The organism is Anaerolineales bacterium, from assembly GCA_030583885.1.
Classification (GTDB): domain Bacteria; phylum Chloroflexota; class Anaerolineae; order Anaerolineales; family Villigracilaceae; genus Villigracilis.
This window is the reverse complement of the sequence record CP129480.1, coordinates 2,643,408-2,874,093: the sequence shown is the minus strand read 5'-3', so window position 1 is coordinate 2,874,093 and position 230,686 is coordinate 2,643,408. Positions and strand designations below refer to the sequence as shown.

Below are 230,686 nucleotides of genomic sequence, written 5' to 3'. Positions count from 1 at the left end.
TGGGGGAGACCACGTCATGTTCGGCAAACAGGATGATCACATTTTCAAATTGCAGTTGGCGACCCGTCAGGCGGTCCACCTCAGGGACCACGAATCCTGCGGTATTGGGGTCGGCAGTATCCACATAGCGCCAGTAGCTTTCGGATGCTGCGTCAAACACCCATGCCGATTGATTAAGATACGCAATATACACCTGCAGGCGCGCGGCGGTTGCCCCGCCTGCAGGCGGCACGTCCTTGAAGATGTTGCTGGAGTAATTGATCTCACCATCCCTGCTTTTCTGTGCGAGCCGCTTTAACTCGTTTGTCTCCAGCATGTATCCGCCGCCGTCAATGTCGTGTGTCACAAAAAAACATTGCGGTATTTTGTCCAGCACTTCGGGCGACGCGAAGGCATAGATCAAGCACGAGTCGGGGAAAAAGGCGGCGATATCGGCGTAGATCAACCGCCCTGAACGGATCGGTCCCACTTTGGCGGGCGGAAGTTCGGAGAGAGGAAAAGGATCGGATGACAGGACCAGGCCTGCGTCCACGTGAAGAAGCGTGGACTTTACCTCAACCGCCACGGTCCGGCCTGTGGCTGGATCGGCGTCGCTATCCTGATTGTTATCCCCGATATTTTTTTGCGTGAACTCCATCCTTGCAGGCTTTTGAAAAACGAGAATATATCCGCCCGCTTCGACGTTGAAGCCGTAATAGCCGTTGCTGTCCGTGGAAGTTTGGGCCAGTGGCGTGCCGCCTTCGTCATACAGTGTGACGCAAATCCCGCCCACTCCGCGCTCCCAATCATCCTGCATGTGATCCCCGTTCGAATCCAGCCAGACGCGGTTCCCAAGCAGACTGGATGTTTGGCGGATGGGCTCGCGGCGAACGGGACAATCTCCATGGACGGCATTTTCAGGTTCTGGGAAACTGCCATAAAAGGTGGTTAAAAAACGCGTCGCGCCTTCGGTGATGTAGATTTCAAAGACCCAGGGCGCAAAGGACAACCCCGCCTGCGGACGTGCCGTGACGGGAAAGTGTGAGATTGAAACAAGCAGGGCGGGCAGATCCAGCAAGGTTGGATCCTCCACATACAACCCTGTCAGCGGATTGACGTTCGGCGGAACCAGCGGAGCAGGCGTGAGTGTCGGCTCGGCAATGGGTGTTTGCGCCGCGGGGGTTTCGGTGGGTTCCGCAACATCGTCGCTTGCAGCGCAGGAGGAAAGGACGGATAAGCTCAAGATGATGAAAAATAGGAATGTTAATTTTGCGCCTGGTTGCATGGAATCTCCATTTCAAGGTATTCCCCCAAACTGCTATTTGCTGAAAGCCATGAGCTACCCGCCAAATGCCGCCCTCACCCGCCTATAGGTATCATCCAATGACTCCGGCAATACGCGCGTCTCGGCCACTGCGGACATAAAATTCGTATCTCCCGCCCAGCGCGGAACGATATGAATATGGACGTGTCCCAATACGCCCGCGCCCGCCGCTTCACCGATGTTCGCACCCATGTTGAATCCGTGCGGTTTGTAGATCCCGCGCAGAACCGACATGCTGCGTGAAGTCAGTTCCATCATATCCGCGCGGGTCTCCGTGTCCAGTTCTTCGAGATTCGGCACATGCGCGAAGGGAATGACCATCAAATGCCCGCTCGTATAGGGGAAGCGGTTGAGGATCACATAAGCGAGTTTTCCGCGAAACGCGATCAGATTCTCAATGCCGTCCGCTTTGGCTTGTGCATTGCAAAACACACAGCCATTTTCCTTTTCGTGGTTTTCGATGTATGTCATGCGCCAGGGTGACCAGAGATGTTTCATGGTTTTGGATTGGAAGGTTTGCTTTTGTGCAATTATAGGCGAAAAACCGTGTTCTTGAATTTCTAAAACCAGATTATTAACCTTCAGGCGTTCCAGCCATCACCCGTTCAAACCTTTAAACCGATTCCCCATTCCCCATTCCTTATTTTTCGATTATCCTACCCCTGATGCAACCCAGCCTTTTCGCCGAAACCCTGACCGTCTCCCAACTCACCTTCCGCATCCGCAAACTGTTGGAGGATAACCCCGAATTGCAGGATGTGTGGGTGACGGGTGAAATCTCCAATCTCTCGCGCCCCGTGTCGGGCCACATCTACTTTACCCTCAAAGATAAGAACGCTGCGTTGAAATGTGTGATGTGGAAAACGGATGCCGCACGTACAAGACCCGTTCTTCAGGAAGGTGCGGCGGTGGAAGCACATGGACGCATCGCCGTGTACGAACCGCAGGGGCAATACCAACTTGTCGCAAATCTCATCCAGGCAAAGGGCGAAGGCGCGCTCTTTCAGGAATTTCTGCGGCTCAAGTCCATGTTGGAAGCCGAAGGTCTGTTTGACCCCGAACACAAGCGCGACATTCCAGTCCTTCCACAAACCATCGGTATTGTCACATCCGCCACGGGTGCGGCTTTGCGTGACATGCTCAACACCATTCGCCGCCGCCAGCCGCTTGCACGCATCATCCTGGCCCCGTCCCCTGTGCAGGGCGTGGATGCGCCGCCCGCTCTCGTCGCTGCACTGCAATCACTCAACAGACAGAATCCGGATGTGATCCTCGTCGCACGCGGTGGAGGTTCCATCGAAGACCTGTGGGCGTTCAACGATGAGCGCGTTGTCCGCGCGCTTGCCGCATCGCAGGCTCCCGTTATTTCGGGGGTGGGTCACGAAACGGATTTCACCCTGTGCGATTTCGCCGCCGACCTGCGCGCCCCGACGCCCACTGCCGCCGCGGAGCTCGCCACTCAGATCACATTGGATGACCTCCGCTTTCAACTTTCCACTTTCCAATCCCGCCTCGCGGACTTAACCTCCAGTCTGCTCGCTGACCGCCGGGTTTTGACCTCCTCCCTGGCCTCCCGCCTGCGTTACGCATCACCGCAACGGCGCATTCAATCTGCATCCCAGCATCTTGACGAACTCTCCCGCCGCTCCTTTTCTACACTCGTTCATCGCATCCAGTTGCAATCCGCCTGCGTGGATGGAATGTCCAAGCGGCTGGGATCGCTGAATCCCGAAGGCATCCTTTCGCGGGGATATGCTATCATCACGCGGAAAAGTGACGGCAAAGTCGTCAGCCTGGTCTCGCAAGCGCAAGGCGACATGAGTGTCCGTGTGAGTGATGGAGAGTTTGAAGTAAATCGAAAAATGTAGTTCGATATTGGTCTCGTACATATCGGACATTGGAGCTGTTATGCCAAAATCACCCGCCAAAAAATCGGAAAAACCCGCTGAAGAATTGACCTATGAAGAGGCGCTCACTGAACTGGAGCAGATCGTCGAGACGCTCGAAAGTGAACAGAATCCGCTCGAAGAGGCGATGCATCTTTTCGAGCGGGGACAGGCTTTAGTCGCGCGCTGCGGCGCGTTGCTTGATTCCGCCCAGTTCAAGGTGCAGGAACTTGTTGGGGAGTCACTCGTTCCCTTCGAGGAAGAATCCGATGATTGAAGAACTGCTGCAAAATAAAGTTTTGATCGCTGTTCTGTCAGCCTGGCTTCTCGCCCAGGTCTTGAAGGTTCCCACGGAATACCTGCGTTCGCGACGCTGGCTCTGGGCAATGTTTTTTGCCGCCGGTGGAATGCCCTCCTCGCACACCGCGCTCATGGTGGCAGGGACACTGGCCGTCGGTTTGTATCACGGTTTTGATAATCCCTTGTTTGGCATTGCGGTTGCCGCGACCATGATCATCGCGCACGATGCGGCGGGTGTGCGCCGGCAGGCAGGCAAGCACGCGGAACGGATCAATTTATTGTTCGATGAACTGCTTCACGGCCATATGTGGGATGAAGATGAATTGAAGGAAGTCATCGGGCATACCCCGCTGGAGGTGATCGGCGGCATTATTCTCGGTTTGCTGGCTGCCATTGTACAATGGATGGTCTGGCAGTAAAAGACGGGCGGAAATCCTTATCTCTTGAGCCTCCGCATCACCCCGTTCACAATTGTGCCCAATTCAGGCACGCGCAAAATAAACAGGATCCCAAAATATACCAACCCGCCGAGAATCACCCCGGCAGGGACAAGCGCCCAGGCGCTGAGGGATTTTCCATAGGTCAACACGCCGAATAAGGTCAGTGACATCCCTGTTGCGGCAACCAGGGATGGGACGATGCCGCGCAGAATGTGACTGCCCCCAATTCCGTTCAAGCGTCTTCGCATCATAATGAAGAGAACAACTGCCTCCAGCGCTGTGGCAAGCGAGTTCGCCAGCGCAAGACCGCCGTGCGGCATCCAGCCGATGGATGCGAACATTCTGGAGAGGGCAATGCTGAAAACAACATTCAACAGCATGGCAACCGTACCAATGATGACGGGGGTCTTCGTATCGTGTTGGGCGTAGAAAGCGCGGGTTAGGATCTCCATGACCGCATGTCCCAACAGGCCTGTCGCATACCAGAGCAAAGCCCAGGCAACCAGCTGCACGGAGCGTTCGTCGAATTCCCCGCGTTGATACAACAACGAAACCAGCGGCTCGCGTAAAAGGATCAATCCCACGCTGGCTGGCAGTGCGAGCAAAATCACTCCCCGAAGCGAAGACGCAAGCGACGAGCGCATCTCGTCCGTTTGACCGAGCGCATGCTGGGCGGAAAAGGTCGGCATTGCCGCAATCGCCACCGACTGCGCAATCGCAGCCTGCGCCATGAGCATGAGTGAGAATCCATAGTACAAGCCGCTCACGCTCCCGGGCATCATTTGCGATGCCAGCCATGTGTTGACCCAGAAATTTAATTGCACAACCGCCACACCGAGCAGGCGCGGACCCATCAGCAGGAATACCCGGCGGACGGTGGGGTTGCCAAGTCCGAGCGAGAAAGAATAAGTTGCCGGTGACAAGTTGTCAGTCACCAGTTTTAACAGGGATGGAAGTTGTACAAAGAGATAGAACACCGCGCCGATCACCACGCCCCATGCGAGACCATAAATCCCCAGCGTAGGGGAGAGGAAGACTGCGCCGAAAATAATTCCAAGTTGATACAGCGCGGGCGTCAGCGCGGGAACCAAAAAGAATTGATGCGCATTCAGGATGCCCACGATCAAGCCGCCCAGGCCGAACAGCACTGCAGAGATCAACTGGATGCGGAGCAGTGAAACGGTTAGCGAAAACAGTTCGGGGTCGGCGGCGAGCCCGGGCGCGAGGGCGTAGCGTACCACCTGCGGGGCGAAAAATGCCAATAGTGCGGCGAGCAGGCTGAGGGTGAGCGTGACCGCGTTCGCAATCGAAGAAGCGAGTTTCCACGCCGTGTGCTTTTTGTCTTTGGCGAGCAACCCAGTGAAAGTTGGGATGAACGCCGAGCCGAGTGCGCCGCCCGCAACCAGCAAGAATAATGTTTCCGAAACGCGGTTTGCGGCGAAGAAGGCATCCAGTTCGGGAGATGCGCCGAAAACCTGCGCCACCAAAATACCGCGCACCAGTCCGGCGATCTGTCCCAGCACGATGGCGAACATCACCGTCCCTGCGGCGCGCGCGATCCGTTTGTTTGCTGTGGATTGTGTCATGGGTGGCGCGATTATAATCCCATTGGGAGAACCCCATGAAAAAGTTATTGATCCTATTGCTCGCGAGCCTGACCTTGTTAGCAGCGTGTGACATTCCGACGACCGCGCCTCCGACTCCACCCAACCCTGATTCTGTGACCGGGACAGTTGCCCCGACCCTCGAAGTGATTCCGCTTCCCGTAGGCGTCGGTTCGAGCGGCGGCTGGTATGCGTTGTATTTCACCGACCCGCTCGACCCTTTATCTGCCCAACGCACAGGCGGCATCGACGGACCACTGGTTGCCGCCATCGACTCCGCCCGCCTGACGCTCGATGTGGCGATTTACAGCATCGGCTTGCGCAGTATCCGCGATGCGATCATCCGCGCGCACAAACGCGGCGTGCAGGTGCGCATGGTCTTGGAGAGCGATCACCTGGAGCGTTCCGCCCCTCAGCGCTTCAAGGAGGAGGGCATTCCCATTTTGGGTGACCGCCGCGAGGGATTGATGCACAACAAGTTTGTCATCATCGACGGGTATGAAGTGTGGACAGGCTCGGCGAATTTCACGGAGACCGGGCTGTATGCCGACAACAACTTCCTGTTGCGAATCCGTTCGATGGAACTGGCGGAAAATTTTACAAAAGAATTCGATGAGATGTTCGTGGACGATAAATTCGGCGACAATATCGTTCCTGAAACGCCGCATCCGCTCCTGACGTTGGAAGGGACAGAGGTCGAAACCTGGTTCTCGCCCGATGACGGCGTGCAGGCGAGGATCGTGGAGATTATCTACTCCGCCCAGGAAAGCCTTTATTTCATGGCGTTTTCATTTACATCAGATCCCATCGGCGAGGCGGTGCGCGAACGTGCGCGCGATGGAGTCACTGTGGCGGGCGTGATGGACGACGAACAGGTCAACTCAAACATCGGTACGGAGTTCGACCCGTTCCGCCAGGCAGGGCTGGATGTGTACCGCGACGGGAATGAAGGTCAGATGCATCACAAGGTCATCATCATCGACGAGCGCATCGTCATTCTCGGTTCGTACAATTTTTCCAACGCCGCTGAGACCAGGAATGACGAGACCGTATTGATCATCCATAATCCGCAGTTCGCCAGTCAATTCATCGAAGAGTTCAAACGTGTGTATGCGCAGGCGCAGTAAACCCAATTATTAATTTGCCTTTTGCAAAAAAATCGGGTACATTTGCCCCAGCACGCGCGTTCTAACTCAATAAAAGACCCTACAGGTCTGTCAGACCTGTAGGGTCTTAACGGAGAACTTTCATGGCTCAAGAAAAATTCTATCTCGGACGCATATTTAATGAAAAGACCACCAAGGTCATCGACAAGGCGCTGGAATACGACTCTGCCGATCTCACCACCCACGCCGTTGTCACAGGCATGACAGGTTCCGGCAAGACGGGTTTATGTATTGCCCTGCTTGAAGAAGCCGCATTGCACGGCATTCCCGCCATCATCATCGACCCCAAAGGCGATCTGACCAACCTGCTCCTGCACTTCCCCGACCTTGCCCCGCAGGATTTTCAGCCATGGATCGACCCCGAGGTCGTCCGCCGCGCAAATAAGACCATGGAACAAGCCGCGCAGGAGGCCTCGCTCGCCTGGCGTACCGGCATTACGGAATGGGGTATGGACCAGGCTCGTATCCTCGACCTCAAGAACGCTGTGCAGTTCTCCATTTTCACACCCGGCTCCGATGCGGGCATTCCCGTCAGCGTGTTATCCTCGCTCGACGCACCAGGCTTGGACTGGTCGAGCAACCGCGAAGTCCTGCGTGAGCGCATTTCCAGCACCGTCACTGCACTGCTCGGTCTGGTCGGCATGAACAATATCGACCCGATCTCCTCACGCGAACACATCCTGCTCTCCAATATCTTTGAAAATCATTGGAGTCAGGGGCGCGGAATCGAACTGACCGAACTCATCCTTGAAACCCAAAGCCCGCCCTTCCCCAAACTCGGCGCATTCGATGTGGACACCTTCTTCCCGCCCAAAGACCGCATGTCGCTGGCGATGTCGCTCAACAACATACTCGCCGCGCCCGCGTTCCAATCGTGGCGCGAGGGGCAGGCGCTCGACATTCAATCTCTGCTTTACACCAAAGACGGCAGACCGCGCCACAGTGTTTTCTATCTTGCGCATCTCTCCGACAGTGAGCGCATGTTCTTCGTTACCCTGCTCCTCTCCGCAGTCGAAACATGGATGCGCACCCAAAAAGGCACCACGACACTGCGCGCCCTGCTCTACATGGACGAGATCTTTGGCTATCTCCCGCCCACTGCCAATCCGCCCTCCAAACAGCCGTTATTGCGAATGCTGAAGCAAGCCCGCGCCTTTGGCCTTGGCATTTTGCTCGCCACCCAAAACCCCGTGGACCTGGATTACAAAGCCCTCTCCAACACCGGCACATGGTTCATCGGCAAACTGCAAACCGAACGCGACAAGGACCGTCTGCTCGACGGTCTCGAAAGCCTCGCTGGCGGCTTCTCCCGTGCCGAAATGGACAAACTCATCTCGTCCATCGGCAAACGCGTCTTTGTCATGAACAATGTCCACGAAAAAACGCCGATCCTCTTTCAGACCCGCTGGGTGATGAACTTCCTCGCCGGACCGATCACCCGTGAACAGATTCCCAATCTCAATCAACTTGCTGGTGTGACGACAGCGCCGCCTCCATCCGCGCCCAAGCCAGTTTCGGCTCCGAGGAACGAATCCACGCCCCAGCCTGCCGTTGAAAAACTGCAAGCCGTTCCCGTTCCAGCGGTGGAACCTGCCGCTTCAACCAATCGTCAATCACAAACCGTAAATCTACGATCGGACGGCAGCCGCACAAAACCGCCCGTCCCCACTGGTGTACGTGAATATTTTCTCCCGCAAAATTACAGCCTATCCGAGGCATTTCAGTTTTCTGGGCGTGCCATGCCGTTTGGGGCTGCCATTCAGGGTGTGATCTATCGTCCTGCCTTGCTTGCCTCTGCCCAGATTCGCATCCTTGACCGTAAACATGGCGTGGATGCAGAGATCACCCGCTCTGCGCTTGTGGAGTTATTGGACCGCCGCGGCATTGTCCGCTGGGAGGATTTTTCGTATGCCGGTCCTCCGCTGGATCGCATCGAGACCATGCCCGACGCCTCCGCGCGTTTTGATTCCATCGATTCGCCTTTGAACGACTCCAAGTTAATGACCGCCCTGCAAAAGGACTTTACGGACTGGATCTTTCGCAATTCATCCGTAGCTGCCCGCGCCAATAAAGCACTCAAGGTCTTTGCCGGACCCGATGTCAGCCAGGCAGATTTCATGAAGGCCTGTGCCGACGCCGCCCGCGATGCGCGTGATGCGGAAATGTCCAAGAAGACCTCTGCCATCGATCGGAAACTTAAAACGCTGGAGGATAAACTCGTCCGCGAAGAGCGCGAACTGCGCGAGGATGAAGCCAAACTACAAGCCCGCAAATTAGAGGCAGGGGCAAACCTGTTGGAATTGGGGGCGGGGCTGGCCGGCTTTGGGCGCAAGAAAAGCGTTTCGACCCAGTTTACGAAACAACGCATGAAGGACCAGGCAAAACAGGATGTGCAGGAATCCATCGAGTCCATTGCTCAGTATAAGAAGGAGATCGCCCTGCTCCAGCGCGAACGCAAAGAAGTGGTAACGGAGGTCAGCGATCGCTGGGGGCACGTGGTCAATGATATTGACGAGGTGTCCATCAGCCCCAAGAAGACTGATGTTTATGTCAACCTGTTCGGCGTGGCGTGGAGGCCGTTCTACGTCGTCGAAGCGGCGGGCGAGTCGTTTGAGCTGCCCGCGTTTGGGGCGGAGTAGAAGGTCATTGCGGGGAACGAAGTGACGAAGCAATCTCAAGTTGAAGATTGCCTCGGGCGGAAATGAACGCCCTCGCAATGACAAATCGCATGTAAGGCAGTGACGGCCCCGTGTCGTCACTATGTTTTAAAGGACATCCTCATGAATATCTTTATTCTTCTGCTTGCCCTGGCCATCTGGGGGATTGTGCATTCCTTTCTCGCCTCCCATCTGGCAAAGGACTTGTTCCGCCTGACCCTCGGAACCATGGATTTTTACCGCCTGGCCTATAACGCCTTTTCGGTGATCAGCTTTCTCCCCATCCTGTATTTGATGGTAAGCCTGCCAAACCAGCCTGTTTATCAAGTCTCCGCGCCGTGGAGCTATTTCATGCTGGGCGGACAGGTTCTTTCCGCGCTGCTGTTGTTCGTTGCATTCCTGCAGACCGATGCGCTGTCTTTTGTGGGTTTGCGTCAACTGTTCGAAAAAGAGGAGAGGGGCGTGCTTGTCATGCGCGGGCTGTACAGCGTGGTGCGGCATCCCCTGTATACGTTTGGTCTGCTCTTTATCTGGTTGACTCCCGCGGCGACGCAGAATTCCCTCACGCTGTATATCGGCGCAACGATTTATACGCTGTTGGGTGCCTACTTCGAAGAGCGCAAACTCCTGCGTGATTTTGGCAGGGCCTATGCAGAATACAAACGCAGGACGCCGATGTTGATTCCGGGATTGATATTTGGAAGTGACAGTTCGGATGGTGGGAATGTGAATTAAGCGGAAACAGGTTGTTCGTCCGGAACGAAGCGTTCCTGATTCCCAAGCTTGAGATGAAGTCCATAGAACCCCGTCGCGGCAACGGCACATAGAACCCCGCCGATGTACCAAAGCAGGTTGGGGTTGAAGTTGTCGAGGATGAAGCCTGCCAGCATGGGCGCGAACGTGGAAGGGAGCAGCCAGGTCAGGCCGAAGATCGCCATGTAGCGTCCGCGCATCTCTTCGGGGGCGAAGTTGGCGGCGAGGGTCTGGCTGGTGGGCATGATGAGCATTTCGCCGATGGTGATGACCACGATGGCGGACATGAACAGCCAGTAGGCGGCGATAAATCCAAACATACTGAAACCAAGCATGTAAAAAAGTGTGCCAAGCGCCATGATGGCAAAGGGCGGACGATATTTAATTTTGCGCGAAACCCGGAATTGAAAGAGGATGACCGTGATGGCGCTGGTGGTCATCAGGAAGCCGTAGCCCTGCGGGTTGATGCTGTGATTATCGCGCAGGAAGACCGAGAGTGAGTTGTACATCTGCTGGTAGACTGCGCCCATCAGGATGGCGGCAATGATAAACGCCATGAAGGCAAAGTCTTTAATAACGATGCCATAGCCCGCAATCGTCTTCCAGATGGATTCGTGCGGTTTCTTTCCCTTCTCATCATGATGTTCGGGCTTGGTTTCAGGCATGAATTTGTAAAAGATAACCGCCACAATGCAGCTGACGATGGCGTCGATGACGAATAACAATGTGAATGAGTAACTGGCGACGAAGCCGCCGACGCTGGGTCCGATAATCCAGGCTAAATTACGGACGACGCGCATCAACCCGAATCCCTCCTGCCGTTGTTTCTCGGTCAGGATGTCTGCCATCATGGCCTGGTGCGCGGGACCGGACACATCCGAGAGCAAGCCGATGAAGGCGGCCAGCGGGAACAACACTGCCATCGAATTGGCGAATCCCAATGTCAGTGTGCTGAGCGCGCTGAACACCAGCCCAAACAGGATCAGTTTGCGGCGGCCGAAGCGGTCGGTGAGCGCTCCGCCGATCATGCTTCCTGCGATGCCGAAGATGGAGAAAGTCGCAAGCACCATCCCCGCCTGCGTCATCCCGACGTTAAATCTGCCTGTGATGTAGAGCGAGAAGAAGGGGAAAAGAAGCGTCCCACCGACGCTGTCAATGAAGAAGGTCAGGACAATGATCCAGAACTTGGGTGGGAAGCTGTGGTAGATGTTCTTCAGGCGCATGAACATGATTGCCTGATTATAGAACGTATGTTTTATTTGTCAAGAACGAAAAGATGGGGGCTGGCCTTCTATGAGGCTGTCTCCATCCCCAGGATGGAAGCAAGGCCCTGGATGAATATACTGCTTCCAAACAGCAGGACGGTGTTCTTTACATCCCCGCTGACAATCGACCAATGAATTCCAAATGCGAAGGCAGACACGCCGAAGATGACAAGCACCAGCCCGCTTAATAACAGGTGGTTATGGTTGATGGGCTGGATGCTGTCCTTTAAGGTCAAGATGCCAAAATAGAGAGCCAGCATCCCTGCGCCTGTCTTGAAGGCGATCCATCCCAATGTTTCGCCGGCAGATATGCAGGACAGGATCAGCAGTGTGCCATGGATCGAATTGAGAAACGCCATCAGAATGGAAATGACCTGCATGCCTGCACCTCCTTATCCTCGATCCAAGGATACAGGAGAGATGCTGGCAAATTCTATTGAGAGTCTGTCAAATCCCAGTAAAAACCCGCATGCCAAGGGAATGCGGGTTTTTGTGGTGCGCTACTTCTGTGTACTATGCGTGTTCGACGCGGGGTTTTGCGATGTTGACTTTGAGCTCGTTGCCGCCCAGGGAATAGGCGTTGAACATGCTGATCGCCTTGTCTGCCTCGGCTTGATCGGGCATGGCAACAAATGCAAAGCCCTTCGAGAGGCCGGAGCCCTTGTCCATGACGAGTTCCACCGAAGAGACGGTTCCGGCGGTTGCGAAGAGGGTCTTGATCTCCTCCTCCGTGGTGGACTTGTTCAGGTTGCCTACGTAAATTCGAATATCCATTTTATGACTTCCTTCTCCAGCTCGGCTGGAACAAAATGACCGTCGTCCCTACAAAAAGGGTCGGCGGTCAAGGTACGACTGATAGATCCAATTTATTGCGCTTTCAGTGTAACACATATTCCGCCGGCAGGCGGATGAGTATTTTGCAGGCAGGGTCGAGGTCGAAATTCCAGCCACTCAAAATTCCGACCCAGTCACCAGGACATTAATACTGGAACATGAAAGAGAGCCTTGATGACATTTGGCACATGACTCCGGCAGATATTCTTGCTACTATTTTATGGATTGCCACACTTCATTGGAGGAATCATGAATGCCAATACCTTTGACTGGAAAAAACCATCTCAATTGTCCGTGATTCAATTACTGTTTGCAGTCTTTCTGCCAAGCGGTTTCGCGTATGTTGGATTTCACGTCGCCCTGCCTGCACTGGTGGCTGGGGGATTGCCGGTCATGATCGCCTGGCCTTCTGTTGCCAGTGTGATGCTCCTGATCTTTGTGATCCTTGCCGTCTTTTTGTTAAACAAAGAGGCGCAAAGTCTGGGCATATCACTCTGGACACGCATGTGTATGAAGAGACTTTCCGGCAGGGAATGGGGAGTATATATATTGATTGCGGTTGTCGGTCTGTTCGCTTCCATCACGGTCCAGAGCCTGGTCCATCCCTTCATGGATGTATTTGGCCTGGGCATTCCAGCCTACATGCCCTTTTTCCTGAACCCAGCCATTGACCCGATGACTGCGGATATGTCCATCGTGTCTCCCGGATTGCCCTTGGGAGGAAATTATGGCATCTTGATCCTAATGGGAATTACGCTATTGCTGAACATCCTTACCGAAGAACTGTATTTCCGGGCCTGGATGCTTCCCAAACTCTCACGGTATGGAGCCTGGAGTTGGGTGATGAATGGCACCCTTTTTGCCTTGTATCACACCTTCCAATTTTGGTTGTTTCCGACCTTGCTGGTTGCGAGTTTGTTTTTTGCATTCATCTTCTATAAGAGTAAAAGCATCTGGCCATCCTTTGCAGCACATCTGATCGCAAATTTCCTGCTTTCAATACTTGGAATCATGATGTTGATCATCGGATAGAGGGCTGCATTTTACAACCATGCCGCCCGCAAAATGGTGAAAAGTTTGCGGGCCGCCAGCGCAGCGAATGCCTGTCCTATTGATAAATTGCATTCGTCTATTTGGATCATCGCCTTTTGACCTGGCAGAATACGACAGCAGGACCAAATGGACCTTATGAAACCCGAGCAGGGTGGGGGGTGCGTGTGCAAAGGCTGTCCACAGGTACAACTCGGGCCGCCGACTTCATTTTGGAAGGAACGTTCCGCTTGTGATTATTTTCCCCAGTTCTTCCGGAAACAAAATGGCCGCTGCCTTACAAACAGATTCGGCGATTAAAGTGCGACTGATAAATCCACATTGTTGTGCCCTCAGTTTAATGCACATTCCTCCCGCAGTCCGGGATGTTGTGAGGTTGGGCGTATTTACACTTTCAGAGTACTTTTTATTGCAGCTATTACCAGCGATGCTCCAATGTCCTCTGCGATGTTAAGCACCCAAGTTCCAATGTGTTGAAGTGTTTGAAGCGCCTTGGATTTGTCACCATCGTTTGCTGCATTTTCCGCAGCTTTTATTTTTTCAATTTCTTCAACATGCTCTGAATGATTGGAGAGTAGCTCCATTTGCTCGCGAAGTTTTTTTAATTCCTCCGCCAGCTTTGCCATTTCAATGATCGATTCATTTGTATCCGAGGAATTTTGGAAAGTAATATTATTTGCCTGTGCGCCTGGTCCGACTGCACCGGCTTGGCCAACTTTATAGACGTCTCTCATATAGTTCTCCGTTATGAATATCTGGGTGATATAGTCGCGGACTTTTTTTGCCACCTGTGGCCTGATCTCAAGCAGTTTTATTTTTTGCTGCAAGGCGTCATGGCGTCCTGGATTTATATCCTCCAGCGAATCCCGTATGAGGGAACCAATTTCATTTGGTTCAAAGTATTTGTCGGAGGATTTTTGAAGCTTGAAGATTCGTCGAGTAGCTTCGTTGAAATAGTATTGGAGATAACTCAAAGCCTGTGTGTTCTCCTCTCCATTATTTCGACCTATGCTTCCCGTTTCGATTAATTTCAGTACGGTCCAAAGCGTTTCCTGCTCGGCATTTAATCTTGTTAATATGATTCTGGCAGTACGGCTTGTTTGTTTGCTGGCCGGGAGGGTTGTAAGGCATTTGGCCATCCATACATTTTTTACTAGATTTTTTTGTGGTGATACGTCCCAATGATAAAGGGTGATTTCGTCTTCCATTGGCGAATTGATCAGGCGCGAATTTAAAGGGGTTGGTAATTTTTCTCCTGCATTGAATTCGACCCAGAATATGGGTTCGCCTGCCATCGCCCAATAATTATCCATGTCCTTCAAGCAGGATTTTTTTGTGGTCGATGAAAGGTAAAGTGTGGCGAGATGTCTTCCAAGATTTTCGAGTGGGACGATTTTGCTTGGCAATCGTTTTGTTTTTGATTGTGGGTTCGAACCAATTGATGGAAGGATGCGCGGGTCCGGAGGAGTGGCAATCTCAATTGGCGTTTTGAAGAATTCCATCATCAAGGTCTGAAATGCCTTTGGTGAAAGGCTGATATTTGTTGGCTTAGTTACAAATATCAGCTCAAATTTTGCAACCGCCATGCCATCAAAGTAAAAATGCCGAGATTTACACCTCAGGCTGATTTTGGGATTGTTCTCTGTCACTCCATTCGAGGGGCTGTATGGTATTGGTTTTTCGATTTTTATGGCGTGCTTTGCATCGCAAATTTCATTTTCCCCGATCCAGCCTTGAATGCCACCTTTCCCTCTTTTTCTGACCATTCCGAAAGACCTAATGAATTCCTGATATGGTTTTGGAGACGGCCAAAGAGGTGAGGGCAATTGTCCTGTTTTCGTTTTCACAAATCGCCGTATATCCGCAATTGGAAACTGGACGAAAATTAGCATGCCGTCTCGCTTTCAAAAACACCTTGCCCGCCGAACGGGCAAGGTGTGAAGTGGATGGGACTCGAACCCATAACCTTTACCTCGTGAGGTAACGCCTTCCCATTTAGGCTACCACATGCTCTGTCGATAGCAGTCCTTTGCTGTTTTCGACTTCTACCAGCACAGATGCACATTGCTGCATATCTGTGAAAATAGCTCCTGCTTTCACTATACATCAAAATAACCCGAAATTCAATACATGAACGGGTTGAGTTCATCAAAGTTACACTTGCCGTCGAGATATATTACATTTGTCTATTTGACATCCTTCCCCTTTTTTGCTAAACTATAAGTTGTCAGACAAATTTGACTGTGCTCCACAGGTCGCTTATTAACTGCTAATCGACACTTCTAATAGTTAATTCGCTGAAAGCCAATTGCAAATGCCCACCCTCCTCATCAAAAATGCCCATATCGTCACCATGGACGACCATCAGCGGGAGATTCCCGAGGGTGGTCTTTTTGTTCGGGATGGCTTTATCGAGCAGGTGGATGAGACAACCAAACTTCCCCCCACTGCCGATGAAGTCCTCGACCTGAAAGGTCATGTCCTCCTACCGGGGTTGGTCAACACGCACCATCACTTCTATCAGACCCTCACGCGCGCCGTCCCTGCCGCACAGGACGCCAACCTTTTCAACTGGCTCAAAACGCTCTATCCCATCTGGGCGAAAATCCAGCCCGAAGATATTTTCATCTCGACCCAGACCGCGCTGGCGGAACTTGCCCTTTCGGGATGCACCACCGCATCGGATCATCTCTACCTCTATCCCAACGCCTCGAAACTGGACGATGAAATTGCTGCCGCTCTTGAAGTGGGGGTGAGGCTGCATGCTTCCCGTGGTTCGATGAGCCTCGGTGAATCCAAAGGCGGACTCCCGCCCGACAGCGTGGTGGATACCGAAGAGAACATCCTAAAAGACTCACAGCGGCTCATCGAGAAATTTCACGACCCCAAGCCCGGCGCGATGACGCAAATTGTCCTCGCGCCATGTTCGCCGTTCAGCGTCACATCAGATTTGATGAAGCAGTCTGCGAAACTGGCGCGGGAATACGGCGTGCACCTCCATACGCATCTTGCTGAAACTGAAGATGAAGAACAATTCTGTATGCAGATGTTCGGTCGTCGCCCCGTCGGCTACATGCAGGAAGTGGACTGGGTCGGCGAGGATGTGTGGTTTGCCCATGCGATTTGGGTCAACGATGAGGAAATTCAGGTCTTTGCAAAACACAATTGCGGCGTGGCGCATTGTCCGGCGTCGAACATGCGGCTGGCGTCGGGGATTGCCCCGGTGAAGGAATACCGAAAAGCAGGTGTGAATGTGGGTCTGGGCGTGGATGGCTCTGCTTCCAACGATGGCTCGCACCTGCTGGCGGAAGTCCGCAACGCGATGCTGCTCTCCCGTGTCAATGATGGATTAACGGGCTATTCCCTTTCGAACGATCCAGATAGAAAATTGATGACTGCCCGCGAAGCCCTGCATCTTGGCACGCGCGGCGGCGCGGCGGTTCTTGGACGAACCGATATCGGCAGTCTGGAACCCGGAAAGTGCGCCGACTTTTTTGCGGTCAACTTGAATAGGCTTGGCTATGCCGGCATGCACGACCCGGTCTCTGCGACCGTGTTCGGCCAGTCCATGAACGTGGATTACACGGTTGTGAATGGAAAGTTCGTCGTCAAGGAAGGCCGGCTGATGACGGTTGATCAAGGAAAGTTGATCGAGAAGCATAATAGACGCGCCAAAGCCTTATTGTCTCTGGTAAGTTAATTTTGGTTCTTTTGTGAAGGAAGGAGAAGAAGTGTCCCGTAAAAACAAAGTTACTTTGTACGGACTCAAGAAAGGCGTGCAATACCTTGGGATCGTGTCAATTGATATTGCCAAACATTCTAGAATTAAAGATAACGACCAAGATGTTAGTCTTACGAGATCGGCTTTCCTTTCAATGGCAGAGGCTCAATTGCCAGCTAGGGGCAGCTGGAAGATGACGCGTCAGGGAGATGGGGAAGGTTTTTTGTTTGATATTAGTAAGGGTTCTGATGAAATGATTTTATTTGCGGATCGTATTCTTCAGTTGGTCCATTACTTCAATCGTGCGAAAGGTAAATTGAATAAATTGCCAAATGATACGGATATATTCGTCAGAATAGTCTGCCATGCGGGCAATATAGTGAATAATGAGAGGACATCTGGAGATTTGGGAGGTGATGCTTTAAACGAATTATTTAAACACGAAAAAATAATTGGAAAAGCAGGAAAAATTGTTCTAACAAATGAAGTTTTTCGGTGGCTTTCAAAAGAATTAAAATTGAGGTGTACCGCAAATAACTCGGATATTCCTTTTGGGCAATGTTACGTGCTTGATCATGGAACATCATCCTGCCAAATCCAGATGAATGACCTTGATTCAAAGCAGCTTCGAGATTGGATAGTGAAGATGCTCGCCCAAAGAAAATTTAATAAATTACTATATTTTGGATATACAAATGAACGATTACATGATTTTCTGGGTTTTAAACTCTCGGGTATTGAAGTAAAGATTTTGGTTCGAAACTGGTTGACCGAAAAAACAGATGAACAACAGTACAATCGAAATAAGTTTATAGAAAAACAAAAGCAAGATCATTCTTCTAGCCCTTGGTTGAAATCTGAAAAAATCAAAGCAACCGTAAAGGAAATAATGGAAAGTGATAAATGGAGAGACTCTAAGAAATCCATTGACGTTCGATTTTACGCTGAACCACCTATTTTCAATGGGGTAATCCTGTTAAATGAGGAGATGACTGATTCGGTTGCACATATTGGTATCATAAAGTGGGATACCAATACTATTGATGGGGGATCTCCTTATAAATTAGAGGAATGGGCGGCGTTATTACTTGACGGTAACACTATTGAGCATCAAACTCTTTTGGATTATTTGGCAAGTCGATTTTGGAAAAGCTGGGAATTGTCCCAATCCTATACTGATGTGTGTAAACAACAGGAGATTGATGAGGCAAACAGCCCGAGCCTAATAGAGCAAATTTGGTGCTTGGACAGTAAACCGTATAAAATCATTTATCCATTACGAAGCGGACCAAATCCAAATTTCCCTCTAGTGTATCATGAAGATGTAAAGGCATTTCGTGCCGTAGAGGCTTTTTTGAAGGAATACGGGGTGGATTCTGAGTTGCATAATTTCCAGCTGGGTGATGTATCTTTACACGACTGGTTCCCAAGTGGCGAGGAGGAGAAAATCGAAGAATGGCATGGCCATATTGTTTATATTTGTGCACGATCCATTTCTCCAAATCTCAAGGAGTATTTGCGCGGCATTCGGTTTCCTGTTGAATTTTCATATCAAGATAGAATAAGCCCGCATTTACTTTATTTGCCCACCGGAGAACAGATTCATTCGCCGATGGATTTGCAATCACCGTCACCGTCTGACTATTCGCTTATTGGAAGATTTAGGCGCAAGAATCAAAGAGGTTTTGGTTATATCTTGGCAGGAATACATAGTATTGGAACTTGGGGCGCAGCTAGTTATTTAACCAATCCGTTAAATCTCCGCACATTGACACAAATAGCAAATGGAAGAGACTTTGCGGCAGTGCTGTCTACCGAATTTAATATCAAAACAAGAGAAAATGAGCCTACCAATCTGTTAATAGCACCTCAAATATTCTAGTTGATGTACTATCCGCACTGACTGTGAAACGGAGATTTTATGACATCATCCACAAAATTGACTGCCGCTCTCGTTGACGTTGCAATGGGGCGCGCACACGCCGATCTTGTCCTGCGGGGCGGGAAATGGGTATGCGTACAGTCTGGCGAGATCATTCCAAATATCGATGTCGCCATTGTGCAGGGCCGCATCGCGTTTGTCGGGCGGGATGCGGGGCATGCCATTGGCAAAAAGACGAAGGTGATCGAAGCCGCGGGGCGTTACCTTGTGCCCGGTTTGCTGGATGGTCATATGCATGTTGAATCAGGCATGGTCACGGTAACAGAATTTGTCCGTGCGGTGGCGGTGCGCGGTACGACAGGCATGTTCATCGACCCGCATGAGATCGCCAATATCTTCGGTCTTGAAGGCGTGAAGTTGATGGTGGACGAGGCCCAGAAACAGCCGATCCATGTCTGGGTGCAGATGCCGTCGTGTGTACCGTCTGCGCCGGGGCTGGAGACGCCAGGTTCCTCGATAGGCCCAAAAGAAGTGACCGAGGCCATGAAATGGAAAGGCATCATCGGCCTGGGCGAGATGATGAATTTTCCCGGCGTGTTCATGAGCGACAAGAAAATGCTGGATGAAATGTCCGCGACCCATGCGGCGGGCAAGGTCATTGGCGGGCATTACGCCTCGCCTGACCTTGGACTGCCGTTCCACGGCTATGTGGCCGGCGGCGCGGAGGATGACCACGAAGGTACACGCATGGATGATGCGATTGCGCGCGTGCGGCAGGGCATGAAGGCCATGCTGAGGTACGGCTCGGCGTGGTTCGATGTTGCCGCGCAGGTCAAAGCCATTACCGAAAAGAAAATGGATTCGCGCCGCTTCATTTTGTGTACGGATGATTCCCATGCCGAGACATTGACTCAGGAAGGGCACATGGACCGTGTCCTGCGCCATGCGATTGGCGAGGGCTTGAACCCGATGACGGCGATTCAGATGATGACCATCAACACGGCGGAGCATTTCGGTCTCACCAGGGAAATGGGCATGATCGCGCCCGGCCGCTGGGCGGATGTGCTGCTGGTGGAAGACCTGATGAATTTCAAGGCGGATTTGGTCATTGCCAAGGGACAGGTCATTGCCGAGAAAGGTGAGCTATTGGTCAAACTGCCTGTGGTGAAATATCCCTCGTGGGTGACCAAATCTGTGAAGATGAAGCGAAAACTCACAGCGCAGGATTTTGCTCTTCGGACAAGAGCAGCTGCCGGCGCGGAGGTCGAGGCGCATGTCATTGGCGTGATCGAGAATCAGGCGCCGACCCGCCATCTCAGGTTGAAGGTCAAGGCTGAGCATGGCGAAGTCAAGGCAGATATCAAGCGTGACCTGGCAAAGATCGCGTTGGTGGAACGTCACCGCGCGACCGGCAAGGTTACCGTTGGATTGGTGAGCGGTTTTGGTTTTACGCGCAAATGCGCGCTCGGCTCGACTGTGGCACATGACAGCCATCACATGATCGTGGTTGGCACGGACGATGAAAGCATGGCGATTGCCGCAAATGAACTGGCAAAGTGCGGCGGCGGTCAGATCGTGGTGCTGGACGGCAGGGTGATCGGACTGGTGGAACTGCAGATCGCGGGCTTGATGTCCAGTGAGCGCGCGGATATTGTGGCAAAGAAAGCCGCCACTGTGCTGGACGGGTTCAAGATGTGCGGCAGTGAATTGAACAACCCGAACATGCAATTGAGTTTGATGGCGTTGGTGGTCATCCCCGAATTAAGAATTTCGGATAAGGGCCTTGTGGATGTCACCCAGTTTGATTTTGTCCCGGTCCTGGAAGATTGAGGAAGCATGGCTAATTTTCCTTTTCAACGTCTGCAAACGGATCTGGCGGCGTTGATTGCGCGGTCACCCGCGGGTCAGCGTCTGCCCTCCGAGCCTGACCTTGCAAAACAACTCGGCGTTTCACGTGCCACGCTGCGCGAGGCCATGCGTTCGTTTGAAACCCAGGGGTTGATCCGCCGCAGGCAGGGGTCGGGGACGTTTGTCGTCGGCAGGATGCAAACGATCGACAGCGGCCTTGAAGTGCTCGAAAGCCTTGAAACGGTTGCCGGACGGCTGGGTCTCGAAGTTTCGGTGAGTAATTTGAGCATTGAAAGCATTACTGCCGATGAAGATCTTGCGCCTGAACTGAAAGTCGCGGTGGATACGAAACTGACCCGCGTGCGGCGTGTTATCCGCGCGGAAAACCGACCTGTGGCGTATCTTGTGGATATTCTTCCCGAGGACGTTATGGACGCGAAGAGCCTGCCGTCCGATTTTAATGGCTCTGTTCTGGATTTCTTACTGGGCCGCGGTGATGCGTTGACTTCCTCCCGTGCGAACGTTAGTGCGCTCGGCGCGACTGCGGAGGTGGCCAAGCCGCTCGAGATCCAGCGCGGTGATGTGTTGTTGCATTTCCGTTCGCATTTATTCGACGGGAACGCGCAGATCGTCGATTATTCGTTGAGTTATTTTATCCCCGGTTATTTTCACTTCCACGTTGTGCGGCGTGTCGGTCTGAATTAAAACCGCAGGGCGTTGAGTTTTTTGCAGCTCAGGCTTTATCTAATTTTTTATGAAGAGGTACATGTGAAAACGCAGGAACTAAAAAAGAAGGTGGAACAGAACCGTGAAATCATCATTCAGTTTATGCGCGAGATTGTTGCCATCCCCAGCATGGACGGGCAGTTGAAGGATGTCGGCGAGCGGATCCAGTCCGAAATGCGGACGCTCGGTTTTGACGAGGCGCGCTTCGATAAGATGGGCAACACCATCGGCCGCATCGGCAACGGACCCAAGGTGATCGTCTTCGACTCACATATTGACACCGTCGGTGTGGGCGACCCCGGCGAATGGGAATGGGACCCATTCGTGGGCAAGGTGGAGGACGGCAGGCTGTATGCGCGCGGTGCGTGCGATGAAAAAGGCAGCACGCCCGGCATGATCTATGGCATGGCAATCGCCCGCGATCTGGGCCTGCTCGACGGCTATACCGCCTACTACTTCGGCAACATGGAGGAGGAATGTGACGGCATTGCCCCCAATACCTTTGTGGAGATTGACCCGAAGGTCAAGCCTGATTTTGTTGTGATCGGTGAGCCGACCAGAATGCAGGTCTATCGCGGACATAAGGGTCGCATCGAATTGAAGATCACCGCCTCCGGCCGCTCGGCACACGCGGCCTCGCACTATCTGGGCGACAACGCCGTGTACAAGATGATGGCAGTCATCACTCAGGTCCGCGAGTTGGATCGCCGCTTCCGCCTGGGCATGGGATCTCATCCGGTGCAGGGCTTTCCCTCCATCGCAGTGACCGATGTGATGGCACGCACGGCTTCTCTCAACGCTGTACCGGATCAGTTCACGATCTATCTCGACCGCCGCATCACATCGAACGAACCGCGCGACGAGGTGATCGCGCAGATCAAAGGTTTGATCCCAGACTATTTACAGGAAGAAATCCAGGTTGAAGAACTGTTCTACGATAAGCCGTCCTACACGGGCTTTGTGTTTCCGGTATCAAAGTTCTATCCCCCTTTTTTACTGGACGATGCACATCCATTGACCCGGGCCGGACAGGGCACCATCGAGGCGTTGTGGGGTGAAAAGCGCAAACTTGGAACGTGGGACTTCTCGACAAACGGCACGTATTGGGCCGGCAAGGCTGGCATCCCCTCCATCGGTTTTGGTCCTGGCAACGAGAAGACCGCGCATATGCGCGACGAAAACGTGCCGCTCGATGAAGTGGTGGCCGCCACGGAGTTCTATGCACTCCTGCCGAAGGTGCTGAGCCAGGAAGTGAAGTAATAATCCTTCACATCCAGATCCCTTTCCTTGCGAAGAATCCCGGGTTGGGAAAGGGCAGGGGTGAGGGTGAACCGCCAAAGAAGGAAACAGTAGAACCAAGGAGATCTTGTAACCGTCAAATTCATTCCACAATTGAATAAGGAGGTTCGTATGCGTAGTTTTGCTGGTCGTGATATTCTTTCCCTCAAGGAATTCGAGCGGAACGAATTCTTCCACGTGTTTGATGTGGCTCAAAAAATGGAACCCATTGCACGCGCCAGGAAGAACGTGGACATGCTCAAGGAGAAGACCCTGGTAACGGCTTTCTATCAGCCGTCGACGCGCACGCGTCTGGCTCATGAATCTGCCATGCACCGCCTCGGCGGCCATGTCACCGGTTTCTCCGATGCAAAGATGACCCGTGCCGGGGATTTCTATCAGGAATCCATCAAGGATACGGTCAAGATGCTGGAATACTATGGCGATGTGATCGTGATGCGCCATTTCCAGCAGGGCGCCCCGCATGAAGCCGCGAAATGGGCGAGTATCCCCATTATCAACGGCGGCGACGGTTGGGGCGAGCACCCGACGCAAATCCTTACCGATCTGTACACCGTGTTGCGTGAGAAAGGCCGCATCGATGGATTGAAGTGGCTGGCTGTCGGCGATATGCGCATGCGGACAATGCACTCCCTCGGTTATGCTCTTAGTCAGTTCGACTGTCCGATTACCTTTGTCTCCCCTCCTGAAATGGGATTGACCGACGACTTTAAGAAGGAACTCAAGCAATACAGTGTGAACTTCAAGGAGGTGGATCACGTTGAGAAGGCGATTGCCGACGCCGATGTAATTCTGGTCGAACCGGTTGTTCAGCCCGATTACACAAAATCCCGTGATGAGCGTACCGGCGAACTGGACCTCACGCCTGCCAATTACAAGATCACACGTGCCTTGCTGGAGAAGAAGGCCAAATCGGACGCGATCCTGCTCCATTCCCTGCCCCGCATGGATGAGATCCCCACCGATGTGGATATCACACGCTGGTCGCGTTACTGGCAGGAAGCCTTCAATGGTGTCGTCATGCGAATGACGCTTCTGGCTTTGGTGCTGGGTGCGACGGAATAGATGGTTTTACAGTAACGCAGTTTGATGATTGGGCGGTTTGTTGCAACGAACATGCCGCCCAACTACGGTGCGTATCGATTTGTCTTGAACGTCCCCGTTGTTTTAGAAATATCGACCATGAAAACTCTTGAAATTAGAAGGCATTCCATCCGCTCCCAGCCCGGCGACCACTTGAATCAATCAGGCGTGGTCCTTGCGCGGTTGGTGGGACAGAATATCGGTCCATTTGACCATGTCGTCACGTCCACTCTTCCCCGCGCGTTTGAAACCGCCATCGCAATGGGTTTTGCCGTGGATGAGCAGGTCGATCTGCTGAATACCTACGGGCATGCTGTGGAAAAAGAAGCGCCCTGGCCGCTTTCCTTCGCGGACTATGCAGGCATTATTCAACTCGGCGGCGCAGCGGCGAAATATTCCCGTAGATTAAAAAAATTCTATGGGGGCATTATGGAGCAGATCGAAGATGGACGATCCGTATTGGTCGTAAATCACGGCGGCGTTGTGGAATTGGGCGTGGTCGGGTGTCTGCCCGGGGTTGATTTCTCTACCTGGGGTGGTTCTGTGGAATATTGCGAGGGCGCAAGATTGTATTGGGATGACGGTACATTTGTAATAGGAGAAGTCCTTCGGATTTCAACGTAAAATTAACCAGCTTGATTTTGAAAATTAAACCATAGGAGAAAAAAATGCAAACAAATTTTCGCGGCCGTGATTTTATCGGCGACCTTGACTTCACTAAAGAGGAAGTTGAGACGGTTTTGGATGTGGCCTGGGACCTGAAACGCAAGCGGGCACTCGGCGAACCGCATCCATATTTGCGCGACAAGGTTCTGGCGATGCTGTTCTTCTTCTCGTCCACCCGCACACGCGGTTCGTTCGAGGCGGGCATAGCGCAATTGGGGGGACATGGCGCTTTCATTGACAGCAACACCACGCAAATTTCACACGGTGATACACCCGTCGAGATCGGCGAGATCTTTGGTCGCTATTTCGACGGGATCGCCATTCGTCATTGTGACTTTGGCGACGGCAATACATATTTGAACGATGTTGCCAAATCCAGCCGCGCACCGGTGTTGAACATGCAGTGCGACATATACCATCCCTTTCAATGCCTTGCGGACCTGATGACCATCATGGAAAAGAAGGGCAGGGACCTGCGTAAAAAGAAGATCGTCGTTTCGTGGGCCTATGCCGCTTCCTATCTCAAGCCGGTCTCAGTTCCGCAATCCCTGATCCTGCAAATGCCGCGCTTCGGCATGGATGTGACGCTTGCCTATCCGCCCGAATTCAAACTCATGCCTGAAATCGTCGAGCAGGCGAAGGAGCAGGCCAGGATCGCAGGCGCTAATTTCGAGATCATCGATAGCAAGGATGGCATGACCGAAGCTTGCAGGAATGCGGATGTCATCTATGCCAAGTCATGGGGTCCTTTGTTGACCACCAACGACAAGGTGGAGGGCAAGAAGATCCAGGATTCATATAAAAACTGGATCATGGACGATGCCAAACTTAACGTTGCAAAGAAAGATTGCATCTACATGCACCCGCTTCCCGCAGACCGCGATGTCGAAGTGACCAGCGCCGTGTTGGATGGTCCGAACTCGGTCGTGTTTGATGAAGCTGAGAACCGCCTGCACGCGCAGAAGGCCGTGATGGCGTTGACAATGTCGTAGGCATGCCTTTGCGAACGGAGCGAGGATATCTCCCGCTACACGAGGGATTGCCTCGTCGTTACGCTCCCCGCAAGGACATTTGAAATTAGGAGATTAGTACATGGCAAAGAAACTGGCAGTCATCGCAATTGGCGGCAACTCGCTGATCAAGGATGAAAAACGAAAGTCGGTCGAAGATCAGTATCTAGCCGCCAAGGAAACTACCTTCCACATAGCAGATATGATCGAGGCAGGCTGGGATGTGGCAATCGGTCATGGGAACGGACCGCAGGTTGGCTTCATATTGAGGCGGTCTGAAATCGCAGCCAAGGTGGAGGGTATGCACGAAGTCCCGCTGGATGTCTGCGGCGCGGACTCGCAGGGCGCCATTGGGTATTCCCTGCAGCAGACCCTGCAGAACGAACTCTATCGCCGCGGCATCAAGAAATCTGTCGCGACGGTCGTCACGCAGGTGTTGGTGGATAAGAACGACGAGGCCTTCAAGAAACCGTCCAAGCCGATCGGCTCATTCATGGATGAGGCGGAGGCAAGGCGTCGTGAAAAGGACATGGGCTGGAGCGTGGTCGAGGATGCGGGTCGCGGCTGGCGGCGCGTGGTGGCTTCGCCTCTTCCAAAAGAAGTTGTGGAACTCGAGGCCGTGGAAGCTCTCATTAAAGCCGGCACAATTGTCATCACGGTGGGTGGCGGTGGCATTCCGGTCATTGATGTTGGCAACCATGAATACCAGGGTGTGGCGGCTGTGATTGATAAGGACTTTGCCTCCAGTCTGCTGGCAGGTCTGATCAAGGCAGACTTGTTCCTGATCTCAACGGCTGTTGAGAAAGTCGCCATTCACTTTGGCAAGCCTGAACAGAAATGGCTCGACAAGATGACGGTTGCCGAGGCCAAAGCCTATCTTGAAGAGGGCATCCATTTTGCCAAAGGCTCAATGGCTCCGAAGATCCAGGCCGCGATCTGGTATTTGGAAAACAGCGGCAAGGAAGCGCTGATCACCGACCCGGAAAATATTGGGCGTGCGCTCAAAGGTGAAACGGGTACGCGGATCGTTCCATAAGATCTATGAAAAAATGGTTGGAACGTCTGGATGCAATAAAATTCCCGCCTCGCAGTGCGGTGTGGTTCCTGCTGGTAATTGCCGTGCTTACCTATGGCCTGTTCTTCTGGCAGCGCGGCTTTTACTGGGATGAGTTCCCCTGGGCGTGGATTTACTTCCGCCTCGGTCCAGACGTTCTGACCAAAACCTTTTCTACCAGCCGGCCTTTCTGGGGGATGATCTATCAGCTGACACTGCCGATCCTGGGTCCCAATCCCTGGGCCTGGCAGTTGCTGGCGATTATTCTGCGCTGGCTCGCAGCGGTCTTGTTGTGGAAAATTCTGCGCACCCTTTACCCATCCCACCCGAAACCCGCCTTGTGGGCAAGCCTGTTCCTTCTGGTGTACCCCGCCATGGGACAGCAATCCATCGCGCTGATGTACAGTCACTTTTATATTGTGTTGTCGGCGTTTTTGCTCTCGCTGCATCTTTCCCTGCTTGCACTGAAATCGGAAAAACATCGCGCCCTATTATTTTTCGCGTCGTATCTGCTTGCCATCGTCAACCTGTTGACGATGGAATATTTTTATTTCCTTGAATTTGCGCGGATCTTTCTGTTCTGGCAGATGCTGGAAGGAACGAATAAAATCCGCCTCCGGAAATCCAGCTCCTATTTTTTGCCCTATTTTTTGATTTTTATCAGCGTGACGATTTGGCGCGCCTTTTTCTTCACCTACCAAAACGCCAGCTATCAATACGTCCTGCTGGATGCCATGCGCGAAAATTTTCTTGGCGGGTTGTGGTTGCTCGTAACCAATATCCTGCTGACTTTTTGGCGGACTGTATTTGAAGCCTGGCTGTATCCCATCCTGTCCATCGGGTCAACGGGATTGGGCCCGCTCACACTTACCTTGTTGCTGGTTCTGTTCTTCTCAGTCATTTTCGCAATAGGAATATTTCTCTTCAAGTTCGGGTCGGATGATTCTGATGACCATGATTTTGCAAAACGGGCCGGTTTTATCGGGCTGGTTTTCTGGGGATTGGCAGGTGGTTCGGTGTGGGTGATCGGCGTTGTGCCGCAATTGAATTTCTCCATGGACCGTTTCATGCTCCCCTTTATGCTGGGAGCGAGTCTGATGCTGGCGGGCTTGATCGCTTTTATTAAAAATCGGCGCACACAGATGATCCTGGTCGCCTTGCTGGTCGGCTTTGCCGCAGGCAGGCATTTCAGGCTTGACGATGCCTTCCGCCGTGATTGGGTCACGCAGCAGAATTTCTTCCACCAAATGTCATGGCGCATCCCTGCGCTGGAAAAAGGGACGATCCTGCTTGCCAATGACCTGCCGGTTACCTATTATTCTGACAATTCATTGACGGGACCCTTGAATTGGGTGTACAGCCCACCGGGCGAAATGAACCTGATTCTGTATTTTGCCTCAATTCGGGTAGGCAAAACCCTGCCCGGCGTGGAACCTGGTCAGCCGCACCAGTTGTATTACATCGGGCCGACTTTTTATGGGAATACATCGAACATTCTTGTGGTCCATTATCAGCCGCCCGGTTGTTTCCGCGTAGTTGACTCTGAGGTGGAGGGGAATAATCGCATGTTGCCTCCTGCGGTGCGGGATGTGGCGCGGTACTCCAATCAGGACGTGATTCTGCCCGATGGACAGCACCAGCTTCCAGGTCGGATTTTTGGAGGCGAGCCGCCGCATGAGTGGTGTTATTATTTCGAGAAGGCGGATCTTGCACGTCAAAAGGGGGATTGGGGGCAGGTAATCGAATTGAGTGAAACCGCCTTTGTCTTGGATGACCATCCCAACGATCCTGTTGAACGTTTTGTTTTTATTGAAGGCTATGCCCATGCTGGGGATTGGAAAAAGGCGGTAGAATTGTCAAGAACCTCCTATAAAATATCAAAGAGCTTTGTAGGACCGCTTCTCTGCAAATTATGGGACCGTATTGAACGTGAGACACTACGTACCCCGGAGCAGATCACCGCTTTGGATAAAGTACGAAGCGAATTTGAGTGTTTGCCTTAGAAATTAATAATGTAACTTTCTTCACAAAAACGATTGTTTTAGTTACAATTGTTTAGACAATATGAAAGGAGGCCGAAAGAGAAAATTTGAACCCGCAAGTTTCGTCAGTTAACCTAGTTTTCAAAAGGAGAAGAAGTATGCATAAGAATTTTGCACGCCTCGCAATGCTTGCGATGGCACTCATGCTCGTCCTGTCCGCCTGTGGTGGTCAGACTGTCGCCACTGAAGAAGCTCCCGCTCCTGAAGCCCCTGCTGCTACAGAAGCCCCCGTATCCCCTGTTGTCGAGCCGTTCGTTTTCGGCATGCTGCTCGTTGGCCCATACAATGACAATGGCTGGAGCCAGGCACACTACGAAGCCGGTTTGTATGTTGAAGAGAAACTCGGTGCGGAGATGATCTATCTCGACAAGGTTAATCCCGCCGACCGCCCCGGCACCACCCCTGATCAGCTTGCTGAGGAGCTGGTTGCGCAGGGTGCAAAGCTGGTCATCTTTAACTCGGACGATATGAAGGACGCCTCCACGACCTTTGCCAAAGCCAATCCTGATGTGTTCGTCATCATGGCTTCCGGCGATCAGGTGTGGGAGGATGGAAAAGCCTATGAACCAATTGCGAACCTGACCAACATCATGGGACGCATGGAATTAGGCAAGATGATCGGCGGCTGCGCGGCTGCCCTTTCCTCCAGCACCGGCAAGATCGGTTACCTTGGACCATTGATCAACGATGAAACCCGCCGCCTCGCCGCCTCTGCATATCTCGGCGCGCAGCACTGCTGGGAGCAGGCTGGCAACGACCCCGCAGCCCTCGAATTCAAAGTGACCTGGATCGGCTTCTGGTTCCATATCCCTGGTTTCACCACCGACCCCGTTGACGTCTCCAAGGATTTCTATTCCACCGGGTTCGATGTCGTTATCTCCGGTATTGACAACCCCGTCAACCTCGCCGAAGCCCAGAAATTCACCACGGAAGGCACAGCCTCCCTTGGCGTTGCCTATGACTATGTTGCGGCGTGCAGCGCCGCACCCGATGTTTGTCTCGGTGTGCCGTATTTCAACTGGGGTCCTGACTATCTCACCGTCATCAAGTCTGCGCAGGACGGTACCTGGCAGTCCCAGTTCATTTTCTCCGGACCTGACTGGGCTGATATCAACAACCACGACACATCCGCCATCGGGTTTGTGAATGGCAATGCGTTGAGCGCAGACAATGCTATAGCATTGGATGCCTTCATTGCCGAACTCGCGGGCGGCTTGGACCTGTGGACCGGCCCCATCAACCTGCAGGATGGGACACCTTATCTTGCGGATGGTGAAGTCGCCACAGATCAGCAGGTCTGGTACCTGCCGCAATTGCTTGAAGGCATGCAGGGTTTGAGCGCCTCCGAGTAAACGCTTTTATGTAGTATGTTCCGAAAGGGGCGCAGAGAGATCTGTGCCCCTTTCCCTAAATTGCCCGCCTCATGGAGGAAAACACCGACCATGAACGTTGAATTGAAGAATGTCCACAAACACTTTGGCAGTGTGCATGCCAATAAAGGTATCAACCTGACCATCCCTTCGGGCACCATCCAGGGGATTTTGGGGGAGAACGGGGCCGGTAAGAGCACCCTGATGAAGATTCTTTCAGGGTTCATTCAAGCCGATCCCGGCAGTGAGATTATTTTGGACGGCAAACCCGTTGTCATTCATTCACCCGCTGATGCGATCAAGTTTGGTGTCGGGATGCTGCATCAGGACCCGTTGGATTTCCCCCCGATGCGCCTGCTTGACAACTTTTTACTGGGTCTGCCGGGCGGACTTTTCCCCAACCGAAAGCAGGCCGCACAGGACTTCAGCCTGCTTGCAAAGGAATTCGATTTTTCTTTTGACCCGGATAGTTATGTGGACTCGGTCACAGTGGGGGAGCGCCAACAGTTGGAGATTATGCGTCTTTTATTCCTCGGCGCGCGCGTCTTTATTCTCGACGAACCGACGACCGGCATCAGCACCTCTCAAAAGGAAAAACTGTTCGCCACCCTCAAAAAACTTCCCGAACAGGCAATGACGATCATCTTTGTCTCACACAAACTGGAGGATGTGGAAAGCCTGTGCGACCAGGTGACGGTATTGCGCGCGGGGGAAATGGTGGGGGAGACCAAGGCTCCCTATGTGACCTCCAACCTGGTGGAAATGATGTTCGGCAAGGAAATCACGCTTGGCGCAAGACAGCCAGCCGGGACCGGCGATGTTGTCCTTTCGCTTGAGGATGTCTCGCTTGAAGATGCGCGCATGAAGATTCGGAATGTGGATCTGGATGTCCGCGCCGGCGAGGTGATCGGCCTTGCAGGCATGGAAGGCTCCGGGCAAGGCATGTTCATACGCGCCTGTGCGGGGTTGATCAGGCCCGTTGGCGGCAAGGTCCATCTCAAAGGTCAGGATCTGACCGGGAAGTCCTATCACACCTTCAAACGCAGCGGCGTAAATTTTCTCCCCGCCGCGCGGCTTGAAGAAGGCCTGGTGCCCGGTTTGAGCCTGACCGACCATTTTATTCTGGCGGAGGAGCCGAAAGGCCTGTTCATTGATCATGCTGCAGGACAAAGGCTTGCGGAGCAACGAATCAAATCCTTCAACATCCGCGGCGCCCCGCTCACCCCGGTCGAGTCGCTTTCGGGCGGTAATCAACAGCGCGCGGAACTGGCGCTCTTGCAAGACCCGCTTTCGCTGGTTCTGTTGGAACATCCCACACGCGGACTTGACATTGAATCTGTGATCTATATTTGGGACAAGCTAAAGGAACGATGCAAACAGGGTGCTTCGATCATCTTTATCTCATCCGACTTGGAGGAGATATTGCAGTATAGCGACCGCCTGTTGGTGTTCTTCAGCGGCAGGGTCTCGCATCCGATCGATGCGCAGAGTACCAGCGTGGAGCAGCTTGGTCAATTGATCGGCGGCAAGGGCTGGGCCGCGATAGGAGATGAAGATGCTTAAATCCCGTTTTGGAGGCGTGATCTTTCAATTGATTGCGCTTGTGCTTGCGTTCGGGTTCGTTTCATTGATCCTGATCTCTGTGGACGCCTCTCCCACGCAGGCATTCAAAAATATGTTCACGGGCTCGTTTGGCTCGATGCGTAAATTTGCGGAAGTACTCGTGGCTTTTGTGCCACTTCTGCTGGTGACCGCCGGCCTGCTGGTCACGTTTTCCTCCGGCTTGTGGAACATCGGCGTGGAGGGCCAGGTCGTCCTCGGCGCAATTGGCACGACCTGGGTATTCCGCTATTTTCTGGACAGCGACCTGCCTCCCGCGTTGATCATCACGCTTGCGATCCTCGGTGGAATGTTGATGGGTGCGCTCTGGGCGGCGATCGCCGGTCTCTTGAAGGTCTTCGGCGGCGTGAACGAGATCTTCGGCGGATTGGGGCTGAACTTCGTCGCCACTGCGCTGACCATTTATCTGATCTTCGGACCGTGGAAGCGCCCCGGCGTTGCATCCATGAGCGGGACGGTCCCATTCCCCGCTGAATTTTCCCTGCCTTTAGTGGAGAATTTACGCATTAGTCCCTGGGCCCTGGGAATTGCACTGATTGGCATCATCATCATATATTTTCTTTTGCAAGGAACATATTTTGGACTCCGTCTCAAGGCGGTCGGTAAGAACTTCCGCGCGGCATATTTGCTGGGCATCCCCACATGGCAATATTCCATGTACGCCTTTCTTATTTGCGGCGCGCTGGCGGGGGCGGCAGGCGCGATGCAGGTGGCGGCCGTATATAACCGTCTCATCCCCGCCATATCGAGCGGATATGGGTATCTTGGTTTGATGGTTGCCATGCTGATCAATTACAGGGCGATCTGGGCGGTGCCGGTGGCATTGTTCTTCGCGGCATTGAACATTGGGAGCATCCAATTGCCGATCCTAATGAAGCTTGATTCTTCATTATCCGGCATTTTGCAGGGTGCGCTAGTGCTGTTCGTATTGCTGGCGGAAGGTATGCGCCAGAAACTTGCAAGGAGGGTGTAGCCATGTCTCAGGAAATGATAATCATCGGTTTGGCTGGCATATTCGCTTCGGCGGCCCCCCTGATCTTTGCAGTCGTGGGAGAGACGATCTCGGAGCGCGCGGGCGTGATCAACCTCTCCATAAATGGCACGATTCTGCTCTCGGCAATGGGCGGCTTCGCGGTTGCGTATACCACGAACAATATCGTGCTCGGTTTCCTGGCGGGGATGTTGATCGGTGCGCTCGTTTCGTTGATCGTCGCCTTTTCCAGCATTACCCTGCATCAATCCCAGGTGGCGGTTGGGTTCGTCCTTGCGCTCACCTGCCGCGACCTCTCGTATTTTCTCGGCAACCCATACATGGGTGTTCCCGGTCCGCGTTTGCAGGCGGTACCAATCCCCTACCTGAGCGAGCTGCCGATACTCGGTCAGTTGTTCTTCCGACATGACGTGATCACGTATCTTAGTTTTGTTACCATCATCTTCGCATGGATATGGATCTTCCGCACCCGCGCCGGGTTGATGTTGCAGGGCATTGGTGAGAAACCGGCCGCGGCGTACATCCGAGGCGCGAACGTCAACCTGATGCGTTATGTCTATACCATTATTGGCGGCGCATTGATTGGCCTGGCAGGCCCCGCCTTTTCTTTGGCAATCCGTGCGGGCTGGATGGGAACCATCTCGGGCCTGGATGGATTCGGCTGGATCGCGCTGGCAATCACCATCTTTGGCGGATGGAATCCGCTGCGCGGCGCGTTCGGCGCGTATCTCTTTGCGTTCCTGCAATGGCTTGGTTTGGTGCTCCAGCCTGTGTTGACGCAGGTTCCTTCGCAGGTGTTGCAGGTCGCGCCGTTCCCGCTGATGATCCTTACGCTCCTGCTTGTCAATATCGGCAATGCCGAATGGGTGGAGCGTACGCTTGCAGCCATGCCTGAATCCGTACGCAAGGTGCTTGCGAAGCTGCTGCGCGCCATGCGTACCAATCCGCCGGCCGCGCTTGGTGTGCCATTTGAAAGGGATTAAGTTGGCGTTTTACTCGTGGGACAACACTGGTTTGTCCCACGAGTTTTTTTATTGGCAGGAAAGGTTATGAATGTCACTTTTGTGTGGATAAACGATACTGGAATTTTGGTGGATAGTATGCTACAAACAAAAAGACGTCAGACGACTATCATCTGAAAGAAAACTGGTCCATGCGTATAGTCCAATCGAAGTCGATCGTTGATCAGATAGAGGAAATTCTTCGCAACCGAATCCGGGATGCTACCTATGTATCCGGCGGCCGAATTCCATCTGAAAGCGAATTGTCTGAAGAGTTCGGCGTCAGCCGTGCTACGGTACGGACTGTCCTTGCCAAACTGGCCGTGAGTGGACTGATCCTTCGGAAACATGGAGATGGCACGTACGTCAACCCCAGGATCCGTGGGGCAGGCGCAAACGTTGGAAACCTTTGGGATTTTGCGACCCTGATCGAGAGCAACGGGTACACACCCTTGATTGAGGCGCTTTCCATTGAATTAAGAGCCGCCACGGAAAAAGAGTCGGCCGCACTGGCACTTGAACCACAGGAAAAATTGCTGTCAATGACAAGATTATTTCATGCCGATGACCAGCCTGTGATTTTGGCGAATAATGTGATTCCCGCATCCTTTCTACACACGCCAATTGAACAAATAGACGGGCATGTGCCCATCCGGGAAATATTGCGGAAATACTGCAGCCAGGAGATAGCGTTTGCAATCACGGATATCCGCTCCGTCCTGGTAGAGGATGAAGTGAAGGTTGTGATGGGGGATGAGTTAAACAAGACCATGTTGGAATTACAGTTGGCGTTTTACAGCAGGGACAATTTACCGTTGGCACTCGGCGTTAATTATTTTAACGACTCCATTTTACGATTAAGCCTGGTGCAGGCATGGAACTGAACGGACGATGCCTGGCACTGCACCTGCAGGGTTGCGAATGGACGCAACCGTGATGAGATGATCCTTGCAAGACCATACTCGAAGCGAATGGTGACTGACCGATGAAAAAAATATTTCAAAGCGAATGGATCTCCCGCTCGGTGGATGCGCTCCTGCCTGTCTTTGCGACGCTGGCGGCACTTCTTGTTGGCGCGATCATGTTACTGCTGTTGAAGGTGAACCCGATCGAGGCATATGCAGCTCTCTGGGATGGCGCTTTTGGCAGTTCCAATGCCGTTGCAGAAACGCTGGTAAAGGCTACGCCCCTGCTTCTGGTTGCACTGGGGATCTGTATTGCCTTTCGCGGGAATGTGATCAACATCGGCGGCGAAGGTCAAATGGTGGTTGGTGCCTTGTTGGCAACCTGGATCGGACTAACCTTCACAAACTCTCCCGGCTGGTTGATCATCGTCTTGGCGTTGTTTGCCGGCTTTTTGGGCGGTGCGGTTTGGGGCGGAATCCCCGGCGTGCTGAAAGCCTATTTCAATGTCAACGAAATCCTCAGCACGGTGATGATGAATGCCATTGCCATTCAGTTGATGAACTTTCTGCTGCGCGGACCGATGATCGACCCCGCGCAGGCGGACCTGGCTTCCAAAATCCCGCAAACCGCGCGTTTGCTGGATATTTTCCAACTGCCGCGTTTGGCGCCGACCCGATTGCATCTCGGTGCGTTGGTCGCAGTGGTGCTGGCAGTGCTTGTGTATATTTTGCTCTGGCGCACCACACTGGGGTATCGCATCCGCGCGGTGGGGCAGAACCCGCATGCCTCCCGATATGCCGGGATTAATGTGCCGCGCCACATGGTTATGGCACTTCTGTTCGCCGGTGCATTTGCCGGGCTGGCTGGGGCGGTGCAAGTCTATGGCGTTAACTATCGTATGATCACGGATGGGTCGGCATCGGGTTTCACGGGCTCGGCAGGTTTTAATGGGATTGTGGCGGCGTTATTTGGACAATTACATCCCATCTGGTCCATTCCCGCCTCCATTTTGTTTGGCGCATTGCTCGTGGGTGCGAACAAGATGCAGAGGGTGGTGCAGGTTCCTTCCGCATTGGTGATTGCGTTGAACGGACTTGTGGTTGTTTTTGTGGTCAGCAGTGAGATTTGGAGACGCTACCGTCAGCGCCGCAGGCAGGTCACTGTGCGGGACGAGGAATCTCCACCGGGTGCAGACCAGCCTGAAGTCCAGAAAGTGGAGGCGCGGCAATGATTTCCGATCTCTTTTCCACCACCGTCCTGATCGGTATTTTGGCATCAGGCATCCGCCTCGCGACCCCCTATCTATATGCCGCCATCGGTGAGACATTCAGCCAGAGAAGCGGTGTGTTGAACCTGGGAGTGGAAGGCCAGATGCTTTTGGGTAGTTTCGCCGCTTTCTACGTGACGTTTGTCACCGGGAGTTTGTCGCTGGGCCTGCTTGCGGCGATATTGACCGGTGCGCTGATGGGACTGGCAATGGCATTTGTGACGGTCAACTTGCATGCCAAGCAGGGCATCAGCGGGATTGGTTTTTATCTTTTCGGCTTGGGCATGAGCGACCTGCTCTTTCAAAAGCTGATGGGCACCGTGGAAACCGTGCGCGGCTTCCCGCGGGTGAGCATCCCTGTGGTGAGCGGCATTCCAGGCGTTGGCGACATTTTCTTTAACCAAAACATCCTCGTCTATGGCGCATATTTGCTTGTGCCCGTCGCATGGTTCGTTTTGAATAAGACCACGCTTGGTTTGAAGATCCGCTCGGTCGGTGAAAACCCGGATGCGGCGGATTCGCTTGGTGTGAGTGTGGTGCGCATCCGTTACTTTACGATCATTTTGGGCGGTATTCTATCCGGCATCGCAGGCGCGTCGCTTTCCATCGCCCTGTTGAATGTCTTTCAGCAAAATATGACCAGCGGCCTTGGATTCATTGCCGTTGCGCTGGTGTATTTTGGCGCATGGCGTCCGTGGGGGGTGCTGGGCGGCGCGCTGCTGTTCAGCATGGTAAATTCCCTGCAGTTATGGATCCAGGTTTTGGGCGTTCCGCTTCCCTCCGAAATTGCGGTAATGATGCCCTACATTCTGACAATCGTTGTTCTGGTTGCAACCGCCTCCAAGATCCGTGCGCCATCTGCCTTGACAAAGCCGTTCGAGCGGGAGGGTTGATCCCGGAAAGGAGATATACAAATAAAGTATTGCCTGTCTTCCTGTTCAGTTTGTCCATTCGTAATTTCAAAAGGAGAAAGAAGATGAATAAAAGCAAGTTATTGACCGTTTTGTTGGCTTTCGCGCTTGTGTTGAGTGCCTGTGGTGGCGGCAGTCCTGCCACGGAAGCCCCTGCGGCGGAACCCGCCGCAACAGATGCTCCCGCTCCCGCGGTTGAGCCCGCCGTCCCGGCGGAACCGTTCCGCGTGGCTGTGGTGATGCCGAGCGCCATCAATGACTTGGCCTTCAGCCAGAGCATGTACGATGCGCTTGTCATGATCCAGCAGGAAATGGGCGGGAGCGAATATTTCGATTTCGTCTTTTCCGACGGCATGTTCGTGGTTGACGATGCCGCCGCCGCGATCCGTGATTACGCCTCGCAGGGCTTCGACCTGGTGATCGCACACGGCTCGCAATACGGCTCCTCCCTGCAGGAGATCGCCCCTGACTTTCCCGAAACGGCTTTTGCCTGGGGTACCACCCTGGAAACATTTGGTCAGCCGAACATCTTCGCATATGAAGCCGCCTCTCATGAGGGTGGTTATGTCAACGGTGTGTTGGCGGCCAGCCTTACCCAGAGCAAAGTGGTTGGAGTTGTCGGCCCGATTGAAACCGGCGATGCCAAGCTTTATGTGGACGGCTTTGTTGCCGGCGTAAAAGCGACCGATCCAACCATTACCGTAAATGTCAATTACATCGGTTCCTTCTCGGATGTGGCGTTGGCTGCGGAAGCCGCCAATACCCATATTGCCGCTGGCGCGGATGTGATGGCAGGGACCGCCCAGATGGTGGTGGGAGCCATCGGTGTTGCCAAGGAGAACGGGGTGCTTTGGGTTGGAACTCAAGCCAACCAGACATCCCTTGCTCCCGAGATCGTGGTTGCCAACCAGGTCTATCGCTGGGATGTGGTGGTCCGGGAGATTATGGACCTCATCGCTCAAGGCACACTGGGCGGCACGTCCTTCGTCATTTCGCTTGAAAATGGCGGCGAAGTGATGGAATACAACCCCGGCTTCGACCTTCCTGCGGATGTCAAAGCGCTGGCGGATCAGACCGTCCAGGGCATCATTGACGGAAGCATTACGATCACCCTTCCGTAATCGCTGAATAAAAGGACTTCGGAAGCGCTATGGACTTCCGAAGTCCTTTCCTGAATTATCCAGGATGGCTCCATGACTGAATCGAACCTACTTCCTTCCGGGCGCGAACGCATCGAAAAACTTGAGATGCGCGGCATTACCAAGCGGTTCCCCGGTGTGCTTGCCAGTGACAAGGTGGATTTCGACATGCATACCGGCGAGGTCCATGCCTTGTTGGGGGAGAACGGTGCCGGCAAAAGCACGCTGATGAAGATTCTATACGGGCTGTATCATCCGGATGAGGGCGAAATCCTTCTGAACGGGAAACCCGTCCGCATTTCTTCGCCCACCGATTCGATCAACCTCGGTATCGGCATGATCCACCAGCATTTCATGCTGGTTCCAACCCTGACAGTTGCCGAGAATGTTGCGCTTGGATTGTCATCCTCGCGCGGTCCATTGACCGACCTTGACCGCGTCTCCGGGCGCATTGTGGAACTTGCCTCCATTTATGGTTTGAAAATTGACCCGTCTGCGTACGTCTGGCAGTTATCTGTTGGTCAGCAGCAGCGCGTCGAAATTATCAAATCCCTTTATCGCGGAGCGGCCCTCCTTATTTTGGACGAGCCGACCGCCGTCCTCACTCCCCAGGAAGTGGATGAACTGTTCGTCATTATGAGGCAGATGGTCAAAGACGGACATGCGCTCATATTTATCTCCCATAAATTGCATGAAGTTGTGGAGATCAGCGACCGTGTCAGCGTCCTGCGTGACGGGCGTAAGATGGGCACACGTCCCACCTCCGAGACCACAAAACAGGACCTCGCCAACTGGATGGTTGGCCGCGAGGTTGGTTTTTCCCCCAACCGCGGCAAATCGGACCTTGGGGAGGTGCGTCTGCGGCTCGACCAGCTTGCCTGCGGCAGCGACCGTGGTACGCCGGGTTTGCGTGGTGTAAATCTTGAAGTTCGTTCGAGCGAAATTCTGGGTATTGCAGGTGTCTCCGGCAATGGTCAGCGGGAACTGGCGGAAAGCATCACCGGGCTGCGCAAAGTGACCGGTGGAAAGATTTTCCTCGAAGGCGAAGATATTACCGGGTATGCCCCTGCCCAGATCACAGACAGAATGCTTTCCTACATCCCCGAGGAACGGATGCGTGACGGCATGATCGGTGAGTTTTCCGTTGCGGAAAATATGATCCTGCGCGAACATCACAAAATGCCATATTCGCAGTACGGTTTCCTGCGCCTGCGCGACATCTCCAAACATGCCGGTGAGATGATCAAGAAGTACCAGGTCAAGACCCCTTCGCAGGACACGGAAGCCAAGAATCTCTCCGGTGGAAATATTCAAAAGGTTGTCCTGGCGCGTGAGATTTCCCGCACCCCGCGTGTCATCCTCGCCGCCCAACCCACCCGCGGACTCGACATCGGCGCCACCGAATACGTCCGCGAACAATTGCTCGAACAACGTCGTAAAGGCGTTGCCATCCTGCTCATCTCGGAAGACCTTGATGAGATCCTTTCCCTCTCCGACCGCATTGCCGTCCTGTACGAAGGTCAGGTCATGGACATCGTCCCGCGTGAAGAAGCCAGGCCCGAAAAACTCGGTTTGCTCATGGCGGGCGTGCATCCCGAAGAGAGTCCCGTGCAACCTTCGTAAATCCACGAGGTTGCGCAAAGTAGTAAAATCGAAGTATCCATCGGTTCGGTGGTCGTGGCGTGTGGTTTCGATACGGGCGGAAAACGCCGCTCTACTCAACCACCTGCTCCACGGCGTTGGGCAAGCTCATCGAAAAGTGCCGCCGTCTTTAGAAAGAGGTAACCACTATGAACCTGTGGCAGGAATACAAACGGCCAGTCTCCGTCGTGGAGGCAGTTCAAGCCCTTGCGTCGGCATTGGGTCCTGCGTTGCCCGTTGCAGGCGGAACGGATCTGTTGCTGGACCTGAAGCAGGGCAACCATCCCCCCGTACATACTTTAATTGATTTGACCTTTATCCCGGAGATGGGCGCCCTCGAATTAAGAGGGGATGAACTCTTCATCGGTGCAGCCGTCCCGGTCAACCGCGTCGCACTGGACCCTCTGACTGGTGCACATGCCCGGGCATTGGTCGAAGCCTGTAACCTGATCGCCGGACCGCAAGTCCGCAACACCGCCACGCTCGGAGGAAACGTCGCGCACGCCCTTCCTGCCGCAGACGGGACCATCACCCTGACAGCGCTCGAGGCCCAAGCCGAAGTGGCTGGTGTTTCAGGGAGACGCCGCATGCTTTTCGCCTCGCTCTTCCTTGGACCTGGTAAATCTGTAATTGACAAAAGCAAAGAGATCATCGTCGGCTTTTACATCCCCCAATCCAAAAAGGGACAGGCATCCTGCTTCAAGCGCATCATGCGTCCGCAGGGAGTTGCGCTTCCCATTTTGAATTGTGCTGTCTGGCTCGAGCGTGAAGGGGATACTGTGAAGGATATTCACATTGCCGTCGGCCCCGGCGGGGCCACGCCCTTCCGCGCCACCGAAGCCGAATCCACTTTGCGCGATCATCCTTTGAACGTAATGACCTTTGACAGCACGTTGGATGCCCTGCTCGGACAGGCAAAGTTCCGTACCAGTGCCCGCCGTGCCAGTGCGGACTATCGCAGGCACATCATCGGCGGATTGTTTAGAGATACGCTCGAAACCGCGTGGAAACGCGCAGAATAGGATTATGGGTATGTCAAACATAAATTTTTCCGTCAATGGCAGGCAATATTCGCTTGAACCCATCGCGGGTGAGACATTATCCACCCTGTTGCGCGAGAGACTTTGCCTGACGGGCACGAAGATCGGATGTGAAGAAGCGGAGTGCGGCGCATGCACCGTGCTCGTGGATGGCGAACCGATTATGTCCTGCGTCTATCCCGCCGAGCGCGCGGACGGCAAGGCGATTGTCACCATTGAAGGGCTGGCACAGCGCGTCCATGAAGAAATGCAACTGCATCCGTTGCAGGAGGCGTTCGTGGAGCACGGCGCAGTGCAATGTGGATTCTGTATCCCCGGGCAGATCATGACGGCATATGCCCTGCTCAAGCGCAACCTGAATCCAAGCAAAGATGATATTCGTTTTGCATTGAAGGATACACTCTGCCGCTGTGCGGGATACCCCTCCATTGAAAACGCGATCCTTGCCGCGGCGGAATCCCTGCGAACGGGTGAACCCATTAAGAAACCTCATGTTCCCGATTCGATCCACTCGCATGCAGCCGTCGGGCATTCTCATTTGCGTCCTGATGCGATTGAAAAGGTCAATGGTGCTGCCATCTTTACCGATGATTTGAAATTCGACGGCATGTTGTATGCCAAGGCCAGACGCGCCATGATCCCGCATGGTTTTTTGAAGAAAATTGACATTTCCAGGGCAAGGTCTTTGCCCGGCGTGGTTGCGGTTCTCACTGCGGAAGACATCCCCGGGGAAAAAACACATGGGCTGGTTATTTACGACTGGCCCGTACTGGTCGGTGTGGGGGAACGCATCCGCTACGTGGGGGATGCAATCGCGATCATAGCGGCGGAAACGCAGCAGATCGCCGAGCAGGCGTCGGCGTTGATCGAGGCGGAGTTTGACCTGCAGCCTGTCATCACGAATCCCGTGCAGGCGCGTCAGGAAGGTGTCCCGCGACTCCATGAAAACGGAAATTTGCTCAAGCACATAAAAGTCCGCAAGGGTGATATGGAGCAGGGCTTTGCCGAATCGGATGTCATTTTGGAGCATACCTTCCACACGCAAATCACCGACCATGCCTTCATCGAACCTGAATGCAGCATTGGCGTGCCGCTGCCGGATGGCCGCATGGAAATCTATGTCGGTTCGCAAATTCCGTATCAGGATCGAACGCAGGTGGCGCGTGCGATGGGTTGGGAGGAGGAACGTGTGCGCATCGTGGGGCAGTTGATGGGCGGCGGCTTTGGCGGCAAGGAGGATGTGATGGGACAGATCCATGTCGCCATGCTTGCAAATGTTACACAGCGACCTGTGAAACTGTTGTTCGACCGTCATGAAAGTCTGCTGGTGCATCCCAAACGCCACGCCACGCAGATCCGAGTGAAGATCGGCGCGAAGAAAGACGGCCGTCTTGTTGCGGCTGAGACCGAACTCTACGGTGATACGGGCGCGTATGCATCGCTCGGCGAAAAAGTGATGACCCGCGCCACCACTCATTCGGCGGGCCCCTATGATATTCCGCATGTGCGTGCCGACTGCTATGCCATGTATACCAACAATCCACCCGCAGGCGCGTTCCGAGGTTTTGGCGTCACGCAATCGGCCTTTGCGGTCGAGTCGATGATGGACATGCTCGCTGAAAAGTTGAAGATTGAACCCGTTGAATTGCGCCGCATGAATTCACTGCATGTGGGCAGCTTCACCAATACGGGACAGGAACTGCGCGAGTCGGTCGGCCTGATGGAATGTATTGACCGTGTGGAAGCGGAAATGCGAAAGCAAACACCGCTTCCCTTTGCCCCGAGGGTTGATCCAAACAACCCGAACCTGATGCGCGCCTGGGGCTTTGCCGCTGCATATAAGAACACGGGACTCGGCGGCGGCGCACCGGATAAATCCGGTGCGGATGTGGAACTTTATGAAGACGGCACCTTCCAGGTGCGCAGTTCCGCTGCCGAACTCGGGCAGGGATTGGTCACCGTCATGCGTTTGATCGTCGCTGAAGAAATGTCCGTCCCCCCGGAACAGGTGCGCGTCCTTGTGATGGATACGGATCTGTCCCCCAATGGCGGTCCCACCACCGCCTCGCGTCAGACGTTTGTGACAGGCAATGCTTCCCGCTATGCCGCCAAAACCCTGCGCGATCAGATCAGCGCTTCGCTGGCGGAGAAATTTGACGTGCGCCCTGACCAGATTCGCTTTGAGCGCGGCCTGGTGCATGTCAACGGGCACTCGCTGTCCTACGCGGAAATCTATAAGGAAATGACTGGCATGGGTCAGCAGCCGCGTGTCCGTTATGAGTATGAGGCCCCGAAGACTCAGCCTTTGGGAACGGGCGGCGACATGCATTTCGCCTTCTCATTCGGCGTGCAGGCCGCCGAAGTGGAGGTCAACAAACTGACGGGTGAAGTCTGCGTGCTGAAGGTTATCTCTGCCAATGATGTGGGCATGGCGGTTAACCCGCTTGGCTTGCAGGGACAGGTGGAGGGCGGCGTGATGATGGGCCTCGGTAACTGCCTCACCGAGGAGTTCATCATGGATAACGGCAACGTGGTCACAGGTCATCTTGCACGCTACCGCGTCCCCGGTATTATGCTTACGCCTGAGATCACATCCATTATTGTGGAACATCCCATCGCCGCAGGCCCGTATGGCGCAAAAGGTGTGGGCGAGATCTGCAGCATTCCTACCACGCCTGCCATCACGAACGCGATTTATAACGCGGTCGGCGTGCGGTTTGATAAGCTGCCTGTTGATCAGGAGTTGATTGCAAGGGAGTTGTTGGAGAGGGGAAAGTAGGAAAACGAAAAAAGGACTCCCGGGCCTTTAAGGCCCGGGAGTCCTTTTTTTAAACATCAAGTCTGCTTATATATGGAGTAAAATAATAGGGCTATGAAAAATTTCACCGGCTATAAATGCTCTCTGTGCGGAACCGAGTACCTGCAGGGCCAGGTCACATACACCTGCCCCAGGGACGGCGGTAACCTGGATGTGGTCCTTGATTACGATTCCATCCGAAAGAAATTCCAGCCCGAGGATATTACCTCACGGACGGAATCCTCGCTTTGGCGATATCTGCCGCTTTTACCTGTCGCTGAACCGGGCGGAGACTCAACCCCCCTGCACGCCGCGGGCTGGACGCCGGTATTTGCCCTGCCGCGCCTGGCTGAAAAACTACACCTCAAACATCTCTGGCTAAAGGACGAGTCGCGCAACCCCACGGCATCCTTTAAGGATCGGGCCAGCGCAGTGGTGGTGGCCCGCGCCCAGGAATTGAAATCCGAAGTTGTTGTGACTGCTTCCACAGGAAATGCGGGCGCAGCACTGGCGGGTATGGCCGCCGCAGTGGGCCAAAAAGCCATTATCTTCGCGCCCAAGTCCGCGCCGCAGGCAAAGGTGGCGCAGCTGCTGGTTTTTGGCGCGAAGGTCATCCTTGTGGATGGCACGTATGACGATGCCTTTGACCTGACGGTCAAAGCCGCGGACGAGTTCGGCTGGTATTGCCGCAACACCGGCTACAATCCATTTACTTTGGAAGGCAAGAAGACCGCCGCTTTTGAAATTTGGGAATGGTGGATCGAGGCACATCGTGCCTGGCATAAAAAAGACAGCGCCCTGGGTGACCATGCGCCGCTGGCAATTTTTGTTTCCGTGGGTGACGGTAATATCATCTCCGGCATCCACAAGGGATTTAAAGACCTGATGGCGCTGGGATGGATTCCGAACATGCCGCGTATCATTGGCGTACAGGCCGAAGGTTCCGCCGCGATTGCAAACGCCTTCCATGCAAATACAGAAACCATCACGCCCGTCTCTGCAATGACGATCGCAGACAGTATCTCGGTGGATCTGCCGCGGGACGGCGTCCGTGCCGTGCGGGCGGCGGTGCAGACCGAAGGCACGTACGTCACCGTGACTGATGCTGCGATCATCCAGTCCATTGCGGAGCTGGGGAAGATGGGGGTCTTTGCCGAACCAGCCGGGGCGACGGCGTATGCCGGTTTGGTCAAGGCGGCAGGCTCGGGACTGGTCGGAAGCGACGATCCGATCCTGTTGATGAATACCGGCAGCGGCCTCAAGGACGTCCGTGCTGCGATGCAGGCTGTCCAGCCTGCGCCGATCATCGAACCCACGCTGGCTGCGGTCAAAAAAATATTATGAGTACCGATTGTCCATGAAAATTACATACTCGATCATCGCCCCCATCTATAACGAAATTGAAAACCTTCCGGAGTTGTACCGCCGCATAACGGATGTCATGGAATCATCAGGCGAACCCTGGGAGCTCATTCTTGTTGATGACGGCTCCACGGACGGTTCGACGGAAAAGATCCGGGAACTTGCGCGGGCAAACAAGCATGTGCGCCCCGTCATCTTTGCGCGGAATTTCGGGCATCAGGTTGCCATCACCGCCGGCTGGGATTATGCGCGCGGCGATGCGGTGATTATCATTGATGCAGACCTGCAGGATCCGCCGGAAACCATTCTTGACCTTGCAGCGAAGTGGAAGGAAGGCTACGAGGTTGTGTACGCCGTGCGCGGCGAGCGTGAGGGTGAATCGTGGTTCAAGTTGTGGACGGCGTCCCTGTTCTACCGCCTCATCTATCGCATTACGGATGTGAAAATCCCGGTGGATACCGGTGACTTCCGTCTGATGGATCGCAAGGTAGTGGATGTCCTCAAGCAGATGAAGGAACGGCACCGCTTTCCACGAGGTATGTCCGCCTGGGTTGGGTTCAGGCAGATCGGCGTCACCTATAAGCGCGCTGCACGTTATGCGGGTGTGACCAAATATCCGTTCAGGAAGATGTTCAGGCTTGCGCTGAACGCCATCACAAGTTTTTCCTATTTTCCCCTGCAGGTTGCAACTTTCTTTGGCTTTGTCTCGGCGGGGATCGCCATCCTTGCCATCCCCGTTGTAATTTATATGCGCATCACGGGATCGGGGGCATTCTTTGGCCAGGCGACCACCTTGATCGCGGTCCTGTTCCTTGGCGGGGTGCAGTTGATTTCGCTTGGGGTTCTTGGCGAATATATCGGCCGCCTCTATGACGAAGCAAAAGGCAGACCGTTATACATTGTCAGCGACGCGCCTGAAGGCGACTGATTGGAAAGCGGCGATCCATTTTGGGCGTGGTTCCCATTTCAATTCAACCAGCACAAACCATAGCGGAGTTTTGACACCCTGCCCATTTTTGCGGAAGGTTTCGATGTTCAAATAGTGCCGCCTTTCAAATGGATCGGGCATTATGGGAGCCCCTTGTAGTTATTATCCTTCCACGTCCTGAATCTTTGCTGGCCAATGTTGGACAGAAGAAGTGTCATCCCGAAAATGATGAGGATGTTGGTGATGAAAAAGAAGACCACTTCTTCGAGAGGCAGAATACCAAAGAAAAGGATGCCCGTGGTCTGGTCCTTTGCGATGGACCAGGTTGAATCGGTAAGTGCCACGATGTCCGTCAACGAGAGATATGCGCCGGGGACGAGGAAGCCGGGAAAAACAAGCCTGCGGTAATGCCAGAGAATATCTGCGCCATAAAGCAGCTGTGGGAAGATGGCCGGCAACGCCCAGAAAAGAGTGATCGACAGGTAGGTGATGGATTTATTGTCGCTGAAGAATAACACCGTGAAAATAATCCAGGCAAGGAACAAAATGCCGGCTGCGATCATCCGGCCAGACTTTGAAGGCTGAAAAGGGCCCCCGGGTTCGGCAATTCTTCTTGCCAGGAACCACCACCATAGACCTGAGAGCAGCGTTTCCAAAACAAAGAACGTATACTCTTCGATAGGGACGTAGCCAAAGACTATGCCTGTGACGAGGTGCGGGTTGTAGTACCACACGCCTGTTGCAACGAGATAATTATCCCAGGGGGTGGTGTAAACCACTGCGATGATGACATGGACAAGTATCGCGATCCAGACGGCCCGGCCGTTTTGAAAGCCAGGTGCGGGTTTGTTGTTTTTATTGTCCCGCCAGGTGATAACGAGAAGGATCACGATGGGGATGACGAGAAAGCGCAGGAGAAATCCGAAGTAGGTCATTTGTGATTCCAAACGGGTGGTTTATTTATTTCGTTTTACAACCCTCATCATCACGCCGGGGCGCGGTTCAAGCGTTGCGCCCATGTGCGGATGAATTGGATGATCGGTGAATTCGAATGTGTGAGTTTTCAGAAGGCGCGAGATGACAATCCGCGCCTCCGCCTGACCAAATGCCGCGCCGATGCACGCACGTGGTCCGCCGCCAAATGGAATGTAGCTCATGGGCGGTGTCTTGCGTCCGAGAGAGAATCGTTCGGGGCAAAAAGCATCCGCGTTTTCCCAGATTTCGGGATCGCGATGGGTGAGGTAGATGGAATAAAAAAGCCGCTCATGCCTTGGGATTTTATTGCCATCGAAGTCCATTTCTTCCGCAATGCGGCGGTTGCCTATGTGGATGGGTGGATAAAGCCGCAGACTCTCCTTGATGACATGGTCGAGCAGCGGGGATTTTTCCATGGAATCCACTTCAAAGGTGACATGTGCATGAGTATCGGGATGCTGCCCCAATAGTGCAAAGACCCATGCCAGCAGGGCGGTGGAGGTGTCATGTCCCGCGATCATCATGGTCAGCATTTGATCGCAGATGACCTTGTCGGTCAGGCCTGCATCCATGAGGTGCTGGAGTACATCGTTGTTTTTTCCTTCTTCCTTTCTTCTGTCCGCAATGATTCCGAACAAATAATCATCCAGTACTTTCAACGGCTTGCGAAAGCCGAAACGGGGGATCTTGCGCCAGATGATCCAGGCGCCGGGGGAGATGTATTCGATGGCTTTGACGATCGGGCTCCAGAGACGCGGGAGGTCATCCCAAATATCCCTGCTGAACAGGGTTTGCATGATGATCAGCAGGGCGATCTTGCGGCTTTCGACCAGCATGTCCACCGTCTCACCATGCTGCCATTGGGAGGTGACCCTGTCCGTTTGGGCGATCATCATTTGGGTGTACCCAGCCAGGCGCGCAGGCTGAAGCGGCGGTTCCATCAGGGCGCGATATTTATCGTGCTCTTCACCGTCCACGACCAGCACGCCGCGGTCCAGCAAATCTGTAACAGGGTCTGTGTTGCGCCATAAGACCTTGTCCCGCTCGGTGACGAGAACTTTACGGACGGCTTCGGGACCGAAGACAACATACGGGCGAAAGCCGGGGATGGGGATCTGAAAGAAACGCCCGACATGTTTTGCCATTACCTTCAATGGACCCAGCGGTGATTTTTCTTTTAGCAAGGCGCGCAATGCGGCGCGCCCGGTTTCAGGGGTAAGCGGTTTTGTCATTGCAGTGTGGAAAGAAACCCGGCCACGGTCCGCATGAATTCCAGGGGGTTTTCCTCATGCGGGAGATGTCCGCTTTGCGGGATGACGCCCAGCGTGGCGTTGGGCAATTCACCTGCGAGCCGCAGCGATTGTTCGGTCGGGACGATGCGGTCATCGTCGCCAGTGATGACCAGTACGGGCAGGGTGATCTCGTTTAACCTATCGGCCAGGCCGCTTTCCTGACTGGCGAGGGTGAGCTCCCAAAGCGCCCGGTCCCAGTTTTCAGCCTGCAGCGGTTTTTGATAGCCTTCAAAAACATCGGGCGTGATCCTCGATGGATCGTGCCAGGCGGTTCTGATGAACTCGGTTCCCTGCGCCTGAAGTTGACGGGAAACAAGCGGACCCAGGTGATCGAATTGCGGCGCGCCCAAAAGGGGGCGGATCCATGACGGCGCGCCCCCGCCCGCATAGACGGCCGCATCGACAAGAATTAACGCCGACACTCTTTGCGGATATTGCAAGGCGACCTGCATGGAAACTGTTCCGCCCGCAGAGTTGCCGACCAGGATGGCTTTTTCGATATTGAATTTATCCATCAGCCCAATGACAAGGTTAACCTGAGCCTGCGGGCCGTAGGGACTTTCCCCTTCCCACTCCAGCGGACGTTCGGTCAGGCCGAATGCGGGGCGGTCATAGGCGATGACGGTGCCAATTTCAGCGAGAGGTTCAGTCACTTCGCGCCACGAGAACAGGCTTGCGCCGAACCCATGCAGGAGAATAAACGCCGGTTCGCCTTTGCCCCATGTCTTGTAATGCACGTTAACACCGTTGATCTCAACGAACCTGCTGTCGGCGTCTGTGAGGTCTTCCATTGGAAGGGTGTTTTCCAATGGCGGCACAGGGACGAGGAACGGACCAATCAAAACCAGCGCGAGGATGACCGCCAATGCGATTCCCATCGCGCGCAATACCTTCCTTATCATCTTGCTTGTTCCTTTGAAAGGCGATACGCCATCAATGTTCTTTCCTTGACAACTTCACGGTCTATGATCGGTTTTTCAGGATATCCCGCGGCTTTGATTTCATATTCCCAGGGCGCGTGAATTTCATCCATGCCCAACCCGCCTAATTCAGGAACCCACTTGCGGATGTACTCCCCGTGCGGGTCAAACTTTGCGCTTTGCAGCACAGGATTGAAGATCCTGAAATACGGCGCGGCATCGGTGCCGGTGCCGGCCGTCCATTGCCAGCCGCCGTTGTTCGCGGCGAGGTCGCCGTCGAGCAGATTTACCATGAACCATGCCTCGCCCCAGCGCCAGTCGATCAGCAGATCCTTGACCAGAAACGATGCAACGACCATGCGTGCGCGGTTGTGCATCCAACCCGTTTCCTTTAGTTGACGCATGGCGGCATCCACAATGGGCATACCCGTGAGACCATTTTTCCATGCGGCGAATTCGGATTCATTGTTTCGCCAGGGGATATTCGCCAGGGATGGATTGAACGCGCCGCTGCTCACGTGCGGGAAGTGAAACAGGATTTGGATGTAGAACTCACGCCAGATCAGTTCATTGAGCCAGATTTCCGCGCCTTTTGGGTTGGCAGGTTGGAAGGGTTGAAGGTTGGAAAGTTTTACCGCGTGGACGGCTTGGCGCAAGCCGATCATGCCGAAACGAAGATAGGGCGAGAGCGCGGACGTGCCGTCCAGGTCCATGCGGTTGCGATTGTCGGCGTACTCATGGATTCGTTTGTGCAGAAATTCTTCGAGTCTGGTCAATGCTTCTTCTTCGCCAGCAGGGAAGAGTTTATTGCTTTCAAATTTTGGCAATGACTCGGATGGGAATCCCTGCGGGGTGTTTATCTTCACCGGCGTGGGGATCAATTCGATTCCGCCGAGCGCCGCCTTCCATGCCTTGGAATAAGGCGTATAGACCGTGTACGGCCTGCCATCCTTTTTCAGGATGGATTTGGGATGATGCACCGTCTGTCCGCCGACGAGTTGGAGGGGCAGGAGTTTTGCAATGAGCGCATCCCGCCTGCGGGCGTAGGGCGTGAAGTCCTCTTCGGCGTGGACGGCATTTGCTTTGACTTCGTCGAACAACCGCCGCAGCACATCCACGGGTTTGCCTGTGCGGATGACGAGATGGGAACCGCGTTTCCGCAGTTCGTGATCGAGTGCGTGAAGCCCCGCGTACAGGAAGTCCCTGCGGCGGGGGGATTGGGTGGAAAATGCCGGGTCGAGGATGAAGACCGGGATAACCGAACCATGGGTCAGCGCGGAATGAAGCGCGAGGTTGTCCGTCAGTCTTAAGTCGCGGCGAATCCACCAGATGGAGGTCATTTAAAACCCGCGCCTCTGACTTTGCCATGGGGCTGGCCGGTTTTCCCGAAACTCGTCCACGCTGGGACCGCCCAAGCGGGCAAGACGCCAGGTTCCATACAAATAACTGAAGATGAGCAGAAGCACGATGGCAGGCCAGCCCATGAGCGCATTGACGAGCGCAAGCTGGCTGATGTCGTTGCCCTGAAAGAGCGTCACCTGCCAGAACAGGCGCAGGGCGAAGAAGAGCACCCAGACCACGGTGACTTCGGTGTAGGCGGGGCGCACCCTTGAATGCCAGTACCAGTCGAGGGGCCAGCGGCGGGCGAGATAACTCGTCCATGCCACCATCGGCTTGCGGATGATGATGCTGACCAGCGCCAGCGCAACGGTCAAACCGCCGTTGACGATGGCGGGCAGGAAGTAGCCTTCGGAACGCCCGAGCAGGTACGCCAGCGCAATTGCCAACCCGACACTGCCCATGCCAGCCAGCGCATACGCCAGGGATTGCCTGCGTCTCAAACGCACGATGGCAATCACGAATGCCAGCCCGAGCGAGCCGGCCATCGCAGTTTCGAAGCCCGCCAGTCCGTTCAACAGCAGGAACAGGACGGGCGGAATGATGGTATCCAGCAAGCCGACCTTGCCGGTCACACTGTGGAATTCCTCCAGCAGTTCGCGGGCTTTCTCAGGCATGTTTCCCCAGCCAGAACGTACGCCAGTCGCCGTTGCTTGACCTCAGTGCAAGGAAGGCATACAGCGCGCCGGTGAAGAATCCCAAGACCATCATCGCAATCGTCCACGCGATGGCTGCGGGCAGGGACTTTTCGCGGTAGAAGATCCAGCACGAGAACAGGATGAAGCCGGTGTACAGGTCCACGAGCGAGACAATGCCCCACGGCATGGACGCCAGCTGGCTGCCTTCGCCGGCGAAATCGCCGACGATGAACCCATAGAGGATGGCGGCGGTCATGGCCAGCACGCCCAGCAGGGAAATGGTCTTTGCAAGTTTCATCTCAGCGCCTCACCACAATCGGGGAATTAATACGGGCGTCCGTTTTTTGTACGCTTCGTACTCTTCCAGCCCGCCCCATTTCTGGTCCGCTTTTTTCGCAAGCAGGGGAATACCGCTGACGCGGGTAAGCAGCAGGGTGACAAAGACAGGGGAGATCAGGGCAACCCACTGCCAGCCCTGCAAAACGGGCAGGGCGATGATGGCAACGCCGATCCACAGGACGATCTCGCCGAAATAGTTGGGGTGGCGGGAGCGGGACCATAACCCCGTTTGAATGAACCTGCCTTTGTTGGCAGGGTTGGCGCTGAAGCGGCTTTTTTGTGCATCGGCGATGACTTCGATGGCAAAGCCGAACGCCCACACGAGAAAACCGAAGAGGGCGAACAAATCCAACTCTTTTCGGTAGGTTGTGGTGATGGCGACCAGCGCGGCGGCGGCTGTGAAGGTCACCCACAATCCCTGGACCGTCCAGACGTTCAGGAAGCGGATGAAGGACGGTTTGAGTTCGTCGAAGCGATCATCCTTGCCGGCTTTTTGAATGCGGCTGAAGAGGAACGTCCCGAGGCGGATCGCCCAGATGATCACCAGGGCCGCGAGCAGAATTGACCTTGCATCGAGATCGGTGCCGTACCTGCTGTAACAGACCGCGACACCGATAACGGAAATGTAGGTGATGCCTCCGGTCAGGTCGAAGAATTTTTCGGTCTGAAACAAATAGGACGGGATGAAGACCAGCCACTGGATTACAAAAGCCAGCCCGACCGCGAGAGCAAATACAGGAACGCCGCCGAGCGTGGCGCCACCCTGACTCCCCGCCAGCGCGACCAGATAGCCGATCAGGATCAAAATTGGAAATATGACGAGCGAAGTGAGGTCTGTTTTTTTCATGGTTTATTTTCCTTTGTGATGCAGGCAAATCCCAATGCACCGATGCCGAGATGGGCACCCAGTACGGGAGTGATTTGCACAATAAGAATTTCCCCCTGCGGGAGGAAGGAGCGGACCTGTTCGAATAACGCCTGGGCTTCCTCCTGAACCCCGGCATGCAGGATGGCCAGTTTTTCGTAGGGGGCATATTCGCCCAGCCATTCCATCAGGCGTGCCGCGGCGCGTTTTTGCGTGCGCGTGCGGTGCGCGGTGGCCCTGCCCATGTTCATGTGCAGCAGGGGTTTGATCTGAAGCAGCTCGCCGAACCTGGCGATGGCAAAATTCATCCGCCCGCTGCGGCGCAGGTATTCCAGGGTCTTGAGCGATGCGAACACGTAGGTGCGCTTCATGACTTCCTGCAAGCCGGCCATGATCTCCTCGACCTTTTTGCCAAGCTGTGCGAGTTGGGCGGCTTTTTCGACGATGAACCCCGTGCCGAGGCTGAGCTGACTCGAATCCAGCACCGTGACGGGGATGCGGGTGAATTGTTCCGCAGCGATGCGCGCCGAATTGATCGTGGCGCTCAATGTCTCTGAGATGTGAATGGAAATGATTTGCAGGGCGCCTTCATTTGCCAGCCTTTCATATACCTGCGTAAATACATCCGGTCCCGGCGCGGCGGTTGCCGGCGGGGGATTGTAGGCTGGCAATTGCGAATAAAACTCCTCACGCGAGAGGTCGACGCCGTCCAGCCAGGTTTTCCCACCCTGGTTGATGTGCAGGGGGATGACCGTGATCGCAAGCTGGTGTACGGTCTCTTGCGGCAGGTCACAGGTGCTGTCGGTGACAATTCGAATCATGTTTTCCTTCCTTATCTATTTGCCTGTGAATCCAGCCAGGTTTTGATCGGGTCGCCCTGGCCGTTGATGTGCAGGTCCACTGCGCGGGAGTAGTTCTGCATGAAGTCGTTCAATTCCTGCGGGGGCCTTTCGTGAAATTGCATCAGGACCTTCAACCATTCCACCTCGCCGGTGACATGTTCCATGTCGCCGAGCTGCAGGGCGGCGGCGATATTGTTACCGAGGAAGTGAATGCCCGTATTCAACCCGTCGGGACTGATGGAAAGCGGCTGGACAAGTTCCTTGATCGTGTTTTCGATGGAGGTGCGCCGCGACGTGAAAGCCTGCAATGCGGCCAGGCAGGATTGTGAGGCGGGCTTGAGTTGTTTTTCCTTCAACCTGCCTTTCAGCATTTTCTCCACTTCGTCAATGGATGAATCCACGCTATCGCCGAGGTAATGGCCGGGAATGTGATCCGCCAGGCTCTTCCGCAGGAAGAAGATGCGCCCGCCAAAGGCGACGGGGACTCGCAAGCCTGAAAGCGAGAGGGCGGTCAGCTGCAGGCTGGCGGCGCTGGTGAGCGTCTGGGCGGCGAGGATGACGAGGTTTGCTTTTACCTTCGAAACAGTCTCCTCAAAGCGCTCCACAGGCACATTCGCGCCGAGATAGATGACGTTCATCCCGCGGCGGCGCAGGAAGAGCGAAAGCAGCAGGGGTGTGAAGGTATGCCATTCATCCGGCGGACAGCCCACCAGCACCGTCTGCGGGCGGGATGGGGCGGGGGACGCGCTGAGCAGGGCGTCGAGGCGGCGCATGGCCAGACTTGACGCAAAGTGCTCCTGCTGTACGGAGGCCCGGTTTTCGTACCAAAGATCGCCGATCTCGGCCATGCCTTTTTGCAGCACCTCGGTGCAGACAGCCTCGACCGGGAACATGGAAAATGCCTTGTTCAAGGCCTGTTCGGCGTTCGATTCGTTGAAGTTTATGCAGGCGGCGATCCATTGCCTGCGAATGACATCCAGATTTGTGTCCGGCGGGAGGCTGGCGAGTGTCGCCTGGGCGGCGGTCAATGTGGAAGTTGCATACCCGCCCAGCAGCGGGTCCGTGCCGGAAGCGGTCTGTTCATTCCACAGGTCCACCGCGCGTGAGATCGAGAGTCCCTCCGCCTGACGCGCGATCAGCCATTTGATCATTTCGATGTCGTGCTGCGAATACAGCCGGTGGCCGCCCGAGGTGCGCTGCGGCGCGGGAAGTCCATAGCGGCGTTCCCAGGCGCGTAACGTGTCGGCGGCGAGTCCGGTTTCAAGCAGGACCGCTTTTAAGTTGAAGGCAGGGGTTTTGCTGTACATTATTTTTTCCTTAAGCGGGATGTAGGGTAGGTTTGACTACCTTTTGCACAGCAATTGTACCTGCTTCCTTCAATATTCGCCCGGTTGTGAGCCGCGCGGAAAGCAGGACGATGGGCAGGCCTGTGCCGGGATGTGTGGATGCGCCTGCGAAATAGAGGTTCTTGTACTTCCTGTGACGGTTGTGCGGCCGCAGATAGCCGACCTGCCAGAAGTTATGGCTCAGACCGAAGGCCGCGCCTTTTTCGAGGTTGAAACGCTCCTTCCATACCTTCGGCTGGTAGACGATCTCGAACTTTATATGTTCTTTGAGGTCGGTACTGTTCATTTCCCTGGCGAGGCGGTCGAAGACGGTTTCACGGGCGCGGTCGACGAGCGCGTCCCAATCCTGTTCGCTGCGCGCGTCGAGGTGACCGACCGGGACGAGGACATACAGCGTGTCCTGCCCCTGCGGGCCGGCGGCGGGGTCTGTGCGCTTGGGCGCATGGACGTAGAACGAAGGCTGCTCGGGCAGGGTGTGCTCGTTGAAGATCTGGTCGAAGGAGGCTTTATAGTCGCCGCCGAGGAAGACGTTGTGATGCGCGATCTGCGGATACTCGCGGTCCACGCCCCAATAGAACATGATGGTGGAGCAGGTGTAGAGCTTTTCATCGAGGCTCTTCGCCTCGCTTGCATCCGGCAAAAGTTCCTTGTAGATATAGGGCAGGTCGGCATTGCCGACGAAGATATCGGATGAAAAGGCGCGGCCGTCCTCGAGAATGACGCCGAGCACCTTGTTCCCGTCCGTTTCGATGCGTTTGACAGGCGCGTTGTAGATGAACTTGACGCCCAGTTTTTCAGCGACCTTGACCAGCGCCTGAATGCCGGCGTACATCCCGCCCATGGGATACCACACGCCTTCGGCAAGTTCCGTGTATTGGAGCAGGGAGTAGGTGGCCGGCGCATCGTAGGGACTCAATCCCAAATACATGTTCTGGAAGGTGAAGGCGGCTTTGAGTCTTTCGTCCTTGAAGAAGCGCCCTGTGTTGCGGTAGTGCTTGTCCAGCGCCTTGAGCTGGAAGATGAGGGGCAGGTTCTTCAAGCTGAAGTACTCGAAGATGTTGTAGAAGTTCCTGCCCACGAATTTCTCGAGCGACATTTTGTAATGTTTGCCACCCTCGGCGATGTAATCGAGAAAGCCTGTGAAGGCGGTCTTTTCCACCGCCTCCAGCTGGGTTTGCATCCTGCCGATGTCGGAGGTCAGTTCCAATTGCAGGCCGTCGTCGAAGTGCACCTTGTAGGTCGGGTCGATGCGGCGCAGGTCGAGATGGTCGCTCATTTTTTCGCCGAGCGCGGCGAAGGTTTCCTCCCAGACCTCGGGCATGAGGAACAGGGTCGGACCAATGTCGAAGCGGTGCCCGTCGCGAATGATCTGGCTGGCGCGTCCGCCGGGGGCGGCTTCCTTTTCCAGCACGGTTACGTCATATCCATTCCTTGCGAGGCGGGCGGCTGTGGCAATCCCGCCGATCCCCGCGCCAATGACAAGAGCAGTTTGTTTCATGTTTCTCCTTGATGTCGAGTCGGCCGGTTTGCCGGACGGGAGCATGTCCCTGCGGGCAGGCAGTTCCCTGACTCAAATGATGAATAACCCAATTGTACGCAATGTCGATAATTTGTCAAGGTTTATACCTAATCCATCTTTGCAAAACCTTGACAAATAAGATAATTCCTGTAAAATTTCCACAGTCGAAAGCAGGGATTGCATATCCCCTTTGGCGAGACCACATGCAGGAGAAGATACCATGCAGGCACATGCGAACTGGGAAAACCAATTAATTGCCCTGGCCGGGCACATTCCCCATCCGTCCCCGCGGCCTTTTTTCTCGTATTGGGCGGGCGATGCCGCCCTGCACAGGGCGTATAAACAGGCCGAGATCATCACCGCCCGCCACAGCAAGTCGTTTTTCGCCGCCTCCGGGCTGCTGCCGGAGGAAAAGCGTTCGGCCGTGCGCGCGCTGTACGCCTTTTGCCGCACGGTGGACGATATTGTGGATGAGGTGGAACTGAAGAAGGACCGCGACTTCGAGCTGGACTACTGGCGGAATATCGTGCAGACCGCCTCCGCCTCCACCGATGACCCGGTTTCCGCCGCATGGGCAGACACCCTGGCCCGCTATCATATCCCGCGCCACTATGCCCTGCAGCTGATCGACGGCGTGGCGCGCGATCTCTGCCAATCCCGCTACCAGACCTTCGAGGACCTGGCCACCTATTGTTACGGCGTGGCTTCCACGGTCGGCTTGATGAGCATGTACATCGTCGGCTTCAAGAGTCAGGAGGCTGTGCCGTACGCGATCAAGCTCGGCGTTGCGCTGCAAATGACCAACATCCTGCGCGATGTGGGCGAGGACTACCGCAACGGACGCCTGTACCTGCCGCGCGAGGAACTGCTGGCCCACGGCATCCGCGAGGAGGACATCGCTGCCGGCCGCATCACGGACAACTGGCGGCAGTTCATGAAGTTCCAGATCGGGCGCACGCGCCGGTTATATGAGGAGTCGTGGGCGGGGGTAAAGATGCTCGAGCGCGAGGGGCAGCTGGCCATCGGCGCGGCCTCGGTGTTCTATCAGGGGATCGTGGACGATATCGAAAAGCACGATTACAACGTCTTCACCCGCCGCGCCGGGCTTTCGGCATGGGGCAAGCTGAGCCGCATCCCGCGTTTGTGGCTGAGAATCCGTTCGTTATAGGGGAAGCGCCTGCCGCGCGGGGGGGCAGGCAGGCGCGCGCCATTGCGGATAGTCATAGGGATTGAGCCGCTTAATTCCGGCGGGCGCGTTTTGCAGGGGGCAGCCCCGGCGGGGATGTTTCTTGAGGATTATGCGGCTCGGTTGTGAAAGCGGTTTTTTCAGCCGCTTTTTGGGCGGGGGGAGATGCCGGCCTGTGGTTTTTGGGGAATTTCCCAGTGCAAAAGTTAATTGGTTTAATTCGGAAGTTAATCGGTTTAAAACCAAAGTTTATTGGTTTAATATCAAAGTTTGTTGGCTTAAAACCAAAGTTTGTTGGCTTAAAACCAAAGTTTGTTGGCTTAAAATCAAAGTTTGTTGGCTTAATTTCGAGATTAAGCCAACAAACTCGGCCGGGCACGTTTTGCAGGGGGATGTTTCGCGATATTCGGCGCGGACGGCGCGGCGCAGTTGTAAAAGGGGGCTTTTCAATTGCGATTTATCCGTTGGGTGTGTTAAAATTGGGTGGGTATTTATACTATTTTAACCCATCACTGTCTAAAGTCCCAAATTAAGATAGGCATTAGAATGAGACACGTACAAAAGTATTTAGACGGTGAAACGACGTCCCATACAGTAGTTGAACTAAGCGCTTCGCGCAGATTCCCCTAGATCATCAATCTGGATAGCAAAATACAATCAGGCTATATTTCTTTTTTGAAATCAAATTCAAAAAGGAGATATAGCGATGAGTGCGTTAAGACAAAAGATGATCGAAGATATGCAATTGAAGGGGTTGGCTGTTCGGACACAGGAGGCATATGTAAACGCAGTGCTCCAACTGAGCAGACATTTCAAAAAGTCACCCGACAGCATGGCCGAGGAGGAACTTCGAGAATACTTCCTGTACTTGAAGAATGAGAAACAGGTGGCAGACAGCACTTTCTCCATTGCATTATGCGGGATCAAGTTTTTCTATGAACACACGCTGGGAAAAGAATGGCATACCCTGCAACTCGTCCGCCCGGACAGAAAAAAGAAGCTCCCAGTTGTTTTTAGTGCTGAGGAGGTGAAGCGGGTATTAGATTGCGTGCATCGCTTTCAGTATCGAGTTTGCCTGCATACCATTTATGCCTGCGGACTGCGCTTGCTGGAAGGGACCCGCTTGCGCGTGAAAGATATCGACAGCGACCGCAAGATGATCCATGTGGTTCAGGGAAAAGGTGGAAAAGACCGCTATGTACCCCTGCCTGACCATACCTTGATGCTGTTACGTCATCATTGGCTCTCACATCGCCATCCCGCCTGGGTGTTTCCTTCTCGAAATGGACTGGAGGCTATTAATGAAAGCGCAGTCCAGAAAGCGTTTCGAGTAGCGCTTCGTGAGAGCGGCGTACACAAAGCTGCCTCTGTCCATACCTTGCGCCATTCGTATGCCACGCATCTGTTGGAAGCTGGCGTCGATCTGCGGATCATCCAGACCTATCTCGGTCACGCATCTCCGGCAACAACCGCCATTTACACCCATCTCACGTCTGTGACCGAAACCCAGATCAACCAGCGCATCAATCAGATCCATGCAGATCTATGGGGCTAGAACTGGCTGACCTCTTTCGAGAGTACGGCGCGGACTACCGAAAAAAATATGCTGACAAACTCCTCCCCTCTCATCGTCAGGCCATGAGGGCGATCGAGCATTGTCGCACCGAGCGCCTGGGCGGACAGGTGTATGGCTGTCCCACCTGTCAGGAGTTTCAATACAGTTATCATTCCTGCCGCAACCGACATTGTCCCAAATGTCAGCATGAGCAAACTCAGAATTGGCTGCGGGTGCAACAGGGTTTGCTCCTGAATGCACCATATTTCTTCCTGACTTTCACCCTGCCTGCTGAGTTACGCTCCCTAGTGCGGGCTCACCAGAAAGCACTTTACTCCCTGCTCTTTCAGTCCTCGGCTGAAGTAACACAGAAACTTGCTCGTGACCCGCGTTATATCGGCGGTCAAATCGGTTTGGTGGGCGTCTTGCACACCTGGACCCGCAATTTGATCTTTCATCCACATGTGCACTATCTCGCTCCCGCGGGTGGCTTACATGCGGATGGGAAGACCTGGCTGCCTGCACGCCAACGCTTCTTCCTGCCTGTGCGGGCTCTCTCCAAATTGTTTCGGGCTGCCTTCAAACGGGGCCTGCAGAAATTGAAACTCTTTGACAATGTCCCTTCCAATGTCTGGACGCAGGATTGGGTCGTGCATTGCAAACCGGTTGGCGATGGCCAAGCCGCTCTCAAGTATCTGGCTCCCTATATCCATCGGGTTGCCATCAGCAATCGCCGTTTGCTGGCTTTTAACAACGGCGGCTCCATGGAAAGTTCTCAGGTCACCTTTCAATATCGTGCTTCCGATACCGGTCAACTCAAAAGGTGTACGCTTTCGGTTGAGCAGTTCTTCCAGCGTTTCCTTCAGCATGTTCTCCCGCATGCCTTTGTCAAGGTGCGCTATTTCGGTTTCTTTGGCGCTTCGGTCCGTCGCAAGTTGGCCGCCTTACAGATCCGCCTCGGCAGTCAGGTGCATGACTCAGCCGAACACCAGGCTGTCTCTTCTCCATCCGCTCCGGAAACCCCTTCCAAGATTCTTTGTCCAACTTGTGGGCAGGCGATGACCTTCCAGAGAAATCTATCTCCCCTACAGTGCCGCTCTCCCTAGAATCCCCGGGTCGCTTCCCGCTCTTCATCTCAGACAGTTGTGGCTTATCCAACTGTCCGTTTGACGTTTCCTTGGGAAACATTTCGTCTGCTTTCCCATTCCGGGTTTGTTGCACAAGGCTTTGATTTTCATGTAAAATACTCTGCAGATCGTTCCTTGATGGGTGAGCGTTGGGTTTCCAAGATTTTTTGCCAGATCTTTCTGGCTTCTTTTTCCAAATACGGCTTAGTCCAACTCGGACAGATGCGGCGGTGATTTGTCCCTTTCCTCCAGCCTTCCTGACTCCCGCCGCATCAATCCTTAATTCGTTCGGCGGCTAACGAAGGCACATAGGAAATATTGAAATGATTTCACATCTTGTCCGAATGGCTGGAATTACAATAGACCTCTTGCATAAGTGTGCCATAATAGGCACATGAACTATAAGACAATCGCACATCTCAAAGGTAGTGACTTCAAACGGCTAACTGGCGTCCAGCGCGAAACCTTCGAGCAGATGCTCACAGTCATTGAGAAAGGGCTGCGAGACTTCGGGAGACCGCCAAAACTGAGCCGAGCCGATCAGTTGTTGATGACCTTGATGTACTGGCGAGAATATCGCACAGAATTTCATATTGCGCAATCCTATGGTGTCAGTGAAGCAACCGTTTGCCGCACCATTCGCAAGGTAGAGGAGGCCTTAGTCCGTTCAAAAAAGTTTCGTTTGCCTGGCAAAAAGGCACTCCAAGCCAGTGACACGGTGTTCGAGGTAGTGCTGGTTGATGTCAGCGAACAGCCAGTGGAACGTCCAAAAAAAGCCAAAAACGGCATTACAGTGGCAAAAAGAAGCGTCACACCCAAAAAGCGCAGGTGATGGCTGATCGAAAAAGTACCCAAATCATAACCACCGCCTTTAGTCATGGAAGCAAACACGACTTCCAACTGTTCAAAGACGATGCCTGTGAGTTCTCTGAACATCTGCGTATTCTGGCAGATGCGGGCTATCAAGGATTGATGGAGTTTCATCAGAACAGTCAAACACCCTTCAAGAAATCCAAATACCATGCTCTGACGAAACGAGAGAAACAGAGCAATCGAAGCTTGGCACGGAAACGGATTGTGATTGAGCATATATTCCGTAAGTTGAAAGTGTTTCGCATTTTGAGCGAGAGGTATCGCAATCGTAGAAAGAGATTTGCTTTGCGCTTCAACCTGATTGCTGCTATTTACAACCTTGAACTCAACTCAATTTGACTTTTGCAAGAGGTCTAATATTTATTTTGCTCTGTGTCTTCTATCCATTCTTTCCTGGACAATATGATAGCTTAGCCATGCCTCTTTCAATTACGGCGCAAGTTGGCGTTGCAATCGGATTATTATTACTTGTTCCAATTGGTATTTTGTGGCTAATTTATGAGTTGCGAAAACAAGCCCAAAGAAAGCAAAATCTTGCAGTAAATCCAAAAAGATACTACTTCGCCTATGTTTCCACCATTTTATTTTCAATAATTGCAATTGCAGTTTCTCTTGTGGCATTTGCAACAGTTGGTTTCTCGTTAGCAATCATTTCTGTTATCGTTTGGGTATTTATTTTTTCAAGGCTTCTACCCAACCTAAAATCTATAAAAGATGTTGAGTACGACAACTTTTGTCTTGCACCAATCTATTTTGTGTTCGTGCCCATCGCGGCAGTCTTATTCCAACTTTTTTTCGGCACTTCGATAACCAATCACAGCAGAGATTATGCGATAGCAAATAGTGGAGAATACATCAGAGACATTGAAGATTACCATGCTCAATACGGGAATTATCCATCTTCTCTTCTTGCTATGTGGAAAGATTACTACCCCAATGTAGTAGGTGTTGAAAAATTCCATTACACCCCAAGTGACAACGCCTATAATCTTTTTTTTGAACAGCCAAGATTGTTCTTTGACAACATCGGCACACGGGAATGGGTTGTGTATAATCCACTCGATGAACATCAAATGTTCAGTCATACTTCTTGGTTTCTTTTACTTGCACCAAATGAGTTAAAAAGAAGTCAAGGTTGGTATGCAGTTCATGACACAATACATCCGCATTGGAAATACTTCTGGTTTGATTAATACGAAACATGGAGAAGAACGCCGCCGAACAAAGCGTGCAGCAACTGTCTTGATTGTCAAGAGCAAAAACCACTTTAAAGGGAAAAACCAGTCCGTCTCAGGCTGTCACCGTCTGCCTGAATGGGACGCGATCTCGCATCATCGCGTTCAGGATGGTTAAGAACTTTCGCATACAGGCTGTCAGCGCTACCTTCTTGACCTTGCCCCGTCTCAATAATTCCTGATACTGTGCTTTGACCATCGGGTTGTACCTCGTCGCCACCAAGGTCGACATGTACAACACACTGCGCACTTCGATCCTGCCTCCCTTCGTCTTCCGATAGCCGCGTTTCTTCCCGCTATCCGAGTTCATCGGTGCCAAGCCCACTAAAGCCGCGATCTTCTTGCGGTCCAGTTTTCCCAACTCAGGCAGTTCCGCCAGCAGGGTGGCCGCGGTTACCCGTCCCACACCCTTGGCACTGCACAGGATCTGCTCCTGTTGTTGCCAGTCTTCATGTTCTTTCATGAACCTGTCCAACTCCCCTTCCAAGCGCTTGATCTCTTCCTTCAAGACCTTGATCATCCGCTCCAACGAGCCGCGCATATCCGCATGCACCGTCCGTACACGGCTTTTTTCCGCCTTCAGCATCTCTTCCACCTGTCTGCGCCTCACCAAAAGGGCGGATACATAGCGTCCTGCCTCACTTTTGGCCTCAAACCACCTCGGTCTCACCTGTTTCCCGAACTCTGCCAGGTTGAAGGCGTCCAATTTGTCGGTCTTGGCAAGCAGCCCGCAGGCTCGCGCGTATTGTCTCACCCGCGATGGGTTGACCACTGCCACGGGCAATCCTGCCTCATACAATCCCAAGACCACGGCTCGTTGGTAGCCGCCCGTCGCTTCCACCACGATCAGTTCTGGTCCTAGCGTTTGCATTTTCTTGATCAGGCTGGCGATCCCTTTTTCATCGTTTGTGACCTGGCTTGCTTTCGTTTCCCCCAACACGGCAATGTCTAACTTCTCTTTGGCAACGGCGATCCCTACGAACTTTCCGCTACTAGTTGTCATTCCTGCCTCCGTTTTGTATAATGGAGTTGAGCCCACGCTAGTATTCGGTCTTTATGACCTTGCAACTGTTCGGGCTCTACTGGCGAAACGGACATGGCGATCCTGCTGCACGACGGTCTGCTACGACCTACCCGACATCGATCTGCCATGTCCGCTTTTCATGATACTACCCGACGTGTGGGAGTCTGCGCGATTTATGAGCATTTTTCTGGCTTCGGGCTTTTTTTACATCTCAAAGCGAATCCACGCCCGCCCACACGCGGGTAACGCAAACCGTTAGCCCGCTTCGCGTGAAAGATAGTCAAAAGAAAAAATGAAAGACAAAGTTTCCCGCCGTGATTTTCTCAAAATAACTTTGCTTGGAATTGGAGCAGGTTTTCTTACAGCGTGCAAACGAGTTTTCAAGCCTGCAATAAATACAATTGCAACTCTCACGGCAACGCCTTCTAAAACAAATACGCCTTTACCCTCAGAAACAAAGACCCCGACATCTACTCCAACCCAAACGCCTACGCCATCAGAAGTTCCCTGTTTCCGTTTGTTATCCCCTGAAAACGGCGCGAAACTGCTCAATGTTGGCAAAACAACTTTCTCATGGGAAGCCATGCAAGGTGCAATCACTTACAAATTGGAGATTATCTTGCCGTCGAGTCAATCAGTATTTTTTGAGACAAATAATACAAGCAGAGACCAGTATATCGAAGCCTTTAGCATGGGCGGCGCATATCAGTGGAAAGTTACTGCTTTCAACGCCAACGGTAAAATTATTTGTTCTACTGAACCATTTACATTTGAAAAACCCGAATACAATCCGCCTTCACAAAATCATAACAACGGCGGACAAGATGATGGTGGCGATGATGACGGCGGAAACACGGTTGGAGGTCCAGTCGTCGGACAGGTTGTTGGCAACTAGAAGTTCATGATGGAAAAAGTTAAAATCTCTCGGCGTGATTTTCTAAAGTTAGCACTTACAAGCATTGGCGCGTTTCTTGCGTCTTGTATGCCCCGTGTTACACAAACAGTAGTACCAACCCTTACCCCAACTTCCACAAATACAAATACACCTGAACCACCTCCTACTAATACTCCGACATCCACTCCAACCCAAACGCCTACACCAACAGAAGTTCCTTGTTTTCGTTTATTGTCCCCTGAAAACGGCGCAAAACTGCCTACCGTAGGCAGAGTCACATTTTCTTGGGAAGCCATGCAAGGAGCAACAAGTTACAAGTTAGAAATCATTTTCCCGTCAATGCAATCAGTTTTTTTTGAGACAAATGACAGGAACAGAGACCAATATATTGAAGCCTTTAGCATGGGCGGCACATATCAATGGCGCGTTATCGCTTTTGATGCCAATGGTGAAGTTATTTGTTCCGCCGAATCGTTTACATTTGAAAAACCTGAGTACAATCCGCCTTCACAAAATCAAAACAACGGCGACGGTGATGATGGTGGTGGTAATGGTGACGATGGCGGAAACACGGTTGGTGGTCCAATCGTTGGACAAACAATTGGCTCAGGATGAAAAATATTCATTGCAAAAAGCGCAGGTATCAAATCTTTTGCCCATTGCGCCAGATGAAATTTGCTTAACCCGTTTACTTTGCATGGCGGCAGATTTTTCAAGCCAAGTTTGAATCAGTTCAGATAATGAATTCTCGTACAATGACCCAATCGCTCCCTTTGGCTGATGGACGTCGCAACAAAAATCCACATTTCCGCGCGGGCTGATGGTCAGGTCACTCAAATTCAAGACTGGACAAAAATTCACCCCGCCCCGTGTATGAAGTGCGCTGGAAGTTTTGAGTTTAACAGGCGCTTTTGACCTTATTGAGTTTATTTTTTGATAAAGCTCGAGAGCTTCTTCGTCACTTAATAACAGGTGTTGATTCCACGCAAAGGGTATTGTGCCCGCAAAATTAATTCCTTTTGCGCCTAAATTCGCTGCCAGTTCAATTAGTGACTCTAACTGCATTTTGTTTTTCTGGTTAAGACTGGTCTTTATCCAAACTTCAAAACCGTTTTCAATATATGTCTTTGCAGACGTTGTCACTTTTTCAAATGCGTCCTTCCGCCCTCGTAGTTCATCATGTATTTCGGGAGTTGCTCCGTCAATGCTCAATCCAACTGTTTTGAATTTTTTTCTATGCTTTTTCATCAAAGGCAAGTATGGTTCTGCTCGTTGCCCGTGACTGATTAGACCCCATGAGTAGCCATAATCCATAATGGTTTCAACGATATGTTCAAATTGTGGGTGTAAATGGGCTTCTCCGCCTGTCAGGTTTACATGCCGCGCACCGAAAGACATTGCTTCTGTAAGCAGTTTATTCAGCAATCCGATAGGGAAATCCGAATGCTCTCTGGGAAATCCCTGTAAGCAGTGCTGGCAATGCAAGTCACAGCGATAAGTAGTAATAAGGATAAGTTTAGTGAGCATAGGTCATACCTTTATGGTAAAGTATAGCAAAATCGGAAAGGTTCTGAAAGGCAAAACGCGGCTAACAAAGCGTGCAGCAACTGTCTTGATTGTCAAGAGCAAAAACCACTTTAAAGGGAAAAACCAGTCCGTCTCAGGCTGTCACCGTCTGCCTGAATGGGACGCGATCTCGCATCATCGCGTTCAGGATGGTTAAGAACTTTCGCATACAGGCTGTCAGCGCTACCTTCTTGACCTTGCCCCGTCTCAATAATTCCTGATACTGTGCTTTGACCATCGGGTTGTACCTCGTCGCCACCAAGGTCGACATGTACAACACACTGCGCACTTCGATCCTGCCTCCCTTCGTCTTCCGATAGCCGCGTTTCTTCCCGCTATCCGAGTTCATCGGTGCCAAGCCCACTAAAGCCGCGATCTTCTTGCGGTCCAGTTTTCCCAACTCAGGCAGTTCCGCCAGCAGGGTGGCCGCGGTTACCCGTCCCACACCCTTGGCACTGCACAGGATCTGCTCCTGTTGTTGCCAGTCTTCATGTTCTTTCATGAACCTGTCCAACTCCCCTTCCAAGCGCTTGATCTCTTCCTTCAAGACCTTGATCATCCGCTCCAACGAGCCGCGCATATCCGCATGCACCGTCCGTACACGGCTTTTTTCCGCCTTCAGCATCTCTTCCACCTGTCTGCGCCTCACCAAAAGGGCGGATACATAGCGTCCTGCCTCACTTTTGGCCTCAAACCACCTCGGTCTCACCTGTTTCCCGAACTCTGCCAGGTTGAAGGCGTCCAATTTGTCGGTCTTGGCAAGCAGCCCGCAGGCTCGCGCGTATTGTCTCACCCGCGATGGGTTGACCACTGCCACGGGCAATCCTGCCTCATACAATCCCAAGACCACGGCTCGTTGGTAGCCGCCCGTCGCTTCCACCACGATCAGTTCTGGTCCTAGCGTTTGCATTTTCTTGATCAGGCTGGCGATCCCTTTTTCATCGTTTGTGACCTGGCTTGCTTTCGTTTCCCCCAACACGGCAATGTCTAACTTCTCTTTGGCAACGGCGATCCCTACGAACTTTCCGCTACTAGTTGTCATTCCTGCCTCCGTTTTGTATAATGGAGTTGAGCCCACGCTAGTATTCGGTCTTTATGACCTTGCAACTGTTCGGGCTCTACTGGCGAAACGGACATGGCGATCCTGCTGCACGACGGTCTGCTACGACCTACCCGACATCGATCTGCCATGTCCGCTTTTCATGATACTACCCGACGTGTGGGAGTCTGCGCGATTTATGAGCATTTTTCTGGCTTCGGGCTTTTTTTACATCTCAAAGCGAATCCACGCCCGCCCACACGCGGGTAACGCAAACCGTTAGCCCGCTTCGCGTGAAAGATAGTCAAAAGAAAAAATGAAAGACAAAGTTTCCCGCCGTGATTTTCTCAAAATAACTTTGCTTGGAATTGGAGCAGGTTTTCTTACAGCGTGCAAACGAGTTTTCAAGCCTGCAATAAATACAATTGCAACTCTCACGGCAACGCCTTCTAAAACAAATACGCCTTTACCCTCAGAAACAAAGACCCCGACATCTACTCCAACCCAAACGCCTACGCCATCAGAAGTTCCCTGTTTCCGTTTGTTATCCCCTGAAAACGGGGCAAAACTTCCCGCCGTTGGAAAAATCACCTATTCATGGGAAGCCATGCCAGGAGCAACACGTTATCAAATCCAATTTACTTTCCCCAGCGGGCAGGTTGTATCGTTTGATACCGAAAACACAAACAACACTCGCTACATCGAATCATTTATTACGGGTGGAATTTATAGTTGGAAAGTCATTGCTTCCGATTCGCAAAATAATGTGATTTGCACTGTCGAGCCATTTACCTTTGAGAAACCTGCTTATGCGCCACCTCAAAATAACAATGGCGGGGATGGCGGTGGAGATACAACAGGCGGTGGGGATGCAACAGGTGGTAGCACTACTAGCGGAGGTCCAAGTCCTGGTGGCGGACCAGGTCAAAGCTAATTTTGTGTTTTTCCAAAACCAATTGAATTGCAGAAAGCGCAGGTATCAAATTTCTCTCCCATATCCCCCCCCTGCAATCTGTTCGGCACGAATACCTTGAATCTGATTTGATCGGCTCAACCATAGTTTCACAAGTTCGACCAGTGTGTAATCACACAAAGAGCCTATTCCTGAACCAAGTTCAGGTGTGTCGCAACAAAATATCATTTCGCCGAGCGGGTTGAACATCAAATCACGTAGTTGCAGTTGGTTACAAAAAGCCACCCCGCCGCGCGTATAAAGGGAACTAAGTATACGAATATGAAGGTCTGAATCTTTACTTATTCAGGTTTACTTAGATTGATTTACAATAGTCGGTATGACATGGAAACCATCATACCTAACCCGAGAACAAATGGAAGAAAGACGGCTTGAAGGTGGACGGCTGTTGAAAGCTGGAAAAATGTCAAAAGCCGAAATCTCAAGACACCTCGGAGTAAGCCGGGCCACGGTCGGCCAATGGGCCAGAATCATAGAAACAAAAGGTATGCGCGGACTCCAAAAAAGAAAAGCGGCTGGTAGCGAGCCGAAGTTGAGTAATCCACAAAAGCAAAGCTTAAAGAGGAAGCTGGAACGAGGGGCTTTGGCGAATGGATATCCAACTGATCGCTGGACATTGGACCGTGTCCAAAAATTGATCAAAAGAGAATTTGATGTCACTTATCATCCGAATTACCTCAATCGATTGTTGCGCAAACTAGGTTTCAGTCCACAAAAGCCAATGCCACAGGCTATTGAACAGGAAAAAGAGTTAGTGGAAGCTTGGTTGCTAGGAGATTGGCCAAGGATAAAAAAAGTCACATCGTCTCAAAGCAAAAATCGTATTTTGGGATGAATTTGGGTTCTCCTTTCAAGAAATATTGGCTACGACGTGGGCTCGGACTGGCAAGAGACCCGTTTTTCGACGGGTAACCAAAGATCGTCGAGCGCTATCGACAGCCGTAGCGCTGACACTTACAGGCAAGATCTACAAGAAATGTTTTGAAGGTTCGATAAAAAGCGATAACTTGATTGAGGCACTTGAACACCTCCGTAGGCAGGTACCTGGAAAAATCATCTTGATCTGGGATCGAGCCCGTATTCATCTTAGCAAGCTCACCAAAGCTTATCTCTGCCAGCATCCTGAGATCATGATTGAAGAGTTACCTGCTTACGCTCCACAGCTCAATCCGGAAGAGTATTGTCACGGAAATGTTAAACAACATCTCAGAAATGCTCGTCCAACTTCTAAAGAGGAGATTCGCTCAATGCTTGATCGTGGTTTTGCTCGCTTGCGTCGTCGACCAGACTTACTTCTTGGCTTCTTTCATGCCGCCGGTCTTTCTGTTAGGCAACTTCAGTTAACCTGAATAGCTGTGAGATATGCTGATATAGATCAAGAGATTCTTGATCACTCAAAACCAAATGAGCGTTCCACGATGTGGGTGTCGTCCCAGCAAAGTTAATTCCATGCGCGCCAATCTTATGAGCCAATTCCAGCAACGCCTCCACTTCTCCCTTATTCTTATTATTGAGACTTGTGCTAATCCTTACTTTACAGCCCAATCTCACATATTCTTTTACAGAATGGACAACTTTATCAAATGTTCCTCTACGTTGGCGGATGTTATCATGAGTTTCGGGTGTTGCGCCGTCAATACTCAAAGTAATATGTGATAACTTTTCTTTATGTTTTTCGACAACAGGTAAATATGGTTCCATTCTTTGTCCATGACTGACAAAATGCCATGTGTAGCCATAATTTACAATCTTTTCAACCATTTCTTTAAAATACGGGTGTAAATGCGGCTCCCCCCCTGTCAAGGCAACGTGCTTTGCACCAAATGGTAAGGCTTCAATGAGCAGTTTATCCAACATGTCCATAGGAAAATCGGGACGCTCTCTTGGAAAGCCACGTATGCAGTGTTCGCATTTCAAATCACAACGCAGTGTGTTGATGATGGTAAGTTGGTCTAACATAAGGTATGCCTTTATGGTAGAGTATAGCAAATGTAATTAGGTTTTGAAAGGCAAAATGCGCCTAACAAAGCGTGCAGCAACTGTCTTGATTGTCAAGAGCAAAAACCACTTTAAAGGGAAAAACCAGTCCGTCTCAGGCTGTCACCGTCTGCCTGAATGGGACGCGATCTCGCATCATCGCGTTCAGGATGGTTAAGAACTTTCGCATACAGGCTGTCAGCGCTACCTTCTTGACCTTGCCCCGTCTCAATAATTCCTGATACTGTGCTTTGACCATCGGGTTGTACCTCGTCGCCACCAAGGTCGACATGTACAACACACTGCGCACTTCGATCCTGCCTCCCTTCGTCTTCCGATAGCCGCGTTTCTTCCCGCTATCCGAGTTCATCGGTGCCAAGCCCACTAAAGCCGCGATCTTCTTGCGGTCCAGTTTTCCCAACTCAGGCAGTTCCGCCAGCAGGGTGGCCGCGGTTACCCGTCCCACACCCTTGGCACTGCACAGGATCTGCTCCTGTTGTTGCCAGTCTTCATGTTCTTTCATGAACCTGTCCAACTCCCCTTCCAAGCGCTTGATCTCTTCCTTCAAGACCTTGATCATCCGCTCCAACGAGCCGCGCATATCCGCATGCACCGTCCGTACACGGCTTTTTTCCGCCTTCAGCATCTCTTCCACCTGTCTGCGCCTCACCAAAAGGGCGGATACATAGCGTCCTGCCTCACTTTTGGCCTCAAACCACCTCGGTCTCACCTGTTTCCCGAACTCTGCCAGGTTGAAGGCGTCCAATTTGTCGGTCTTGGCAAGCAGCCCGCAGGCTCGCGCGTATTGTCTCACCCGCGATGGGTTGACCACTGCCACGGGCAATCCTGCCTCATACAATCCCAAGACCACGGCTCGTTGGTAGCCGCCCGTCGCTTCCACCACGATCAGTTCTGGTCCTAGCGTTTGCATTTTCTTGATCAGGCTGGCGATCCCTTTTTCATCGTTTGTGACCTGGCTTGCTTTCGTTTCCCCCAACACGGCAATGTCTAACTTCTCTTTGGCAACGGCGATCCCTACGAACTTTCCGCTACTAGTTGTCATTCCTGCCTCCGTTTTGTATAATGGAGTTGAGCCCACGCTAGTATTCGGTCTTTATGACCTTGCAACTGTTCGGGCTCTACTGGCGAAACGGACATGGCGATCCTGCTGCACGACGGTCTGCTACGACCTACCCGACATCGATCTGCCATGTCCGCTTTTCATGATACTAGCCGACAAGTGGGATTCTGCGGCTTTTTCGAGCATTTTTCTGGCTTCGGGTTTATTTTGCTCTCAAGCAGAATCTCAGCCCGCCCTTTAGTAAAGAAAAGGAGCAAGCATGATGAATACAAAATCGTCAAATTGGATAACGCGCTATCAAATCTTGCTGTTCTTTCTGCTAACTTTGGCAATATCTTGGACAATTTGGATTCCCGCTACAATCGCCAAATTACATGGGGAAACCACTGTATTGGCTCCTGAAGGGCTTGTTGGCGGAATAGGACGTTGGACGCCAGGATTAGTCGCAATACTATTATCCTTTCTGGTCTTAGGGAAAATTGGCATCGGCAAGTTGTTTCAAGCGATAAAAATCTGGCGAGTGGGATTATTTTGGTATATCTTCGCACTATTCTTCCAAATGGTCATTTTCTATTTGGGAAAGGCTCTTGACATACTGCTTGGCAGTTCCTATGAAGTAATATCTCCTCTAAATTCTGTATATGGCTCTCAAGCAGCCTTCATGGCTCCCATCGTAATTTTATTCGCATTTCCAGGCGCATTTGCCGAAGAACTAGGGTGGCGCGGTTACGTGCTGCCAAGATTGCAGAATAATCTGAATGCCTTGCTGAGTAGTATTGTCGTTGGTATTTTCTGGGGCGCTTGGCATATCCCCCTGCTGATCTATTTTGGCGATTTAGGAGCAAACGATTTTGCTGGATATTTGTTGGCAGTGGTGAATTTTATTCCAGTTGCAATCCTCTACACATGGATCTACAACAATACAAAAGGAAGTTTATTGCTTGTAACACTTTTTCATATTGGACAACAATTATCTAACAACCTGCTTGGTACATTGCCAACCTATTCAGATGATATTTTGATGTGGATTGTCGCTTTAGTCATTATTGGTATTGAAGGCATAGGGAGTCTTTCTCGCCGATTGCCGAAACAACAAGAAGCGGGCTAACAAAGCGTGCACCTGACGCTGGGGGATGGCAAGCGCCAATGCGCTTGCTCTGGGCGACGCTCGCTGGAGGCTCGCTCGCCCGATCTGCGCGATTTACAGGCATTTTTCTGTCTTCGAGTTTTTCCTGCTCCCAATCCTTGTCCACGCCCGCCCAGCGCCATCGTCCCCATTGGGGGAGGTTGTGCGATCCCGATGGCCTGATGTTTGAGATCATCCAGCGCTGGTTTTCAAATTTATCCTGGTGGAATTTGGCAGGCAATCCACCCAATTGTTGAAATGGAGCAAGGCATGTCCTCCCATCAGGTATCCAATTCACTGAAACGGTGGTTCGTGGTTCATTTCGTTGCCGATATCGCCTTTGCGATCCCGCTCTTTCTTTTCCCGCAGGCCTTCCTTGAACTTTTGGATTGGCGGTCGATAGACCCGTTTGCGTCAAGGCTGGTGGCAGCAGCGCTCTTCGGCATCGGCATAGAGTCCCTTTTGGGCAGGAACGCCGGCGTGGCGACTTATCGAAATATGCTCGACCTGAAGATCATCTGGTCCGCTGCTGCGACGATCGGCATCCTGCTTTCGATCATCCAGAGTGGCGCTCCCATTCTTGCCGTGGAGTGGCTGCTCCTGTTTACCTTTCTCTCTTTTCACACGGTCTGGGTTTATTACCGGGTTGTGGTTGGCAGGCTATTGTTTCGATAGCATAACGAGCATCCCTGTGTGGTTTAATTGGGGGATGTGGAGATCGATCTTTCGCCCCGTTTCCGTCATTCTCCTTCTTGTTTCCTGCGGAGGTCCTGTGAACACACCTGTTCCATCAAAGCAACCCATCCGTTATCTTGCCCTCGGCGATTCCTACACCATCGGCGAAAGCGTCCCTGAAAACGAGCGCTGGCCCAATCAATTGGCCGAGTTGTTGCAATCTTCCCCCCGCCCCGGGGAAATTGAGGGGGGTATTCAAGTGACCATCATCGCACGCACCGGCTGGACCACCGCCGAGCTCTGGCAGGGTATACAGGCGCAGGAGATCAGCCCGCCTTATGATATGGTTTCGTTGTTGATCGGCGTCAATAACCAGTATCGCGGAAATGACATTGATGAGTACCGCGGGCAATTCCGCTTTTTGCTCGAAAAAGCCATCGAATACGCGGGCGAGGATGCCGGGCGTGTCTTTGTCCTGTCCATTCCCGATTGGGGCGTCACGCCATTCGCAGACGGCCGGGATCGTGAAAAGGTCGCAGAGGAGATCGATGCGTTCAATGCCGTTAATCTTGAAGAATCCCTAAAAGCCGGCGTTTCCTATGCGGACGTCACTCCCGTTTCGCGCGAGGCCGTCCATGATCCCTCGCTGATCGCGGGCGATGGCCTGCATCCCTCCGGGAAGATGTACGCCGAGTGGGCAAAACTGGCGCTGCCGGTTGCGTTGAAGATACTGGAGTAAAATCAAAGAAAAACAAGACCCTAAGGTTTACAAAACCTTTAGGGTCTGCTCTGGAGAAGCCATGCCCAAGATCACAGCCATCAATCATGTTGCCGTCGTCGTGGACGATATGGAAAAATCCCTTGCCTTCTGGCGCGATGCCATGGGAATTGAACTCCACGAGCTGCGCGATGTCCCCGCTGAAAAATCGCAGGTGGCTTTTTTGCCCCTCGCCGGCACAGAGGTGGAACTGGTCATGCCGACCGCCGACGATTCTGGCATTGCCAAATACCTTGCCAAACGCGGACCCGGCATGCATCACATCTGCCTCGAAGTGGACGATATTGAGGGAATGATGTCCCAATTGAAGACGAAAAGCATCAGGCTCATCAATGAAGAGGCGCGCACTGCGGCGGATGGAAAAAAATATGCCTTCATCCATCCTGAATCCACGGGCGGGGTGCTGGTCGAGCTATATCAAATTTCCTGAAGTAAATAATGGAAACGCCAGAGCGCATTGAAGAGATCCTGAGAAACGAATGCGGCCTTGTCAAGGATCGCCCGGTCGTTGCCGGGGTTTCCGGGGGGAGCGATAGTCTTTGCCTGATGGAAACCCTGCGTCAGGCGGGGTTTCCCGTTATTGTTGCGTATTTCGACCACCAACTGCGCCCCGAATCAAGCCTGGATGGGCACATGGTGGAGAAGACCGCCGCGCGGCTGCTGCTGCCCTTCATCGGTGACGGTGCGGATGTGAGCGGCTATGCGGACGAGAAAAAAATGTCCATCGAAGAGGCCGCGCGCAGCCTGCGTTATCGTTTTCTGTTCGACCTTGCCCGCCGGCATACTGCCCAGGCTGTGGCGGTCGGTCACACGGCCGACGATCAGGTCGAGACCGTGCTGATGCACTTCCTGCGCGGAAGCGGCATGGCCGGGTTAAAAGGCATGTCCCATCGCTCGATCATCAAAACATTCGATCCTGAAATCCCGCTTGTGCGTCCGTTACTGGATCTTTGGCGTGAGGAAACCGCTGCGTATTGTGCGCTCAAAGGCTTGCACCCGCATCATGATTCCAGTAACGACTCGCTCGATTTTCGGCGCAACCGCATTCGCCATCTCCTGATCCCCGATCTTGAAAGGTATAACCCGCAATTCCGCGAGGCGGTTTTACGCATGTCCCATTCGCTGAAAGGCGATTACACCTTCATGATGGAGATAGTGGGGAACGCCTGGGAGAGGCTGGTGGTCACCTTGGATGAAAAAACCGTAACTTTTAACTCCGACCTGCTCTCCAAAAGCCCGCTCGGACTCCAGCGCAACCTGGTCAGACAAGCCATGCAGCTGCTTCGCCCCGGCGTGGACATCAGCTTTGCCGTCCTTGAGCGTGCCACACGTGTGATCAATTCAAGCGTCCCTTCCGCGCGCACGGATCTAAAGGAGGGCTTGCAGATGTTTCGCGAGTCCAGCCTTGTGTACATTTGCACGCTGGATGCGGAGTTCCCGTTTGACCTTTGGCCCCAAATGCCGCAGGGTAAACACCTTGTCCTCTCACTGCCGGGCGAGGTCTGCCTGGCTGGCGGGTGGAAGTTTACCTGCGAACGCTGGCCTCTGCCTGCCCTGGCGTGGGAGCAGGCGAAACGGAATGATGACCCATTCCAGGTCTGGCTGGATGCGGAAGGTCTGCCCGAGTCATTCGAACTGCGCACACGCCGTCCGGGCGATCTGTTTGCGCCGCTGGGGATGGACGGGCATTTTCAAAAAATTTCAGATTTCTTTATTAATGAGAAGCTGCCCCAACGGGCGCGCGAACGCTGGCCTCTCGTATGCGCCGGGGAGCAGACTGTCTGGGTGCCTGGCCATCGTCCCGCGCATCCCCATCGCTTGACTGAATCAACACGGAGCGTCATCCATTTTTCAGTGACACGTCCGCCGTAGAAAGCGTCATCAGATGAAAATCCCCGCCAATTATTGGCGGGGATTTTTTATTTTATTTCACCGTTCAACTGCCGTAATTTAATGAACAGTTCGCGCCATTGGATTTTTGATACGCCGAGCTTCTGGCGGATCTTATCCGCTTCGACCCCTGATTGATAATCGCGCAGGGCGCATGTCCAGCGGCACATGTCGAAGGACAGGTGTTTGGCCAGGCCGGCCTCCTCGGCAATATCCTCGAGCAGGTATTCGAGCCTGCGCGGAGACCACGGGAAGAGCTGGTCCACAGGCTGGTATTGGGCGAGATATTCCTTGTAGGCCGTGATCCAGTCTTCATTCAGTTCTATTTTGCGTTCCTTGTAACGGTTGGCGGGACTTGGATAACGAATGAAAAGGTACGGACCATTCCTTGCGTCAAGGTCAATATGGTTGATGTGAATGCCGAGGCACTCGCTTTTTTTGATGGCGGTGGTAAGCAGAAGGTATACGAGTGTGTAGGGGCGTGCATCCGCTTTCTTTTCGCGGCGGTGCCGGTCTGCGGCGAGCAGGACAGCTTCGAATTCATTATCCTTAAGCACCTGGGGAAGCGGACTGACCGCGGATCGTTGCAGGACTTTTTCGGCAGGGTTTATCGTCAACGTGCCATGCTGGTGCAGCCAGCGGAAAAATGACTTTACAGAGGTGATACGTCGCGCCAGAGTTTTGGAGCTGCACGGGATGTCGCGTTCCTTTTCCATCCAGGTGAAGAAGCGGTTGAGGTCCTCCGTGGTGAGCGTGCCGATGGTCTGGTCCGGGGGGACGAATTGATTGAGAAGGTTGACGTCAGAGAGGAAGGCTTTAACCGTGTTTGGGGAACGTCCCTGATCGCGAAGGAACATTTCCCAGCCGTTTATGGCAGCAGGGAGCATTGCCTTCGCGGTGATATGAGCAGAATCAGATGTTTTTGCCATCAGTTTGTCCTCGCCGAATAGCGCATAGTCCTTTCGTATAGTTTAACGAAACTCAGGGGTGTTGTCAACCGGGAATTGGAAGTTAATGAGAGAGGTCCTGCGGTTGGAAGCAGGGTTCATAATCCGCGCCAAGGATGACACGGTATTGCACCGGGCTGTTTGCGTCGGGGAGGGAAAGCACGTTTGCCGAATACAAGCCCAGGGTTGCGATGAGCGTTTGCCGTTGGGTAGAGTCCTGCCCTGGGGTCAAATCCACGATGATGGAGTTTACATAGTCACGGCGGTCGGCCGCTGCGGTTGTCGTTTGATAGCCGGCGTAATTTAAGCGTGAGGCGGCCAGCGCCTCGAGGGTGTCGAACCTCGCGCCGTTTTGCACTTCGACCGTGATGGTTTGGCGGACAACCGCATACGACGAAAGTGTGGTTGCCTCCATGAGCATTTGATTGAGTTCCGCTTCACTGGGTAACAACACGGCCGCGCCGCCGGGCGTGGTCCACGAGCTGACATAGGGCGGGCGGATGTAGTAGCCGCGAATGTTTGCGTTGCTGAAATTAAGCGCATATGGTGCCATGCGCAGCATGTCCGCGAGGCCGAGGTCGGTGATGACGGTACTGGCAAAGTCGTTGTAAAGCTGTGGGATTTTGGTAAAGGTCCCGGTTTGCAGGGCTTTTTGGAAGATCGTCCGCAGTACTTCCTGTTGGCGGCGCCCACGGTCGAAGTCGCTGGACCTTAAGCGGGAGCGGGCGTACCATAATGCAAGGTCGCCGTCCATATACACCTGACCGGGTCCGACAGTGTAAAGCCACCAGTTATTTTCGTTGGTAGGGTCAAGGGACGGGTCTTTCAAGCGCCAGTCTGTGAAGGCGCAGGAGACGGGAAGGTCCACGCCGCCGAGGGTGTCCACAATGCGGCGGAAGCCGTCGAATTCAAGCATGGCAACATGGTCAATACGGATGCCAAGATTGTGCAGGATCGTATCTTTTAATAAGCCTGATCCGCCGCCGGGATAGCGGCCCGACTCGCCACTTTGATAGGCGGTATTGATGCGCTGCATGCCCACGCTGGGGATGTAGATCCAAAGATCGCGCGGGATCGAAATGAGCGAGACCTGTCCCTGCTTGTGCCAGACGATCGCGATGACAAGAGTGTCGGTGCGATGGGACGTCCCCGTTGGGCGCCTGTCTGAACCGATAAGCAGAAAGTTGATGGTCTCGTTGTCTGTAAGTGGCGGCAGGGAGGTGGGGTTGACCCCGAACGATTCTGCAGGTGGCGCAGCCAGGGTGGGAAAGAGTTGATCGAAACTGATGGTGGCTGTCGGCTCGACGGGCGGCGGGGATGTGGGTGACGGCGTTTCGGTCGGGTACACCAGCAGCGGTCCGGGCTGCATGTCAAAGGAATAGAGAGGTGGCAGCGTCGGCGTGAAGAGGGATGGTTGGAACGGCGTGGCCGTGGCGGTTGCATTCGGCGCGGAGGTGATCAGGATAAAAGGCAAAGGTGCCTGTTCGGCTGCCGGAGAGGCGGCCCCGCATGCGGACAGAAGAAAGGCAAGGACCAAGATAAGCGAATAACGGGAAGGGGATGTCATCGATTTTGGTTATGGAAGTTCGGGATGTATACGCGCTTAAGGAATGGCGGTGGGGCTTGCCGTTGTAGTTGGGATCGGCGTGGCGGTTGGAGCTGTTGTTGGCGTGGACGGAACGGTTGTGCTGCTTGGCAGTACCGTGGCGGTAAATGGCAATGCTGTTTCCGTTAATGGGTCGGTGGGGTGGGGTGTGACAGTTGTGCCGGGCAGAGGTGTCGGAGCAGGGGTGCGCGTAGCCACGTTTGGCACCCAGAGAACTTCGCCGGAATAAATAATATCGCTTGTCCGGCAGTTGACGCTTTTTATCTGGTTTGCAGTGGTGTAATGGTTTGTGGCGATGGAATAGAATGTGTCACCGGATTTAACGACATAGGCTTTCACCCATCCAGGCGCGCCCTGGTTGCAGCCTGAGGACGTGCTGGTGGGGGTGGGCGGTACATATAAAACCGTGCCGGCTACAAGGCTGTCGCTTAACAGGCAATTCGCAGCCCTCAACAGTTCCCTGCTGGTGCGATACCTCGCGGCAATAATGTCCAGGGTGTCACTGCCCTGGATCACGATCTGTCCCCAGCCCGAGGGGGGCTGGCACGAACTGCTGATACCGGTAGATGTCACCCCGGCGGGAAACGTTGAGATCCCCGGCTCCGGCATATCGGTGGCGGTCACAATTGCAGGGGTTGGAAAGAGGGAATCGGTCATGGCGGTCGGCGCGGTTGGCACAAACTCCACCAGTGAAATGGATAATGCTCCCAGGATCAGCCCGATGGAAACCAGGGCCACAATGGCCGCGTTTCCCAAATCACGCAGTCCCTTTGTCATTTCCTTCCTTTAAGATTAAGATCAGCCTTTTTCTCAGAAACCATCTCCCCCGCAATCGGTAATAATACGCTGAACGTGGAGCCGACACCCGGCTCGCTCTCCACCCAAATTCGTCCGTGTTGCGCCTCGGTCAGGGTCTTGGCAATGGACAAGCCAACGCCAGTATCACCGACTCCCTGGATCAGGACATTGTCCGCGCGGTACAGGCGGGTGAAGACGCGCGGCAGGTCTTCGCCCGCGATGCCGCCGCCACTGTCCGCCACCTGGATCAAAATATAATCGAGGCTGTTTTCGTTTCGCGTCTGGACCTTGAGCTTGATCGAACCTTCAAACGGAGTCGCCGCCCCGGCATTTTGCAGCAAATGGATCAGGATCTGTTGAAGCGCTTCACGGTCTGCGTGGATGGGTGCAAGCGTTTTTGGCAGTTCAAGATGTATCGAAATATTCTTTTCGCGCACCTGGGTACTGGTGTAGGACATGGCATTGTCAATGATCGAGTTTAAATCCACGGCTTCCGGTCTGAGGTCCATCAACTCGGTCTCCAGTGTGGTGATCTGGATCATGTCATCCGTTAAATTATGGAGGCGTTCTGTGGACGCCTTGATGCGCTCCACGAATTTCCGCTGGAGTGCGCCGAGGATGCCCACCGATTCGCCGAGAAGCAGGTCTGTGTATCCGACAATGGATGAGAGCGGCTGGCGTAATTCCTGCGATATCGATGCAACCACCTCTGCCTGTTCCGTGTTCTTTGGGGAAACATGTCCCTTTTCCAATTCCTGCACTTTCATATTGGCTTCTGCGACTTGGTCTCTTAAACGCGCCATTTCCTGCAAGGTCTCGTTTAGTTCCTTTTCGGCATTTGAGGAGGATGGCTGGATGTTTTTTTCGGAGCGCAGTTCCGCGTTCTCAATTTGCAGTTGTTCGATGATCCGTTGTGTTTCTTCATGGGCCGCAAGCAGGGCTGGTGCTGCCTCCGCCGCGCCGTTCTTTTGCATTTCTGCGCGCGCATCATCCAGTTGTTGGGTAAGTTCCTGTACATGGCGTTCCAATATGCCTATTTGGGCGCGTGACTGTTCGTTCTGGGTCTCCAGTTTGTTCACTTTTTGACTGCGCTTGATGATCGGCACCAGCGAGGTGGCTATGTTTGAAAGGAAAGCCTGGTCTTCCGCGGTCCACGTGCGGTCGGAATAGGGGGACAGGAGAAGGATGCCTCCCAGGGTCTCTCTCTCCGGCGTCAGGATGGGTACGCTCAATAAGTGTCCGGGATTATTCAACCCGAGAATATCCCCCAGCCCCTTAATGTCAGCGGATGTACTGCTGGCCGGCATTCGCAAGGGACGTCCGCGCTGGAGCGCATTTGCAAGCATGGGGATCGAACCCTTGTTTAGTGCACCGCCCTCCAGGTTATCTTCACGGATCAGATCATACCCTCCTGCGATGACCATTTGATTATTGTTGTCCGTTAAATAGATCATGAAGCACAGATCGGAGAGCATGGTTTGTGAAATCGCACGCGTAATGGCCTGACTCACCTTGGTGGGGTTTGACTCCGCCGCGAGTGCAAGCATGGCATGAAACGTCTTTGGGTCGGTGCTGTAACGTCTGCGTTCCGGATACGCCGAGGATTGCTTTAGTGTCGTCGGTTTCGAAGAGGTAGCGGGCATGGAGGGAAGGGCAAAGCGCTGGGGTAACGTCAGCAATATTGGGTAGGCTGCCATGTAGGCGAGGCGCGTAATGCCGGAGTAATTTCCGTCTGTTTGAAGGAGCAGATGACCCGCATGTCCAAGGAAACCGAGAAAGAGCAAGGTAATTCCATACCACATCCCATCCGGCCTGCGGATGAACAGGATGCTGATTCCAACGAGTGTCAGGAACAAGGACCCGATCTGCCAGAACCAATCATCAAGAGTCTGGTTGTAACTGAGAAATGCAATTTGCGGTTGCCAGGTCAGCAGGCTTAACCCCAATGCCGTCACAATGAATATGCTTAATAACGTTGCCATCGCATCCGCAGCGCGGTTTGGTTCCGGAAAGGCGTACAGCCATGTGATCCAGATAATGCCGAACATAATGAAGGCGCGGTCCATCGGAGGCAGGATCGTTTTCGGGTCAATGATTTGCTGCCAGCCAAGTCCGCTGAACAGGAACATGACGATTTGTGCAACAAGCAAAATGCCAAGTCCCCAAAAAGCGCGCCGTGCCTGGGGGAACTCGGTCATCCGCCAGTGATTAAATGCGGATTGAAGCGCGCTGGCGACAGCGAATACCAGCACAATGTAATAAATCAGGTCCCCGGGCGGGACGGTTAGTTGTGTCAGGATTAAACCGACAAATGCGCTCATGCCACCATGATTATACTGCCAGTTCAAAAAAAATTGGTGCATCCAACGTATAATTATCATTACGATGTCCAGAAAAATAATGCTCCATCCTCTGCTGGCAGCCATTTTACTTGCCGCGATATATTTGCCGGTTGTTCTCACAGGTTATTCGGCGGCCAGGCGCGGCGAAGCGGATCATGCTGCAAAGAATTATGCAGGTGCAGCCGGGCATTTTCAACAGGCCGCCCGCCTTATGCCCTGGCGTAATGACCTTTGGGAGAAGGCGGGGATTGCCGCCTTTGCGAGTGGAAACTTTTCTGATGCCATTATCTTTCTGAGCCATCCCCCCGGGCTTTCCGAGCAGGGCTGGGCTGCATTGGGGCATTCCTATCTCAACTCTGGCGATCTTGCATCTGCACTCCGCACCTACCAGCAGGGCTTGCAGTTCCATGATTCACGGGCTTTATATGCAGGGCTTGCCTATATTTACCGCGAACAAGGGGATTGGGCATCCGAGGTTGGTGCACTGAAGAATCAGATTCGATTGGATATCAGCGACGCCTATCCCCATTATCGGCTCGGACTTTTGCTGGCGGTCCTCGAGCCGCAGCAGGCGCTTTTTGAATTAATGACCGCCTCCTCTCTGGACCCTGAAACTGATTCCGCAGTGCAAACATTGCGTGCCGCCTTGAATTTATCCAGCGTCCAACCTGACGCCTCGCAAAACATGGTGGCGATTGGGCGCGCGCTCGGTCTTGTGCATGAATGGGATCTGTCCATTGCGGCGTTTGAGAAAGCCATTACGCTTGACCCTGAAAATGCCGAGGCATGGGCCTGGCTGGGAGAGGCGAAACAACAGATGGGTCGGGATGGAAGCGCGGAACTCGATCACGCACTGTCCCTGGGGCGGGAATCCGTTGTTGTCCGTGCGTTGCGCGGCTTGTATTGGAATCGGCAGGAAAAATATTCGCAGATGCTCGCGGAATATTTGCTGGCTGCACGATATGAGCCGGCAAACCCTGCGTGGCAGGCGGCCAGCGGTGATGCTTATTTCCAGATCGGCGATCTTGCAGCGGCATTGGCGGCGTATCAGCGCGCCGCAGACCTGGCGCCGAATGAAGCGACCTACTGGCGTTTGCTTGCGGTTTTTTGTGCGGAGAATGGGATCCGGGTTGAGGATGTTGGTTTGCCCGCCGCGCAGCAGGCAGTTCGGCTTGCTCCCGATGATCCGTTTGTGTTGGATGCGTTAGGCTGGTCTTATCTGTCTTCCGGCAGGTATGCAAATGCCGAACAGGTTTTGGCTGATGTGATCACACGTTTCCCCGGTCATTTCCCCGCCTATATCCACCTTGCGATGACACATCTTGCGCAGGGAAGCCGCGCTGCTGCGTTCAACCAGTTGACCTATGTCCGTGATGCGGATGCGGGTGGTGAGCATGGCGGGACGGCGAATCGGTTGCTGAACCAGTACTTTCCGTAGGGCCTCATGATAAAATCATGTCCATGAATCGCATACTGTTTTTTCTGCTCGTGTTGATTGCGCTTTCGCTCGCATGTGCGTATTCCCCCGCGACCCCTGCAATGCCCGCGCCTTCCGTATCCTCCGGCACCGTGCTGTTTCAGGATGATTTCTCGCGCTCCTCCTCAGGGTGGACTCGCATGCTGAATGCCGAAGGCGTTATGGACTACGATGGGGGTGGATACCGCATCCTCGTTAATTCACAACAAATGAATTTTTGGTCCACACCCCAAAAGGATTTTACAGATGTTCGCCTCGAAGTGGATACGGGGAAGCTTGCAGGTCCTGATGAAAACCGCATTGGGCTGATCTGCCGCTTCAATGGCAGTGATTACTATTTCTTCATCATCTCCAGCGATGGATTTTATGGAGCGGGCATATTTTTCAGCGGACAGGCTCTTTTACTGGGACAGAGTGAAATGCAATCTTCGGAAAGCATTCATAAAGGACTTGCGGTTAACCATCTGCGTGCTGATTGCATCGGAAACACACTTACCTTCTATGTGAACGGTTTTCAAGTCGCCCAGTTCCGGAATGATGTCCTGGCTTCCGGCGATGTCGGCATGCTGGCGGGCACGTTCGACACGCCTGGTGTGGACATTATTTTTGATAATTTTGTGGTGCTTCAACCTTAGTTGACCGTGGCTGCGCGCGCCAGACCACGGTCTGCCGTCCTTCGTCCAATCCATGAAAATCTTTCTTGACACCATCGGCTGCCGCCTTAACCAGGCGGAAATTGAACACATGGCGCGCCAGTTCCGCGCCGCAGGACATGAGATCGTCGCCTCCGCCGGCCACGCCGAAATGGCGGTGGTCAACACCTGCGCAGTCACCACGCAGGCGGCATCCGATTCGCGTGGAAGAATCCGCGCCATTGCCCGCGCGGGTGTGGACGAGATCGTCGCCACAGGCTGTTGGACGAGCCTGCTGCCCAAGGAAGCCGGCGCGCTTCCCAATGTCAGGCACGTTGTTGCCAATGATAAAAAAGGCTTTCTCGTTCCCGATGTTCTACATCTTCCAAGGGAGGAATTCAACCGCGAACCCATTGAGCGAACGCCCATTCCCGGTCTGCATCGCCGCACACGCGCCTTCATCAAAGTTCAGGACGGCTGTGACAATACATGCACTTTCTGCGTTACTACCATCGCGCGTGGCGAAGGGCGCAGTCGCCCGCTTGCAGATGTCATCGCGGATATCAACGCCGCGCTCGGAGGCGATTCCAAAGAGATCGTGCTTACGGGTGTGCATCTCGGTTCGTGGGGGCAGGACATTTCGACTTCGCTCAATGCACCGCTTCACCTCCGCGATCTGGTCCAAGCCATTTTGCGTGAAACGGATGTGCAACGCCTGAGATTATCCTCCCTCGAACCATGGGATTTGGATGCGGCCTTCTTCTCGCTGTGGGAAGACAACCGTCTCATGCCTCACTTACACCTGCCTCTGCAATCGGGCAGTGACTCCACTCTCAGGCGGATGGCGCGCAAGACCACGCCCGAGTCTTTCCGGGAGTTGGTGAATGCCGCCCGCGCCGTCATCCCCGATGTTGCCATCACGACGGACATCATCGCTGGCTTTCCCGGCGAAACGGAGGAGGAATTCGCAGAGACACTTGACTTCGTCAAAGCGACGGGCTTCACGGGCGGACATGTCTTTTCGTATTCGTCACGTCCCGGCACGGGGGCGGCAAGGATGAAGGGGCAGGTCAAGCCAGAGATAAGAAAGAAGCGCAATCGCATCCTGCAGGAAGTGATCGAAGATTCGGGAAAATCCTACCGTGAGAGGTTTATCGGTCAGACGATGTCTGTGCTGTGGGAATCCACAACGGAATACGGCCAATCCGGCTGGCGCATGGAAGGCTGGTCGGGGAATTATCTGCGGGTGAGTGCCAGCGCCCCATCTCCGCGCTGGAACGAGTTGGATATGGTGGAGTTGCTGGAAATGGCGGGGGAGAAGGTAAAGGGTGTGATTCGTAGTGCGTACGTTACGAATGTCACTACTTGAAACAGGGGAGAGATTGTATAATTTTTGTGCGAAAATTAACATAAAAAGGAGCAAAACATGACGGCTCAATTGATCGATGGAACTGCCATTGCGCAAAAAGTGCGTGATGGAGTGAAGGAAAAAGTTGCCAAGAGAATCGCGGAGGGCAAGTCCCAGCCGGGCTTGGCGACTGTTCTGGTGGGTGAGCGGATCGACTCTGCGACCTACGTTAGCATGAAACAAAAGGCTTGCGCTGAACTGGGGATGACGTCTTTTCATCACCCTGTCGCAGCCGATATCACACAGGCTGACTTGGAAAAACTCATCAAGCAGTTGAATGCAGATCCGAAAGTGCACGGCATTCTGGTGCAATTGCCCCTGCCTGATCACCTGGATGAGGAGCGCGTGTTGCAGCTCATCAGCATCGAAAAGGATGTGGATGGGTTCTCGCCGATCAACCTCGGTCGTTTGGCGCAAAAGGGACGCGAGCCGTTATTCGTACCCTGCACGCCTTACGGATGTATCTACCTGCTCAAGGAAGCCGGCGTGAAGATTGCGGGCGCGAATGCGGTGGTGTTGGGACGCTCGAATATTGTTGGAATGCCGGCCGCTTTGCTGCTCATCAAGGAAAACGCCACGGTGACGGTCGTCCACTCGAAGACAAAAGACATTCCGGCGGTCATGCGTGATGCGGATATCATCATCGCCGCAATTGGGCGCGCTGAAATGGTGCGCGGCGCGTGGATCAAACCCGGCGCAGCGGTCATCGACGTGGGCATCAACGGCATCCCGATGTTGAACGAAGACGGCAGCCCGGTCATCAGCCAGAAGACGGGCAAACCGCGCCAGAAACTGGTCGGCGACGTCAACTTTGCGGAAGCCAGGGAGGTGGCTGGTTTCATTACCCCCGTGCCCGGCGGTGTAGGCCCCATGACGATTGCAATGTTGATGGCGAATACGCTGCGGGCAGCGGAAATCCAGGAGCCGGAGGGGATGTGATCGGTGTTCGGTAATCAGTGATAGGTGATCGGTAGTCAGTCCCGTCGAGAGGCGGGGCTGTTTTTTGCGGGGGGAGCAGGGTTTAAGTACCTTGACATATTATCAATTCGGTAGTAATAATTACTTATTAGTAGTATGAAGTAGATACTATTTGAGAAAGGAGATAGAATGGACGAACCTGCCGCACAAACAAAGAAATTCCAAAAAGAATTGAACGCGGGGACGTCGTCGCTGGTGTTGTTGAACGTGCTGAGCCGTAGTGATGAGCCTTTGTACGGCTACCAGATCGCCAAGATGCTGGAGGAGAGCGGACCCGGCGTCCCGATGATGAAGCAGGGGACTTTATACCCCGTGCTGCGATCGCTGGAAGACAACGGCTTGCTGGAGAGCACGGTGGAGCCTTCGGTTTCCGGTCCGCCGCGGCGCTATTACAAGATCACAGAAGAGGGGCGCACGACGCTCATCGAGTGGGTCGAATTGTGGAAGCAGACGAAGAGATTCGTCGATGCTATTTTGAAAGGATGACATCATGTTCAATACGGTCGAAGAATACCTGGATGCCTTGAAAACCGAAATGAAAGACGCCGACCCCGCGTTATTGCAGGATGTGCTATCCGATGCGCACGAGCATTTGACCACAGCCCTGGAAGCGGCTCGTGAGGAGAATCCAGCCGTGGGGGCGGAGGAGGCGTTGAAGTCCATCATGGAGGAGTACGGTTCTCCTGAAGAGACTGCGTCCGCGTATAAAGAGATCGAGCGGCGCATGTCCCCTGTGTTGAAACAGGCCGCGAAGCCGCGTTCGGTACTGGGGCGATTCTTCGGTGTGTACGCGGATCCGCACGCATGGGGCGGGCTGCTCTATATGCTCATCGCGTTTATCACGGGTATTTTCTATTTCACCTGGGCGGTGACGGGAATTTCGGTTTCCCTGTTGATCTTTATCTTCGGTTTCCCGCTGGCGCTTTTGTTCCTGCTCTCCGTGCGCGGATTGGCATTGCTGGAAGGACGCCTCGTGGAGGCATTGCTCGGCGTGCGGATGCCGCGCCGCCCGTTGTTCTCGCGTCAAGGGATGAAGTGGCTCGACAGGCTGAAGGCGCTGATGAGTGACAGAGCCACGTGGCTGAAGCTGGTTTATATGCTGGTGCAATTCGTTTTGGGAATCGCGTATTTCGTCTCGATTGTCACCGTGCTGAGTTTCTCACTGGCATTCATTGCCATCCCGTTCATCCAGATAGCCTTCCCTGACACGGCAATCTTGTACTACAACGGGACCTCTCACTACTTCCCCAGCTGGTCTTATCCTTTGTGCGTTTTGGGCGGCATTTTACTGTGGACAATCTTCATGCACATCGCGCGCGGAGTTTCCCAGTTGCATGGCAGGCTGGCAAAGTGGATGCTGGTTTCTGAATAAATATTTTCCAAGAATCAAAAAGCAGTCCAGTATTTGCTGGACTGCTTTTTGAATCAGTTAATTTACTACGTGCGGATGAATAACCCAAGGTGATTGGCTACGGCACGTTCCTTGCCGGGTCTGCCCATGTCAATCGGGGAGTTCAGGACGCGGGCACTGCCATCCAACCCCTTGATGGCCATGGCGGATGATCCGCCGCCGTCCATGTTCGCGCCGGTAGTCACCCCATAGGAAAGAAGCAGTTCCGCAAGTTCGGGGAATGTCACGCCTTCGCTGTAGCCGGGCTGGCGTCCGTCAACGACCATTAAGGTGAGCCAGCGGGCATTCTTGTTCAAACCAACGGCGGTACGCGGGCTGGGGGTGGATGCCGCCAGGTTTTTCACAACTTTTCCATCAACCACAACCATGCGGTCTCCGGAAACTGCGTTAAAGACCTTGCCCTCCACTGTATTGAAGGAAACTTGATTTTTTTGCCCGATGTACATTGTGGGCTGAAAGGTGTTTTTCGGCGAATAGATGGTTCCGCGGGATGCTGCGTAATCGCTCACGCGGACCGGGTCGCCGCTTTGGCATCTTGATGCAAAGGAGACATCAAGATAACTGTAATATCCGCCGTTAATGGCGACATGCAGTTTGAATTCATGCAGGTATTTCGACGTGGTGCGGGTGCATAAAACATCCTTCCCGTCCGGGGAGGGGGTCACGAGAAATTCCAGTTTGGCAGTTTGCAGGTTAATCGCCATGACGTGTACCACAATCTGGCGCGGGGCGGTCAGGTCTTTTCTCAAATAGGTGATTCCAGGAAATAAATTCTGGGCTATCGACGCAGGACGTCCTTTTCCCAGCGAAACCATGTAGCTCTTGGTGCACCAGCCCGTTAATCCATCGAGCCGCTGGATCTGAACCCAGTTTGGATTGCTTGCATCGTCCAGCGCAGGGACCGTATCATTTTTTACCAGTGTTCCCAGTATCTTGCTGGTGGCGGTTGGCAGCTCGCGAACATTAAGGGCGGTGGTGTTGACGCGGTACCAGTTTTTATCCTTGTGTTCGGATACAGGCGGCGCAGGAGGTTCAACCGGGCCGGGCGAGTTGATACTTTGCAAGTACATGCTGGAACTCCAGCCGCTCAGGTTCGCGCCCTGGTTGCGTATTTTCAACCAGGAACCGTCGGTTGTAGCGTCAATCTTTTCAACGAGTTCTCCGAAGAAAACAAGGCCAATCGCCTCGTAATCCAGACCTGCCCCCTCGCGCACCTTTAGGGAAGAAGCGGTGACTCGATACCAGTTTTTGTCCTCTTCCTCCGGGGGAGGCTCCGGTGTGGGCGCGTCCGTCTTCTGCAGGAATTCGCTGGAACACCAGCCTGTCAGGCTTCCATCCGCATTACGGATGTTAAGCCATGTGCGGTCTGCGTTTGCGCCGATCTCCTCCACGATTTCGTTAATGGCGAGGCTGCTGATCTGGTTGTAATTCACGCCTGGTCCTTCACGCACTCGCAGGGAGGCAGTATTGACACGATACCAGCTTGGTTGCGGGGTTGGATCAGGTGTCGGACCAGGCGTGGGGGCGGCTGTCTTTTGCAGGAATTCGCTGGAACACCAGCCTGTCAGGCTTCCATCCGCATTACGGATGTTAAGCCATGTGCGGTCTGCATTGGCGCCAATCTCTTCCACAACCTGATTAATGGCCAGACTGCCAACCTGATTGTAGGCCACACCCGGTCCTTCGCGCACCCGCAGGGAGGCGGTGGTGACTCGATACCAACTGGGTCCTGGATCAGGCTCGGGTGCGGGATCTGGCACGGGGGCGACTGTCCTTTGCAGGTACGCGCTGAAACTCCAGCCCGTCAGACTTCCATCCAATTTGCGGATGTTCAGCCATGTGCGGTCTGTATTCGCGCCGATTTCCTCGACGACCTCATTGAGGAAAATGCTTCCAATCTGGGTAAAGGTCAGCCCCGCCCCTTCACGTACTTTGAGGGATGGTGCAGTTACGCGGAAAAATTTGCTGAGGGGTTCGGGATCAGGAATAGGGGCATCGCTGAGCTTGAAGCGGGTACGAAAGGCGGTGAGGTCGCCGTTGAAATGGTTGAGGTCAATATTCAGGCTTTCCACGCCATAAATTCTGCCATCCCCCTTGTCTGTGAACTGCCAAAATGTCCAATTTGTCCAGGGTTTTGGGACAAGCGGCTTGCTGACGCCATAATTTGCGATCCACAATGGATATTGTTTAAAATATTCCAGCGACGCGTTGGGAATACCGGCGGATGTTGTGTTTTCAATCCAGTAATAATAGGCGGTATAAATGCCGATTTCCCTGCCGGGTGCGAGTTCTTTAATACGTTCGAGGAAGGTGTACCAGTGTCTCCATCCTTTGAATGCGCCGCCATAATTATCTTCAAAGTCTGCAAAGAGGGGCAGTTCGCCGAAATCCCCTGCAAATAGGGAGGCCCATAATTCGGCTTGTTTCCTTGGGTCTACGCGGCTGTCGTAGAACCAGTAGGAACCGCGTGGCAGGCCTGCGCGTTTCGCCTCCCGCCAATTCACTTTAAAATCCCGGTCCGCCCATAGGTTTTGACCCGCGCGGATAATGACATAGCCCGCGGCGCTGCGCATTTTTATAAAGTCTATCCCTTCGGGAGTTTGAGGGTCGTCCTGATAAAAACTAACATCGGTGCCGATGACGTTTGTCATACTAATCTCCTTGTTGCTGGCTGCATTTAAAAATTATACCAATTATATAGCGTTCTCAAAGTGCGTGATGATTGGATTTTTACCGGGTCTGCCTTCGATCGCAATGACATCGATCTGCCAGTGATCGATCTCATGTTCCGCGGTGTAATGATGAGCGGCATTGAGCATGTGTTCACGCTTGCGTGTAGTGACCTGATGCTCCGGTTGGAAATTTTTACTGGCTGTCAGCGCTTTGACCTCGATAAAAATGGTGATATCGCCTTGTCGGGCGATGATGTCAATCTCGCCGTAGGGTGTGCGCACATTGCGGGCGATAATCTGGTATCCGCGTTCCGCAAACCATTCCGCGGCAATGGTCTCGCCCCATGTGCCCACCTTTTGGTTATGTTTTGTCATGCGTTGAATTGTTCCATGAACCCGCGCAAGCGGGTTCGCCAATTGCTCTTGTGGGGTCTTGATTCGTGAGCCAGTTTTTCATAGTGCTTGAGCATGATGGCTGTGGTATGTTCGATGGCGAAGGCGGAGGATGCCTTTCGCGCCGAGTCGCTCATTTGGGCACGCAGGTTCGGGTCAAGACAGAGGCGGGTGAGTTTGGCTGTGAAGGCAGGCAGGTCGTGAGTCGAAAGAAACCCTGCAACACCCTCCTGTACCGTGTCTCCCACGCCGACCGAGCGGACGCCCATAACGGGAAGTCCCGCCCCCATGGCTTCAATGACAGACAGCGGATGAACTTCGGTGACGGAGGCTGTGACGAAGACGTTGCACATGGCGAGATGAGATGGAAGTTTATCGTATGAGATCCTGCCTGTAAAGCGGACCCTGTTCGATAGATCCAATTCGCTGACAAGAACGCGGATCTCCTCATCAAACTGCGGATTGCCGCTGCCAATCAGCAGGAGATATGCGTTTGGGATCGCCTGCGCAACACCTGCAAAGGATTTCAATAGGAAGGGCAGGTTTTTTTCAGGCGCAAGGCGTCCGGCGTACACAAGCAGGATATCATCTTCCTGAAATCCAAACTCGGTGCGCGGTAATGGGGCAGCTTCATGGAAGCGTTTCAATTCCACGCCGTTTGGAACAACCTCCACCCTGCTTTCCACGTTGAGCTGGCGCAGGACCTTTTCCATGCCGGCCGAAGGTGAAATGACAAGGTTCACTGCATCACAAAAGGAGGGCATGTACGCCTGTAAAAGCCCATGGCTTATTTCTTCGGGCATCAAAGGCAGGTAGGCTTGTGCGTATAGATCGTAGCGGGTGTGGTTGGTGAAGATGATGGGGATTTGCACAGGTCGGCAGTAGCGCAGTGCGAGACGCCCGCTCAGGAAGGGATGATGGACATGGACAACATCCATGGATTGCAGGAGTTTTTTTGCGGCGCGCGAGTAGCGCATGGACAGAAAAAAACCAGTATCGGCCAGCGGCAGGCCGGGACTGCGTATAATGTTCGGCTCATCGTCCTTATATTCAAGTTCACCAAAGGTAAAGACGAAGACATCGTGCCCGGCCAGTTCGAGGTAGCGTTTGTTGATCTCTATATAGTTGGTGATGCCGCTTATATACGGCTTATAGACGTCCGCCATCATTCCGATTCGCATGGTTCCATGCTAAGACATGCGAGGACGAATGTCAAGTGGGGGATTGGGCGTGGTAGAATGACGCCTCAAGGAGTGCGATGATCGCGAAGTTGGTTTTACGGGACAAGGAATACGAAGCGAAGGCAGGCATGACCCTGCTGGATGCGTTGAAAAAGAGCAATATTGTGCCCGAATCCGTGATCGCGACACGGGACGGCGAAATGATCACGGAGGATGAAATCCTGCGGAACGGGGATGTTATTAGATTGATCGCAGTGATCTCCGGCGGTTGAGATGAAGTGCAAGAAATGCGGAAGCAAGGCATCGGTCAACATGCGCCAGCACAAACTGGCTTTGTGCAAGGAGCATTATCTTGCATGGGTCCCCGAACAGACCGAACGCTTCATAAAAAAATACCAAATGTTCACGCGCGAAGAGAAGATTCTCGTTGCGGTTTCGGGCGGCAAGGATTCGCTTTCCTTGTGGGATATTCTCGTGCAACTCGGCTATCAGGCGGATGGCCTGTATCTGGGGCTTGGCATTGACACTTCGACGTTGCCCAGTGCAGGCTCGGGCATCGCTTATTCCCGTGAGTCGCAGCGTCTCAGTGAAGAGTTCGCTGCCGAAAATAATCTCAAACTTCATGTGGTGGATATTGAGAAGGAATACGGACATTCGATCCCTGTGCTGTCGGAGATCAGCTATCGTGGGCACGGCAAGCCGTGTGCTGTGTGCGGGCTTGCAAAACGGCATGAAATGAACCGTATCGCCAGGGACCTTGGATATGATGTCCTCGCCACCGGGCATAATCTTGACGATGAAGCAGCGGTACTTTTTGGTAACACCTTGAATTGGTCCAGTGAATACCTTCTGCGGCAGGGACCTGTGTTGCCCGAAGCCGATGGGCTGGCACGCAAGGTCAAGCCGTTGTGCCGTTTCTACGAACGCGAGATGACCGCCTTTGCTTTGGCGCGGGGGATCGAATATATGTACGATGAGTGTCCATTTGCGGAAGGTTCACAGCAAATATTCTATAAAGAGACGCTCAATCAACTGGAGACAGCCAGACCCGGCGCAAAACTTACCTTTTATTTGCGTTTTTTGGAGGCCAGGCGGAGCGGGGAATTATTTGTCGACGGGAACACCAAGCGGGATGCGCTGCACGCCTGTACGAAATGCGGGCAGGCCACATCCGCACCCGGGCTTTGTTCGTTTTGCAGGATGATCGAAAAGGCGAATACCACGACAGAATAGATTGCGAATCCAAAACCCTGTTTTCTATCTCAAGAGTGTGGAAACAAAGCCTAGTATGAACAGCCCGATCGCGGTGTAGCCTGCGATCTGCTCTGATGAGAAGATGGAAAAATGCGGCGCCTCGAAACTTGAGCGATCCAGGGCGGGTTTTGAGGGCGCCTCCACTTTGCCCAACAGGGCGTCACGGAATGTGGCGACATTGATGGGGCGATTGTCCGGGTGCAGGGACATTGCCCACAGGACGGCTTTCTCCACGTGGCTGCTGAGGCGGGGATTGATCTCTCGAGGCGGGACCAGGCTGCGGGTATCCAGGAAGCGCCTGCGAACTTCCGTGGGAGGCTGGTTGGTCAGCAGGTGATAGAGAGTAGCGCCGAACGAAAAAATGTCGGCACGTGGATCAGTATGTGTGTCGTCCCCGCCATACTGTTCCAGGGGTGTGTAAAGCGCAGTCCCCTGCCCCTGGATGACTGTAATGGTGACCTCATCCGGCGCCATGATCTTGACAAGTCCAAAATCAACCAGCTTTATCATTCCGCCCGGCGTGATCTTGAGGTTGCTTGGTTTGAGATCGCGATGGATGATGGGCGGAGTTTGGTGATGAAGAAAATCCAGCGCATCGGCAATTTGTACAGCCCAGCGCAGGACCTCCTTTTCCGAGAGAAAGGTCTTATTGCGGCGCGCTTCCTGCATCCGTTCACGCAGGTCCTTGCCCGGTACATAATCCATTACAAGGTAGTCAAGCGGACCTTCGGAAAAGTAGTCCGAAACCTTTGGCAGGTTGGGGTGGTCGAGGCGTGCAAGCACGGAAGCTTCACGAAAGAATTGCTCGCGCGCCTGTTTTAGAACCTCGGGTGGGAGAGCCTGGTTGTGCTCAACTTCCTTGAGCGCACAGAGACGGCCTTGCAAACGCAGGTCTTCTGCAAGGTAAATACTGCCTGTACCGCCCTGCCCGATCTGCTCGCGGATCTTGTAGCGGTCACGCAGGATCTCCCCGCTCTTTAACGATTGGGGCAAATCTTCTCCTTTTGTTTGGAAAGCGGACTTCTGTCTGCGGTCTTAACCTGTGATGGTTTCGGCGTGTATCACTTGTGCATTAAGATCTTGAAATTTGAAATATAATCATGCACAGAATTCCACTTTTCTGCTATATTATAAATGCGTTTGCGGTTATTAAGTAATGTGCAATCAAGACCGGCAGCAGTCGAGGAAATCATGGAAGACGAAGAGGAATATCCCATTCTTGTGGCACAGGACGGTCCGTTAAAGGGACAGCGCTGGGCATTAAGCCATACGTTAATGGTTGGACGTGACGCCACCTGCGAGATCCACGTTCAGGACAGACAGGTCTCGCGTTTTCACGCGCGCATCACGCCGACCCCGGAGGGCGTGACGCTGGAAGACCTTGGCAGCAAGAATGGGACGAACCATAACGGCGCGGAGTTGAGCGCGCCTGTCATGTTACAGGACGGTGACCTGCTCGGGATCGCGCTTGCCCAGCAATTCATCTTCCTCACGTCTGATGCCACCATGCCGCTGGCAGAGGGCGGGCTTCGCCCCGGCCGTTTGTTGATGGACCAGAAATCGCGTCAGGTTTGGGTCAACCAGCAACAGGTGGCGCCGTCATTGTCTGCCCAGCAGTTCAAGTTGTTGTGGATGTTGTATGAAAAACAGGGGCAGGTCATTAGCCGCAGCGACCTGGTGGCGGTTGTTTGGGGCGAGGAACAAACACTGGGTGTGTCTGACCAGGCGCTGGATGCGTTGATCCGCCGCCTGCGGGACAGGCTTGCCGTACTGGACCCCGGTCATCAATACATTGACACGGTGCGCGGACACGGTCTGCGCCTGGATAACCCTCCGATCGGTGAATTATAGACATGGATGCTCAATCAGAAAAACTCCTGGCTCGCATCATCCGTACGGCACGCGTCGCATCCCTGGCAACCCTGCGTGATGAAGCCCCGCAGGTCTCCATGGTTGCCTATATCACCACGGATGATTTTTCCGCGTTCCACATTCATGTCAGCCGCCTCGCCCAGCACACCATGGACATGCAAAAAAACAAGCGTGTCGGCTTGCTGATCACCGAAACCGATGACGGGCGTGATGACCCGCAGACACTTGCGCGGGTATCCATTCGTGGCACGGCGGAACTTATCCAGAATGGCGAACCCGGGTACACACCTCTCAAAGAACGATATCTTGCACGCTTCCCTGAAGCGGAGCAATTGTTCGATCTGGATGATTTCAACTTCTGGCGCATCAACCCAAAGGGCGGACGATATGTGGCGGGTTTTGCAAAGGCGTATAATATTACGCCTGAAACGCTTAAAAAAGTTTCAGCAAGATAATCCGTATTTCCACAATAGAGGTATACCATACAGACACTAAAGCTTCTTGCAGTTTTTGCACATCCGGATGACGAATCGATGGGTATGGGAGGCACACTGGCAAAGTATGCCGCCGAAGGAGTGGAAACTCACCTCGTCTGCGCTTCACGCGGAGAGAGGGGCTGGGGAGGTCCCGAGGAGCAGAATCCAGGTTTGGATGGACTCGGCAGGATCCGCACAAAGGAATTGGAGAATGCCGTTGCGCTGCTTGGCATCCGGAGCCTGTCCTTTCTCGGCTACATCGACGGTGACGTGGACAAAGCAGACCATGTTGAAGCCATTGGCAGGATCGTCACACACATCCGCAAAATCCAGCCGCAAGTGGTGGTGACATTTCCGCATGACGGCATCTATGGGCATCCCGACCACATCGCCATTGGACAGTTCACCGCGGCCGCCATCGTCTGCGCCGCGGACTCAAGGTACAAAGACGCGGAAAATCTTACCTCGCATCGTGTTTCCAAACTGTATTTCATGGTGGATGATGAAAACTTCGTACATTCCGTGATGCCGTATTTTGATGATATTTCCTTCCCCGTGGACGACCAGGTTCGCGGAGAAATCCCTTGGAAGGAGTGGATGATCACCACGCGCATCGATACATCCGAGTATTGCCGCATCGCATGGCGCGCCATCCGCTGTCATCAAAGCCAGTCAGGTTCGCTTGGCGGACTTGCCGAATTGGACGAAGACGCAGCCGCTCTCCTCCTTGCCATGCAGGGGACATTTTATCGTGTATTTAGCATGGTGAATGGGGGCCGCAGGCTGGAGACGGATTTCTTTGAGGGATTGAGGTAAAAAAAGGGACCGGCATTCGAAATGCCGGTCCCTTTTACATCAGCCCATATTCTTCTTCATCGAATACTTCAACGCCACTTTATGGATCCCGCCCAACTTCCCGCCCATGGCTTTGGCTTCGGGGTTGTCGGGCTGGCTTTCCATTTGGGCGACCAGCCCGCTGAGGGCATCCAGGAATTGCTGGTTGACCAGCGCATCGTTGTCCGCGAGCATTTTTTCGATGCCCGCCTCATCGGGGACCTGGATCAACTGCTCGATAAATGCCACTTCGGGCGGCGGCGCGCTTGCGGCTTGCAGAACCTGTACCATCTTCTGCAGTTTTCCCATGCGGGCGTAGTCGTTTTTATCTGATGCCTGCCGCAGTAGTTGATTCACGACCTCCACGGTATCCTGTGAAAAGCCCTCCAGATTTTCCTGTGTCGCTTTTTCAATGTCATCCTTTTCCAGCAAGGTTTCCACAAATTGCTGTGCCTGTTTAAATCGCGCCTCAAGCTGCTTGTCGATTTCATTCACAAAATCCAGCAATTTGCCGCGGATGGTTTCCAGCCTGGTCTTTTCCTCGCCGGAGGTCTTCTCGAGTTTCTCGGTCAAATTTTGGAAGAAGACGTAGTCCATGCCGGCGCGCGCCAGCGAGACGTAGGCGCGGATGCGTGCATCGGATTTTGCATCGAGGACGAAGTCCAGTAGTTTCTCGCGGGTCAGGTTTTGGCCCGCCTCCTGCAGGACCTGTTGGGCTGCTTCCAGTTCCCCGACGGATTCCTTCAACTTTTTGCCGTATTCGGTCTCATCCAACAACTGGGTCTGGATCTCGATCAACGCACGCGCAACCGGTTCCTGTCCGCTTTGCATGGCGTTTTGCGCAATGCGGCTGAACAATGCGAAGAACTGTTCGTCTATGATCTTTTCGTTCTGCTTGATCAACTCCGAACGCACATCCTTCGTGGTGACCTGCATCAAGCGCTCCATGAACTTGACACGTTCCTGCTGACCCTTGATCATTTCAGAGGTGATGCCCTCCTTGCCCAAAATGGTCTCCATCATGGATTCGTAGGTCAGGTTGGCTTGCGGACTGAGCAAATACCCCTTGCGCTTTTCGGGCGGAAGTTTGTCCATCACCTGCTTGATGAGCGGACCGATCATCTTCTCCTGCTCATTCAACGGCATGGCCAGTTCCGGCGGGAAGAAGGTCAGCAGCAATTCCTTCTCGTTATCATGATAGATGATGGGGGTTGCAAGGCGGCCCTCATATCCGCAGTATTGACAGCGGGCAAAGTTGGATTGTCCGCTCAACATGCGTTGCTTGGCCTGCGGGTCGGCGGTCACGTCAAATAACTGCTCGACGTTCGCCTGGATCATTTGTTTACAGCGGGGACATGCGATTGTAGTTTGCGGCATTTCGTGGTTTCCGATTTCCAAATTATGTCATTGCGAGGCGGCGTATTTCTGCCCTCGCAAGGACGATATTAATTACCCGATCAACTCTTCCAGCCGGTCAATATAACTTTCCATCACGGCAAAGGTCTCTTCAACGGGTTTGGGCGTGGTCAGGTCCACACCGGCTTTCTTCAATACATCCAGCGGATATTCGGATGAACCGGACTTGAGGAAACCGAGATAATTTTCCACGGCCTTCGGTTCACCGCGCAGGATCCTGCTGGAAAGGGCGTGCGCGCCTGAAATTCCCGTTGCATATTGATAGACATAATAATCCGCGAAGAGGTGGGGGAATGTGGACCAGGCCATCCCCACGCGCGGACGGTCCACTTTCACCCTGGGGCCAAATCCCTCGGCGAACAGGTCCGCCATCAGGTCCTGCATCGAATCGGCTGTCAGGGGTTCGCCGCGTTCCACCCGTTGATGCGTCTCCAGCTCAAAGCGCGCCAGCGTCGGCATCTGGAAGAAATATCGGAAGAAGTTTCCGCCGACGGCTTCCTCGATCAAGGCGATCAGGAAGTTCCTGTCGGTGATGGTCTTGAGCAAATGACCGCGCATCATCGCCTGGTTGAAGTTCGATGCGACTTCGGCGACGAAAAGCGAATAACTCGAATAGGCCATCGGCTGGTTCTTCCAGGTGAGGTGGGAATGCATGGAGTGGCCAAGTTCATGCGCAAGGGTGCTCATACTGCCCACCTCATCCGTATAGGACATCATGATGAACGGATGCGTACCCGGCGCGCCGTAGGAAAATGCGCCATTGGCCTTGCCTTTGTTGGGATAGCGGTCCACCCAGCGCTCTTCGAGACATCCCTTGCGAAGCGTATCCACGTATTCCCCGCCAAGCGGGGCGAGGCTTTCCGAGATCAGGTCGACTGCCTTTTCAAAGGGAACCTTTGGCTTTTTCTTTGCAATGGGGGCCCACATATCGTAGTAGGTGACCTCTTTCAGTTTCAAGGCCTTACGGCGGATCTCAAAATAGCGGTGCCAGACGGGGAGCTTCTTTTGGAAGGTGTCGATTAGGTTGTGGAACACTTCCACGGGGATGTTGTTATTGAACAGGGATGCTTCCAGGGTGGAGGTATGCTCGCGTGCCCGCATGAAAAAGACATTGTTTTTAATGGACGTTGCGAGATTGGTGGCAAGCGTGTTCTTGAACTCGATGTGCTTGTCCATGTAGCTCTCGAACGCGGTCTGCCGAACCTTGCGATCCGGGTCTTCCATCAGGGCAGTGTGGAAATTTCCCTGTGTGACTTCGATCTTTCTGCCCTTGCTGTCTTTGGCGGGTGCGAACTTGAAATCCGCATTGACCAGCATGCTGGTGCTGTTATCCGCGCCGCTCAGCGGGTCGGACAACATGCCGAGCAGTTCCTCCACCTCGCTGGAGCGGACATGCTCCTGCTGGCGGAAGAGGTCTCGAATGCTCTGACGGTACACGCCCAGTTTCTCGTTGGTGTTCATCCAGTCGTCAAGCGTGGATTTGCCGATCTGGAGCAGTTCAGGGTTGATAAATGAAATCGCGCCGGCCACCTGGCCATACATGCCCTGCGCCTTGCCGAGCATGGCGGTGGCTTTCTGGTCGGTGGTGTCCACGTTGTATGAGAAGGCCGCATACATATATACATGCATGACGCGTTTCATCAACGCTTCCATGGTTTGCATCGCTTCGAGCAGGGTCTGCGGCGATGTCCCCAAATTCCCCTGGTATTTTTTGATGCTGGGGATGTCCTTCAAAATACTTTGTAATTCAGCTTCCCATTCCTTGTCGGACTTAAAAACGCTTTCAGCGTTCCACGTGTATTGCTTCTCTATCGTATTGCGTGGCGGGATGGTCTTGGGCATGTGAGATTGTCCTTATGTTGATTTGTGGATTGATTTTACCATTTGAGGTTTCGGTCCTGATGTGTTTTGCGGCCATGCCGCCTTTAACCCCTGTCGGGGGCGTATTATCTTGGAAGGGAGAAGCAGATCCTCGCGCCGGATTCCGGTTTGGGGTCGGCCCAGATGCGTCCGCCGTGGGCTTCCACAATGGCGCGCGCCAGATACAATCCCAACCCGGCGCCTTTGGTCTGTTTTACGGCGTTGGTCGAGCGATAGAAGCGGTCAAAAATATGCGGGATGTCCTTGGTCTCTATGCCGGGTCCTTCATCGCTGACACACACGATCACCTGTTCCGGGCGCGCTGTGCCGCTGATCTTTATCTCACCCTCGGTTGCGTATTTTAGGGCATTGGATACGAGGTTTGCGATCACCTGCTCCAGCCGATTCTCGTCGCCAAGGATGACCGGGAATTTTTCAGGGAAATCGGTGATGAGGCGGTGTTTTGGTGATTGCGGTGCGAAACGTTCGGTCACTCTTAGCGCAAGGCTGGGCAGGGCTACATCCGCCTGGTTCAAGCTGAGACCTCCGGCCTGCAGGCGGGAGGCATCCAGCAGGTCATCGATCAACTTGGACAAACGATCCGCCTCCTCTTCGATGACCGCCAGCGAATCGCTGATGGTGTGCTTGTCCCATTTTGCATCGTCGCGCCGCAGAGTGGACGCATACCCCTTGATCAGGGCGACAGGTGTGCGCAGTTCGTGGCTGACGATCGAAATGAAGGTCGCTTTGAGTTCATCCGCAGTTCTGAAGTGTGTGATGTCGCGCACACTGACGATGACATTGCGAAGTTTATTTTCCTCCGAAAACAGGGGCGCATAGGTGATTCCGACGGGAAGCGGCGGCGGAAGCGGACGTTCGAGATCGCCTTCCACATACAGGGTTGCATTGGGCGTCAGGGGCCAGCCATTTGCGGCCGATTCTTCGAGTGTCCTGCCTTGCGGTTCCTTTTTCCACTGGATAATCTCGTTGTGCGGTTCGCCTGTGACTTCCTCGCGCGTCCGCCCGAGGAGTTTTTCAAAGGCTTCGTTACAGCGTTCGATCATCAGGTTTGAATCGAGGATCAGGATGCCGTCTGCGGCGGAGTCGAGGAGTGCATCGAGCCGTTTCTTTTCGTACGAGACCTGTCCATAAAGCTGGGCGTTGAAGACGGCAATGGCAGCCTGGTCTGCAAAGGACTGCAAAAGGACACGGTCATTGGGGGTGAACAGGTCTGCATAATTACGAAAGATGAAGATCACGCCGATGACCTGTCCGTGCGTGGCAAGCGGCAGACCCGTTCCGTTGAGCAGACCCATGCTGGCCGTGTAGGTCAATTCCTTCAACATGCGGTTGAGCTCGCGCACGTCCAGTTCACGGACTTTTTCCTCGGCGAGCAATGGGGTTAGGTAGGAGAGGAATGCCGGGGCAATGCCGTGCGCCGTTGCCACGCGCCAGCCGTCGGCGTGTTTAAGAGCGATGAGTCCCGCCTGGCCGGCCAGCATTTCGATCGAAATGTGCAAAATACGCGCCAGCAGTTTCTCGAGGTCGAGTTCCTGGGTAAGCGCGCGCGAGATTTCGAGCAGGTAATCCCGCTGCCGGACGCGAAAATCCGGCAGCATGGAAGGGATGATGGACATGGATTTTAATATTTTATCACCGCGCAGGGGAGGCGGGTGTATGAGTTCTGTTAGCGCAGATGTGCAGGCAGGGTTTCCTGACATTTTTGTTGTTTGGCGGGGTTGACCATAGTACTAATCTCCTATAAAATGATACAAATATTAATTTTCTACGGATGCCACGACCCCCTACCTGAAGTTGGTCGCTTTTCCAGTTGTTTTGGACGGGTAGTGGCGAGCAGAACAGCGAAACCGGCCGTAACCAGTTTTGCTGTTTTTTTTATATAAGCCGGACTTTAGAATTCAACGTGCAGTTTATTAAGTTTACCCATGCTTAAAGCTGTAACGATGTAGGTATAGGTGCGGCAGATAGATATCTAATGACTTGGGTATTTGCCCAGGTGAAAAACTGTAGGAGACAGCTATGCGCTTGGCATTTTTTTCATTTTTTCGTTCTCATTCATTCCTCCGTTTAGGTGTGGCGCTGGCGCTGGTTTTGACGCAGGCTGTGATATTCATGCCTGCGGGCGATGTTATTGCTGCGCCGGCGTCTGAAATTGGCGAGCCATTGCCAATTGACCCTGCCCCCCTGCGCGATGGAGAGCCGCAACTGATCCTGACAAAAACTGTTGATGATGGGGTCACCGAGGTTCAGGTGGGTGATGTGATCCGCTACCGCATTCGCTGGGAGTGCAGCAGCCTGACGACCTCCTGCGGGGAAATGGAAATTACCGATGTGCTGCAAGACGGATTGGATTATCTCCCGCCGCCCAACTCCTCGGTGCCAAGCGGGTTTAACATTGGATACAATTCCGGTACCCGAACTGTTACCATTACCAAGGCAGATAATAATCTGCTGGATGGCACTCAATATGATGCTGTGATTGTTGTGCGGGTCAGCCAGGATTTCCGCCCGTTGCCGGCTTTCATCAATAACACGGTCAATGGACGAATTGACCCGCCGGGTCCGGTCAGCTGGCAGAATGCGGTCCCTGCTTCCGCGCCGCCCATTGAAATTGGAGGGGTTTCCCCCAGTTGGGAATTAACCAAGACCCGCATCGCGCCTGTCATCGAGCCTACCGTCGATACCGATGTGACCTACCAGCTTCGGCTGTGTCCGGTTCCGCCTCCTTCCGGAGGCATCGCGGCGCTGACGGACGTTGTGTTTTCCGATACCCTGCCTGCGGGTGCGGTCTTTGTTTCTGCCAGTAATGGCGGGACGGAGAGCGGCGGCGTTGTCACCTGGCCTTCCATTGCGGGTCCTCTCTACCCTCCAAGCTGCATCAATCGTTTTGTTACCATTCTCTATCCATCTACAGCCTTCAACATCGGCGATGAATTGACGAATTCTGCCGGTGTTATTGCAGGTTATACGGATTCAAATGGGGATCCCTGCCCGGACTGTTTTGCGCCCCCCGCTTCATCCATTACGCATGACATCATCAATATTGTGGATGTCCCCACTTACAGCAAAGGCGATGCAGGCGACCCGGTGGGTATTACCGGCACGGCGCGTTTTGTTCTTGATTTGAACACCAACGGCACGAATTATCCTGCCAATGATGTCACCCTGATTGACAACCTTCCGCCCGAATTGGAAGTCACAAGTGTTACCAGTGGTACCTGGAGCGTTGATTTCTATTACGTCCGCGCTTATGTCGAGTATTCAACCAATAATGGCAGTACCTGGACCGCTTTCCCCGGCCAACCTGTTAGTTACAACACGAATGCCGTATTTGCCGCGCCTGTTGCAAACATCACGAATGTGCGCTGGCGGTTCGAATACGATGTGGACGGCGACACTTTCTATACCCCCGGACTCCCCTACGTTTGGGGATTTTCGAGCAGGCCTGAAATCCGTGTTACTCCCCGTGCCGTCCCAACGGTTGCCGATCCGCCATCCGGGACGCCAATGCCGGCGGCTGTAGTTGACACCACTTATACCAACTGTGTCTATGTCACACGCACCAACGCTGGTGGTCCTGTCACCGACCCGTGCGCGAATGAGGGGATGCTTGTGCGCGGTGATTACGTCAGCCTGCGTGTGAGTAAAAACGAAACGCCCGGCAGAGCCTGGGATGAATGGGAGGATCCGGACATCAATACCTTTGTCTCGGATGCCACGATTCTGCCCGGAGACACCCTGCGTTATGTTCTGACCGTCGACATGACGGAACGTTCCTCGGCGCCGCTGGTTAACCCCACGATTCTGGATACCCTCCCCGATGATCTGATCTTTGTTCGGGATGGCAACGTGCGCTTGAACGGTGCACCGCTTCCCGGGGGGGCTTCTGTCAATTTCACCCGCAGCGGACCCAACCCTGGGGCCGGGCAGACGCTTCTGTGGGAGTTTTCCGGCCTGACGGTGAACGAACAGCTGCTTGGCAGCAACCTGCTGACAGTGGAATTCTTTGCCCGCATCCCTCGCGGACAACTACCCGGCACCCGTACCAATACGTTGTCTGTTGATACCGATTCGGTGGAGATATATTGTGAGATCGGTACACGAGTGTTGGACACTTGTGTTAATGTGGATACTTATGTTGTTGACCGATCCGCCGCCCTGCGCGGTGAAAAATGGATACGCAGTGTTGCCGCTGTCAACAGCACAGTCGTCCGTATGGATACCTTCCTGCCCGATCCATCCTGCCCGGATGGGGGCACATCTGGCTTGTTTGGCAGCAACCCGTTTACACGCTTCCCGTGTATTTCGCAAGCCTACCCGGAAGGTGCGTTGAATCCGGGACAGTACTTAGCGCCACCGCCTGGTGCGGCAGATTTGGATGACTTCGAATATCAGCTGCGTATTTTCAATGACGGCAACGTCAATATGCTGAATTATGTGCTCTATGACATCCTTCCCTATTTCGGTGACAATGGTTCCGGGGGCACGCTGGCCAGTTCGGCCCGCCTTTCGGAATTCCGCCCAGTGATGACCGACCCGGTTGTATTTCTGGGTGGGGCCGGTTTGATCGACTCCGATTTCACCATTGAATATAACCTGACCACCAACCCATGCCGCCCGGAAGTCTTCAACCAAAACCCCGGGGATTTGGTTCCTGCAGCATGTAACAATACCTGGCTTCCTGCGGCATCCATTGTCGATTGGAGCACGGTTCGCTCCTATCGCATCCGTCTCAACAGCGGCGAAGACATTGCCCCGTATGCGGAAGGTGACCCGACCAATATCGTGCGCTTCAGCGTGCCGATGTCCATTCCCAAGGATTCGCCCCTGGTTGGTGTCTTCAATAATGACGATGCCCAGTCGTACGAAATTGCCTGGAATTCCTTTTCGCATGTTGGGTCGTATACAGATTTGCTCAGCAATATCCGTGACTTGCTGGCCTCCGAACCGCGCAAGGTGGGCATTACCATCCCCGAACGTTTCAGTATCGGCAACCGTGTCTGGCGCGACTCCGACAACAGCGGAACCATCAACCCGCCGGATGATACCGACCCCGGCATCGCGGGAGTTTTGGTGGAGCTGTATGAAGGTGTGGACGTGGACAATAACGGCATCCCCGACAACCTGACACCGATCGCTTCCACAACCACCGACAGCGGGGGATATTATCTGTTCAGCAACCTGCCTGGCGGTAATTACATTGTCGGGATTCCAGAGAGTAACTTTAACGTCGGGCAGCCGCTCGCAGACTTGCGCAGCAGCACCGGCACTCCTCCGGATGCCAAGTACACCACCGCCCCTCTCGATGCAAACGTGGACAGTGAAGATCACGGGCGCGACCCGGCCCTCCCGGGGCAGTCGGTCTATAGCCCGATCATCACCCTGTCACCTGGAGATGAACCCGAGGCTGAAAGCGATCTGTCTGCCAATGACCATGACGGTCCAGCTGGAACCCGGCGCGGTTTGAATGGTGAGCGCGACTACAACAGCGACCTGACTGTCGATTTCGGCTTCTTCGGCGGTACGGATATTCCCTTCAGTATTGGCAATCATTTGTGGTTCGATGATGGCACGGGCGGGGGGGTGCTCAATGACGGCATCCGCCAGCCCAATGAATTGCCGGTGGTCGGCGCGCGGGTTGATCTATATCGCGACGGCAACCTGGATGGCAATCTCTCTCCGGATGAACTGATTCGCTTTGACATCACCGATGATGGCGGCTTTTACTTGTTCGACAACCTCGACCCGGGCAGTTATTACGTCGTGGTAAGTGCAGGTAACTTTACTGATTCGTTTGATCCCGACGGCCCTGCTGGACCCCTGCCCACTGCCCCGGGTGTCCTGCGCGGCTGGTATAGCAGCCACCCGACCGGCACTGAAAACGTTGGAGTACCTGGTAATACCAGCATACCGAATACAGACAGCGACGATAACGGAATTAATACCGATTTGCCTGAAACGCAGGGTGTTCGCAGCGGCGTGATCGTGCTTGCCCGCGGAGTGGACGAACCGTTGGGTGAAAGCCACCTGAGCATGAACACCAGCATGGCGCCAGGCTTCAACCCCACTACAGGCGACGGGCCGGATCATATTGGCCGCTTCGGGGAAACCGACGCTACCAGTAACATGACGATTGACTTTGGTTTCATCCCGCCCATGAGTCTTGGCAACCGCGTCTGGTTTGATAGCGGCGCAGGCGAAGCAACCTTCCGTGAAGGGTACAACAACGGCATCCAAGACGGCACGGAGCCCGGCGCTGCAAATGTGCGCGTCGAACTTTGGCGTGATACGAACGGCACAGCGGGGTTGCAGGTTTCCGGTCCAACCCCCGATACTTTCATCCGTTTTACCACAACTGACGCGAACGGCTACTACCTCTTCGACCGCCTGCAGCCCGGCGACAACTATTACGTCCATATCCCCACCTCGAATTTTACTGCCGGTTCCCCGTTGCGGTTCTACATCAGCAGCTATGACCGCACGCCCCCTGCCGATGACTTCGTTGACATGAACGACAACGGCATAGATGCCGCCAACCCTGCCTCGACGGGCGTCACCAGCCCCCTCATCACGATGGCATATGGCACCGAACCGCTCACGCCCGGGAACGAAATCGATATCAATAACAGCGGCACATACGGTCCGGAGAATCGCGGCAATTACGGTCAGACGGACGCCAACAGCAACCTGACAATTGACTTTGGCTTTGTCCGTACACCGCGCAGCATCGGAAATTATCTTTGGTTTGACACTGGCGCGGGTACGAATACCAATAACCGCATTTTCGATGTTGCTGAACTGCCTGTTGCTAATGCGCTGGTACGCCTGTATCGTGATACTAATAATGATGGACAGCCTGACGATCTTGGAGTGCTCAATGATGCCAGCGATGATTGGATTGCCTGGGATGTGACCGACTCCAACGGCTATTACCTGTTCGACAACCTGCCGCCCGGTCGATACATTGTCGGTGTGGATGCTGATAATTTCGATTCCATCGGAGCCTATTCCGCCCTGTATGGATACACCAGCAGTACCGGCTACGTGGATAACGCCTCAAATAATACGGACAGCCGTGATAATGGGATAGACCGTTCTGATCCTACTCCGTCGGGTTCGCCCTATGGAATTATTTCCACCTCCATTAACCTGACTGCCAATTCTTTATCCGGTATGCCCACCGGCGAAACCGGCAGCGGGAATACCAGTACTACGCTCGGGCACAATCCCACTGCCGGGGACGGTGCCAACTCACGCGGTCGATATGGCGAAACAGACGGCAACAGCGACTTGACGATAGACTTTGGCTTTGTGGAGGCCTATGCGCTTGGCAACCGTGTGTGGTTCGATACGAACAACAACAGCCTGATCGATGCGGGCGAAACCGGCATCCCCGGCGTTCAGGTTGCGCTTTATCATGCCGATGCGGGTGGCAACCCAACCACGGCTGTGATCGCCGATGGATCGCCGCGCACAGCCGTCACAAACGCCGGCGGCTATTATCTGTTCGATTATCTCGCTCCCGGTGACTATGTTGTCGTCATCACTTTGGATAACTTTATCGATGGCGGCCCGGCGGACCCCTTCAAATCCTTGGTTGGCTATTGGTCATCTGCGACCAGTATCCTGGCGAATGGCGCTGCAACGGAAACCCCCGCTCCCGACCCTGACCTTGGGCTGGATGGACTACCCGGTACGGCGGATGATGACTTTGACTCGGACGATAACGGCACGCGCCAGATAAGCGGTGTGTTCAATGGCGCGGTCATTTCATTGGCTGTCACACTGGGTCCCAATGGATTAACCGAACCCATCAGCGAAAGTGACCTGGATGGGGGTTCGCAGGGTAATCAACCGGATGGGCGCGCAAACATGACTGTGGATTTCGGCTTCTACCGTATGGAAGTTGGGAATCTTGTGTTCCTGGATGCAAATACCAACGGCACTTTTGACGGTACCGATACGCCGATTACAGGGGCCATCGTTCGTTTATACGCTTCAAACGGCTCCAGCGAGATTCCTATCGGTCCGGACGGAATTCTCGGCACGGCAGATGATACGACCGGCGGCATGCCCACGGATGCATCCGGCTTATATCTGTTCTCCGGCCTGCCGGCCGGCGACTATATTGTCAGCGTCACCACACCCGCCGGCGTATCCAGCACGATTGATACCTTCGACTCCGCAGATAACGCCAATCCGAACACCAATACGGATGACAACGATAATGGCATTGGCGTTGGGGAAGGTGAAATATTCTCCGCTCCTGTAAGCCTGGTGCCGGGTTCGAGCGGTGCGCAGAACAGGAATACTGTGGAGAATGCCAGCGGTACGACCACAAATCCCACCATGGACTTTGGTTTTGTCGCCACCCTGTTCTCGCTAGGCAATCGCGTATGGTTCGATACGGATAACAACAACCAGATCGGTGCAGGAGAAGTGGGCGTGAACGGGGTGACCGTTGAGTTGTATGCAGCAGATGGCAGCGGAAACCCAAGCGGGGCCGTGCTGGCCACGGACACGACCGCCAACGGCGGGTATTACCTGTTCGATAATCTCTTCCCCGGCGACTATGTGGTTGTCATCCCCTCATCGAATTTCGCTACTGGTGGTGTGTTGGAAGGCTACTGGTCATCGGCAACCTCGATGGATGGAAGCGGGGTGATCAGCGAAACAACTGCAGCGGATCCGGACAACAATGCGGACAGTGACGATAATGGCACTCTGCAAACCGGCGGCTCATTCGATGGTGCTGTGGTTTCCCTTGCAATAACGCTTGGACCCGGCACCGTGGAGCCGACCGGTGAAAGCGACCTGGAAACTGGTGTTGGACAGGGATCCCAGCCGGATGGACGTGCCAATATGACAGTGGATTTTGGATTCTATCGTTTGGAACTTGGAAATCTGGTATTCCTCGATGTCAATGGAAATGGTTTGAATGATGCAGGCGACACGCCTTTTCAGGGGGCAACGGTTCAATTGTTTGCAAGCGACGGCACGACAGAAATAACCATCGGACCGGATGGCGTGTTGGGCACAACAGATGATGCTTCCGGCGGCGTGACCACCGGCGTCAATGGGTTGTATTTCTTCACTGGTTTGCCGCAAGGAGACTATATCGTCATTGTGACACCGCCTGTTGGTTACGCCAGCACCGTGGATACCGCCGATGGGGCGGATACAACCGGACCGAACACAAACACGGATGAGAACGATAATGGTGTGGGCGAGCCGATTGGCCAGGTCAGGAGCAATGTAGTGACGCTCGCACCCGGATCGACCGGCGCACAGGGCAATAATACCGTCTCGAATGCCAGCGGCACGACCACAAACCCCACCGTGGACTTTGGCTTTGTCACCAACACCGGTTTTTCCAAATCCATTCTTGGCACCAGCGAATTGCACACCAGCGGTTTGAATGTCACCATCGGCGAGATAATAACCTATGAAGTTCGTATTGACCTACCGCTGGGCATTCCGTTGACGGATGTGACCATCACGGACCGTATGCAAAAGGGGCTTGCCTTTGTGGATTGTATTTCCGTGACCGTGGCCGGTGTGGATGCGACCGCCTCCGTTTGTCCGCCGACAGTCTCTGCTGTGACTGACTCTGGCGACTCCCCGGCAAATCCCGCAAATCCCGGCAGATTGGTGGAGTTTGCGCTTGGAGATCTTCCGGCCCAAACCACCGCCAACAGCATTGTTATTGAGTATCGTGCGATTGCCCTGGATGTAATTGAGAATCAAAGCGGCGTGGAGCTGACCAACAGCGCCACCTGGGCTTGGACAGGCGGTTCATTCTCCGTCAGCGCGACCGAGGTCGAGATCATCGAGCCGTTCCTGGATATAGATAAAACCGCCACTCCCACAGCGAATGTCCCTCTGGGCACACCGGTTCAGTTCACCCTTGAGATCTATCACACCACCCCGCAAAGCCAGACGGATGCCTTCGACGTGATCGTGACGGATATCCTTCCGCCCAACCTTCAGTATGTCCAGTGTACTGTCCAATACACCAGCGGTCTGGCGCCGGATACGCCCGCGACAGATTACTGCAATCCCGGAGCCACCACCACCGACTTGATCTTCTTCTGGGAGGAATTCCCGCTGGGCGAAACCTCAACCATCACTTTCAATGCCATCCTGCTCAATTCACCCGCGACCAATGTTGCCCGCGTCGAGTGGACCTCGCTGGAAATCGACCCCGGACTCGACGGGCTTCCGATTCGCCGCTCGATTTACAACGACCGTTCGCATGAGCGCTGGTACGACCCGCCCAATGGTGTGGATATTTATTCGGTTTCCGACAGCGTAACGATCACCGCCCCCGCGCCGGCAGGCGGCGGGGAGAGGCGCAGGCTGCCATCGCTCCTGCCAGCCACCGGCTTTGCCCCCGGACAGGTCACAGCGTTGCCCGAACAGCCAAAGGAGAAACTGTATTCAACCGCCGATGTGTGGTTGGAGATTCCCAGCCTTGGCGTGAAGACCCCCATCGTGGGTGTGCCGCTGGTGGACGGCGACTGGGATGTTTCCTGGTTGTGGAGGGATGCCGGGTGGCTGGATGGCACAGCCTTCCCCGGCTGGAACGGCAACAGCGCGCTGACCGGGCACGTGGTCCTGCCGGATGGGACCACCGGTCCGTTCGCCCAGCTAGGCAACCTGCGCTGGGGTGACAGGATCATTGTCCATGCATATGGCTCTGTTTATACTTACGAAGTGCGCGAGAACCGAACGGTCAGCCCGTCGAACACCACCGCGCTCAAATCCGAAAAGGACCCCTGGCTGACATTGATCACATGTGAAAACTATATCGAAGCGAACGACACGTACGCCAGCCGTATCGCCGTCCGCGCCGTGTTGATACACGTGACGGCGGGGCAAGCCTCCGAAAAACCGGGCATGGGACGCTAGTCCTGCGAACGATCTGAATCAAAAAGACCTTTGAGATCCCATGCTCAAAGGTCTTTTTTTATTGCCGTCTGCTACATCATCTCTTTTTCTGCCGCCGTCAGCGCATCCTCGAAGATCTTCAACCCCTCATCCATTTCACTTTTGGTGATCGCCAGTGGAGGCGCAATGCGGATCACGCTTTTGCCGCAGGAAAGCGTCAGCAAGCCACGCTCGAAGGCCAGGTCCACGAAACGATCCGTCAATTCCTTGGCGGCTTCTTTTGTCTCACGGTCCTTCACGAATTCCACGCCGATCATCAATCCCTTGCCCCGCACCTGCCCAATGACCGGATGACGCGCTTGGATTTCCTCGAGGGCATCCATTGCATACTCACCGACATCCCTGGCGTTCTGCATGAATTCCTTTTCGACAAGATCAATCGTCGCCAGCGCAGCCGCGCAGGAGACGGGGTTGCCCCCGTACGTGTTGCCATGCGTGCCGATCTCCCAGTTCATCACGGATTTTCTCGCGATGCATGCGCCGAGCGGCATGCCGGAGGCAATCCCTTTTGCGGAGGTGAGGATATCCGGCTCAATGCCAAAATGCTCGATCGCCCACCATGTGCCGGTGCGTCCCATCCCGGATTGCACCTCGTCGAGGATTAACAGAATACCGTGTTGATCGCACAGCTTGCGTAGGGCCGGGTAGAAACCGTCCGGAGGAACAATGTAGCCGCCTTCGCCCTGGATGGTCTCGACCAGAATGCCCGCCACATCTTTTGGTGGCAGGATCTGCGCAAGGATTTCCTCCTCGATATAGCGCACCACCGCCTCCCCGTAATCCTCGCCTTTTCGCCTTTCCAAGACCGGACGGTAGGGATTCGGGAACGGCGCATGGGTCACGCCGTTCATCAGCGGATAGAATCCGCCGTGATACTTCGCCTTGCTGGCCGTAAATGTGACCGCACCCATCGTGCGTCCGTGGAACGCACCGGTGAACCCGATGAAGTTTGTGCGTTTGGTGTGGTAGCGCGCAAGTTTGATCGCCGCTTCGACGGCTTCGGTCCCCGAATTCGTCATGAACGAAAGGGCATCTTCCTTGAAAGGCGCGATTTCATTTAATCTTTCGCCAAGCCGGATCCAGTTCTCGTGATAAAAATCCGAGGATATGTGAATGAACTTTTCAGCCTGTTCCTGAATTGCCTTTACCACCTGCGGGTGTGAGTACCCGGTTGCGACCACGGCAATGCCGCCCATAAAATCCAAAAAACGGTTGCCGTCCACGTCCCACACTTCACTGCCTTTCCCGTGATCCATCACGAACGGATAGCCCCTCGGATAGGAAGGCGAGATCACCTTGTGGTCCCGCTCGATCATTGCCCGGGCTTTTTCCCCGGGTAAATTAATTTTTGTCATGCCATGCTCCTTGTATTGTTTCCTACGAACTTATTTTCATTTCTGCCAGCGCTCGCGCGCCAAGCAGCCCTGCATCATCACCCAGTTCCGCCTTTGTAATGACCAATCCATCCAGATACCGCGGGTGAAATACATGCTTTTTCAGGCTTATGTGAAAGGAATCAAATAATAAATTTCCGACTTGTGAAACGCCTCCCCCAAAGATGACGATGGACGGGTCGAAGGCGTGGAGAAAGGATGCGACTCCGATGCCAAGATACTCTCCTGCGCGTTGATAGGCTTTGATCGCAAGCACATCCCCTTGATGCGCAGCATCCGCAATATCCCGCGCCGTCAAACTGTCATCCTGCCCGCTCTTGCCGGGACGATTCAAAACAGACCTCGCGCCTGCTTCCAATTCCCCGAGCACATATTTCACGATGGCGGGTCCCGACGAGAACGACTCGAGATGGCCGTTATATCCGCAGGAGCAAGGAGGTCCGTCCGGGTCGATGATGCTGTGGCCCAATTCCGCGGCGAGGCCGTGATGACCCTGCAATAACCTGTCCTGGATGATCACGCCGGCCCCGATCCCTGTGCTGACCGTGATATACAATACATCATGATGCCCCTTTCCCGCGCCGAAGCGGTATTCCGCCAGCCCTGCAAGATTGGCATCGTTATCAAGATAGGCATTTACTCCAAAATGTTTGGAAACTTTCGGCGCAAGTGGAAAGTTATGCCATTCCGGGTTGTTGGGCGGGGCAAGTAAATAACCCGTATGCGGGTCAAGCGGACCAGGCGATCCCAGCCCAATCGCATCCACACTGTCGCCATTGGGCCACACTTCCTCAATGACCCGCTTGAGGCGTTCCAAACCACCGGGTTCGGAGGCTAGTGTGGCTATTTTTTTTAGTTTTATGGGTTTGAGTTTATCAGGCGCATAAGAAGCGGCACGCATTTGTGTGCCGCCAATGTCAACTGCGATGATTGTGTGCATGGGCACAATTATACCGTACGCCATTATCCGAGCGTCCGAGCGTCCCGCGCGTTTGACTGAACCTGCCAACCCTGCTATCATCATTTTCATGCAAAACGGTCTTTTTACACGTACCTGGCAAACCCTGCGGGGCATGCCGCGCTGGTTTCGCCCGGGGTTGGGCATCAAGCGCTGGTTTGTTTTTGTCATGCTCGGCATCACATTGCTGGGGCTTGGTTTTGCCGTCATTTTGATCGATCTTTATCGCACAGATTCCACCGACCAGACTTTGCTTGCATTTCTCTCGTATGCATCCCTGCGATTTCTCCCGCGCATCTGGCGCGCGGTTATTTTTGGCGGATTGGGGGTCGGACTCGTCATCTACGGCATTTTACAGCTTAACCGCTCCCTGCTTAGACCGTTCCTGCGCCCTGGTTCCGATGTATTTGATCAGCTGACAGGTTTTCGCCGCCGCGAGCGTGGACCGCGGATTGTTGCCATTGGCGGCGGGCATGGGCTTTCCACGCTTCTGCGCGGTTTGAAGGAACACACGGGCAACCTGACGGCCATCGTCACTGTCGCGGACGATGGCGGTTCCTCCGGCCGGTTGCGCGAAAGTTTTGGAATTCTTCCACCCGGCGATATTCGCAATTGCCTTGCCGCGCTTTCGAACGACGAGGACATGCTCACGCAGTTATTCCAATACCGTTTTAGCGGCTCATCCGACCTCGAAGGGCACTCGTTTGGAAACCTGTTCATTACCGCCCTGGCGGATATTACCGGCAGTTTTGAAGATGCGGTGGTCGAATCTGGGCGCGTGCTTTCGGTAAACGGCCGCGTGCTTCCATCCACGTTGAATAATGTGAAATTGATTGCGTCGATGGAACTGCCTCATTCGCTGAATGAAGTGCGCGTGGAGGGGGAGAGCAGGATTCCCGAAATGGCGGGGCGTGTGCGCCGCGTATGGCTTGAGCCGGATAATGCGCCCGCGTTTCCGCCGGCGATCAAAGAGCTTTTGAACGCAGATATCATCGTGGTTGGACCGGGCAGCCTTTACACGAGCATTCTGCCCAATTTGCTGGTGCGTGACCTGCTGGCGGGCATCCATGCCAGCCGCGCCCTCAAGATATACGTCTGTAATATCGCCACACAAGCCGGTGAAACGGATGCGTTCACCTGCTTCGACCATGTCCGCGCATTGGAGGGGCATGTGGGCGAAGATCTGTTCGATATTATTTTATGCAATGATAATTATGAGGGGGATGTCGGTCCTGCATCTGTGTGGGTCCGCGCGGACGAGAGGACGTTATCTGACGAGCGTACGCATTGCGCCGATTTGACGGACGATGGACATCCCTGGCGCCATGACGCTGTCAAACTGGCGCAGGTGATTGTGGATATTTTCTACGAGCGGACTGGTCCGTTGTCGTAGGCGGGATAGTCCAGCCAGAATCCTGCATCAGGAAACAGAATCAATCAGCGGAGTAGGGAGGAGCGGAACTGTCCTGACATTCATCACCCAAAACACAGACAGTTATAAAATTCACAAATCGGACTTAAAGAAGTAAAATCAATTGGTTACAAATAACCAGAGATGAATTCTCTGTGATAAATCTTAATTGGAGGATTTTCCCATGACAGTAAAAGTTGGTATTAACGGATTTGGACGCATCGGACGCCAGGTTCTCAAGGCAATCCGCGATATGTACCCGAAAGAATTGGAAGTGGTCGCGTTCAACGACATCGGCGACCTGAAGACGATGGCGCACCTGCTCAAATACGACTCGAACTACGGGCGCTTCAACGGCCAAGTGGAAGTCGCCGACGACGGGCTCCTGATCGACGGAAAGAAGATCAAAGCCTTTAAAGAGATGGATCCTGCCGCCATTCCGTGGGGCGAACTCGGTGTGGATATCGTTGTCGAGTCCACGGGATTGTTCACCATCAAGGAAGACGGCGTGAACAAGAAGGGCAAGACCGTCAAGGGCGCGGTCAATCACATCAAGGGCGGCGCGAAGAAAGTCATCATTTCCGCTCCCGCTGAAGGTGAAGACCTGACCATCGTGTTGGGCGTGAACGAGGATCAATACGACCCAAAGAAACACCATATCGTTTCCAATGCGTCCTGCACCACGAACTGCCTTGCGCCTGCGGCTAAGGTCGTACACGACAAGTTCACTATCAAACGCGGATTCATGACCACCATCCACGCCTATACCAATGACCAGAAGATTCTCGACCTGCCCCACTCCGACCTGCGACGCGCACGTGCCGCGGCGATGAGCATCATCCCCACCACCACTGGTGCAGCGAAAGCCATCTCGCTGGTCATTCCTGACCTCAAGGGCAAGTTTGACGGTTATGCGCTGCGTGTACCGGTATCCACCGTGTCGATTGTGGATTTCACCGTCGAGCTTGAAAAGGAAACCACCACCGAGGAACTACGCGACCTCTTCCGTGCCGTGGCCAAGGAGCCGCGCTTCAAAGGCATTTTGCAGGCTGTCGATGAGCCGCTCGTCAGCATTGACTACAAGGGCGACCCGCACTCCTCCTCGGTGGACCTGCAGTTCACGATGGTGCTCGGCAAGGAAAAGAGCAACTTCGTCAAAGTGGTCACTTGGTACGATAACGAATGGGGCTACTCCTGCCGTACGGCCGATCTGGCGGCAATGATGGCGAAGAGCCTATAATATCCGTAGGGACACAGCGTCGCTGTGTCCCTACTTTTTGGCGGAAACATGAATAAGAAAACCGTAAAAGATATCGACCTCAAAGGCAAACGCGTGCTCATGCGCGTGGATTTCAATGTCCCGATGGCGGATGGGAAGGTCACCGACGACAAGCGCATCCGCGCCGCATTGCCGACCATTCAATATGTGTTGGATCAGGGGGCTTCGTTGCTTTTGATGAGTCATTTGGGACGTCCCAAAGGCGGCTCAGACCCCGCTTTCAGCCTGCGCACTGCTTCGGAGACATTGTCCACGCTGATACATCGCCCTGTGACCATGGCTCCCGATTGCATCGGCGCGGAAGTGGAAGCCATCGCCAAGTCCCTCAAACCTGGTGATGTGGTCATGCTCGAAAACACCCGCTTCCATGCGGGTGAAGAGAAGAACGACCCCGAACTCGCCAGACAGTTGGCGTCGCTCGGCGACGTGTATGTCAATGACGCGTTTGGTTCCGCACATCGTGCCCATTCCTCCACGGAAGGCGTGGCGCGCTTCTTGCCAGCTGTCTCTGGTTTTTTGATGGAACAGGAACTGGAATATCTTGGCAAAGCCGTTGCCAATCCTGAACATCCCTATATTGCCATCCTTGGAGGGGCGAAGATCAGCGATAAGATTCTGGTCGTGGAAACGCTTGCGTCCAAATGCGACAAGCTCATCATCGGCGGCGGTATGGCGAACACCTTCCTTGCGGCGAAGGGACTGAACATGCAGGACAGCCTCGTCGAAGCCGAAGCGTTGGAGACTGCCAAATCCCTGCTCGGCAAATTGGGCGATAAACTTGTCCTGCCTGTGGATGCGGTCATCGCGGACAAGTTCGAAGCCGAAGCGAATTCACAAGTCGTGGATGTGGACAAGATCCCTGCTGGCTGGCGCATGTTGGATGTCGGACCGAAGACCATTGAGATGTACAACTCCACCCTGGCGGGCGCGAAACTTATCGTCTGGAACGGGCCCGTGGGTGTGTTCGAAATGCCGAAGTTTGCTGAAGGCACATTTGCCCTTGCCAAACTCCTCGCGGAATCCGAGGCGGTGACCGTCATCGGCGGCGGTGACTCAGCCAGCGCGGTCAAAAAGGCCGGCCTCGCCAAGCAGATGACGCACGTCTCCACGGGCGGTGGTGCATCACTTGAATTCCTCGAAGGCAAGGAACTGCCCGGCGTGACGGCGTTGCTGGATAAGTAACAGTATTCAAATAGTACAAAAGGAGCAGGAAGGCAAAAGCCTTCCTGCTCCTTTTGTAGCGTATAATGCGCCAATCAAATTCAAAGGAGAGATTTATATGCAGGCGAATTCACCACCCCAATCCGGTTCGGGTACGAATCGTAATCTACTCATAGGTATTGTTGTTGCGGTTGTTCTTTGCTGTTGCTGCGCTGTTACAGCGGCCGGCGGGTATTACGGTTATCAGGGATATGTTCGGGCGCAGCAGACCTTTGAAGAATTCCAAAATTTTGAAATTCCCGAATTCCCCACTTCTGTCCCGTTTGACCCGAACGACCCAAACAGCGGAGCTGACAACCCCCTGCCCGGATTTGATCTTAGCGGGGATGTTCCCGAGGGCGGCCTTGCGGATGAGAGTACTCGTTATACCGCCTGGACCTCCGTTCAGTTCATAGGCTTCGTTGCAGGGTGCGAGACTCCTTCAGCGGAAGGGACGACGATCTCGGTCCTCCAGCAGCCTGATTCAAACGGTGTTTGGGTTGAGGAATGGAATGTCAATTGCGGTGGCGGCACTTCCCATCCCTTCAAGATCAGGTTTACGCCGGAAAACGGCATTGTCAATGTCAATATTGACCTACAATAGAAACGTGCTGCGATGTACTGAAACGAAAGGAGTGGGCAGGGAATTCCCTGCCCACTCCTTTCGTTTCAGTTTTCATGCAGGATTAAACCAGCCTAACCGAATTGTGGACACTCGGCTATAATCGGTGAAAATTGCACGTGGAGATCAAGCATGTCCTTTAACGCTGGTGAAAATATCGGTCCGTATCAGATCATCGAGCAGCTGGGCCAGGGCGGCATGGCGACGGTGTACAAAGCCTACCATGCGGCGCTGGACCGCTACGTTGCCTTGAAAGTCCTGCATACCGCCTTTCATGAGGACCACACATTCACGGCGCGTTTTCAGCGGGAGGCGCGGGTGGTGGCCCGCTTGGAACACCCCAACATCGTACCGGTCTATGATTTTGCCGAACATCAATCACGGCCTTATTTGGTGATGAAGTACATCGAAGGTGATACCTTGAAAGCGCGCTTAGGTCAGGGGGAACTGACTTCGGGAGAGATCGAGCAGGTGGTGAATTCCGTCGGCTCGGCTTTGGGATATGCTCACGAGCAGGGCATCCTGCATCGTGACATCAAACCTTCCAACGTGCTGCTTTCCACGGACGGGGTGATGTACATAGCGGATTTTGGACTCGCGCGCATAGCGCAGGCGGGCGAGTCCACACTTTCATCAGATTCCATCATGGGCACGCCTCAATACATCTCGCCCGAACAGGCAATGGGTAAAAAGGAACTGGATGCCGGCACGGATATTTATTCTTTCGCAGTGATGTTGTATGAAATGGTGGTGGGGCAGGTCCCTTTTAGTGCGGATACGCCGTTCTCCATCATCCACGATCATATTTACACGCCCCTGCCTCTACCCATGGACATTAACCCCAAGGTGCCGGAGTCCGTCCAGCGGGTGTTGTTGAAGGCGCTGGCAAAGGAACGCAAGGACCGTTACGCGACCGTGGCGGAAATGGTCAATGCCTTCAAGGATGCGTGGACGGAAGCCGGTGTGCCCATGCAGGGGACATCCATTACCATACGCCCCGCGAAATTAAAAAGCGATGAAAAAAAACAGGGCGGTGAACCTGCTGCTGGAACCGTTGCAGCTAAACGTACGGCAAGGAAGCGTTCGCCGTGGATGTGGGTGGGGATGGGCATGATCGCCGTCCTTTGTTGCGGGGTTGGATTGATCGGATTTCGCGGCAATATCCGCAGTTTTCTTGGGCGGCCGACCGCCGTGGTCCAGGCGACTCTCCCCGATGTGCCAAATACCCAACTCCCCCCGACCATGGTAGGCAATGAGGCACCACAGGTAGCCGCTGCGCGCGAACAGGTTGGCAGGAATCCCAGCGACCCGAATGCTCATTTGCAGCTCGCGCTCGCGCTTTGGGACGTGAATGAAGTGCCGCCTGCCATGCAGGAACTCGCGCAGGCCGCGAATTTGGCGGGCCCGACGAACAAGGATTTTTTCCTGTCCGCCGCGCTCGAATTCAGGCAGCGCGAGGCCTGGGTGCCGGCCGCGGGGATGTACTTGCGTCTGGCGCAGATATATCGCGGGGAGGACAGCATCCCCCTGGAAGTTCATGAAGGATTGAACGAGGCGGTGTATAAATCCGCCGGGCAAAAGGATATGCCCACGTATGTCTTCTTTGACCGTATAGACAATGTCAGCCTGCCGCTTGGGTATATTGCCCGTGGACGATACGCGCTCTACCACGGCGAGGCGGCTGATGCGAAACTGCAGATATCCAATATCGAAAAAGTAAAGCCAGATATGTATGAAGTATTTTTGCTGAAGGCGGAGTTCGAGATGAAAGTGGGGAGCCGCACACAGGCAAGAAACATCCTGCTTTCGCTTTCCGCGGACCTCGGCGCGCCGGAATGGGTAAGGCTGATGGCGGGCGAATTTCTTAAGACCATCGAATAGGAAGATCCATGCGAACACCATTTGTTGCCGGTAACTGGAAAATGAACAAGACCGTTGCGGAAACCCGTGACCTGGTCTTTCAGATGGGCGCGAAATTGCGCTTTGTCAGCGGTGTTGAAAAGGTTTTATGTCCGCCGTTCATGTCGTTGATGGCGGCTTCTTCCCTGATTCAAGGCTTGGGAATCGGGCTTGGCGCTCAAAACATGCACTGGCAGGTAAAGGGTGCGTTCACCGGCGAGGTTTCGCCGGAGATGGTGAAGGAGTTGTGCGGTTATGTCATCCTGGGCCACTCGGAGCGGCGCGCTTATTTCGGGGAGACGGACGAGGCGGTGAATCGGAAGCTGCTTGCCGCCCAGACATTCGACCTGACCCCCATCGTTTGCGTCGGCGAGACGCTGGAACAGTACGAATCAAATCAGACCCGCAAGGTGGTTTCCAATCAAACCCGCCTCGCTCTCAGCGACGTATCTCCCGAATTTGTCCCGCGCATTGTCGTTGCCTATGAACCTGTTTGGGCGATTGGAACAGGCAGGGCATCCACGGGAGAGGCGGCGAACGCCGTCATCAAGGATTTTATCCGCCCCGTGATCGCAGAGTTGTATGGCGAACAAACTGCGCAGGCCGTCCGTGTGTTATATGGCGGCTCCGTAATCGCTGCAAATGCGGGGGAATTTTTTACCCAGCCTGATATCGATGGCGCACTGGTGGGCGGCGCGAGTTTGAAGCTGGAAGATTTTGTTGCCATTACACAAGCCGCGGTGAAATAGAACCGTGGGGTTTGCCGGTTTTCTCTGGTTTCTCCTAATGCTCATGCCGCTGGCTGTTCTCCAGCGGCTTTTGCATCGTGAGATTCAGGCGGTGATTTTATTGATCACCCGCAATCCGCAATTAACGGTTGGCTTGTTCTCCGTATTATTCTTCCCCGGCGTTTTCCTGCATGAGTTCAGTCACTTCCTGATGGCGAAACTGCTCCGCGTCCCCACGCGCCAAATTTCATTGCTGCCGCAATCATTATCCAACGGACGTTTGCAAATGGGGTATGTGGAAACCGGGGAGACGGACATCCTGCGCGATTCACTGATCGGGCTGGCCCCGCTGATCGCAGGGACATCCTTTGTGGCATATGCAGGCATCCACCAGTTGCAACTGCACATGTTATGGAATGTCCTGCGCGACGGGCAGGTGGACCTATTCTGGATGGGCCTTGGCTTGCTTCCGGCCGTCCCGGATTTTTATTTGTGGTTCTACCTGACGTTTGCAGTATCCAGCACCATGCTTCCATCCGAGTCGGACCGCCATGCCTGGCTCCCGCTCGGACTGTGGGTCGCCGTACTGCTTGCACTGGCGGCCTCTTCCGGGGCGGGCGCGTGGATGCTCGAAAACCTGACCCCGCCTCTAAATAACCTTTTGAATTCGGTGGCGCTGCTATTTGGGTTAAGCAGCGCTGTGCATGTCGTGCTGGTGTTTCCGTTTTTTGCCCTCCATCGCCTGCTGGCATACGTGATGAAGGTGGACGTGCGTTGAACTCACTCGCCGTCAGTCCAAAGAAAAACAGTCTCATTTCTTTTTGAGTTGAAGATTGCAACGATCCTGCGCCCATCCTTCACACTGATTTCCATGGCCATTCGGCGCGCTTCATTCAAGTCTTCGATCCCTGTGGCAATATCGAGATAATATTCATCCGTCCGAGGATTGATCCATGTCCCCAGCCAGCAATCATCTTCGTTCAGGCGGGCTTCGTTGCGGATGATAAACTGGTGCAATTCGAATGCCAGATCCACAGTCGGCGGGAGGATTGCCGTACGCGACGGGTATTTGGGGAAACTCCACACATCTCTTGGCGGAAGAAACTCGCCTGTCGCCGGTTCTGATGCCGTGCCGCCATGCTTAAGGGTTTCGGCCGTAACCTTCAAAATATAGTCATCCTGGCACATCATCTTAACAGGAAGATCAATTCCTCGATCTCGCCGATCTCCGGGCTGGGAGTCCATTTGTCTTCCCCGCTGACTTCGAATCCACATTTCTGCAAAACCCGTTGGGATGCGATATTATGCCTGGCGACATGGGCATGCAGCGGGCGCATCGAAACCTGACCGAGGAACTGTCTCAGTGATTCTGAGGCGATTCCCATGCCCCAAAACTCCCTCCCGATCCAGTAGCCCACTTCAAGTTTTTCGTCCATTTCAAAACAGGCGAGGCTGCCCGCCACTTGTCCGTCAAGTAGTATGGTTTTCGTAATGACCTTTTCATTCGCCATGATCTTCGTCCAATGGGCTGTGAAAGCATCCCAGTCCCTGGAGGGAAAGGCGGCCATTTTGGCGGCCTGCGGGTCCAGTTGATGCTCGAAGAGAATAGGCAGGTCATCCTGGGTCACATCTCGCAGGGTGATTATATTCGTCAAATTAATTCCTCCTCCCCGCCGCCAGCATTTTGTTGCGTATGGGGAAGACCATAAAAAAGATGGTTACGAACGGCAGGAGCAATTTTACAACAAGATCAGATTTGACCAGTTTCTTCAAATAGAAGCTGTACGGAAAGGATAATTCATGGAATCGCCGCAGTTCCACCACCTCCAGCCCCGCCATCTCCAGCGCGGACTTCATCTCTGCCAATGAGAAGATCTGTTTGTGTCCGAATGGTTTTGAGGAATACATGCTGTTCAAAAATGTTGGATATTTCCCACGCGTGATCTTGTATGTAAATTCGCCAAAGCGGTGATAGAACGCATCGCGGCAGGGAGTGTCGATCAACAGGATGCCGCCGCTCTTGAGCATGTCCACCGCGGACCGCAGTGTCCCAAGCGGGTAGTTGACATGCTCGATCACATCCCAAAGCGTGACAACATCGAAGGTCCCGTGGAATGCCTGCCAGTATTCATCCTCAATGGTGCGTTTGACAACTTCAAACCCGTGTCTGGTCTTTGCGTAATATGCCCGCGTATCGCTCAATTCAACGCCGAGCACGTTCGCGCCTGCATACTTGATCTTCGCGAGGAACAGTCCGCCGCCGCAGCCGATATCCAGCACGCGTTTGCCTTCAATCCCGCTGTGCCGCTGGACCGCCTCCATCTGATGTTCCACCCGCCCGGGGTTCGATTGCAGGGACTTTTCGATGTATGCCACCTCTTCATCGCTCAGCCCGCCCCCGTCGATCTGCGGGGATATATCTTCAACGGGGTCAAGATGGTTGATATAGTGGAAACCGCCGGGTGAGATGAACACCTCTGCGCCGGATAATTTATATGCGGGCGAACCCTCCGTTTTGTGTTTTAGCTCGTCGATATTTTCCATTTTATTATGGGATTTTCTCTACAAGACCATTCTGGATTTTGTAACGGTGTTGGGGATGATCATCGATCCCCTTTCCTTTATGCCGGCCTGGGAGCGGAGTCATTGAACAGTTCCCTGACGGCCGGGCGCAGGAGAACGATCAGTGTAAACACACCCAGCACCGTGCCGAAGGGCGTGAATATGCAGCTAATGCCGGCCATGACCATGCAGAACATATAACGCTGTTGTTTTCCAAGGAAATAACCCGCAATTGCCATGCTGACCGCAAACGCCCATCCGAAAAGAATGATGGCGGCGGGGATCAGCGTAAACATCAAGCCAAACAAGGCGGTGGGGAAGGGTGCATCTGCCGCGGGCTGGTCCATGAAGAACCCGCCTGTGATCATGGAGATCCCCATCGCGAGGTGGAAAATGGGAAAGCATGCGAAGATCGCGGAGATCCCCGCGACGACATAATGAAAAACAGAGAGTATTTTTAGGTGTTCCAGATCCTGGTTCATGGAAATATCCTGTTCGTGGGATGAAAGTTTTCAGATATAGTATAAACCGAATTAAGACACAGGGCGGGCGTTTCGTAGTGCTTGATTCACTGCCTGAAAAAGACACTGCCACTGAACTCATAAAATTATTTTACAGGCTTTTATCTTTGGCAAGAACCAAAAACTTAACCTACAAAATACTGTGTAACTACACCTTCAAAGGTGGTCCAAGTAACTCCATGCCATGAGAACGCCATAATTCAGGGTTTTGGGGTGGCATAGCATTTGCTTTGGTAACTTCTCGAAAAAAGGCTTCCATTTTCCCTGCTGGCATAAAGGCAATTAACATTCTGTCACGACTACCACCTGTATATGCCCACACATGGGGAATCTTTCGAGGGGCAAGCACCGAGTCCCCAGGTTTTAGTCTGAACTGCTCCTGACCGACTTCGAGAAGGAATTCGCCTTCAACAGCATAAAACCATTCATCTTGGTCGTAGTGCAGGTGTTTGGCGGGGCCTCCTTTTTCATGGAATGTATTTTCGATAATAAAAATGTCGTTGTTGTCTTTAGGCGTTACTTTGAAAGTAATTCCACTGACGCCGAGACCACGATGCTCTCCGAACTGGTCATCGTTTGCGAGAACGTGAAGCACGGACGGAACGCTAGATTGAGATTCAGTTGTGTTATCCATAAAAAACTCCTTTGAATATTGTTTCTAAAGTTGATTTTGCACGAAGCCAGCCAACCAGAAAAATGAAAAGGCGTAGGAAACCGCCTGGGATGTGCGCACGCCGCGCAGCGGCAGTCCCCAGCGTCAGGCCGTTCGCCCCGCGAAGACGGGGTGCATATCATCCCGATGTTCTTGCGGGACGCTTTGTTGGGCGGCGTGGGAGTGTGTGATTGCTAATCATCGCAAACGGCATTTCTAAAAAACTCCGAGAGAGCGCAACACGTAGATCAGAACAGCGATCAGAACACCAACAACTATAAAAAAAATAATCCTAAAGTTTCCAGTCAACCATGCGACAAGACCGACTTTATATCCCAAGGATTCCAATTTAGTCTGGAGTTCTGCAACAGTTGGCTCAGTCAGAGTGCTACCATCGGGAAAGACGAGTGTAGGTACGCTTTCATTACCGTTATTGATAGCGCGAACACGAGCGGCGGCAACACTATCCTGATGGATGTCAATATAATCAAACTTGACCTTCGATTGTGTTAGTAGCCCTTTGACCGGTCCGAGGTTAGGGCAGGTTGGGTGGCCGTAGACAATAATGGCGTCTTGCATTTATCCCGCTCCTAATACAGTATCGTTAAGTGCCATACCGAGGGAGGCATCGATTCCAATACCGATTGCAACTCCTAAACCGAATTTATTTGCACTCATCGGTTGTGAAGGCGGTTTTTGTTTCATGGCTGGCTTCTCCTTGTTTTACCTTCAAGACTTTGAAAGGTGCCTGCTGCACTAGCCGCCCAAAGGCTTGTGCCACCGTCCGCGAGCCCTTCGGCTTCGCTCAGGATAAACTCCGCGAGTGGGATCGCGAAGCACTGCGTGTGGGCGGGCGTGGACAAGGATTGGGAGCAGGAAAAACTCGAAGACAGAAAAATGCCTGTAAATCGCGCAGATCGGGCGAGCGAGCCTCCAGCGAGCGTCGCCCAGAGCAAGCGCATTGGCGCTTGCCATCCCACACGTCAGGTGCACGCTTTGTTGGGCAACCCCGATTACGCCAAGTTATTTTACCCATACAAAGGGTGGAGGATAGACAGGATTGTTTAACATGATAGCAGAAGAAATTTTCAAATTTTCTTCATCAAGTAAATACAAATTGTAGGTTCTCGTCTCATCTTGGGGATTATATGTATTAATGAATATACTTGAAAAACTAGTATTTTGTGATTTCTTTACGATAATATTAGGTAAATAGGGTTTTGGAGAATATTTCACTAAATCGCCAACTTTTTCTATCTGCTTTGTGTCCATTGAATACCAATACACCCCACCTAATTTATTGAAATCTCCATTGATAATGAAGATACCGTCGGAATTTGATGACCACCAATAGTCTGCATAGTCATTTATTCTTGGAATATCATAGAGTGGTACTATGGCACTCTCTTTTATAGGAGTATCAAATATGTACATATAGTTAGGCGCTCTTCCGTACATTAAATAACGCCCATTAGGTGACCAAAATAATTTTTGAAGCGGTATGGCGGCAGTTCTATGTTCTAAAACCACTTCGCCAGAAATAAGATCGTTCGTTTGAATAACAATTGTAAAAGACTTTTTTATATATGAGAAATATGCCCCATCTGGCGACCATGATATTTCTCTGAAAGGATATAGTGCATCATCTTCATTGGCGTAAATTAATTCTCCAGAGTTTAGGTCCAAAATATAGGTAGAGTGCCAACCAGCCCCCCCACTACTTACCTCATAATTAATTCCAGCAAAATTTCCATCAGGTGACCAACTTAGGGATTCGTCAAATCCGCAATAGCTATTTTCTTCTTTAAACAACTCTTGTAGTGTTCCATTATCGTGCATAAGAAAATACACATTACAACCCTGTTCCCCCGTATCCCCTTGTTGTGTATTTCTAAGAAGTAAAAAGTTGTTGTTTGTTGGGGATTTAATTACAGAAAATCTGTTAAACATTGAAGAAGATGATAGAGCAAGATTGATATCTTTGCCTATTTGTTTTTTTGAGCCATCTAATGAACCCAAATAATATGCTTTGTCAGTTAATACAACAAATTCTGTGCTAGAAATCCAATCAAAATAGATAATAGTTTGAGAATCGATTGCAAAACTAGTACTTTTAAAGTGTCCTATCCTTTTAATATCGAGAACTATATTTGTGCCATTGCGCGATGAATAAATGATCCAATCATTATCAGGTGAAACTTTAAAATCACTTACCCATCCCGTTCCACTCGTAATTTCAGCAATTTGGCGTGTTTCTTTGTCTAAGAAGATTATCTTTTCACCATCTGCATAAGCAAAAACATGAGAGTAACTTTCTAGTATGGATGGTTCAATCGTAGCGGTAGGGGACGGTGTACTCGTTGATGTCGGTTTGGCGGTTGGAGTTGGTCTTGTCTCGGTTTGAGTTGGTTGAGGTGATAAATTTGAGGTGCAACCAATAACAAAAAAAGATAAAAAGACGATGAGGGACGCTTGTAGAAATTTCATTTGATTGCCATCCTTGAATTAATTTTAGTCATGCTTATAAATGCTAAGGGGTTGCCCAACGAGACTGTCGAAAAAGCATATTTTAGAGAGCCTTTCCTGACCCGGGGCTGATCGAGAGACCAGTTTCTCGCGTTGAAGGCGGTTTTATGGATATTTTACTCCGTCAGGGTCAGGCAAGCGCCCCACAGGAGTGGATCTTGCCGATATTGTGCACCAGAGCGAACCGCGTACGCGTCCATTGTACATCCACTTTCAATTTGGAGCGCAGGGTGAAGCGGTGCATGCGCTTCTGCACACAGATGTTGGAAAAAGACCGGTTCCACGATCCCAAGTCGCCTGGCATAAATGCGCTTGCCCTCTTCACTATCGATCTTGGCCTTCATCGCATCGATCAGGTTCGGGGACTGGCTCTCCACTTGAATGGAGAGATTGCGCCGTACGGCATCCGCCTTGCTCAAACAGCGCGATCTGAATGGGCAGGCTTGGCAATCTTCGGGGCGGGCATGGTAAATGTCATAGGTGCGATGGCGGTTGACCTGGTTGCGGGCATGGCAGGTCAGTTCCTTCCCTTGCGGACAGCGATACACCTGTTTGCTCGCATCGAACGTGAAGTCAGAAGCGCTGAAGAGACCGGGCTTGGCATTTGGCCGCTGCCTGCCGTGGACGCCATCCTTGAAGCGATCTTGCTCGGCAAAGCGCGCATCGCGTTTACGGTACTGGATGTCGGGGATGTAGGCGTCGAGTTTTTCATCTTTGCAGACCTTCAAACTGTTGAGCGAGTGATAATTGGGATCCGCCGTCAGTTGCTTGCCCTCAAAGAAAGCAGGCTCTTTCCCGATCGCAACCACATTCTTTTTCGCGCCATCCAGCATCGGCTTGAGGTTTTCGTGATCCTGGCTGCTGAATGCCTCTGCCGCGAGGATGACCTGATGTTTGCAATCGACCAGGGCTTGGGCGTTGTAGCCCTGAATGACGCCGTGCGCGCTGGGCATCTTCACCGATTCATTATCGACCACATTGCTTTGAATTTCTTTGCCCTCGCTGCCCCGCTTGGGCTCCCGATCCTTTAGAAATTCATTGAGCCGCTCGACCTGGACCTGGAAGCGGCGTTCGCGCTTCTTTTGGCGTGCTGCCACCACCTCGGGCTGTTTGTCCGCCTGGGCATGTTCGGTCATCACCCGCTTTAGCTTTTCCTGCAGCTTGTCGCGTTTGTGTTCCAGTTCTTTGATCGTGCCGCTCCATTCTTTGGAGACATTCGCCGAGAGTTTGACCCCATCCAGGCTGAAGTGGGTGCCATCGAGCAGTCCCAGTTCCTCGCAGACCAGCAGGGCATCGCTGAAGAGCGTCTGAACCTCGCTTTGCATCGAAGAGATAAAGGAAGCGATGGTGCTGTGGTCGGGGGCATGGTTGTAGGAAAGGGCGATGAAGATGATGTTTTCGTGGCAGGCGCGTTCGATCTGGCGCGAACTGATCATGCCTCTGGCGTAGGCCAGCAGGATGACTTTGAGCAGGATCTTGGGGTGGATGGCGGCTGCGCCGGTCTCGTCGTTATTGTAGCGCGCATCAAAGACCGACAGGTCGAGATGGTTATCGACCAATTCGCTGATGGTGTGCTCGAGTGTTCCTGGGACGATCTGGTCCTGCAGGGAGATCGGGAGCATGATCAGTTGATTTTCGTTGAGTGGTTTGAATTTTGCCATTGAGATCCTCTACCCTATAGAACCCTATGGCTTTGTGCTGGATTCGCCCACTTTTTCGACAGTCTCAACGGTTTGCGCCACCGTCCCCGAGCGAAGCGAGTGGGATACCTGCGTGTGGGCGGGCGTGGACAATGCTTGAGATGTAGGAAAAGCCCGAAGCCAGAAAAATACTCGAAAATGCCGCAGAATCCCACACGTCAGGTAGTATCATGAAAAGCGGACATGGCAGATCGATGTCGGGTAGGTCGTAGCAGACCGTCGTGCAGCAGGATCGCCATGTCCGTTTCGCCAGTAGAGCCCGAACAGTTGCAAGGTCATAAAGACCGAATACTAGCGTGGGCTCAACTCCATTATACAAAACGGAGGCAGGAATGACAACTAGTAGCGGAAAGTTCGTAGGGATCGCCGTTGCCAAAGAGAAGTTAGACATTGCCGTGTTGGGGGAAACGAAAGCAAGCCAGGTCACAAACGATGAAAAAGGGATCGCCAGCCTGATCAAGAAAATGCAAACGCTAGGACCAGAACTGATCGTGGTGGAAGCGACGGGCGGCTACCAACGAGCCGTGGTCTTGGGATTGTATGAGGCAGGATTGCCCGTGGCAGTGGTCAACCCATCGCGGGTGAGACAATACGCGCGAGCCTGCGGGCTGCTTGCCAAGACCGACAAATTGGACGCCTTCAACCTGGCAGAGTTCGGGAAACAGGTGAGACCGAGGTGGTTTGAGGCCAAAAGTGAGGCAGGACGCTATGTATCCGCCCTTTTGGTGAGGCGCAGACAGGTGGAAGAGATGCTGAAGGCGGAAAAAAGCCGTGTACGGACGGTGCATGCGGATATGCGCGGCTCGTTGGAGCGGATGATCAAGGTCTTGAAGGAAGAGATCAAGCGCTTGGAAGGGGAGTTGGACAGGTTCATGAAAGAACATGAAGACTGGCAACAACAGGAGCAGATCCTGTGCAGTGCCAAGGGTGTGGGACGGGTAACCGCGGCCACCCTGCTGGCGGAACTGCCTGAGTTGGGAAAACTGGACCGCAAGAAGATCGCGGCTTTAGTGGGCTTGGCACCGATGAACTCGGATAGCGGGAAGAAACGCGGCTATCGGAAGACGAAGGGAGGCAGGATCGAAGTGCGCAGTGTGTTGTACATGTCGACCTTGGTGGCGACGAGGTACAACCCGATGGTCAAAGCACAGTATCAGGAATTATTGAGACGGGGCAAGGTCAAGAAGGTAGCGCTGACAGCCTGTATGCGAAAGTTCTTAACCATCCTGAACGCGATGATGCGAGATCGCGTCCCATTCAGGCAGACGGTGACAGCCTGAGACGGACTGGTTTTTCCCTTTAAAGTGGTTTTTGCTCTTGACAATCAAGACAGTTGCTGCACGCTTTGTTAGACCCCGTTCTATTTTTCAGATAACCAATTGGATAGATTCTTCTTGACACGATTCAAGCGTTCGCTTGAAATTTCACCAATTGCGCCAAGAAGAATTTCACCCGACACAACTGCTAAACGTCCAACTCTAATTACGCTTGTAACTTTTAGCCCGCTTTGTTTGAAATCTTTAGAACTGTCTTCAATAATTTCATCAAACCCCGTAATATATTGGCGTGTTTGCGATGAAATCATGCAAATTAACCAGTCATCATACTCACCAGGTAACTTTCCCAATAAAAGAGCAGGGCGTAATTTGCCTTCTTCAAGGTCAGTTTGAGGAAATCGAAAGACAACAACCTGCCCTGATTTTTTCATGCAAAGCTCACCCGAATATCTGAAATGCTATACAAAATGGGCTCATCTTCCATATCCCGCATTGCTGATGATAATGATAAAGAAGCCCAGTCATTCTTTTCTTGTTGTTCAGCCTTCACAAGTAAATACTGAACAAAGTCGAACAATTCTTCCTGAAATGAGTACGGAAGTTTCTGCGCGTATCGTTGGATTTTCTCGTCAAGTGTCATGGCTTTTGACTCCATTATTCATTAAAAGCGGATTGCCTGAATTTATTTTACACCAATAACAGACAGGTTTTGAAACCTAGTTTTGCAAAGAAGGGGTCTAACGAATTAAGGATTGATGCGGCGGGAGTCAGGAAGGCTGGAGGAAAGGGACAAATCACCGCCGCATCTGTCCGAGTTGGACTAAGCCGTATTTGGAAAAAGAAGCCAGAAAGATCTGGCAAAAAATCTTGGAAACCCAACGCTCACCCATCAAGGAACGATCTGCAGAGTATTTTACATGAAAATCAAAGCCTTGTGCAACAAACCCGGAATGGGAAAGCAGACGAAATGTTTCCCAAGGAAACGTCAAACGGACAGTTGGATAAGCCACAACTGTCTGAGATGAAGAGCGGGAAGCGACCCGGGGATTCTAGGGAGAGCGGCACTGTAGGGGAGATAGATTTCTCTGGAAGGTCATCGCCTGCCCACAAGTTGGACAAAGAATCTTGGAAGGGGTTTCCGGAGCGGATGGAGAAGAGACAGCCTGGTGTTCGGCTGAGTCATGCACCTGACTGCCGAGGCGGATCTGTAAGGCGGCCAACTTGCGACGGACCGAAGCGCCAAAGAAACCGAAATAGCGCACCTTGACAAAGGCATGCGGGAGAACATGCTGAAGGAAACGCTGGAAGAACTGCTCAACCGAAAGCGTACACCTTTTGAGTTGACCGGTATCGGAAGCACGATATTGAAAGGTGACCTGAGAACTTTCCATGGAGCCGCCGTTGTTAAAAGCCAGCAAACGGCGATTGCTGATGGCAACCCGATGGATATAGGGAGCCAGATACTTGAGAGCGGCTTGGCCATCGCCAACCGGTTTGCAATGCACGACCCAATCCTGCGTCCAGACATTGGAAGGGACATTGTCAAAGAGTTTCAATTTCTGCAGGCCCCGTTTGAAGGCAGCCCGAAACAATTTGGAGAGAGCCCGCACAGGCAGGAAGAAGCGTTGGCGTGCAGGCAGCCAGGTCTTCCCATCCGCATGTAAGCCACCCGCGGGAGCGAGATAGTGCACATGTGGATGAAAGATCAAATTGCGGGTCCAGGTGTGCAAGACGCCCACCAAACCGATTTGACCGCCGATATAACGCGGGTCACGAGCAAGTTTCTGTGTTACTTCAGCCGAGGACTGAAAGAGCAGGGAGTAAAGTGCTTTCTGGTGAGCCCGCACTAGGGAGCGTAACTCAGCAGGCAGGGTGAAAGTCAGGAAGAAATATGGTGCATTCAGGAGCAAACCCTGTTGCACCCGCAGCCAATTCTGAGTTTGCTCATGCTGACATTTGGGACAATGTCGGTTGCGGCAGGAATGATAACTGTATTGAAACTCCTGACAGGTGGGACAGCCATACACCTGTCCGCCCAGGCGCTCGGTGCGACAATGCTCGATCGCCCTCATGGCCTGACGATGAGAGGGGAGGAGTTTGTCAGCATATTTTTTTCGGTAGTCCGCGCCGTACTCTCGAAAGAGGTCAGCCAGTTCTAGCCCCATAGATCTGCATGGATCTGATTGATGCGCTGGTTGATCTGGGTTTCGGTCACAGACGTGAGATGGGTGTAAATGGCGGTTGTTGCCGGAGATGCGTGACCGAGATAGGTCTGGATGATCCGCAGATCGACGCCAGCTTCCAACAGATGCGTGGCATACGAATGGCGCAAGGTATGGACAGAGGCAGCTTTGTGTACGCCGCTCTCACGAAGCGCTACTCGAAACGCTTTCTGGACTGCGCTTTCATTAATAGCCTCCAGTCCATTTCGAGAAGGAAACACCCAGGCGGGATGGCGATGTGAGAGCCAATGATGACGTAACAGCATCAAGGTATGGTCAGGCAGGGGTACATAGCGGTCTTTTCCACCTTTTCCCTGAACCACATGGATCATCTTGCGGTCGCTGTCGATATCTTTCACGCGCAAGCGGGTCCCTTCCAGCAAGCGCAGTCCGCAGGCATAAATGGTATGCAGGCAAACTCGATACTGAAAGCGATGCACGCAATCTAATACCCGCTTCACCTCCTCAGCACTAAAAACAACTGGGAGCTTCTTTTTTCTGTCCGGGCGGACGAGTTGCAGGGTATGCCATTCTTTTCCCAGCGTGTGTTCATAGAAAAACTTGATCCCGCATAATGCAATGGAGAAAGTGCTGTCTGCCACCTGTTTCTCATTCTTCAAGTACAGGAAGTATTCTCGAAGTTCCTCCTCGGCCATGCTGTCGGGTGACTTTTTGAAATGTCTGCTCAGTTGGAGCACTGCGTTTACATATGCCTCCTGTGTCCGAACAGCCAACCCCTTCAATTGCATATCTTCGATCATCTTTTGTCTTAACGCACTCATCGCTATATCTCCTTTTTGAATTTGATTTCAAAAAAGAAATATAGCCTGATTGTATTTTGCTATCCAGATTGATGATCTAGGGGAATCTGCGCGAAGCGCTTAGTTCAACTACTGTATGGGACGTCGTTTCACCGTCTAAATACTTTTGTACGTGTCTCATTCTAATGCCTATCTTAATTTGGGACTTTAGACAGTGATGGGTTAAAATATTCAGGTTAACTGAAGTTGCCTAACAGAAAGACCGGCGGCATGAAAGAAGCCAAGAAGTAAGTCTGGTCGACGACGCAAGCGAGCAAAACCACGATCAAGCATTGAGCGAATCTCCTCTTTAGAAGTTGGACGAGCATTTCTGAGATGTTGTTTAACATTTCCGTGACAATACTCTTCCGGATTGAGCTGTGGAGCGTAAGCAGGTAACTCTTCAATCATGATCTCAGGATGCTGGCAGAGATAAGCTTTGGTGAGCTTGCTAAGATGAATACGGGCTCGATCCCAGATCAAGATGATTTTTCCAGGTACCTGCCTACGGAGGTGTTCAAGTGCCTCAATCAAGTTATCGCTTTTTATCGAACCTTCAAAACATTTCTTGTAGATCTTGCCTGTAAGTGTCAGCGCTACGGCTGTCGATAGCGCTCGACGATCTTTGGTTACCCGTCGAAAAACGGGTCTCTTGCCAGTCCGAGCCCACGTCGTAGCCAATATTTCTTGAAAGGAGAACCCAAATTCATCCCAAAATACGATTTTTGCTTTGAGACGATGTGACTTTTTTTATCCTTGGCCAATCTCCTAGCAACCAAGCTTCCACTAACTCTTTTTCCTGTTCAATAGCCTGTGGCATTGGCTTTTGTGGACTGAAACCTAGTTTGCGCAACAATCGATTGAGGTAATTCGGATGATAAGTGACATCAAATTCTCTTTTGATCAATTTTTGGACACGGTCCAATGTCCAGCGATCAGTTGGATATCCATTCGCCAAAGCCCCTCGTTCCAGCTTCCTCTTTAAGCTTTGCTTTTGTGGATTACTCAACTTCGGCTCGCTACCAGCCGCTTTTCTTTTTTGGAGTCCGCGCATACCTTTTGTTTCTATGATTCTGGCCCATTGGCCGACCGTGGCCCGGCTTACTCCGAGGTGTCTTGAGATTTCGGCTTTTGACATTTTTCCAGCTTTCAACAGCCGTCCACCTTCAAGCCGTCTTTCTTCCATTTGTTCTCGGGTTAGGTATGATGGTTTCCATGTCATACCGACTATTGTAAATCAATCTAAGTAAACCTGAATAGTATAAATACCCACCCAATTTTAACACACCCAACGGATAAATCGCAATTGAAAAGCCCCCTTTTACAACTGCGCCGCGCCGTCCGCGCCGAATATCGCGAAACATCCCCCTGCAAAACGCGCCCGGCCGAGTTTGTTGGCTTAATCTCGAAATTAAGCCAACAAACTTTGATTTTAAGCCAACAAACTTTGGTTTTAAACCGATTAACTTCCGAATTAAACCAATTAACTTTTGCACTGGGAAATTCCCCAAAAACCACAGGCCGGCATCTCCCCGCCCAAAAAACGGCTGGTGGCTGACTGCCAACCGCTAACCGCCAAACAAAAAGCCCTCTCGCGCAGAGAAGGCTGTTTTTTCAGGATTCAATTATCAGCAAGGCGGGAGGCGCAGGCCTAAAACTCGTCTTCCTCCTCCAGCCATTCATCGTCGTCTTCGTCGCTGTCTTCTTCCCATTCTTCGTCTTCCTCGTCCCAATCATCGTCCGTCGCCGCCGCGCCGTCCGCCGGGGAATAGGTCGCGCACACCGCTGTCGGGGTCCAGTTCCACAGCCGCGGCCGAACAATAACCTTCGTCCACGAACACACAATCGATATAGTGGCATTTAATACGGGGCATTATCACTTCCTCCTAGGGTTGAGGGGATTGGATCAGGCGCACGACCGCGATGATGAAGATCAGCGTCATGGCGGCCTGCGATGCGACACAGAACGGGCAGATGGCGTTCAGCAGTGCGATCTCCACATAGATCAGCCACACGGTAAAGATGAAACCCGTCAACGCCATGCCGAAGATCAACAACGTGCCGTTCTTCTTGAAGAACGTGTTGCGTTTCTCGAACAGATGCACCGCCAGGATCGCCAGGTATCCGCCAATGCCGATGGCAGCCACCGGGATGCCGTTCACCTCCGAATAGCGGCTCGCGTTCACCGTCGAACAATCGCCCGAGCCCAGGCACATGCCTTCATTCGAAGTGATCTTGTAGATGGTCATATAGATCGAAACCAGCAGCCCGACGATCACAAGCGCCGCCGATGCGCGGTACAGCCATTTATCCATGCTTCCTCTATAGTAGTATCGCTTCCACTTCCTGACCAGCAGGCACGCATTTTACACCAGCGGGGATGATTAGTAAAGCATCCGCCTGCACCAAAGAGAGCAGATTACCGGAGCCTTGATGCCCCGTCAGGCTGGCCAATGGGACGCCGTTCTCCTCGCGGATTCTGGCGCGCAGATAACTCTCCCGTCCGTCCGACTCGATCTCATCTGCGCTTCTTACTTTAACGGTCGGCCTGCCCCCGTCCGAGCGGCCGCTCAAGCGCTCGATCACGGGACGCACAAAGACCTCGAACCCCACGAACGCCGAAACGGGGTTGCCCGGCAGCCCGATGAATGGCCTGCCCGCATAGTCGCCGAATGCCAGCGGTTTGCCCGGCCGCATGTTCACGCGCCAGAAGTCCAGGCGGCCGTTGGCTTCCACCACTTCCTTCACAAAATCGAACGCGCCCACGCTCACCCCCGCCGAGGACAGGATCACGTCCGCCTCCTCGCGGGCAGCCTGTCCCAGCAGCCCTTCCACGGCATCGCGGCGGTCCTTTGCCACGCCCAGCCGCAGGACCTTGCCGCCGGCCGCCTCGATCAGCGCCGCGAGCGTATACGAATTCGAGTCGCGGATCTTGCCCGCCTCGAGCGGCGCATCCACTTCGAGCAGTTCATCTCCCGTGGAGAGCAGCGCCACGCGCGGTTTTTTGTGTACCTGCACACTCCCGATGCCAAGCATCGCCAGCAGTCCCATATCCTGCGCCTTCAGCAGGCGACCCTTCTTCAACACCACCTCGCCGGCGCGGATGTCCATGCCCCTGCGGCGCACGTTCTCCCCGGCCTTCACGTTCTTTTGGAAGGATATGGTTTTCGGCGGGGAGGCGCCCGCCTCGCGGTGATTGAAATCCGTATCCTCCACCGCGATGACGGCATCCGCTCCTGCGGGGATTTGCGCGCCCGTCATGATTCGCGCCGCTTCATTTGTTGTGAGAGTCACCGTCGGCGTGCTGCCAGCCGGGATGTCCGCCACTACCGCGAATGTCCCGCCGGAAGCGGAGGTGTCCTCCGCGCGGACTGCGAAACCGTCCATGGCGGAGTTGTCGAAGAGCGGCAGGTCGTGCGCGGCAATGATATCCACGGCCAGCACGCGCCCTGCGGACGCGGTCAACGGGACCCCTTCTGTTGCGGTGGGTTCGAACCGGGAGAGGATGCGCTCGCGCGCTTCATGGACCGATAACATTTTGAACGCGCGGATTATACCCTACAGGCGTGTGTCATTGGAGTTCTGTCGCTGCGGAGAGTGCCTAAATCTGAAAGGATAAAACTTGATGTTGTTGCGAGGCGGTGTTCTTCCGCCGAAGCAATCTCCTCCTAAATTCGGGGATTGCTTCGCCCGCTCGGCCTTTGAGCCTCGGGCCTCGCAATGACATAAAATATCTGCGTTACCCCGGATTGATGCGGTGCGCCTCCAGCACGTTCGGCAGGTTCTCGATGCGCGAGAGAATGCGGCTGAGCTGCGTCAGGTCCTTTACTTCGATGATCAGGCGCAGGTCCGCGATGCTGCGGTTGACGCTCACCGTCACATTGGCGATGTTGACGCTTTCGTCGGAAAGCAGGTTGGAGATGTCGCCCATCAGGCCCTGGCGGTCGTAGGCTTTTATTTTTACGGGAACCGGAAAGGTGCGCTCCACGTGTCCCCAGCCCACTTGCAGCAGGCGCTCGCGGTCCTTGGAGCGCAGGATGTTCGGGCAGTCCTGCCGGTGGATGGTCGCGCCGCGTCCGCGGGTGATGAAGCCGACGATCTGGTCTCCGGGCATCGGGTTGCAGCAGCGCGCCATGTTCGAAAGCATGCCCTTGAGTCCCACCACGTCCACGGCGTCTGTGGAGGTGGTGGATGCGGCGGGCGCATTCGCCGCCAGGATGTCATCGGTTTCCTCGTCCTCTGAAAACTGCCGGATGACCCCGCTGATGGACAGGTCGCCGCATCCCAGCGCAATGAACATCTCATCCGGGGTTTTATAGCCGAGTTCGCGCGCCATCTTTTCGAAGTTGATCTCGGAGATGCCCAGCCGCTGCAGTTCGCGTTCGAGTGTGTCGCGCCCCTGCGCGAGGTTTTGCTCGTCCTCCTGCTTCTTGAACCAGACCTTGATCTTCGAACGCGCGCGCTGGGTGCGCACCAGTCCGAGATTGGCATTCAGCCAGTCGCGGCTCGGTCCGCCGCGCTTCGCCGTCAGGATCTCCACCTGGTCGCCGGTCTTCAACTCCTGATACAGCGGGACGAGTTTTCCATTGATGCGCGCGCCGCGGCAGCGGTGGCCGATATCCGTGTGGACGTGGTAGGCGAAGTCGATCGGCGTGGAGCCGGCCGGCATGTCGATGATATCGCCGCGCGGGGTGAAGATGTACACGCGGTCCTGGAAGACGTCGCTGCGCATCGATTCGACGAACTCGGCCGCATCCTTCACGTCCGTGCGCCACTCCATCATCGAGCGCAGGGAGTTGATGCGCTGTTCATAATTCTTGTCGGGGTGTTTTGCGCCCTCCTTGTAGCGCCAGTGCGCGGCGATGCCGTATTCCGCGTTCAGGTGCATTTCGTTGGTGCGGATCTGCACTTCCAGCGGGCGTTTGTCATCGTGGATCACCGCCGTATGCAGGGACTGATAGAAGTTATCCTTTGGCGCGGCGATGTAATCGTCGAACTCGCCGGGGATCGGCCGCCAGGTGGTGTGGATGACGCCGAGCGCGGCATAACAGGACGGCACATCCGGTACGATCAGGCGCACCGCGCGCACGTCATGCACCATGTTGAAGGGCTTGCCCTTTTTCTGCATTTTTTTATGGATCGAATAAATATGCTTCGGGCGTCCGCTGATCTCCGCCCGGATGTTGTTCTTCTCGAGCAGCTTGATCAGGTCTTCCTTGATGGTTTCAAGCTGCGACTCGCGGTCCGGCCTTTTTTCGGTCAGCAGTTCCGCGATCTCCTTGTATTTTTCGGGGTTTACATGTCGGAAGCCGAGGTCTTCCAATTCCCACTTGATCTGCCAGATGCCGAGGCGGTTGGCGAGCGGTGCAAAAATGTCCAGCGTTTCCTGCGCGATGCGCCTGCGCTTGTGCACGGGCATGTGGCTGAGCGTGCGCATATTGTGCAGCCGGTCCGCCAGTTTGATCAGCACCACGCGCACATCCTCGCCCATGGCAAGGAAGGTCTTTCGCAGCGTCTCCGAGACGATGTCCTCCTTGCGGCCGAGCAGTGCGGGTTCGATGACCGCCTCATCGCTTTCGCTGCCATTGGTTCCGTTTTCCGCATGTTGATCGCCGCGCGAGACGCGCGGCAGGTGCGTTAACTTTGTCACCCCATCCACGAGGATTTTGACCGTATCACCGAACTCGCGGCGGATGTCTGCCAGCGTGATGTCGGTGTCTTCCACGGTATCGTGCAGGAGGCCCGCCGCCGTCACTTCCGGCGGCACCTTCAGATCCGCAAGGATGCCGGCAACCGCAATGCAGTGGTTGATATACGGTTCGCCGGAATGACGTTTTTGTCCGCGGTGCGCCTGCTCCGCCACGTGATAGGCGCGCTGGACCAGCTCCCGGTCTGTGACCGTGTAATTTTCAGGCAGCTGGTCGATCAGTTTTTCGAGCGGAATGGCGGCGGCTGAGGATTTCATTCAAGGTATTGTACTACGCGGGGTTAAAGAATAAAAACAGGACAGGGCGCTTCATACCGCCGCCCGCGCCGCTCCTGTTTTCTGACGCGCACTCCCCTGCCGAAAATAATTACATTGTCTTCAGCAGGGCCTGGCGGCTGTTCCGCAGGCGGTCTGCGATGATGACGGTGATGCGCTGCATCACCTTGAAGCCTGCTTCCGGATTCTGTTCCAGCATTTTCATGAAGGGATCTGCGGGGATGATCAGCAGGCTGGAGTCTTCCTCGCATTCCGCGCTGGAGGTGTAATGATAGGGCGGCACCACGCCGGACCAGCCGAAACTTTGATACGGCATCGATACGAACGAAACCGTGATGCTTTCCGGGCGGGATGTCAAATTCACGCGCAGTGCAATGCTTCCCCGCACGAGGAAATGCAGTTTATCCGCCTGCCCGCCTTCCCGGAAGACGAAGTCGCCCTTTTTCATGGACACTTCCCTGCTGATGGATGCGATCTCTTTGAGCAGGGATTCGGGAAGTCCTTTGAACAAATCGAACTGGGATAATGTTTGCGGGTTGAGCATGCTGCCTCCAATGCCTGGGTGTGGAAAATGATTGTTCTTCAAGGCCGTTGTCCGGGTCCGCGGATGAAGCGGGTTTTGTCCGTCTACTGCAGGTGTTTGCGGATGTCGTCGCGCAGATCGAGCGAATTTCCAAGGATCATTCCAAAGATCATGAACAACAGGGCTGCGCCTGCGCCGGCATAAATGGCAAAGGGTGAATCCCAGAATAACGGCAGGACGAAGATGACGGCGACGCCAAGGATGAGACCGTAGAACGGGACTTTGATGATCTGGGGGATGTCTTTCCAGGCCTTGGCAAACGAGAACGGTTTGCGCATCCGTTTTTCCTTGACGGAGATAGTACGCTGGAATGTGCGCTGTTTTGTAAGGGGGTCGCGTGACTGTAATTGCCGCTCACGCAGTCTTCTGAGACGTTCCTGTTCCTGATCGGACATATCAGCCTCCTTAAAAAATGTGCATTCCTGTTCCTAAGAAGCGCAATGTGCGGCCGCGCTGGGTATAATTGTACAGGATTTTTTCCCACATGACTGTCACGAATAATGTCACAAGATTTTTGGATGCGCGCCGGGTGACCTATACGGCGCATGAACTGCCCCTCGAAAAAATAGGCGCGCTGGAGGCGGCGCAGTTCCTGTGTGTTCCCGCCGGGCGGGTTTTTAAGACGATTGTCACCCGCCGCGAAAAAGGGAAACCCGTGCTGGCTGTCATCCCCGCTCCGTGCGCCGTGGACTTGAAATTGCTGGCATCATTTTTGGGTGAGAAGAAGATGCACATGCCCACCGAGCGTGAAGCCGAGGCGATGACGGGCTTGCAGGCGGGCGGCATCTCTCCGCTGGCCCTGATCAACAGGGGCTTTCAGGTGGTCATTGATTCAGCCGCGCAGGCATTTGATGAGATTTATATTTCCGGCGGGCAGAGGGGCTTGAATATTCAAATCCCCGTTGAAGCACTTGTACAGCTGACGAATGCGCGTTTTGCATCCGTGTGTACGGATGCCGGTTGATTCTCCATTCGCGGGGAGGCGCCGCATTTTTAAGTTATAATGACCCGCAATTAATGCAGGGTGAGTGCATGCAAATAAATATCGTGTCCACCTGAAGCGGCGTGGCGTTCAGAAAGATAAACTGACCCCTCGTCCTTTCACGGCTCAGAGGATCGCTTGAGATGGATTTTTGCATACAAGCCCTGGGAAAGGAGGCGGCTGTTTCGGATAAAGAATAATTTCCTCAATCGTATGTCCAACCAATTCAGACTTTTCTCAAGGAGGAGAAAATGCGTAAAACCCTATGGATCGTATCGGTATTTCTGATCACTGGTCTTGTGCTGGCCGCCTGCGGCGGGGCAGCCCCTGCGCCGGGCGGTGGCGAGACCGTAACCGTTGTTGAAACAGTGATCGTGGAGGTTCCTGCTGCTGCGGCTGTTGCTGCCCCGGCCGGTTATGGCGTGACTCTCGAAACCGTCAAGGCGCGCGGCAACCTGATCTGCGGTGTCAACTCGCAGGTTCCCGGCTTTGGCTACATTGACGCCGATGGAAATTTCTCCGGTATTGACGTGGATTACTGCCGCGCCCTGGCTGCCGCCATTTTTGGCGACGTCAGCAAGGTGGAGTTCCGCCCCGTGACCGCCGCGGAACGCTTTACCGCCTTGCAGTCCGGTGAAATTGACGTCCTGAGCCGCAACACGACCTGGTCGCTGGTTCGCGATACCGAACTGGGCGGCAACTTCGTCCACACCACCTTCTATGACGGCCAGGGCATGATGGTTCCCGCCGATAGCGGGATTACCAGCTTGCAGGATCTGGCCGGCGGAACGGTCTGCGTTCAGACCGGTACGACCACCGAACTCAACCTGGCGGATGTAATGGCTTCGCTTGGCGTTTCCTACACCCCCGCGGTCTTTGAGGATGCCGACTCGACCTTTGCTGCGTATGCAGAGGAACGCTGTGACGCGGTCACCACCGACAAATCCGGCCTTGTCTCCCGCCGCACCGTTCTGTCCGACCCGTCTGCTCATGTGATTCTCGATGTGACCATGTCCAAGGAACCGCTCGGTCCCATGGTCCGCCACGGCGATGACCAGTGGTTCGACATTGCCCAGTGGACCGTCTTTGCCATGATCGCCGGCGAGGAATTCGGCATCACCTCCGCCAATGTCGACGACGTCCGCTCCGGCACCACCAGCCCTGAGGTCATGCGCCTGCTGGGCCTCGAAAGCGATATGGGCTTGAAACTCGGTCTGGACAACGACTGGGGATACAATATCCTCAAGCTCGTCGGCAATTACGAGGAAGTCTACAATCGCAGTCTCGGACCCGATACGCCAACCTACATTCCGCGCGGCTTGAACAGCCTGTACACGGAAGGCGGCCTGCTCTACGCTCCGCCCGTCCGCTAAACAGATGTAAAAAAGAGGGTGGGGAATATTCCCTGCCCTCTTTTTCTTTACCGAGGAGGTTTGCCAATGCAGGAAAGCGCGCAGCAAAAAGCAACGATCCCGTTCTGGCGCGACGAACGCATCCTGAATATTCTGGGTCAGGTGGCTTTTATCATCGGGCTTCTTTTCGTTGGTTCGTTGATCTACCAAAATATGAAGGCCGGCCTTGCAAGGCAGGGCATCACCCTCACCTACAGTTTCCTGAACGGGATTTCCGGCTTTGACATTTCCGAAACCCTGTTCACGTACAGCCGAACTTCATCCTATTGGCAGGCATACCAGGTCGGATTGTTGAACACATTGTCCGTCAGCATCGTGGGGGTCGTTGCCTCAACGGCATTTGGCGTCATCCTGGGGGTTGCGAGGCTTTCCACCAACTTCCTGATCAACCGCCTGGCAGCCTTTTATCTTGAATTGATCCGCAACCTTTCCCTGCTGGTGTTTTTGATATTTTGGTATTTGGGTGTCTTTCTAAAACTGCCGAGGGTCAGGGAGGCGGTTGTCTGGCCCGGTAACATCTTCCTGACCAATCGCGGCGTGGGGATTCCCTGGGGACTTCCCACCGATTCATACCCGACCTTTCGGCTGATCCTGATCGTCGGCCTGGTGCTCGCTGTCGTTGTTTTCTTCGTTTTACGTTCCTACAGCCGGCGCACGGGGCGTGCGCCGCTGACCACGCTGTGGACGTTCCTGACCGTCCTCTCCGTTGCGCTGATTGGATGGTTCGTCCTGCCCGAAAAGCCTCTTGCCTTCGACGCGCCCGTCATTGAAGGCTTGAACATGACCGGGGGAAAAGTTCTCAGCCCTGAATTCATGGCGCTGACTTCCGGGCTTGTGCTCTACACATCCGCTTTTATTGGCGAGGTCGTCCGCTCTGGCATCCTCTCCGTCTCGAAGGGGCAGGTGGAGGCCTCCCGCGCGTTGGGGTTGAACGGCTTCCAAACCCTGCGGCTGATCGTTTTCCCGCAGGCGCTGCGCGTGATCATCCCGCCGTTGACCAGCCAGTACCTGAACCTGATCAAGAATTCGTCGCTTGCCATTGCGGTCGGGTATCCCGATCTGTTCTACGTCTCGAACACCATCCAAAACCAGACGGGACGGGCGGTGGAAATGATCTCGATGGTCATGTTGACCTACCTCCTATTCAGTTTGATCACATCCGTGTTCATGAACTGGTACAACCAACGAATAAAACTGGTGGAGAGATAGGATGACACAGGCAAATTCGGTCCTTCCTCCGCTTGCCGAGCGTTCTGGGGTTCTGCGCTGGCTGCGAAAAAATCTTTTTGGTTCATGGCTTGACGCCATCCTGACCGTCATCGGCGCATTGATCATTTATTGGGCGGTTAAAGGATTTCTGACGTGGGTGTTCACAGTGGCGGAATGGGAAGTGGTCGCTGCGAACATGCGCTTGTTCATGGTCGGTCAATATCCGCTCGAACAGGCATGGCGGTTGTGGGTTGCGCTCGGCTTTCTAATGTTCCTGACGGGAAATTCGCTTGCCATCTGGGCGCGAAGATCGTATTTCGCAACCATTCTCCTGCTTGCCTCCCCCGCCCTGCTTACCCTTTTTCCCTTTGGAGATGAGCCCCGCAAGTGGCTTATTATCCTCAGCGTGACAGGAGTGATCGGCTGGGGGATGGGAGCGGGCAAGCCGCAGGTACTGGGCAGGATCGTGATCCTTGGGTGGATTCTTTCCCTGCCAATGTTCATCCTGCTGACACGCGGTGTCACACCTGAAGGTGGGGTGATGCCCATCGTCGGCACCAACCTGTGGGGCGGTTTGCTGCTGACCTTCCTGCTCACGGTGGTTGGCATCCTTTTCTCCTTTCCACTTGGTGTCATGCTTGCCCTGGGACGCAGGTCCGAACTGCCCATCATCCGGCTGGTGAGCGTGGCATATATCGAATTGGTGCGCGGTGTCCCGTTAATCACCATTTTTTTTATGGCCCAATTGATGCTGCCGCTCTTTTTGCCGCCCAATTGGACGGTTGATCGTATTCTGCGTGCCATGGTTGCCGTCACATTATTTAGCGCGGCATATCTCGCAGAGAATGTGCGTGGAGGCCTGCAAGCCATCCCCAGGGGGCAGTTTGAGGCGGCGCATGCGCTGGGCTTGAGCGGTGCGCAGACCATGATCTTCATCATCCTGCCCCAGGCATTGCGCTTGATCATCCCGATCCTGGTCGGGCAGTTCATTGCCGTTTTCAAGGACACTGCGCTGGTGGCGATTGTCGGTCTGTTCGATCTGGTGGGCATCGCAAAGACTGTTCTGGCGCAGCCTGACTTTTTGGGCTTGCAGCGCGAAGTATATGTTTTTGTTTCCCTGATCTACTGGGTGTTGAGCTATGGCATGTCCTATCTCAGCCAGCGGTTGGAGGAAAAACTTGGTGTCGGGAAGCGATAAAAGGAGGCATCTATCATGGTGCAGGACAGCGATATCATTATTTCGGCTCGTGATGTACATAAGTGGTTTGGGAACTTCCATGCCCTGAAAGGCATAAATATGGACGTGAAACGGCGGGAGGTGATCGTCATCTTCGGCCCATCGGGTTCGGGAAAATCCACCTTTATCCGCACCATCAACCGCCTGGAAGAGCATCAGCGCGGACAGATCATCGTGGATGACATCGAACTAAGCCACGATGTGCGTAATATCGAGCAGATTCGCAGCGAAACGGGCATGGTGTTCCAGCAGTTCAATCTGTTCCCGCATTTGACGGTGATGCAGAATATCGTTCTTGCCCCCATTCAGGTCCGCAGGTGGACCAGGGAAAAGGCGGAGGAGATCGCCATGCAATTGTTGGAGCGGGTGGGCATCCCGGAGCAGGCGCAGAAATACCCTGGTCAACTTTCCGGCGGCCAGCAGCAGCGTGTGGCCATCGCGCGCGCGCTTGCCATGCAGCCGAAGATCATGCTCTTCGATGAGCCGACCTCCGCGCTTGACCCTGAAATGATCAAGGAAGTGCTGGACGTAATGGTGGAACTGGCGAAATCGGGCATGACCATGATCGTGGTGACCCACGAAATGGGCTTTGCCCGCGCAGTAGCCGACCGTATGTTCTTTTTTGATGAAGGGCAGATTGTGGAGAGCGGCGCGCCCGAGGAGATTTTCAAGGCTCCGAAGGAGGAACGAACAAAACTCTTCCTCTCGCAGATATTGAGCCACTGACAGGAAAGAGCCGGGAATTTTCCCGGCTCTTTCCTGTCATGGAATCTAAGGACTATGACTGGAAATCCGCGACCATTTCGCCATTGACCCAAAGTGTATATCTGCCTGCGGGGAAACTGCCGAGGGAAATATTCGTGTCAAATGGTTCGAGCACCTGAATGCACATCACCTCGGGGTCGGCCACCGAGTACACATTCACCATCACTTTGTTTTGAGCATCTGGCGGATTGACATCCACACGCAGTTGATGGCAGGGTGTAGGCAGATTACCAGTGACCTGTAACGAGAATTGCAGCGGAAAACTTTCCAGTGTCAATAATTCCGTCGAATCCAGGTACACCTGTCCGCGAATAAGATCGGCGTCATCAGGCGTGGGGCTGAAATCATCCCCTGGCGGCGGGAACGGGGGCTCGCTGTTGACGGGGTCATCCATGCGTGGTTGTTGTGCAGGCGTGCATGCGCCTAAAACAAGAATCGGGATGGTAATGATTATAAATATCCGCTTCATGATCTTCTCCATTTTTTATCCTGACGGTGAAACGGCTAAAATAGTTCCATTAATATGTGACGAAATCGCCGATCAGAATTTCGTTGACCCAGATCGTATAGCGCCCGGGGGAATATACCCCCAGTAAAATGTGCGCTTCGAATTGCTGGAAGACCCTCTCGCAGCCGTGGTCTGAATCCACCAGGCTGTATGCCTCAATCAGGATGCGGCGGCTTTCATCGGGCGGTTTGACATCGATGCGCAGTTCATTGCACACGCCCGGCATATAGCCCAGAAACGCCACTGTCACACGCGAAGGGGTTAAATCGAAACGCTCTGAAAGATTGATGGATGTGATCGTCACGCCTGCGCGGGAAAGGTTGACATCCTCCTGCCGGGGTGTATATGGATTTTCTTCCGGCAAAATACGATATGGCAGGGATGTTGTCGGTGTTGGTTCTGCATCCGGAATGGGAAGACATGCACTCGATAGTAGAATAAGGATGAGAAGGAGAACTCGCTTCATTCCCTGCTTTCCCTTCCTAAGGTGACGCTCTCGAACAGTTTCGGCGCAGTGACATAGATGCCGCGTCCGCTCACGGCGACGGTTGAATCTGCCAATTTGATCTCCCCGCTCGAGAGGATTTTCCGCTCATCGATTTGGATGATCCTTGCTTCGAGGGTCAGCGGCTGGTTGAGTGGAAGCGGCTTGTGATAGTTGATCTCCAAATTGACCGCCGCCACCTTGTGTCCCGCCGCCCAAACAACCAGACCCATCGCTTCATCTAAAATCGCCGCAGATGCTCCGCCGTGCGCGTGGCCGGGCGGTCCCTGCTGGGCCTCGTTCAATGTGAACCCGGATGTCATGATCCCGTCATCGTCCACGAACCATGTCAGGCCAATGCTGTGTGGATTGTCCCGCCCGCACACAAAACACCAGCCGTGATAAGGGAGTTGTCGTTTCATGCTTATTATTTTATCGCCTTTCATGTTAAAATTCACAAATGATGATCCGCGTCAAACTGATCGCCAACTACCGTAATGCCCTCCCGCCTGAAGCGAGGCATGGCGTGGTGGAATTGGATGTCCCCAATGGTACGACGGTCTATGATGCCATCTCCCGCTTTGACGTTCCCCTTAATGATGAAAGCGTCATTGTGCTGAACGGCGTCACCGTGGATCTGTCCACACCCCTGAAAGAGGGCGACATGGTCACGGCGTTTTCCGCGATCGCCGGCGGATAAAAAAAATAAAACACGAAGCATACAAAGCGCACAAAGGCAGACCTTTGACCTTTGACCTTTGACCTTCAAACCTGCAACTTACCAACTTTCTAACCCATCCCAAGGAGTTCCCATGTACGGCTGGCACCTCAAAATCCTACGCGTCAACCTCACCACCCGAAAAATCACCACTGAAGATGTAGACCCCAAGATCGCACGCGATTACCTCGGCGGGCGCGGATGGGCGATCCATTATATGTACAAGGAAATGGACCCCACTGTTGACCCGCTCTCCCCGCAGAACATGCTCATCTTCGCCACAGGACCATTGACCGCCACCCCCGCACCGACGGGCAACCGCTACATGGTCGTCACCAAGTCCCCGTTGACGGGCGCGCTGGCGCACTCCAATTCGGGCGGCGAATTCCCCACATGGATGAAACGCACCGGCTTCGATTTGTTCATCTTTGAAGGCAAAGCCTCCGAGCCGGTCTATGTTTTGGTGAACGAAGACCAGGTCGAAATCAGGTCCGCGGCGCATGTGTGGGGCAAGGATACGCATGAGACGACGGATATCCTCAAGGCGGAAACATCCGCTGAAGCGCGTGTCGCCTGTATCGGGCCCGCGGGCGAGAATCTCGCGCTCATGGCAGCCATCATGAACGACAAACATCGCGCGGCGGCTCGCTCTGGCGTGGGTGCGGTGATGGGTTCGAAAAATCTCAAGGCCGTGGTCGCGATGGGCAATAAAAACCCGCCTCTGCACGACCCCGAAGGGATGCGCGCGTTGAGTGTTTCCACATCTAAGGAAGTGGGCGCGGATGTGAAGAAGGGCTCGAACATGCGCATTTACGGCACGTCGTATGTGCCGCAGGTGACCAACACGCTCGGCATTTTGCCGACGCGCAATTTCCTGCAGGGCACATTTGAAGGCGTCAATCATATCGATGGCGATGCGTTGAAGGATCAATATCTGATTCGTCACACGCCTTGTTATCGCTGCCCGCTTTCCTGCGGACGTCTCACCGAAGTGCCAGATGGTCCATATAAAGGCAAGGGTGAAGGTCCTGAGTATGAAACGATCTCGTCATTGGGAACAGGCTGTGGCGTCAGCAATCTTGCCGCCTTGGTGAAGGCAAATTATCTGTGCAACGAATTCGGTATGGATACCATCACCACAGGCATGACGATTGCCGTTGCGATGGAAATGTATGAAAAAGGGTATCTCTCTGAAGATATCATTGGTGTGCCGCTCAAATTCGGCGACCACGATGCGATGATCGCGATGATCAAATTGATGGCGTACAACGAAGGCTTTGGCAAAGACCTTGCGATGGGAAGTTTTCGCCTTGCTGAAAAATATGGTCATCCCGAACTTGCCGTCACCACACGTAAACAGGAATTCCCTGGCTACGATCCGCGCGGTTCACAGGGCATGGGCTTGCTGTATGCCACCTCGAACAAGGGCGCTTCCCACATGGAAGGCGACGTGGCCTACGAAGAAGTCTTCGGCGTGCCTGTGAAGGAAAACCCGCTCACTACAGATGGCAAGTCGGAACTTGTCAAACACTTTCAGGACTCTTTCGCGTTGATCGACGCTTCGGGTCTGTGTGTATTCGTCGCCATCCGCTACGTCTTCGATAAGGAGCGTTTGATCCTGCCGCGCGTTCTTTCCGAAATGATGAACCTCACCACAGGCGCGGGCTACACCCCCGAAGAAGTGATGCAAGCCGCCGACCGCGTCTACACCCTCGAGCGCATGTTCCTCATCAAAGCGGGTTCGGGACCCGAATGGGACACGCTCCCAACCCGCATGTTGCATGAACCCCTTCCTGATGGTCCCGCCAAGGGCAAGGTGGTGGAACTCGACAAGATGCTCCCCGATTTTTACAAGGAGCGCGGCTGGGACGAGCAGGGCTATCCCACCCAGGAGAAGTTGATGGAATTGGGATTGCCGTTGAGTTAGGACGGTGGACGAGAGGCCGTTGACCGAGAACAAGCCCGGATGGCTGCACGTCCGGGCTTTCGCTTCTTTCTTAAGGGATGCTTGATTCCGTTTTCTAAATCTTTGGTATATAATGCCCACGGTCACAAATTGCGCTTTCCCGTTTCTAAAAAAGTGCAATTTGTGACCGCGCTGGGTATAACCTGTGGAATGACCGAATCAGACGCGAACACCCTTTGTAAATCCTGCGGACTGTGCTGTTCGGGACATCTCTTCTCGTGGGTCAGGCTCAATGCCCCCGAATTGGATCCCGTTGAAAAACTTGGTTTAAACATCATTCGTAATGACCCCCGCCAGCGTGGATTTACCCAGCCATGTCCTGTGTGGAATGGTGTTTGCACGGTGTACACCTCGCCCGACTACCCGCGTAGCTGCAAGAAGTACAAATGCATAGTACTGCGAAGACTTCTTGATGGGGATATTCCCCTGCCGGACGCATCCTCGATAATTCAGGAGACAATGGGATTGATTCGTGAGATCGAGTTGCATTTGCCCACCTCAACGGCGATCAGTTTTCGTGAACGTTTGATGGCACACAAGGAATATCTGGAATCAAAGGGGAAGGAACATGAGGGGGGCGAAATGGAGTTTCTGCGCAAGGCCGAATTGCTATTAACCCACTATGAAGACCGCTTCGGCGTGGATGACTTTGTTGATTACGAGAAGTAAAGGGGATTGGATTCCCTTCAACGATGGATCGCATCCAGTGTAACCCTTGTCGCATGGATGCGGCAGATCACGCGGGTTTCTTGCCCGCGTTTTTCAAGCGGGAATACATATCCGTAATATTGCGGGTGTTTTGTGTATTGTCGTGTGATCTGGTCAAGGTGGGTGAGTGCGTCTTCCCGAATCAGTTCCACCTGACCACGGATTTGGATGAATCTTCCGGTATCTTCCGGGTCAACGATCAGCAGGGAAACCCTCGGATTTGCCCCCATATTTTTTCCTTTTTGCCTCTCTAATGAAGTGTTGATGCGGGCGCATTCGCCGTCAAAATCACACCACACAAGGCTGGATTGTGGCTGGCCATCGGGCATCAGCGTGGTCAACACTCCATGGATGGGACGAGTCAATAGGTCCAGATGGGAGGCGGGAATGGGCTTTGTCACGATGCTGCCTCCTTCTTCCGCGCATCCAAAGCAACGACATGCAATGGATGAATCCTGCATAATATGGGTGTTTCCTTTTCCCTGAATTCGGCAGGCACGCATTTGCCGAAGTAGGGCGATTCCCCCGTGTACAGTTCCGATAATCCATTCAAATGTTCCATTGCGCCATGTTCGGTCATTTCTACAACTTCGCCACGAATTTCAAGCGAGCGCAATGGTTCGCGCGGGTCGTAGCAGAGCAGGGTCACTTTTGGATTGGCGCGCATGTTCTTCTCTTTGCGGAAGCCGCGCATGGTATTTACACGGATGTATTCCCCATCATAGTCGCACCACACGACGGTGGTTTGGGGTTGTCCATCCGGCATGAGGGTGGTTAAAGCCGCCACACGAGGGGCATGCACAAGGTCCAGGTGCGAAGCGGGAATTCGACCTGTCAATTTTTCCTCAGGATGTTAATCATTTATATCCCACCAATTCAAGATGCGCAACGCGCGCAAGGTATTCCACCTGCTGGGCTGACCCGCCTTTTCGAGATCAAAAAACTTTCTACCGGACATGCCGCTGTTCATATGCCAGGGTCCGTCCTTCTTTTGTTTTGATTTCAGGAGTTCAATGGCATCGGACATGCGCTCATCGCGCGGCGCATCACAGGCTTGGAAGTAATCCAACGCGCGGATGAAATCATACCGCCAGCGAGGCGGGAAGGGCATGCCGGTCATTTTTTGGTCAAAGACATCCCCTGTTCGGTGTGATTTGTACAAGCGATGCCCAAGCAGGAATTCTTGTCCACGCAAGCGGACATCGCTGATTCGGATTTTGTTTTCGGGGAATGAACGCTCGTACTCATACAACCCTTCCAGTGCAGAGATCGTGGTGTGAAAGGATGAGTGTGTTGCGCCTTTGTATGATTCACAATTCCAGCCGCCGTCGGGCATTTGCTGGCCGACTACATACGCCGCGACACCATGAATCCGGTCGTCGGGGTAGCGGAAGTATGCCAGCAAGGCGAGGATCATGCTGGTGACGCAGGTCTCGCTGTATTTCAACGAATATGAAAAGAAGTTGATTCCCCCATCTGTGTAAAAACCCTTGTCGAGAAATATCTTGCAAGCCCGTTTCGCCTGTGGGTTGTTGGATGGCAGCCCAAGCAGACGCAGGGTTAGCATGCTGTAGGTTGTGGATATAAATTTGGGACCATATATCCCACCGCCCCAGCGCCCATCAGGATCTTGTAAGTCAAGCAGACGTTTACCCCATCCTTCCTTTGCGATCTTCTTTCTTTCCGCCTCATATTTAGACGGGCTGAGATTCAGCAAGTCGCGCTGAACCTGCCAGCGGATGGATGGGTCGCCTTCGAGCAGCCAGGGGATTATTTCGGCGTTCATTTTAGAAAATGGCCTTCAAATCAGCTGTTGCAAAATATCTCCGATACGCATTCGTTTCGTTGAGTATGCCCTTCAATGCGGTGAATAATTCTGATTGCAAATACGGATTCTTCCCCTGCATTTCCCTGGACAATATGACGTCATCCTCTTCGATGTTTACGGAGAGTTGCCCGGTTGCGGCCAGCCATTCCAGCCCGATCTGCACGGCACTCGCGCGCGCTGCCATCGTCGCCGCCAGTTCATGGATGGTGGTTTTGCCTGTTTTTTTACTTAATGCGAATTTGCACAACCCTGCCAGCCGTTTTAGGAAGTTGTCGGGTTTTTCTTCCGCGGGAGGGACGGCAAAGATATGAACGATCTTTGGCTTGACGATCTTCAATACTTTCTGCAATTCAGTGGGGGATGGGGGCGTGGTATAGATTGCGAGTTCGTCCGATTGGCGCAAATCGAAACGGAATTTTCCCCTGGCTTTATCCGCGCCTTCCGCCCAGATCAACGTTTCAGCGTCCAAACGTTCAAACGTTGAAACGTTCAGGCGCATGTCTCGAATATCGATTCCCGATTCTTGAACTTCGACAGGCTGTTCTTCAACGACCCTGAATTCCTTGAATTGCAGTGTGACCTGTTTCTGTCCGCGGAAGGAGCTGGCGCGCAGGGAACCGGCGATGTCGAATTTTCCGCCGGCAGGGGGCAGTTCTTCGCCTGCACCGCCCCACCATAGAAAACTGCCCATTTCTCCATGTTCATCTTCCACGTTCAAACGCAGGTGTTCTCTTGTCTTTCCGATTTCCTTTACGGATTTCAAGGTTACGTTGCGGGTGGCGAGAGTCAACTGGGGATTGCCTGCGCCGAATGGGGCGAGCAGTTCCAATGAATCAGCGAAGGAAATGTTCAGGTCGGAGAGAGCAAGCCAGGCGTCGATCTGAAGCGCGGGTTCCTCAAAGACGATGTCGCCCAGTTGTTGTTCGATCGCTTTGCCAAGTCCGCGTCGAAACTCATCCAACTTGTCTGAATCAAGTGACATGCCTGCCGCCATGGGGTGCCCGCCGTATCCGAGCAGCAAATCTTTTTGCGTTGCGACGGCTTCCGTGATGTGCAAGCCTTCGATGGAGCGCGCCGATCCGCGCAGGATGCCGTCGTCGGATTCAGTGAAGAGCAGGGCGGGTTTGTGATACCGCTCGACGAGCTTGTTGGCGACGATGCCCACCACGCCGCCGGGCCAGTTGGGATGCGAAAGCAGGATGACAGGTTCGGCCAGCAGGCCGGGATTGGCTTTGAGTTGTCCTTCCGCCGCTTCATACACCTGGCTTGTCAATAATCGCCGTTGCGCGTTCAAACCTTCGATTTGCGCGGCCAAAACTCTGGCACGCGCGGAGTCGTCCGTGAGCAGTAACTCAACAGCGGGATTGGCGTCTCCCAATCGTCCGAGTGCATTCAAACGCGGCGCGAAGGTGAAGCCGATGGTTTCTTCTGTCAACGTATCCAGCGATACGCCTGCCAGGTCCGCCATCATTTTCAACCCAATGCGATTGGTTCTGCGCAGCTGTCGAATGCCTTGTTTTACAAGCGAGCGGGTTTCGTTTTGGAGCAGGGCAATGTCGGCGACCAAACCAAGCGCGACCAGGTCAAGTAAATTCTCGATTTCAGATTTTCGGTTTTCGATCAAGAGCGCTTCCGCGAGTTTATAGGCAACACCTGCGCCGGCCAAATTTCTTAATGGATGGTCTTGGGGTAATAATTTCGGGTTGACAATGGCTTTCGCGTTCGGAAGTGTTTCCCCCAGATCATGATGGTCGGTGACGATCACATCCACGCCGCGCGAATTGGCGTAGTCGATTGCGTCGTGCGCGGTGATGCCCGTGTCGCAAGTCAGCAGCAGTTTCGCTCCGTTATCAATGACCGGTTTCAAACTTTCAATGTGCACGCCGTGGCTTTCCCGTCCGCGTACGGGGACGTAATACGTCACGTTCGCGTCGAGCACTTGAAGGGTTTGCACCAGCAGGGCAGTGGATGTCTGCCCGTCTACATCGAAATCGCCCCAAATACATATCCCATCACCATTGCGTATGGCCAGGTCGATGATGTTGACCGCAGCTTCGATATCGGGGAATTGTGTGGAAGGATTTTTTTCTGGATAAAGAAACGCCTCCGCATCTTCGGGACGGCTGATCCCGCGTCGGAGGAGAGTCTGCGCTACGAGGGGAGGCAGGTCGAGGGGAGAGAGAGACGAAACGTCTACGGGTTGAGGGTCGAGCCAGCGGGTCATATGAATGGAACCGTGATTACAGGATGGCTCCATTGTAGCAGGTAGTTATTCATCTCGGGCCGTATGGAATGTTCGGTTCTCTAAAACGGGAATATCAACGGCAACACCAACATGGCGATGACCAGGCTGATGATCAACATCGGCATGCCGATCTTGATATAGTCGCTGAAACGATAGTTGCCTGCACCCATAACCAATGTGTTGACCGGGGAGGCGACCGGAGAGGCAAACGCCATGGATGCCGCCACGCCGACACCCATGAGAAAGGCATGCGGCTGCACGCCCAAATTATTGGCTGCGGCCAGTGCCAGTGGAGCGACCAGCACGGCAGTGGCCGTGTTGGAGAGCACCTGCGTAAAGATCGATGTTGCCAGGAATAAGCCTCCCAAGACCCAAACAGGACCAAGCGAACCAAGTGTGTTCGTCAGGGATTGCGCACCGAGGCTGACCAGCCCAACTCTTTCGAGGGCAGTGCTCATTGGCAGCATGCCCGCCACCAGTACGATGGATTTCCAGTCAATGTACCCATAAGCTTCGTCAATGGTCAGGCATTTTGTGATGATCATCAGCAAAGCCGCCAGCATCGACGTTGTGACCAGGGGCAGCGCCTCACCGATCATGGTCAGGAGCATGATGAACATGATGAGCGCAGCGATCGGCGCTTTGGACCTGCTGGCAGGTCCCGATAACTGTTCAGGCTGCCCCATGACGACAAAGTCGCGGCGGCGCTTGCGCAGGGCAAGGATATTTTCCCATGCCCCCTGTACTAACAGGATATCACCGAAGCGCAGGGTGGTGGTTTTCAGGTTGAGCAGCTCATTTGCGCCGGGGCGCTGGATGCCAAGAACAGTCAGGTGATATTGACCGCCAAAACGAAGGTCCGTTAGGTTTTTATCGATCAGGTGCGACTCGGGTGTCAGAATTACCTCCGCCAGTCCCACTTCCTGGTTGATGAGCGATTTGTCGTCATCGGCTTCGGCGGGCTGCACACCCAATTTCCACGATGCAGCCAGATGAGCCACATCGGCAGACGAGCCTTGGACGAGGATCAGATCATCCGCCTGGAATTTTGTCTCAACGGAGGGTTTTATGCCTTTCAATTTCTCCGCCTGCCATACAAGCCGTGTCTCCCCGAACTTGACCATGGTGCGCGCTTCAGGTTTTCGCCTCAACTCAATGATGTTGACATTGAACTGGGCACCGAATTCACCTTCAGTGATGGTCTTCCCAACCAGTGGAGAGGTCTGTCGCACGCGCAATCGGAAAAGATTATCCGGCAAGCGGTAGCGCTGCACGATTTCCTCGGGTGTGGAAACTCTCTGCAAGTCCTGGGCGGGCACATGGTCGGGCAGGAGGCGTTTTCCGATCGTCAGCATGAAGACCACACCCGCCATGATCAACAGGATGCCAATGGGGGTGTAATCAAAAAATTGAAAAGGACGCGCGCCGCTTTCGCGCAGGACATCGCTGACAATCAGGTTGGGCGGCGTGCCGATCAAGGTTGCCGCGCCGCCGAGAAGTGCGCCGTAGGAAAGGGGGATCAATAATTTCGACGGACTGATGTGTGCGCTCGCTGCGAGACTAATAACTGCGGGAAGGAGCACTGCCACGGTGCCGGTGTCGCTCATGAATGCAGACAGCAGCGCGACGGCCAGCATCACGGTGACGATCAGCCGGGTGGGATTTGTCCCTGCGATCTTCAGCACCTGGTTGCCGATGGATGCGGCAAGTCCCGTTTGGAGTACACCCCCGCCTATGACGAACAGTGCTGCGATGGTCAATACGACCGGGTTGGAGAACCCGGCAATGGCTTCGGCGGGTTTGAGCATGCCCGTGAGCATGAGCGAGATGACCACGATCAGTGCCACCACGTCCACGCGCAGCCATTCGGTAACAAAGAAGAGTATGGCGAAGAACAGGATGCCCAACGCCAAGTACATTTCAAATGTCATAAGAATTTCCGTCTGTGTTTTTTAAGAATCATAAAATGGAGCCGATTTTAAAATCGGTTCCATTTTATCAGTGATGATGGTCAACCTGTAAGTGACGATTGTTCATATATTTGGGTTATTTCGGGATGAATCCTGGAGAACATGCGGGTGTAGTTACTTCTTTTCGACGGGAATGAAAATCTCCTCGATCTTCATCTGAAACAATTCCGCGATCTTGAACGCCAGCGGCAGGCTGGGGTCGTATTTTCCCGTCTCAATGGCATTGACCGTCTGTCGCGAGACGCCCAGTTTATCGGCAAGGTCAGCCTGCGACCAGTCCCTTTCAGCGCGCAGGACCTTGAGGCGGTTCTTCACTGGTACTTCCTTATGAAATATCCCAGGCTGATGCCCCATAATGCAAACATGATCGGAAGCACCCAGATGGTGGGGAAGTGGGGAAAGCCGATGTTTTCAAGGAAGCCATACGTGAAGGTAATCAGCCCGGTTGTAATCGCGGAGAGTACGACGGCCTGAAGTTGAATTTTTTGAAAGAGTTCGTCGCTGTCGCGCAGCGCCCGCAGGATGGCAATGATCACGAATAGGACAGGGATGACAGGGATCAATGCGAGAAAGATTTGCATCGGCTTGGACAGTTCCAGTCTTTCGAGCAGGTAGGACGTGAGGATTACCGCGATCACATACGTTCCCATGGATATGAAAAACTCCCTGTAGTAACGCTTCAAAATTTGTTTTTGATTCATGTCTGCCTCCTCGATCATTTTTCGTTTGATTTGTCTTTATTGTCCAGGGAAATGATCCCGCCCAGTATGGCCCCGAAGGCCGCGCCAAGCGCGACGCTCATGGCGATGGTATCGAGAGCCACACCAATCGCCGCGCCAAGCCCGGCGCCTATTGACATGGCGGCCCTGCTTTTATTCTTTTCATGGTTTTCTCCTTCTATGTGTCAAGGTTGCTTGACTTTCGAGAGTATAAAATACCCTTGTCATTTAGTCAAGGGTATTTGACTTTCAGTCTGTTGATGGATTTTAGCTTATGGAGTGTTGAAACTCATCCTTTCCCTTACTGCACTCGGCAGGTCTGGGAGGCGGCTCCTTTCCACGAGGAAGGTCGAGACCTCGGTCAGTTCCTTGAAGATGTAATGCTGCCGCAGCGCGCCTTCGAGGTAGCCCGCTCCGCTCGTGCCGCCCGTGCCGGCGCGCATGCCGATCATCCGCCGCGCTATGAGCATGTGCTTGTAGCGGAATTGCGAAAGCAGTTCGTCGATGTCGATCAGCGTAGTGAGCAGGTCGAACGGCTGCTGGAAGATGGGCAGGTTGCGGTACAGCATGATGAAAAGCACCGCGCGCATCGCACCCACCGAAAATTCACCCAGGCCCTCCTTGTAAAAGATACGCTTCAATTCCTCCATCTGGCGCATTTCGACGGGCGTGGTCAGGCTGTTCTTGTAGATCTGTTTATAGTCGTTCCAGAATTTTTGCAAACCGTCTTCGACGGGAAATTGGGATTGATACTCCGTCCAGAGCGACTCATCGAAAAAGGGAGTTCGCTCCGCCCATTGGATGACCAGCCCTTTGAGCGTCGCTTCCGTCTCGACCTGGTTAATGGTCTTGTAATCCTGTTGGTCGAATCCACCCGGACGCGTGTTCTTGTAGTAGTTCGCCTTGTAGCGCTGCTCCATCTTCAAACCAAGTTTTGCTTCGATGATGCGGAATTGCAGGCTTTGGAATCCCGAAGACGGCTGGAGCAGGTCGCGGAATTCTAGGAAGTCCATCGGCGTCATCGTTTCGAGAATATTGACCTGCTGGTTGACCACCTCGAAGATCTTCGCCACCCGCTTTAACTTATGGACGGCGATGCTCATTTCGCCCGCGTTATCGTTGACGTTGTCCTGAGAAAAGATCTCCCGCACCCGGTCCAATTCGTGGATGACCATCTTGAACCACAGCTCATAGGCCTGGTGGATGATGATGAACAGCATCTCATCTGTTTTCAAGTCGCTTTTGGGATGCTGACTGTCGAGAATTGTAGCGAGTTCGAGATAGTCGGAGTAGTACAGTTGGTCGCTCATGGGCTCCTCACTTGGGTTGGTGATTTGCAGATTGTAACTTTAAATGCGACGGTGGACGATGGATGCAAATTTTCGATCTGCGGTCCATCGTCCACCGTCTATCGGCCATGGTTGGTTACAGCGGCTCGAACCTTGCCGTGAAATGGCGCAGCAACTCCGGCGCGTAGGTGAATTTATACCCGCGGATTTTGTCCGCGCGTGATTTGATCGCGGCGAAACAATCTGCCACGTAATCGAGGTGGCTTTGCGTGTACGTTCGCCGTGGGATGGCGAGGCGCAGGAGTTCGAGTTTGGGGTAATGCCATTTTTGCGTTTCGGGGTCTAGACAGGCGAACATAACCGAGCCGATCTCCACGCCACGGATGCCGCCTTCGCGGTACAGTTCTACCGCCAATGCCTGCGCGGGGAATTCGTAATTGGGAATGTGCGGGAAGATCGCGCCCGCGTTGACGTACACACCGTGCCCGCCGGTCGGCTGGATGGTGGGAATGCCCGCTTCATTCAGGCGCGAGGCGAGATACGCGGTTTGCCCGAGGCGGTAGCGCAGGTAGTCTTCGTCCAAGCCTTCGTACAGTCCCACCGCCATTGCGTCGAGGTCGCGTCCTGCCAGTCCACCATAGGTGGGGAAGCCTTCGCGCAGGATCAGCTCGTTCTTGATGTTTTGGAAGAGCATTTCATCGTTCAAGCACAGCAGTCCGCCGATGTTGACGATGGCATCCTTTTTCGCGGACATGGTCATGCCGTCTGCCAGCGAGAACATTTCACGCGCGATCTCCTTGACCGACTTCTGCCCGTAGCCGGGCTCCCGCTCCTTGATGAAGAAGCAGTTTTCGGCGTAGCGTGCAGCGTCGATGAAGAACGGGATTCCGTTCTCGTGATAGACATCCGCCACTTGTTTGAGATTCTCCATCGAGACGGGCTGTCCGCCGCCCGCATTGTTGGTGACTGTGATCATCCCCAGCGGAATTTGTTCACGCCCATACTTTGCGATGAAGGCTTTGAGTTTGGCGATGTCCATGTTGCCCTTGAAGGGATGGCGGTTTTCGGGGTCGTGCGCTTCATCAATGACGAGGTTGGCGGGACGACCCTGCCGCGCGCGGATGTTGGCGTCGGTGGTGTCGAAGTGCATGTTGCTGGGAACCCATTGCCCGGGCTTCACCAGACACGCGGCCAGAATATTTTCGGCGGCGCGTCCCTGATGAGTGGGGGCAAAATGCTTGAAGCCGAAAACATCCTCCACCGCGGCTTTGAGCCGATGGAAGGAGCGCGCGCCCGCGTAGGATTCGTCGCCGCGCATGATGGCCGCCCATTGCTCGGAACTCATCGCGCCTGTGCCGGAGTCGGTCAGCAGGTCAATGAACATGTCTTCGGCGTTCATCAGGAACAGGTTGTAGCCCGCTTCTTTTAAGGCAGCTTTTCTCGCTTCACGCGGAATGAGATGGATGGCTTCGGTCACCTTGATACGAAAGGGCTCGGGCAGATATGGCTTGGTCATTTTGTCTCCTTTAATTTGAGTATGCGTCAAATCTTGGGTAGCGAGCCTGGCGATCTTCCCCTATTTTGCCATTCGGTCTCCAATGACGAGGTTATTCTACAACTAATTCCAATCTCGATGCTAGAACAAATGTCATGTAATCCATAACCTTTTTCGCAAAAGTATATGTGATCTGTCCAGTTTGTCTAAAATTTAGGCGTTATTTTCAACCCATGCCTTGCAGGGATTGAAATATCTTTAGAGCAAGTGGTTTTAAAGTGATTAGAGTTTTAAAGATGCGCATAATGAATTTGTCTTTATTTGAGTATTCCAGGGGTTGATGAGGACAATGATCTTTATCGGGTGCGAGCAATGATGGTGGAGGACTTTGCCCAAGATAAAGTCCTCCACCGAGGAATTTGAATGGGATGGTAATCTGACCCTTTCCCCCTGCATTCGTCATTTTCTTGTATGGAAAGTTGGATTTTTGCGGTTTGCAAAATAGCCTATGCAAGGCAATTGCATAGGCTATTTGATTGCGATGTTTTTTTTGAAGATTTACTTGAATAGGGTCGTCCAGCGATAGAACACGTTCTCGGCGTCCTTGCCGCGGATGGAGGTACTCAGATCGTCGCGGATCTCGTGCTGGTTCGGGTAGATGAAATCGTGCCAGCCGTAGCCCCAGGCGATCACCCCGTTGACCGGTGTGTCGGGGGTCTCGTACAGGGCCCGCATCAGGGTCTCGAGCACTGCCGCCTGGACGCGGTCATCCCGCACCAGGTCCGGGTAACGCCCGCCGGGCTCGATCCAGCCGTTTTCCAGCACGCCGTCGTAGCTGCTGACGATCGGGCTGTGGAGCACCTCAGGTACGCCGGCGAAAACCATCACGTTGGGGGAAAGCACGTATGTCTTCCAGCGCTCGGTCATCTCGTCGAGCTGGCCGGAGGTCACCCCGGCCATGACCTGCTCGATGCCGATGTCGATGATCACGAAATCCAATTCGTGCATGAAGGTGTAGCCTTCGTAGTCGGCAGTCATATCGAAGCGCCCGCCGCCCAGTTTGCCCGAGAAGACTTGGCGGACCTGTGCAATGGTTTCCAGCCACTCGGCGTCGTCCAGCGCGACCATCTCCCCTGAGTTCATCCAGATTGTCCCGGGCGTGACCAGCAGGCGGTCGAAGCCGGCCGCCTCGGCCATGCGCGCTTCCTCCAGGATGGCCGCCCGCCAACTGGCGTGCAGGTCGGCCGTGGCCTCTCCAACGTCGAAAGTGTTGTAGCGCTGGATTTCAACCTCCACGTCGTACAGGCTGCCATACTCGCCGCTGTTGAAGTAGTCCGCAACCTTGTCATAGAAAGCCGTGTCTAGGAGGGCCAGCATCAAGACGGCTTCCTGCCCGTTCTCGTGGGCGACCCGGGCGATACGCTTCATCTCGGCCTGGGTCAGTGACTCGACCCCGGGGTAATCGAAGCGTTCCAGGGTCAGGTCGTCGTCCACCAGCATGATGAAATCCGATACCATGAATTGCTGAGCGCCCATCTGTGCGCTGCGCTTGGCGGTGTTCTCCAGGTTGTTGTGCTTGCGCGGGTCGGTGCCCAGGGTGACGGTGTCGTACCACAGGTCGCGGGCGAACTGCGGTATGCCTTCGTACAGTCCCTGGGGGATGATGTAGTTGTTGCCCCAGTAGTCGGCCGGGAAGACGACGAAGGCGATGTCGCGCTCGATCGGCGGATACTCGTCGGTCCCGGGCAGGTAGTCCAGTTCCTGGTAGACGAAAGGTTGGAACTCGTTGTCGCCGAAACTACGCATGAACATGCAGCCGTTGGCCACCTGCAGGTTCTGCGCCCCGACCTGGTCGGTCGTCCGCCGGATGATATCGTCGATCACCGTCGGGGGGTAGTCGACGCAGTCCACTTTGGATACGCACCAGGGCGGCTGCGGCCAGGGTCCTTCCGGCGGGCAGATGCCCAGCACAGGCACCGCTCCCAGAGAGCAAATTACCAGCAGGCCAGCCAGTACAACATACAAACATCCGCGCCCTTGTTTCCGAGACTTTATTCCCTTGGACATGATGCCCTCCCGTTTTTTTTAACTAATGAGGATTATCTAATAGATTATACGATTTTGTGGCATTTTGCACAATTACAAATCTGAAATGTAACCTTCGTGTATGAGTTGAATATTGCATTCCCTTTTTCAAGGGGTATAATTAAGCCTGTCAATACCGCACGGCATCTGCAAGCCATCTCATTGCCAAAGGATTTGCATGTGACCACCATCTTCTTTGCCACAGACATTCACGGGTCAGATATTTGCTGGAGCAAGTTTTTGAACGCGGGGAAGTTCTACAGCGCCGACCAGTTAATCCTCGGCGGCGACATGACGGGCAAGGCGGTGGTCCCGTTCGTGCACCAGGGCGGCAAAAATTATCGCATCACTTTACTCGAACAGGTGTTTGATACGACAAATGACGACGAACTGCAGGACATGGTCATGCGTGTCCGCAGCCGCGGTTATTACCCCTACATGACAACTCCCGATGAAATTGCCGAACTGGAGAAGGATCCCGGACGCGTGAGCGGGATCTTCCTTGCCGAAGTGCTCAAGGTCGTCCAACAGTGGATGGATCTGGCGGATAAAAAACTGGAAGGCACGGGCATGATGCTGTATTGCTGCCCGGGCAACGACGATATGGATGAAGTGGATGAGATCGTTCGCGCCAGCCGCAGCGTGGTCCTGGCCGAGGGGCAGGTCACTACCCTGAAAGGCGGTCACGAAATGATCGCCTCAGGTTGGAGCAACAGAACTCCCTGGGATACGCACCGTGAAGAGGACGAGGACCAGCTCAAGGCCAGGTATGATGCGATGACCTCCCAGCTGAAAGACCCGCACAATGCCATTTTCAATATCCATGTGCCGCCGTATAAATCCAACCTCGATGAAGCTGCGGAATTGGATGAAAACCTGCGCCCGAAGATGGCGGGGCAGGCGTTGAAGGCGGTTGGTTCGACAGCCCTGCGACAGTCGATAGAGGAAGTGCAGCCATTGCTCGGCTTGCACGGACATATCCACGAAGGGCGCGGTGTTTCGCGCATTGGAAAGACTCTTTGCGTCAACCCCGGCTCGATGTATGAGCAGGGCACGCTGCTCGGCGCAATTGTGAGACTCGGAAAAAACAAGGTTGAAGATTACGTTTTGACAACAGGGTAAGCTCCCACGCCCCCTGGAGAGGCATGGGTTAAAACACATAACCAAAAGAGGAGAATGTTATGAGCAACTTGTTTGTCCGTAAAGCGACCGGCCTGGTGCGTTCCTGGTCGGTCATGGACGCGTTCATCTACGCGTTGTTTTCCATCAACCTGATCACCCTCGGTCTGTACAGTTTCAGTCAGATGTATTATTTCGAGGGCGGCATGGTGAATGCGTTGATCATCAGCGCATTGTTCATTTTCTTTGAAGTCGTTGTGTATGCCGCGTTGATCGCCGTCATGCCCCGTTCGGGCGGCGATTACGTCTGGCAGAGCCGTATTCTCGGCGGCGCAGTCGGCTTCATCCTGGCAGTCACAGGCTGGTGGTTTATTTTGTGGCTGTGGGTTCCCCTGTATGGTGATATGTTCCGCCATATTGTGCTTGTGCCTTTGCTCGGTGTTTTTGGCGCGAAGGACCTGGCGTTATGGTTTGCAGGCACCAATGTCGGTTCATTCACGGCTTCGATCATTACGCTTGCGATTGTCAGCCTCTTCATCATGCTTGGCATGAAGACCTATGCACGCATTCAAAAATTTTCCTTTTACGGCGGTATGCTGGGCCTGCTCATTGTCATCGTGCTGTTGCTGACGGGTTCCCCTGAAGCCTTCAAGTCGGGACTGGAGGCGAACGCCGCTTCCATGTTTGGTGCGGAAGCCGGCGTGTATGATGCGACGGTTGCACTGGGGACCGAGGCCGGCGCAATCACTCCGTTTGCGGGCGGCTCACTGGCTGTGATCTTCCTCGTCATTCCCTACATGGTCTTCTTCAATTTATGGCCCAACTGGGGCGCAACCCTCTACGGTGAAGTGCGCGGCGCAACCGATTTCAAGCGTAATGTCGCGGGAATGGGCTGGGCGCTCGGCATTACGACCCTGCTGGGCATCGTCCTGCTCTTTGCCATCCGCAATACGATTGGCTGGGATTTCTATGTTCAGGCCGGAGCCGCGTGGTGGAATTACGCCTGGGGCTACAGTGAAGTGGCGCCTGCGCTCCCAGTCTGGCCCTATCCCGCCATGCTGGCTGCCTTCCTCACCACGAATCGGTTTGTGCAATTCCTCGTGGTTGGATTGATGAGCCTGTGGTGGTTTGGCTGGTGCGCCACCGTCTTCCTTTCCTCCACCCGCGTGATCTTTGCCGCCGCGTTTGACCGGCTGCTCCCCGAATCGGTCGCAAAACTGGATGAGCGCACCGGCACTCCGGTCAACGCCTTGTTATTGATGGTGGTTCCATCGCTTGTGGTTGCCTATATGTTCGCGTTCGACATCGCCAACTTCCAGACGTTGACGCTTTGCTCCACGCTGGTCATCGCGGTGACGTTCCTCGGCACCACGATCTCCGCGATCGTCCTGCCGTATACCAAACCCGACCTGTACAAAGCCTCGCCCATCGCAAAATACAATGTGTTCGGCCTGCCGCTGATCTCGGTGGCCGGTGTGATCTTTGGCGGTTTCCTTGTCTATCTGCTCTATCAGTGGATATTCGACCCGAACCTTCTGTATGGCATCGGCATCAGCAACACCAGCTCCGTCTATTACATGCTCGGTAATTATGTGCTTGCCGCGGTGATCTACTACGGATTCAAATCCTATCGCAAGAGCAAGGGCATTGACCTGAGCAAGGTTCAGGCTGAGATCCCGGTGGAGTAATCAATGCAAAGACCTGATAGGTTTCTTTGAAACCTATCAGGTCTACTTCAAGGTGAATGGATGGCGCTTACATCGCAAGAGATATTGACGGAAATGCATCGGTTGATCGAAGCGGGGAATGCGAGGGATATCCAAATCCGCGCAATTGGCGGCTTGGCTGTGCAGGCGCATAATAAAACGAATCACCCCCTGTTTACCCGCGAGTTTGCCGACCTCGATTTTGTGGTTGCCAGGAAACAGCGCCGTGAGTTTGAGACATTCATGCCCGAGGTGGGATACAGTCCGGATAAGCAGTTTAATGTATTGAACGGCGCAACCCGCCAGATCTATTTTGATGACAAAACCGACATGAAGATGGACATCTTCATCGGTGATTTTGAAATGTGCCATAAGATTCCGCTTGAAGAGCGCCTGACCGCCGACCCTGTCACCATTCCGCTGGCGGAGTTATTGCTTTCCAAGGCGCAGATCGTGGAACTCAACCGCAAGGACCTGCTTGATATTACATCCATTTTGTTGAATAACGAAACCGGCCGTGATGATAACGAAAAGATCAACCTGCAAATCCTCGTCCGGTTATGCAGCCAGGATTGGGGCTTGTACAAGACCACGTCCATTAATTTACAGCGTGTGGAAGACTTGGTCGGCGAGGCCGGTTTACCGCTTGCAGATGAGGAGCGTGCGCTTGTGATACGCCGTGTGCGTGAAATCCAGCATGCGTTTGAAACAATGGAAAAACCAATTGCCTGGCAGTTGCGAGACCGCGTCGGCACGCGCGTCAAGTGGTATATCGAGGTCGAAGAAGTGGATCGGTAAGCCGCCGGGGACGGCGGCTTGAGCATTTGATATGAACAGAAAAATTCGGCTTATCATCGGGCTTGTCATCATTCTATTTTCCATTTCATTATTGGTCTGGGGATATTTTCCCAATCCGCGCGAGACTCGCGAGCGGACGATTCCCCCCGCCGAACTGCAACTGCCCACGCCATCCTCTCTTTATTTTGAGGTCCGGTCTGCGCTCAATCTGAACCTTGAGCCTGTATCGTGACAGCCAGGCCGTTTCCTCCCCGACGTTTTCTCCCTTCCGCTTTTGCATTGACGGTCGTATTTGTGGTCGCCGCCTGCGGGTGGGCGGCGGTTCCTTCTCCTGTGGCAGAGGAAGCTCCTGCGATGGAGGAACCAACCACAATGACTGTCGTGACGGCGCTCCCTCCCACCTCCGTTGCGCAGCCAACACAGCCTGTACTGCCGACGAATGTGCCGGTACAGCCGGAAATCCCTGAAACCCGCCGCCTGACGCTGGAATATCCGCTCAAGATGAAGGCAGGCGCCGAAGGGGATATTGTCCGCCTGACGCTTGAAGTGGATGACCTGGGAAATATCATGCCCACTGCGCACATCGGCGGCAATATCGTGGTTGGTGAAGTGCTCGAGGTCCCCAATTTGTATGCAACACATTTTGTCACTGCCGAGGCGCGCATCGACATGGCCGGCATGGAGGTCAAGCCGGCGGGTTCCATTTACGAACCGATGAAACAGGGACAGACTGTGACCTTTTATTGGAGCATTCGCCCGCAGGAGACCGGGCTGTATCGCGGCACGGTCTGGCTCCATCTTGTGTTTGTCGACCGTGTCAGCGGCAAGGAAAGCCGTATGGCGGTATCAGCCCAAATCGTCGAGATCGAGGCGGTGGACTTCTTTGGTTTCTCGGTCAATTTTGTACGCACGTCCGGCGTGGTTGGCTCCGTGCTCGGTCTCGTCGTCGGATTCCCTTTTTTGGATGACATTGTGAGGTACCTGTTCAGCCGTAAAAGGAGGAAAAGAGGAAACAGAAGTGATTTCAAAAATATGACGAATATCACCTAAAAAATTGACATGCTTTACAGAGGCATGTTTGTTCTCTATGGTACAATTCGCGCAATTGTGTACTAAATCTCACGATGGAGTGACGTAAATGAACGAGTGGCTGTATGTGGCGTTATTTATCGTTGTCGGGTTGATCATTCCCATTGGCGCGATTGCGGCAGGCTTCATTTTGGGGCCCAAAAAACCAAACCCCATTAAAGAATCAACGTATGAGTGCGGCATCGAACCTGTGGGGGAGGCCTGGGTTCAATTTAAAGCACAGTATTACATTTTTGCCCTGGTCTTCCTCGTCTTCGACGTGGAGGCGGTTTTCCTCTTTCCGTGGGCTGTAAAGCTCGGCCAGCTGGGGTTGTACGCGGTGGTCGAAGGCATTATTTTTGTTTCGATCCTTGTTGTCGGCCTGGTATATACCTGGCGCAAAGGGATGCTGGAATGGGTGTAGTTCTTGTCTAAAATAAAGAAAAGGCTGATCGGATTTTTCCCGTCAGCCTTTTCTTTGTGTAACAGGAGTGAATTATGAATTTTTGGAATGACCCTCTTAAAGTTGCTGCGGCCTGGCTGGAAGGCATATTTACGGGCTGGGGCATGGATGCCGTTCTTGCCCATGTGCTGGTTGTCTTCCTCGGTGTATTTCTGCTCATCATGGTGTTGATGGTGCTGGATATTTTCCTCGTTTGGATCGAGCGCAAGGTTGTGGCCCGCTTCCAGGACCGCCTGGGACCCAACCGGCTTGGTCCCTTTGGTTTGATCCAGCCGTTCGCCGACATCATCAAGCTGATCATCAAGGAGGATACAACCCCCGCCGGTGCGGACAAAGTGGTCTATAACCTTGCGCCCATCCTTTCGATGATGTCTGTCTTGATTCTGTGGGCGGTGGTGCCACTGGCGCCCGTCATGCTCGGCGTCGATCTGAATGTCGGCGTGCTGTTCCTGATCGCTGCGGGTGCGATCGGCACGCTCTCCATAATCATGGCGGGCTGGTCATCGAACAACAAGTTTGCCATGATCGGCGGCTTCCGCCAGGTGGCGGTGATGATCTCTTTTGAAATCCCAATGCTGACCATGCTGTTGATACCCGTCATTCTCGCAGGGTCGATGAGCATGAATACCATCATCCAGTCGCAGAACACCTGGTACTTTTTCCTTTCACCGCTGGGTGCAGTCATCTTTATGATCGCTGCAATTGCAGAGTTGGGACGCGCTCCCTTCGATCTCGCTGAGGGGGAATCTGAATTGGTGGCTGGTTTCAACATCGAATATTCGGGCATGAAGTTTGGCATGTTTTTTGCGGGCGAGTTGTTACACGCTTTCACATTTGGAGGTTTTTGGGCGATCCTGTTCTTTGGCGGTTACCGCTTCTTCGGTTTGGAGCAGGTCAGCCCGTTCCTCGCGATCCTGATCCTGGTCATCAAGGCGATGATTGGCTATTGGGTAATCATGTGGGTCCGTTATTCAATGATGCGCATCCGTATCGACCAGATGCTCGCCTTCAACTGGAAATTCCTGACGCCGCTTTCCTTTGCGCTGGTGCTGGTGACTGCCCTGATGAACGCGCTTCTTGCCAACGCCCCGGCCTGGCTCTTCATGCTCGGCATGTTCCTTGCGAATGTCGCGACCGGCTGGATCGCGCTGGAGATCGCCCGTGCTGTCGCCCGCAGGGAGCGTGTGCGTTTGGAAGGCTTCAAAAAAGTAACGGAGGTCCCGCATTAATTGGGATGATGTGCCATGACTGGTGAACAAATCATTTTTCTCATAACGGCTGGCTTCACCCTCGGCTCCGGGCTGATGGTGGTGACGACGCGTAACTTGATCCACGCGGCGTTATGGCTGGTGTCCACGCTGTTCGGCGTAGCGGTGATATATGCCCTGTTGAATGCCGGATTTATCGCTGTGGTGCAGGTGACAGTGTACATCGGTGCAATTGCCATTCTCTTCATCTTTGCGGTCATGCTCACCCGCAAGGATTTGCGCGACAACACTCCCCAGATGAACAAAAACTGGTGGGCGGGTGCGCTGTTGGCGGTGTTGACGTTTGCGGGGCTGGCGTTCCTGCTTCAGGGTTGGAGCGGCTTCTCGAAGGCGGCATCCGCCATCCCGTCCGGTTTTGATGCGGTCGGAGAGCTGGGTGAAGCGCTGGTTTCGCCGAATGCCTACGTCCTGCCGTTTGAAGTGGCATCCGTCCTTCTATTGGCGGCACTGGTGGGCGCAGTGTATATCGCGTTCAATAAGAAATAGGAGCAGCGCAGATGATCCCTCTTTCCTGGTATCTCATTCTTGCGGCGGCGTTGTTCAGCATCGGTTTGTTCGGCGTGCTGGTACGCAGGAATGCGGTTGCGATCCTGCTTGGCGTGGAGCTCATGCTCAACGCAGTGAACATCAACCTGGTGTCCTTCTGGCGCTATGGCGATGTAACTTCGATGTCCGGACAGGTGTTCGCCGTCATTGTCTTTGCGGTCGCTGCCGCTGAAGTTGCCGTGGGCCTGGCTTTGGTCATTTCTGTATACCGCCGCCGCAATACGGTTGTTGCAGACGAACTCGATTTGATGAAGTGGTAGGGACTTATGACGACTGAGACATTGATCTGGCTTATCCCGCTCCCTCCCGTGCTGGCGTTCTTTTTGATCGTGTTGTTCACGAATAAAAGCAGGGCGCTCAGCCACACCCTTGGCGTGGGGGCGGCCGCACTTTCATGGCTTGTAAGCATGATCGTATTCTTTCGCGCGATTGGTACGGAGCATTTAGGCGAGCATCCGTTCGCATCTTCGATCAACTGGCTTCCAACGGGTACCACCTGGCTGAAGATCGGCGTGTTGATCGACCCGCTAGGCGCAGCGGTACTGTTTTTTGTATCCATCACCATCTTTATGATCTTCCTGTACAGTGTTGGCTATCAAAACTACGGTCAGCCGCTAGGCGACCATGACCGCGCAGGTCTGCCGCCGCACGGCGCAACGGTCACCGACGAACATGGACACAAGCACACTGTTCCATCCGTCGAGCCGATGTATTCGCGTTTCTTCGCCTTCCTTGGCTTGTTCGCCTTTGGCATGTACGTACTGGTGATCTCCGACAACCTGCTGACCATGTTCGTCGGCTGGGAGATCATGGGCTTGTGCTCCTACCTGCTGATCGGTTTCTGGTACGGAAAAGAATCTGCGCGTAATGCTGCCATCAAAGCCTTCATGACCACCCGCATCGGCGATGTGTTCATGTTATTGGGTATTGCCTTCTTGTACAGCGTGACGGGGACACTTTCCTTCCGCGAGATATTTACCGATACGATCTTGCACACGCTCGCCTCGGTTCCAACGGGTGTGTTTGGTCTTTCCGCGGCCGGCTTGATCGCCATCCTGCTCTTCATCGGGACGATCGGCAAATCCGCGCAGTGGCCCCTGCACGTCTGGCTTCCCGATGCGATGGAAGGTCCGACGCCTGTCAGCGCGATGATCCATGCGGCCACGATGGTGTCTGCGGGCGTGTATGCGGTCATTCGCATGTTCCCGCTGCTTACAGCCGGCTATGATGGTCACGGCTTGCCGCCCGAAATGATGGTGGTCGCCTTCATCGGAACTTTCACCGCCATCTTCGCCGCAACGATTGCCGTCGCTCAAAATGACATCAAGCGCGTGCTGGCGTACTCGACCATTTCCCAGCTCGGCTTCATGATCGCCGCGCTTGGTATTGGCGCGTATGTTGCCGCCGCGTTCCACCTCATCACCCATGCCTTCTTCAAGGCTTTGCTCTTCCTTGGTTCCGGTTCCGTCATTCACGGCATGGAGCACGGCGTCCTGCATACGGGCAATCACAAAGTAGACCCGCAGGATATGTTTAACATGGGCGGTTTGCGCAAGAAGATGCCCATCACATTCTGGACGTTCCTGATTGGTGGTTTTGCGCTCTCAGGCTTCCCGCTCGTGACGGCTGGTTTCTGGTCGAAGGATGAAATCCTCGCGGATGCGTGGTATCACAATCACTATCTCGTTTTCGGCACGCTCGCCCTTGCCGCCTTCCTGACCGCGTTCTACACCATGCGCCAGATCACATTGACCTTCCTTGGAGAGCCCCGTACAAAAGAAGCGGAACACGCACAAGAGACTCCCTGGACGATGACTACCCCGCTCGTTGTGCTTTCGGTCTTTGCCATCGGTTACGGCTGGGTCGGCATCCCTGAGAAGTTTCCGCTGATCGGCGGGCTTTTCCCGAACTGGTTCCATGATTTCGTCGGGCATACGCTGGCAGAAGTGCCGAAGGCTCCCGAATTCAGTTGGATTCCATTACTGACTTCCATCGTCGTCGCGCTTGGTGGTTTGACGGCTGGTTACTTTGCCTATCGCAATGTCAAATCATCCAAAGAGGACAAATTGCAAATCCCCGTCCTCAAGAACAAGTGGTACTTCGATGAACTGTACGACTTCCTGTTCGTCAAACCGTCTGCCTGGATTTCGGAAGTCCTTGTCTCGAAGTGGATGGATCAAGGCTTGATCGACGGCCTCCTCCATATTTTTGGACCAACTACCGGCGGAATCGGAGGCGCGATCCGCAACTACTTCGATGTGCCGGTCATCAACCGCTTCTTCGGCGACGGTTCCGCCGATGCCACCTGGTGGGTTGGCAAGAACCTGCGTCCCATTCAAACGGGTCGCATCCAGCAGTATCTCATCCTTTCGCTGTTTGTCCTGATCGTTGTGGGCGGACTGCTTTACTTCCTTTTACTGGCATAGGAGCACAAGATGGAATTTCTCAACACTCATCTCCTTAGCCTGATCCTTTTCGTGCCGGTGATTGCGGCATTGATCATGCTTTTCCTGCCGGGCGGCGAGACGAAACTCCTGCGCTGGTTCGCGTTTTCCGCCAGCCTGATTCCCTTCGTTCTCACGCTCGTGGCGTGGACAAACTTCAACCCAAATGCAGCGGGCTTCCAATTCGTGGAAAAATACGTGTGGTACGAAGCCATCAACTCGTCCTTCCACCTCGGTGTGGACGGCATCTCACTCTCGATGGTCTTGCTCACCACCCTGCTTACACCGCTCTCCATCCTCGCCTCGTTTAGCATCACCGACCGCGTCAAGCCGTACATGATGCTCTTCCTGTTCCTCGAAACAGGAATGCTCGGTGTGTTCATGTCGCTCGACCTGCTGATCTTCTTCGTCTTCTGGGAGATCGGCCTTGTACCGATGTACTTCCTCATCAACCAGTGGGGCAGCGCCAATCGGGATTATGCTTCGCTCAAGTTCATGATCTACACCATGGGTGGATCGCTCGGTCTGCTGCTCGCTGTGCAGATGCTCGGTGTTCTTTTCGGGACCTATGACCTGGTCTCGTTATATCAGCAGTGGAATTCGCTGACAGCGGATTCTGTTCTGCTCGGCATGTCGGTACATACGGTCAAGACCATCGCCTTCTGGGCGTTCGTGATCGCCTTCGCGGTCAAAGTCCCGTTGTGGCCCTTCCATACCTGGCTGCCTGATGCGCATACCGAAGCTCCCACGGCCGGCTCGATGATTCTGGCTGGCGTTCTGCTAAAACTTGGCGCGTATGGTTTCATCCGCCTTGTGCTTCCGCTCTATCCGCTTGAAGCGAAGATCTTTGCCGGCGCGCTGGCATTCCTTGCGGTTGCGGCAATCGTTTTTGGTGCGTTCGGCTCCTACGGCCAGACGGACTTCAAGCGTCTGGTCGCATACTCGTCTGTAAACCACATGGGATTTGTGGTGCTCGGCATCGCCGCGGCAGGTCTGGCATCCGGCACAGTGGATGCGCACATTGCCATGAGCGGCGCGGTCCTGCAGATGTTCAACCACGGCTTGTCGGCGGCGGGGATGTTCTTCCTGGTCGGCGTTATCTACGAACGAACGCACACCCGCGATCTTGGTAAATTTGGCGGTTTGTTCCCGCTTGTTCCCATCTACGGCGGCATCCTGATCTTTACGTCAATGGCGTCATTGGGGCTGCCCGGACTCAACGGCTTCGTCTCCGAGTTCATGGTGGTGCGGGGGTCCTACCCTGTGCTGACCATTTACACTGTCATCGCCATGCTCGGCCTGCTTTTTACCGGCGCGTATATTCTCAAGGGGATCAAGAACGTCCTGCATGGACCCATGAACGAACACTGGGCGCACGGCGAACACAAACTGACCGAGATCAACACGCGCGAGCTTTTTGTGATTGTTCCACTCATGATCCTGATGCTTGTCATCGGACTGTGGCCCGCGTGGATTTTGGAAATCATCAACAAAGCCGTCGTGGCTCTGTTCTAAGAGGTGGATGATGAATTTTCCCATCCTGAGTATCATCACTTTCCTTCCCTTTGTTGCAGGCGGCATCATCCTGATGATGCCTGCAACGCGGAAGAATGAAACCCGCGCCATTGCGCTTGCGGCGGCAACGCTCGACCTGCTGCTTTCCGCATGGGTCTATCTTCAATATCTCACCCAGGGCATGACGGGGTACCAGTTCCTGGAGCAGTACACCTGGCTCCCTCAGCTGGGCATCACGCTGTACTTTGGTGTGGACGGCATGAGTGCCCCGCTCGTCCTGCTGACAGGGATTGTCATGTTCACAGGCGTGCTTATCTCCTGGGGCGACGATGATAAGCATGTCATGGCCGGCATCCAGGATCGTCCGCGCGAATTCTTCGCCTTCCTTTTCCTGCTGGCGGGTGGGGTGTTCGGCGTGTTCGTTTCGCTCGACCTGTTCATGCTGTTCTTTTTCTATGAGATCGCCGTCTTCCCGATGTACCTGCTGATTGTCATTTGGGGCTGGATCAAGACACGTGAGTACGCCGCCATGAAATTGACCTTATACCTGTTCATCGGTTCCGTGGTTTCCCTTGTGGGTGTCCTCGTCATGTACTGGACACAGTATCAAAATACAGGCGTGCTTTCATTTGACATGCTTCAAATGGAAAGTGCGGGCTTCTCGTCCACTTTCCAATATATCTGGTTCCTGCCCGTCTTCCTCGGCTTTGCAGTACTGGGCGGTATCTGGCCCTTCCACAACTGGTCGCCGGATGGCCACGTTGCCGCGCCGACAGCCGTCTCCATGTTCCATGCAGGCGTGCTGATGAAACTCGGCGCGTTCGCCGCCCTGCGCGTGGGCGTGATGCTGCTGCCTGAAGGCGCAAAACAATGGTCGTGGCTTATTATGACATTCGCAGCGATTGCAGTCGTATACGGCGCGTATATTGCTTTCGTCCAGACTGACTTGAAATATATGATCGGTTTCTCGTCCGTTTCCCATATGGGTTTGGTGATGCTCGGCATTTCCACGCTCAATCAAACCGGCCTGACCGGCGCCGGTGTGCAGATGTTCTCGCACGGTGTAATGACCGCCCTCTTCTTTGCCATCACCGGCATGATCTACGATAGGGCGCACACCCGCATGATCCCCGAGCTGGGCGGCATGGCAAAGATCATGCCCCTTGCCACGGTGGGTTTTATCATCGGCGGCCTGGTCTCCATGGGCATGCCGGGTTTCTCCGGATTCGTGGCGGAATTCCCCATCTTTATGGGGGTCTGGGAGGAACAGTGGCTGGTGGCAGTCATTGCCAGTGTTTCCATCGTCATCACCGCGGCATATATCATGATGAATATTCGCAAAGTTTTCTTCTCTCCAATGCCTGAAAACCTCGAAGGGCACGTCGGCGATGTCACCGTGCTGGACAAGGTGGCGATCGTCGTCCTGTGCTTCTTCATGGTCATCATCGGTCTGTTCCCCGCCGTGATGGTGCCAATGGTTGCGACAGGTGTTGAGAATATCATGCGCTTGCTGGGAGGTGCATAATGTTTACCCCGCTCACGTTCGCATCCATCCTCCCTGAAATTTTGATCCTCAGCTTGGGCATCCTGATTCTCATCTTCGAACCGTTCTGGAAGGAAGACCAGCGCCGCAATGCAGGCTGGCTGACAGCGGGCGGTCTCTTTATCGTGATGATAATCAGCCTGCTGTTTGGCCGTCCCGCTGAACCCACTGCCACACTTGGTGGGATGATCCGCTTTGACTGGCTGGGCTTCTTCTTCAAGATGTTGTTCATGTTTGCCGGGGCAGTGACAGCACTCCTTCTGATGGACCATGAACGAGCAGGGCGGCGAGGCGAGTCTTATCTCCTGCTTCTCGCTTCGCTTCTCGGCATGAACCTGATGGCTGTTTCCTCCGACCTGGTCATGCTCTACCTGGCGATTGAAACAGCATCGATACCGCTTTACATCCTTGCCGGCTTTTTACTCGCGGATGAGCGCTCGACCGAGGCGGGCTTCAAGTATTTCCTGTTCGGAACGCTGGCTTCGACCATCATGCTGTATGGCTTCAGCCTCATCTTTGGATTTTCCGGCACGACCGATCTGTATAAAATCGCGACAGTATTCGCCTCGGGGGATATCTCTCCGCTGCTTGGCTTCGGGGTGTTGATTCTGGTTATTGTCGGCCTCGGTTTCAAAGTGGCGATTGTCCCATTCCATTTTTGGGCGCCGGACGTATACCAGGGTTCTCCCACGCCTGTGGCGGGGTATCTTTCCACCGCCTCGAAGGCGGCCGGCTTTGCCGTGATAGTTCGTTTGCTCTTTGTGGCATTGCCAGACTTCGCATCCTCGTGGACTCTGATCCTTGCAGCGCTGGCGGCGATCACCATGACGGTCGGGAACCTGCTCGCGCTTCCGCAGACGAACATCAAACGCCTGCTGGCATATTCCTCGGTTGCACATGCGGGCTATGTCTTGATCGGCGTGGTGGCGTTCAGCCAATTGGGCGCGGCGAGTGTGGTCTTCTATCTTGCGGCGTATATAGTCACAAATCTGCTCGCCTTCGGCATCGCCATGGCCTTCAGCCGCATCACCGGATTGGAAGATATTAAGGATTACGCAGGCTTGAGCCGCCGCAACCCGTTTATGGCGCTGATGATGCTTGCCGCGTTCCTCTCGCTGGCAGGCATGCCGCCGTTCGGTGGATTTGTGGCAAAGATTTTTGTCTTTGCGGCGGGCGTGCAGGCAAATTACATCTGGCTGGTCGTTGTGGGCATCATCAACTCGATCATCGGCGTGTACTACTACCTGAATGTGTTGAAGTATGTCTATCTTTACCGCATGCCGAATGAAGACGAGGAACAGCACCCTGTCCCGTTGACCCGTCCATATGCGATTGCGCTGGTTGTGTTGACCATCGGCGTGATTTTTGTCGGCACGGTTTTTGCGCCGTGGTTCAAATGGGCGGCGGAAGGGGCTTTTCTCCTCTTCAATTGACGCGGAAAAACCTTGTGATATAATGTTCAACTTATGAGCCAACAGGACGAACAGCGAAAAAAAGATCAGGCGCAGTACAGGTTGAACCTCACCCTTGCCGCTGTTGCCGGGCAGGTTGGGCTGGTCACTTTGGTGATTATCGCGATCTCCCTGATCGGCGGTTTGGCGCTGGACGACTATTTCAACACCAGGCCGATGTTTACAATCGTATTGATGATTGCAAGCGTGCCGGTGACGATCGTATTGATGTTCCGAATCGTGCAGGCGGCTACCAGCCGGATACAACCTGTTGAGAAAAAAGAATCTGTATCCCCCTCGGAGGACAAGAATCGTGAGTGAAAAAATTCAAGGTGGGTGGCGCTATGGTAAGGCCCGTTGGGTTGTGCTGGCTGCCATCATTTTGGGGTTGTTCCTGTTTACCGGGTTTTTCGGTGTTGGGCTTGGGATTAAGCCGATCATGCCGCATGTGTATCTACCTGGTGAAAAATTAAGTGAAACGCCATTGTTTGCAGGATTCTACATTACCAACACTTTTGTCGGCCTCCTTCTGGCAGATGTTGTTGTGCTTTTGATCGCCATTGCTGTCTCCCGCGGTGTCAAAAGCGGCAAACAGGTTCTGACCGGCATAAGCGGGGCTGTTGAAGCCTTGTTGGAAATGCTGTATGGCATTACTGAAAGCACGGCCGGCAAATGGACGAAGCAGATCTTTCCTTGGTTTGTTACCATCACTCTTCTGGTGCTGGCGGCCAATTGGTCCGGTCTTATTCCGGGGAATGAAACTGTCGGGCTGGTTCATCATTACGAGGGTCATGGCTCCGACTTGAAACAAATTGGCCCGGTCACCACCATCTGGGATGAATCCAAAGCAGGGGAGGCGCATCAAGGTGATTATGCCATTGTGCCCTTCCTGCGGCCTGCTTCGACGGACCTGAATTTTACATTCGCCCTGGCAATCGTCGCGGTGGTGATGATTCAAGTGTTTGGCTTCCGTTCGCAGGGAATGGGATATCTCACCAAGTTCTGGAATACCAAGACCCTGTTTAGCAAACCCATTTTTGGAGTCATTGATTTTGGTGTGGGGCTGCTGGAACTGGTTTCGGAGTTTTCCAAGATACTTTCATTTGCCTTCCGTCTTTTTGGCAACATGTTTGCAGGTGCGGTGCTGTTGTTCGTTATTGGCTCCTTGGTGCCGGTTTTTGCCCAGTCCATGTTCTATCTGCTTGAGTTCTTCGTCGGACTTATTCAGGCCATTGTGTTTGGCATGTTGACCATGGTGTTCATGTCGCAGGCCACTCAGGGACATGGTGACCACCACGAGGAAGCGCACTAAAACAGTAAATATTCGGGTGGCAAGGCGGACCCGGGTTGTTATTTATTTCAAATGGCGGATTATCCCGCCCGAATCTAATCACGGAGGATTTTCTACAATGGATGCTGAAGCTGCAAAATTAATTGGCGCTGGCCTGGCCATGATCGGCGCAATCGGCGCGGGTGCTGGTATTGGTATCGTGACCGGTGGCGCCGTTCAAGCCATGGCGCGCAACCCTGATGTCACCAGTACGATTCAGACAAACATGATTCTCGGCATTGCTTTCGCTGAAGCGGTTGCCATTTACTGTCTGGTTGTCGCCCTGCTCATCCTGTTCGTTTTCTAAATCGGAGGATCCATTGGACGCTCTTGGTCTTAATCTTCCCTTTTTGCTTGTTCAGGTTGTGAACCTGATCATTGTGTACACGGTGGTCGCAAAGTGGATTGTTGCTCCCATCATGGGTTTGATGGAGAAACGCCGTCAGGCGATCGCACAGGGTCTTGAAGATGCCCGTGTTGCCGCGGAAGCCCGTGCAAATGCGGAGAAAGATGCTGCAAAAATTCTTGCCGACGCGCAAGCCGAAGCCAGCAAGGTTGTTCGTGAATCTACCGACCGCGCTGCCTCAGCCGGCAGGGATGTGAAAGCTGCGGCCGAAGCCGAAGCCGCCAAGGCGCGCGAAGCCGCCCTGGCGGATGCTGAACTTGAACGCAACCGCATTCTCGGTGATCTGCGCGGGCAGGTGGCAGCCCTGGCCATTGCCGCTGCGAACAAGCTGGTCGGTGAGGCATTGGATGAGAAGAAGCAGCGCGCTTTGATTGACGAATTCTTCTCGGGGGTGAAGGGCGGCAAGGTGGTTGTGGCGGAAGGCCTTACGGGCGATGATGCCGTGGTTACCAGTGCGCTTCCCCTCACCAGTCAGGAACAGGACTCGGTGAGGAAGAATATTTCTGCGAAGGAAGTTTCCTTCAAGGTTGACCCCTCCATTCTGGGCGGTCTCGTTATCAAGGTTGGCGACAAGGTTCTGGACGGCTCCGTTGCGGGCAGGCTCGAAGGCCTGCGCCAGACGTTGAAGTAAAACACAGAAACGTGAAGTCAAGGGTTTTGGTAAAATTGCCAAAACCCTTTTTGTTTTAAACTTGGACAAACGGAGATTAACAGAGATATATGAATTTGAGGAATTTGTTTGTTGATTTTCCATTTTCGCATCCGGCTACTATCCCTGATTTGGAGATCAGTGGCATTGCCATAGACAGCCGCGCGGTGGAGTCTGGCTGTCTATTTGTTGCCATGCGCGGCGGTTCCGCCGACGGCCATGGTTTCATCCAAAAGGCGATTGACAATGGGGCAACTGCGGTTGTGGGGGATAGGGATTTGACAGGATTCTCCGTCCCGTATATTCGACTTGAAAATTCGCGTCATGCCCTGACCTGGCTGGCTGCGGCTTTCCAGCATTGGCCTGCGCGCAGGCTGACAGTGATCGGCGTAACCGGTACCGACGGAAAAACCACGACCAGTAATTTGATCTACAGGGTCCTTCTTGCGGCAGGCATTAAAGCGGGACTGATCTCGACCGTCAATGCAGTGATCGGCGATGAAGTCTTGGACACAGGCTTCCATGTCACCACGCCCGATGCGCACGATGTTCAGCACTATCTCGCCAGAATGGTGGAAGCCGGATTGACCCATGTTGTGTTGGAAACCACCTCGCATGGCTGGTCACAACATCGGGTGGATGCCTGCGAGTTCGACATCGGCGTGGTGACAAATATCACGCACGAACACATGGATGAGCATGGCGGGTACGAAAATTACCGTGCCGCAAAAGCGAGACTTTTCACCAGTCTCGAATGGACAAGGGAAAAGCCGCAGGGGAATCCACGACTGGGAGTCATTAACCGTGACGACGCGAAGTCGTTCGCTTTCCTGAATGACCATATCAAAGGAAACAGGACCAACTACGGGCTGGGAGAAGAGGCGGAGGTCCGCGGAGTGGATATCCATTACAGCTCATCGGGAATCCAATTCAAGGCGATGTCGAAAGATTTTCGCGTAGTCATTTCGAGCAATTTAGTAGGTTCGTACAACGTCTCGAACTGCCTTGCGGCGTTGGCGGCGACTGTCCATGGCTTGGGAATAGACCCGCAGGTGGCGGCGCAGGGAATCGCGTTGATGGAAGGCATCCCCGGGCGGATGGAGCGCATCGACATGGGGCAAAATTTTACTGCCATTGTGGATTTTGCCCACACGCCAAATGCGCTGAAATCCGCGCTGGAGGCGGGGCGGACGATGACGAATGCACGCGTGATCTCGGTGTTTGGCTCAGCGGGGCTGCGGGACAAGGAAAAGCGGCGCATGATGGCGGAGACGTCGGCGGAGTTGGCAGATTTGACGGTGTTGACCGCCGAAGACCCGCGCACCGAGTCGCTGGATGGGATTTTGGAGGAGATGGCGGCGGGCGCAAGGGCGAAGGGCGGGCGCGAGGGCGAGACGTTCTGGCGCGTGGCGGACCGCGGCGAGGCGATCAAGTTTGCCTTGCGGCTGGCGCGTGAAGGCGATTTTGTGTTGTCGTGCGGGAAGGGACACGAGCAGTCCATGTGTTTTGGGAAGACCGAATACCTGTGGGATGACCGCACGGCAATGCGCGCCGCGCTGGCGGAGTTTTTGGGCGTGGATGGTCCGCCGATGCCCTATTTACCATCGCAGGATAAGACCGAAGAGGAGTGGCTAAAGGGATGATCCATTATTTACATCGCGAACAGGTCATCCCTGCGTCAGTAGAGGCCGTGTGGGCGTTCTTCTGTGACCCGCGTAACTTAAATACCATCACCCCGCCCGATATGAACTTTGAAATCATAACAGGCGGCGGTGTGAAAATGTACGAAGGGCAGGTCATCGAATACCGCGTGGAGTTCGTTCGCGGCGTCCGCTCGCTGTGGCTGACCGGGATCACGCATGTGCGCGAGAACGAGTATTTTGTGGATGAACAGCGCGTCGGTCCATACCGATTTTGGTATCACGAGCATGTTTTCGAGCCTGTTGCGGATGGCGTGAAAATGACCGACCGTGTGGCCTATATCCTGCCGTTTGGCGTGTTGGGGGATATTGTCCATGCGGCATGGGTGGGGAGGCGGTTGAAGTCCATTTTCGATTTTCGGCACGGAAAGATCGCAGAAATTTTCGGGAGTTCTCAATGAGCGATTGGATTAAACCTGTCACCTTGCAGGGAAAATTCGTCCGCCTGGAGCCGTTGAGCGAAGAGCACATCCCCGGGTTGACGGAGATCGGCGCGGGGCAGAATTTCTGGCATTTCATGCTGTATGGCGATATCAAGACCGAAGCCGATATGCGGAACTGGGTGCTGGATATCCTGGAGCGCGGCAAAAAGGGAACGGATCTTCCTTTTGTTGCGCTTCACCTTGAGTCTGGGCGCGTGGCGGGCGCAACCCGCTACTTAAACATCATGCCCAGGGACCGCGGACTTGAGATTGGCGGGACCTGGTACGGATTGGATTTTCAGCGCACGGCCGCCAATACAGAGTGCAAGTATCTACTGTTGAAGCACGCGTTCGAAGAATTAAAGTGCATCCGCGTGCAGTTGAAGACGGACTCGCTCAATGAACGTTCGCAGAGAGCCATTGAACGCATCGGTGCGAAGAGGGAAGGCGTGCTGCGCAATCACATGATCCTGCCCGATGGGAGGTTTCGGCATTCAGTATTCTATGCAATTGTAGATTCGGAGTGGGATGGGGTGAAGAAGAACCTGGAGGGTATGTTGGGGAAATAAGACAGATAAACGTTTCATTAAGGCTCTATCCAAACGATAAACGAAAGCTCGCTGTCCTCCGCCTTTGCCGTCACTTCCCAGCACCCTTCGGTGGGGAAGAACAGACCGGAGGATTGAAAACGGGTCGGATAGCAACAGGGGATGTGGGCATCAAGCGCAGGCGCGTGACCATTCAGACGGCGACCTGCGATCGCCAACTCGGCGCCTTCTGGGCGGAACCAGCCTACTTTTACACCGTCTGCCCGCACATGTTGATATTCTTCGTCCATTGTCCATGCGGCGGAAGCCCAGATGGACTGGTCGTCATTGACGAAATAATACCCGGGCTCGGGCAGTCCTGGGACAGCGGCATCCTCCGGCGGTGTGGACCAGACGGACTTGGTAACTGGGCAGGTGTCAGCCGCCGCGTTTTCGGCCGGTGTTGTTCCTGTACATGCAGCCAATGCGATCACTAGAAGTAATATCAACGAGTGGTTGCGCATGCTCATCTCCTTTTTTACTTCTCGTACAATACCGTGGCCTCGCCTTCGAGCACGATGACGTTGTCATGATTGGTGCAGGTGGTTGAAATTGTGGCGATGGGCTTGCTCGCATGAAGGGACTTGACTTCGATGGTTGCTGTGATGGCCTCGCCGGGGTAGACGGGGGCTTTGAAATTCAAGGTTTGGCTGAGATACACCGTGCCGGGACCGGGCAGATCGTTGGCGAGGGCGGCGGAGATCAACCCCGCGGCGATCATACCGTGTGCGATGCGCCGTCCGAAGCGGGTGCCTGCGGCATAGGCATCGTCGAGATGCACGGGGTTGGCGTCACCTGTTAACGCCGCGAAGCTGCGGATCATTTCGTCCGTGATGATTTGGGTGCGGGCGGCTTTGTCGCCGATGGTGAGAGTGGGCATGGGAAACTCCTTATCAAAATGAGGGGTTGTTTCGCGCGTCCTGCAATGACATTCGTCCGTTTCCTATTTTACCTGCAACAGATCCCATTTGTTCCCATACAGATCCCTGAATACCGCGACGGTCCCATAGGTTTCCGTTCGTGGTTCCTCGATGAAGTCCACACCGCGCGATCTTATTTCGTTGTAATCGACCCAGAAATTATCCGTGTGCAGGAATAGGAAGACGCGCCCGCCTGTTTGATTCCCGATGAATTCATCCTGTTGCGGTGTGGCGGCTTTGGCAAGCAAGAGGGACGTTCCATCCGTCCCGTGCGGACGGACGAGTACCCAGCGTTTTCCTTCTTCCTGGGGAATATCTTCCAGAATGTCAAAGAGCAGTTTCTCTGCAAAAAAGGCGATGGCTTCGTCATACTCGCGGACGAGATAGGTCACATGGGCAATGAGTTGTTTCATACTGGAAATGCCTTTCGTAACAGGATCACGGTTGAGGCCGGAGGGGAAGCGTTGCGCGGACCCGGGTCATGTGGTGGAGGGCAGTCAAGCCAAAGACGCTGGTCAGGCCGATGAGCAGGCCTCCGATCCAGATGGAACGGGGCGAGACGGCGTCGTTCAGGAAGCCGCCGATGAGCGGGGCGAGCGTGCGCGCCAACCCCCAGCCGATCCAGTACATGCTCATGTACCTGCCGCGCAGGTTCGCGGGAGCGATGTCCGCCACATATTTGCTGGCGACGGGCACCAGCGCAAGTTCGCCAAAGGTCAGGATGACCATGCTCAGCCAGAAGCCCCAAAAGCCGGTCATCAGGGCCACGCTGCCCGCGCCAAACGCGTAGATCAGCATGCCGACGGCAACGACGGGAAGGGTTTTGTGTTTGCGCGCGATGTTCGTGACCGCATATTGAATGAATACACACATCAACGCGTTGGTGGTCGGAATCCAGCCGTACATCGATTCGGGCACGCCGAAATTCGTCTTTGCATATACGGGCATCAGGATCCACAGCAGCGAAGGGGCGATTAGACCGAGACTCATCAGGGAGACGAATGCCATGTAGGCTTTGTCTTTGAAGACGCGCAGATAGCCGTCTTGACGCGGTGCTTCGGACTCCGCCCCTGCCTGCCCGGTGGACAAATGGTCTTTCGTTGCGCCGACGGTTTTCTCCAGCGTCTCGCGCGCAAGGAAGACCATCAGCAGGCTGTAGATGATGAAACCCGCCGATGCGCCGTAGAACGCCAGGTTGTAGGATGTGGAGGCGAGAAAACCACCCACGGCTGGGCCGAGGCCGAACGCTGCATTATTGGCGATACGGTTGATGGCATAGGCGTCCGTGCGCTGTTCGGAGGGGATGATGTCCGCCAGCATGGCGTCTGCCCCCACCTGATAGAGCGGGTTGGACAAGCCGATCAGCATCATCAGGACCACGAAATGAGGATAGGTCTCCGCGCGCATGAGAAGGAAATAGGCGATGCCGTTCGTTGCGAGGCTAAAAACCATCACCGCTTTGCGCCCGATGCGGTCCGCCAGTGTGCCGGCCAGGAAGGATGCGAACAGCCCCGTGCCTGCGTTGATGGAGATGAGCGCGGCAACCGTGCTGAGAGGCATGTTCAGTTTGCCGCTGGCGTAGATGAGCATGAAGGGCCAGATCATACTGCCGCCCGCCGTGCTGACAACGATCCCCGCGATCATCAGCCAGTATTGTTTTGGGTATTGGCGAGAGAGTCGTTTGAGTTTGAAGAGCATGGAGAGGCTGAGTTTAACATAAAAAGCGGACGAAGATGACTTCGTCCGCTTTTTATTAGAAGTGGGATCTAGGCGACTGCGCCTTCGACATTTCCTGCCGGGGCGTTACGCGTCATCCAGAAGGCGAGCGCAAATCCTGTAACGTACATCCAGATGGCATACAGGCCCGGGACGACCGCCATCTCATTATTATTGAGGATGGTCATTGCGACCGTGATGGCGACGGTGGAGTTTTGAATACCCGTTTCAATTGCAATTGTCGCGGTTTGCACGCGGTTGATGCCCGCCAGCCGCGCGGCGAGGAATCCAACCGCCAATGCGGCGAGGTTTAGCACGATGAAGGCTGGCGCAAAGCGCGGTCCGTCATTGACGATCACATCCCAGTTTTGGATGATAAGCGCGAGGATGACCAGGAACAGGAAGACGGTGGCGAAGATGCGGGTGAAGCGCTTGCTGTTTTCGGAAAATTCGGTCTTCCAGCTGCGGATGCCCATGCCGATCAGCACGGGGACGACGGTCAGTGCGGCGACCTGAATCATCGTGTCTGCAACGGGGAAGACAATGTCCAAGGTGCCGCCGCCAAACATGGGATAGGCAATGCCGAGCAGGAGCGGGATGGTCAGCCAGGCAAGCATATTGGAGATGGCGGTCAATGTTATGGAGAGCGCGCGGTCCCCGTCCGCGGCATGGACGATCAGGTTGGAGGTCGCTCCGCCGGGTGAGGCTGCCAGCAGCACGATGCTGATGGCGTAAACGGCGGGTAGGGCGAAGATTCCCGCCACAGCAAAGCCGAGCAATGGGAGCAGGATCAGCTGGCAGAGTAGTCCGACCGTCACCTGTTTGGGCTGTGTCAATACGCGCTTGAAGTCTGCGAAGGTGAGCGTCATGCCCAGGGTTACCATGATGATAATGATTGCCAATGGCAGGACTACACTTGAAAGTACACTCTCTTGCATGGTTGGTCTCCTATGGTTGGATTTTGGGGAGGGACTTGCATGCCCCGTTACCCAGTAAAACCCCGAATTGGAGATTAAGTGTCGGAAATATAAGAGTGAAAAATGACGGCCGCTTCCATGTGGAAGCGGCCGTCATTTTTCAGAGTTTCCTAACTCTCGGTAATGTCCACGAATCGCAATTTGGGATGTTTCTCGGAGTAGTATTTTAGTAAAAAGGGAGTCTGGAAAATGATCGCCCACGCATTGCGCGAGTCGCGCGCGAGGATGGCGTCGCCGCGATTCGGCAGAGCTTCGATGTCCTTGTCCTCGCCGATGATCCAGCGCAGAAGGATGTGGGGCAGCCGTTCCAATTCGATTGTTGCATTGTACTCACTCTGCAGGCGCGCCTGCACCACATCGAATTGTAATTGACCGACGACGGCAAGGATCGGCTCGCGTTTGAAGGCATTGATATTGTAGAGGACCTGAACAGCACCTTCGCTTTCCAATTGCAGGAGGCCCTTTGTGAGCTGTTTTTGTTTGCCTACGTCGAGATTTCGCAGAAGGGCAAAGTGTTCCGGTTGAAAACGCGGGATCGGTGCAAAGCGAACTGGTTTTCCAGAGCTGAGCGTGTCGCCGATTGCAAAACTTCCATTGTTTGGCAGTCCGAGTACGTCGCCGGGGTAGGCTTCATCGATGATCTCTCGCTCGTTGGCAAATGCTTTGTACGGACGCATCAGCTTGAGCATCCTGCCGCTCTGCGCGTGGAGCAGGTCCATGCCGCGCTCGAATTTGCCGGAGCAGATGCGCAGGAAGGCCACGCTGTCGCGATGTTTCGGGTTCATGTTCGCCTGGATCTTGAAGATGAAGCCGGAAAATTGTTCGTCTTCCGGTGAAATTGCGCCAATGTCACTGGGATAAGGCTGGGGCGGCGGGGCATGCTGGATGAAAGAATCCAAAAACATGTGCACGCCGAAATTGGTCAACGCGCTGCCGAAGAAGACAGGCGTTTGTTTTTCTTTCAATACACTTTCTTGGTCGAAGGTTGCGCCCGCTCCATCCAGTAACTGGATGCTGTCCTCCAGGTGTTGATATTTCTCCTGCGTCAGAATCTTGTTTTTTACCAAATCCTCCATGCGGACAAATACTTCCGGGGCGATGCGTTCGTTGCGCATCGTGCGTTCGAAGAGATACACGCCTTCTTCGGCGAGGTCATACACGCCGAGGAATTGCGGACCGTCGCCAAGAGGCCAGTTCATCGGGACAGGTTCCATGCCCAGCACTTTGCGGATCTCGTCCAGCAGGTCCAATGGGTCGCGGGCGGGACGGTCCATTTTATTGATGAAGGTAAAGATGGGAATGCCGCGTTTGCGGCAGACTTCAAAGAGTTTCAAGGTCTGTGGTTCGATGCCCTTGGCGGCATCGATGACCATGACGGCGCTGTCCACAGCGGAGAGGGTGCGGTAGGTATCTTCAGAGAAGTCCTGATGCCCGGGCGTATCGAGCAGGTTGATGGTATAACCGCGATATGGGAATTGCAACACCGTGGACGTGATGGAGATCCCGCGTTCACGCTCCATTTCCATCCAGTCTGATGTGGTGGCGAGCTGATTTCTGCGTGCGCGGACGTTGCCCGCCAGTTCGATGGCATTTCCGTACAACAGTAATTTTTCGGTCAGCGTGGTCTTGCCGGCGTCCGGATGCGAGATGACCGCAAACGTGCGGCGGGCGGCAATGGCACTCTTGATGGATAGGGATTCAGCGGTTGTTTCGTTAAGCATGGTTCTCCAATAAACCGGAAAGCCGATTTTAGCATGAATATTTCTGACGGGCGAAAAAACTTCCGAAGTCTCTTGACCTCGGAAGTCTGTTTTGACTATCTACGGTTACGGTCACCGCCGCCGCTGCGTCCACGGTCACCGCCGCGATTACCGCCTCGGTCATTGCCACTGCGTGAGCCGCCTCGTCCGCCACCGCCGCCTCGTGAGCCGCCCTTGTCCTTCTCGCGGGCCTCCTCGGCAGACCAGCCTTCGAGCACAGCCTGGCGCGACAGGCGGATCTTGCCCTGCGGGTCGATATCCGTGACCATGACGGTCAATTCGTCGCCTAGCACACACACATCTTCCACGCTGTTCACGCGCTCGCTGTCGAGTTGCGAGATGTGTACGAGACCGTCAATGCCGGGCATGATGTTCACGAATGCGCCGAAGGCTTCAATCCGGACAACCTTGCCGGTGTAGATATTGCCGATCACTGCGCTCTCGCTAAGACCCTCGATGCGTTCCTGGGCGATCTTTGCGCCTTCTGCGCTCGTGGACGCAATATACACGGTACCGTCTTCTTCGATGTCGATTCGCACGCCGGTTTCTTCCTGCAAGGCGCGGATGTTCTTCCCGCCCGGTCCGATCAATGCGCCGATCTTATCGATTGGAATCTTTACGGTGATAATGCGCGGCGCGTGCGGTTTCAACTCCGCGCGCGGTTCAGCCAGCACGGCCAGCATCTTTTCCATAATGGACATGCGTGCGGTGCGCGCCTGTTCCAGAGCTTCCTTCATCATTTCCGCGCTCAAGCTGCTGATCTTGATGTCCATTTGCAGGGCTGTGATCCCCTGCGCAGTACCGGCCACTTTGAAATCCATGTCGCCGAGATGGTCTTCGGTTCCCTGGATGTCGGTCAGGATTTTGTAACGACCCTTCTCATCCGTGATCAAGCCCATGGCCACACCGGAGACGGGAGCCTTGATCGGCACGCCCGCATCCATGAGCGCCAGGGTCGAACCGCAGACCGATCCCATCGAGGTTGAGCCATTGGAGGACAATGCTTCAGACACAACGCGGATCGCATAGGGGAAGGATTCCTCGGCAGGAAGCACTGGTTCCAATGCGCGTTCTGCCAGCGCCCCGTGACCGATCTCGCGCCTGCTCTGTCCACGAAGAGGCTTTGCCTCGCCTGTGGAGAACGGTGGGAAGTTGTAGTGGTGCATATAGCGCTTGCTCTTGACGGGGGAAAGGTTGTCCAGCGCCTGCGCTTCGCCCAACGTCGCAAGGGTGGTGAAGGATAGGATCTGGGTTTCGCCTCGGGTGAAGAGGCCTGTCCCATGGGCGCGGGGGGACACGCCTACATCGCACCATATCGGGCGGATGTCGGCCGGCCCGCGCCCGTCGGGGCGTTTACCCATGCCGAGAATCCGCTCACGGACGACAGCCTGTTCGGCGAGTTCAAAGGATTCTCGGAAGGAGGCAATTGTCAGGTAGTCTGAGGCATTCCCTCCCTCGGGGACGGTGCAAAGTTCCGCTTCGGCTGCTTCCTTGATGGACGTCATGCCCGTATAAAATTCCACTTTGGAAAGCGGTTTGTCGAGCAGTTCGTTCATCGGCCCGCCGACCCGGTCGAACACTTTTTTCTTTACGTCTTCGCTCGGCAGGTAGAGTGTCACTTCGCGCTTGGGTTTGCCGATCTCCGCGGCGATTTGCAGTTGCAGGTCGATCAGCGGTTGGATGGACGCATGTCCCAGATCCAATGCCTGTGCCATCACGTCTTCAGGGATTTCGTTTGCGCCGCATTCCACCATGAGGATGCCGTCTTTTGTACCGGCAAGTCTCAGGTCAAGATCAGATGCCTCGATTTCTTCGAAAGTCGGGTTGATCACAAACTCGCCGTTCACACGTCCGATGCGCACTGCCCCAACGGGTCCGCCCCAGGGGATATCCGAAATCATGACTGCGGCGGAAGCGGCGTTAATCGCCAGGACATCCAGCGGGTTCACGCCGTCGGACGAGAACGAGTACATGATGACCTGCACTTCATTGCGCATCCCGTCCTGAAAGAGCGGGCGCAGCGGTCGGTCCGTCAAACGGGAAGTGAGAATGGACTCGGTTGATGCACGTCCTTCACGCCGGAAGAACGAGCCGGGGATCTTCCCGCCCGCATACAACCTCTCTTCGTAATCCACGGAAAGAGGGAAGAAATCGATGCCTTCGCGCACGCCGCCCATGGTGGCGGATGCGAACACGATGGCATCGTCGATGCCGAGGGTCAACGCGCCGCCAGCCTGGCCGGCGAGTCTGCCGGTCTCGATGGTGACCGTTTTATTACCCACAACGGTTGAAAACTTTTTACCTTCGAAATTCATTTTTTATCTCCTATGGTTGGAGTCGAGGAGTTCGTGTGCCCGAGAGGGCATGCTCCCGCTTTGACAACGGCCGGGCGTTGCACTCCATTAAACTCCCGCCTTGGGTCAGGGACTGAAGAGTGGGAACAACCTCGTTGTTCGCGCTGTTCAATTCCTGACTGCGGGTTTAGACAAGGCAGGGACACAGCCTCGCTGTGTCCCTGTGGTTCGACGTGCTATTTATTTGCGGCGGAGCTGCAGACGATCGGTGATGTTAATGTAGCTCTGGTAGTTGCTTTGGCGCAAGTACGCGAGCAAACGGCGGCGCTGACCGACCAGCTTAAGCAAACCGCGGCGGCAGGATTGATCCTGCTTGTTATTTCGCAAGTGCTCGGTGAGTTGAGTTATGCGGTTGGTCAGGATGGCGATTTGCACTTCGGGCGAACCGGTATCCTTCTCATGGCGATGAAAATCCTCGATCGCCTTTGTCTTGACCTCTTTTGCGAGCGGCATGACGTATGCTTCCTTTCTGTAAATTTATTGCAGGTCTCCGTGCCCACAGCATACACCGTAGGGCAGGACCAGTCACGGGACGGAATTATACCAGAGAAATCTACCCCAAACAGGCGCGAATTTCCCGCTCATGCGCCTCGAAATGCCTCTTAATATACCGAAACAACCGCTCCACGCTGATTTCCCCCGCCAGATCGGATACATAATCTTTGGGATACGTCACCGACGTGGACAAATCCTCCTCCCGCACCCGCCTCAATCTGGACTGTGCGACTGCGTGCGCCTTCCCGTAGGCCTTTCGCAAACCCTGACGGCTGATTCGACGCTTGCGACTGCCGAACCACGCATTAAGCCGATTGAACATCCGCGACGGAAAGTAGCGCATAGCCAATTTATAGAGTCCCCGCGCATGGAGCGTCATCCAGACCTCGAATGCCAGCGCCCGCGGACCAAGTGTGATGTGAAACAGAATATCGCCCACCGTCCATGCAGGGTTGCTGGAGGGGAGCGAATAATCGGGTTCGGGAACCAGCTCCACTAAAGAGAGGAAGCGTTCGTATGCCTCATCCAATTCCTGTTCAAGTTCCTGTTTGATCGTCATCGTTGCATGTCCTTGAAAATGCTTCTTGCAATTCGATTTTTCGTGTGATACACTGTGGCATATTCTAAACCGAAAGGAGGTATTTCTCATGGCGATTGTAATGTCCAATAACTTGTTTGTATGCGTACCTCCTTGCGGTCTGGATTGGTAGTTCCGATTCTGTGAACCGTTGCCGCAGGTGCGCTGCCCTGCGGCATTTTTCGTTAAACAGACCCTAAAGGTTTTCCGCCCGGCATGATGCGTTTGCAGGATTAAAGAAACCTTTAGGGTCTCCTTATAAAATTCAGGAGAAATTTACACATGCCCTCTGTCATTTCGACCTCGAAACTGGCAAAACATTACGAGGTCCCCGAGCGGGAGGCGGGTTTGAAAGCCGCCGCGATGGGATTGATCAAACGCCGCTACAAACTCGTCAAGGCGGTGGACGAAATTTCATTCGACATTCAGCCCGGCGAAGTGGTCGGCTTTCTCGGTCCCAACGGTGCGGGCAAGACCACCACGCTAAAAATGCTCAGCGGACTGCTATACCCGGCATCGGGGAATGTCTCTGTGCTTGGGTATGAACCGTTCAAGCGTTCGCACGATTTCCTGCGCCAGATCACGCTGGTGATGGGCAACCGCAACCAACTTTCATGGGATCTGCCTGCGCTGGATTCCTTCGACCTGCAGCGCGCGATCTACAGCATCCCGATGGATGAATTCAAACGCTCCCGCGATGAATTCATTGACTTGCTGGATTTGAAAGAACTGGTGCAAAAACCTGTCCGCAACCTGTCTTTGGGCGAGCGCATGAAGATGGAGATTGTCGGCGCATTGCTTCACAAGCCGAAGGTTCTCTTCCTCGATGAGCCGACACTGGGCTTGGACGTCACCATGCAGAAGCGCATCCGTATGTTTGTGGCGGAGTACAACAAACGCTACGGCGCGACGGTGCTGTTGACCAGTCATTACATGGCGGATGTGGAAGCCCTATGCAGGCGCGTCATCGTCATTCACCACGGCAAACTTTTGTTCGATGGCGATCTCTCGAAGCTCGTTGAAAAATTCTCCGCGTTCAAGACCATCGGTTTCACGGTGGACGGCGCTTCCGTGGACTGGAGTCAGTTCGGGGACGTGGTTGCAGTGGACGGGTCCCGTGTGATGCTGCGCGTCCCGAAGGAAAACACCTCGGCGGTCACGTCCCGCCTGTTGAACGATCTCGCCGTCGAAGACCTGACCGTCGAAGCCGCGCCCATCGAAGATGTGATCGAGTCGGTCTTCTCGGTCGGCAGGGAGGCGGTGGAATGAAGCGTTATTTCGATTACTACCGCTCGGCGATGAAACTTTCCGTGTTGGAGCAGTGGCAGTATCCCGTCGCCAACTATTTTTATATGGTCGGCATGATCGCCGAGCCGGTGATTTACCTGGTGGTCTGGTCGGCGGTTGCAAATCAGCAGGGCGGCATGGTGGGCGGATATACACCCGGCGCGTTTGCCGCCTATTACATCGTTTGGACGCTCGTGCGCAACATGAACATCACCTTCACACCCTACGGCTGGGAGCACCGCATCCGCAACGGCAGGCTTTCGACCAGCCTGATGCGCCCGATCCACCCGCTCAATTGGGATATTGCCTATTTCATGGGCTGGAAGGTCGTGGTGATTTTTCTGTGGCTTCCGCTCGCGTTCGGGCTTTCGCTGGTCTTCAAACCCGAATTGAATCCCACCCTGCTCGAAGGCGTGGTGTTCTTCTTTGCGATCTGGCTGGCGTTCCTCGTGCGCACCTTGATGCTCTTCCTGCTCGGCATGGTGACGTTCTGGACGACCCGCGTCAGCGCGCTCTTCGAGTTGTTCTTTGCCGCCGAGTTGATCCTTTCGGGACGGCTGGTCCCGCTCGCCCTCATGCCCGTCTGGGTGCAGGAACTGGCGTGGTTCTTCCCCTTCCGCTGGACGTTTGGTTTCCCCATCGAAGCGTTGATCGGTCAGATGTCCACCGGCGACTTGTTCATCGGCTTGGGGATGCAACTGGTGTGGATTCTCTTCGGTGTCCTCGTCGTGAATATTGTTTGGAAGTTTGCCGTCCGCAGGTTCTCGGCGGTGGGAGGTTGACATGCACGGACTTCGACTCGCATTCAATTACCTGCGCATCGGCATCCTGAACGAATTTCAATACCGCGCCAACCTGTACATTCAAATCCTGCAAACCTTCATCGCACTTGGCACGGGTCTGATCGGCTTGAACCTTGTCTTCAGCCAGACCAGCCAGCTGGGTGGCTGGGACCGAACCGAATTGTTGGCGGTGATGGGCGTGTTCATCCTGATGGGCGGTATTATCCGCGCCGCCATCCAGCCGAACATGCAGAGGCTGATGGAGGAGATACAGGAGGGCATGCTCGACTACGCCCTGACCAAACCCGCCGACGCGCAACTGCTCATCAGCGTGCGCGAGTTCCGCCTCTGGCAGTTGGTGGACGTTGTCACAGGCTTGATCGTGCTGGGGGTGGCGCTCGCACAACTGAACTGGAGCATCGGCGTATGGGCGGTGCTGGGATTCTTCTCCGCGCTGGTGATGGGCGCGGTGCTGATCTACTGCTTCTGGCTGATGATCACCTCCACCGCGTTTTGGTTCATTCGCGTGGATGAGATCGCGAATCTCTTCGAAGGTCTTTACGCGGCGGGACGCTGGCCCGTGGGCATTTACCCGAATTGGCTGAGGTTCGCGCTGACCTTTCTGATCCCCGTCGCGTTCGCGGTCACCGTCCCCGCCGAAGCGTTGACAGGTCGCCTCAACTTCCAGACCTGGCTTGGCGCGCTCGCGCTGACGGTTGCCCTCTTTATTGCTTCGCGTGCCCTTTTGAAATTCGGCTTGCGGAGTTATTCGGGGGCATCGGCGTAAAGAAAACGTCCCGAAGGTTCAAAACCCTTCGGGACGTTTTTATACCTCCACCTGAATCGCACTCCCTGACTCGTACCGCCTCAACCCCGACCTGAAAATGGTCACTGCCAGCCCGAGGAAGATCAGCGCCCCGGCGGATATCTGGGACAGGCTCTGCCATGTGAATGACCGCACGAACTCGGCAGGGACTGTCCCGATCAACGCCGCAGGGATAATGGTCAGCAATACGAATTTGGTTGTCGTGTTAAACAACACGCTGGGATACAGCGAAAACGTCAGCACCGCGCTCAACGCGATCTGGCTCAACGCCACTGTGTTCCCCAGCCAAAAGGACAGGCTCTGAATGATGGTGAGAAAGGAAACGAAAATACACACGCCTGTAAAAACGGCAAGCACGAACCGCAAAACACCGTCAGGGTTGAGATAGCCGGAAAGGATAAAACTGCCGAGCCCATAGAGGATGTCTCCCATGCCGCTGCCAATGCTCCGCGATGCCAGCACGTGTAACAGAACAGGCTTCGGCAGGGACAGGTAGTAATCGAGCCGTCCCTGCGTGATGACTTCCGCCAGCGTGGTGAAATGACCGAAGAAATACGCGCCAACCCCCCAGGCGGTGGCGGCGATCCCATACAGCAGCAGCATGTCGCGCAGTCCCCAACCCCGTACTTCGTTGAATTTGTCGAAGAACAAGACCCAGAACATGAAGTATGCGCCGTTGTTCACCATCATGAAGATGACCTGTGTCAGAAATGCGGCACGGAACTCCATGGCGGCTTGCAGGTTGGCTTTCCACAGGGCGAAGAGGAATTTGAGATTTTTCATTGTGCTTTATGGAAATAAAGTTATCTGAAAATATCTGAGGATTTCTCCATTTTGCTGCCACTCTATGACGGAGAAATCACCGTTGAGTACTCGTAAGTTATCGTCATACTCCCCATCATTGTCTGTGTCAATGGAAAATAAAAAGATATTCCCACCTACATCATCCCCGCCATATTTTCCTTCTAGTTGTTTTACCTGCCCATTTAGGCTAATGGCGGCTTTAAATGTGCCATCTGCTTTGAAGACCCAAACGTTTTCTACTAGAATTTGGTCTTTGGTTTCGTTGTACCCCTTATTTAATTCGACCTTTTCCGATGCGTATACTTGTGTAGACGAAAAATATCTCTCGGCGCATGCCAGTGATGCCAATATTAGGAAGAGGACTGGCCACATTATTTGATGCTTGTTTGATTTCATCTAACCGCCGTTCACCGTCAACATCCGCTCGCTCCTGCGGTAGGCAAACGACAGGAGCAAGACCAGCGCGAGCACCCACATCCACTGCGCGGACAGCATCTGCCAGAACAAATCTACTTCGGGTTTCACGAAGAGGCGAGCAGGGGCATACATCATGTAGGGGAAGGGGAGCAGGCGCGCGAATCCCTGCAGCCATTCGGGGAACATATCCAGCGGCAGGAGCATCCCGCCGAGGATGAAGACCATTTTCTGGTAGATCAACTCGAACGAGTTGGTTTCTTCCACCACAAAGGCGGCCAGTCCGATCAACGCCATCATGCAGAAATGCAGGATCCATGCGCCGATCAGCGTCACGAGCGCCATCGCCCATCCCAGCAAGGTCGGCGGCGGACCCGCCAACAGCCAGGCGACCAGCAGTCCTACGCCGATGTTCATCGCCACGCGCATGAGACTGTCACCCAGGCCGAAGGAGAAGTGATACAGCAGGAAGTTGTACGGCTTGTTCAGTATGTATGCCACTTCGCCATTCTTAACCTGTTCGGAGATGATGCGGTTGGTGCGCGGTCTGCCCAGTTCGATGGTTTCCGCCATCATCAAATACCAGATCATATTGGCAAAGGTCAGCCCGTTGATGGATTCGGTCCCGACGATGCGGAAGGTCGTTCCCCACAACCCGGCGAAGATGAACAGGAAGATTCCGATGCTGATGGAACGTCCGAGGAAATCGCCGGGGTAGGCAATGTTGTTGATGACCTGCATGGTCAGGATGGCAAGATACTTTTGCATGGCCATAAATTCAAAACTGTTTGAATCTCCTCAGCATGCTGCCTGTTTCCTTGAATAGAAAATCACGGATGGCAGGCTCTTTTGCCTCCAAAAGGAAGAGGTAAAAGCTGCGCAGGAAGTTCCTTGTATTGAAGAATGCGTTATTTTGGGTTTCGTCTGTAAAGGAACCTTTCCATGTAGGCATAAGGATGGAGTCAAGCCATTCTTTGTAGGATGATTCGTCCAACAGATTTCTTTTGACGGCCCCTGCAACGGCCTGCATGAGACGGTCATCCTCCCCATGTCGATAGGCCCAGTCGGTTGATTCGGTTATTTTCCATGCAATTGCATAAAGGATTTGTTCCAGTTGTGCGGGCTCGGTGTGACGATTGCTGGCGAGTGTATAAAGCAGGTCTGCCGTATGGGCAAGGGCATGCGCCCAGCCTTTTCCATCTACGTATCCGCGCGGGTCGCGTTCGCCTTTCAGATATGCCAGACATTTGATCAAAACGTCATCGATTTCCTCTTTTTTCAACACGAGAACTTTGTTGTCATGATGAACAGTTTCTGCAAGTAGCAGGACCGAAAAGGAGCGCAGGAAGACCGTATCTGTATCCCGTTCGCCAAGCGTATGCCCAAAATTGGCTGTCAGGCGGGAGATACAAATGCGCATCAGCTCAGCAGGGATTTTTTCCTGCTCGAGCCAATTTGCATAGGTTTCGTAGCCAATGACATCGCGTAGTTCCGGGTCGGTGCTTGCGATGAGTGATAGTAATTCGTCGACCAGGTCCTCGATGGAATACCCGTCGGGGACGGCGAACTGATTTTCACGGATGCCGAGCCAGAATTTTTTGTCCATTGCTCCTCATTTTATGATGCGGTTGCCCGATAGATTTTTGCAATGACCTCTTCCAGAGGCGGGTCGGAGATGGTGATATCCACCAGGTCGCCGGCGGAGGAGAGATGCGTCATCACGTTGTCCACCGGGGTTTGGTTCGTGTCGAATTTCAACTTCACGCCGTAGCGCCCGATCTTCAAAATCTCAACTCCATCCAGGTGAAAATTCAGCGGCACTTCCTGTGCGTAGCGGACTTCGACCAGTTTGCTGGTCAGATGTTTGCGCTTCAGTGTGGAGACCTTGTCTTCGTAGACGATCTGCCCGTGGTTGACGATGATGACCCGCTTGCACAATGCTTCGAGGTCGCCCGCATCATGGGACGTGAGCAATACGCCGACCCCCTCCTCCTGATTCATCCTGCGGATCGCGTCACGGATGTGTTGTTTTGCGACCACGTCCAGGCCGATGGACGGCTCATCGAGCAGGATCAACTTCGGACGGTGGAGAAGCGAGGCGGCGACTTCGCAGCGCATCCGCTGTCCTAGTGAAAGTTTCCGCACGGGAGTCTCTAATAAATCCCGAATTTCAAAGGCTTCGGTCAGAAAATCAATGCGCGTTTTTGTTTCCCGGTCATCCAGTTCGTATATCTTTCCAAAGAGGGTGAACGTATCTATCGCGGGCAGGTGATACCAGAGTTGCGGGCGCTGACCAAAGACCGTGCCGATATGGAAGGCGAGTTTCTGCCGCTCCTTCCACGGGATATATCCCAGTACTTTTGCCTCGCCGTCGGTTGGGTGCAAAATACCCGTGAGCATCTTGATGGTGGTGGATTTGCCTGCACCGTTTGGGCCGATAAAGCCAAGCAGTTCTCCCGCCTCCATCTTGAACGAGATCCTGCGCACCGCTTCCACTTCGCTGTAATCGGGCTTGAACAATGCCCGCAAGGAGGCACCCAGCCCCGCGGCTTTGCGTTTTGTTTGGAAGATCTTTTGCAGGCGGGTTACTTCAATGGATGTCATGATATTGTAAATATTGCGGAAATGAAATTCATAGTATTATAGTGCCATGAGGTTATCCATGGATAGACTGAGGATTGTTCTGTTGCTGGCGTTTTTCCTGCAGGCCTGTTCGCTTAACGACCTTTTCCCGGCACCGGCAACCAATACGCCTCCCCCCACCAAAACGTCGCTCATAACATTCACGCCGGCCGACACGGCTACGTCTGCGAACACGCCTATTCCCACCGCATCGGCGACCATTGTCCGTTTCCCCACCCAGGACCCGAGTCTGCCGACGGCGACCTTCGAGCCGGTCCCCATTTTTATCGGGATGGACACCGCCACACCCTTCACATCGCTGTTGACGCCGCCTCGGGCTGGGCCGGGCTTCACCTCGATGTATATATCCGACGGAAAAATATACTGGGGGTCATGCACGCCCAACAGGACGAGGATCGTGACAGAGGTGGAAGATCCGCAGGATGTCATCAGCGTGGTGATCTTTGTGAGGGTGAGATCGGCGAAGAAGGATGATTTCACGCCCTGGACGACGGGTAATGTCATGTTCAACAATGGCGGCGGCAAATTCTCCTACACTCTCCGTGCGAATGAAACCGAAGGACACAATCATTATAAGGATTCCTGGATACAATTTCAGCTGGTGGCAACCGGTAAAAATGGGCAGGAGGTTGGCCGCACCCATATATTCGAGCAATCGATTGCGCTCGCACCCTGCCCATGCCTCACGCCTCTGACGGGCTGCCCATTCTCCACGCCAAAGCCATGAAAAAAATTTTTACATTTCTCGCGATTACTGTCTTGTCCGTTTCCTGTTCTCTTGGCGAGCTCATCGCGCCGCCGCTTGAGACGCCTCTGCCTTCGGTCACGCCTGCAAATACGGATACTCCCCTCCCCACTTCAACTCCTGTTACGCCGACGCTTACGTTTACATTTACGCCAACTTTAATGGGTTTGAAAACACCAACACCTGCGGATGAGATCACCTCCACGCCGGTGATCAGTGTCACACCTCTGGCGATGCTCACCCTGGATACCCTGACCCCAACCGCGCAAATGAAAGGCTTTTTCTCCGTGCTGGTTTCCCCCAACGAATTTTTCAAGGGCAGGAAGTGTGAACCTGCCTCAGCCAAATTCATTGTCCAGGTGGACAACCCTCTGGGCGTGGCCCACGTCCTGCTTTTTGTACGCTTCAAGAGTCTGACCGCGGAGCGTGCCGGCAAATGGACCAGCATCCCGATGGAGGCCATCGGCGCGGGGACCTATGCCCATGAGTTGTACTCGGACGAAATGCTGGAGGATGCTTATTTTCAAACCGCCTGGGTGCAGTATCAGATCGTATCCACGAATGCACGTGGGCGCGAGCTGGGGCGCACTGACATATTCAAGGAAAACCTGTCCATGCTCCAATGCGTGGCGACGGCGACCCCGGCGACATTAACTCCATAATGGATTTCCCTGCCGACCTCTTTCGCTTCCTCATAAAAGCGGAACGCGTCGCTGTCTTAACCGGGGCTGGGATCTCACAAGAGAGTGGACTGCGCACCTTTAGAGACACACAGGCCGGACTTTGGGCGCAGTACCGTCCTGAAGACCTCGCCTCTCCTGAAGCATTCGCCCGTGACTCAAAACTCGTCTGGGACTGGTATGCATGGAGGCGTGAAGCTGTCAAAGGCGTGCGCCCGAACCCTGGGCATTACGCGCTGGTGGAGATGGAAAAGAAAATCCCCGAATTTACGCTCATCACCCAAAATGTGGACGGATTGCATCGTTTTGCTGGCAGCAGGAACCTGCTGGAATTGCACGGGAATATCCAGCGCGTGCGTTGCGCGGAATGTGGAACTTACGCCGAAACTTGGGGCGACGATACTGAGTCGGTTCCCACTTGTACGGATTGCGGCGGATTGCTGCGCCCGGACGTGGTCTGGTTTGGCGAGCCGCTCCCGCGCGCGGAGTTGGAAGCCGCTGTCCATGCCGCGCGTTCGTGCCAGGTCTTCTTCTCGATCGGCACGTCGGGCGTCGTCCAGCCTGCCGCATCTCTGGCACATGCCGCTCGGAATAACGGCGCGGTTGTCGTGGAAATCAACGCCGAACCGACTCCGCTCACGCCCAAAGTGGATTTTGCCTTGCATGGAAAATCGGGCGTGATCCTGCCTCAACTTGTCAAGACAGTCTGGGGTGTTTGAACTCTTACTTTACTTCAGGCACTTGAATCTCGAACCAGGAGACCCAAGAGGGACTTTCGAGGGTTTCGTTCCGCGATCGAATTGACCATTTTTCATAAAGGCTAACCCTGCTTTATAAAAATTCTCAGGCTTTCCCTCAAGTTTGACAAAGTCAATTTTTTCGGCAAACTTTTTTAAGTCACTTCCAGTATCAGGAGGATGCCCGTGCATCCGACGATGAAGACCGTGCCAGGTCCGCCCGTCCCCATTGTGCCCGCTTTCGCCTTTTCCCGTCTTCTCTTGATACAGCTGTTAATCGACGGGCGATTTTTCCAATTAAGAATGCGTTCTGTCCTTGCCAGTGCATATTCTGTGTGTTGTTCTTTTCCAATAGAGTACCTGTGCAGCATCAGTCGCTAACGGCACAACGAAAGCCGAGGTCTGAATCATTCCACCAATCATACGGCATCGAAGTCCGGTACAGTAAGGTGACGTTAGATAAGTGTGAATTGCTTTGGCCGCGTATAACTTTATCTCCACCTTCATTTTTTTCTGGTCCCAAGGGATTGGCAGATGGTGAATTTTTGTAATAGTCATAGGCATACCAATCTGCCACCCATTCCGATACATTCGCATACATGTCCATCACTTCATAAGGGCTGGCATCAATTGGCGTGCTGCCAACTGCGGTGGTTGGACCTCTTTCCATAGGGGATAGCGACCAATTTCCCCAGCCCCAGGTCCAGGGATAGGTTCTTTCATTTGTGCCACGGGCGGCCTTTTCCCATTCGGCTTCAGTGGGTAACCGGCGTCCTGCCCAAGAACAATAACGATTCGCATCCAGCCAATAAATATCGGTGACGGGGTAATCGTCAAAATTCTGATCACCAAACTCGTAACTGTTCGCGTCGGGCGGATTACATCGTCCATCCGCCACACAAGCGCCATACATTTTATTGGTTACTTCGGTCCTATCCATCCAGAAGGCGTCCAGCGTTACTTTATGCGCGGGCATTTCATTGGCATAAGCATACGGGTTGTCTGTTCCCATTGTAAAATCACCCGCAGGGATGTAAACAAGAAGCATGCCATCTTTCCCAACCTTCGTTGTCGTGGCCGGTGCTGGCAGTCGGCAAGCCAGGCTTAACGCCAGAAAGACCAATAAATATTTAACGATCGATGACGGTTGCGCTTTCATACATCGTTCCTACCTCTAAAAGGACGAAATCTCATTTATACATCGTTGATGGCGTTGTTGTTTGCAGTATAAACGAGTATTGTGGAGGAGACAATAAGCCCATGTCAACGGGCGAAAAGCTGCGGATGATGGTATATCACCCGCTGGCTAACTCGACAAATTCCAGCCGACCGCGCTCACCCCAAAATGGATTTTGCCCGGAGCCGGTCAGGGTGTGCGCAGAACAAAGTTGTCAAATTCAAAGGAATTCTGGAGATCGACATGGAAAAAGGTTACTCCAAATCCAACAGATCCCTCATGGATGCTGTCATCGAACATTTCGCCCACAAATTGATCGTTGATGAGAAAAACGAAATGCGTACCCTTCGCGATGACGGCCAGGCGGTTTGTTTCCTGCGGCGAAATTGCCGGCGACTTGATATATGCGATCCTTCTTTCAAACGTATCGCCGTGCCGCCTGTCGACGATGAAATTCTCGCCGTAGATCCCAAAGAAATAGCCGTCTCCATTTGGACTGTCTCGAAAGACCACCCCATACACAGGCTTGTACGAGCCGCCTGTCAGCTTTACGTCTGCGGACAGGTAAAAATCAGTTACGGGCGGAAGGGATGCGGGGGCGAGGCTTGCAAGGATGGTATTTTTTGAGGTTACATCCCAGGTGTATCTTCCGTTCCTGATCTCAAGATTCGAATCCAGTTCCTCGGTTGAGCCTTCGCCGATGATCCAATCATTCTGATTTGAATCAAAGGTTTCTTCCAATGTTATGGCCCATTGACTGGCGGACTCTGATATCAGGATTTGAGCCGCTTCACTGGGTAGCGGCGGGGGCTCGCCTTCCTGCACCTGCTGTGTTGCCGAGGGAACAATTTTGTCAACCGTGGAAGCAGGCTGATCGCGGTTGAGCAATGAAATGCCGCCAACTATGCAGTAACCGATCAATCCCAATCCCATCAATATCAGGACAAAAATGGGGAATTTCGATATCTTTTCTTTCGGTGTGCCCGGATCGAGGGTATTAGCCATGCGAATACTCCATTGGTTCTTATCTACGGCTTCCAATCGCCCATGCGTTCGCCGAGTTTTGAGATTCTCTCGCGCATCAGCACGGCGGCGATGCCCAGACCGAGCATGAGAATGCCTGTGCACCCGACGACAAAGACCGTGCCGATCCCGCCCGTTGCGAGAAAGGAGAGGGTGATCACGCCCAGCACCACAAATCCAATGGGGAAGAGTGTCAGACTGCGCGAGCGGATGACAATGCCGTAGGCAAGCACGGCCAGCGATTGGAAGAACAGCAGGACGAAATATCTGAACATTGCAGGCACTTCGATGGACCCCGCCATTTGGACGAACGTCGTGCCGAGCAAAACGAACTGCGAGAGCATGCCCATGATGAATGCGCCCGTCCGGCTTCCGGCCCGCACCAGCAGATAATGCTGGATCAAGCCCAAGAGCGCCGCACCGATCGAATAAAACTGCCTCTCATCCACATTCAACTCGCCAAGGATGATGAAGTACGCAAGCAGGTACAAGCCGTTGGCGGGGAACGCCAGCCAGACGCTGCGCTTCGCGAACGCCTCCACCGCCCACAGCGTGGCGGCAATCGCGACGGGAATCGCCGCATCCAACCCGCCGAGAATGGGCGCCGCAATCGAGACAATTGTCCCTGCGCCGAGACCGCTGTACAGCAGGGCCTGGTCCCAGCCTTCAGCGCGCTTGACGGCACGCAGGAAAGTCCCAGCCGCATAATACACCATCGCAACGACGATAACGGGGTGGATCCATTGGGTTACATTGAAGATGCGGAACAGGAATATGACAAAGAGTGGCAGGGTCAAAGTAAAAGTGTAGAACAAATTCTGACGGCGATAGACCAGGCTCACGGTCAGCGCAAGAAGCGTGTAAATCGCGAATCCCAACGCGGCAATGGAGGCGTCGCTCTCCGAAAAGAGGAAGAGATAATTGAACAGGACAAGCGCTCCGCCGATGCCTCGTACAATGAGTCTCAACGGCCGCGGACTTGCAAAGGCGAGGTGCGCGAGCAAATCTGCAAGAATCCATATGAGGCTGTAGGTAAGCAGGTGGTAGGTGATACGCTCCACGTCGAAATCGCGCAGGATTAAGAACGCGCCGATGCTGAACAGAGTGGGCGCTCCGAGTTCGAACATTCCATCTTTGCGCAGGTACATTTCTGCGATGAAAAGCAACCCGATGACCGGTGTATACCATCCGCCTGTTTCCATTGTGAGCACAAGCGCGGCAAAAGAAACAATGGAGCCCAGGATGAGCGCACTGTTGCGAAGCGTGAAGGACCAGCCTTCCCTGGGGCGGATGATGACGCCGAAGGCGAAATAGAGAACCGTGAGAACAGTCAGTGCCGGCAGCCAGGCGTCCCATTTGAACGCGTCGAGCGCGAAGAACACAGCGAGCGGAAGATACGCGGCGGGAATATAGCTGAGAAGCGGTTTGCGATATGCCAGCGCATAGGCAGTGAAGAAGACCGCCAGAACCCCGTAGATGACGGCGACATGCGCGGGTTGGATGTCTGCTAAAATGACCAGCGAGGTGTATGCCGTGAACAACACGCCGTACATGCGCGGGGGCAGGCGCCAGCCGGGGTTTGCCCGCCAGTCCTTTTTCAACAGCAGGTCGGGGAGCAGGAACAGCATACTGATGATGAGCAGGGAATAGCCGAAGAAGAAGCCCAATCCTTTGATGATTTCGAGATTAAGGAAGGCGAAGTAGGCGAAGATGAAATTGAGCAGGGAGATCGTCCACAGCCACCAGCGGTTGCGCAGAAGGTGTAGTGCGGCATAGATGACGGCAATGCCAAGCGCAGCGCTCATGCCAAGCCATGCGACATGTGTGAAGCCTGTGATGAGTCCCAACCCAAAGGCGGGTATGGATGCCAGCAGGACGGGCAGGCTGTACTTACGCGTTGCTTCGAACTTGTGAAGCGCCTCGCTGGAGACTGATACCAGCGTTCCCCAGACGACCAGCACGCTGGTCGAACCGAGCGTTTCGAGATCGAACGCTGCGGCGATGAACCACGGCATCGGCACGAGCGTCCCAGCCGCCAGCCATGCGAAGGCGAAGAACGGATAAAGCAGGTTGGAGAGTATGAAGAACGCGCACGCCAATCCCCACGTGATGAACGCGGCAAGATGCCAGAATGTCGGGTTGGATGGGTCAATGATGTGGATCCCAAAGATCGAAATGGATGAGATCAGTGTGATGCCCTGTACCGCCTGCGCCGTTAAAAAGAGGGGAAGCGCGAATTTCTCGTCCCTCCATTTTTTAACCAGCCACACGCCGCCCAGCCCGGCAAGGGCGGCAAACCCGGCCATGCTTGTATAAAATTCGGGTTTGGCATTGAAGATGTCACCGATGCGGTACAACGACAACACAAGCGAGCCAAAGGCCGTGATGCTGAACAGCCGTGATTCATACAGCCATATGCTCCCGCTCCACACACCTGTCATCAGCAGGAAGACCGCCACCCAATATCCCGCGCTGAACGCATCTGAAAGATTCATGGATGTGCGCAGTGCATCTTCGATATTATTCGCAGTGATGACCAGCAAAAACGAGAAGACAATAAAAAGCGCAAAACTCGGCTGGGACAGCCGCTTTTTGATGGCGACGGCGAGTCCGCCGAAGATGAGCGTGCCGATGATGAGGATGGGCAGGCGTAGTTCGGGGATCGCCCAACCGACAAAGGTCGCGGCGGCAATGACGAAGAACGCGCCGAGATACAGATAGATCTTGATCGCTGCTTCGCTGGTGAGCGTCTGCAAAAGCGACGGGCGCGGTCCTTCGGCGACGGGCTCGCGTCTTTCGATCGGGACGGCTGGCTGCGTTCCAATCGGCTTGGCCTCGGGTTGGGTTGAGGCTGCTTTCGCAGGGGCAGGTTTGTGCGATGGTTGAGGCGCGGCGTCAAAGTCAAAGTCGTAGCGTCGGCGGAGCAGGTCCGCGTTGTGCGTTTCAAGCAGATCGCTATTAACCCATTCGTTTATCTCGTTCAGAAGGACATAGCGGATGCCGCGATCCAGTTTGTTGGAGATGACGCGCCTTTGCACATTTCGGTTCGAAGGCAGGTTAAGCGCAGCGAGCGCATTCACACGGTTGTATTTGTTCTCGTCCCTGCTCGCGATGATCTCCAACTGCCTGCGGACGGCTTCGCTGCTGAAGGAAAGTTCGCTTAATCGCCGCATCGCCTCCGCGCGATCTTCCACTTTTTCACTTTTTAATCCCGAAAGAATTTCGTTCAGGATTCCCTCGGGCTTTTGGTTTTCGTTCTCACTCATATCAGCCTCACTGCTAATGATCTTGTTGGATGGGAGCGGGATGTCCGGCCTGTTTTGCGGAATTTCCTCGCGTGTGATCCCGCTATTTTCTTCAAGCTCTTGTTTGATCTTTTCCATCCCAATTTTTGTGTGGGAGAACCATAACATCATAAGGATCAGGGTTGTCACACACGCCAACGCCCCGCCCATGGATGTGAAATAGTCCAGGGCAACCCCGCCCAGCGCCACCCCCGTGCGGACGCCGGCATAGGTCAACGCCTGTTTCCCGTGCTTTTGCACGAACTCACTGTCCGGATGGTTGACGTATTTGAGCAGGGTCAGATGCCACAGCGCGGAAAGAATCACGGCTGCAATGAGCGCAATCCCCCCTGAATTTATATTGCGGCAGGCTGGAATATCATTGCAGATCGAGTCAATAACTGCGATGGAAACGAAATACGTAAAAAATAATGTTGTCAGTGTGGCAACGGGTGAAAGTCTCAGCCACTCATATGCGCCCCTTGCCTGTTTGATGTGTTCTTCCGATGGTCTTTGCATGGGAACCTCCTTCCTCGGAAAATTTCACCTATTATCACCCATAAAATCGTTTTTTGGGGTGCTGTGAATGATTATTTGCCCGCCATCCCGCCCGTCTGGCGCAGGGATGGCGGGTAGGTGCATGTTTCTTAACGAGTCAGCTTATAACTGCCGCTTATCTCGCCGAGCAGGCTTGCGTACAGCGGTAGGAGATCCTGGTCCTGTACGATGGTCACAACCATGATGAGTTTGTTGGGTACGCGGATATCGTATTTCAAAAGCCCGGCTTTGCCGGCGTTCTTGGATTCCCAGTCGAAAAAGTAAAGCCCTTCTTCCAACTCCTCCATCTCGCCGAATTGGTTGATCTGGACATCGGCGCCCCCGTTGGAGTGGACGATATTCAGGTATGACACGGCAAAATCGAGACCCAATTCCTTGGAGAGTTTTACAGTGTCCTGCCGCACGAACTGCGCATAGGCGGCGAAGTCTGGCGAGTAGAAGTTGGCATACTGGAAGCCCTCGCTCTGGTCAGTGAAGAACGTCCATGACCAGGGCACGATTAATGAGGCATTGACGTCTCCGGCTTGGTATTGCCATCGCTCCTCATACATCTCGAAATTGGATGCGACGCTGCTGGAGACCTGGATGGTTTGCCCGTACGAATCGAACATGATCCTGTAGGGATTGGCTGGGTCCGCCTGCACGAACTCGCTTGCACCGATCAGTTCGGTGGTGATTATCACGTTCTCGAACTGCTGGTACATGGAGAAGGCGAACATTTTCATTCCGTCCGAGCGGGTGTAGGTCTTCTCTGTGTAGTGCAGTTTGATGGCGGCGGTTTCTCCCGAGTCGATCTCTTTGTACTCATCCGCATAAATAAAGGCTTCCTCGTTCGCGTCACGGAAAATGGCGTAGGCGTCGGCATCCAATTCGTAGCCGGTGTTGGTCGCGGTAATCTTGTACACCACACCGGTGTTGAGATCGGTCATGGACGCGGAAACATCATCATGGTCGACCTGCCAGCCGTCCATCACGTTGAATGATACAAACCCGCGCGGGTGTTCGAAGCGTTCCGTGGTAAGCCGCAGGTCGCCGGCTTCGACGACGATCGGGTTGCCGCTGGTGGAAAGCGGGACATCCGGCGTGGGGGTCAGTGTGGGCGGCGGCGCGGGGGTGGATGTGGGCGTGGGTTCCGGGGTGGCGGTTGCCGTGAATTCCGAAACCGACGAGCACGCCAGACTGACGGTTATAAAAATGGCGATCAAAAACAGGATGGGCGAGCGTTTGATGTTCATGATATTCTCCTTTGGTTTTTTAGCATATTATGGGTTGTTTTTGACCAAAAAACTGACAAAAACTGTCAACCTGTGGAATCGCGTTCATACCGTCATTGACAGCGAGATAGCAAAAACGCACGTGAAAATCCAATACAGAAACATCCATACGAGGAACACACCGATGGATTCGCCTTCGTTGTCGCACCTCGGCATCGCTTCGCATTCTGATTTGGTTTGAACTTCTTCCTTTTTGGAGCCCACAGCCCCATTATTCCCCCAGATGCGGAGAAAAACTGTCAAAACCTGTTAAGATTCCCCGCGTTCTTGCACTCCAGCAGCCAGCGCGCCACGCCGCGCACAGCCTGGCGGCGGGTGCGGTGGAAGGTCCCTTCGGAGACGTATAACCTTGCCATCACCTCGCGGTTCGGCGCGCCCTGAATGTAGGCATCGTGCAGGATGACATGGTTGTACCACTCGCGGGGGAGCGGCTCCGGTGGGCGTTCGCCTTCGGGGCGCAGGGACTGCACCGCCTCGCGCAGGATCCTTTGCATCTGCTTGCCGCGTTCCACGTGCGATTCGGCGTCAATCTCCGCCCAATCCGCGAGGGAGGATCCCCCCAGCCAGAGCACGTCCGCGAAATGACGCAAGGCGTCCTCCACGGATTTGGAGAAGTCGGTTTCCACACCGACCGTCAGACTGCCGATCACCCGCGCTGCGGCGGACTGAATGGCTGCCTTCCATGTCTTGTTGATGGAAACAAACGTGCCAATTTGCTCGGAAAATTCCTCCACCAATTCCAGTTCGCCGCCGGAGTATTCCAGTTTGGTGTTGGAATGTCCGACCCCCACAAGCGCGATAAGCTGCATCGCCTCGAAGATCGGCGCAATCCATGCCAGCCCGTCGGATTCGTTCTCCACGCGGATGAGTCCCTCGCCGGTCGACAAGACCTCCGGGATATTGCTTTCGAGCGGCAGGGAGTTGTGTGTCGCGACGACGGTCAGGCTTTCGCCGCGGCGGACGGCGATCAAACCTTGGGAGGCGTTCAACGCCTTGAGGAACAGGGTCAGTTCCTCGTCCAGGTGGGTGCGCAGCGCCTCGTCTTCCAACGTTTGGGCTTGGTTCATCCTCACCCGCAGACTCTTCTCCCGGCGCATTCTCCAGCGTTCCACGGCTTCGCGCCCCATGTCGTACAGCGCGTGCGTGGAGATCACCAGCGCTGTGATGGTCGCCCAGTATCGGGCGGGAACCTCGACGGCAATGGCGATGAACAGATAAAGCGCGGTGATGACCGAGATGCCGGCGAGCGCAATGGGAAAATCCTGCCAGATGGTGCGGCGTTCGACGAGGCTTTGGTGGCGCGCGACGGAAAGCCCAAGCAGGGCGATGCCGCCGAATATCAGCCCATCTTCGATGACGCGCGGCACGTGGGTCGGAATGGCGAGTGCGAAGATGCCGTACCCCAGCGCGAAGACGAGAAACCACGAGGCGGTAAAGAACAGCCTGCCTTCCTGCGTGTGGCGGATGCGTCGTTGAACCAACAGGTTGAAAAGCACCCCGGCGGATGCGATCAACTGCGCCGCGCCGTATAATACAGTGGCCGGATTCCATTCCAACCGCGCGGTGTAGAGCATTTCATCCTCGCCACGCACAATCCCTATGCCTGCCGTCATCAGCAAAAGCACGGCGCAGGCAGACAGCGCGTAAATGGCAAGGTTCATACGGCGGAACCTTGCCTGCTGTTCGGGCGTAAGCAGGGTATAGGTCGCGCTGTACCAGCATGCGAAGGCGGTTACCAGCAGGGCGGCGCGCAGGTTGGCGGTGTCGGCAAGCGGGGTATGGAAATGATTGTAGGTATCGAGGAAGAAAACAGCGATTGCCAGCAGCGCCAGCGACGCGCGCAGGGTGGCGCGGTTGGGAAACCCGCGCGTGAACAGGTAGAACGCCATCCACAACGAGACAGCCATTGCCAGCAGATTGACGGTGTGTGCGATGGAAGCAAGCATCGCCCAGTAGGTTCAATTGTACCGCTTAAACGAAACCTGCCGTTGCAGGGAGCGGCGGCGGGCGGTGATCAGTCGTATAGAATGTCTTCCAGTTTTTCGTCCCTGTAATACCGTTCGGTGACCGACTTTTTCAGTTTGGTGTAGTATTCGATGTGTACCGCGATCTGATTGTGATATTGGTTCATGATCAGGGGCGTTTTCAGTTTTTGACCGTTTGACAATGTTATGGATGCGTCCCCAAAACTGCCAAACGAAATGCTTTTGATTTCATGCCATGCAATATCGAATCGATCCGGCTGCGGTTCCGACCTGCGCCAATGGATGCCTTCGCTGTCGATTTCCAGGTCTTCCGAGGGGCGGATGAACGGCTTTCTCTCCTCGATCCTGCGGATTTCGTTGCCTTCCACCCTTTTGTGGAAGCGCCAGAGTCCGTACAGCCCAGCCGCTGAAACTCCAAGATAGATCAGTAATGAAGTCGTTGAGAGAGTAGCGTAGCAGGAGAAGATGAAATAAACGACCAGGCCTGCCGCAAGTAGAAAGACCCCGTTTAGTTCCCTGCGCACTTTCCTGATCGCCTCCTCTTTATTGGAGGCGTGTGCCGCCGTCGCAGTGAATTCCGGGATGGAGAATTTTTCAGGCTGCATGTGTCGCTTGTTACTATAGCACGATCCCACTGCGCGGGGGGATTGTAACTTGGTCGCCTGCCAACTTTGGCGAGCCGAACAACACCTTCGGCTTCTTCTCGAAATGCAGGTTGACCGTCCGTTCTTCTTTGGCGGCGTTGAAGGCGATGGTCAGTGTTTCATCTTTGTACAAGCGCGAAAAGACCATCACGTCGCCTTCGGCATGGATGCGCTTGTATTCCCCGCGCCGCAGGGACGGGTGTTCTTTCCGCAGGGAAATGCACGCCTTCACAAATTTGAGCAGATCGCGGTCCCACTTCGACTCGTCCCACGGGAACGCCTTGCGGCAATCGGGGTCATGTCCGCCGTCCACGCCGATCTCATCGCCGTAGTAAATGCATGGCGCGCCGGGGATGGTGAACAGGAACAGCCATGCCATTTTGAGCGAGTTTTTGTCCCCGCCCGCACAGGAGAGGAAGCGCGGCATGTCGTGACTGTCGAGCAAGTTGAACTGCGCGAAGGTGATGTCCTGCGGATACAGGTGCAGGATGCGGTCGATCTCGTTGGCAAAATCGTGCGCGTGCATCGGGTGGACGCGGTCCTTCAATCCGCCCGCGCTGTGGAGCACATTCAGGTCCAAATGCGAGTTGGCGAAGAATCCCAGCGACGCCGCCGTGACGAGATAGTTCATCACCGCGTCGAACTGGTCGCCCTGAAGCCATCTCTGCGCCTCATGCCAGATCTCGCCGACGATGTACGCCTCGGGGTTGATCGTCCGTACGCGGCGGCGGAACTCGCGCCAGAATTCGTCATCGTCAATTTCTCCTGGCACGTCCAGGCGCCAGCCGTCGATGCCGAACTTGATCCAAAACTCCGCCACGTCAAACAGGAACTCGCGCACAGCGGGCGTGTTTGTGTTGAACTTTGGCAGTGCGGGCATGTTCCACCAGCCGCGGTAGCCGATGGCGGTCAGGCTGTCTTCATGTCCCAACAGTTTTTGTTCATGCGGCGTGGGATACGCACCCCAGTGCTTGTGTCCCTTCAAACGCTCTTCGTCGAAGTGAAACCAATCCTTGTACGGGGAAGCCGCGCCCGTTTCCAGTACATGATGGAACTGCCAAAATCCGCGCGAGGCATGGTTGAACACGCCGTCGGGAATGACCTTGATATTGCGCTTGTGCGCGGCGTTCAGTAGTTTCTTCAACGCGTCGTTTCCGCCGAGCAACGGGTCCACATTGTAATAATCAAAGGTGTGATAACGGTGGTTCGAAGCGGAGGCAAACAGCGGGTTGAAATAGATCGCGGTGATTCCCAAATCCTGCAAATAATCCAGTTTATCGATCACGCCGTACAGGTCGCCGCCCTTGAATCCGTGCGTCGTTGGCGGGCTGTCCCATGTTTCAAAACCAGTGTCAGGCAGCCGTTTGCTCTTCGCAAAACGGTCGGGGAAAATCTGGTAAAAAATCGCGTCCCTCACCCAGTCAGGTGTTGTCATGGTACCTCGTTGTTATGGATTTATTTTCAAAACGTACATCGCATACGGACTCAAGCTCTCCAACGGTTTATAGACAGCTTCGCCGCTGCTTTGCCAACGCTCTGACTGCTCCGCCCCAAAGAGGGTTTCCACGCTGAAAGCGGACTCTGCCAAATTCGTGCCATTGAGTTTGATACCGTACTCCGAAATATGCTTATCTGTCAGGTTTGCCAGAATGAGGAATGCCCCGCTTCTGTTGCTCCGCAGGCTGACAAAGATACCAGAATTTCCCGCTTCCAGCAGGGCGATCTCGCCTGTTTGCAATGCTGTATGGTCTTTTCGCAGCAGAATGAGCGCGCGGTAATGCTCCAGCAGGGAGTTGGGATCACCCTCCTGGGCTACCACATTGACTTGCGTGTAGTCACCATAAGGTGCGCGCCACGGAGTTGAAGTGGAGAAACCAGCGAATTCGTCCGCGCTCCACTGCATGGGCAGGCGGATGTCTTCGTCGGGTTTTTGTCCCTGCATGCCGATCTCTTCGCCGTAGTAGATGTAGGGCGTGCCCGGCGAGGTCAGCATCAGGAACGATGCGACCTTTGCCTTGTTCACATTGCCATAAAAGACGGACATGGCGCGGTTCTGGTCATGGTTGGTGAGGAAGGTGGCGAAGTTGAAATCGGGCATGTCCATCAAGGAAAATTTTATGGCGCTGCTCACGCCCGAGTTCGCGCCGCCGTTCGCGCTGTTGACGAATCCGCTCGCCATCTCGAAGTTGAAGACGTGGTCCATCTTATCGCCCGTGTAGGATTTGACCACCGATGATCCCGCGTTGAATACTTCACCGATGGTGTAGGCATTCGGATTCTGCTTTTTGTACGCCTTGTAAAACCCCTCCAGCCATTTGTAGGTGGCAGGCGTGTTTTCAGTCTTGCCACCCTCTTCGATCAGGTGCTTCACGGCGTCCACACGGAAGCCGTCCACGCCGATCTCGTTCAGCCAGTAATCGGTCACTTTGAGTACGTCTTCGGTTACGGCGGGGTTGGTGTAGTTCAGGTCGGGCATGCCGCCCCAGAACAGCCCGTAGTAGAAGCCTTGATTCCCCTCATGCCAGCCATTGCCTTTATCTTCGTCCTCCCAGACGTAGTAACCGCGGTGTTTGGAATTTGGGTCGCTGTTCGCTTCCACGAACCAGGGATGCTGGCTGGAGGTGTGGTTGAGCACCAGGTCAATGATGATGCGGATGCCGCGCTTGTGCGCCTCTTCGAGCAGGTTCTTGAAATCGCCCATGTTGCCGTATTCGGGGTTGACGGCGTAATAGTCAAGAACGTCATAGCCGTGATAGGAGGGGGACGGGTGGATGGGCATCAGCCAGATGGCAGTGATGCCGAGCGATTCGAGGTAGTCCAGTTTTTGGGTGATGCCGTTGAAATCGCCGATGCCGTCGTTATCCGTGTCGTAGAACGAGCGGACGAAGATCTCGTAGAAGACGGCAGTCCGCCACCAGTTGGATTCTGCCGAATGGTTGGAGCCAGCCAGCGGAGCGGGAATAACGCATGACGCGAGAAGGGATAGAAGCAGGAGCGTGAAAAATATCCGTTTGAGCATAAGCGTCCGGAGAAAAAATTCCCCTCCCTTCTTGCTGTCGAAGGAAGAGGAAATCAAATTGCTGAGTGAAAGACTTAACCTTTGACACTTCCGCCGGTTAGCCCACCGACGATGTGCTTTTGCAGGGCAATATACATGACGGCCACGGGAAACGCCACAATGACTGCCATGGCCGCGAAGCGATTCCAGGGGATGCTGGTGGCGTACTGCCCGGTCATGTTGTAGAGCGTCATGGCGAGCGTGTAGTCCTTGGGCTGGGAGAGAAACAGCCAGGTGAGCACGAATTCCTGCCAATGACCGATGAAGCCGATGAAGAAGGTGACGGCGAGCTGGGGTACAGCCAGCGGCAGGACGATCTTCCAGAAAGTCTGGTTGGCGTCGGCGCCGTCGATGGCAGCGGCTTCCTCCAGTTCCTTGGGAATGGTGTCGAGATAGCCCTTGAGGTTCCACACGGCGAACGGCAGGGCAGTGGCGGTCATCGCGATACCGACGCCGAGCAGCGAGTCGCGCAGGTTGAAGAGCAGTCTGCCCCTCTCTCCGCCGGAACATGCGAATAGCGGCAGGATGGAGGCCGCTCCGTCGCTACACTCCGCGATGCGGAATTGGTTGAGCAGCAGGTAGAGCGGCGTCGCCAAGCCGACTGCCGGCATGAGCAGCGGGATGAAGACCATCACCATCATCACTTCCCGCATTTTGAATTTGAAGCGCGAGAAGGCATATGCAGCGGTGACGGCAACGAACAAGGCGACGATTCCGACCCCGATGGACAGTTTGAAGCTGTTACTTAATAATTCAACGAAGGTAACGGGGTTGCCTGTCGGCCGGTCCAAAACCTGCTTGTATGCCACCAGGGATATTTCCTTGGGGAACAGGTCCAGCGAGGATGGGCGGGAGGTCTGTGAACTGAAGGACATGGTCAGGATGTACATGATGGGGAACATCACCGTGCAGAGGATGAAGAAGCACAGCAATTGCAGGAGCAGTTGTCTCCAAAGAGGCAGGCTGCGCCCGCTGACCTGCCCGGAGGTGTTCATGTTCAGGACGCGGAGGATGGGATTTTTAGAGGATGAGGCGGTAATCATGTTAAGCCTCCTGATAGGTCTTGGTCGCGCGGGTGATGCGGTTCGTGATCAGGAAGACGATCAGCGCGACGATAAAGATGATGACTGCAAAGGCGGCGGCAACGCCGTACCAGCGCAGGTTGCGGACAAGGTTATAGGCGAACGTGACGAGAATTTCGGTCGAACGGGCCGGGCCGCCTCCCGTCATAAAGAATACAAAATTGAACAGGTTGAACGTCAATGTGAAGCCGTATACGGCGGCGGGGATCATGGCCGGGCGCAGGAGCGGAACGGTGATGTTCCAGAATTGCTGGTTACCCGTCGCTCCATCGATTGCTGCGGCTTCATACAGGTCACGCGGGATGCTTTGCAGTGCGCCGGTCGCAACTAGAGACATGAAGGGCCAGCCAAGCCAGAAGTTGGCGATCATCATGGCGTAATAGGCGAGCGTTAACTCGGCGCCCGGCAGGAAACCAGGGATCGGAGGTTTGTACTCATTGAGCCAGCGGATATTGACGACCGCGTCTGTCTGGGTAAAGAAACCAGCAACCAGGGCAAGGAATTGATTCATTGCGCCGTACTGCTCGTCGAAGATGTTGCGCCAGATGGTGGCCACGACCAGCGGAGGGACGACGATGGGCAGGATGTAGATGGCGCGATAGATGCGCTTCATCCATAAACCTTCGGTATTGAGTAGGACAGCGATCAAGACGCCGGTGGGGACGTGTAGAACGACATTACTGATCGCCCACCAGAAATTGAAGAGCAATACACGGAAGAAATTGAAATTCTCCACCGGTAAAGCGCCGGTCAGGATGTCCACATAGTTCTTGAAGCCGATGAACCTTAACTCAGGGGACTTCAGCCCGAGAAGCAGGTGAGTGGTATCGAAGTTCGTGAATGAAATGATGAACTGGTAGATAAGCGGGTAAAACGTGATCACCCCCATGATCAGGAAGGCGGGTAGAAGATATAGATATGGCAGGAGCGCCCGCTGGTTCCCGCTACGTCGTCTGGTTTCTGGTTTTGCAGTCGCCATATTTCTCTCCAGATACGGATGAGCCGTTTTAAGTCGGAGCGGACAAGGGCTCCTTGTCCGCTCCTATTTCTTGCAGGTATTGCAAACTTACTTGGTTGCGCTTTCGTATGCGCCGGCAACCCATTCGGCAGGAGCAACACCGGCTTCAAAGACCTGGTCGGTGCCGCAGAAGTTGCCCCAGTAGTTTCCGAGCGCTTCCACCTGCGGGCGGAAGTAGGATGTGGCAAAGGCATCAAGCAAGTCCTGGATGAGCGGATCGGTCACTTCAACAGTGATGTTGGCAGGAACGTGACCCGCTTCGTTCATCATCAGGGTCTGGTTGGCGGCATTGGTTAGGTAGAGCGCCACTTCGATGGATGCTTCAGCGTTCTCAGTGTTCGGGTTGAAGTAGAAGCCGTCAACGCCAAGGAGCGGGTTGGAGGCTCCACCGGGTCCGGAGGGGATCGGAGCAACGCCGAGGTTGTCGCCAAGCGCATTGCGGTAGTCGCCCATTGCCCAGTTACCGTTCGTGATGGCAACCGTGGTGCCCTCGGTGAAGGGAGCGAGACCATCGCTGTCGTTCTTGGGCCAGTTGTTCGCCACGGAGATCGCATACAGGTCATTCAGGTAGGAGATGGAATCCGTCATCTTGGCCTGGTTGTCAGCACTGGTGACGAAGTTGAAACTGTCATCAAAGACCTGGGCGCCGAAGGAGCCGTAGAAGCCCCAGTGGTGGTAGCAGCCGTAGCTGATCGAAACAGGCGTGCCGCTTTCCATCAGAGCCTTGAGTTCGTCGGTCGTGGCGGGAGGAGTGGGCAGCAATTCCTTGTTGTACCATAAGGCGACAGCCTTCAGGGATTCGGGGACGCCGTACATCTTGCCGTCGTACATCATGCCGCCCTGGGAGAGTTCGCTGTAATCGCCGAGCTTGCCTTCCACGAGGGAGGTAATATCGAGGATGGTGCCGGTGCGCGCCAGGTTGCCGAGTTCATCGTTGGGGGCAATGAACATGTCAGGACCGCCGCCCGCGGCAACATCGGTGTTGTACTTGTTGAAGATGTCATTGAAGGGAACCTGCAGGACGTTGATCTTGTACTGTGGCAGGTCCGTGGCGGCTTGTTCAAGTATCTTCGCCAGCACGACTTCCTCTGCGGAGCCGGTGCCGTAGGCGTGCCAGAAGGTGACTTCCGTTACGCCGGAAGCGGGGGCGCCACCGCCGCCGCAGGCGGAGAGCGCCAGCGATACGATGATCAGCGTGCTTAACAAAACGAGCAAATTCTTTTTCATTCTCTTTCTACTCCTTGGAAATTATTGAAAACGGTTTAATTTGGAAGTGGGCAAGGGGATTGGCTTGAGATTATGTAACAACCACCTCCTTTCAAAATGATTATCGGATTGCATCTTCCGTACTTGCGTCGAAGATATGGAGCTTGTCCATATCGAAGATCACCTGCATGTCATCACCGACGCGCATCTTCGAGCGCGGGTCGACGCGGCCCACATAGGTATTCTTTCCGCTGACCAGATAGAGCAGGGTTTCATTGCCCATCAACTCGGTCACATCGACCTTTGTGGCGACTCTTTCGCCGTGGATATTCGGCGGTGCAAAATCAGGATCGTGAATGTTTTCCGGGCGGATTCCAAAGACAACATTTCTGCCGTCCATGCCTTTATAAGGCGCAGCGAGAGCCTCCGGGATTTGGACCTGAAAATCGCCGGTGTCCACCGTTATCTTGCCGCCACCCACTGACAATTTTGCGGGGAAGAAGTTCATGGCGGGCGAGCCTATGAATCCCGCCACAAACAGGTTATTCGGCTGGTCATACAGGTTCTGCGGGGTATCCAACTGCTGCATTATGCCTTTGTTTATCACGGCGATGCGTGAAGCCATGGTCATGGCTTCGGTCTGGTCGTGGGTAACGTAAATAAAGGTGGTCTGCAAACGCTGGTGGAGCTTGCTGATCTCGGCGCGCATTTGCACGCGCAGTTTTGCGTCGAGGTTCGAGAGCGGTTCATCGAACAGGAAGACCTTCGGCTCACGCACGATGGCGCGTCCCACCGCCACGCGCTGGCGCTGACCGCCGGATAACTGGCGCGGCTTGCGCTGGAGCAGGTCGTGGATGCCAAGAATGTCTGCCGCTTCATCGACACGGCGTTTGATCTCGTCCTTCGGCGTCTTGCGAAGTTTGAGACCAAACGCCATATTGTCGTACACCGAAAGGTGTGGATATAACGCATAGGACTGGAAGACCATGGCAATGTCGCGGTCTTTCGGTGCGACATCGTTCACCACGCGATCTCCGATCAAAATCTCACCGTCGGAAATCTCCTCCAGTCCAGCCAGCAGCCGCAGTGCGGTTGTTTTCCCGCACCCCGACGGACCGACCAATACGAGAAACTCCTTGTCTGCAACTTCAAAGTTCAGGTTCTTGATCACTTCCACATCGCCGAACCTTTTGACCACGTCCTTATATGTGACACTTGCCATGATAGACCTCCAGTCTGAAGAATATAGTGCTTTTATTATAATCACAACCCCGTTTTTGTCCTATGTTTTTGAAAACTGACTTAGTTGTCTCGGTAAACAAAAAGGGCTCAAAGCCGGATCCCATCCCCTTGTTGTGCAGATTCAAGCAGGGCGAGGATAGCCGCAATGTTGCCGCGGCTGTCCATCAATGGAATACGCGCGGGCTTTCCGTTCAAAACGGCGTCGCACATATCCTCCACTTCGCCAAGATACAACTCCCGCCCTTTGATCTTGATCGTTTCCCTTTCACCGCCGCGCATCAAGTACAGTTCGCTTTTGGTTCCGGGTTTGAACGGTGTGGGGATGTTCAGAACCGCCTCCGAGCCGACGATCTCCATATAACTTCGAAACGGGGATTTGAAGCCGCTGTCGAATTGGGCGTGGACCCCATTCCGGAAGCGCATCTGCCCGAAGAACGAATCATCGCTTCCGCCCGGACCTTCCACCTGCCAGCCGGAGACTTCGACAGGTTCCTCCCCGACGATCATGCGCGCATACGAGATGGGATAGCATCCCACATCCCAGATACTGCCGCCGCCCATCTCCTTGAAATTACGATAGTCGGCTTCACGCGTCAGGGTGAACGTGAATGCGCCTTTGATGAGTTGGACTTGTCCCAGCGCGCCACTGTCCGTGAGTTCCTTCACTTTCAGGGTTTGCGGATGATGGCGGTACATAAAGGCTTCGGCGACGATCCTGCCAGTTTTCCTTACCGCGGCGATGATGGCATCCGCCTCTTCCAGCGTGAGCGCGAGCGGCTTCTCACATAGCACGTGTTTTCCTGCCTGCAGGGCTTTGATCGTCCATTCGGCGTGCAGATGATTGGGAAGCGGATTGTAGATCACGTTGATCTCGGGGTCGGCGAGCAGTGCCTCATAACTGCCGTGCGCGCGGGGAATATCCCATTCACGGGCATAGGATTCAGCGGTGGAAATGCCCCTCGAAGCCACGGCCAGCAAACGGGTCCGTTTTGAGGCGCGCAGGGGTTTGATCAAGGCGCGGTTGATGCGGGCAGTCGAGAGCAGCCCCCAATTAAGGATTTTGTCCATTTTTATATTTCCTGAATAGGATAAGGAGAATGAGGAATGTCAATGACGCCAGAATGAGATTGACTGCAAAGCCGTTCTGCAAGCCGAAGAATTCGCTGCCCCATGCTGCCAGCCAGGGGCCAAACACGCCGCCCAACCCGGCAAATGTGAACAATAAACCGAGCAGGGTATTCACGTTTTCACGATGCGTATCTGACACTGCGGCGGTGATGGTGGGGAAGATGATGGAAAAGAAAAAGCCCGTAAGCGGCAGGAAGAATACCAGGCTTGTGAAGGTCCCGATGGAAATGCTGGCTGCTGCGAGAAAAGCGGCGATCAGAACAGAGCGAAGATATCCGAAACGCTGAACGAAGAAGCTGCCGAGGAGCCGCCCGAACATGAGCATGCCGAAAAAAAGCGCCAGGGATTGGGTGCTGGCAGCGACTGACGCGCCGCGGACCTCCTGCAAATAAATGACCAGCCAGGAGGCGATGCCGATCTCTGCGGAAACGTAGAACATGATGGCAAGATAATAAAGCGGCATGTCTCCCTTGAATGCCACTCGCGTGACATCCTTGTAATCAAGGGAGGCCATTTTCTCCGCTTTTGGAAAACGCAGGAAGAGCGAGAAGAAAATGAAAATGACGATGAGCAGCAAGTCCCAGCGGTAGATGGTGCGCCAGATGGCATCCATGCTGAAAAGCCAGCCTGCGAAGAGCGGCGCAAGCGTGGCGCCCAATCCATGCATGACTGCCATCAAATTTAGGTAAAGCCCCTTTTGTGTGCGGTATAAACTGACGATGACCGCGTTCGGGCCGAGTTCGAATGCGCCCAATCCCAGGCCGATGATAAACAGCGACACCGACAACAGGGATGCGGTCTTCAATGTGCTGTATCCGCCGACGCCGGTGGCAAGGAGCGCCCCCGCCAGCAGGATGACCAGTTTGAGTCCGAATTTATCTGCGAGAATGCCGGTCAGCAGGGTGGCGATCAGAAAGCCGACATATTGACTGAAGAAAATATTCCCGCCGGTGCCGTAGTTGATTCCCAATTCGGCGATCATGGGGGGCAGGGTGGGTCCTTTGAGATTGTCTGTAAAACCGAAGAGAAAGAATGCGAAAAAGCACCCGGCGGTCAGGAGAATGATATTTGTTTTCGAGAATGTGTTTTTCATTGGGAATAAAGAATGGGGCTGGTCGCTTCTGGAACCAGCCCCGCTTTCATGGGAATTGGGATCAGCCTTTTAGTGAACCTGCCAGCAGTCCGCGCAGGAAATACCTGCCGAGGAAGATATAAACGATGAGAGTGGGTAGTGCTGCAAGGAGCGAACCTGCCATTTGCACGTTCCATGAAATGATCTGGCTGCCCGCCATGTTGTTGAGCGCTACGGTGATGGGCCAGTCTCTGTTGCCCGTCAACACCACTGCGAAGAGGAAGTCGTTCCATGCGGAGGTGAATTGCCAGATGAGCACCACCACAAAACTCGGCAGGGAAATGGGCAGCAGGATATGGCGGTAGATGCCAAGCATGTCCGCGCCATCTATTTTGGCGGCTTCCAGCAGTTCCTGCGGCAGGCTGGCGTAGTAATTGCGGAAGGTGAGCGTGGTGATGGGAATGCCGTAGATGATATGTGCCAGCGCCAGCGCGGGCAACCCTGAAACCCCTATGGAGCGCATGAATTGCACCAGCGGGATGAGGATGCTTTGATACGGGATGAACATGCCGAACAGGATGAAAGGGAAGATGATATCCGCGCCGCGGAATTTCCACTTGGCAAGAATGAAACCGTTCAACGAGCCAAGCGCGGACGAGATCAAGGCGGCGGGTATAACCATTGCAAAACTATTCCATAATGACGGCGCAAGCTTGGAATAGGCTTCGATGTAGTTGTCGAACGCGATTCCAAGCGGAAGGTTCCACATGGTTCGGAGGTCGATCTCTTCGAAACTCTTGAATCCCGTCACGAGCATCACGTACATTGGGAGCAGGTAGAAAATCGCCATCCCGATCAGGGGGACATATAGCCAGTTCTTTCCAATACTGAATTTACGTTTCATTGCTGCGCCTCCGTCCTGAGCGTGTGGCGGATGTATGGAATGATGAGCACGGCAACACTGATGAGGAGCAGGATGCCGATTGCCGCGCCTTTCCCGTAGAAAAGCCCGTCGAATGTGATCTGCCACATGTAGATCGCAGGCACGTCCAGCGGAAGTTGCTTGCCTGCGATCGCCACGATCAAGTCAAAGACCTTCAGGGACATGTGTCCCAAAATAATGAGCGCTGAAAGAGTGACCGGAGAGAGCAGGGGCAGCATGATGTGGCGGTAGATCTGCAGTTCGCTTGCCCCGTCAATTTGCGCGGCTTCCCGTAATTCCACTGGGATGGCGCGCAACCCCGCAAGATACAGCGCCATTGTATATCCGGACATCTGCCAGATGGCGGCAAGGGCTATGGCGGCAATACCCCAGGTGGGCGTGGTATGCCAGGCATTGGCGAGAGAATCCAGTCCCAGATACGAAAACAAAAGATTGAATCCGCTGGTGCGTGTTCCCGTGGCCGGACTCATCAGCCAGCGCCAGACCACGCCGGTCACAATATAGGAAATTGCCATTGGGAAAAGGAACAGACTTCGGAAAAACCCCTCGCCCTTCAAGCCCTGATCGAGCATGACCGCCAGGGTAAAACCGAGAGAAATACTTCCGAAAACGAATACCCCCGTAAAGATCACTGTGTTCCGGATATCCACGTGGAAACGCGGATCAGCGAACAACTCAAGATAATTGTTGATACTGTTCCATGTATAGTCCGCGTTCAAGCCCTTCCATTTACTGAGTGAAACACGCACTGACCAGCCGATGAACACGTACACGAATATCAGCACCGCCAGAATGGATGGCGAAACAAGCAGAATGTTCAAAAACCGATCTTTGTCCCTGAGCATGGCGGCACTCCTTTGACAAGAGACCCTAAAGGTCTTGTATATTTCAACCTTTAGGGTCTTTATTTCCCGCAGAGGCTTCGGGATTCCCGAAGCCTCTGGATTCTAACACTAACTTACTGGCAGGGACCTGAGCTTTTGCAAGCCGCCACGAGTGCGGATTGGAAAGCGTCCACATCACCGCCGGCGAGGAACAAGCCGAGGGCGGTGTCGATCTCGGACTTCCAGGAGTCGTTGGCGACCGTGCCGTGTGTCAGCGAACCGACAACGATATTGCTTGACCAGTCATCCATTGCAGACTGGAGGTACACGCCAAACAGCGCTCGGTCGCAGTCTGTGCGGGCGCAGATGGAGCCCTTGACAGGGTTGAACGCTTCCTGGCCGGCCTTTGAGCCTGCCACTTTCAACCAGGCAGTTGCCGCCTCTGGATCAGGCGCACCCACTGCAAGGACGAAGGAGTCCGAGAGGAACTGGAAGACGCCATCGCTGCCGGGGGTGGCAGCCCAGCCGTAGTCCACGTTGGGTTCCTTGCCCAACTCACGGAAGTAGCCTTCCGCCCAGTCGCCCATCACGTTGAAGGCCGCATCGCCATTGACGACGAGCTGCGCGGCATCCTGCCATGAGAGGGAGGCGGCATCGCTGTTGGTGTAGGTCAACGCCTTGGCGAAGTCATCCAGGGCGGCTTTCACTTCTGCGCTGCCCCAGTCCGTGGAACCGTCCCACAGACCGTTGTAGGCGTCCGCGCCCAGCGAGCCGAGCAGGACGGTTTCGAACAGGTGCAGTTGAGTCCACTGTTCACCGAGGGCGAGCGGGGTCACGCCCGCGGCTTGCAGGGTGTCCATCGCGGCGAACCATTCATCCACAGTGCCTGGAACTTCAACACCATTGGCTTCGAGTACAGCGGGGTTGTACCACAACACATTCGCGCGGTGGATGTTGACTGGCACGGAATAGATATTGCCATTGTCGGAAATGAGCGGGATGAGGGTTTCGGGCATGACAGCGAGCCAGCCTTCGGCTTCGTAGAGGTCGTTCAGGGGTTCGATCTGTCCGCCAGCGACATAGGTGCCGATCAATTCCTGGCCGGCATGGCCCTGCCAGCTGTCGGGCGGGTCGCCGGATTGCAGCCGGGTTGCGAGTACCGCGCGCGCGTTGGTTCCCGCACCGCCTGCCACTGCGGCATTGACGAATTCAATGTCGGGGTTTTCGGCTTTGAAAACCACGATCATTGCGTCAAGTCCAGCCGCTTCACCGCCGCCGGTCCACCATGAGAACACTTCCACCGAGTTGCCGCCGCTCGGAGCGGCAGGTTCTTCTGCGGCGGGTGCGCTGCCGCCACATGCGGCAAGCGCAAAGGACGCGATCACGAGGATGCTCAACAGAGCAAAAAATCTTTTATTCATTCTTCTCTCCTTGTAGGGAATTTGGATTGATTAACAAACAGTTCCTAACCTCACGAAAAATCATGGGCTTTTGAAAATCACCTCCTTTCAACACTAATCGGTTTTGACAGCACATCGTCCACAACAATGGCGATGGCTCCGATCAAACTCGCGTCCGGCCCGAAGGGGGATAAAAGCACTTCGGCCTGCTGATCAATTTCAGGCAGGGAATGGCGCGTAACGGTCTCCTTTATCGCCGGTAACAGGTATTCCCCGGCAATGCTCAATGGTCCGCCAATGATGATCTTTTCCGGATTGAAGATATTGATGAGACTTGCAAGCCCTTGTCCCATGGCGTGGCCCGCTTCAATGAACGAGTCGATCGCCTCCCTGTCGCCAGCATCCGCGGCCTGCTTGATGAGCGGAATGGTAAGAGGCACATTTTGTTCTGCAATAAGTTTCGGGATAATGCTAGTGCGTTTGACTTCGAGCCGTGCCTGCACGCGCTGGATAATGGAATACTGGTTTGCGTAGGTTTCCCAGCATCCTCGGTTGCCGCAGTGACAGACAGTCTGTGAAGGTTCCGCCATGATGGGCGAATGACCGATCTCGCCGGCGTACCCGTTCTTTCCGCGATATAACCTGCCGTTGAGGAAGAGCCCGCCGCCAATGCCGACTCCGGCAAAAACGAAAAGGAAATCCTGGCATTGGCGGGCCGTGCCGAACAGGTGTTCGGCAATGGCCGCGGCATTCGCGTCATTTTCAACAAAGATCCTGAGTTTTGTTTGTTCCGAGAAGATTTTTCCGAACGGCACATTGCGCCAATGCAAGTTTGGTGCGAAGATCAAGACCCCTTCCTTCAAATCAACAGTTCCGGGCGTGGCGAGACCGAGTCCCAGAAAGCGAATGCCTTTTCTTTTTCCTGCGGTCATGGCTTCCTTGACAATTCGCAGGGTTTGGTTGATCATTTTTTGCTGGTCTTCGGTCGGGTCTGCATCTTCCCGTCTGCGCCAGATGATGTTGCCGAGGAAATCGGTTACGGCAACGGAAACGAAATCCACGCCGAGCTCCACGCCAATGATCAGGCCCGCCTGCGGATTTAGTTCAAGCAGTGTGGCGGGGCGGCCCGCGCCGCCCGTGTTACTGCCGGTTTCATGAATTAAATTACGGGACAGCAATTCGTCCGCAAGGCTTGATACTGTGGATTTATTCAGCCCGCTAAGCACAGCCAATTGGGCGCGTGAGATCGGCGACTGCGTGTGGATCAACCGCAGCACGGAGGAGAGGTTTATCTCACGAACAAACACCTGGTCAACTGTATTATTGTTGGACATGATTAATTAGTATGTTGGAGCAACAAACTAATTATAGCAATTTAATTACGTTTGTCAACTTAAAAAATCCAGACTTGCGGGAAATTAAAAGTGCGGAAGTTCAGACGAACTTCCGCACCTGCTGATTTCATGTCAATCGGGTTTATGCGCTTTTCAACGCCTCCCAGCCTGCGTACTTTGCTTCGCTTCCCAGTTCCGCTTCGATGCGCAGGAGTTGATTGTATTTTGCCACCCTGTCCGAGCGGGCGGGGGCCCCGGTTTTGATCTGCCCGGTGTTCAGGGCAACTGCGAGGTCCGCGATGGTGGCGTCTTCCGTCTCGCCGGAACGATGGGAAACCACGGTCCGCCATCCTGCACGGTGACATAACTCGACCGCCTCGATGGTTTCAGTTACCGAACCGATCTGGTTGAGTTTAACCAGCAGGGCATTCGCTGAATGTTCGGCAATTCCCCTGCGGACGCGCTGCGGGTTGGTGACGAGTAAATCATCACCGACGATCTGACAGTTATCGCCCAATTCCTTGGTCATCAATTGCCATGAAGCCCAGTCATCCTGCGCCAGGCCGTCTTCAATGGAGACGATTGGATAATCCTTGACCCACTTTGCCCAGAACTCGACCATCTGCTCGCCGCTCAGTTCCCTGCCTTCCTTGCGGAGATTGTATTTCTTCGTCTTTTCATCGTATAGTTCGGAGGCGGCCGGGTCGAGCGCAATGGCAACTTCCTTGCCGCGTCCAGCCTTGAGGCCGGCCTTTTCGATGGCGGCAAGGATCAACTCGATGGCTTCGTTATTTGCTTTCAGTGCAGGTGCATATCCGCCTTCATCGCCGACAAGCGCACCGTAGCCCTTTTCCTTCAACACGGATTTGAGCGCATGGTAGATCTCCGCCCCCCAGCGCACACCTTCCGTGAAGGATGGCGCTCCGAACGGCATGACCATGAATTCCTGCATGTCGGTGCTTTGCCAGCCGGTGTGTGCCCCGCCGTTCATGATGTTCATCATCGGCACAGGCAGAACGTGGGCGTACACCCCGCCGAGATAGCGGTAGAGCGGCATTCCCAATGAATTCGCGGCGGCTTTGGCAACTGCAAGGCTGACGCCTAAAATTGCGTTTGCGCCAAGTTTGGATTTGTTGGGGGTTCCATCCATTGAGAGTAATTCGTTATCAATCGCCCTTTGTTCGGTGGCATCCCACCCGAAGAGCGATTCGGCGATCACGCCGTTAACATTCGCCACTGCCTGTGAAACACCCTTGCCGAGATAGCGCTTTTTGTCGCCGTCGCGCATTTCCAATGCTTCGTGCTCACCGGTGGATGCGCCCGAGGGGACAGCCGCGCGTCCCCATGCGCCGTCCATGAGACCCACTTCAACTTCCACGGTGGGGTTGCCGCGTGAATCGAGAATTTCCAGCGCGGAGATACTTTCAATTGTTGTGTCCATTTTGTGCTCCTGGGGTTATATATCGTTGTACGTCATTGTGAGGCGCAAGCCGAAGCAATCCCAAAATAAAGGGAATTATTTCTGCTGCCCATAATCTCGAAATAACAGACGCAAGTATAATCCCAATGACGGGAGACGTCACCTTGACAGAAGTCACATTCCTGGACCCCCGCGACAAGACAAAATTTATATTCCACACCACGCCCTTTCGCAAACTGACCGTATTCATGCTGGACAATCTGTTCAAATTGGTCATGAAACTTAAAGTGGAAGGGTTGGAGAATTTTCCGATGGATGGATCCGTGGTGCTGGCGGCGAACCACGTCACCAACGTAGATGTGCTTGCAATGCAGTTCAGCCTGCCGCGTCCGATCTTCTTCATGGGCAAGGCCAGCCTCTTCAAAATACCCGTGCTGGAGTGGTGCTACCGGCAACTCGGCGTGTTCCCCGTCAACCGCGGAGAAAAGGATGAGTGGGCCCTGCGTCACGCCGCGAAAGTGCTTGAAAAGGGACGGGTGCTCGGCATGTTCCCCGAAGGGACTCGCTCCAAAGGGAGGGGCCTCGGTGTTGCCAAAACCGGGACCGCCCGCCTCGCCCTCGACGCAAACTGCCCCGTCGTCCCCATGGCAGTCATCGGCACGGATGGATTTTTCGAGCACTTTCCCCGCCGCACGCATGTGGCCATCACGATTCTCCCGCCCATTTTGCCCAAGTCTGGCGAGACCCCGCTTGCGTTAATGGATCGCATTATGTTCGCGCTGGCGGCAGGTCTGCCAGAGAACATGCGCGGGGTGTACGCCGAAATCCCAAGGGGATTTGGATGATTTTACTTTTTTGCTCGTTCCTTGGCCGCCTTTAACAACCCAACGAACAGCGGATGCGGTTTCATCGGGCGCGACAAAAACTCCGGGTGGAACTGACTCGCGACCATGTAGGGATGGTCGGCCAGCTCCACGATCTCGACCAATTTACCGTCAGGGGATACACCGGAAAAGACCATGCCGTGTTCCTTGAAAGATTCGCGGTAGGCATTGTTGAACTCGAAGCGGTGACGATGCCGCTCGTCCACGCGCGGAACCGTGTAGGCGTTGGCAGCCTTCGTTCCTTTTTGGAGCAGGCACGGGTAGAGTCCGAGGCGCATGGTCCCGCCCATATCGGTGATGGCACGCTGGTCGAGCATCAGGTCGATGACGGGGTGTTCGGTGCTGCGGTCGAATTCGGACGAGTTGGCGTCTTCGAGATCCAGCACGTGGCGGGCGAAATCAATACACATCACCTGCATTCCCAAACACAAGCCAAGATACGGGACCTTGTTTTCGCGGGCGTAGCGCGCTGCAAGGATTTTGCCTTCGATGCCGCGTGAACCAAAACCGCCGGGAACCAGCACCGCGTCCGCTTGCTTGATCACATCCCAGCCCTTGTCCTTTTCAAGGTCGGCTGAATGCACCCAGCCGATCTCGACCTCCACGCTGTTTTCCAGCCCGGCATGTTTCAATGCCTCACGCACAGACATGTACGCGTCCTGTAATTCTACGTATTTGCCGACCAGCGCAACCTGTACCGTCGGCTTTGGCTTGCGGACTTCATCCACGAGTTTTTTCCATGGACGCATATTCGGCTTGCGTTTTGCCAGTAAACCGAGTTTACCGAGCACCAGTTCACCGACGCCAAGTTTTTCCAAAAGCAGGGGGACTTCATACAACACCTCCGCAGTTGGCATGGGGATGACCGAATCCTTTTCCACGTCGCAGAAGAGCGCGATCTTTTCGCACAGGCTTTTTTCCACTTTTGCATCTGCGCGGGCGATGATGATATTGGGGGAAATGCCAATGGAGCGTAATGCGGCCACGGAATGTTGCGTGGGTTTTGTCTTTATTTCACCGGTTGCGCCGATGGTGGGGAGCCAGGTGACATGCACGAAGAGACAGTTCTCGCGCCCGACCTCGTTGCGGAGTTGGCGCAACGCCTCAAGAAACGGCTGGGATTCTATGTCGCCGACCGTGCCGCCGACTTCGAGAATGACGATCTCCGCGCCTGTTTCTTTTGCCACCAGACCGATCCTGCGCTTGATCTCATTGGTAATATGTGGGATGACCTGGATCGTCCCGCCGAGATAATCGCCGCGCCGTTCCTTTGCGATGGTCTCCGCATACACCTGTCCCGTGGTGAAGTTGCTGACCTTGGTCAGGCGGTTATCAATAAATCTTTCGTAGTGGCCCAGGTCGAGGTCTGTTTCTGCGCCGTCGTCCAGCACGTACACTTCGCCGTGTTGATAGGGTGACATCGTGCCGGGGTCAACATTGATGTACGGGTCAAGTTTTTGCACGGCCACGTTGAACCCGCGCTCCTTGAGCAACAATCCCATTGCCGCCGCGGTCACGCCCTTGCCGACAGATGAAACAACCCCGCCCGTGAAAAATAAATATTTAGTGGTCATATGATTTTTTCCTTGTCCGTGTGATGGCGATTAGTTTTTTTACCTGAAACAATCATCCGCGCCATAACTCTGTTAATAAACAAAGAGAATGGGGAGGGCGTTTAAGCCCTCCCCATTCGGGGTTGTGTTCCATGGGGTTGTGAATGTCGGATCTTTTTCATCCGACCAGCTTCACCAAATCTTCAGCGGCGCGGCGCATCTCGAGGAAGATCATCCCGAGCTTTGCATCATGACGCGACATGGCGGTCAGCACTGCTTCGTCGCCGATGGCGGTCAGCACGATTGCGCCTTTATCACCCTTGATGTACACCTGCTCCAGCCCGCCGCGTCCGAGTTCGCCTGAAATACGTTCGCCAAGCGAAAGCATTGCCGCGGACATGGCGGAAACCCGATCCTCCTCAACACCCTGCTGCAGGGCGGAGGCCATGATTAAACCGTCCACTGAAACAACGGCTGAGGCTTCAATGTCGGGTGCGGCGGCTTGCATATTGCGAAGGCGTTCCACCATTTGTTCAGAACGGGACTGTGCCATAACTCGGTCTCCTGGGAAAGCGGGTCCCCCCGCCATTCATTTTGATTGAACGGGTAGAGTTTACCAGAAAAATTATCATTCGAGAATTGTCCGCGTATTTCAAAACCGAAGCGATCTCAATTTGACCACACATTTCCTTCATGTTAAACTAAATGGTTGCCATGCTCAAAGTCATTTTGATTCTGTTGTTCCTTTTTCAGGATCCGCCCATTTCGATCTCGTCCCCTCAGGCGGGTGACACCCTGCGCGGGCAGGTGGAGATCGTTGGCAGGATGGATGCCCTGAATTTTTCATCGGCCGAACTGGCTTTCTCGTACGCTTCGGATACGGCCGATTCCTGGTTCATTATCCAGGCATATCCTCAGGCTGAAACGGGTTCTGTCATCGCTGTGTGGGATACCATTCCGATTACCGACGGCGATTACGATCTGCGTCTGCGCGTTTTCCTTCAGGACGGCTCTTTTCAAGATGTGCTTATTTCAGGCTTGAGGGTCCGTAACGATCTTCCCGGGCCAACCGACGATATCCCTGCTGAAACGGTGTCTCCTCAATTTGATGCCGCGACCCCAATGCCCGCTTTTACCGCGCCGCCTGACGTGCCAGTGATAACCCATCCATCGTCCACCCCGCTGCCCGTGAACCCTGCGTCTGTAACAGCTTCTTCCATCTATTCCATATTCGGGCGCGGTGCTTTAGTCGTCCTGGTATTATTCGCCTTCTTCTCGCTCATACTTCGTCTTCGCAAGAACAACTGAACCCCGGAATTGGACTCATGACACTTGACCCCTACCTCCTCATCGGACTCGGCAACCCCGGGCGTGAATACAAGGACACCCGTCATAACATCGGCTTCATGTTAATCGACCACCTCACGGTCCGTTTGGATGCGCGCGGAATGAAGTTGCAGTCCAGGGCGATCGTCATTTCCGCACATTATGAGGAGCGCAGAATTGTCCTCGCCAAGCCGCAGACCTACATGAATCTCTCCGGTCAATCTGTGCAGGGACTGCTGCATTTCTACAAGATCCCGCCTGAAAACCTGCTTGTTGCTCACGATGACCTGGACCTGCCCTTTGGAACCATTCGCATCCGTCCCACAGGCGGACCCGGCGGCCAGCGCGGCATGGCTTCCACCATTGAACAGCTCGGCACAAAGGATTTCCCGCGCCTACGTTTGGGGATCGGACGTCCGCCCGGGCGCATGGACCCAAAAGATTACGTGCTGCAAAATTTTTCGAAGGATGATTTTAAACTTCTCCCCGAGGTATTGGGCCGCGCCTCCGATGCCGCGTTGACCTTTGTCACGCATGGTTTGAACAAGGCGATGAATCAATACAACGGGTCGATTGAGGCCTAGTTTGCGTTTCGAAACATAGTGCCGCGATCCACCTGCCCACAAAATATGCAATCCATTTTAACCAATCTCCGTTCACTCCCGCAATATCAGCAACTGCTGATTGAACTCAGCGCTCACAAACCCCTATCAGGACTTGGCTTGCCGCGCTCTGTTCGATTGCCCCTGCTTGCCTCGCTCCATGCGGACTTAAACCATCCCATCCTGCTTGTTACCGACCGTGCCGACCATGCGCTGTCCATTTTTGATGAACTTGGCTTTTGGACGAGGTCGCCGCGATATTTGTTCGCGGAGCCAAATCCGCTATTTTATGAGGATGCCGCCTGGGGGGTTACAACGCGCCGTGAACGGCTGCGGGTGCTGACTGCGCTCGCAGCCCATCACCTGCCCTTTGCAAAAAAGGTGGAGGTGTCCCCCATTATTATTGCATCCGCGCGCTCGTTAATGACGCGCACCCTGCCGAGGCGGGATTTTCTCAAAGCGTGCAAAAAACTATCGGTAAACCAGAGCATTCAATCCGATGGCTTGATTCGGGAATGGACGAGAATTGGTTACCAGCACGTGAACACGGTCCTCGAGCCGGGTCAATTCTCGCATCGCGGAGGATTGCTCGATATATGGCCGTCAACGGAATCCAATCCCGTTCGCCTTGATTTCTTCGGCGATGAGATCGAAACCATCCGCGGTTTTGACCCGGCCACCCAGCGTACGATGGAAAAACTTGAGGACATTCTGGTCACGCCTGCGCGCGAGTTCCTGGTGGCCGCACCCGAAACGGATATTCAGTTATCCGAGTTTCATCTCCCGCTCCTGCACCAGCAGCCTGCATCATTGCTTGACTACCTCCCGCGGAAATCATTGATGATCGTGGATGATTTGAATCTTGTTGAAGTAATGGCGAACGAGGTGGAGGAGCAGGCGGTTAAGTTCAGGCATGAATGTATTGAAGAAGGCACGCTTTCGAAGGAATTTCCTGTCCCGTATCTGCCCTGGTCCGAGTTGAATGATGGCTTGAGCGAATTTTCATTTCTCGAACTGGGATATTCGACGGATGTCGAACAGGCGGGCGGACTCGCCTCCTGCTTTGGGCATGATGAACGGTTTGGCGGCAGGCTAAAACCGTTCATTGATTATTTGCATACAATCGTCGAGGGCGGGGGGCAGGTCTTCATTGTCTCGCGCCAGTCTCCACGGTTGCAGGAGCTTTGGAATGAGTACTACCCCAATGTCAGTTATTCAAACCTTGAATTCATCGAAGCCTCGTTGTCGGAGGGTTTCACGTTAGCTCAAACCGCATCAAATCTTCATCTCGTCACCGACTCCGAAGTCTTTGGTTGGGAGCGGCCCCAGCCGCGCACGCGTCAGAGACGGATTACAGATACGCCGGAATCGCTTTATGCGGATTTGCAGGTGGGCGACTACGTTGTCCATGTGGATCATGGCATTGGACGCTTTGCGGGTCTGATTCGCCGGCAGCTGGATGGGCATGAGCGGGAGTATCTCACGGTTGAATATGATCGCAGCGGCATTCTCTACGTGCCCGTCCATCAGGCGGACAGGCTCACGCGGTATGTCGGCGCGGATGGCGGCAAACCGTCACTGGATCACCTCGGCGGGCAGACGTGGCCGGAGACGAAGTCGCGTGTCCGTGAAGCGGTGCAAAAAGTTGCAGAAGATCTTCTGGATTTGTACGCGCGCCGCCAGGTGGTGCAGGGTTTTGCATTTCCTTCTGATACGCAATGGCAAAAGGAATTGGAAGATAGTTTCCCCTATGTGGAAACCGATGACCAGAAACGCGCCATTGTGGACATTAAACGCGACATGGAACGCGCCCGTCCAATGGATCGTTTGCTGTGCGGTGACGTGGGCTATGGCAAAACCGAGGTCGCCCTGCGCGCCGCTTTCAAGGCGGTGATGAGCGGCAAACAGGCGGCTGTGCTTGTCCCAACGACCGTACTTGCACAGCAGCATTTCGAGACCTTTTCCCAGCGGCTTGCCGCGTATCCCATCAAGGTGGAAATGCTTTCACGCTTCCGCACGCAACGAGAACAGGCGCATATACTGCATCAACTTGCTCTTGGCGAAGTCGACATTGTCATTGGTACACACCGATTGATCTCGGCTGATGTGGCTTTCAAGGACCTGGGATTGGTTGTCATTGATGAGGAACAGCGCTTCGGTGTCACGCACAAGGAGCACCTCAAAAAACTTCGCACCGAAGTGGATGTGCTGACCCTGACAGCCACGCCGATTCCTCGCACGCTGTATATGGCATTGACCGGCGTGCGCGATATTTCCAATTTGAACACGCCACCGGAGGAGCGCCTGCCCATCATCACGCATGTGGGACCGTATTCGCCACGTCTGGTGCGGCAGGCCATTCTGCGCGAACTTGAGCGCGGCGGACAGATCTTCTTCGTCCACAACCGTGTGCAGACCATCGAAGCGATGAAAGCCCATCTTGAAAAACTTGTTCCTGAAGCGCGGGTGGACATCGGCCATGGTCAGATGCCGGAAAACCAGCTAGCTAACGTCATGCAGCGATTCAACGCCGCTGAAATTGACATCCTGCTTTCGACGACCATCATCGAATCGGGATTGGATATTCCCAATGCGAACACCCTGATTGTGGATCGCGCGGATACATTCGGTCTGGCGCAGCTCTATCAGCTGCGAGGTCGCGTGGGACGCGGCGCGATGCGCGCATATGCCTACTTCTTCCGCCACAACAAATTATCACCGACCATTGACGGTCAACAGCGACTTGAGGTCATTGCAGAGAACACCCAGCTTGGCGCAGGTTATTCCATTGCCATGCGTGATCTTGAGATCCGCGGCGCAGGCGAGCTGCTTGGCACGCGCCAGCATGGTTATATTCAATCCGTTGGTTTTCATCTTTATACCAGGATGCTCGCCGATTCCGTCCGCCGCATTCGAGTTCTGATGAAGGACAACCTCAACATGGAACTTCCACCTGCAACCCTGCCATCATCGTTTAATCTGCCTCTGTCCATGCCGATAAATGTCGATTTGCCACTGGCGGTTGGAATCCCGGCCGAGTATATTTCCGACCAGGATTTGCGTCTGCGGCTGTATCGCCGCATCGCCGACCTCCGCGATGAAACCGAACTGGATGCGCTCGGCTCCGAGTTCCGTGACCGCTTCGGCCAGCTGCCGGAGATGGTTCAGAATCTTCTATATCAGATGCGCGTGAAACTGCGTGCGGAGAAGGCGGGGCTGGCATCGGTCAGTTGGGAGGCGGGGCAGATTCTGCTCAGGTATCCCGCGCCAGCTGACGGGTCCGAAGCGAAGCGTCTGCTTGATCTTGGAAATGGCGTGCGGGGAGGCAAATCCGCATATTGGATCACGCTATCGAAGGATGAAGTCTGGACATCAAAACTTTTGAATGTATTAACCCAATTGGGGGTTGAAGCAGACCCGCTGCGCGTGTTAGAAACGACGAATATATTAAACAAGGAGAGAAGATGAAGAGAAAAATTTTAGTTTTGTTTGTCGCTTTGGGATTGTTGCTTTCGGCGTGCGGGGGCGGGCAACCCACACAGGATGTTGACGCGATCGTGCAAGCCACATTTCAAGCCTTGACGGCGCAGGCTCCGCTCCAAACATCCACGCCGGAAGCGATGGCAGAGGAGCCGCCTGCGCAGTTGGGAGGCATTGCGGGGCAGCTGGGGTATCCATCCAGTTTTATTCCGTCGATGGTTGTGGTTGCTTATGAGATTGGCGGATCCAATTATTACTATGTGATCACCAATGACAATGCCAGCACCTATCAAATCGACAACCTTCCGTCCGGTACTTATTATGTGGTTGCTTACCCTGATCCATCCTATCCCGGCGGATATTCGCAGGCCGTCCCCTGCGGGCTTTCGGTCGATTGCACCGACCACAGCCTGATTCCCGTCACTGTGACAGGCGGCCAGGTGACGCAGGGAGCCAACCCCACCGACTTCTACGCTCCTGAAGGGACCTTCCCCCCGTACCCGCTTCCATAACAAACCGACGCCTGATTCTGTTTCCATGAACCTTGCCGCCCCGACGATACGTCGGGGCGGCAAGGTTCTATTGATAGTTCCTGCAGATCAGGTCGTCTTTCAGGTTGGTGATCGTCTCATCGCGTTTCTGCGATGCTGGCGCGTTTTCAGCCAATCGATCCAGCGCGCGACACAGGCTGGGTTCGAGTCCCGCCGTGATGCGCTTGGAGAATTTCGTCAGGGTTTTGACTTGTTCCCAGTCGTCGCTATGACCGAAGCCCTCGATGAAAGGGATGTACTCGAAACCGTTGTCTGGTCGGTGACCCGCGTCCTGCGCTTCATTCCACAAACGGACGACTTCAGCCCATTGACCGAACTGCCGCGCCAGATCCGCTTTTTGGAAGTAATAGCACCAGGTATCGGTGTTGGTCTTGCCGTAGATGTCTTTGGGAGGGGCGGACTGCCCGGTGGGATGAATCAGACTGGGGTCCGAGCCTGATGCAAGCTTGCGCACGTCTGCGCTGACGAGTCGCAGGTTGTTGTCCTGCGGCTGGAGAATCCATAAACAGCGCTTCATCTCCGGGTTGTAATCCAGCAGGAGCATTTGTTTGCTGTTGCCTTCGAATTTCATGTTCAGGCGGGTGAATTCGAGCGGCTCGCCGAGCAGCAGTGAATCGACGTCGGGATTTGTGTAAAGGAAGGGGAAATACCAGTAGTGCGGCGAGGTGCCGACATCGCCGACGCGGTAGTTGACGCCGATGGCAAACGAGAGCGGATACTCGCCC

General features: G+C 54.1%; 212 protein-coding genes and 1 tRNA gene (2 of these 213 only partly in view). 105 read left to right on the top strand and 108 right to left on the bottom strand.

What is annotated here, in order from left to right; genetic code table 11:
* Positions 1–1,264 carry the 5' portion of an SdrD B-like domain-containing protein gene (locus tag QY332_14245; protein WKZ34777.1) on the bottom strand. The gene continues 281 nt to the left of window position 1, outside the view, so 1,264 of the gene's 1,545 nt are visible here — the first part of the coding sequence; its start codon is at positions 1,262–1,264; its stop codon lies off the left edge, out of view.
* 54 nt (positions 1,265–1,318) lie between these two features.
* Positions 1,319–1,774: an HIT domain-containing protein gene (locus tag QY332_14240; GenBank protein ID WKZ34776.1), complete on the bottom strand. Its 456-nt coding sequence runs from the start codon at positions 1,772–1,774 to the stop codon at positions 1,319–1,321.
* Positions 1,775–1,968: 194 nt separating this feature from the next.
* On the opposite strand from QY332_14240, the gene xseA reads away from it, so the two are divergent.
* Genes xseA through QY332_14225 form a run of 3 tightly spaced genes read left to right on the top strand, consistent with a single transcriptional unit; the run spans position 1,969 to position 3,908 of the window.
* Positions 1,969–3,171, top strand: coding sequence for an exodeoxyribonuclease VII large subunit (xseA, locus tag QY332_14235; GenBank protein ID WKZ34775.1), 1,203 nt, complete (start codon positions 1,969–1,971; stop codon positions 3,169–3,171).
* A 40-nt stretch (positions 3,172–3,211) separates the two neighbouring features.
* Positions 3,212–3,466, top strand: coding sequence for an exodeoxyribonuclease VII small subunit (gene xseB / locus QY332_14230; GenBank protein ID WKZ34774.1), 255 nt, complete (start codon positions 3,212–3,214; stop codon positions 3,464–3,466).
* The gene (locus QY332_14225) at positions 3,459–3,908 is read left to right on the top strand and encodes a divergent PAP2 family protein (GenBank protein ID WKZ34773.1); all 450 of its coding nucleotides are present in this window, start codon (positions 3,459–3,461) and stop codon (positions 3,906–3,908) included. Before xseB ends, QY332_14225 begins: the two co-directional genes overlap by 8 nt.
* A 17-nt stretch (positions 3,909–3,925) precedes the next feature.
* Here the strand turns inward: QY332_14225 and murJ are convergent, their stop codons facing one another.
* Entirely contained in the window at positions 3,926–5,515 is a 1,590-nt protein-coding gene (gene murJ, locus QY332_14220) for a murein biosynthesis integral membrane protein MurJ (protein ID WKZ34772.1), read from the bottom strand.
* Between the two features lie 35 nt (positions 5,516–5,550).
* On the opposite strand from murJ, the gene QY332_14215 reads away from it, so the two are divergent.
* From QY332_14215 to QY332_14205, 3 genes are all read left to right on the top strand, one after another.
* A complete protein-coding gene (locus QY332_14215) occupies positions 5,551–6,660 on the top strand; it encodes a phospholipase D-like domain-containing protein (GenBank protein WKZ34771.1) in 1,110 nt (369 codons plus the stop codon).
* A gap of 122 nt (positions 6,661–6,782) precedes the next feature.
* Positions 6,783–9,338, top strand: a complete 2,556-nt coding sequence (locus QY332_14210) for a DUF87 domain-containing protein (protein ID WKZ34770.1) — start codon at positions 6,783–6,785, stop codon at positions 9,336–9,338.
* 141 nt (positions 9,339–9,479) lie between these two features.
* A complete protein-coding gene (locus tag QY332_14205) occupies positions 9,480–10,091 on the top strand; it encodes an isoprenylcysteine carboxylmethyltransferase family protein (GenBank protein ID WKZ34769.1) in 612 nt (203 codons plus the stop codon).
* Here the strand turns inward: QY332_14205 and QY332_14200 are convergent.
* From QY332_14200 to QY332_14190, 3 genes are all read right to left on the bottom strand, one after another.
* Positions 10,088–11,332, bottom strand: a complete 1,245-nt coding sequence (locus QY332_14200) for an MFS transporter (GenBank protein ID WKZ34768.1) — start codon at positions 11,330–11,332, stop codon at positions 10,088–10,090. The genes QY332_14205 and QY332_14200 overlap by 4 nt on opposite strands.
* A 68-nt stretch (positions 11,333–11,400) precedes the next feature.
* Complete coding sequence (locus QY332_14195; protein ID WKZ34767.1) at positions 11,401–11,754, bottom strand: hypothetical protein; 354 nt, start codon at positions 11,752–11,754, stop codon at positions 11,401–11,403.
* A gap of 133 nt (positions 11,755–11,887) precedes the next feature.
* On the bottom strand, positions 11,888–12,148 hold the full coding sequence (locus QY332_14190) for an RNA-binding protein (protein WKZ34766.1): 261 nt from the start codon (positions 12,146–12,148) through the stop codon (positions 11,888–11,890).
* Between the two features lie 309 nt (positions 12,149–12,457).
* Between QY332_14190 and QY332_14185 the strand changes: the two genes are divergently transcribed.
* Positions 12,458–13,240, top strand: a complete 783-nt coding sequence (locus QY332_14185) for a CPBP family intramembrane metalloprotease (protein WKZ34765.1) — start codon at positions 12,458–12,460, stop codon at positions 13,238–13,240.
* 404 nt (positions 13,241–13,644) lie between these two features.
* On the opposite strand, the gene QY332_14180 is transcribed toward QY332_14185, so the two are convergent.
* Positions 13,645–15,105 (bottom strand): hypothetical protein, encoded by a 1,461-nt coding sequence (locus QY332_14180; GenBank protein ID WKZ34764.1) that lies wholly within the window; start codon positions 15,103–15,105, stop codon positions 13,645–13,647.
* Between the two features lie 91 nt (positions 15,106–15,196).
* Positions 15,197–15,271: transfer RNA gene (locus QY332_14175), tRNA-OTHER, on the bottom strand.
* A gap of 301 nt (positions 15,272–15,572) precedes the next feature.
* On the opposite strand from QY332_14175, the gene QY332_14170 reads away from it, so the two are divergent.
* The 23 genes from QY332_14170 (at position 15,573) to QY332_14060 (ending at position 45,562) form a co-directional block, all read left to right on the top strand.
* Complete coding sequence (locus QY332_14170; protein WKZ34763.1) at positions 15,573–16,958, top strand: 8-oxoguanine deaminase; 1,386 nt, start codon at positions 15,573–15,575, stop codon at positions 16,956–16,958.
* 31 nt (positions 16,959–16,989) lie between these two features.
* A complete protein-coding gene (locus tag QY332_14165; GenBank protein ID WKZ34762.1) occupies positions 16,990–18,861 on the top strand; it encodes a hypothetical protein in 1,872 nt (623 codons plus the stop codon).
* Between the two features lie 39 nt (positions 18,862–18,900).
* Positions 18,901–20,691: an adenine deaminase gene (gene ade / locus QY332_14160; GenBank protein WKZ34761.1), complete on the top strand. Its 1,791-nt coding sequence runs from the start codon at positions 18,901–18,903 to the stop codon at positions 20,689–20,691.
* A 6-nt stretch (positions 20,692–20,697) separates the two neighbouring features.
* The gene (locus QY332_14155) at positions 20,698–21,414 is read left to right on the top strand and encodes a GntR family transcriptional regulator (protein WKZ34760.1); all 717 of its coding nucleotides are present in this window, start codon (positions 20,698–20,700) and stop codon (positions 21,412–21,414) included.
* Positions 21,415–21,477: 63 nt separating this feature from the next.
* Entirely contained in the window at positions 21,478–22,695 is a 1,218-nt protein-coding gene (locus QY332_14150; protein WKZ34759.1) for a YgeY family selenium metabolism-linked hydrolase, read from the top strand.
* Positions 22,696–22,845: 150 nt separating this feature from the next.
* Positions 22,846–23,799: an aspartate carbamoyltransferase gene (gene pyrB / locus QY332_14145; GenBank protein ID WKZ34758.1), complete on the top strand. Its 954-nt coding sequence runs from the start codon at positions 22,846–22,848 to the stop codon at positions 23,797–23,799.
* Between the two features lie 117 nt (positions 23,800–23,916).
* A complete protein-coding gene (locus tag QY332_14140; GenBank protein WKZ34757.1) occupies positions 23,917–24,441 on the top strand; it encodes a phosphoglycerate mutase family protein in 525 nt (174 codons plus the stop codon).
* A 44-nt stretch (positions 24,442–24,485) separates the two neighbouring features.
* Positions 24,486–25,475 carry an ornithine carbamoyltransferase gene (locus QY332_14135; GenBank protein ID WKZ34756.1) on the top strand — a complete coding sequence of 330 codons (990 nt, stop codon included), beginning with the start codon at positions 24,486–24,488 and terminating at the stop codon, positions 25,473–25,475.
* Positions 25,476–25,575: 100 nt separating this feature from the next.
* Positions 25,576–26,529 carry a carbamate kinase gene (gene arcC / locus QY332_14130; GenBank protein WKZ34755.1) on the top strand — a complete coding sequence of 318 codons (954 nt, stop codon included), beginning with the start codon at positions 25,576–25,578 and terminating at the stop codon, positions 26,527–26,529.
* Positions 26,530–26,534: 5 nt separating this feature from the next.
* On the top strand, positions 26,535–28,550 hold the full coding sequence (locus QY332_14125) for a hypothetical protein (GenBank protein WKZ34754.1): 2,016 nt from the start codon (positions 26,535–26,537) through the stop codon (positions 28,548–28,550).
* Positions 28,551–28,687: 137 nt separating this feature from the next.
* Entirely contained in the window at positions 28,688–29,941 is a 1,254-nt protein-coding gene (locus tag QY332_14120) for a BMP family ABC transporter substrate-binding protein (protein ID WKZ34753.1), read from the top strand.
* 90 nt (positions 29,942–30,031) lie between these two features.
* Positions 30,032–31,522: an ATP-binding cassette domain-containing protein gene (locus QY332_14115; protein WKZ34752.1), complete on the top strand. Its 1,491-nt coding sequence runs from the start codon at positions 30,032–30,034 to the stop codon at positions 31,520–31,522.
* A complete protein-coding gene (locus QY332_14110) occupies positions 31,515–32,552 on the top strand; it encodes an ABC transporter permease (GenBank protein WKZ34751.1) in 1,038 nt (345 codons plus the stop codon). The genes QY332_14115 and QY332_14110 overlap by 8 nt, the downstream gene beginning before the upstream one ends.
* 2 nt (positions 32,553–32,554) lie before the next feature.
* On the top strand, positions 32,555–33,553 hold the full coding sequence (locus tag QY332_14105; GenBank protein WKZ34750.1) for an ABC transporter permease: 999 nt from the start codon (positions 32,555–32,557) through the stop codon (positions 33,551–33,553).
* 170 nt (positions 33,554–33,723) lie between these two features.
* Positions 33,724–34,455 carry a GntR family transcriptional regulator gene (locus QY332_14100; GenBank protein WKZ34749.1) on the top strand — a complete coding sequence of 244 codons (732 nt, stop codon included), beginning with the start codon at positions 33,724–33,726 and terminating at the stop codon, positions 34,453–34,455.
* Between the two features lie 101 nt (positions 34,456–34,556).
* Entirely contained in the window at positions 34,557–35,708 is a 1,152-nt protein-coding gene (locus QY332_14095; GenBank protein ID WKZ34748.1) for an ABC transporter permease, read from the top strand.
* Positions 35,705–36,637, top strand: a complete 933-nt coding sequence (locus QY332_14090) for an ABC transporter permease (GenBank protein WKZ34747.1) — start codon at positions 35,705–35,707, stop codon at positions 36,635–36,637. The genes QY332_14095 and QY332_14090 overlap by 4 nt, the downstream gene beginning before the upstream one ends.
* Positions 36,638–36,720: 83 nt before the next feature.
* Complete coding sequence (locus QY332_14085; GenBank protein WKZ34746.1) at positions 36,721–37,776, top strand: BMP family protein; 1,056 nt, start codon at positions 36,721–36,723, stop codon at positions 37,774–37,776.
* A 72-nt stretch (positions 37,777–37,848) separates the two neighbouring features.
* Positions 37,849–39,417, top strand: a complete 1,569-nt coding sequence (locus QY332_14080; protein WKZ34745.1) for an ABC transporter ATP-binding protein — start codon at positions 37,849–37,851, stop codon at positions 39,415–39,417.
* A 167-nt stretch (positions 39,418–39,584) separates the two neighbouring features.
* Positions 39,585–40,457: an FAD binding domain-containing protein gene (locus QY332_14075; protein ID WKZ34744.1), complete on the top strand. Its 873-nt coding sequence runs from the start codon at positions 39,585–39,587 to the stop codon at positions 40,455–40,457.
* Positions 40,458–40,467: 10 nt separating this feature from the next.
* Entirely contained in the window at positions 40,468–43,254 is a 2,787-nt protein-coding gene (locus QY332_14070) for a molybdopterin-dependent oxidoreductase (GenBank protein ID WKZ34743.1), read from the top strand.
* Positions 43,255–43,347: 93 nt separating this feature from the next.
* A complete protein-coding gene (gene thrC, locus QY332_14065; GenBank protein WKZ34742.1) occupies positions 43,348–44,616 on the top strand; it encodes a threonine synthase in 1,269 nt (422 codons plus the stop codon).
* A 13-nt stretch (positions 44,617–44,629) separates the two neighbouring features.
* Positions 44,630–45,562: a glycosyltransferase family 2 protein gene (locus QY332_14060; GenBank protein ID WKZ34741.1), complete on the top strand. Its 933-nt coding sequence runs from the start codon at positions 44,630–44,632 to the stop codon at positions 45,560–45,562.
* A gap of 140 nt (positions 45,563–45,702) precedes the next feature.
* Here the strand turns inward: QY332_14060 and QY332_14055 are convergent, their stop codons facing one another.
* The 10 genes from QY332_14055 to crtI are packed head-to-tail and all read right to left on the bottom strand — an operon-like array spanning position 45,703 to position 55,675.
* Complete coding sequence (locus QY332_14055; protein WKZ34740.1) at positions 45,703–46,497, bottom strand: lycopene cyclase domain-containing protein; 795 nt, start codon at positions 46,495–46,497, stop codon at positions 45,703–45,705.
* 21 nt (positions 46,498–46,518) lie between these two features.
* Positions 46,519–47,769, bottom strand: coding sequence for a cytochrome P450 (locus QY332_14050; GenBank protein WKZ34739.1), 1,251 nt, complete (start codon positions 47,767–47,769; stop codon positions 46,519–46,521).
* Complete coding sequence (locus QY332_14045) at positions 47,766–48,731, bottom strand: alpha/beta hydrolase (protein WKZ34738.1); 966 nt, start codon at positions 48,729–48,731, stop codon at positions 47,766–47,768. The genes QY332_14050 and QY332_14045 overlap by 4 nt, the downstream gene beginning before the upstream one ends.
* Positions 48,728–50,089, bottom strand: a complete 1,362-nt coding sequence (locus QY332_14040; GenBank protein ID WKZ34737.1) for a deoxyribodipyrimidine photo-lyase — start codon at positions 50,087–50,089, stop codon at positions 48,728–48,730. The genes QY332_14045 and QY332_14040 overlap by 4 nt, the downstream gene beginning before the upstream one ends.
* Entirely contained in the window at positions 50,090–50,764 is a 675-nt protein-coding gene (locus tag QY332_14035) for a DUF3159 domain-containing protein (GenBank protein ID WKZ34736.1), read from the bottom strand.
* Positions 50,757–51,083, bottom strand: coding sequence for a hypothetical protein (locus tag QY332_14030; protein WKZ34735.1), 327 nt, complete (start codon positions 51,081–51,083; stop codon positions 50,757–50,759). The genes QY332_14035 and QY332_14030 overlap by 8 nt, the downstream gene beginning before the upstream one ends.
* Positions 51,084–51,092: 9 nt before the next feature.
* Positions 51,093–51,971, bottom strand: a complete 879-nt coding sequence (locus QY332_14025; protein WKZ34734.1) for a DUF1295 domain-containing protein — start codon at positions 51,969–51,971, stop codon at positions 51,093–51,095.
* Positions 51,968–52,810: a DegV family protein gene (locus QY332_14020; protein ID WKZ34733.1), complete on the bottom strand. Its 843-nt coding sequence runs from the start codon at positions 52,808–52,810 to the stop codon at positions 51,968–51,970. Before QY332_14020 ends, QY332_14025 begins: the two co-directional genes overlap by 4 nt.
* A gap of 11 nt (positions 52,811–52,821) precedes the next feature.
* On the bottom strand, positions 52,822–54,138 hold the full coding sequence (locus QY332_14015) for a MerR family transcriptional regulator (GenBank protein ID WKZ34732.1): 1,317 nt from the start codon (positions 54,136–54,138) through the stop codon (positions 52,822–52,824).
* A gap of 10 nt (positions 54,139–54,148) precedes the next feature.
* Positions 54,149–55,675: a phytoene desaturase family protein gene (gene crtI, locus QY332_14010; GenBank protein ID WKZ34731.1), complete on the bottom strand. Its 1,527-nt coding sequence runs from the start codon at positions 55,673–55,675 to the stop codon at positions 54,149–54,151.
* A gap of 241 nt (positions 55,676–55,916) precedes the next feature.
* On the opposite strand from crtI, the gene QY332_14005 reads away from it, so the two are divergent.
* The 6 genes from QY332_14005 to QY332_13980 all read left to right on the top strand — a co-directional run bounded on the left by QY332_14005 (position 55,917) and on the right by QY332_13980 (position 61,630).
* Positions 55,917–56,864: a phytoene/squalene synthase family protein gene (locus QY332_14005; GenBank protein WKZ34730.1), complete on the top strand. Its 948-nt coding sequence runs from the start codon at positions 55,917–55,919 to the stop codon at positions 56,862–56,864.
* A gap of 143 nt (positions 56,865–57,007) precedes the next feature.
* On the top strand, positions 57,008–57,415 hold the full coding sequence (locus QY332_14000; GenBank protein WKZ34729.1) for a hypothetical protein: 408 nt from the start codon (positions 57,008–57,010) through the stop codon (positions 57,413–57,415).
* A gap of 173 nt (positions 57,416–57,588) precedes the next feature.
* On the top strand, positions 57,589–58,437 hold the full coding sequence (locus tag QY332_13995) for a site-specific integrase (GenBank protein WKZ34728.1): 849 nt from the start codon (positions 57,589–57,591) through the stop codon (positions 58,435–58,437).
* On the top strand, positions 58,428–59,543 hold the full coding sequence (locus tag QY332_13990) for an IS91 family transposase (GenBank protein WKZ34727.1): 1,116 nt from the start codon (positions 58,428–58,430) through the stop codon (positions 59,541–59,543). The genes QY332_13995 and QY332_13990 overlap by 10 nt, the downstream gene beginning before the upstream one ends.
* Positions 59,544–59,958: 415 nt before the next feature.
* Positions 59,959–60,776 (top strand): IS5 family transposase gene (locus tag QY332_13985; protein WKZ34726.1). Its coding sequence is split into 2 segments (ribosomal slippage): positions 59,959–60,340 and positions 60,340–60,776, totalling 819 coding nucleotides; the frame shifts between segments, so codons are not numbered across the junction.
* A 77-nt stretch (positions 60,777–60,853) separates the two neighbouring features.
* Complete coding sequence (locus tag QY332_13980; protein ID WKZ34725.1) at positions 60,854–61,630, top strand: hypothetical protein; 777 nt, start codon at positions 60,854–60,856, stop codon at positions 61,628–61,630.
* A 97-nt stretch (positions 61,631–61,727) separates the two neighbouring features.
* On the opposite strand, the gene QY332_13975 is transcribed toward QY332_13980, so the two are convergent.
* Positions 61,728–62,675 (bottom strand): IS110 family transposase, encoded by a 948-nt coding sequence (locus QY332_13975; protein ID WKZ34724.1) that lies wholly within the window; start codon positions 62,673–62,675, stop codon positions 61,728–61,730.
* A 313-nt stretch (positions 62,676–62,988) separates the two neighbouring features.
* Between QY332_13975 and QY332_13970 the strand changes: the two genes are divergently transcribed.
* Together QY332_13970 and QY332_13965 are read left to right on the top strand one after the other, a co-directional pair.
* Entirely contained in the window at positions 62,989–63,591 is a 603-nt protein-coding gene (locus QY332_13970; protein WKZ34723.1) for a hypothetical protein, read from the top strand.
* A 6-nt stretch (positions 63,592–63,597) separates the two neighbouring features.
* Entirely contained in the window at positions 63,598–64,206 is a 609-nt protein-coding gene (locus tag QY332_13965) for a hypothetical protein (protein WKZ34722.1), read from the top strand.
* Here QY332_13965 and QY332_13960 read toward each other — a convergent pair.
* Entirely contained in the window at positions 64,198–65,118 is a 921-nt protein-coding gene (locus tag QY332_13960; GenBank protein ID WKZ34721.1) for a radical SAM protein, read from the bottom strand. The two genes, QY332_13965 and QY332_13960, sit on opposite strands and share 9 nt — an antisense overlap.
* A 133-nt stretch (positions 65,119–65,251) precedes the next feature.
* A complete protein-coding gene (locus QY332_13955) occupies positions 65,252–66,199 on the bottom strand; it encodes an IS110 family transposase (GenBank protein ID WKZ34720.1) in 948 nt (315 codons plus the stop codon).
* Between the two features lie 313 nt (positions 66,200–66,512).
* Between QY332_13955 and QY332_13950 the strand changes: the two genes are divergently transcribed.
* From QY332_13950 to QY332_13940, 3 genes are all read left to right on the top strand, one after another.
* Positions 66,513–67,130, top strand: coding sequence for a hypothetical protein (locus QY332_13950; GenBank protein ID WKZ34719.1), 618 nt, complete (start codon positions 66,513–66,515; stop codon positions 67,128–67,130).
* A 394-nt stretch (positions 67,131–67,524) separates the two neighbouring features.
* Positions 67,525–68,004 (top strand): winged helix-turn-helix domain-containing protein, encoded by a 480-nt coding sequence (locus QY332_13945; GenBank protein ID WKZ34718.1) that lies wholly within the window; start codon positions 67,525–67,527, stop codon positions 68,002–68,004.
* A gap of 25 nt (positions 68,005–68,029) precedes the next feature.
* Positions 68,030–68,518, top strand: coding sequence for a transposase (locus QY332_13940; GenBank protein ID WKZ34717.1), 489 nt, complete (start codon positions 68,030–68,032; stop codon positions 68,516–68,518).
* Here QY332_13940 and QY332_13935 read toward each other — a convergent pair.
* Together QY332_13935 and QY332_13930 are read right to left on the bottom strand one after the other, a co-directional pair.
* A complete protein-coding gene (locus tag QY332_13935) occupies positions 68,496–69,128 on the bottom strand; it encodes a radical SAM protein (GenBank protein ID WKZ34716.1) in 633 nt (210 codons plus the stop codon). The genes QY332_13940 and QY332_13935 overlap by 23 nt on opposite strands.
* Before the next feature lie 133 nt (positions 69,129–69,261).
* Entirely contained in the window at positions 69,262–70,209 is a 948-nt protein-coding gene (locus QY332_13930; protein WKZ34715.1) for an IS110 family transposase, read from the bottom strand.
* Between the two features lie 277 nt (positions 70,210–70,486).
* Between QY332_13930 and QY332_13925 the strand changes: the two genes are divergently transcribed.
* From QY332_13925 to tilS, 5 genes are all read left to right on the top strand, one after another.
* Positions 70,487–71,335 (top strand): type II CAAX endopeptidase family protein, encoded by an 849-nt coding sequence (locus QY332_13925; protein ID WKZ34714.1) that lies wholly within the window; start codon positions 70,487–70,489, stop codon positions 71,333–71,335.
* 288 nt (positions 71,336–71,623) lie between these two features.
* Entirely contained in the window at positions 71,624–72,028 is a 405-nt protein-coding gene (locus QY332_13920) for a hypothetical protein (GenBank protein ID WKZ34713.1), read from the top strand.
* A 97-nt stretch (positions 72,029–72,125) separates the two neighbouring features.
* On the top strand, positions 72,126–72,767 hold the full coding sequence (locus QY332_13915) for an SGNH/GDSL hydrolase family protein (protein ID WKZ34712.1): 642 nt from the start codon (positions 72,126–72,128) through the stop codon (positions 72,765–72,767).
* Between the two features lie 61 nt (positions 72,768–72,828).
* Positions 72,829–73,236, top strand: coding sequence for a methylmalonyl-CoA epimerase (mce, locus tag QY332_13910; protein WKZ34711.1), 408 nt, complete (start codon positions 72,829–72,831; stop codon positions 73,234–73,236).
* An 8-nt stretch (positions 73,237–73,244) separates the two neighbouring features.
* Positions 73,245–74,678, top strand: coding sequence for a tRNA lysidine(34) synthetase TilS (tilS, locus tag QY332_13905; protein WKZ34710.1), 1,434 nt, complete (start codon positions 73,245–73,247; stop codon positions 74,676–74,678).
* Positions 74,679–74,725: 47 nt separating this feature from the next.
* Here tilS and QY332_13900 read toward each other — a convergent pair whose 3' ends face one another.
* The 4 genes from QY332_13900 to QY332_13885 all read right to left on the bottom strand — a co-directional run bounded on the left by QY332_13900 (position 74,726) and on the right by QY332_13885 (position 80,368).
* Positions 74,726–75,625 (bottom strand): site-specific integrase, encoded by a 900-nt coding sequence (locus QY332_13900; protein WKZ34709.1) that lies wholly within the window; start codon positions 75,623–75,625, stop codon positions 74,726–74,728.
* Between the two features lie 82 nt (positions 75,626–75,707).
* Positions 75,708–77,210, bottom strand: coding sequence for an LCP family protein (locus QY332_13895; protein WKZ34708.1), 1,503 nt, complete (start codon positions 77,208–77,210; stop codon positions 75,708–75,710).
* Between the two features lie 36 nt (positions 77,211–77,246).
* Positions 77,247–78,026 carry a LysM peptidoglycan-binding domain-containing protein gene (locus tag QY332_13890; protein ID WKZ34707.1) on the bottom strand — a complete coding sequence of 260 codons (780 nt, stop codon included), beginning with the start codon at positions 78,024–78,026 and terminating at the stop codon, positions 77,247–77,249.
* Positions 78,023–80,368, bottom strand: coding sequence for an ATP-binding protein (locus QY332_13885; protein ID WKZ34706.1), 2,346 nt, complete (start codon positions 80,366–80,368; stop codon positions 78,023–78,025). The genes QY332_13890 and QY332_13885 overlap by 4 nt, the downstream gene beginning before the upstream one ends.
* A gap of 79 nt (positions 80,369–80,447) precedes the next feature.
* Between QY332_13885 and QY332_13880 the strand changes: the two genes are divergently transcribed.
* From QY332_13880 to QY332_13855, 6 genes are all read left to right on the top strand, one after another.
* Entirely contained in the window at positions 80,448–81,827 is a 1,380-nt protein-coding gene (locus QY332_13880) for a tetratricopeptide repeat protein (GenBank protein WKZ34705.1), read from the top strand.
* A gap of 23 nt (positions 81,828–81,850) precedes the next feature.
* A complete protein-coding gene (locus QY332_13875; GenBank protein ID WKZ34704.1) occupies positions 81,851–82,501 on the top strand; it encodes a hypothetical protein in 651 nt (216 codons plus the stop codon).
* A 52-nt stretch (positions 82,502–82,553) separates the two neighbouring features.
* Entirely contained in the window at positions 82,554–83,867 is a 1,314-nt protein-coding gene (locus QY332_13870; GenBank protein ID WKZ34703.1) for a MiaB/RimO family radical SAM methylthiotransferase, read from the top strand.
* Positions 83,868–83,924: 57 nt separating this feature from the next.
* Positions 83,925–84,845 carry a bifunctional 5,10-methylenetetrahydrofolate dehydrogenase/5,10-methenyltetrahydrofolate cyclohydrolase gene (locus tag QY332_13865; GenBank protein WKZ34702.1) on the top strand — a complete coding sequence of 307 codons (921 nt, stop codon included), beginning with the start codon at positions 83,925–83,927 and terminating at the stop codon, positions 84,843–84,845.
* A 168-nt stretch (positions 84,846–85,013) separates the two neighbouring features.
* Positions 85,014–85,370: a PadR family transcriptional regulator gene (locus QY332_13860; GenBank protein ID WKZ34701.1), complete on the top strand. Its 357-nt coding sequence runs from the start codon at positions 85,014–85,016 to the stop codon at positions 85,368–85,370.
* Between the two features lie 4 nt (positions 85,371–85,374).
* Positions 85,375–86,256 carry a sensor domain-containing protein gene (locus QY332_13855; GenBank protein ID WKZ34700.1) on the top strand — a complete coding sequence of 294 codons (882 nt, stop codon included), beginning with the start codon at positions 85,375–85,377 and terminating at the stop codon, positions 86,254–86,256.
* Between the two features lie 65 nt (positions 86,257–86,321).
* Here QY332_13855 and QY332_13850 read toward each other — a convergent pair whose 3' ends face one another.
* From QY332_13850 to QY332_13840, 3 genes are read right to left on the bottom strand one after another with little or no spacing between them, the layout of a single operon-like run.
* Entirely contained in the window at positions 86,322–88,946 is a 2,625-nt protein-coding gene (locus tag QY332_13850) for an SH3 domain-containing protein (GenBank protein ID WKZ34699.1), read from the bottom strand.
* 42 nt (positions 88,947–88,988) lie between these two features.
* On the bottom strand, positions 88,989–89,342 hold the full coding sequence (locus QY332_13845; protein ID WKZ34698.1) for a YraN family protein: 354 nt from the start codon (positions 89,340–89,342) through the stop codon (positions 88,989–88,991).
* Positions 89,339–90,541: a glycosyltransferase gene (locus QY332_13840; GenBank protein ID WKZ34697.1), complete on the bottom strand. Its 1,203-nt coding sequence runs from the start codon at positions 90,539–90,541 to the stop codon at positions 89,339–89,341. The genes QY332_13845 and QY332_13840 overlap by 4 nt, the downstream gene beginning before the upstream one ends.
* Positions 90,542–90,618: 77 nt before the next feature.
* On the opposite strand from QY332_13840, the gene QY332_13835 reads away from it, so the two are divergent.
* Positions 90,619–90,813 (top strand): MoaD/ThiS family protein, encoded by a 195-nt coding sequence (locus QY332_13835; protein ID WKZ34696.1) that lies wholly within the window; start codon positions 90,619–90,621, stop codon positions 90,811–90,813.
* A gap of 1 nt (position 90,814) precedes the next feature.
* Positions 90,815–91,774, top strand: a complete 960-nt coding sequence (locus tag QY332_13830) for an ATP-binding protein (GenBank protein WKZ34695.1) — start codon at positions 90,815–90,817, stop codon at positions 91,772–91,774.
* A gap of 24 nt (positions 91,775–91,798) precedes the next feature.
* Here QY332_13830 and QY332_13825 read toward each other — a convergent pair whose 3' ends face one another.
* Positions 91,799–92,788 (bottom strand): serine/threonine-protein kinase, encoded by a 990-nt coding sequence (locus tag QY332_13825; GenBank protein ID WKZ34694.1) that lies wholly within the window; start codon positions 92,786–92,788, stop codon positions 91,799–91,801.
* A 198-nt stretch (positions 92,789–92,986) separates the two neighbouring features.
* On the opposite strand from QY332_13825, the gene QY332_13820 reads away from it, so the two are divergent.
* Genes QY332_13820 through QY332_13810 form a run of 3 tightly spaced genes read left to right on the top strand, consistent with a single transcriptional unit; the run spans position 92,987 to position 94,959 of the window.
* Positions 92,987–93,646, top strand: a complete 660-nt coding sequence (locus QY332_13820) for a winged helix-turn-helix domain-containing protein (protein WKZ34693.1) — start codon at positions 92,987–92,989, stop codon at positions 93,644–93,646.
* 2 nt (positions 93,647–93,648) lie between these two features.
* Complete coding sequence (locus QY332_13815; protein ID WKZ34692.1) at positions 93,649–94,122, top strand: pyridoxamine 5'-phosphate oxidase family protein; 474 nt, start codon at positions 93,649–93,651, stop codon at positions 94,120–94,122.
* A 27-nt stretch (positions 94,123–94,149) separates the two neighbouring features.
* Entirely contained in the window at positions 94,150–94,959 is an 810-nt protein-coding gene (locus QY332_13810; GenBank protein ID WKZ38471.1) for a PIG-L family deacetylase, read from the top strand.
* A 39-nt stretch (positions 94,960–94,998) separates the two neighbouring features.
* On the opposite strand, the gene QY332_13805 is transcribed toward QY332_13810, so the two are convergent.
* The 3 genes from QY332_13805 to QY332_13795 all read right to left on the bottom strand — a co-directional run bounded on the left by QY332_13805 (position 94,999) and on the right by QY332_13795 (position 99,890).
* Complete coding sequence (locus tag QY332_13805; protein ID WKZ34691.1) at positions 94,999–96,354, bottom strand: CpXC domain-containing protein; 1,356 nt, start codon at positions 96,352–96,354, stop codon at positions 94,999–95,001.
* A 72-nt stretch (positions 96,355–96,426) separates the two neighbouring features.
* Positions 96,427–98,235, bottom strand: coding sequence for an oligoendopeptidase F (gene pepF, locus QY332_13800; GenBank protein WKZ34690.1), 1,809 nt, complete (start codon positions 98,233–98,235; stop codon positions 96,427–96,429).
* Positions 98,236–98,339: 104 nt separating this feature from the next.
* Positions 98,340–99,890, bottom strand: a complete 1,551-nt coding sequence (locus tag QY332_13795) for an ATP-binding protein (GenBank protein WKZ34689.1) — start codon at positions 99,888–99,890, stop codon at positions 98,340–98,342.
* Between the two features lie 403 nt (positions 99,891–100,293).
* Here QY332_13795 and QY332_13790 point away from each other — a divergent pair, with 403 nt between their 5' ends.
* Positions 100,294–109,185: a sortase gene (locus tag QY332_13790; protein WKZ34688.1), complete on the top strand. Its 8,892-nt coding sequence runs from the start codon at positions 100,294–100,296 to the stop codon at positions 109,183–109,185.
* A gap of 71 nt (positions 109,186–109,256) precedes the next feature.
* On the opposite strand, the gene QY332_13785 is transcribed toward QY332_13790, so the two are convergent.
* Together QY332_13785 and QY332_13780 are read right to left on the bottom strand one after the other, a co-directional pair.
* On the bottom strand, positions 109,257–110,579 hold the full coding sequence (locus QY332_13785; protein ID WKZ34687.1) for an acetyl ornithine aminotransferase family protein: 1,323 nt from the start codon (positions 110,577–110,579) through the stop codon (positions 109,257–109,259).
* 22 nt (positions 110,580–110,601) lie between these two features.
* Positions 110,602–111,558 carry an ROK family protein gene (locus QY332_13780; GenBank protein ID WKZ34686.1) on the bottom strand — a complete coding sequence of 319 codons (957 nt, stop codon included), beginning with the start codon at positions 111,556–111,558 and terminating at the stop codon, positions 110,602–110,604.
* Between QY332_13780 and QY332_13775 the strand changes: the two genes are divergently transcribed.
* The 7 genes from QY332_13775 to QY332_13745 all read left to right on the top strand — a co-directional run bounded on the left by QY332_13775 (position 111,557) and on the right by QY332_13745 (position 119,493).
* Positions 111,557–112,969, top strand: coding sequence for a YvcK family protein (locus QY332_13775; protein ID WKZ34685.1), 1,413 nt, complete (start codon positions 111,557–111,559; stop codon positions 112,967–112,969). The genes QY332_13780 and QY332_13775 overlap by 2 nt on opposite strands.
* Positions 112,970–113,171: 202 nt before the next feature.
* On the top strand, positions 113,172–114,227 hold the full coding sequence (gap, locus tag QY332_13770; GenBank protein ID WKZ34684.1) for a type I glyceraldehyde-3-phosphate dehydrogenase: 1,056 nt from the start codon (positions 113,172–113,174) through the stop codon (positions 114,225–114,227).
* Positions 114,228–114,275: 48 nt separating this feature from the next.
* Positions 114,276–115,448, top strand: coding sequence for a phosphoglycerate kinase (locus QY332_13765; protein ID WKZ34683.1), 1,173 nt, complete (start codon positions 114,276–114,278; stop codon positions 115,446–115,448).
* Positions 115,449–115,545: 97 nt separating this feature from the next.
* Positions 115,546–116,070 (top strand): hypothetical protein, encoded by a 525-nt coding sequence (locus QY332_13760; GenBank protein ID WKZ34682.1) that lies wholly within the window; start codon positions 115,546–115,548, stop codon positions 116,068–116,070.
* A 150-nt stretch (positions 116,071–116,220) separates the two neighbouring features.
* Entirely contained in the window at positions 116,221–117,969 is a 1,749-nt protein-coding gene (locus tag QY332_13755; GenBank protein ID WKZ34681.1) for a protein kinase, read from the top strand.
* Between the two features lie 8 nt (positions 117,970–117,977).
* Positions 117,978–118,736, top strand: a complete 759-nt coding sequence (gene tpiA / locus QY332_13750) for a triose-phosphate isomerase (protein ID WKZ34680.1) — start codon at positions 117,978–117,980, stop codon at positions 118,734–118,736.
* Positions 118,737–118,773: 37 nt separating this feature from the next.
* The gene (locus QY332_13745; protein ID WKZ34679.1) at positions 118,774–119,493 is read left to right on the top strand and encodes a hypothetical protein; all 720 of its coding nucleotides are present in this window, start codon (positions 118,774–118,776) and stop codon (positions 119,491–119,493) included.
* Positions 119,494–119,495: 2 nt separating this feature from the next.
* Here QY332_13745 and QY332_13740 read toward each other — a convergent pair whose 3' ends face one another.
* From QY332_13740 to QY332_13700, 9 genes are all read right to left on the bottom strand, one after another.
* A complete protein-coding gene (locus tag QY332_13740; protein WKZ34678.1) occupies positions 119,496–119,882 on the bottom strand; it encodes a hypothetical protein in 387 nt (128 codons plus the stop codon).
* 20 nt (positions 119,883–119,902) lie between these two features.
* Positions 119,903–120,370, bottom strand: coding sequence for a GNAT family N-acetyltransferase (locus tag QY332_13735; GenBank protein WKZ34677.1), 468 nt, complete (start codon positions 120,368–120,370; stop codon positions 119,903–119,905).
* Between the two features lies 1 nt (position 120,371).
* The gene (locus QY332_13730) at positions 120,372–121,259 is read right to left on the bottom strand and encodes a class I SAM-dependent methyltransferase (protein ID WKZ34676.1); all 888 of its coding nucleotides are present in this window, start codon (positions 121,257–121,259) and stop codon (positions 120,372–120,374) included.
* Positions 121,260–121,336: 77 nt separating this feature from the next.
* The gene (locus QY332_13725; protein WKZ34675.1) at positions 121,337–121,759 is read right to left on the bottom strand and encodes a hypothetical protein; all 423 of its coding nucleotides are present in this window, start codon (positions 121,757–121,759) and stop codon (positions 121,337–121,339) included.
* Between the two features lie 187 nt (positions 121,760–121,946).
* A complete protein-coding gene (locus tag QY332_13720; protein WKZ34674.1) occupies positions 121,947–122,432 on the bottom strand; it encodes a cupin domain-containing protein in 486 nt (161 codons plus the stop codon).
* Between the two features lie 234 nt (positions 122,433–122,666).
* Positions 122,667–123,029 carry a glutaredoxin domain-containing protein gene (locus tag QY332_13715; protein ID WKZ34673.1) on the bottom strand — a complete coding sequence of 121 codons (363 nt, stop codon included), beginning with the start codon at positions 123,027–123,029 and terminating at the stop codon, positions 122,667–122,669.
* Entirely contained in the window at positions 123,030–123,155 is a 126-nt protein-coding gene (locus tag QY332_13710; protein ID WKZ34672.1) for a hypothetical protein, read from the bottom strand.
* A gap of 318 nt (positions 123,156–123,473) precedes the next feature.
* Entirely contained in the window at positions 123,474–124,937 is a 1,464-nt protein-coding gene (locus QY332_13705) for a WD40 repeat domain-containing protein (protein ID WKZ34671.1), read from the bottom strand.
* A 155-nt stretch (positions 124,938–125,092) separates the two neighbouring features.
* Positions 125,093–126,637 carry a transposase gene (locus tag QY332_13700; GenBank protein ID WKZ34670.1) on the bottom strand — a complete coding sequence of 515 codons (1,545 nt, stop codon included), beginning with the start codon at positions 126,635–126,637 and terminating at the stop codon, positions 125,093–125,095.
* Positions 126,638–127,008: 371 nt separating this feature from the next.
* Here QY332_13700 and QY332_13695 point away from each other — a divergent pair, with 371 nt between their 5' ends.
* A complete protein-coding gene (locus QY332_13695; GenBank protein WKZ34669.1) occupies positions 127,009–127,956 on the top strand; it encodes an IS110 family transposase in 948 nt (315 codons plus the stop codon).
* Positions 127,957–128,036: 80 nt separating this feature from the next.
* Here the strand turns inward: QY332_13695 and QY332_13690 are convergent, their stop codons facing one another.
* The 6 genes from QY332_13690 to QY332_13665 all read right to left on the bottom strand — a co-directional run bounded on the left by QY332_13690 (position 128,037) and on the right by QY332_13665 (position 132,161).
* Complete coding sequence (locus tag QY332_13690; GenBank protein WKZ34668.1) at positions 128,037–128,384, bottom strand: type II toxin-antitoxin system PemK/MazF family toxin; 348 nt, start codon at positions 128,382–128,384, stop codon at positions 128,037–128,039.
* Complete coding sequence (locus tag QY332_13685; GenBank protein WKZ34667.1) at positions 128,381–128,593, bottom strand: hypothetical protein; 213 nt, start codon at positions 128,591–128,593, stop codon at positions 128,381–128,383. The genes QY332_13690 and QY332_13685 overlap by 4 nt, the downstream gene beginning before the upstream one ends.
* Positions 128,594–129,002: 409 nt before the next feature.
* Entirely contained in the window at positions 129,003–130,118 is a 1,116-nt protein-coding gene (locus QY332_13680; protein WKZ34666.1) for an IS91 family transposase, read from the bottom strand.
* A complete protein-coding gene (locus tag QY332_13675; protein ID WKZ34665.1) occupies positions 130,109–130,957 on the bottom strand; it encodes a site-specific integrase in 849 nt (282 codons plus the stop codon). Before QY332_13675 ends, QY332_13680 begins: the two co-directional genes overlap by 10 nt.
* A 210-nt stretch (positions 130,958–131,167) precedes the next feature.
* Positions 131,168–131,656 carry a transposase gene (locus tag QY332_13670; protein ID WKZ34664.1) on the bottom strand — a complete coding sequence of 163 codons (489 nt, stop codon included), beginning with the start codon at positions 131,654–131,656 and terminating at the stop codon, positions 131,168–131,170.
* Positions 131,657–131,681: 25 nt separating this feature from the next.
* The gene (locus QY332_13665; GenBank protein WKZ34663.1) at positions 131,682–132,161 is read right to left on the bottom strand and encodes a winged helix-turn-helix domain-containing protein; all 480 of its coding nucleotides are present in this window, start codon (positions 132,159–132,161) and stop codon (positions 131,682–131,684) included.
* A 120-nt stretch (positions 132,162–132,281) separates the two neighbouring features.
* On the opposite strand from QY332_13665, the gene QY332_13660 reads away from it, so the two are divergent.
* On the top strand, positions 132,282–132,533 hold the full coding sequence (locus QY332_13660; protein WKZ34662.1) for a hypothetical protein: 252 nt from the start codon (positions 132,282–132,284) through the stop codon (positions 132,531–132,533).
* A gap of 175 nt (positions 132,534–132,708) precedes the next feature.
* Here QY332_13660 and QY332_13655 read toward each other — a convergent pair whose 3' ends face one another.
* From QY332_13655 to QY332_13630, 6 genes are all read right to left on the bottom strand, one after another.
* On the bottom strand, positions 132,709–132,849 hold the full coding sequence (locus tag QY332_13655; protein ID WKZ34661.1) for a hypothetical protein: 141 nt from the start codon (positions 132,847–132,849) through the stop codon (positions 132,709–132,711).
* Between the two features lie 12 nt (positions 132,850–132,861).
* On the bottom strand, positions 132,862–133,290 hold the full coding sequence (locus tag QY332_13650; GenBank protein WKZ34660.1) for a vitamin K epoxide reductase family protein: 429 nt from the start codon (positions 133,288–133,290) through the stop codon (positions 132,862–132,864).
* A gap of 7 nt (positions 133,291–133,297) precedes the next feature.
* A complete protein-coding gene (locus QY332_13645; protein ID WKZ34659.1) occupies positions 133,298–134,512 on the bottom strand; it encodes a molybdopterin molybdotransferase MoeA in 1,215 nt (404 codons plus the stop codon).
* A 202-nt stretch (positions 134,513–134,714) separates the two neighbouring features.
* Positions 134,715–136,940 (bottom strand): bifunctional (p)ppGpp synthetase/guanosine-3',5'-bis(diphosphate) 3'-pyrophosphohydrolase, encoded by a 2,226-nt coding sequence (locus QY332_13640; protein ID WKZ34658.1) that lies wholly within the window; start codon positions 136,938–136,940, stop codon positions 134,715–134,717.
* Positions 136,941–137,049: 109 nt separating this feature from the next.
* Positions 137,050–137,502: a cyclic nucleotide-binding domain-containing protein gene (locus QY332_13635; protein WKZ34657.1), complete on the bottom strand. Its 453-nt coding sequence runs from the start codon at positions 137,500–137,502 to the stop codon at positions 137,050–137,052.
* 83 nt (positions 137,503–137,585) lie between these two features.
* Positions 137,586–137,936 (bottom strand): hypothetical protein, encoded by a 351-nt coding sequence (locus QY332_13630; GenBank protein WKZ34656.1) that lies wholly within the window; start codon positions 137,934–137,936, stop codon positions 137,586–137,588.
* An 89-nt stretch (positions 137,937–138,025) separates the two neighbouring features.
* Here QY332_13630 and QY332_13625 point away from each other — a divergent pair, with 89 nt between their 5' ends.
* From QY332_13625 to QY332_13605, 5 genes are all read left to right on the top strand, one after another.
* Positions 138,026–138,505, top strand: coding sequence for a YbaK/EbsC family protein (locus QY332_13625; GenBank protein ID WKZ34655.1), 480 nt, complete (start codon positions 138,026–138,028; stop codon positions 138,503–138,505).
* A gap of 269 nt (positions 138,506–138,774) precedes the next feature.
* Positions 138,775–139,896 carry an amino acid ABC transporter substrate-binding protein gene (locus tag QY332_13620; GenBank protein WKZ34654.1) on the top strand — a complete coding sequence of 374 codons (1,122 nt, stop codon included), beginning with the start codon at positions 138,775–138,777 and terminating at the stop codon, positions 139,894–139,896.
* A 66-nt stretch (positions 139,897–139,962) separates the two neighbouring features.
* A complete protein-coding gene (locus tag QY332_13615; protein WKZ34653.1) occupies positions 139,963–141,144 on the top strand; it encodes an ABC transporter permease subunit in 1,182 nt (393 codons plus the stop codon).
* Position 141,145: 1 nt separating this feature from the next.
* Positions 141,146–142,342: an amino acid ABC transporter permease gene (locus QY332_13610; GenBank protein ID WKZ34652.1), complete on the top strand. Its 1,197-nt coding sequence runs from the start codon at positions 141,146–141,148 to the stop codon at positions 142,340–142,342.
* A gap of 15 nt (positions 142,343–142,357) precedes the next feature.
* Positions 142,358–143,107 (top strand): amino acid ABC transporter ATP-binding protein, encoded by a 750-nt coding sequence (locus tag QY332_13605; protein ID WKZ34651.1) that lies wholly within the window; start codon positions 142,358–142,360, stop codon positions 143,105–143,107.
* Positions 143,108–143,159: 52 nt separating this feature from the next.
* Here QY332_13605 and QY332_13600 read toward each other — a convergent pair whose 3' ends face one another.
* The 3 genes from QY332_13600 to QY332_13590 are packed head-to-tail and all read right to left on the bottom strand — an operon-like array spanning position 143,160 to position 144,560.
* Positions 143,160–143,615, bottom strand: coding sequence for a hypothetical protein (locus QY332_13600; GenBank protein WKZ34650.1), 456 nt, complete (start codon positions 143,613–143,615; stop codon positions 143,160–143,162).
* A 49-nt stretch (positions 143,616–143,664) separates the two neighbouring features.
* Positions 143,665–144,120, bottom strand: a complete 456-nt coding sequence (locus tag QY332_13595; GenBank protein WKZ34649.1) for a hypothetical protein — start codon at positions 144,118–144,120, stop codon at positions 143,665–143,667.
* The gene (locus QY332_13590; protein WKZ34648.1) at positions 144,117–144,560 is read right to left on the bottom strand and encodes a PaaI family thioesterase; all 444 of its coding nucleotides are present in this window, start codon (positions 144,558–144,560) and stop codon (positions 144,117–144,119) included. Before QY332_13590 ends, QY332_13595 begins: the two co-directional genes overlap by 4 nt.
* Before the next feature lie 38 nt (positions 144,561–144,598).
* Here QY332_13590 and QY332_13585 point away from each other — a divergent pair, with 38 nt between their 5' ends.
* The 3 genes from QY332_13585 to QY332_13575 all read left to right on the top strand — a co-directional run bounded on the left by QY332_13585 (position 144,599) and on the right by QY332_13575 (position 147,491).
* Entirely contained in the window at positions 144,599–144,838 is a 240-nt protein-coding gene (locus tag QY332_13585) for a MoaD/ThiS family protein (protein ID WKZ34647.1), read from the top strand.
* 112 nt (positions 144,839–144,950) lie between these two features.
* A complete protein-coding gene (locus QY332_13580; protein ID WKZ34646.1) occupies positions 144,951–146,783 on the top strand; it encodes an aldehyde ferredoxin oxidoreductase family protein in 1,833 nt (610 codons plus the stop codon).
* A gap of 189 nt (positions 146,784–146,972) precedes the next feature.
* A complete protein-coding gene (locus tag QY332_13575; GenBank protein ID WKZ34645.1) occupies positions 146,973–147,491 on the top strand; it encodes a hypothetical protein in 519 nt (172 codons plus the stop codon).
* 17 nt (positions 147,492–147,508) lie between these two features.
* Here QY332_13575 and QY332_13570 read toward each other — a convergent pair whose 3' ends face one another.
* The 11 genes from QY332_13570 to QY332_13520 all read right to left on the bottom strand — a co-directional run bounded on the left by QY332_13570 (position 147,509) and on the right by QY332_13520 (position 159,143).
* Entirely contained in the window at positions 147,509–147,931 is a 423-nt protein-coding gene (locus QY332_13570; GenBank protein ID WKZ34644.1) for a PPOX class F420-dependent oxidoreductase, read from the bottom strand.
* Positions 147,928–148,368, bottom strand: coding sequence for a PPOX class F420-dependent oxidoreductase (locus QY332_13565; protein WKZ34643.1), 441 nt, complete (start codon positions 148,366–148,368; stop codon positions 147,928–147,930). The genes QY332_13570 and QY332_13565 overlap by 4 nt, the downstream gene beginning before the upstream one ends.
* 15 nt (positions 148,369–148,383) lie before the next feature.
* Positions 148,384–149,316 (bottom strand): hypothetical protein, encoded by a 933-nt coding sequence (locus QY332_13560; GenBank protein ID WKZ34642.1) that lies wholly within the window; start codon positions 149,314–149,316, stop codon positions 148,384–148,386.
* Between the two features lies 1 nt (position 149,317).
* Positions 149,318–151,582: a single-stranded-DNA-specific exonuclease RecJ gene (gene recJ, locus QY332_13555; GenBank protein WKZ34641.1), complete on the bottom strand. Its 2,265-nt coding sequence runs from the start codon at positions 151,580–151,582 to the stop codon at positions 149,318–149,320.
* Positions 151,583–151,662: 80 nt separating this feature from the next.
* Complete coding sequence (locus QY332_13550) at positions 151,663–153,534, bottom strand: SLC13 family permease (protein WKZ34640.1); 1,872 nt, start codon at positions 153,532–153,534, stop codon at positions 151,663–151,665.
* A gap of 153 nt (positions 153,535–153,687) precedes the next feature.
* Complete coding sequence (locus QY332_13545; protein WKZ34639.1) at positions 153,688–153,888, bottom strand: helix-turn-helix transcriptional regulator; 201 nt, start codon at positions 153,886–153,888, stop codon at positions 153,688–153,690.
* Entirely contained in the window at positions 153,885–154,274 is a 390-nt protein-coding gene (locus tag QY332_13540) for a hypothetical protein (protein ID WKZ34638.1), read from the bottom strand. Before QY332_13540 ends, QY332_13545 begins: the two co-directional genes overlap by 4 nt.
* Before the next feature lie 14 nt (positions 154,275–154,288).
* The gene (locus QY332_13535; protein ID WKZ34637.1) at positions 154,289–154,432 is read right to left on the bottom strand and encodes a hypothetical protein; all 144 of its coding nucleotides are present in this window, start codon (positions 154,430–154,432) and stop codon (positions 154,289–154,291) included.
* A gap of 132 nt (positions 154,433–154,564) precedes the next feature.
* Positions 154,565–155,602: a tryptophan 2,3-dioxygenase family protein gene (locus QY332_13530; protein ID WKZ34636.1), complete on the bottom strand. Its 1,038-nt coding sequence runs from the start codon at positions 155,600–155,602 to the stop codon at positions 154,565–154,567.
* A 115-nt stretch (positions 155,603–155,717) separates the two neighbouring features.
* A complete protein-coding gene (locus QY332_13525; protein WKZ34635.1) occupies positions 155,718–157,097 on the bottom strand; it encodes a tryptophanase in 1,380 nt (459 codons plus the stop codon).
* A 537-nt stretch (positions 157,098–157,634) separates the two neighbouring features.
* A complete protein-coding gene (locus QY332_13520; GenBank protein WKZ34634.1) occupies positions 157,635–159,143 on the bottom strand; it encodes a hypothetical protein in 1,509 nt (502 codons plus the stop codon).
* 198 nt (positions 159,144–159,341) lie between these two features.
* On the opposite strand from QY332_13520, the gene QY332_13515 reads away from it, so the two are divergent.
* The 20 genes from QY332_13515 to QY332_13420 all read left to right on the top strand — a co-directional run bounded on the left by QY332_13515 (position 159,342) and on the right by QY332_13420 (position 178,158).
* Positions 159,342–160,283: a hypothetical protein gene (locus QY332_13515; GenBank protein ID WKZ34633.1), complete on the top strand. Its 942-nt coding sequence runs from the start codon at positions 159,342–159,344 to the stop codon at positions 160,281–160,283.
* A gap of 59 nt (positions 160,284–160,342) precedes the next feature.
* A complete protein-coding gene (locus tag QY332_13510; protein WKZ34632.1) occupies positions 160,343–161,968 on the top strand; it encodes an APC family permease in 1,626 nt (541 codons plus the stop codon).
* A 60-nt stretch (positions 161,969–162,028) separates the two neighbouring features.
* Positions 162,029–162,784: a nucleotidyltransferase family protein gene (locus QY332_13505; protein WKZ34631.1), complete on the top strand. Its 756-nt coding sequence runs from the start codon at positions 162,029–162,031 to the stop codon at positions 162,782–162,784.
* Positions 162,785–162,815: 31 nt separating this feature from the next.
* Positions 162,816–163,016: a hypothetical protein gene (locus QY332_13500; protein ID WKZ34630.1), complete on the top strand. Its 201-nt coding sequence runs from the start codon at positions 162,816–162,818 to the stop codon at positions 163,014–163,016.
* Between the two features lie 140 nt (positions 163,017–163,156).
* Positions 163,157–163,834, top strand: a complete 678-nt coding sequence (locus QY332_13495; GenBank protein WKZ34629.1) for a hypothetical protein — start codon at positions 163,157–163,159, stop codon at positions 163,832–163,834.
* Between the two features lie 88 nt (positions 163,835–163,922).
* Positions 163,923–164,276: an NADH-quinone oxidoreductase subunit A gene (gene ndhC / locus QY332_13490; GenBank protein WKZ34628.1), complete on the top strand. Its 354-nt coding sequence runs from the start codon at positions 163,923–163,925 to the stop codon at positions 164,274–164,276.
* A 74-nt stretch (positions 164,277–164,350) separates the two neighbouring features.
* The gene (gene nuoH / locus QY332_13485) at positions 164,351–165,544 is read left to right on the top strand and encodes an NADH-quinone oxidoreductase subunit NuoH (protein ID WKZ34627.1); all 1,194 of its coding nucleotides are present in this window, start codon (positions 164,351–164,353) and stop codon (positions 165,542–165,544) included.
* Positions 165,545–165,559: 15 nt separating this feature from the next.
* Positions 165,560–166,069: an NADH-quinone oxidoreductase subunit J gene (locus tag QY332_13480; GenBank protein ID WKZ34626.1), complete on the top strand. Its 510-nt coding sequence runs from the start codon at positions 165,560–165,562 to the stop codon at positions 166,067–166,069.
* Positions 166,070–166,080: 11 nt separating this feature from the next.
* A complete protein-coding gene (nuoK, locus tag QY332_13475) occupies positions 166,081–166,389 on the top strand; it encodes an NADH-quinone oxidoreductase subunit NuoK (GenBank protein ID WKZ34625.1) in 309 nt (102 codons plus the stop codon).
* A 6-nt stretch (positions 166,390–166,395) separates the two neighbouring features.
* Positions 166,396–168,555 carry an NADH-quinone oxidoreductase subunit L gene (gene nuoL, locus QY332_13470; protein WKZ34624.1) on the top strand — a complete coding sequence of 720 codons (2,160 nt, stop codon included), beginning with the start codon at positions 166,396–166,398 and terminating at the stop codon, positions 168,553–168,555.
* 9 nt (positions 168,556–168,564) lie between these two features.
* Positions 168,565–170,088, top strand: a complete 1,524-nt coding sequence (locus QY332_13465) for an NADH-quinone oxidoreductase subunit M (GenBank protein WKZ34623.1) — start codon at positions 168,565–168,567, stop codon at positions 170,086–170,088.
* A 7-nt stretch (positions 170,089–170,095) separates the two neighbouring features.
* Positions 170,096–171,613, top strand: coding sequence for an NADH-quinone oxidoreductase subunit M (locus QY332_13460; GenBank protein WKZ34622.1), 1,518 nt, complete (start codon positions 170,096–170,098; stop codon positions 171,611–171,613).
* Positions 171,613–173,064 carry an NADH-quinone oxidoreductase subunit N gene (locus QY332_13455; GenBank protein WKZ34621.1) on the top strand — a complete coding sequence of 484 codons (1,452 nt, stop codon included), beginning with the start codon at positions 171,613–171,615 and terminating at the stop codon, positions 173,062–173,064. The genes QY332_13460 and QY332_13455 overlap by 1 nt, the downstream gene beginning before the upstream one ends.
* Positions 173,065–173,097: 33 nt before the next feature.
* Complete coding sequence (locus QY332_13450; GenBank protein WKZ34620.1) at positions 173,098–173,403, top strand: AtpZ/AtpI family protein; 306 nt, start codon at positions 173,098–173,100, stop codon at positions 173,401–173,403.
* Complete coding sequence (atpB, locus tag QY332_13445; GenBank protein WKZ34619.1) at positions 173,396–174,394, top strand: F0F1 ATP synthase subunit A; 999 nt, start codon at positions 173,396–173,398, stop codon at positions 174,392–174,394. The genes QY332_13450 and atpB overlap by 8 nt, the downstream gene beginning before the upstream one ends.
* A gap of 97 nt (positions 174,395–174,491) precedes the next feature.
* Positions 174,492–174,719 (top strand): ATP synthase F0 subunit C, encoded by a 228-nt coding sequence (gene atpE, locus QY332_13440; protein ID WKZ34618.1) that lies wholly within the window; start codon positions 174,492–174,494, stop codon positions 174,717–174,719.
* A 13-nt stretch (positions 174,720–174,732) separates the two neighbouring features.
* On the top strand, positions 174,733–175,449 hold the full coding sequence (gene atpF / locus QY332_13435) for a F0F1 ATP synthase subunit B (GenBank protein WKZ34617.1): 717 nt from the start codon (positions 174,733–174,735) through the stop codon (positions 175,447–175,449).
* An 89-nt stretch (positions 175,450–175,538) separates the two neighbouring features.
* Positions 175,539–177,110 carry a UDP-N-acetylmuramoyl-L-alanyl-D-glutamate--2,6-diaminopimelate ligase gene (locus QY332_13430; GenBank protein ID WKZ34616.1) on the top strand — a complete coding sequence of 524 codons (1,572 nt, stop codon included), beginning with the start codon at positions 175,539–175,541 and terminating at the stop codon, positions 177,108–177,110.
* Entirely contained in the window at positions 177,107–177,568 is a 462-nt protein-coding gene (locus QY332_13425) for an SRPBCC family protein (protein ID WKZ34615.1), read from the top strand. Before QY332_13430 ends, QY332_13425 begins: the two co-directional genes overlap by 4 nt.
* Complete coding sequence (locus QY332_13420) at positions 177,565–178,158, top strand: GNAT family protein (protein WKZ34614.1); 594 nt, start codon at positions 177,565–177,567, stop codon at positions 178,156–178,158. Before QY332_13425 ends, QY332_13420 begins: the two co-directional genes overlap by 4 nt.
* A 17-nt stretch (positions 178,159–178,175) precedes the next feature.
* Here QY332_13420 and QY332_13415 read toward each other — a convergent pair whose 3' ends face one another.
* The 9 genes from QY332_13415 to QY332_13375 all read right to left on the bottom strand — a co-directional run bounded on the left by QY332_13415 (position 178,176) and on the right by QY332_13375 (position 186,957).
* A complete protein-coding gene (locus QY332_13415) occupies positions 178,176–178,640 on the bottom strand; it encodes a hypothetical protein (protein ID WKZ34613.1) in 465 nt (154 codons plus the stop codon).
* A 14-nt stretch (positions 178,641–178,654) separates the two neighbouring features.
* The gene (locus tag QY332_13410) at positions 178,655–179,056 is read right to left on the bottom strand and encodes a MaoC family dehydratase (protein ID WKZ34612.1); all 402 of its coding nucleotides are present in this window, start codon (positions 179,054–179,056) and stop codon (positions 178,655–178,657) included.
* 63 nt (positions 179,057–179,119) lie between these two features.
* Complete coding sequence (locus tag QY332_13405) at positions 179,120–179,509, bottom strand: VOC family protein (GenBank protein WKZ34611.1); 390 nt, start codon at positions 179,507–179,509, stop codon at positions 179,120–179,122.
* A gap of 25 nt (positions 179,510–179,534) precedes the next feature.
* Positions 179,535–180,794: an MFS transporter gene (locus QY332_13400; GenBank protein WKZ34610.1), complete on the bottom strand. Its 1,260-nt coding sequence runs from the start codon at positions 180,792–180,794 to the stop codon at positions 179,535–179,537.
* Positions 180,795–180,862: 68 nt separating this feature from the next.
* Positions 180,863–181,750 (bottom strand): bile acid:sodium symporter family protein, encoded by an 888-nt coding sequence (locus tag QY332_13395; protein WKZ34609.1) that lies wholly within the window; start codon positions 181,748–181,750, stop codon positions 180,863–180,865.
* Positions 181,751–181,899: 149 nt separating this feature from the next.
* The gene (locus tag QY332_13390; GenBank protein WKZ34608.1) at positions 181,900–183,510 is read right to left on the bottom strand and encodes a peptide chain release factor 3; all 1,611 of its coding nucleotides are present in this window, start codon (positions 183,508–183,510) and stop codon (positions 181,900–181,902) included.
* A 95-nt stretch (positions 183,511–183,605) separates the two neighbouring features.
* Positions 183,606–185,864, bottom strand: a complete 2,259-nt coding sequence (locus QY332_13385) for a polyribonucleotide nucleotidyltransferase (protein WKZ34607.1) — start codon at positions 185,862–185,864, stop codon at positions 183,606–183,608.
* 219 nt (positions 185,865–186,083) lie between these two features.
* Entirely contained in the window at positions 186,084–186,356 is a 273-nt protein-coding gene (rpsO, locus tag QY332_13380) for a 30S ribosomal protein S15 (GenBank protein ID WKZ34606.1), read from the bottom strand.
* Positions 186,357–186,456: 100 nt separating this feature from the next.
* Positions 186,457–186,957, bottom strand: coding sequence for a DinB family protein (locus QY332_13375; GenBank protein ID WKZ34605.1), 501 nt, complete (start codon positions 186,955–186,957; stop codon positions 186,457–186,459).
* Between the two features lie 300 nt (positions 186,958–187,257).
* Here QY332_13375 and QY332_13370 point away from each other — a divergent pair, with 300 nt between their 5' ends.
* Genes QY332_13370 through QY332_13360 form a run of 3 tightly spaced genes read left to right on the top strand, consistent with a single transcriptional unit; the run spans position 187,258 to position 189,831 of the window.
* Positions 187,258–188,244, top strand: a complete 987-nt coding sequence (locus QY332_13370; GenBank protein ID WKZ34604.1) for an ATP-binding cassette domain-containing protein — start codon at positions 187,258–187,260, stop codon at positions 188,242–188,244.
* Positions 188,241–189,044, top strand: coding sequence for an ABC-2 family transporter protein (locus tag QY332_13365; protein ID WKZ34603.1), 804 nt, complete (start codon positions 188,241–188,243; stop codon positions 189,042–189,044). Before QY332_13370 ends, QY332_13365 begins: the two co-directional genes overlap by 4 nt.
* A gap of 1 nt (position 189,045) precedes the next feature.
* Positions 189,046–189,831 (top strand): ABC-2 family transporter protein, encoded by a 786-nt coding sequence (locus QY332_13360; GenBank protein ID WKZ34602.1) that lies wholly within the window; start codon positions 189,046–189,048, stop codon positions 189,829–189,831.
* A 39-nt stretch (positions 189,832–189,870) separates the two neighbouring features.
* On the opposite strand, the gene QY332_13355 is transcribed toward QY332_13360, so the two are convergent.
* From QY332_13355 to QY332_13330, 6 genes are read right to left on the bottom strand one after another with little or no spacing between them, the layout of a single operon-like run.
* Positions 189,871–190,653: an ABC-2 family transporter protein gene (locus QY332_13355; protein ID WKZ34601.1), complete on the bottom strand. Its 783-nt coding sequence runs from the start codon at positions 190,651–190,653 to the stop codon at positions 189,871–189,873.
* 6 nt (positions 190,654–190,659) lie between these two features.
* Positions 190,660–191,070, bottom strand: coding sequence for a hypothetical protein (locus QY332_13350; GenBank protein ID WKZ34600.1), 411 nt, complete (start codon positions 191,068–191,070; stop codon positions 190,660–190,662).
* Positions 191,071–191,856: an ABC-2 family transporter protein gene (locus QY332_13345; GenBank protein ID WKZ34599.1), complete on the bottom strand. Its 786-nt coding sequence runs from the start codon at positions 191,854–191,856 to the stop codon at positions 191,071–191,073.
* A gap of 10 nt (positions 191,857–191,866) precedes the next feature.
* Complete coding sequence (locus tag QY332_13340; GenBank protein WKZ34598.1) at positions 191,867–192,694, bottom strand: DUF2785 domain-containing protein; 828 nt, start codon at positions 192,692–192,694, stop codon at positions 191,867–191,869.
* 11 nt (positions 192,695–192,705) lie between these two features.
* The gene (locus QY332_13335; GenBank protein WKZ34597.1) at positions 192,706–193,692 is read right to left on the bottom strand and encodes an ATP-binding cassette domain-containing protein; all 987 of its coding nucleotides are present in this window, start codon (positions 193,690–193,692) and stop codon (positions 192,706–192,708) included.
* 36 nt (positions 193,693–193,728) lie between these two features.
* Positions 193,729–194,256 (bottom strand): hypothetical protein, encoded by a 528-nt coding sequence (locus QY332_13330; protein ID WKZ34596.1) that lies wholly within the window; start codon positions 194,254–194,256, stop codon positions 193,729–193,731.
* Positions 194,257–194,454: 198 nt separating this feature from the next.
* On the opposite strand from QY332_13330, the gene QY332_13325 reads away from it, so the two are divergent.
* Together QY332_13325 and QY332_13320 are read left to right on the top strand one after the other, a co-directional pair.
* Positions 194,455–195,138: a hypothetical protein gene (locus QY332_13325; protein WKZ34595.1), complete on the top strand. Its 684-nt coding sequence runs from the start codon at positions 194,455–194,457 to the stop codon at positions 195,136–195,138.
* Positions 195,138–195,875 (top strand): NAD-dependent deacylase, encoded by a 738-nt coding sequence (locus QY332_13320; protein WKZ34594.1) that lies wholly within the window; start codon positions 195,138–195,140, stop codon positions 195,873–195,875. Before QY332_13325 ends, QY332_13320 begins: the two co-directional genes overlap by 1 nt.
* 388 nt (positions 195,876–196,263) lie before the next feature.
* Here the strand turns inward: QY332_13320 and QY332_13315 are convergent, their stop codons facing one another.
* From QY332_13315 to eno, 19 genes are all read right to left on the bottom strand, one after another.
* Positions 196,264–197,052 carry an SUMF1/EgtB/PvdO family nonheme iron enzyme gene (locus tag QY332_13315; GenBank protein WKZ34593.1) on the bottom strand — a complete coding sequence of 263 codons (789 nt, stop codon included), beginning with the start codon at positions 197,050–197,052 and terminating at the stop codon, positions 196,264–196,266.
* A 207-nt stretch (positions 197,053–197,259) separates the two neighbouring features.
* The gene (locus QY332_13310; GenBank protein ID WKZ34592.1) at positions 197,260–198,075 is read right to left on the bottom strand and encodes a hypothetical protein; all 816 of its coding nucleotides are present in this window, start codon (positions 198,073–198,075) and stop codon (positions 197,260–197,262) included.
* 23 nt (positions 198,076–198,098) lie between these two features.
* Entirely contained in the window at positions 198,099–201,896 is a 3,798-nt protein-coding gene (locus QY332_13305) for a hypothetical protein (protein ID WKZ34591.1), read from the bottom strand.
* Positions 201,897–202,024: 128 nt separating this feature from the next.
* Positions 202,025–203,170, bottom strand: coding sequence for a hypothetical protein (locus tag QY332_13300; GenBank protein WKZ34590.1), 1,146 nt, complete (start codon positions 203,168–203,170; stop codon positions 202,025–202,027).
* Positions 203,171–203,448: 278 nt separating this feature from the next.
* On the bottom strand, positions 203,449–205,155 hold the full coding sequence (locus tag QY332_13295) for a hypothetical protein (protein WKZ34589.1): 1,707 nt from the start codon (positions 205,153–205,155) through the stop codon (positions 203,449–203,451).
* 68 nt (positions 205,156–205,223) lie between these two features.
* Positions 205,224–205,799: a hypothetical protein gene (locus QY332_13290; GenBank protein WKZ34588.1), complete on the bottom strand. Its 576-nt coding sequence runs from the start codon at positions 205,797–205,799 to the stop codon at positions 205,224–205,226.
* 13 nt (positions 205,800–205,812) lie between these two features.
* Entirely contained in the window at positions 205,813–207,273 is a 1,461-nt protein-coding gene (locus QY332_13285) for a glycoside hydrolase family 13 protein (GenBank protein ID WKZ34587.1), read from the bottom strand.
* A 12-nt stretch (positions 207,274–207,285) separates the two neighbouring features.
* On the bottom strand, positions 207,286–208,857 hold the full coding sequence (locus QY332_13280) for an alpha-amylase family glycosyl hydrolase (GenBank protein ID WKZ34586.1): 1,572 nt from the start codon (positions 208,855–208,857) through the stop codon (positions 207,286–207,288).
* Positions 208,858–208,931: 74 nt separating this feature from the next.
* The gene (locus tag QY332_13275) at positions 208,932–209,939 is read right to left on the bottom strand and encodes an ABC transporter permease subunit (GenBank protein WKZ34585.1); all 1,008 of its coding nucleotides are present in this window, start codon (positions 209,937–209,939) and stop codon (positions 208,932–208,934) included.
* A gap of 1 nt (position 209,940) precedes the next feature.
* Entirely contained in the window at positions 209,941–210,957 is a 1,017-nt protein-coding gene (locus QY332_13270) for a sugar ABC transporter permease (GenBank protein ID WKZ34584.1), read from the bottom strand.
* Positions 210,958–211,044: 87 nt separating this feature from the next.
* Positions 211,045–212,223, bottom strand: a complete 1,179-nt coding sequence (locus tag QY332_13265; protein ID WKZ34583.1) for an extracellular solute-binding protein — start codon at positions 212,221–212,223, stop codon at positions 211,045–211,047.
* 100 nt (positions 212,224–212,323) lie between these two features.
* A complete protein-coding gene (gene ugpC, locus QY332_13260) occupies positions 212,324–213,424 on the bottom strand; it encodes a sn-glycerol-3-phosphate ABC transporter ATP-binding protein UgpC (protein ID WKZ34582.1) in 1,101 nt (366 codons plus the stop codon).
* Between the two features lie 107 nt (positions 213,425–213,531).
* The gene (locus tag QY332_13255; GenBank protein ID WKZ34581.1) at positions 213,532–214,512 is read right to left on the bottom strand and encodes a Gfo/Idh/MocA family oxidoreductase; all 981 of its coding nucleotides are present in this window, start codon (positions 214,510–214,512) and stop codon (positions 213,532–213,534) included.
* Complete coding sequence (locus tag QY332_13250) at positions 214,496–215,665, bottom strand: MFS transporter (protein ID WKZ34580.1); 1,170 nt, start codon at positions 215,663–215,665, stop codon at positions 214,496–214,498. The genes QY332_13255 and QY332_13250 overlap by 17 nt, the downstream gene beginning before the upstream one ends.
* Before the next feature lie 61 nt (positions 215,666–215,726).
* The gene (locus QY332_13245) at positions 215,727–216,548 is read right to left on the bottom strand and encodes a carbohydrate ABC transporter permease (GenBank protein ID WKZ34579.1); all 822 of its coding nucleotides are present in this window, start codon (positions 216,546–216,548) and stop codon (positions 215,727–215,729) included.
* The gene (locus QY332_13240; GenBank protein ID WKZ34578.1) at positions 216,545–217,432 is read right to left on the bottom strand and encodes a sugar ABC transporter permease; all 888 of its coding nucleotides are present in this window, start codon (positions 217,430–217,432) and stop codon (positions 216,545–216,547) included. Before QY332_13240 ends, QY332_13245 begins: the two co-directional genes overlap by 4 nt.
* A 113-nt stretch (positions 217,433–217,545) precedes the next feature.
* The gene (locus QY332_13235) at positions 217,546–218,832 is read right to left on the bottom strand and encodes an ABC transporter substrate-binding protein (protein ID WKZ34577.1); all 1,287 of its coding nucleotides are present in this window, start codon (positions 218,830–218,832) and stop codon (positions 217,546–217,548) included.
* Between the two features lie 77 nt (positions 218,833–218,909).
* Positions 218,910–220,145 carry an ROK family transcriptional regulator gene (locus QY332_13230; GenBank protein ID WKZ34576.1) on the bottom strand — a complete coding sequence of 412 codons (1,236 nt, stop codon included), beginning with the start codon at positions 220,143–220,145 and terminating at the stop codon, positions 218,910–218,912.
* Positions 220,146–220,287: 142 nt separating this feature from the next.
* Positions 220,288–221,586 carry a phosphopyruvate hydratase gene (gene eno / locus QY332_13225; protein ID WKZ34575.1) on the bottom strand — a complete coding sequence of 433 codons (1,299 nt, stop codon included), beginning with the start codon at positions 221,584–221,586 and terminating at the stop codon, positions 220,288–220,290.
* A 143-nt stretch (positions 221,587–221,729) separates the two neighbouring features.
* On the opposite strand from eno, the gene QY332_13220 reads away from it, so the two are divergent.
* Positions 221,730–222,410 (top strand): lysophospholipid acyltransferase family protein, encoded by a 681-nt coding sequence (locus QY332_13220; protein WKZ34574.1) that lies wholly within the window; start codon positions 221,730–221,732, stop codon positions 222,408–222,410.
* Between the two features lie 2 nt (positions 222,411–222,412).
* Here the strand turns inward: QY332_13220 and QY332_13215 are convergent, their stop codons facing one another.
* On the bottom strand, positions 222,413–224,023 hold the full coding sequence (locus tag QY332_13215; GenBank protein WKZ34573.1) for a CTP synthase: 1,611 nt from the start codon (positions 224,021–224,023) through the stop codon (positions 222,413–222,415).
* Positions 224,024–224,180: 157 nt separating this feature from the next.
* A complete protein-coding gene (locus QY332_13210) occupies positions 224,181–224,555 on the bottom strand; it encodes a roadblock/LC7 domain-containing protein (protein ID WKZ34572.1) in 375 nt (124 codons plus the stop codon).
* Between the two features lie 161 nt (positions 224,556–224,716).
* Between QY332_13210 and QY332_13205 the strand changes: the two genes are divergently transcribed.
* The 4 genes from QY332_13205 (at position 224,717) to QY332_13190 (ending at position 229,922) form a co-directional block, all read left to right on the top strand.
* Positions 224,717–225,310, top strand: coding sequence for a hypothetical protein (locus QY332_13205; GenBank protein WKZ34571.1), 594 nt, complete (start codon positions 224,717–224,719; stop codon positions 225,308–225,310).
* A 17-nt stretch (positions 225,311–225,327) separates the two neighbouring features.
* Positions 225,328–225,912, top strand: a complete 585-nt coding sequence (gene pth / locus QY332_13200) for an aminoacyl-tRNA hydrolase (GenBank protein ID WKZ34570.1) — start codon at positions 225,328–225,330, stop codon at positions 225,910–225,912.
* Positions 225,913–226,050: 138 nt separating this feature from the next.
* Positions 226,051–229,398, top strand: coding sequence for a transcription-repair coupling factor (gene mfd, locus QY332_13195; GenBank protein WKZ34569.1), 3,348 nt, complete (start codon positions 226,051–226,053; stop codon positions 229,396–229,398).
* Complete coding sequence (locus QY332_13190; protein WKZ34568.1) at positions 229,395–229,922, top strand: hypothetical protein; 528 nt, start codon at positions 229,395–229,397, stop codon at positions 229,920–229,922. The genes mfd and QY332_13190 overlap by 4 nt, the downstream gene beginning before the upstream one ends.
* 67 nt (positions 229,923–229,989) lie before the next feature.
* On the opposite strand, the gene QY332_13185 is transcribed toward QY332_13190, so the two are convergent.
* Positions 229,990–230,686: the 3' portion of a hypothetical protein gene (locus QY332_13185; GenBank protein WKZ34567.1), read on the bottom strand. It continues 1,352 nt past the right edge of the window; only the last 697 of its 2,049 coding nucleotides appear in the window; the start codon falls outside the window, past its right edge; the stop codon is at positions 229,990–229,992.

Excerpts from the sequence above, each read along its gene's own strand:
- QY332_14240 (WKZ34776.1), bottom strand. The coding sequence starts at position 1,774 with ATGACATACATCGAAAACCACGAAAAGGAAAATGGCTGTGTGTTTTGC.
- xseA (WKZ34775.1), top strand. The coding sequence starts at position 1,969 with ATGCAACCCAGCCTTTTCGCCGAAACCCTGACCGTCTCCCAACTCACC.
- xseB (WKZ34774.1), top strand. The coding sequence starts at position 3,212 with ATGCCAAAATCACCCGCCAAAAAATCGGAAAAACCCGCTGAAGAATTG.
- QY332_14225 (WKZ34773.1), top strand. The coding sequence starts at position 3,459 with ATGATTGAAGAACTGCTGCAAAATAAAGTTTTGATCGCTGTTCTGTCA.
- murJ (WKZ34772.1), bottom strand. The coding sequence starts at position 5,515 with ATGACACAATCCACAGCAAACAAACGGATCGCGCGCGCCGCAGGGACG.
- QY332_14215 (WKZ34771.1), top strand. The coding sequence starts at position 5,551 with ATGAAAAAGTTATTGATCCTATTGCTCGCGAGCCTGACCTTGTTAGCA.
- QY332_14210 (WKZ34770.1), top strand. The coding sequence starts at position 6,783 with ATGGCTCAAGAAAAATTCTATCTCGGACGCATATTTAATGAAAAGACC.
- QY332_14205 (WKZ34769.1), top strand. The coding sequence starts at position 9,480 with ATGAATATCTTTATTCTTCTGCTTGCCCTGGCCATCTGGGGGATTGTG.
- QY332_14200 (WKZ34768.1), bottom strand. The coding sequence starts at position 11,332 with ATGCGCCTGAAGAACATCTACCACAGCTTCCCACCCAAGTTCTGGATC.
- QY332_14195 (WKZ34767.1), bottom strand. The coding sequence starts at position 11,754 with ATGCAGGTCATTTCCATTCTGATGGCGTTTCTCAATTCGATCCATGGC.
- QY332_14190 (WKZ34766.1), bottom strand. The coding sequence starts at position 12,148 with ATGGATATTCGAATTTACGTAGGCAACCTGAACAAGTCCACCACGGAG.
- QY332_14185 (WKZ34765.1), top strand. The coding sequence starts at position 12,458 with ATGAATGCCAATACCTTTGACTGGAAAAAACCATCTCAATTGTCCGTG.
- QY332_14170 (WKZ34763.1), top strand. The coding sequence starts at position 15,573 with ATGCCCACCCTCCTCATCAAAAATGCCCATATCGTCACCATGGACGAC.
- ade (WKZ34761.1), top strand. The coding sequence starts at position 18,901 with ATGACATCATCCACAAAATTGACTGCCGCTCTCGTTGACGTTGCAATG.
- QY332_14155 (WKZ34760.1), top strand. The coding sequence starts at position 20,698 with ATGGCTAATTTTCCTTTTCAACGTCTGCAAACGGATCTGGCGGCGTTG.
- pyrB (WKZ34758.1), top strand. The coding sequence starts at position 22,846 with ATGCGTAGTTTTGCTGGTCGTGATATTCTTTCCCTCAAGGAATTCGAG.
- QY332_14140 (WKZ34757.1), top strand. The coding sequence starts at position 23,917 with ATGAAAACTCTTGAAATTAGAAGGCATTCCATCCGCTCCCAGCCCGGC.
- QY332_14135 (WKZ34756.1), top strand. The coding sequence starts at position 24,486 with ATGCAAACAAATTTTCGCGGCCGTGATTTTATCGGCGACCTTGACTTC.
- arcC (WKZ34755.1), top strand. The coding sequence starts at position 25,576 with ATGGCAAAGAAACTGGCAGTCATCGCAATTGGCGGCAACTCGCTGATC.
- QY332_14125 (WKZ34754.1), top strand. The coding sequence starts at position 26,535 with ATGAAAAAATGGTTGGAACGTCTGGATGCAATAAAATTCCCGCCTCGC.
- QY332_14120 (WKZ34753.1), top strand. The coding sequence starts at position 28,688 with ATGCATAAGAATTTTGCACGCCTCGCAATGCTTGCGATGGCACTCATG.
- QY332_14115 (WKZ34752.1), top strand. The coding sequence starts at position 30,032 with ATGAACGTTGAATTGAAGAATGTCCACAAACACTTTGGCAGTGTGCAT.
- QY332_14110 (WKZ34751.1), top strand. The coding sequence starts at position 31,515 with ATGCTTAAATCCCGTTTTGGAGGCGTGATCTTTCAATTGATTGCGCTT.
- QY332_14105 (WKZ34750.1), top strand. The coding sequence starts at position 32,555 with ATGTCTCAGGAAATGATAATCATCGGTTTGGCTGGCATATTCGCTTCG.
- QY332_14100 (WKZ34749.1), top strand. The coding sequence starts at position 33,724 with ATGCGTATAGTCCAATCGAAGTCGATCGTTGATCAGATAGAGGAAATT.
- QY332_14095 (WKZ34748.1), top strand. The coding sequence starts at position 34,557 with ATGAAAAAAATATTTCAAAGCGAATGGATCTCCCGCTCGGTGGATGCG.
- QY332_14090 (WKZ34747.1), top strand. The coding sequence starts at position 35,705 with ATGATTTCCGATCTCTTTTCCACCACCGTCCTGATCGGTATTTTGGCA.
- QY332_14085 (WKZ34746.1), top strand. The coding sequence starts at position 36,721 with ATGAATAAAAGCAAGTTATTGACCGTTTTGTTGGCTTTCGCGCTTGTG.
- QY332_14080 (WKZ34745.1), top strand. The coding sequence starts at position 37,849 with ATGACTGAATCGAACCTACTTCCTTCCGGGCGCGAACGCATCGAAAAA.
- QY332_14075 (WKZ34744.1), top strand. The coding sequence starts at position 39,585 with ATGAACCTGTGGCAGGAATACAAACGGCCAGTCTCCGTCGTGGAGGCA.
- QY332_14070 (WKZ34743.1), top strand. The coding sequence starts at position 40,468 with ATGTCAAACATAAATTTTTCCGTCAATGGCAGGCAATATTCGCTTGAA.
- thrC (WKZ34742.1), top strand. The coding sequence starts at position 43,348 with ATGAAAAATTTCACCGGCTATAAATGCTCTCTGTGCGGAACCGAGTAC.
- QY332_14060 (WKZ34741.1), top strand. The coding sequence starts at position 44,630 with ATGAAAATTACATACTCGATCATCGCCCCCATCTATAACGAAATTGAA.
- QY332_14055 (WKZ34740.1), bottom strand. The coding sequence starts at position 46,497 with ATGACCTACTTCGGATTTCTCCTGCGCTTTCTCGTCATCCCCATCGTG.
- QY332_14050 (WKZ34739.1), bottom strand. The coding sequence starts at position 47,769 with ATGACAAAACCGCTTACCCCTGAAACCGGGCGCGCCGCATTGCGCGCC.
- QY332_14045 (WKZ34738.1), bottom strand. The coding sequence starts at position 48,731 with ATGATAAGGAAGGTATTGCGCGCGATGGGAATCGCATTGGCGGTCATC.
- QY332_14040 (WKZ34737.1), bottom strand. The coding sequence starts at position 50,089 with ATGACCTCCATCTGGTGGATTCGCCGCGACTTAAGACTGACGGACAAC.
- QY332_14035 (WKZ34736.1), bottom strand. The coding sequence starts at position 50,764 with ATGCCTGAGAAAGCCCGCGAACTGCTGGAGGAATTCCACAGTGTGACC.
- QY332_14030 (WKZ34735.1), bottom strand. The coding sequence starts at position 51,083 with ATGAAACTTGCAAAGACCATTTCCCTGCTGGGCGTGCTGGCCATGACC.
- QY332_14025 (WKZ34734.1), bottom strand. The coding sequence starts at position 51,971 with ATGAAAAAAACAGACCTCACTTCGCTCGTCATATTTCCAATTTTGATC.
- QY332_14020 (WKZ34733.1), bottom strand. The coding sequence starts at position 52,810 with ATGATTCGAATTGTCACCGACAGCACCTGTGACCTGCCGCAAGAGACC.
- QY332_14015 (WKZ34732.1), bottom strand. The coding sequence starts at position 54,138 with ATGTACAGCAAAACCCCTGCCTTCAACTTAAAAGCGGTCCTGCTTGAA.
- crtI (WKZ34731.1), bottom strand. The coding sequence starts at position 55,675 with ATGAAACAAACTGCTCTTGTCATTGGCGCGGGGATCGGCGGGATTGCC.
- QY332_14005 (WKZ34730.1), top strand. The coding sequence starts at position 55,917 with ATGCAGGCACATGCGAACTGGGAAAACCAATTAATTGCCCTGGCCGGG.
- QY332_13995 (WKZ34728.1), top strand. The coding sequence starts at position 57,589 with ATGAGTGCGTTAAGACAAAAGATGATCGAAGATATGCAATTGAAGGGG.
- QY332_13990 (WKZ34727.1), top strand. The coding sequence starts at position 58,428 with ATGGGGCTAGAACTGGCTGACCTCTTTCGAGAGTACGGCGCGGACTAC.
- QY332_13980 (WKZ34725.1), top strand. The coding sequence starts at position 60,854 with ATGCCTCTTTCAATTACGGCGCAAGTTGGCGTTGCAATCGGATTATTA.
- QY332_13975 (WKZ34724.1), bottom strand. The coding sequence starts at position 62,675 with ATGACAACTAGTAGCGGAAAGTTCGTAGGGATCGCCGTTGCCAAAGAG.
- QY332_13970 (WKZ34723.1), top strand. The coding sequence starts at position 62,989 with ATGAAAGACAAAGTTTCCCGCCGTGATTTTCTCAAAATAACTTTGCTT.
- QY332_13965 (WKZ34722.1), top strand. The coding sequence starts at position 63,598 with ATGATGGAAAAAGTTAAAATCTCTCGGCGTGATTTTCTAAAGTTAGCA.
- QY332_13960 (WKZ34721.1), bottom strand. The coding sequence starts at position 65,118 with ATGCTCACTAAACTTATCCTTATTACTACTTATCGCTGTGACTTGCAT.
- QY332_13955 (WKZ34720.1), bottom strand. The coding sequence starts at position 66,199 with ATGACAACTAGTAGCGGAAAGTTCGTAGGGATCGCCGTTGCCAAAGAG.
- QY332_13950 (WKZ34719.1), top strand. The coding sequence starts at position 66,513 with ATGAAAGACAAAGTTTCCCGCCGTGATTTTCTCAAAATAACTTTGCTT.
- QY332_13945 (WKZ34718.1), top strand. The coding sequence starts at position 67,525 with ATGGAAGAAAGACGGCTTGAAGGTGGACGGCTGTTGAAAGCTGGAAAA.
- QY332_13935 (WKZ34716.1), bottom strand. The coding sequence starts at position 69,128 with ATGTTAGACCAACTTACCATCATCAACACACTGCGTTGTGATTTGAAA.
- QY332_13930 (WKZ34715.1), bottom strand. The coding sequence starts at position 70,209 with ATGACAACTAGTAGCGGAAAGTTCGTAGGGATCGCCGTTGCCAAAGAG.
- QY332_13925 (WKZ34714.1), top strand. The coding sequence starts at position 70,487 with ATGATGAATACAAAATCGTCAAATTGGATAACGCGCTATCAAATCTTG.
- QY332_13920 (WKZ34713.1), top strand. The coding sequence starts at position 71,624 with ATGTCCTCCCATCAGGTATCCAATTCACTGAAACGGTGGTTCGTGGTT.
- mce (WKZ34711.1), top strand. The coding sequence starts at position 72,829 with ATGCCCAAGATCACAGCCATCAATCATGTTGCCGTCGTCGTGGACGAT.
- tilS (WKZ34710.1), top strand. The coding sequence starts at position 73,245 with ATGGAAACGCCAGAGCGCATTGAAGAGATCCTGAGAAACGAATGCGGC.
- QY332_13900 (WKZ34709.1), bottom strand. The coding sequence starts at position 75,625 with ATGGCAAAAACATCTGATTCTGCTCATATCACCGCGAAGGCAATGCTC.
- QY332_13895 (WKZ34708.1), bottom strand. The coding sequence starts at position 77,210 with ATGACATCCCCTTCCCGTTATTCGCTTATCTTGGTCCTTGCCTTTCTT.
- QY332_13890 (WKZ34707.1), bottom strand. The coding sequence starts at position 78,026 with ATGACAAAGGGACTGCGTGATTTGGGAAACGCGGCCATTGTGGCCCTG.
- QY332_13885 (WKZ34706.1), bottom strand. The coding sequence starts at position 80,368 with ATGAGCGCATTTGTCGGTTTAATCCTGACACAACTAACCGTCCCGCCC.
- QY332_13880 (WKZ34705.1), top strand. The coding sequence starts at position 80,448 with ATGCTCCATCCTCTGCTGGCAGCCATTTTACTTGCCGCGATATATTTG.
- QY332_13875 (WKZ34704.1), top strand. The coding sequence starts at position 81,851 with ATGAATCGCATACTGTTTTTTCTGCTCGTGTTGATTGCGCTTTCGCTC.
- QY332_13870 (WKZ34703.1), top strand. The coding sequence starts at position 82,554 with ATGAAAATCTTTCTTGACACCATCGGCTGCCGCCTTAACCAGGCGGAA.
- QY332_13865 (WKZ34702.1), top strand. The coding sequence starts at position 83,925 with ATGACGGCTCAATTGATCGATGGAACTGCCATTGCGCAAAAAGTGCGT.
- QY332_13860 (WKZ34701.1), top strand. The coding sequence starts at position 85,014 with ATGGACGAACCTGCCGCACAAACAAAGAAATTCCAAAAAGAATTGAAC.
- QY332_13855 (WKZ34700.1), top strand. The coding sequence starts at position 85,375 with ATGTTCAATACGGTCGAAGAATACCTGGATGCCTTGAAAACCGAAATG.
- QY332_13850 (WKZ34699.1), bottom strand. The coding sequence starts at position 88,946 with ATGACAAACGTCATCGGCACCGATGTTAGTTTTTATCAGGACGACCCT.
- QY332_13845 (WKZ34698.1), bottom strand. The coding sequence starts at position 89,342 with ATGACAAAACATAACCAAAAGGTGGGCACATGGGGCGAGACCATTGCC.
- QY332_13840 (WKZ34697.1), bottom strand. The coding sequence starts at position 90,541 with ATGCGAATCGGAATGATGGCGGACGTCTATAAGCCGTATATAAGCGGC.
- QY332_13835 (WKZ34696.1), top strand. The coding sequence starts at position 90,619 with ATGATCGCGAAGTTGGTTTTACGGGACAAGGAATACGAAGCGAAGGCA.
- QY332_13830 (WKZ34695.1), top strand. The coding sequence starts at position 90,815 with ATGAAGTGCAAGAAATGCGGAAGCAAGGCATCGGTCAACATGCGCCAG.
- QY332_13820 (WKZ34693.1), top strand. The coding sequence starts at position 92,987 with ATGGAAGACGAAGAGGAATATCCCATTCTTGTGGCACAGGACGGTCCG.
- QY332_13815 (WKZ34692.1), top strand. The coding sequence starts at position 93,649 with ATGGATGCTCAATCAGAAAAACTCCTGGCTCGCATCATCCGTACGGCA.
- QY332_13805 (WKZ34691.1), bottom strand. The coding sequence starts at position 96,354 with ATGCCGCAAACTACAATCGCATGTCCCCGCTGTAAACAAATGATCCAG.
- pepF (WKZ34690.1), bottom strand. The coding sequence starts at position 98,235 with ATGCCCAAGACCATCCCGCCACGCAATACGATAGAGAAGCAATACACG.
- QY332_13795 (WKZ34689.1), bottom strand. The coding sequence starts at position 99,890 with ATGTCCATCATCCCTTCCATGCTGCCGGATTTTCGCGTCCGGCAGCGG.
- QY332_13790 (WKZ34688.1), top strand. The coding sequence starts at position 100,294 with ATGCGCTTGGCATTTTTTTCATTTTTTCGTTCTCATTCATTCCTCCGT.
- QY332_13785 (WKZ34687.1), bottom strand. The coding sequence starts at position 110,579 with ATGACAAAAATTAATTTACCCGGGGAAAAAGCCCGGGCAATGATCGAG.
- QY332_13775 (WKZ34685.1), top strand. The coding sequence starts at position 111,557 with ATGGGCACAATTATACCGTACGCCATTATCCGAGCGTCCGAGCGTCCC.
- QY332_13780 (WKZ34686.1), bottom strand. The coding sequence starts at position 111,558 with ATGCACACAATCATCGCAGTTGACATTGGCGGCACACAAATGCGTGCC.
- gap (WKZ34684.1), top strand. The coding sequence starts at position 113,172 with ATGACAGTAAAAGTTGGTATTAACGGATTTGGACGCATCGGACGCCAG.
- QY332_13765 (WKZ34683.1), top strand. The coding sequence starts at position 114,276 with ATGAATAAGAAAACCGTAAAAGATATCGACCTCAAAGGCAAACGCGTG.
- QY332_13760 (WKZ34682.1), top strand. The coding sequence starts at position 115,546 with ATGCAGGCGAATTCACCACCCCAATCCGGTTCGGGTACGAATCGTAAT.
- QY332_13755 (WKZ34681.1), top strand. The coding sequence starts at position 116,221 with ATGTCCTTTAACGCTGGTGAAAATATCGGTCCGTATCAGATCATCGAG.
- tpiA (WKZ34680.1), top strand. The coding sequence starts at position 117,978 with ATGCGAACACCATTTGTTGCCGGTAACTGGAAAATGAACAAGACCGTT.
- QY332_13745 (WKZ34679.1), top strand. The coding sequence starts at position 118,774 with ATGCTCATGCCGCTGGCTGTTCTCCAGCGGCTTTTGCATCGTGAGATT.
- QY332_13730 (WKZ34676.1), bottom strand. The coding sequence starts at position 121,259 with ATGGAAAATATCGACGAGCTAAAACACAAAACGGAGGGTTCGCCCGCA.
- QY332_13725 (WKZ34675.1), bottom strand. The coding sequence starts at position 121,759 with ATGAACCAGGATCTGGAACACCTAAAAATACTCTCTGTTTTTCATTAT.
- QY332_13720 (WKZ34674.1), bottom strand. The coding sequence starts at position 122,432 with ATGGATAACACAACTGAATCTCAATCTAGCGTTCCGTCCGTGCTTCAC.
- QY332_13715 (WKZ34673.1), bottom strand. The coding sequence starts at position 123,029 with ATGCAAGACGCCATTATTGTCTACGGCCACCCAACCTGCCCTAACCTC.
- QY332_13710 (WKZ34672.1), bottom strand. The coding sequence starts at position 123,155 with ATGAAACAAAAACCGCCTTCACAACCGATGAGTGCAAATAAATTCGGT.
- QY332_13705 (WKZ34671.1), bottom strand. The coding sequence starts at position 124,937 with ATGAAATTTCTACAAGCGTCCCTCATCGTCTTTTTATCTTTTTTTGTT.
- QY332_13700 (WKZ34670.1), bottom strand. The coding sequence starts at position 126,637 with ATGGCAAAATTCAAACCACTCAACGAAAATCAACTGATCATGCTCCCG.
- QY332_13695 (WKZ34669.1), top strand. The coding sequence starts at position 127,009 with ATGACAACTAGTAGCGGAAAGTTCGTAGGGATCGCCGTTGCCAAAGAG.
- QY332_13690 (WKZ34668.1), bottom strand. The coding sequence starts at position 128,384 with ATGAAAAAATCAGGGCAGGTTGTTGTCTTTCGATTTCCTCAAACTGAC.
- QY332_13685 (WKZ34667.1), bottom strand. The coding sequence starts at position 128,593 with ATGACACTTGACGAGAAAATCCAACGATACGCGCAGAAACTTCCGTAC.
- QY332_13680 (WKZ34666.1), bottom strand. The coding sequence starts at position 130,118 with ATGGGGCTAGAACTGGCTGACCTCTTTCGAGAGTACGGCGCGGACTAC.
- QY332_13675 (WKZ34665.1), bottom strand. The coding sequence starts at position 130,957 with ATGAGTGCGTTAAGACAAAAGATGATCGAAGATATGCAATTGAAGGGG.
- QY332_13665 (WKZ34663.1), bottom strand. The coding sequence starts at position 132,161 with ATGGAAGAAAGACGGCTTGAAGGTGGACGGCTGTTGAAAGCTGGAAAA.
- QY332_13655 (WKZ34661.1), bottom strand. The coding sequence starts at position 132,849 with ATGCCCCGTATTAAATGCCACTATATCGATTGTGTGTTCGTGGACGAA.
- QY332_13650 (WKZ34660.1), bottom strand. The coding sequence starts at position 133,290 with ATGGATAAATGGCTGTACCGCGCATCGGCGGCGCTTGTGATCGTCGGG.
- QY332_13645 (WKZ34659.1), bottom strand. The coding sequence starts at position 134,512 with ATGTTATCGGTCCATGAAGCGCGCGAGCGCATCCTCTCCCGGTTCGAA.
- QY332_13640 (WKZ34658.1), bottom strand. The coding sequence starts at position 136,940 with ATGAAATCCTCAGCCGCCGCCATTCCGCTCGAAAAACTGATCGACCAG.
- QY332_13635 (WKZ34657.1), bottom strand. The coding sequence starts at position 137,502 with ATGCTCAACCCGCAAACATTATCCCAGTTCGATTTGTTCAAAGGACTT.
- QY332_13630 (WKZ34656.1), bottom strand. The coding sequence starts at position 137,936 with ATGTCCGATCAGGAACAGGAACGTCTCAGAAGACTGCGTGAGCGGCAA.
- QY332_13625 (WKZ34655.1), top strand. The coding sequence starts at position 138,026 with ATGACTGTCACGAATAATGTCACAAGATTTTTGGATGCGCGCCGGGTG.
- QY332_13620 (WKZ34654.1), top strand. The coding sequence starts at position 138,775 with ATGCGTAAAACCCTATGGATCGTATCGGTATTTCTGATCACTGGTCTT.
- QY332_13615 (WKZ34653.1), top strand. The coding sequence starts at position 139,963 with ATGCAGGAAAGCGCGCAGCAAAAAGCAACGATCCCGTTCTGGCGCGAC.
- QY332_13610 (WKZ34652.1), top strand. The coding sequence starts at position 141,146 with ATGACACAGGCAAATTCGGTCCTTCCTCCGCTTGCCGAGCGTTCTGGG.
- QY332_13605 (WKZ34651.1), top strand. The coding sequence starts at position 142,358 with ATGGTGCAGGACAGCGATATCATTATTTCGGCTCGTGATGTACATAAG.
- QY332_13600 (WKZ34650.1), bottom strand. The coding sequence starts at position 143,615 with ATGAAGCGGATATTTATAATCATTACCATCCCGATTCTTGTTTTAGGC.
- QY332_13595 (WKZ34649.1), bottom strand. The coding sequence starts at position 144,120 with ATGAAGCGAGTTCTCCTTCTCATCCTTATTCTACTATCGAGTGCATGT.
- QY332_13590 (WKZ34648.1), bottom strand. The coding sequence starts at position 144,560 with ATGAAACGACAACTCCCTTATCACGGCTGGTGTTTTGTGTGCGGGCGG.
- QY332_13585 (WKZ34647.1), top strand. The coding sequence starts at position 144,599 with ATGATGATCCGCGTCAAACTGATCGCCAACTACCGTAATGCCCTCCCG.
- QY332_13580 (WKZ34646.1), top strand. The coding sequence starts at position 144,951 with ATGTACGGCTGGCACCTCAAAATCCTACGCGTCAACCTCACCACCCGA.
- QY332_13575 (WKZ34645.1), top strand. The coding sequence starts at position 146,973 with ATGACCGAATCAGACGCGAACACCCTTTGTAAATCCTGCGGACTGTGC.
- QY332_13560 (WKZ34642.1), bottom strand. The coding sequence starts at position 149,316 with ATGAACGCCGAAATAATCCCCTGGCTGCTCGAAGGCGACCCATCCATC.
- recJ (WKZ34641.1), bottom strand. The coding sequence starts at position 151,582 with ATGACCCGCTGGCTCGACCCTCAACCCGTAGACGTTTCGTCTCTCTCT.
- QY332_13550 (WKZ34640.1), bottom strand. The coding sequence starts at position 153,534 with ATGACATTTGAAATGTACTTGGCGTTGGGCATCCTGTTCTTCGCCATA.
- QY332_13540 (WKZ34638.1), bottom strand. The coding sequence starts at position 154,274 with ATGAATCAAAAACAAATTTTGAAGCGTTACTACAGGGAGTTTTTCATA.
- QY332_13535 (WKZ34637.1), bottom strand. The coding sequence starts at position 154,432 with ATGTCAATAGGCGCCGGGCTTGGCGCGGCGATTGGTGTGGCTCTCGAT.
- QY332_13530 (WKZ34636.1), bottom strand. The coding sequence starts at position 155,602 with ATGAGCGACCAACTGTACTACTCCGACTATCTCGAACTCGCTACAATT.
- QY332_13525 (WKZ34635.1), bottom strand. The coding sequence starts at position 157,097 with ATGACCAAGCCATATCTGCCCGAGCCCTTTCGTATCAAGGTGACCGAA.
- QY332_13520 (WKZ34634.1), bottom strand. The coding sequence starts at position 159,143 with ATGTCCAAGGGAATAAAGTCTCGGAAACAAGGGCGCGGATGTTTGTAT.
- QY332_13510 (WKZ34632.1), top strand. The coding sequence starts at position 160,343 with ATGAGCAACTTGTTTGTCCGTAAAGCGACCGGCCTGGTGCGTTCCTGG.
- QY332_13505 (WKZ34631.1), top strand. The coding sequence starts at position 162,029 with ATGGCGCTTACATCGCAAGAGATATTGACGGAAATGCATCGGTTGATC.
- QY332_13500 (WKZ34630.1), top strand. The coding sequence starts at position 162,816 with ATGAACAGAAAAATTCGGCTTATCATCGGGCTTGTCATCATTCTATTT.
- QY332_13495 (WKZ34629.1), top strand. The coding sequence starts at position 163,157 with ATGACTGTCGTGACGGCGCTCCCTCCCACCTCCGTTGCGCAGCCAACA.
- ndhC (WKZ34628.1), top strand. The coding sequence starts at position 163,923 with ATGAACGAGTGGCTGTATGTGGCGTTATTTATCGTTGTCGGGTTGATC.
- nuoH (WKZ34627.1), top strand. The coding sequence starts at position 164,351 with ATGAATTTTTGGAATGACCCTCTTAAAGTTGCTGCGGCCTGGCTGGAA.
- QY332_13480 (WKZ34626.1), top strand. The coding sequence starts at position 165,560 with ATGACTGGTGAACAAATCATTTTTCTCATAACGGCTGGCTTCACCCTC.
- nuoK (WKZ34625.1), top strand. The coding sequence starts at position 166,081 with ATGATCCCTCTTTCCTGGTATCTCATTCTTGCGGCGGCGTTGTTCAGC.
- nuoL (WKZ34624.1), top strand. The coding sequence starts at position 166,396 with ATGACGACTGAGACATTGATCTGGCTTATCCCGCTCCCTCCCGTGCTG.
- QY332_13465 (WKZ34623.1), top strand. The coding sequence starts at position 168,565 with ATGGAATTTCTCAACACTCATCTCCTTAGCCTGATCCTTTTCGTGCCG.
- QY332_13460 (WKZ34622.1), top strand. The coding sequence starts at position 170,096 with ATGATGAATTTTCCCATCCTGAGTATCATCACTTTCCTTCCCTTTGTT.
- QY332_13455 (WKZ34621.1), top strand. The coding sequence starts at position 171,613 with ATGTTTACCCCGCTCACGTTCGCATCCATCCTCCCTGAAATTTTGATC.
- QY332_13450 (WKZ34620.1), top strand. The coding sequence starts at position 173,098 with ATGAGCCAACAGGACGAACAGCGAAAAAAAGATCAGGCGCAGTACAGG.
- atpE (WKZ34618.1), top strand. The coding sequence starts at position 174,492 with ATGGATGCTGAAGCTGCAAAATTAATTGGCGCTGGCCTGGCCATGATC.
- QY332_13430 (WKZ34616.1), top strand. The coding sequence starts at position 175,539 with ATGAATTTGAGGAATTTGTTTGTTGATTTTCCATTTTCGCATCCGGCT.
- QY332_13425 (WKZ34615.1), top strand. The coding sequence starts at position 177,107 with ATGATCCATTATTTACATCGCGAACAGGTCATCCCTGCGTCAGTAGAG.
- QY332_13420 (WKZ34614.1), top strand. The coding sequence starts at position 177,565 with ATGAGCGATTGGATTAAACCTGTCACCTTGCAGGGAAAATTCGTCCGC.
- QY332_13415 (WKZ34613.1), bottom strand. The coding sequence starts at position 178,640 with ATGCGCAACCACTCGTTGATATTACTTCTAGTGATCGCATTGGCTGCA.
- QY332_13410 (WKZ34612.1), bottom strand. The coding sequence starts at position 179,056 with ATGCCCACTCTCACCATCGGCGACAAAGCCGCCCGCACCCAAATCATC.
- QY332_13405 (WKZ34611.1), bottom strand. The coding sequence starts at position 179,509 with ATGAAACAACTCATTGCCCATGTGACCTATCTCGTCCGCGAGTATGAC.
- QY332_13400 (WKZ34610.1), bottom strand. The coding sequence starts at position 180,794 with ATGCTCTTCAAACTCAAACGACTCTCTCGCCAATACCCAAAACAATAC.
- QY332_13395 (WKZ34609.1), bottom strand. The coding sequence starts at position 181,750 with ATGCAAGAGAGTGTACTTTCAAGTGTAGTCCTGCCATTGGCAATCATT.
- QY332_13390 (WKZ34608.1), bottom strand. The coding sequence starts at position 183,510 with ATGCTTAACGAAACAACCGCTGAATCCCTATCCATCAAGAGTGCCATT.
- QY332_13385 (WKZ34607.1), bottom strand. The coding sequence starts at position 185,864 with ATGAATTTCGAAGGTAAAAAGTTTTCAACCGTTGTGGGTAATAAAACG.
- rpsO (WKZ34606.1), bottom strand. The coding sequence starts at position 186,356 with ATGCCGCTCGCAAAAGAGGTCAAGACAAAGGCGATCGAGGATTTTCAT.
- QY332_13375 (WKZ34605.1), bottom strand. The coding sequence starts at position 186,957 with ATGACGATCAAACAGGAACTTGAACAGGAATTGGATGAGGCATACGAA.
- QY332_13370 (WKZ34604.1), top strand. The coding sequence starts at position 187,258 with ATGCCCTCTGTCATTTCGACCTCGAAACTGGCAAAACATTACGAGGTC.
- QY332_13365 (WKZ34603.1), top strand. The coding sequence starts at position 188,241 with ATGAAGCGTTATTTCGATTACTACCGCTCGGCGATGAAACTTTCCGTG.
- QY332_13360 (WKZ34602.1), top strand. The coding sequence starts at position 189,046 with ATGCACGGACTTCGACTCGCATTCAATTACCTGCGCATCGGCATCCTG.
- QY332_13355 (WKZ34601.1), bottom strand. The coding sequence starts at position 190,653 with ATGAAAAATCTCAAATTCCTCTTCGCCCTGTGGAAAGCCAACCTGCAA.
- QY332_13350 (WKZ34600.1), bottom strand. The coding sequence starts at position 191,070 with ATGAAATCAAACAAGCATCAAATAATGTGGCCAGTCCTCTTCCTAATA.
- QY332_13345 (WKZ34599.1), bottom strand. The coding sequence starts at position 191,856 with ATGCAAAAGTATCTTGCCATCCTGACCATGCAGGTCATCAACAACATT.
- QY332_13340 (WKZ34598.1), bottom strand. The coding sequence starts at position 192,694 with ATGGACAAAAAATTCTGGCTCGGCATCCGTGAAAATCAGTTCGCCGTC.
- QY332_13335 (WKZ34597.1), bottom strand. The coding sequence starts at position 193,692 with ATGACATCCATTGAAGTAACCCGCCTGCAAAAGATCTTCCAAACAAAA.
- QY332_13325 (WKZ34595.1), top strand. The coding sequence starts at position 194,455 with ATGAAAAAAATTTTTACATTTCTCGCGATTACTGTCTTGTCCGTTTCC.
- QY332_13320 (WKZ34594.1), top strand. The coding sequence starts at position 195,138 with ATGGATTTCCCTGCCGACCTCTTTCGCTTCCTCATAAAAGCGGAACGC.
- QY332_13315 (WKZ34593.1), bottom strand. The coding sequence starts at position 197,052 with ATGAAAGCGCAACCGTCATCGATCGTTAAATATTTATTGGTCTTTCTG.
- QY332_13310 (WKZ34592.1), bottom strand. The coding sequence starts at position 198,075 with ATGGCTAATACCCTCGATCCGGGCACACCGAAAGAAAAGATATCGAAA.
- QY332_13305 (WKZ34591.1), bottom strand. The coding sequence starts at position 201,896 with ATGCAAAGACCATCGGAAGAACACATCAAACAGGCAAGGGGCGCATAT.
- QY332_13300 (WKZ34590.1), bottom strand. The coding sequence starts at position 203,170 with ATGAACATCAAACGCTCGCCCATCCTGTTTTTGATCGCCATTTTTATA.
- QY332_13295 (WKZ34589.1), bottom strand. The coding sequence starts at position 205,155 with ATGCTTGCTTCCATCGCACACACCGTCAATCTGCTGGCAATGGCTGTC.
- QY332_13290 (WKZ34588.1), bottom strand. The coding sequence starts at position 205,799 with ATGCAGCCTGAAAAATTCTCCATCCCGGAATTCACTGCGACGGCGGCA.
- QY332_13285 (WKZ34587.1), bottom strand. The coding sequence starts at position 207,273 with ATGACAACACCTGACTGGGTGAGGGACGCGATTTTTTACCAGATTTTC.
- QY332_13280 (WKZ34586.1), bottom strand. The coding sequence starts at position 208,857 with ATGCTCAAACGGATATTTTTCACGCTCCTGCTTCTATCCCTTCTCGCG.
- QY332_13275 (WKZ34585.1), bottom strand. The coding sequence starts at position 209,939 with ATGATTACCGCCTCATCCTCTAAAAATCCCATCCTCCGCGTCCTGAAC.
- QY332_13270 (WKZ34584.1), bottom strand. The coding sequence starts at position 210,957 with ATGGCGACTGCAAAACCAGAAACCAGACGACGTAGCGGGAACCAGCGG.
- QY332_13265 (WKZ34583.1), bottom strand. The coding sequence starts at position 212,223 with ATGAAAAAGAATTTGCTCGTTTTGTTAAGCACGCTGATCATCGTATCG.
- ugpC (WKZ34582.1), bottom strand. The coding sequence starts at position 213,424 with ATGGCAAGTGTCACATATAAGGACGTGGTCAAAAGGTTCGGCGATGTG.
- QY332_13255 (WKZ34581.1), bottom strand. The coding sequence starts at position 214,512 with ATGGACAAAATCCTTAATTGGGGGCTGCTCTCGACTGCCCGCATCAAC.
- QY332_13250 (WKZ34580.1), bottom strand. The coding sequence starts at position 215,665 with ATGAAAAACACATTCTCGAAAACAAATATCATTCTCCTGACCGCCGGG.
- QY332_13245 (WKZ34579.1), bottom strand. The coding sequence starts at position 216,548 with ATGAAACGTAAATTCAGTATTGGAAAGAACTGGCTATATGTCCCCCTG.
- QY332_13240 (WKZ34578.1), bottom strand. The coding sequence starts at position 217,432 with ATGCTCAGGGACAAAGATCGGTTTTTGAACATTCTGCTTGTTTCGCCA.
- QY332_13235 (WKZ34577.1), bottom strand. The coding sequence starts at position 218,832 with ATGAATAAAAGATTTTTTGCTCTGTTGAGCATCCTCGTGATCGCGTCC.
- QY332_13230 (WKZ34576.1), bottom strand. The coding sequence starts at position 220,145 with ATGTCCAACAATAATACAGTTGACCAGGTGTTTGTTCGTGAGATAAAC.
- eno (WKZ34575.1), bottom strand. The coding sequence starts at position 221,586 with ATGGACACAACAATTGAAAGTATCTCCGCGCTGGAAATTCTCGATTCA.
- QY332_13215 (WKZ34573.1), bottom strand. The coding sequence starts at position 224,023 with ATGACCACTAAATATTTATTTTTCACGGGCGGGGTTGTTTCATCTGTC.
- QY332_13210 (WKZ34572.1), bottom strand. The coding sequence starts at position 224,555 with ATGGCACAGTCCCGTTCTGAACAAATGGTGGAACGCCTTCGCAATATG.
- QY332_13205 (WKZ34571.1), top strand. The coding sequence starts at position 224,717 with ATGCTCAAAGTCATTTTGATTCTGTTGTTCCTTTTTCAGGATCCGCCC.
- pth (WKZ34570.1), top strand. The coding sequence starts at position 225,328 with ATGACACTTGACCCCTACCTCCTCATCGGACTCGGCAACCCCGGGCGT.
- QY332_13190 (WKZ34568.1), top strand. The coding sequence starts at position 229,395 with ATGAAGAGAAAAATTTTAGTTTTGTTTGTCGCTTTGGGATTGTTGCTT.